The sequence below is a fragment of the Mycobacterium sp. SMC-15 genome, assembly GCF_045310925.1.
GTDB lineage: Bacteria > Actinomycetota > Actinomycetes > Mycobacteriales > Mycobacteriaceae > Mycobacterium.
The window spans coordinates 1-230,686 of record NZ_JBJIAJ010000007.1 but is presented as its reverse complement, the minus strand read 5'-3'; the positions used below and the strand labels follow the sequence as shown (position 1 = coordinate 230,686).

The 230,686-nt window shown below is 67.5% G+C and carries 189 protein-coding genes, 2 tRNA genes, 1 other RNA gene and 3 pseudogenes; 89 read left to right on the top strand and 106 right to left on the bottom strand.

The genetic code is table 11. The features are described from left to right. Positions 1-18: 18 nt before the first annotated feature. The 5 genes from ACJH71_RS12765 to ACJH71_RS12745 all read right to left on the bottom strand — a co-directional run bounded on the left by ACJH71_RS12765 (position 19) and on the right by ACJH71_RS12745 (position 5,492). Positions 19-2,037 carry a peptidoglycan D,D-transpeptidase FtsI family protein gene (locus tag ACJH71_RS12765; RefSeq protein ID WP_406758376.1) on the bottom strand — a complete coding sequence of 673 codons (2,019 nt, stop codon included), beginning with the start codon at positions 2,035-2,037 and terminating at the stop codon, positions 19-21. Then, positions 2,034-3,137, bottom strand: a complete 1,104-nt coding sequence (locus tag ACJH71_RS12760; RefSeq protein WP_406758375.1) for a hypothetical protein — start codon at positions 3,135-3,137, stop codon at positions 2,034-2,036. Before ACJH71_RS12760 ends, ACJH71_RS12765 begins: the two co-directional genes overlap by 4 nt. Beyond that, positions 3,134-4,375 carry a 16S rRNA (cytosine(1402)-N(4))-methyltransferase RsmH gene (rsmH, locus tag ACJH71_RS12755; RefSeq protein WP_406758374.1) on the bottom strand — a complete coding sequence of 414 codons (1,242 nt, stop codon included), beginning with the start codon at positions 4,373-4,375 and terminating at the stop codon, positions 3,134-3,136. Before rsmH ends, ACJH71_RS12760 begins: the two co-directional genes overlap by 4 nt. Further along, the gene (mraZ, locus tag ACJH71_RS12750) at positions 4,350-4,781 is read right to left on the bottom strand and encodes a division/cell wall cluster transcriptional repressor MraZ (protein ID WP_024440488.1); all 432 of its coding nucleotides are present in this window, start codon (positions 4,779-4,781) and stop codon (positions 4,350-4,352) included. Before mraZ ends, rsmH begins: the two co-directional genes overlap by 26 nt. Positions 4,782-5,087: 306 nt before the next feature. Continuing rightward, on the bottom strand, positions 5,088-5,492 hold the full coding sequence (locus tag ACJH71_RS12745; RefSeq protein WP_406758373.1) for a DUF3040 domain-containing protein: 405 nt from the start codon (positions 5,490-5,492) through the stop codon (positions 5,088-5,090). Between the two features lie 239 nt (positions 5,493-5,731). On the opposite strand from ACJH71_RS12745, the gene ACJH71_RS12740 reads away from it, so the two are divergent. Together ACJH71_RS12740 and ACJH71_RS12735 are read left to right on the top strand one after the other, a co-directional pair. Beyond that, complete coding sequence (locus ACJH71_RS12740) at positions 5,732-6,349, top strand: GNAT family N-acetyltransferase (RefSeq protein ID WP_406758372.1); 618 nt, start codon at positions 5,732-5,734, stop codon at positions 6,347-6,349. A gap of 154 nt (positions 6,350-6,503) precedes the next feature. Then, positions 6,504-7,151 carry an LppM family (lipo)protein gene (locus ACJH71_RS12735; protein ID WP_406758427.1) on the top strand — a complete coding sequence of 216 codons (648 nt, stop codon included), beginning with the start codon at positions 6,504-6,506 and terminating at the stop codon, positions 7,149-7,151. 13 nt (positions 7,152-7,164) lie between these two features. Here the strand turns inward: ACJH71_RS12735 and ACJH71_RS12730 are convergent, their stop codons facing one another. Further along, positions 7,165-8,058, bottom strand: a complete 894-nt coding sequence (locus ACJH71_RS12730) for a mycobacterial-type methylenetetrahydrofolate reductase (protein WP_406758371.1) — start codon at positions 8,056-8,058, stop codon at positions 7,165-7,167. 222 nt (positions 8,059-8,280) lie between these two features. Between ACJH71_RS12730 and idsA2 the strand changes: the two genes are divergently transcribed. Together idsA2 and ACJH71_RS12720 are read left to right on the top strand one after the other, a co-directional pair. After that, the gene (gene idsA2, locus ACJH71_RS12725; RefSeq protein ID WP_406758426.1) at positions 8,281-9,330 is read left to right on the top strand and encodes a bifunctional (2E,6E)-farnesyl/geranyl diphosphate synthase; all 1,050 of its coding nucleotides are present in this window, start codon (positions 8,281-8,283) and stop codon (positions 9,328-9,330) included. Between the two features lie 16 nt (positions 9,331-9,346). Further along, complete coding sequence (locus ACJH71_RS12720; protein ID WP_406758370.1) at positions 9,347-10,927, top strand: alpha-(1->6)-mannopyranosyltransferase A; 1,581 nt, start codon at positions 9,347-9,349, stop codon at positions 10,925-10,927. Positions 10,928-10,945: 18 nt separating this feature from the next. Here the strand turns inward: ACJH71_RS12720 and ACJH71_RS12715 are convergent, their stop codons facing one another. Then, complete coding sequence (locus ACJH71_RS12715; protein WP_406758369.1) at positions 10,946-11,350, bottom strand: Rv2175c family DNA-binding protein; 405 nt, start codon at positions 11,348-11,350, stop codon at positions 10,946-10,948. A gap of 52 nt (positions 11,351-11,402) precedes the next feature. Here ACJH71_RS12715 and ACJH71_RS12710 point away from each other — a divergent pair, with 52 nt between their 5' ends. Then, the gene (locus tag ACJH71_RS12710; protein WP_406758368.1) at positions 11,403-12,602 is read left to right on the top strand and encodes a protein kinase domain-containing protein; all 1,200 of its coding nucleotides are present in this window, start codon (positions 11,403-11,405) and stop codon (positions 12,600-12,602) included. Between the two features lie 106 nt (positions 12,603-12,708). Here the strand turns inward: ACJH71_RS12710 and ACJH71_RS12705 are convergent, their stop codons facing one another. The 3 genes and pseudogenes from ACJH71_RS12705 to ACJH71_RS12695 all read right to left on the bottom strand — a co-directional run. Beyond that, positions 12,709-14,094 carry a class II 3-deoxy-7-phosphoheptulonate synthase gene (locus tag ACJH71_RS12705; RefSeq protein ID WP_406758367.1) on the bottom strand — a complete coding sequence of 462 codons (1,386 nt, stop codon included), beginning with the start codon at positions 14,092-14,094 and terminating at the stop codon, positions 12,709-12,711. A 72-nt stretch (positions 14,095-14,166) separates the two neighbouring features. After that, positions 14,167-14,673 (bottom strand): polyadenylate-specific 3'-exoribonuclease AS, encoded by a 507-nt coding sequence (locus ACJH71_RS12700; RefSeq protein WP_406758425.1) that lies wholly within the window; start codon positions 14,671-14,673, stop codon positions 14,167-14,169. Between the two features lie 188 nt (positions 14,674-14,861). Continuing rightward, positions 14,862-15,695 (bottom strand): annotated as a pseudogene (locus ACJH71_RS12695) (hypothetical protein); the annotation flags it as partial. A 93-nt stretch (positions 15,696-15,788) separates the two neighbouring features. Between ACJH71_RS12695 and ACJH71_RS12690 the strand changes: the two are divergent. Then, on the top strand, positions 15,789-17,084 hold the full coding sequence (locus ACJH71_RS12690; protein ID WP_406758366.1) for a glycosyltransferase 87 family protein: 1,296 nt from the start codon (positions 15,789-15,791) through the stop codon (positions 17,082-17,084). Here the strand turns inward: ACJH71_RS12690 and ACJH71_RS12685 are convergent. The 5 genes from ACJH71_RS12685 to ACJH71_RS12665 form a co-directional block, all read right to left on the bottom strand. Then, complete coding sequence (locus ACJH71_RS12685; RefSeq protein ID WP_406758365.1) at positions 17,045-17,779, bottom strand: lysophospholipid acyltransferase family protein; 735 nt, start codon at positions 17,777-17,779, stop codon at positions 17,045-17,047. The genes ACJH71_RS12690 and ACJH71_RS12685 overlap by 40 nt on opposite strands. A gap of 110 nt (positions 17,780-17,889) precedes the next feature. Beyond that, on the bottom strand, positions 17,890-18,282 hold the full coding sequence (locus ACJH71_RS12680) for a hypothetical protein (protein ID WP_406758364.1): 393 nt from the start codon (positions 18,280-18,282) through the stop codon (positions 17,890-17,892). Continuing rightward, positions 18,279-19,568, bottom strand: coding sequence for an ArsA family ATPase (locus ACJH71_RS12675; RefSeq protein WP_406758363.1), 1,290 nt, complete (start codon positions 19,566-19,568; stop codon positions 18,279-18,281). The genes ACJH71_RS12680 and ACJH71_RS12675 overlap by 4 nt, the downstream gene beginning before the upstream one ends. Continuing rightward, entirely contained in the window at positions 19,565-20,002 is a 438-nt protein-coding gene (locus ACJH71_RS12670) for an SRPBCC family protein (protein WP_406758362.1), read from the bottom strand. The genes ACJH71_RS12675 and ACJH71_RS12670 overlap by 4 nt, the downstream gene beginning before the upstream one ends. An 80-nt stretch (positions 20,003-20,082) precedes the next feature. After that, positions 20,083-20,478, bottom strand: coding sequence for a polyketide cyclase / dehydrase and lipid transport (locus tag ACJH71_RS12665; protein ID WP_406758361.1), 396 nt, complete (start codon positions 20,476-20,478; stop codon positions 20,083-20,085). Between the two features lie 156 nt (positions 20,479-20,634). Between ACJH71_RS12665 and ACJH71_RS12660 the strand changes: the two genes are divergently transcribed. Beyond that, positions 20,635-22,437, top strand: coding sequence for an AMP-dependent synthetase/ligase (locus ACJH71_RS12660; RefSeq protein WP_406758360.1), 1,803 nt, complete (start codon positions 20,635-20,637; stop codon positions 22,435-22,437). Between the two features lie 30 nt (positions 22,438-22,467). On the opposite strand, the gene ACJH71_RS12655 is transcribed toward ACJH71_RS12660, so the two are convergent. Continuing rightward, positions 22,468-23,610 carry a glycosyltransferase family 4 protein gene (locus ACJH71_RS12655; protein ID WP_406758359.1) on the bottom strand — a complete coding sequence of 381 codons (1,143 nt, stop codon included), beginning with the start codon at positions 23,608-23,610 and terminating at the stop codon, positions 22,468-22,470. A gap of 177 nt (positions 23,611-23,787) precedes the next feature. Between ACJH71_RS12655 and ACJH71_RS12650 the strand changes: the two genes are divergently transcribed. Both ACJH71_RS12650 and ACJH71_RS12645 read left to right on the top strand, forming a co-directional pair. Next, complete coding sequence (locus ACJH71_RS12650; protein ID WP_406758358.1) at positions 23,788-25,095, top strand: MFS transporter; 1,308 nt, start codon at positions 23,788-23,790, stop codon at positions 25,093-25,095. A 3-nt stretch (positions 25,096-25,098) separates the two neighbouring features. Continuing rightward, a complete protein-coding gene (locus tag ACJH71_RS12645; RefSeq protein WP_406758357.1) occupies positions 25,099-25,740 on the top strand; it encodes a GAP family protein in 642 nt (213 codons plus the stop codon). Here the strand turns inward: ACJH71_RS12645 and ACJH71_RS12640 are convergent. Next, positions 25,660-36,768, bottom strand: coding sequence for an SDR family NAD(P)-dependent oxidoreductase (locus ACJH71_RS12640; protein WP_406758356.1), 11,109 nt, complete (start codon positions 36,766-36,768; stop codon positions 25,660-25,662). The two genes, ACJH71_RS12645 and ACJH71_RS12640, sit on opposite strands and share 81 nt — an antisense overlap. Positions 36,769-37,035: 267 nt before the next feature. On the opposite strand from ACJH71_RS12640, the gene ACJH71_RS12635 reads away from it, so the two are divergent. The 4 genes from ACJH71_RS12635 (at position 37,036) to ACJH71_RS12620 (ending at position 44,451) form a co-directional block, all read left to right on the top strand. Then, entirely contained in the window at positions 37,036-38,457 is a 1,422-nt protein-coding gene (locus ACJH71_RS12635) for a condensation domain-containing protein (RefSeq protein ID WP_406758424.1), read from the top strand. An 18-nt stretch (positions 38,458-38,475) separates the two neighbouring features. After that, entirely contained in the window at positions 38,476-41,478 is a 3,003-nt protein-coding gene (locus tag ACJH71_RS12630; RefSeq protein WP_406758355.1) for an RND family transporter, read from the top strand. Between the two features lie 67 nt (positions 41,479-41,545). Continuing rightward, positions 41,546-42,676 (top strand): acyltransferase PE, encoded by a 1,131-nt coding sequence (gene pe / locus ACJH71_RS12625; RefSeq protein WP_406758354.1) that lies wholly within the window; start codon positions 41,546-41,548, stop codon positions 42,674-42,676. A gap of 41 nt (positions 42,677-42,717) precedes the next feature. Continuing rightward, positions 42,718-44,451: an AMP-binding protein gene (locus ACJH71_RS12620; protein ID WP_406758353.1), complete on the top strand. Its 1,734-nt coding sequence runs from the start codon at positions 42,718-42,720 to the stop codon at positions 44,449-44,451. Here ACJH71_RS12620 and ACJH71_RS12615 read toward each other — a convergent pair. The 3 genes from ACJH71_RS12615 to ACJH71_RS12605 form a co-directional block, all read right to left on the bottom strand. Continuing rightward, positions 44,432-45,253 (bottom strand): hypothetical protein, encoded by an 822-nt coding sequence (locus ACJH71_RS12615; RefSeq protein ID WP_406758423.1) that lies wholly within the window; start codon positions 45,251-45,253, stop codon positions 44,432-44,434. The genes ACJH71_RS12620 and ACJH71_RS12615 overlap by 20 nt on opposite strands. A 19-nt stretch (positions 45,254-45,272) precedes the next feature. After that, positions 45,273-46,409 carry a peptidoglycan hydrolase RipC gene (gene ripC / locus ACJH71_RS12610; protein WP_406758422.1) on the bottom strand — a complete coding sequence of 379 codons (1,137 nt, stop codon included), beginning with the start codon at positions 46,407-46,409 and terminating at the stop codon, positions 45,273-45,275. Positions 46,410-46,592: 183 nt separating this feature from the next. Continuing rightward, the gene (locus ACJH71_RS12605) at positions 46,593-46,859 is read right to left on the bottom strand and encodes a hypothetical protein (protein ID WP_406758352.1); all 267 of its coding nucleotides are present in this window, start codon (positions 46,857-46,859) and stop codon (positions 46,593-46,595) included. Between the two features lie 196 nt (positions 46,860-47,055). Here ACJH71_RS12605 and ACJH71_RS12600 point away from each other — a divergent pair. Beyond that, positions 47,056-48,966 (top strand): annotated as a pseudogene (locus ACJH71_RS12600) (DEDD exonuclease domain-containing protein); the annotation flags it as partial. On the opposite strand, the gene trpD reads toward ACJH71_RS12600, so the two are convergent. Further along, positions 48,919-50,001, bottom strand: coding sequence for an anthranilate phosphoribosyltransferase (trpD, locus tag ACJH71_RS12595; RefSeq protein WP_406758351.1), 1,083 nt, complete (start codon positions 49,999-50,001; stop codon positions 48,919-48,921). The pseudogene ACJH71_RS12600 and the gene trpD sit on opposite strands and share 48 nt — an antisense overlap. A 171-nt stretch (positions 50,002-50,172) precedes the next feature. On the opposite strand from trpD, the gene ACJH71_RS12590 reads away from it, so the two are divergent. Genes ACJH71_RS12590 through ACJH71_RS12570 form a run of 5 tightly spaced genes read left to right on the top strand, consistent with a single transcriptional unit; the run spans position 50,173 to position 55,132 of the window. Continuing rightward, positions 50,173-50,784, top strand: a complete 612-nt coding sequence (locus tag ACJH71_RS12590; RefSeq protein WP_046283762.1) for a heme-copper oxidase subunit III — start codon at positions 50,173-50,175, stop codon at positions 50,782-50,784. Between the two features lie 11 nt (positions 50,785-50,795). Continuing rightward, on the top strand, positions 50,796-51,656 hold the full coding sequence (locus ACJH71_RS12585) for a c-type cytochrome (protein ID WP_406758421.1): 861 nt from the start codon (positions 50,796-50,798) through the stop codon (positions 51,654-51,656). Then, complete coding sequence (locus tag ACJH71_RS12580; RefSeq protein ID WP_406758350.1) at positions 51,653-52,822, top strand: ubiquinol-cytochrome c reductase iron-sulfur subunit; 1,170 nt, start codon at positions 51,653-51,655, stop codon at positions 52,820-52,822. Before ACJH71_RS12585 ends, ACJH71_RS12580 begins: the two co-directional genes overlap by 4 nt. Next, complete coding sequence (locus tag ACJH71_RS12575) at positions 52,819-54,444, top strand: cytochrome bc complex cytochrome b subunit (protein WP_406758349.1); 1,626 nt, start codon at positions 52,819-52,821, stop codon at positions 54,442-54,444. Before ACJH71_RS12580 ends, ACJH71_RS12575 begins: the two co-directional genes overlap by 4 nt. Positions 54,445-54,484: 40 nt before the next feature. Beyond that, positions 54,485-55,132 (top strand): pyridoxal 5'-phosphate synthase, encoded by a 648-nt coding sequence (locus ACJH71_RS12570; RefSeq protein ID WP_406758348.1) that lies wholly within the window; start codon positions 54,485-54,487, stop codon positions 55,130-55,132. Between the two features lie 35 nt (positions 55,133-55,167). Here the strand turns inward: ACJH71_RS12570 and ACJH71_RS12565 are convergent, their stop codons facing one another. The 4 genes from ACJH71_RS12565 to ACJH71_RS12550 form a co-directional block, all read right to left on the bottom strand. After that, positions 55,168-55,785, bottom strand: a complete 618-nt coding sequence (locus ACJH71_RS12565) for a DUF2561 family protein (protein WP_406758347.1) — start codon at positions 55,783-55,785, stop codon at positions 55,168-55,170. A gap of 11 nt (positions 55,786-55,796) precedes the next feature. Beyond that, positions 55,797-56,699, bottom strand: a complete 903-nt coding sequence (locus tag ACJH71_RS12560; protein WP_406758346.1) for an MmpS family transport accessory protein — start codon at positions 56,697-56,699, stop codon at positions 55,797-55,799. A gap of 130 nt (positions 56,700-56,829) precedes the next feature. Next, a complete protein-coding gene (locus ACJH71_RS12555; RefSeq protein ID WP_067974017.1) occupies positions 56,830-57,249 on the bottom strand; it encodes a cytochrome c oxidase subunit 4 in 420 nt (139 codons plus the stop codon). A 9-nt stretch (positions 57,250-57,258) separates the two neighbouring features. Then, a complete protein-coding gene (locus tag ACJH71_RS12550) occupies positions 57,259-58,338 on the bottom strand; it encodes a cytochrome c oxidase subunit II (protein ID WP_406758345.1) in 1,080 nt (359 codons plus the stop codon). A 184-nt stretch (positions 58,339-58,522) separates the two neighbouring features. Here ACJH71_RS12550 and asnB point away from each other — a divergent pair, with 184 nt between their 5' ends. After that, positions 58,523-60,484: an asparagine synthase (glutamine-hydrolyzing) gene (asnB, locus tag ACJH71_RS12545; RefSeq protein WP_406758344.1), complete on the top strand. Its 1,962-nt coding sequence runs from the start codon at positions 58,523-58,525 to the stop codon at positions 60,482-60,484. A gap of 69 nt (positions 60,485-60,553) precedes the next feature. Here asnB and ACJH71_RS12540 read toward each other — a convergent pair whose 3' ends face one another. From ACJH71_RS12540 to ACJH71_RS12530, 3 genes are all read right to left on the bottom strand, one after another. Beyond that, on the bottom strand, positions 60,554-61,528 hold the full coding sequence (locus ACJH71_RS12540) for a carbohydrate kinase family protein (protein ID WP_406758343.1): 975 nt from the start codon (positions 61,526-61,528) through the stop codon (positions 60,554-60,556). 123 nt (positions 61,529-61,651) lie between these two features. Continuing rightward, positions 61,652-62,008: an iron-sulfur cluster assembly accessory protein gene (locus ACJH71_RS12535; RefSeq protein WP_024440524.1), complete on the bottom strand. Its 357-nt coding sequence runs from the start codon at positions 62,006-62,008 to the stop codon at positions 61,652-61,654. 163 nt (positions 62,009-62,171) lie between these two features. After that, a complete protein-coding gene (locus ACJH71_RS12530; RefSeq protein WP_406758342.1) occupies positions 62,172-63,299 on the bottom strand; it encodes a glycerate kinase in 1,128 nt (375 codons plus the stop codon). Positions 63,300-63,416: 117 nt separating this feature from the next. Between ACJH71_RS12530 and ACJH71_RS12525 the strand changes: the two genes are divergently transcribed. From ACJH71_RS12525 to ACJH71_RS12505, 5 genes are all read left to right on the top strand, one after another. Further along, positions 63,417-64,046: a DUF3043 domain-containing protein gene (locus ACJH71_RS12525; RefSeq protein WP_406758420.1), complete on the top strand. Its 630-nt coding sequence runs from the start codon at positions 63,417-63,419 to the stop codon at positions 64,044-64,046. A 22-nt stretch (positions 64,047-64,068) separates the two neighbouring features. Next, on the top strand, positions 64,069-65,127 hold the full coding sequence (cobT, locus tag ACJH71_RS12520; protein WP_406758341.1) for a nicotinate-nucleotide--dimethylbenzimidazole phosphoribosyltransferase: 1,059 nt from the start codon (positions 64,069-64,071) through the stop codon (positions 65,125-65,127). Then, positions 65,124-65,858 carry an adenosylcobinamide-GDP ribazoletransferase gene (locus ACJH71_RS12515; RefSeq protein WP_406758340.1) on the top strand — a complete coding sequence of 245 codons (735 nt, stop codon included), beginning with the start codon at positions 65,124-65,126 and terminating at the stop codon, positions 65,856-65,858. Before cobT ends, ACJH71_RS12515 begins: the two co-directional genes overlap by 4 nt. Before the next feature lie 127 nt (positions 65,859-65,985). Further along, positions 65,986-66,159 carry a hypothetical protein gene (locus tag ACJH71_RS12510; protein WP_406758339.1) on the top strand — a complete coding sequence of 58 codons (174 nt, stop codon included), beginning with the start codon at positions 65,986-65,988 and terminating at the stop codon, positions 66,157-66,159. A 175-nt stretch (positions 66,160-66,334) separates the two neighbouring features. Further along, positions 66,335-68,419 carry a hypothetical protein gene (locus ACJH71_RS12505; RefSeq protein WP_406758338.1) on the top strand — a complete coding sequence of 695 codons (2,085 nt, stop codon included), beginning with the start codon at positions 66,335-66,337 and terminating at the stop codon, positions 68,417-68,419. Positions 68,420-68,439: 20 nt separating this feature from the next. Here ACJH71_RS12505 and ACJH71_RS12500 read toward each other — a convergent pair whose 3' ends face one another. Both ACJH71_RS12500 and gcvT read right to left on the bottom strand, forming a co-directional pair. Then, the gene (locus ACJH71_RS12500; protein ID WP_406758337.1) at positions 68,440-69,546 is read right to left on the bottom strand and encodes a branched-chain amino acid aminotransferase; all 1,107 of its coding nucleotides are present in this window, start codon (positions 69,544-69,546) and stop codon (positions 68,440-68,442) included. Between the two features lie 23 nt (positions 69,547-69,569). Next, positions 69,570-70,664: a glycine cleavage system aminomethyltransferase GcvT gene (gene gcvT / locus ACJH71_RS12495; RefSeq protein ID WP_406758336.1), complete on the bottom strand. Its 1,095-nt coding sequence runs from the start codon at positions 70,662-70,664 to the stop codon at positions 69,570-69,572. Positions 70,665-70,941: 277 nt separating this feature from the next. Here gcvT and ACJH71_RS12490 point away from each other — a divergent pair, with 277 nt between their 5' ends. The 3 genes from ACJH71_RS12490 (at position 70,942) to ACJH71_RS12480 (ending at position 74,701) form a co-directional block, all read left to right on the top strand. Further along, a complete protein-coding gene (locus ACJH71_RS12490) occupies positions 70,942-71,970 on the top strand; it encodes a hypothetical protein (RefSeq protein WP_406758335.1) in 1,029 nt (342 codons plus the stop codon). A gap of 83 nt (positions 71,971-72,053) precedes the next feature. After that, on the top strand, positions 72,054-73,151 hold the full coding sequence (locus tag ACJH71_RS12485; protein ID WP_406758334.1) for an adenylate/guanylate cyclase domain-containing protein: 1,098 nt from the start codon (positions 72,054-72,056) through the stop codon (positions 73,149-73,151). 11 nt (positions 73,152-73,162) lie between these two features. Beyond that, positions 73,163-74,701 carry a leucyl aminopeptidase gene (locus ACJH71_RS12480; protein WP_406758333.1) on the top strand — a complete coding sequence of 513 codons (1,539 nt, stop codon included), beginning with the start codon at positions 73,163-73,165 and terminating at the stop codon, positions 74,699-74,701. A gap of 14 nt (positions 74,702-74,715) precedes the next feature. On the opposite strand, the gene ACJH71_RS12475 is transcribed toward ACJH71_RS12480, so the two are convergent. Then, complete coding sequence (locus ACJH71_RS12475) at positions 74,716-75,633, bottom strand: hypothetical protein (RefSeq protein WP_406758332.1); 918 nt, start codon at positions 75,631-75,633, stop codon at positions 74,716-74,718. Between the two features lie 232 nt (positions 75,634-75,865). Between ACJH71_RS12475 and sucB the strand changes: the two genes are divergently transcribed. From sucB to ACJH71_RS12450, 5 genes are read left to right on the top strand one after another with little or no spacing between them, the layout of a single operon-like run. Continuing rightward, entirely contained in the window at positions 75,866-77,647 is a 1,782-nt protein-coding gene (gene sucB / locus ACJH71_RS12470; RefSeq protein ID WP_406758331.1) for a 2-oxoglutarate dehydrogenase, E2 component, dihydrolipoamide succinyltransferase, read from the top strand. Between the two features lie 43 nt (positions 77,648-77,690). Beyond that, the gene (locus ACJH71_RS12465) at positions 77,691-78,599 is read left to right on the top strand and encodes a TIGR01777 family oxidoreductase (RefSeq protein WP_406758330.1); all 909 of its coding nucleotides are present in this window, start codon (positions 77,691-77,693) and stop codon (positions 78,597-78,599) included. Positions 78,600-78,625: 26 nt separating this feature from the next. Then, positions 78,626-79,321 (top strand): lipoyl(octanoyl) transferase LipB, encoded by a 696-nt coding sequence (lipB, locus tag ACJH71_RS12460; RefSeq protein WP_406758329.1) that lies wholly within the window; start codon positions 78,626-78,628, stop codon positions 79,319-79,321. Beyond that, positions 79,318-80,274 (top strand): lipoyl synthase, encoded by a 957-nt coding sequence (locus ACJH71_RS12455; protein WP_406758328.1) that lies wholly within the window; start codon positions 79,318-79,320, stop codon positions 80,272-80,274. The genes lipB and ACJH71_RS12455 overlap by 4 nt, the downstream gene beginning before the upstream one ends. Before the next feature lie 47 nt (positions 80,275-80,321). Continuing rightward, positions 80,322-81,074 carry a DUF4191 domain-containing protein gene (locus ACJH71_RS12450; protein WP_406758327.1) on the top strand — a complete coding sequence of 251 codons (753 nt, stop codon included), beginning with the start codon at positions 80,322-80,324 and terminating at the stop codon, positions 81,072-81,074. 89 nt (positions 81,075-81,163) lie between these two features. Here ACJH71_RS12450 and ACJH71_RS12445 read toward each other — a convergent pair whose 3' ends face one another. Then, on the bottom strand, positions 81,164-81,634 hold the full coding sequence (locus ACJH71_RS12445) for an RDD family protein (RefSeq protein WP_406758326.1): 471 nt from the start codon (positions 81,632-81,634) through the stop codon (positions 81,164-81,166). A 123-nt stretch (positions 81,635-81,757) separates the two neighbouring features. Between ACJH71_RS12445 and glnA (ACJH71_RS12440) the strand changes: the two genes are divergently transcribed. Further along, on the top strand, positions 81,758-83,194 hold the full coding sequence (gene glnA / locus ACJH71_RS12440; protein ID WP_406758325.1) for a type I glutamate--ammonia ligase: 1,437 nt from the start codon (positions 81,758-81,760) through the stop codon (positions 83,192-83,194). A gap of 68 nt (positions 83,195-83,262) precedes the next feature. Next, positions 83,263-83,775, top strand: coding sequence for a hypothetical protein (locus ACJH71_RS12435; protein ID WP_406758324.1), 513 nt, complete (start codon positions 83,263-83,265; stop codon positions 83,773-83,775). Between the two features lie 24 nt (positions 83,776-83,799). On the opposite strand, the gene ACJH71_RS12430 is transcribed toward ACJH71_RS12435, so the two are convergent. After that, the gene (locus tag ACJH71_RS12430) at positions 83,800-84,642 is read right to left on the bottom strand and encodes a hypothetical protein (RefSeq protein WP_406758323.1); all 843 of its coding nucleotides are present in this window, start codon (positions 84,640-84,642) and stop codon (positions 83,800-83,802) included. A 472-nt stretch (positions 84,643-85,114) separates the two neighbouring features. Between ACJH71_RS12430 and ACJH71_RS12425 the strand changes: the two genes are divergently transcribed. Continuing rightward, on the top strand, positions 85,115-86,512 hold the full coding sequence (locus ACJH71_RS12425) for a PE-PPE domain-containing protein (RefSeq protein ID WP_406758322.1): 1,398 nt from the start codon (positions 85,115-85,117) through the stop codon (positions 86,510-86,512). 16 nt (positions 86,513-86,528) lie between these two features. On the opposite strand, the gene ACJH71_RS12420 is transcribed toward ACJH71_RS12425, so the two are convergent. Genes ACJH71_RS12420 through ACJH71_RS12405 form a run of 4 tightly spaced genes read right to left on the bottom strand, consistent with a single transcriptional unit; the run spans position 86,529 to position 93,124 of the window. Next, positions 86,529-87,176: a PaaI family thioesterase gene (locus ACJH71_RS12420; RefSeq protein WP_406758321.1), complete on the bottom strand. Its 648-nt coding sequence runs from the start codon at positions 87,174-87,176 to the stop codon at positions 86,529-86,531. A gap of 12 nt (positions 87,177-87,188) precedes the next feature. Next, positions 87,189-90,206: a bifunctional [glutamine synthetase] adenylyltransferase/[glutamine synthetase]-adenylyl-L-tyrosine phosphorylase gene (locus ACJH71_RS12415; protein ID WP_406758320.1), complete on the bottom strand. Its 3,018-nt coding sequence runs from the start codon at positions 90,204-90,206 to the stop codon at positions 87,189-87,191. Between the two features lie 15 nt (positions 90,207-90,221). Beyond that, positions 90,222-91,562, bottom strand: coding sequence for a type I glutamate--ammonia ligase (gene glnA / locus ACJH71_RS12410; RefSeq protein WP_406758319.1), 1,341 nt, complete (start codon positions 91,560-91,562; stop codon positions 90,222-90,224). 20 nt (positions 91,563-91,582) lie between these two features. Next, positions 91,583-93,124 (bottom strand): alpha/beta hydrolase, encoded by a 1,542-nt coding sequence (locus ACJH71_RS12405; protein WP_406758318.1) that lies wholly within the window; start codon positions 93,122-93,124, stop codon positions 91,583-91,585. A gap of 193 nt (positions 93,125-93,317) precedes the next feature. Between ACJH71_RS12405 and panB the strand changes: the two genes are divergently transcribed. Together panB and ACJH71_RS12395 are read left to right on the top strand one after the other, a co-directional pair. Then, positions 93,318-94,157: a 3-methyl-2-oxobutanoate hydroxymethyltransferase gene (gene panB, locus ACJH71_RS12400; protein WP_406758317.1), complete on the top strand. Its 840-nt coding sequence runs from the start codon at positions 93,318-93,320 to the stop codon at positions 94,155-94,157. A 42-nt stretch (positions 94,158-94,199) separates the two neighbouring features. Then, positions 94,200-95,603 carry a CHAD domain-containing protein gene (locus tag ACJH71_RS12395; RefSeq protein ID WP_406758316.1) on the top strand — a complete coding sequence of 468 codons (1,404 nt, stop codon included), beginning with the start codon at positions 94,200-94,202 and terminating at the stop codon, positions 95,601-95,603. A gap of 1 nt (position 95,604) precedes the next feature. Here ACJH71_RS12395 and rnpB read toward each other — a convergent pair. From rnpB to ACJH71_RS12335, 12 genes and pseudogenes are all read right to left on the bottom strand, one after another. Continuing rightward, positions 95,605-95,993: RNase P RNA component class A (gene rnpB, locus ACJH71_RS12390), an RNA gene on the bottom strand. Between the two features lie 42 nt (positions 95,994-96,035). Next, a pseudogene (locus tag ACJH71_RS12385) lies at positions 96,036-96,464 on the bottom strand (CAP domain-containing protein); the annotation flags it as partial. A gap of 53 nt (positions 96,465-96,517) precedes the next feature. Then, positions 96,518-97,009, bottom strand: coding sequence for a hypothetical protein (locus tag ACJH71_RS12380; RefSeq protein ID WP_406758315.1), 492 nt, complete (start codon positions 97,007-97,009; stop codon positions 96,518-96,520). A gap of 14 nt (positions 97,010-97,023) precedes the next feature. After that, on the bottom strand, positions 97,024-97,530 hold the full coding sequence (locus ACJH71_RS12375; protein ID WP_406758314.1) for a tetratricopeptide repeat protein: 507 nt from the start codon (positions 97,528-97,530) through the stop codon (positions 97,024-97,026). Continuing rightward, the gene (locus tag ACJH71_RS12370) at positions 97,497-98,933 is read right to left on the bottom strand and encodes an MCE family protein (protein WP_406758313.1); all 1,437 of its coding nucleotides are present in this window, start codon (positions 98,931-98,933) and stop codon (positions 97,497-97,499) included. Before ACJH71_RS12370 ends, ACJH71_RS12375 begins: the two co-directional genes overlap by 34 nt. A 1-nt stretch (position 98,934) precedes the next feature. Further along, a complete protein-coding gene (locus ACJH71_RS12365) occupies positions 98,935-100,053 on the bottom strand; it encodes a virulence factor Mce family protein (RefSeq protein ID WP_406758312.1) in 1,119 nt (372 codons plus the stop codon). Beyond that, complete coding sequence (locus tag ACJH71_RS12360) at positions 100,050-101,357, bottom strand: MCE family protein (RefSeq protein WP_406758311.1); 1,308 nt, start codon at positions 101,355-101,357, stop codon at positions 100,050-100,052. Before ACJH71_RS12360 ends, ACJH71_RS12365 begins: the two co-directional genes overlap by 4 nt. A 1-nt stretch (position 101,358) precedes the next feature. After that, positions 101,359-102,627 carry an MCE family protein gene (locus ACJH71_RS12355; RefSeq protein ID WP_406758310.1) on the bottom strand — a complete coding sequence of 423 codons (1,269 nt, stop codon included), beginning with the start codon at positions 102,625-102,627 and terminating at the stop codon, positions 101,359-101,361. Continuing rightward, the gene (locus tag ACJH71_RS12350) at positions 102,624-103,652 is read right to left on the bottom strand and encodes an MCE family protein (protein WP_406758309.1); all 1,029 of its coding nucleotides are present in this window, start codon (positions 103,650-103,652) and stop codon (positions 102,624-102,626) included. Before ACJH71_RS12350 ends, ACJH71_RS12355 begins: the two co-directional genes overlap by 4 nt. After that, positions 103,649-104,926, bottom strand: coding sequence for an MCE family protein (locus ACJH71_RS12345; RefSeq protein WP_406758308.1), 1,278 nt, complete (start codon positions 104,924-104,926; stop codon positions 103,649-103,651). Before ACJH71_RS12345 ends, ACJH71_RS12350 begins: the two co-directional genes overlap by 4 nt. A 24-nt stretch (positions 104,927-104,950) precedes the next feature. Continuing rightward, positions 104,951-105,754: an ABC transporter permease gene (locus ACJH71_RS12340; RefSeq protein ID WP_406758307.1), complete on the bottom strand. Its 804-nt coding sequence runs from the start codon at positions 105,752-105,754 to the stop codon at positions 104,951-104,953. Continuing rightward, positions 105,751-106,515, bottom strand: a complete 765-nt coding sequence (locus ACJH71_RS12335) for an MlaE family ABC transporter permease (RefSeq protein WP_406758306.1) — start codon at positions 106,513-106,515, stop codon at positions 105,751-105,753. Before ACJH71_RS12335 ends, ACJH71_RS12340 begins: the two co-directional genes overlap by 4 nt. A 386-nt stretch (positions 106,516-106,901) precedes the next feature. Between ACJH71_RS12335 and ACJH71_RS12330 the strand changes: the two genes are divergently transcribed. Next, the gene (locus tag ACJH71_RS12330; protein WP_406758419.1) at positions 106,902-107,612 is read left to right on the top strand and encodes a 2OG-Fe(II) oxygenase; all 711 of its coding nucleotides are present in this window, start codon (positions 106,902-106,904) and stop codon (positions 107,610-107,612) included. Positions 107,613-107,623: 11 nt separating this feature from the next. On the opposite strand, the gene ACJH71_RS12325 is transcribed toward ACJH71_RS12330, so the two are convergent. Both ACJH71_RS12325 and ACJH71_RS12320 read right to left on the bottom strand, forming a co-directional pair. Continuing rightward, positions 107,624-108,265, bottom strand: coding sequence for a class I SAM-dependent methyltransferase (locus ACJH71_RS12325; RefSeq protein ID WP_406758305.1), 642 nt, complete (start codon positions 108,263-108,265; stop codon positions 107,624-107,626). Beyond that, the gene (locus ACJH71_RS12320) at positions 108,262-109,221 is read right to left on the bottom strand and encodes an NAD(P)/FAD-dependent oxidoreductase (protein ID WP_406758304.1); all 960 of its coding nucleotides are present in this window, start codon (positions 109,219-109,221) and stop codon (positions 108,262-108,264) included. Before ACJH71_RS12320 ends, ACJH71_RS12325 begins: the two co-directional genes overlap by 4 nt. Positions 109,222-109,357: 136 nt before the next feature. Here ACJH71_RS12320 and ACJH71_RS12315 point away from each other — a divergent pair, with 136 nt between their 5' ends. Continuing rightward, positions 109,358-109,933: a helix-turn-helix domain-containing protein gene (locus ACJH71_RS12315; RefSeq protein WP_406758303.1), complete on the top strand. Its 576-nt coding sequence runs from the start codon at positions 109,358-109,360 to the stop codon at positions 109,931-109,933. A 15-nt stretch (positions 109,934-109,948) separates the two neighbouring features. On the opposite strand, the gene ACJH71_RS12310 is transcribed toward ACJH71_RS12315, so the two are convergent. Genes ACJH71_RS12310 through ACJH71_RS12300 form a run of 3 tightly spaced genes read right to left on the bottom strand, consistent with a single transcriptional unit; the run spans position 109,949 to position 112,921 of the window. Further along, a complete protein-coding gene (locus ACJH71_RS12310) occupies positions 109,949-111,031 on the bottom strand; it encodes a bifunctional RNase H/acid phosphatase (protein WP_406758302.1) in 1,083 nt (360 codons plus the stop codon). A 25-nt stretch (positions 111,032-111,056) separates the two neighbouring features. Continuing rightward, positions 111,057-111,791 carry a zinc ribbon domain-containing protein gene (locus tag ACJH71_RS12305; RefSeq protein WP_406758301.1) on the bottom strand — a complete coding sequence of 245 codons (735 nt, stop codon included), beginning with the start codon at positions 111,789-111,791 and terminating at the stop codon, positions 111,057-111,059. Beyond that, on the bottom strand, positions 111,788-112,921 hold the full coding sequence (locus ACJH71_RS12300; RefSeq protein ID WP_406758300.1) for a Nif3-like dinuclear metal center hexameric protein: 1,134 nt from the start codon (positions 112,919-112,921) through the stop codon (positions 111,788-111,790). The genes ACJH71_RS12305 and ACJH71_RS12300 overlap by 4 nt, the downstream gene beginning before the upstream one ends. Before the next feature lie 61 nt (positions 112,922-112,982). Between ACJH71_RS12300 and ACJH71_RS12295 the strand changes: the two genes are divergently transcribed. Genes ACJH71_RS12295 through ACJH71_RS12280 form a run of 4 tightly spaced genes read left to right on the top strand, consistent with a single transcriptional unit; the run spans position 112,983 to position 115,878 of the window. Further along, positions 112,983-113,660, top strand: coding sequence for an HAD hydrolase-like protein (locus ACJH71_RS12295; RefSeq protein WP_406758299.1), 678 nt, complete (start codon positions 112,983-112,985; stop codon positions 113,658-113,660). Further along, positions 113,653-114,147, top strand: coding sequence for a low molecular weight protein-tyrosine-phosphatase (locus tag ACJH71_RS12290; protein ID WP_406758298.1), 495 nt, complete (start codon positions 113,653-113,655; stop codon positions 114,145-114,147). The genes ACJH71_RS12295 and ACJH71_RS12290 overlap by 8 nt, the downstream gene beginning before the upstream one ends. Beyond that, positions 114,147-114,983 carry an SURF1 family protein gene (locus tag ACJH71_RS12285; RefSeq protein ID WP_406758297.1) on the top strand — a complete coding sequence of 279 codons (837 nt, stop codon included), beginning with the start codon at positions 114,147-114,149 and terminating at the stop codon, positions 114,981-114,983. Before ACJH71_RS12290 ends, ACJH71_RS12285 begins: the two co-directional genes overlap by 1 nt. A 34-nt stretch (positions 114,984-115,017) precedes the next feature. Continuing rightward, positions 115,018-115,878 (top strand): LLM class F420-dependent oxidoreductase, encoded by an 861-nt coding sequence (locus tag ACJH71_RS12280; protein ID WP_406758418.1) that lies wholly within the window; start codon positions 115,018-115,020, stop codon positions 115,876-115,878. Position 115,879: 1 nt separating this feature from the next. Here the strand turns inward: ACJH71_RS12280 and fadD8 are convergent, their stop codons facing one another. Further along, positions 115,880-117,472, bottom strand: coding sequence for a fatty-acid--CoA ligase FadD8 (gene fadD8 / locus ACJH71_RS12275; protein ID WP_406758296.1), 1,593 nt, complete (start codon positions 117,470-117,472; stop codon positions 115,880-115,882). A 119-nt stretch (positions 117,473-117,591) separates the two neighbouring features. Here fadD8 and ACJH71_RS12270 point away from each other — a divergent pair, with 119 nt between their 5' ends. The 4 genes from ACJH71_RS12270 (at position 117,592) to ACJH71_RS12255 (ending at position 120,312) form a co-directional block, all read left to right on the top strand. After that, positions 117,592-118,008, top strand: coding sequence for an ArsR/SmtB family transcription factor (locus tag ACJH71_RS12270; RefSeq protein ID WP_406758295.1), 417 nt, complete (start codon positions 117,592-117,594; stop codon positions 118,006-118,008). A 7-nt stretch (positions 118,009-118,015) separates the two neighbouring features. Then, on the top strand, positions 118,016-118,222 hold the full coding sequence (locus ACJH71_RS12265) for a zinc transporter Slc39a7 (RefSeq protein WP_406758294.1): 207 nt from the start codon (positions 118,016-118,018) through the stop codon (positions 118,220-118,222). Positions 118,223-118,273: 51 nt separating this feature from the next. Further along, complete coding sequence (locus ACJH71_RS12260; protein WP_406758293.1) at positions 118,274-118,546, top strand: hypothetical protein; 273 nt, start codon at positions 118,274-118,276, stop codon at positions 118,544-118,546. 209 nt (positions 118,547-118,755) lie between these two features. Continuing rightward, positions 118,756-120,312 carry a hypothetical protein gene (locus ACJH71_RS12255; protein ID WP_406758292.1) on the top strand — a complete coding sequence of 519 codons (1,557 nt, stop codon included), beginning with the start codon at positions 118,756-118,758 and terminating at the stop codon, positions 120,310-120,312. A 116-nt stretch (positions 120,313-120,428) separates the two neighbouring features. Here the strand turns inward: ACJH71_RS12255 and ACJH71_RS12250 are convergent, their stop codons facing one another. From ACJH71_RS12250 to ACJH71_RS12230, 5 genes are all read right to left on the bottom strand, one after another. Further along, entirely contained in the window at positions 120,429-121,775 is a 1,347-nt protein-coding gene (locus tag ACJH71_RS12250) for a hypothetical protein (RefSeq protein ID WP_406758291.1), read from the bottom strand. 386 nt (positions 121,776-122,161) lie between these two features. Beyond that, positions 122,162-122,236: transfer RNA gene (locus ACJH71_RS12245), tRNA-Val, on the bottom strand. 46 nt (positions 122,237-122,282) lie between these two features. Then, entirely contained in the window at positions 122,283-122,744 is a 462-nt protein-coding gene (locus ACJH71_RS12240) for a peroxiredoxin (RefSeq protein WP_406758290.1), read from the bottom strand. Beyond that, the gene (locus ACJH71_RS12235) at positions 122,744-123,166 is read right to left on the bottom strand and encodes a DUF3052 domain-containing protein (RefSeq protein WP_308486436.1); all 423 of its coding nucleotides are present in this window, start codon (positions 123,164-123,166) and stop codon (positions 122,744-122,746) included. Before ACJH71_RS12235 ends, ACJH71_RS12240 begins: the two co-directional genes overlap by 1 nt. Positions 123,167-123,241: 75 nt before the next feature. Then, entirely contained in the window at positions 123,242-123,763 is a 522-nt protein-coding gene (locus ACJH71_RS12230; RefSeq protein ID WP_406758289.1) for a hypothetical protein, read from the bottom strand. A gap of 253 nt (positions 123,764-124,016) precedes the next feature. On the opposite strand from ACJH71_RS12230, the gene aceE reads away from it, so the two are divergent. The 8 genes from aceE (at position 124,017) to ACJH71_RS12190 (ending at position 136,383) form a co-directional block, all read left to right on the top strand. Next, positions 124,017-126,806 carry a pyruvate dehydrogenase (acetyl-transferring), homodimeric type gene (gene aceE / locus ACJH71_RS12225; RefSeq protein ID WP_406758288.1) on the top strand — a complete coding sequence of 930 codons (2,790 nt, stop codon included), beginning with the start codon at positions 124,017-124,019 and terminating at the stop codon, positions 126,804-126,806. A gap of 66 nt (positions 126,807-126,872) precedes the next feature. Continuing rightward, positions 126,873-128,189: a PucR family transcriptional regulator gene (locus ACJH71_RS12220; RefSeq protein ID WP_406758287.1), complete on the top strand. Its 1,317-nt coding sequence runs from the start codon at positions 126,873-126,875 to the stop codon at positions 128,187-128,189. Positions 128,190-128,369: 180 nt separating this feature from the next. Beyond that, on the top strand, positions 128,370-129,302 hold the full coding sequence (locus ACJH71_RS12215) for an ACP S-malonyltransferase (RefSeq protein ID WP_406758286.1): 933 nt from the start codon (positions 128,370-128,372) through the stop codon (positions 129,300-129,302). A gap of 90 nt (positions 129,303-129,392) precedes the next feature. Further along, positions 129,393-129,692, top strand: coding sequence for a meromycolate extension acyl carrier protein AcpM (acpM, locus tag ACJH71_RS12210; RefSeq protein ID WP_046188312.1), 300 nt, complete (start codon positions 129,393-129,395; stop codon positions 129,690-129,692). Between the two features lie 2 nt (positions 129,693-129,694). Next, on the top strand, positions 129,695-130,948 hold the full coding sequence (kasA, locus tag ACJH71_RS12205) for a 3-oxoacyl-ACP synthase KasA (protein WP_406758285.1): 1,254 nt from the start codon (positions 129,695-129,697) through the stop codon (positions 130,946-130,948). 35 nt (positions 130,949-130,983) lie between these two features. After that, the gene (kasB, locus tag ACJH71_RS12200) at positions 130,984-132,252 is read left to right on the top strand and encodes a 3-oxoacyl-ACP synthase KasB (protein ID WP_406758284.1); all 1,269 of its coding nucleotides are present in this window, start codon (positions 130,984-130,986) and stop codon (positions 132,250-132,252) included. 52 nt (positions 132,253-132,304) lie between these two features. Next, on the top strand, positions 132,305-133,726 hold the full coding sequence (locus tag ACJH71_RS12195) for an acyl-CoA carboxylase subunit beta (RefSeq protein ID WP_406758283.1): 1,422 nt from the start codon (positions 132,305-132,307) through the stop codon (positions 133,724-133,726). Between the two features lie 140 nt (positions 133,727-133,866). Then, a complete protein-coding gene (locus ACJH71_RS12190) occupies positions 133,867-136,383 on the top strand; it encodes an arylsulfatase (RefSeq protein WP_406758282.1) in 2,517 nt (838 codons plus the stop codon). 6 nt (positions 136,384-136,389) lie between these two features. Here ACJH71_RS12190 and ACJH71_RS12185 read toward each other — a convergent pair whose 3' ends face one another. Beyond that, positions 136,390-137,139 (bottom strand): SDR family oxidoreductase, encoded by a 750-nt coding sequence (locus tag ACJH71_RS12185; protein WP_406758281.1) that lies wholly within the window; start codon positions 137,137-137,139, stop codon positions 136,390-136,392. 107 nt (positions 137,140-137,246) lie between these two features. Between ACJH71_RS12185 and ACJH71_RS12180 the strand changes: the two genes are divergently transcribed. Then, positions 137,247-138,125 carry a LysR family transcriptional regulator gene (locus ACJH71_RS12180; protein WP_406758280.1) on the top strand — a complete coding sequence of 293 codons (879 nt, stop codon included), beginning with the start codon at positions 137,247-137,249 and terminating at the stop codon, positions 138,123-138,125. Between the two features lie 79 nt (positions 138,126-138,204). Beyond that, positions 138,205-138,771 carry a methyltransferase family protein gene (locus tag ACJH71_RS12175; protein WP_406758279.1) on the top strand — a complete coding sequence of 189 codons (567 nt, stop codon included), beginning with the start codon at positions 138,205-138,207 and terminating at the stop codon, positions 138,769-138,771. 4 nt (positions 138,772-138,775) lie between these two features. Here the strand turns inward: ACJH71_RS12175 and ACJH71_RS12170 are convergent, their stop codons facing one another. The 4 genes from ACJH71_RS12170 to ACJH71_RS12155 all read right to left on the bottom strand — a co-directional run bounded on the left by ACJH71_RS12170 (position 138,776) and on the right by ACJH71_RS12155 (position 143,235). Continuing rightward, on the bottom strand, positions 138,776-140,368 hold the full coding sequence (locus tag ACJH71_RS12170) for an FAD-dependent monooxygenase (protein WP_406758278.1): 1,593 nt from the start codon (positions 140,366-140,368) through the stop codon (positions 138,776-138,778). A 77-nt stretch (positions 140,369-140,445) separates the two neighbouring features. Next, entirely contained in the window at positions 140,446-141,072 is a 627-nt protein-coding gene (locus ACJH71_RS12165) for a TetR/AcrR family transcriptional regulator (protein WP_406758277.1), read from the bottom strand. Positions 141,073-141,118: 46 nt separating this feature from the next. Continuing rightward, a complete protein-coding gene (locus ACJH71_RS12160; RefSeq protein ID WP_406758276.1) occupies positions 141,119-142,657 on the bottom strand; it encodes an FAD-dependent oxidoreductase in 1,539 nt (512 codons plus the stop codon). Next, complete coding sequence (locus tag ACJH71_RS12155) at positions 142,657-143,235, bottom strand: TetR/AcrR family transcriptional regulator (RefSeq protein ID WP_406758275.1); 579 nt, start codon at positions 143,233-143,235, stop codon at positions 142,657-142,659. The genes ACJH71_RS12160 and ACJH71_RS12155 overlap by 1 nt, the downstream gene beginning before the upstream one ends. A gap of 56 nt (positions 143,236-143,291) precedes the next feature. Here ACJH71_RS12155 and ACJH71_RS12150 point away from each other — a divergent pair, with 56 nt between their 5' ends. Both ACJH71_RS12150 and ACJH71_RS12145 read left to right on the top strand, forming a co-directional pair. Then, on the top strand, positions 143,292-144,872 hold the full coding sequence (locus tag ACJH71_RS12150; RefSeq protein ID WP_406758417.1) for an FAD-binding oxidoreductase: 1,581 nt from the start codon (positions 143,292-143,294) through the stop codon (positions 144,870-144,872). Continuing rightward, positions 144,869-145,777: a diacylglycerol kinase gene (locus tag ACJH71_RS12145; protein ID WP_406758274.1), complete on the top strand. Its 909-nt coding sequence runs from the start codon at positions 144,869-144,871 to the stop codon at positions 145,775-145,777. The genes ACJH71_RS12150 and ACJH71_RS12145 overlap by 4 nt, the downstream gene beginning before the upstream one ends. A gap of 6 nt (positions 145,778-145,783) precedes the next feature. On the opposite strand, the gene ACJH71_RS12140 is transcribed toward ACJH71_RS12145, so the two are convergent. The 4 genes from ACJH71_RS12140 to ACJH71_RS12125 form a co-directional block, all read right to left on the bottom strand. Next, a complete protein-coding gene (locus ACJH71_RS12140; protein WP_406758273.1) occupies positions 145,784-146,674 on the bottom strand; it encodes a hypothetical protein in 891 nt (296 codons plus the stop codon). A 203-nt stretch (positions 146,675-146,877) separates the two neighbouring features. Beyond that, a complete protein-coding gene (locus ACJH71_RS12135) occupies positions 146,878-147,399 on the bottom strand; it encodes a DUF3145 domain-containing protein (protein WP_406758272.1) in 522 nt (173 codons plus the stop codon). 135 nt (positions 147,400-147,534) lie between these two features. Then, positions 147,535-148,359 carry a serine hydrolase domain-containing protein gene (locus ACJH71_RS12130; RefSeq protein ID WP_406758271.1) on the bottom strand — a complete coding sequence of 275 codons (825 nt, stop codon included), beginning with the start codon at positions 148,357-148,359 and terminating at the stop codon, positions 147,535-147,537. A 52-nt stretch (positions 148,360-148,411) separates the two neighbouring features. Beyond that, the gene (locus ACJH71_RS12125; RefSeq protein WP_406758270.1) at positions 148,412-149,437 is read right to left on the bottom strand and encodes an AraC family transcriptional regulator; all 1,026 of its coding nucleotides are present in this window, start codon (positions 149,435-149,437) and stop codon (positions 148,412-148,414) included. Positions 149,438-149,529: 92 nt separating this feature from the next. On the opposite strand from ACJH71_RS12125, the gene ACJH71_RS12120 reads away from it, so the two are divergent. From ACJH71_RS12120 to ACJH71_RS12110, 3 genes are read left to right on the top strand one after another with little or no spacing between them, the layout of a single operon-like run. Continuing rightward, positions 149,530-151,332 carry an amidohydrolase family protein gene (locus ACJH71_RS12120; RefSeq protein WP_406758269.1) on the top strand — a complete coding sequence of 601 codons (1,803 nt, stop codon included), beginning with the start codon at positions 149,530-149,532 and terminating at the stop codon, positions 151,330-151,332. A 9-nt stretch (positions 151,333-151,341) separates the two neighbouring features. Further along, entirely contained in the window at positions 151,342-152,427 is a 1,086-nt protein-coding gene (locus ACJH71_RS12115) for an S-(hydroxymethyl)mycothiol dehydrogenase (protein ID WP_406758268.1), read from the top strand. Next, a complete protein-coding gene (locus ACJH71_RS12110) occupies positions 152,424-153,056 on the top strand; it encodes an MBL fold metallo-hydrolase (RefSeq protein WP_406758267.1) in 633 nt (210 codons plus the stop codon). Before ACJH71_RS12115 ends, ACJH71_RS12110 begins: the two co-directional genes overlap by 4 nt. A 237-nt stretch (positions 153,057-153,293) precedes the next feature. Here the strand turns inward: ACJH71_RS12110 and ACJH71_RS12105 are convergent, their stop codons facing one another. Next, positions 153,294-154,010 carry an SHOCT domain-containing protein gene (locus ACJH71_RS12105; RefSeq protein ID WP_406758266.1) on the bottom strand — a complete coding sequence of 239 codons (717 nt, stop codon included), beginning with the start codon at positions 154,008-154,010 and terminating at the stop codon, positions 153,294-153,296. Between the two features lie 83 nt (positions 154,011-154,093). Here ACJH71_RS12105 and ACJH71_RS12100 point away from each other — a divergent pair, with 83 nt between their 5' ends. Next, entirely contained in the window at positions 154,094-155,170 is a 1,077-nt protein-coding gene (locus ACJH71_RS12100; protein ID WP_406758265.1) for an SAM-dependent methyltransferase, read from the top strand. Here ACJH71_RS12100 and ACJH71_RS12095 read toward each other — a convergent pair. Then, on the bottom strand, positions 155,167-156,690 hold the full coding sequence (locus tag ACJH71_RS12095) for an Hsp70 family protein (RefSeq protein ID WP_406758264.1): 1,524 nt from the start codon (positions 156,688-156,690) through the stop codon (positions 155,167-155,169). The two genes, ACJH71_RS12100 and ACJH71_RS12095, sit on opposite strands and share 4 nt — an antisense overlap. A 151-nt stretch (positions 156,691-156,841) precedes the next feature. Between ACJH71_RS12095 and ACJH71_RS12090 the strand changes: the two genes are divergently transcribed. The 3 genes from ACJH71_RS12090 to ACJH71_RS12080 all read left to right on the top strand — a co-directional run bounded on the left by ACJH71_RS12090 (position 156,842) and on the right by ACJH71_RS12080 (position 159,680). Next, the gene (locus ACJH71_RS12090; protein WP_406758263.1) at positions 156,842-158,074 is read left to right on the top strand and encodes an MFS transporter; all 1,233 of its coding nucleotides are present in this window, start codon (positions 156,842-156,844) and stop codon (positions 158,072-158,074) included. A gap of 179 nt (positions 158,075-158,253) precedes the next feature. Further along, positions 158,254-158,928: a cutinase family protein gene (locus ACJH71_RS12085; RefSeq protein WP_406758262.1), complete on the top strand. Its 675-nt coding sequence runs from the start codon at positions 158,254-158,256 to the stop codon at positions 158,926-158,928. A 92-nt stretch (positions 158,929-159,020) separates the two neighbouring features. Next, positions 159,021-159,680 (top strand): cutinase family protein, encoded by a 660-nt coding sequence (locus tag ACJH71_RS12080; protein ID WP_406758261.1) that lies wholly within the window; start codon positions 159,021-159,023, stop codon positions 159,678-159,680. A 10-nt stretch (positions 159,681-159,690) separates the two neighbouring features. Here ACJH71_RS12080 and ACJH71_RS12075 read toward each other — a convergent pair whose 3' ends face one another. The 3 genes from ACJH71_RS12075 to ACJH71_RS12065 are packed head-to-tail and all read right to left on the bottom strand — an operon-like array spanning position 159,691 to position 165,046. Continuing rightward, entirely contained in the window at positions 159,691-161,250 is a 1,560-nt protein-coding gene (locus tag ACJH71_RS12075; protein ID WP_406758260.1) for an acetolactate synthase large subunit, read from the bottom strand. Between the two features lie 55 nt (positions 161,251-161,305). Continuing rightward, positions 161,306-162,688, bottom strand: coding sequence for an FAD-binding oxidoreductase (locus ACJH71_RS12070; RefSeq protein ID WP_406758259.1), 1,383 nt, complete (start codon positions 162,686-162,688; stop codon positions 161,306-161,308). A gap of 6 nt (positions 162,689-162,694) precedes the next feature. Then, positions 162,695-165,046 (bottom strand): Tex family protein, encoded by a 2,352-nt coding sequence (locus ACJH71_RS12065; RefSeq protein ID WP_406758258.1) that lies wholly within the window; start codon positions 165,044-165,046, stop codon positions 162,695-162,697. Positions 165,047-165,182: 136 nt separating this feature from the next. Here ACJH71_RS12065 and ACJH71_RS12060 point away from each other — a divergent pair, with 136 nt between their 5' ends. Then, entirely contained in the window at positions 165,183-165,893 is a 711-nt protein-coding gene (locus tag ACJH71_RS12060; RefSeq protein ID WP_406758257.1) for an ankryin, read from the top strand. Here ACJH71_RS12060 and ACJH71_RS12055 read toward each other — a convergent pair. Then, positions 165,884-167,464, bottom strand: a complete 1,581-nt coding sequence (locus ACJH71_RS12055; RefSeq protein ID WP_406758256.1) for a class I adenylate-forming enzyme family protein — start codon at positions 167,462-167,464, stop codon at positions 165,884-165,886. The two genes, ACJH71_RS12060 and ACJH71_RS12055, sit on opposite strands and share 10 nt — an antisense overlap. Before the next feature lie 38 nt (positions 167,465-167,502). Next, complete coding sequence (locus ACJH71_RS12050; RefSeq protein ID WP_406758255.1) at positions 167,503-168,339, bottom strand: SDR family oxidoreductase; 837 nt, start codon at positions 168,337-168,339, stop codon at positions 167,503-167,505. A gap of 112 nt (positions 168,340-168,451) precedes the next feature. Here ACJH71_RS12050 and ACJH71_RS12045 point away from each other — a divergent pair, with 112 nt between their 5' ends. The 4 genes from ACJH71_RS12045 to ACJH71_RS12030 all read left to right on the top strand — a co-directional run bounded on the left by ACJH71_RS12045 (position 168,452) and on the right by ACJH71_RS12030 (position 173,492). Continuing rightward, the gene (locus ACJH71_RS12045; RefSeq protein ID WP_406758254.1) at positions 168,452-169,564 is read left to right on the top strand and encodes a 1,4-beta-xylanase; all 1,113 of its coding nucleotides are present in this window, start codon (positions 168,452-168,454) and stop codon (positions 169,562-169,564) included. 154 nt (positions 169,565-169,718) lie between these two features. Beyond that, entirely contained in the window at positions 169,719-171,482 is a 1,764-nt protein-coding gene (locus ACJH71_RS12040) for a serine/threonine-protein kinase (protein WP_406758253.1), read from the top strand. Between the two features lie 110 nt (positions 171,483-171,592). Then, entirely contained in the window at positions 171,593-172,651 is a 1,059-nt protein-coding gene (locus ACJH71_RS12035) for a DUF1942 domain-containing protein (protein ID WP_406758252.1), read from the top strand. Between the two features lie 148 nt (positions 172,652-172,799). Then, positions 172,800-173,492, top strand: coding sequence for an MPT63 family protein (locus tag ACJH71_RS12030; RefSeq protein WP_406758251.1), 693 nt, complete (start codon positions 172,800-172,802; stop codon positions 173,490-173,492). Positions 173,493-173,504: 12 nt separating this feature from the next. On the opposite strand, the gene ACJH71_RS12025 is transcribed toward ACJH71_RS12030, so the two are convergent. Genes ACJH71_RS12025 through ACJH71_RS12015 form a run of 3 tightly spaced genes read right to left on the bottom strand, consistent with a single transcriptional unit; the run spans position 173,505 to position 176,841 of the window. Next, complete coding sequence (locus ACJH71_RS12025) at positions 173,505-174,638, bottom strand: acyl-CoA dehydrogenase family protein (protein WP_406758416.1); 1,134 nt, start codon at positions 174,636-174,638, stop codon at positions 173,505-173,507. Between the two features lie 35 nt (positions 174,639-174,673). Beyond that, positions 174,674-175,762 (bottom strand): dihydrodipicolinate reductase, encoded by a 1,089-nt coding sequence (locus tag ACJH71_RS12020; RefSeq protein WP_406758250.1) that lies wholly within the window; start codon positions 175,760-175,762, stop codon positions 174,674-174,676. Beyond that, positions 175,759-176,841: a Rieske 2Fe-2S domain-containing protein gene (locus ACJH71_RS12015; RefSeq protein WP_406758249.1), complete on the bottom strand. Its 1,083-nt coding sequence runs from the start codon at positions 176,839-176,841 to the stop codon at positions 175,759-175,761. The genes ACJH71_RS12020 and ACJH71_RS12015 overlap by 4 nt, the downstream gene beginning before the upstream one ends. 109 nt (positions 176,842-176,950) lie before the next feature. Here ACJH71_RS12015 and ACJH71_RS12010 point away from each other — a divergent pair, with 109 nt between their 5' ends. The 3 genes from ACJH71_RS12010 (at position 176,951) to ACJH71_RS12000 (ending at position 179,960) form a co-directional block, all read left to right on the top strand. Beyond that, entirely contained in the window at positions 176,951-177,583 is a 633-nt protein-coding gene (locus ACJH71_RS12010) for a TetR/AcrR family transcriptional regulator (protein WP_406758248.1), read from the top strand. A gap of 37 nt (positions 177,584-177,620) precedes the next feature. Continuing rightward, the gene (locus ACJH71_RS12005) at positions 177,621-179,204 is read left to right on the top strand and encodes a Na+/H+ antiporter (RefSeq protein ID WP_406758415.1); all 1,584 of its coding nucleotides are present in this window, start codon (positions 177,621-177,623) and stop codon (positions 179,202-179,204) included. Positions 179,205-179,273: 69 nt separating this feature from the next. After that, a complete protein-coding gene (locus ACJH71_RS12000) occupies positions 179,274-179,960 on the top strand; it encodes a cutinase family protein (RefSeq protein WP_406758247.1) in 687 nt (228 codons plus the stop codon). A 24-nt stretch (positions 179,961-179,984) separates the two neighbouring features. Here the strand turns inward: ACJH71_RS12000 and ACJH71_RS11995 are convergent, their stop codons facing one another. From ACJH71_RS11995 to ACJH71_RS11945, 11 genes are all read right to left on the bottom strand, one after another. Further along, entirely contained in the window at positions 179,985-180,704 is a 720-nt protein-coding gene (locus tag ACJH71_RS11995; RefSeq protein WP_406758246.1) for a DUF2652 domain-containing protein, read from the bottom strand. 25 nt (positions 180,705-180,729) lie between these two features. Continuing rightward, positions 180,730-181,302 carry a carboxymuconolactone decarboxylase family protein gene (locus tag ACJH71_RS11990; protein ID WP_406758245.1) on the bottom strand — a complete coding sequence of 191 codons (573 nt, stop codon included), beginning with the start codon at positions 181,300-181,302 and terminating at the stop codon, positions 180,730-180,732. Then, positions 181,299-181,616, bottom strand: coding sequence for a hypothetical protein (locus ACJH71_RS11985; RefSeq protein ID WP_406758244.1), 318 nt, complete (start codon positions 181,614-181,616; stop codon positions 181,299-181,301). Before ACJH71_RS11985 ends, ACJH71_RS11990 begins: the two co-directional genes overlap by 4 nt. Before the next feature lie 101 nt (positions 181,617-181,717). Further along, on the bottom strand, positions 181,718-182,272 hold the full coding sequence (locus ACJH71_RS11980; protein ID WP_406758243.1) for an ester cyclase: 555 nt from the start codon (positions 182,270-182,272) through the stop codon (positions 181,718-181,720). Between the two features lie 18 nt (positions 182,273-182,290). Beyond that, positions 182,291-183,061: a MerR family transcriptional regulator gene (locus tag ACJH71_RS11975; RefSeq protein WP_406758242.1), complete on the bottom strand. Its 771-nt coding sequence runs from the start codon at positions 183,059-183,061 to the stop codon at positions 182,291-182,293. A 9-nt stretch (positions 183,062-183,070) separates the two neighbouring features. After that, positions 183,071-184,555, bottom strand: coding sequence for a flavin-containing monooxygenase (locus tag ACJH71_RS11970; protein WP_406758241.1), 1,485 nt, complete (start codon positions 184,553-184,555; stop codon positions 183,071-183,073). An 18-nt stretch (positions 184,556-184,573) separates the two neighbouring features. Next, positions 184,574-185,494: a ferritin-like domain-containing protein gene (locus tag ACJH71_RS11965; protein WP_406758240.1), complete on the bottom strand. Its 921-nt coding sequence runs from the start codon at positions 185,492-185,494 to the stop codon at positions 184,574-184,576. Between the two features lie 38 nt (positions 185,495-185,532). After that, the gene (locus ACJH71_RS11960) at positions 185,533-186,390 is read right to left on the bottom strand and encodes an SDR family NAD(P)-dependent oxidoreductase (RefSeq protein ID WP_406758239.1); all 858 of its coding nucleotides are present in this window, start codon (positions 186,388-186,390) and stop codon (positions 185,533-185,535) included. Further along, entirely contained in the window at positions 186,390-187,382 is a 993-nt protein-coding gene (locus ACJH71_RS11955) for an alpha/beta hydrolase (RefSeq protein WP_406758238.1), read from the bottom strand. The genes ACJH71_RS11960 and ACJH71_RS11955 overlap by 1 nt, the downstream gene beginning before the upstream one ends. Positions 187,383-187,454: 72 nt before the next feature. After that, positions 187,455-189,527: an Ig-like domain-containing protein gene (locus tag ACJH71_RS11950; RefSeq protein ID WP_406758237.1), complete on the bottom strand. Its 2,073-nt coding sequence runs from the start codon at positions 189,525-189,527 to the stop codon at positions 187,455-187,457. Positions 189,528-189,710: 183 nt separating this feature from the next. Next, on the bottom strand, positions 189,711-190,601 hold the full coding sequence (locus ACJH71_RS11945) for a hypothetical protein (protein WP_406758236.1): 891 nt from the start codon (positions 190,599-190,601) through the stop codon (positions 189,711-189,713). A 387-nt stretch (positions 190,602-190,988) separates the two neighbouring features. Between ACJH71_RS11945 and ACJH71_RS11940 the strand changes: the two genes are divergently transcribed. Continuing rightward, positions 190,989-191,750, top strand: a complete 762-nt coding sequence (locus tag ACJH71_RS11940; RefSeq protein ID WP_406758235.1) for a PE-PPE domain-containing protein — start codon at positions 190,989-190,991, stop codon at positions 191,748-191,750. Positions 191,751-191,835: 85 nt separating this feature from the next. Here ACJH71_RS11940 and ACJH71_RS11935 read toward each other — a convergent pair. Then, positions 191,836-191,912, bottom strand: a tRNA-Ile gene (locus ACJH71_RS11935). A 276-nt stretch (positions 191,913-192,188) separates the two neighbouring features. Here ACJH71_RS11935 and ACJH71_RS11930 point away from each other — a divergent pair. Further along, positions 192,189-192,341 (top strand): zinc transporter permease, encoded by a 153-nt coding sequence (locus ACJH71_RS11930; RefSeq protein WP_065040596.1) that lies wholly within the window; start codon positions 192,189-192,191, stop codon positions 192,339-192,341. 101 nt (positions 192,342-192,442) lie between these two features. Here the strand turns inward: ACJH71_RS11930 and ACJH71_RS11925 are convergent, their stop codons facing one another. Continuing rightward, entirely contained in the window at positions 192,443-193,312 is an 870-nt protein-coding gene (locus tag ACJH71_RS11925; RefSeq protein WP_406758234.1) for a sigma-70 family RNA polymerase sigma factor, read from the bottom strand. Between the two features lie 79 nt (positions 193,313-193,391). Here ACJH71_RS11925 and ACJH71_RS11920 point away from each other — a divergent pair, with 79 nt between their 5' ends. Further along, the gene (locus tag ACJH71_RS11920; protein WP_406758233.1) at positions 193,392-193,775 is read left to right on the top strand and encodes a DoxX family protein; all 384 of its coding nucleotides are present in this window, start codon (positions 193,392-193,394) and stop codon (positions 193,773-193,775) included. Here the strand turns inward: ACJH71_RS11920 and mddA are convergent. Then, complete coding sequence (mddA, locus tag ACJH71_RS11915; protein ID WP_406758232.1) at positions 193,723-194,496, bottom strand: methanethiol S-methyltransferase; 774 nt, start codon at positions 194,494-194,496, stop codon at positions 193,723-193,725. The two genes, ACJH71_RS11920 and mddA, sit on opposite strands and share 53 nt — an antisense overlap. 114 nt (positions 194,497-194,610) lie before the next feature. Between mddA and ACJH71_RS11910 the strand changes: the two genes are divergently transcribed. Then, entirely contained in the window at positions 194,611-195,474 is an 864-nt protein-coding gene (locus ACJH71_RS11910) for an alpha/beta fold hydrolase (protein WP_406758231.1), read from the top strand. A 2-nt stretch (positions 195,475-195,476) separates the two neighbouring features. Here ACJH71_RS11910 and ACJH71_RS11905 read toward each other — a convergent pair whose 3' ends face one another. Further along, positions 195,477-196,295, bottom strand: a complete 819-nt coding sequence (locus ACJH71_RS11905) for a carboxymuconolactone decarboxylase family protein (RefSeq protein WP_406758230.1) — start codon at positions 196,293-196,295, stop codon at positions 195,477-195,479. 96 nt (positions 196,296-196,391) lie between these two features. On the opposite strand from ACJH71_RS11905, the gene ACJH71_RS11900 reads away from it, so the two are divergent. Continuing rightward, positions 196,392-197,396, top strand: a complete 1,005-nt coding sequence (locus ACJH71_RS11900; RefSeq protein WP_406758229.1) for a zinc-binding dehydrogenase — start codon at positions 196,392-196,394, stop codon at positions 197,394-197,396. Between the two features lie 46 nt (positions 197,397-197,442). Here ACJH71_RS11900 and ACJH71_RS11895 read toward each other — a convergent pair whose 3' ends face one another. From ACJH71_RS11895 to htpG, 3 genes are all read right to left on the bottom strand, one after another. Beyond that, a complete protein-coding gene (locus tag ACJH71_RS11895) occupies positions 197,443-198,660 on the bottom strand; it encodes a PPE family protein (protein WP_406758228.1) in 1,218 nt (405 codons plus the stop codon). Positions 198,661-198,730: 70 nt separating this feature from the next. Next, positions 198,731-199,963 carry a PPE family protein gene (locus ACJH71_RS11890; protein ID WP_406758227.1) on the bottom strand — a complete coding sequence of 411 codons (1,233 nt, stop codon included), beginning with the start codon at positions 199,961-199,963 and terminating at the stop codon, positions 198,731-198,733. 314 nt (positions 199,964-200,277) lie between these two features. Continuing rightward, positions 200,278-202,221: a molecular chaperone HtpG gene (gene htpG / locus ACJH71_RS11885; RefSeq protein ID WP_406758226.1), complete on the bottom strand. Its 1,944-nt coding sequence runs from the start codon at positions 202,219-202,221 to the stop codon at positions 200,278-200,280. Between the two features lie 144 nt (positions 202,222-202,365). Between htpG and ACJH71_RS11880 the strand changes: the two genes are divergently transcribed. Beyond that, complete coding sequence (locus ACJH71_RS11880) at positions 202,366-209,829, top strand: BTAD domain-containing putative transcriptional regulator (RefSeq protein WP_406758225.1); 7,464 nt, start codon at positions 202,366-202,368, stop codon at positions 209,827-209,829. A gap of 21 nt (positions 209,830-209,850) precedes the next feature. Here ACJH71_RS11880 and ACJH71_RS11875 read toward each other — a convergent pair whose 3' ends face one another. Together ACJH71_RS11875 and ACJH71_RS11870 are read right to left on the bottom strand one after the other, a co-directional pair. Then, positions 209,851-211,221: a metallopeptidase TldD-related protein gene (locus ACJH71_RS11875; protein ID WP_406758224.1), complete on the bottom strand. Its 1,371-nt coding sequence runs from the start codon at positions 211,219-211,221 to the stop codon at positions 209,851-209,853. Beyond that, positions 211,218-212,732 (bottom strand): TldD/PmbA family protein, encoded by a 1,515-nt coding sequence (locus ACJH71_RS11870; protein WP_406758223.1) that lies wholly within the window; start codon positions 212,730-212,732, stop codon positions 211,218-211,220. The genes ACJH71_RS11875 and ACJH71_RS11870 overlap by 4 nt, the downstream gene beginning before the upstream one ends. 322 nt (positions 212,733-213,054) lie before the next feature. Here ACJH71_RS11870 and ACJH71_RS11865 point away from each other — a divergent pair, with 322 nt between their 5' ends. Beyond that, a complete protein-coding gene (locus tag ACJH71_RS11865; protein ID WP_406758222.1) occupies positions 213,055-213,813 on the top strand; it encodes a DUF2804 family protein in 759 nt (252 codons plus the stop codon). Positions 213,814-213,839: 26 nt separating this feature from the next. Further along, positions 213,840-214,709 (top strand): carbohydrate ABC transporter permease, encoded by an 870-nt coding sequence (locus ACJH71_RS11860; RefSeq protein ID WP_406758221.1) that lies wholly within the window; start codon positions 213,840-213,842, stop codon positions 214,707-214,709. A gap of 26 nt (positions 214,710-214,735) precedes the next feature. On the opposite strand, the gene ACJH71_RS11855 is transcribed toward ACJH71_RS11860, so the two are convergent. Together ACJH71_RS11855 and ACJH71_RS11850 are read right to left on the bottom strand one after the other, a co-directional pair. Continuing rightward, positions 214,736-216,157 carry an amino acid permease gene (locus tag ACJH71_RS11855; protein WP_406758220.1) on the bottom strand — a complete coding sequence of 474 codons (1,422 nt, stop codon included), beginning with the start codon at positions 216,155-216,157 and terminating at the stop codon, positions 214,736-214,738. Positions 216,158-216,238: 81 nt separating this feature from the next. Next, on the bottom strand, positions 216,239-216,742 hold the full coding sequence (locus ACJH71_RS11850; RefSeq protein WP_406758219.1) for a lipoprotein LpqH: 504 nt from the start codon (positions 216,740-216,742) through the stop codon (positions 216,239-216,241). Between the two features lie 246 nt (positions 216,743-216,988). Here ACJH71_RS11850 and ACJH71_RS11845 point away from each other — a divergent pair, with 246 nt between their 5' ends. The 3 genes from ACJH71_RS11845 to ACJH71_RS11835 are packed head-to-tail and all read left to right on the top strand — an operon-like array spanning position 216,989 to position 221,770. Next, positions 216,989-219,586, top strand: coding sequence for a helix-turn-helix transcriptional regulator (locus tag ACJH71_RS11845; protein WP_406758218.1), 2,598 nt, complete (start codon positions 216,989-216,991; stop codon positions 219,584-219,586). A gap of 13 nt (positions 219,587-219,599) precedes the next feature. Continuing rightward, the gene (locus ACJH71_RS11840) at positions 219,600-220,442 is read left to right on the top strand and encodes a carbohydrate ABC transporter permease (RefSeq protein WP_406758217.1); all 843 of its coding nucleotides are present in this window, start codon (positions 219,600-219,602) and stop codon (positions 220,440-220,442) included. Next, positions 220,439-221,770, top strand: coding sequence for an ABC transporter substrate-binding protein (locus ACJH71_RS11835; protein WP_406758216.1), 1,332 nt, complete (start codon positions 220,439-220,441; stop codon positions 221,768-221,770). Before ACJH71_RS11840 ends, ACJH71_RS11835 begins: the two co-directional genes overlap by 4 nt. 59 nt (positions 221,771-221,829) lie before the next feature. On the opposite strand, the gene ACJH71_RS11830 is transcribed toward ACJH71_RS11835, so the two are convergent. The 3 genes from ACJH71_RS11830 to ACJH71_RS11820 all read right to left on the bottom strand — a co-directional run bounded on the left by ACJH71_RS11830 (position 221,830) and on the right by ACJH71_RS11820 (position 225,630). After that, positions 221,830-222,705, bottom strand: a complete 876-nt coding sequence (locus ACJH71_RS11830; protein ID WP_406758215.1) for a hypothetical protein — start codon at positions 222,703-222,705, stop codon at positions 221,830-221,832. Positions 222,706-222,817: 112 nt separating this feature from the next. Continuing rightward, positions 222,818-223,627: a CbiQ family ECF transporter T component gene (locus tag ACJH71_RS11825; RefSeq protein WP_406758214.1), complete on the bottom strand. Its 810-nt coding sequence runs from the start codon at positions 223,625-223,627 to the stop codon at positions 222,818-222,820. Beyond that, on the bottom strand, positions 223,624-225,630 hold the full coding sequence (locus ACJH71_RS11820; protein ID WP_406758414.1) for an ATP-binding cassette domain-containing protein: 2,007 nt from the start codon (positions 225,628-225,630) through the stop codon (positions 223,624-223,626). The genes ACJH71_RS11825 and ACJH71_RS11820 overlap by 4 nt, the downstream gene beginning before the upstream one ends. 133 nt (positions 225,631-225,763) lie before the next feature. Between ACJH71_RS11820 and ACJH71_RS11815 the strand changes: the two genes are divergently transcribed. The 3 genes from ACJH71_RS11815 to ACJH71_RS11805 all read left to right on the top strand — a co-directional run bounded on the left by ACJH71_RS11815 (position 225,764) and on the right by ACJH71_RS11805 (position 229,042). After that, the gene (locus ACJH71_RS11815; RefSeq protein ID WP_406758213.1) at positions 225,764-226,213 is read left to right on the top strand and encodes a MarR family winged helix-turn-helix transcriptional regulator; all 450 of its coding nucleotides are present in this window, start codon (positions 225,764-225,766) and stop codon (positions 226,211-226,213) included. 236 nt (positions 226,214-226,449) lie between these two features. Next, positions 226,450-228,258, top strand: coding sequence for a putative bifunctional diguanylate cyclase/phosphodiesterase (locus ACJH71_RS11810; protein ID WP_406758413.1), 1,809 nt, complete (start codon positions 226,450-226,452; stop codon positions 228,256-228,258). 418 nt (positions 228,259-228,676) lie between these two features. Beyond that, entirely contained in the window at positions 228,677-229,042 is a 366-nt protein-coding gene (locus tag ACJH71_RS11805) for a PAS domain-containing protein (RefSeq protein WP_406758212.1), read from the top strand. Positions 229,043-229,047: 5 nt separating this feature from the next. Here the strand turns inward: ACJH71_RS11805 and ACJH71_RS11800 are convergent, their stop codons facing one another. Together ACJH71_RS11800 and ACJH71_RS11795 are read right to left on the bottom strand one after the other, a co-directional pair. Further along, a complete protein-coding gene (locus tag ACJH71_RS11800; RefSeq protein ID WP_406758211.1) occupies positions 229,048-229,713 on the bottom strand; it encodes a TetR family transcriptional regulator in 666 nt (221 codons plus the stop codon). After that, entirely contained in the window at positions 229,713-230,405 is a 693-nt protein-coding gene (locus ACJH71_RS11795; RefSeq protein WP_406758210.1) for a TetR family transcriptional regulator, read from the bottom strand. The genes ACJH71_RS11800 and ACJH71_RS11795 overlap by 1 nt, the downstream gene beginning before the upstream one ends. Positions 230,406-230,686 lie beyond the last annotated feature (281 nt).

Genomic DNA, 230,686 nt, shown 5'->3' with positions numbered 1-230,686 from the left:
ATCGGCGGTTGGCGGCGGCTACATCGCCTGCAGGACCAGCGGCGGGCCCGGGTCCGGGGACAACGGCACGTTGTGGCGCTGCAACAACCACCCCGCGATGTTGTGGAACAACGGTGCCGCCGAGGTGCCGGGCGACCCGTCCGCGGCGCGGTGGGGGTTGTTCATCATCAGGCCGATCACGTAGCGCGGATTGTCCGCCGGCGCTATCCCGGCGAAGGTGATCCAGTAGACGTCGTCGTAGTAGCAACCGCAGGCCGGGTTGATCTGCTGCGCGGTACCGGTCTTCCCGGCGATCTGGTAGCCGTCGACCGCGGCCTGCCACCCCGTGCCCTGCTGAACGCCGGTCGGATCACGTTGCACCACCGAGCGCAGCATGTTGCGCACGGTCGCCGCGGTCTGCTCCGAGACGACCCGGACGCCTTCGGGCCGGGGCTCTTCGGCACGACTGCCGTCGGCGGAAATGGTCGCCTTGATGATCCGTGGCGGAATCCGCAGGCCGTCGTTGGCGATGGCCTGATACATCCCGGCCATCTGCAGCAGCGTCATCGAGAGTCCCTGGCCGATCGGCAGGTTGGCGAAGGAGCTTCCCGACCATTGGTCCACCGGCGGGACCAGCCCGGCGCTCTCACCGGGCAGGGCTACGCCGGTGCGCTGTCCCAGTCCGAACTTCTCCAACATGTCGAACCAGCGCTCGGGGCCCACTCGTTGCGCCAGCATCAAGGTACCGACGTTGGAGGACTTTCCGAAGATTCCCGTCACGGTGTACGGCGCGACGCCGTGCTCCCAGGCGTCGCTGACGGTGACATCGGCGACATTGATCGATCCCGGCACCTGCAGCACATCGTCGGGGTGGCCGAGGCCGTACTCGATGACCGAGGCCGCGGTGATGATCTTGTTCACCGAGCCCGGCTCGAACGGAGACGACACCGCCAGGTTGCCGAGCTCACGGGCCTCCTGGCGCCCGATGTCCTGGGAGGGGTCGAAGGTGTTGTCGCCGGCCATCGCCAGCACCTCACCGCTCTTGGCGTCCAGCACCACGGCCGTCACGTCGTGTGCCCCGGTGACGTTCTTGGCCTGCTGCACCTGCTGCTGGACATAGAACTGAATGTCGTCGTCGAGGGTGAGCTGGATCGTCGACCCGTTGACGGCCTTGTGCCGGTTGCGGTAGCTGCCCGGGATCACCACGCCGTCCGAACCGCGGTCGTAGGTGACTGACCCGTCCGTTCCGGCCAGCACGGCGTCCATCGAGTCCTCCAGACCCAACAGGCCGTGACCGTCCCAGTCGATGCCGCCGATGATGTTGGCCGCCAGCGATCCGCCCGGATACTGCCGCAGGTCCTGGCGCTCGCTACCGACCTCCGGACATTTCTCGGTGATCACCTCGGCCACCGCAGGGTCGACGGCGCGGGCGAGATAGACGAAGGTCTCGTTGCTGCGCAGCTTCTTCAGCAGGGCCGCGGAGTCCGGCTTGTTGCCGAGGCGCGTGGAGATCTCCTTGGCGATCTGCTGCAGCCGCAGCTGCGGATCGGGGGCCGACGGGTCCTTCTTCTTAGCGTCGGCGAGTTGCTTGGCGATCTTGACCGGCTGGAAGGACAGCGCCCGGGCCTCGATGGTGAACGCGAGCTTGTCGCCGGTGCGGTCGATGATGTCGCCGCGCATCGCCTGCTGAACGTCGGTGACCTTGAGTTGGCCGGCGGCTTCGGCCCGCAGCCCGGATGCCCGAGGGACCTGCAGGTAGAACAGTTGAGCCGCCGACAACGCCAGCACCAGGAAGATGACCGCGTTTCCGGTGCGATGACGGAACACGAACGAAGCGCTGCGCAGGCCCACCTCGGTGGCCTGGCGGGTTCGACGTTCACGGGCCGAATGCCCGGTTGGCTGAGTCGCTTTCGAGGCCGTTTTCGGCGTCTTACCGGCCTTGGCGGAGTTGGCCGGTTTGGCCGGCGGGGTAACGGTTCGGCGGGTCTTTCGCTTGGCACCCGTGGCCGATCCGTCGGCGCGACGTGCCGGGCCGGTCCCCCGCGCGGTCCTTCTCATCGCGCGGCTCCCGGCACCACCGGCGGCGTCAGTACATCCGCCGGCAGCGGGGGTTGCGACGGCAACTGCGCCTCGGGCGGCAGCACCGCTGCCGGCGGCAGGACGGCCGACGGCGCAAGGGTGCCGTCCAGCGGGATCACCGTCTCGGGCGGCACCACCGACCCGGGCGGCAAGGCGCCGGACGGGAGGGCTGGCGGCGTTGCCAGAGACGGGATGTCCTGCGCGCCGGGCCCAGGCAATGGCCCGGCCGGCGGCGCGCCGGGAACTCCGGGCAGGCCGGGAATGGTCAGCGGCGCGCCGGGCACCGCCGGAGCAAGGGGCACCGCGGCGGGCAGATGGTGGCTGTCGAGCTTCGGCCCGGCCGGCGGCACCCGAACCGGCACCTCGACCGGTGGCGCCACATCGTCGGGCAACTTGGTGTTCAGCGGCGGCGGCGGCATTCCCTCGGCGGGCTTCGGTACCCCGACGACCACCCAGTTACCGACCGGGTCCTGAACCAGGTGGGCGGTGTCCCGGCTCGGGATCATGCCAAGTTCGCGGGCCGCCTCGGCAAGCGCCGGCGCGGACTCAGCGGTGAGCACGTCACGCTCGAGTGCTTCCTTCTGCTGCATCAGGACTCGGTTGCGCTCCTTGATGTTGCCCAACTGATAGGACCGCTCCGCGGCATCCGTCGACAGCCACAGCGTGATTCCCAGCCCGATGCCGAGCGCGCCGATGATCAGCACGACGAACGGAACCTTGGCCGCCAGCGTGCGCGGCCGCAGGTCCACCGAGGCCAGCCGGGTGATCAGGCGTTCGCGCAGCGGAACGCGCAGGACCTTGGGCGCCTTAGCCTTTCGGGCCTTGGCCCGCGCCTTGGCCTGTTTGGTGTTCTTCGGCGGTACCGGACGAGGGTCGGGACGAAGCGACGCCGCCTTCTGCGGGCCGGTGCGCGGCCTGGACTCACGACCTGCTGCGGGCGCCGCCCCGCGCTGCCGCCGCGGGCCCCGGGCCTGCGCCTGCTCGTTGACGCGCCGCGGGCCGGTGCGGGTTGCACTCTCCTGGCTACTACGGCGACGGTCGCCCTGCCGTGCCGGCGGCTTGCGCTTAGTCGCCATCACTTCCCCCTCGATGCGACGATCGGTCCGGCCTGGACCCGCTCAACAGCACGCAACCGGACCGAGCCCGCCCGTGGGTTGCGCTCGACCTCATCGGCCTCGGCCCGTTCGGCGCCCCGTGTCAATGTCGTGAACTTCGGTTCGTCACCGGGCAATTCGACCGGGAGATCGACCGGTGTGCGCGACGCGGTCGCCGCGGCGAACAGCTGCTTGACGATGCGGTCCTCCAACGACTGGTAGGACATCACCGCCACCCGCCCGCCTACCGCCAGCGCCTCCAGCGCCGCCGGCAGCGCGGCCCGCAGCGAGTCCAGTTCGCCGTTGACCGCGATGCGCAGCGCCTGAAAGGTGCGCTTGGCCGGGTGTCCCCCGGTGCGTCGCGCCGGCGCCGGAATCGCTTCGTAGAGCAGCGCCGTCAGTTCCCCGGTGGAGGTGAACGGAGTCTGGGCCCGGCGGCGCACGATGTAGGAGGCGATCCGCGAGGCGAAGCGCTCCTCACCGAAGCGGCGCAGGATGTCGGTCAGTGCCGCCGCGTCGTAGGTGTTGATGATGTCTGCGGCGGTGAGTTCACCCTGCGGATCCATCCGCATGTCCAGCGGCGCGTCCTGCGCGTAGGAGAATCCCCGCTCCGCCCGGTCGAGCTGCATCGAGGACACCCCGAGGTCGAACAACACCGCGTCAACCGATCCGGTTGCGGCCAAGCCTGATTCGGACAGGGCCGCGGCGATCCCGTCGTAACGGGTGCGGACCGTCTGGAGGCGGTCGGCGAAGCGGGCCAACCGGGCCCCGGCGATGTCGAGAGCGGTGATGTCGCGGTCCAGTCCGATGACCCGCAGTCCGGGGAACTCGCTCAGAAACCGCTCCGTGTGCCCGCCGGCCCCCAGCGTGGCGTCGACCAGGGTCGCGCCCCGGCCGTCGGGCGACTGCCGGGTCAGCGCCGGAGCCAGCAGCCCCACGCAACGCTCCAGCAAGACCGGTACATGCCCGAATTCGCCCTGTTCGGCCACAGCAACACCTCCCTGTTGCGGCCAGTGATTTGCACGAGTTGCTGCCAGCCTGGGCCCACTGCGCGCGACCCCCAGCGCCCGGCTCCGCCGCGCTTGCGATCGCCCGCAGGCCCTTGCCTCGAGGTCCCTGCCCGACGGCGCGAACCTGACGTTGGGGAAGTACGTCAGGGTCGGTTCGGACAGAGGCCACGAGGCACGGGCGTGCGCCTCAGATGATGTCGCTGAGTGCTTCATCGCTGGCCGCGGAGAAGTTCTCTTCGTGTGTCTGCTGGTAGTCGCTCCAGGCCTGCGCGTCCCAGATCTCCAGGTAGTCGACCGACCCGATGACCACGCATTCCTTGGACAGGTTGGCGTAGCGACGGTGGTCGGGCGACAAGGTGATCCGGCCCTGGGCGTCGGGGTGCTGTTCGTCGGTGGCCGCGGCCAGGTTGCGCAGGAATGCTCGCGCGTCCGGGTTGCTACGCGAAGCCTTGGCCGCCCGGCGGGCCAACTGCTCGAACTCCGCCCGGGGATACACGGCCAGGCTGTGGTCCTGACTCTTGGTGACCATCAACCCTCCTGCCAGCGCATCACGAAACTTCGCGGGCAGTGTGAGCCGCCCCTTGTCGTCGAGCTTGGGCGTATAGGTGCCGAGGAACATCGGCCACCTCCCGCCATGTCGACTTCGTCAGCCCACGATACCCCACATTCCCCCACTACGCACCATTTCCTAGGGCGAATCCACCCCTATGCCCCACCAGAGCGCCAATCGCGACGCCCAGGCGTACGAAAAAGGACCCACAAGGGCGGTAAACGGCCAGGTCATGGCCGGTGGAGGCAAAGTGGGGCGGGGTGGGGCGAACGCCCCTAAGCGGCGCACCCGGGTCGTGTCACCGGGCTTGCCGCGCGCACAAAAAAGGGCAGCCGATCGGCTGCCCTTTCACGTGATACGTGCCGCTTGATCGGCCTACGGCTCGAACCGGCGACGGAAACGGTCTTCCATGCGGCTGGAGAACGTGCCGCCGCCACCCTTGACGCGCCGTTGCGAACCGCCGCCCGGCTTGGCCGCACCATCGCGACCGGCTGCGGCGTGGTTGCCGGTGATGGCGAACACCACCCCACCGAACATGACCACGAAGCCCAGCACGCTCAGAATCAGGAATGCCGAATTGCCGGTGGTCGCATAGAAGGGGATGCCGGAGACCAGCATCACCAGACCGACCACGAGCAGTGTCATGCCCTGCACCCGCCGACGGGTGGTCGGGGTACGCAGAGCGCCGCCGCGAACGCTGGAAGCGAACTTGGGGTCCTCGGCGTACAGCGCGCTCTCGATCTCGTCGAGCATGCGCTGTTCATGATCGGAGAGTGGCATTCGTCCCTCCTTGCCGACGGCCGCTCAATTCACTGCCCACGGCGCAATACGGACTGGTGCGGGCAACTAACACTGATAATACGAGGTGAGCCTGCGCCGTACCACAGACTTCACCAGCCGATTGTAGCGGCGGCCCGGCGATGTCGATCCACAACGGCCGACGCCGCAGACCCAATCGCCGATAATGGGACTCCGGGCATCGGGCATGCTCCCACTTCTCCGGGAAAGGAACCTGCACGTTGGTGACCTTCCTCATCGACATGTCGCCACGCGAAATGGCGGATCATCTCGGTGCGGCTCTGCGCGTCTACGTCACCGCGATGGGCTACCCGCCGGGCACCGAGAGCCAACGTGCCGCGATGTGGCTCGAGCACACCCGCCGGAGCGGCTGGCGGGCGGTGGCCGCCTTCGCAGACAACGCAGCCGGCGACCTCGGCGAGATTGGCGAGCCAGGCGCCGCGCCGGCGGGTTTGAACGGCGCCGAGCTGCTGGGAGTGGCCTACGGCTACTGCGGAGCCCCCGACCAGTGGTGGCAGCAGCAGGTCGTGCTGGGTCTGCAGCGCCGCGGGCTGCCCCACCCCGACATCGCGCGCCTGATGGCCAGTTACTTCGAGCTGACCGAGCTACACGTCGCCCCACGCGCCCAGGGCAGCGGCCTGGGTGAGGCCCTGGCGCGACGCCTGCTGGCGGGACGGCCCGAAGCCAACGTGCTGCTGTCCACGCCAGAGACCAGTGGTGAAGGCAACCGCGCCTGGCGGTTGTACCGACGCCTGGGCTTCACCGACGTGATCCGCGGTCATCACTTCGCCGGCGATCCCCGGCCCTTCGCCATCTTGGGCCGGCCACTGCCGTTGTAGTAGTCAAGCGCCGCGTCGTCGCCGCACCGACCCAGCGGTCTGGCACGATGACGTCGTGCATGTTGGGCGTTCGCTAATGACCGTTCGGGGCCCCGTTCCAGCGCCCACTCGGGCCAGGGTTCGACGGGGCAGCACCTACCGCCGACTGGTGGCCATGGTCGCGCTGCTGCTGATCGCGGCGCCGTTGGCCGGGTGCGTGCGGATTCGGGCCAACATCACCGTCTCCCCCAACGATCAGGTCTCCGGCCAGATCGTCGTGGCGGCCAAGCCGCGCAACGACAACGACACCGGCCCCAAGCTCAGCGCCGATCTGCCGTTCCCCCAGAAGATCGCGATCTCCAACTACAGCAGGGACGGCTACGTGGGCTCCCAGGCGGTGTTCTCCGACCTGACCTTCGCCGAGCTGCCGCAGCTGGCCGAAATGCACCGCGACGCGGCCGGGGTGGACCTGTCGCTGCGGCGGGCCGGAAACCTGGTGATCCTGGAAGGCCGGGTGGATCTCACCTCACTGGGCGACCCGGAGGCCGATGTCGAGTTGAGCGTCGCGTTCCCCGGCGAGGTGACGTCCACCAACGGTGAGCGCATCGGCGGCGACACGGTGCAGTGGAGGCTCAAGCCGGGCGTGGTGAGCACCATGAGCGCCCAGGCCCGCTACACCGATCCCAGCACCCGATCCTTCGCCCACGCCGCCATGTGGCTGATCGTGTCGACGTTCGCCGCGGCGGGCGCGGTTGCGGCGCTCGCCTGGTATGGCCGGGACCGCTCGCCGCGCTTGCGCTCTCCCGACGACACCGCGGGCTGAGCACCGGCGCGAGTCAGCGGGTCGGCGGCGACCAGTACTCGAGCATCTGGGCAAAGGTGCGAAATGCCGCCGCGGAGACGCCATAGGTGGCTTCGAAATGGATGCTCAGCGGGAAGCCCAGGTCTGCGACGCCGTCGATCACCCGCTTGTAGAGATCGAGCATCAGCTTGCGCCGCTGGTCGGGTTCGCTGTCGGCGAGCGTCTTGACGAAGTCCTGTTCGGCGGCCACCGCCGCGTTGCCCGGATCCTGGATCAGCCAGTTGATCAGGCCGGTCCGGTTCTCGAATGACGGCACGAAGCCGAACGACAGCAAGATCTCCGGGCGCGCATCGCTGTGCTTGGCGAACTCGGTCAAGAACGGCACGATCGCGTCGGAGTACAGAAGCTGGGTCAGCGCGAAGGTCGCGCCGCTGTCGCATTTGAAGTTGAACCGGCCGATCTCGTCGGCCCGGGTGGGAATCAGGATGACGCCGCGGTTGGCCACGTCGGCGCGGAACGTCGCCAGCGCGTCGGTCGGCGGGATGCCCGAGCCCTCGCCGTCGGCCATGGTGCGGGGCACGCCGACGAAGACCACGCCCTCGATCCCCGCGCCGGTCAGATCGGCCACCCGGCTCCGCAGCGCCGCCTCGTCGGAGAACGAGGTGACCTGGGTGCACAACCCGGCCACGCCGGGCAGCTCGGGGCGAATCGCGTTCCAGAAGTCCAGCACGTCGAGCTTGGGCTTCATCTCGATCGGGCGGTCATCGTCCTCGGTGATCATGCTCGGCATCAGGATGTGGCGGATCCGCCCTTCGATGCCCGCCTCGGCGGCGAACCGCACAACCTTGTGCGCCTCCTCGATCGTCTGCTCGGGGCCTTTTTCCACGTTCGGCGGGACAAGCTCGAGTGCGACGGTGTTCAAAGTCACGTACTAGCTCCTCATGACGGACGGTCAGCAGACGTCAACGGTGCCACAGGGTAGGAACGGGCAGCGTGGCCCGCCGCCGGCCGCTACCGGCCGCAGTCCCCCCGGGTGTGGTGGCACACTCTACGCTGGACCCACGCTGGGGGTCCCCGGCCGGGCAGCACAGAAAGGGGCGCCGAGCTGAGTTCCAAGGCAACCGCAGCGACCACACCGTCGGCCGCCGAGCTGGCCGCGGCGGTGACTGAACGGCTGCGCTCCCACCTGCGCAACCGCCGTACCGAGACCGCCTATATCGGCGATGACTACGAGGCTTTGATCACCGGCCTCGAAGAGTTCGTGCTCGTCGGCGGGAAACGGTTGCGTCCGGCGTTCGCCTACTGGGGCTGGCGCGCCATCACCGGACGAGATGCCGACGACGGCGAATTGCTGCTGTTCTCCGCACTGGAACTGCTGCACGCCTGCGCCCTGGTGCACGACGACGTGATCGACGCTTCGGCCACCCGCCGCGGCAATCCCACCACCCACCGCAAGTTCGCCGAGCTGCACCGTGCCCGTGGGTGGCGGGGCTCGGCCGACCAGTTCGGTTTGTCGGCCGCCATTCTGCTCGGCGACCTGTCACTGGTGTGGGCCGATGACATCGTCGCCGGTGCCGACCTGCCGGCCGATGCCCGGCGTCGCGTGCGCGGCGTCTGGTCGGACATCCGCACCGAGGTGCTGGGAGGCCAGTACCTGGACATCGTCGCCGAATCCAGCGGGGTGGACTCGATTGCCTCGGCGATGCGCGTCAACACCTACAAGACCGCCTCCTACACGGTGGTGCGCCCGCTGCAGCTGGGTGTCGCCGCCGCGGCCGACCGCCCGGACATTCAGGCGCTGTTCCACGATCTCGGCACGGACCTGGGTGTGGCGTTCCAGCTGCGCGACGACGTGCTGGGGGTGTTCGGCGATCCGACGGTGACCGGCAAGCCCTCCGGCGACGACCTGCGTTCGGGCAAGCGCACCGTGCTGCTGGCCGAAGCCGTCGAGCTGGCCGACAAATCGGATCCGGTGGCGGCCAATCGGTTACGCAGCGCGATCGGCACCGCGCTGACCGATGCGCAGGTCCGCGAACTGTGCGAGCTGATCGAGGCGGTAGGCGCACTGGCAGCCGTCGAGGACCGTATCGATCTGCTGACCCGCCGCGCCATGGCCGCGCTGGAAGCCGCACCCATTGACGAGGTTGGAAAAGCCGGACTGACCGACCTGGCCCGCCGGGTCGCCGACCGGTCCGCCTGAAAATCCCGGAGCGTCGATGTCGAACCCCACCACCCCACCGGTCCCCCGCGCGTCCAGCGACGCCCCCAGCGGCCTTTCCCGACTGCGGCAGTTCGCCGCCGGCGAGCAGGCCGGAGCCGCATGGCTCGGCTGCCTGGGCGCGTTGCTGATCACCCTGGGGGGCTTGGGTGCCGGCAGCACTCGCATCCAGGACCCGGTGCTGGATTCCCTGCACCTTTCGTGGCTGCGCTTCGGCCACGGCCTGGTGCTGTCGTCGGTGCTGCTGTGGGCCGGGGTCGCGGTGATGCTGGTGGCCTGGCTCGGCTTGGGCCGGCGGGTGATCGAGGGCACCGTGAGCACCTACACGTTGATCGCCACCACCGGCTTCTGGTTGGCACCGCTGCTGCTGTCGGTCCCGGTGTTCAGCCGCGACACCTACTCCTACCTGGCCCAGGGGGCCCTGCTGCGGGATGGATTCGATCCGTACGTGGTCGGTCCGGTCGACAACCCCAATCCCCTGCTCGAGGATGTCAGCCCGATCTGGGCAGCGACGACGGCACCGTATGGCCCAGCGTTCATCCTGGTCGCCAAGCTCGTCACGATGTTGGTGGGCAACAACGTGGTGGCCGGCACCATGGTGCTGCGCCTGTGCATGCTGCCCGGGCTGGCGCTGCTGATCTGGGCCGCGCCGCGGGTGGCCGCCCGAGTCGGTGGCAGCGCCCCCGCAGCGCTGTATCTGGCCGTGCTCAACCCGCTGGTGATCATCCACCTGATGGGCGGGGTCCACAACGAGATGCTGATGGTCGGCCTGCTGATCGCCGGGATCGCGCTGACCCTGGAACGCCGTCACCTGGCCGGGATAACCCTGGTGGCGCTGGCGGCGGCGGTAAAGGCCACCGCCGCAATCGCATTGCCGTTCCTGGTGTGGATCTGGATGCGACGCCTGCGGGAGAAGCGCGGTTCAGCGAGGCTCGACGAAGGAGAGCCGACGCTGGAACCGCGGGGTCCAAGTCGCGGCTATCCGACGCCGATCGCCTTCGCCATCGCCACGGCGGTGTCGGCGGCGATCGTCGTCGTGGTGTTCGCCGTGCTGTCGGCCCTGGCCGGAGTGGGCCTGGGCTGGTTGACCGCACTGCTGGCCGGCAACGTCAAGATCATCAACTGGCTCACCGTGCCGACCGCGGCCGCCAACCTGATCCACGCCGTCGGCGGGCTGTTCGCCCCGGTCAACTTCTACGCCGTGCTGCACATCACCCGGATCAGCGGGGTCGCGGTGATCGGGCTGCTGCTGCCGGTGTTGTGGTGGCGGTCGCGGCGTGACGATCGCGCTGCGGTCGCCGGCATCGCCTGGGCCATGCTGGTGGTCGTGCTGTTCGTGCCGGCCGCACTGCCCTGGTACTACACCTGGCCACTGGCGGTGGCGGCCACCGTGGTCCGGTCACCGGCGGCGATCGCCGCGATCGCCGCGGCGTCCACCTGGATCATGGTGATCTTCAAACCCGACGGCTCGCACGGCATGTACACCTGGCTGCATGTGATCGGCGCGACGGGATGCGCCGTGTACGCCTGGTACCGGCTGTCGAGGGCGCAGCAGGCGCCGGCACTCGACGCCGCTTAAGACAACGCCGCTTAAAACTCAGTACGCCATGGCTTGCGCCCGGCGCATCACCTCACGGGCCTGGTGTGCGTGCAGGGCATCGATCGGGCGGGCGTTGTCGATCGACTCCCGCGCACCGTCGCGAGTCAACGACAGCGACGAATCCGGGGTGAACAGCCACCGGACGATGTCGGTCTGCTGATAGCCACCGTCGTGCAGCACGGCCAGCAGCCCGGGCAGGCTCTTGACGATGTCCCCGTCTTCGGTGAAGAAGTTCCGCGGCACCCTCAACGCCCCCGCGCGGCGCACTGCGATCAGGTGATTGTCCCGCAGGTACTGATGCACCTTGGTGACGGGCACCGCCAGCATCTCGGCGACCCGGGGCAGGTCGAAAGTGGGTTCGTCGGGTTCAAGCACGTCTTCGGAGGCCGGAATGCTGCTCACGACACAAGTTTAAAGCCGCCGGACCGGCCGTTTGCACACATACCATGACCGAGTGACTGGAGCGTGGGGCGGCGACGCACTGGAGGGCGCCCTGCTCGACGGCCGATACCGGGTGGGAACACGGATTGCCACCGGGGGAACTTCCACGGTGTACCGCGGTCTGGACGAGCGCCTGGACCGCCCGGTCGCGGTCAAGGTGATGGATCTGCGCTACGCCGGTGACCAGCAGTTCCTGACCCGATTCCAGCTCGAGGCTCGGGCGGTCGCCCGGCTCAAAGACCCGGGGCTGGTGGCGGTGTACGACCAGGGTTTCGGTACCCCGCACGACCCCGGGCAGCCGTTTCTGGTGATGGAACTCGTCGAGGGCGGGACGCTGCGCGAACTGCTCAACGAACGTGGCCCCATGCCGCCGCATGCGGTCGCCGCGGTGTTGCGGCCGGTGCTGGGGGCCCTGGGGATCGCGCATCGGGCCGGATTGGTGCACCGTGACGTCAAACCGGAGAACATCCTGATCTCCGACGACGGCGACGTGAAGGTGGTCGACTTCGGGCTGGTACGCGCCATCGCGGCGGCTGGAATCACCTCCACCAACGTGATTTTGGGTACCGCGGCCTACCTGTCCCCGGAGCAGGTCCGCGACGGAAACGCCGGCCCGGCCAGCGATGTGTACGGAGTCGGCGTGCTCACCTATGAGCTCTTGACGGGCCACACGCCGTTCTCCGGTGATTCGGCGTTGACGGTGGCCTACCAGCGGCTCGATCACGATGTCCCCCTGCCGAGTTTCGCCATCGACGGCGTCCCGGGCGAATTCGATGACCTGGTTTCCCGGGCGACCTCCCGCGACCCCGCGGAACGCTATGCCGACGGGCTGGAGATGGCGCACGCGGTTGACCTGATCAGCCAGCGGCTGGCGCTGCCGCCGTTCCGGGTGCCGGCCCCCCGCAACTCCGCCCAGCACAACGCCGCCCCGCCCCATCGCGCCCCGGAACGTCCGGCGCCGCCACAACACCAGCCACCGCAACACCAGACGCTGCACATGACCCGCGGGCCGGCGGATTGGGTGGACGACACCGATACCCAGTATCAGCTGGTGACAGGGCAATTCGGCGGCGTCGAACTGAGCCGGTTCGTGTTGGAGCGCCAGCACGCACGCCGGATGGTGGTCATCTGGCTGGCGGTGGTGTTCGCGGCCACCACGTTGGTCGCCGCGCTGGCGTGGACGCTAGGCAACAACGTCAGCGCGCTGCTTTAGCGAGGTGATCCTTTGGCACGAGCGTGCACAGATGTACGCGCTGGGCGGCGTGTCGCTGTGCAGACACGCACGCTCGCGGGGGTAGCCCCGGCTCGCGGGAGGGAACTCAGCCGCGCAGCATCTCCGCGACCAGGAAGGACAACTCCAGCGACTGCTGGGTGTTGAGCCGCGGGTCGCACGCCGTCTCGTAGCGGCCACCCAGGTCCGCATCCGAAATGTCCTGGGCGCCACCGAGACACTCGGTCACGTCCTCCCCGGTGAACTCCAGGTGGATGCCGCCGGGGTGGGTGCCCAGCGCGTGATGCACCTCGAAGAACCCCTGCACCTCGTCGACGATCCGATCGAAGTGCCGGGTCTTGTGACCGGTGGAGGCCTCGTGTGTGTTGCCGTGCATCGGGTCGCACTGCCAGATCACCTGGTGACCGGTGGCTTGCACCTTCTCGATGATTCCCGGCAGCAGGTCGCGCACCTTACTGTTGCCCATCCGGCTGATCAGCGTCAGACGCCCCGGAACATTGTGCGGGTCAAGGCGTTCCACGTATTCGACGGCCTGGTCCGGCGTGGTGGTCGGACCGAGCTTGACCCCGATCGGGTTGGCGATCACCTCGGCGAGCGCGATGTGCGCGTGATCGAGCTGGCGGGTCCGCTCCCCGATCCACACGTAGTGCGCCGAGAGGTCGTAGAGCTGCGGCGTGCCCGCGACGTCGGACATCCGCAGCATGGCGCGCTCGTAGTCGAGCACCAGCGCCTCGTGGCTGGCGTAGATCTCGGCGGTCTGCAACTCCCGGTCGGCGACCCCGCATGCGCTCATGAACTTCAGGCCGCGGTCGATCTCACCGGCCAGCGCCTCATAGCGGGCACCCGCCGGGGAGGTGCGGACGAATTCGCGGTTCCAGTCGTGCACCAGCTCCAGCGATGCCAGGCCCGACGACGTCAGCGCCCGCACCAGGTTCATCGCCGCGCTGGCGTTGGCGTACGCCCGCACCAGCCGAGACGGGTCGTGCTCGCGTGCGTCGGCGTCCGGGGCCAGGCCGTTGACCATGTCGCCGCGGTAGGATTTGAGCCCCAGCGAGTCGATATCGGCCGACCGCGGCTTGGCGTACTGACCGGCGATACGGGCCATCTTGACCACCGGCATGCTGGCCCCGTAGGTCAGCACCACGGCCATCTGCAGCAGGGTGCGGATGTTGCCCCTGATGTGCGGCTCGGTGTTGTCGGTAAAGGTCTCCGCGCAGTCGCCGCCCTGCAGCAGGAAAGCCTCCCCGCGGGCGACCTGGGCCAGCTGCGCCTTGAGACGCTCGATCTCGGACGCCACCGTGATCGGCGGGACGCTCTCCAGCACGGTGCGCATCGCCTTGGCCTGGTCAGCGGGCCAGCTCGGTTGCTGGACGGCCGGCCGGGCCAGCGCGGCGTCGAGGCGCTCGCGCAGCTCGGCGGGCAGCGGCGGCAACGCCGGCAGCTGGTCGATGGGTACGTCAACGGTCCAGTTCACCCGACCATGGTAGCCGGGTGCCGACCCTCGCTGATCAGGCCAGTTCGCTGGCGGTGCTGATAGGCCCACTCCTCAACGGTCCGCTCCGCGGCCCGCATCGTCGTCGGCCGTGATCACCTGGAAACGGCGTAGCTGGTCACGGGCGTCCACCAGCGCATCGTGACTGCCCGCCGACCGCGGTGGCAGCCGCGGCCGGCCCCGGTCTTCCCACAATTGCCGGAGCTCGTGAGTGAAGCGCGGGATCGGCGCCGGCAGATCAGGCATGGTGCCCCACAACTGGCAGAGCACCACGTGGTCGTAGGCCCCCACCCAGGCCCACAGCTCGATCGGTTCGCCCCGCTCGACTCCGAAGAAGTCCTCCAGATCCGCGCGGATCCGGCGACGCGAGCGCCACGTCTGCGACGCCGGCGACGGCAGCTTAGGCAGCACGTGGGTGCGGACCCACGGCCCCGCCCGGTCCGGGTCGAACTCGGTGGAGACCGCATAGTATTCGCGCCCATCCTCGGCAACCACGCCGATCGAGATCAGCTCGATGGTGCGGCCGTCCTCGATGAACTCGGTGTCGTAGAAGTACCTCACCGCCACGGCCCGCCCGGCCGGTGTATCCGCGGAACTGCGACCGGCATGGTCGGCGCCGACGCCTCCGATACCGCCCGGTTGGGGCCCGATCGGCCAGGCGAACCCGCGCCGGGCGCCGGCCTGACGGGAGGCCTGGCTGGAGGCCTGCCGATGGGGACTTGTTGCCGGGGAACCATGAACTGCACCGTCGGCGCCGACGCGGCCCGCACCTCACGGTCGAGCTCGGCGTCGACGGCCCGCTCGTCGGGCACCTGGGGCCGACCCGCGACCGCGTCCTGCAACCAGAGCTTGGCCGCAATCACCGGCCGGCGCAGCCGCCGCTCGCGTTCCAGCGCGCGGTGCATTCGCGCACGATCAGGCAGGTAGCGCCACCGCGCCCAGGGGGCGTGCGGCCGGGACAGCCGCACCGCGCCCACCACCAGCAGTGGAAAGAAGAACATCCCGATCAACCCGGTCCACACCTTGCCTTTCAACAACACCATCACGCCCAACGGCAACGCCATCACCAGGCTGGCGATCACACCCGCGTGGATCAACGGCGAGGAGGTGTCGTGCCACGTCGACAGCACAAACGTCAGAGGATGAAAGCCCAGCACCAGGAGTCCGGTGACCGCGGTGGCGGCGAACACGGCGTCCACCGAGGCACGGCCGTCCTCCTCCCAGTACACGTCGGACAAGTGCAGGATCAGCGCGTACTCGTCGAGCACCAGCGCCGCTCCGATCCCGAACGCTATCGCAGCCAAGCTGAATGCCGGCTCGTGCGCGTTCGGCCCGGCGGCCACCAGGGTCACCCCGGCGACCATCACCAACACCACCCCGAAGACCACATGGTGAATGTGCTTGGTGCCGAAGTGCAGATTGCGGGGCTGCCACCACCGTGGCGGACCGGGATTTCCGGCCTGGCTGCGGATGTAGCGCACCACGGAGCGGGTCACCAGAAACGTCACCAGGAAGGCCAGCAGGCAGCCCAGCAACGGCAGTCTGCCCCGGCCGACGATGTCGTCGCGGAACCATTCCAGCACCTAATGCAACGTACGCCCTCGCGGCACACCACGCCGGGATCGCCACAGCTATCGCTCGGTGCAGCGTCGCTACCCGATAGGCTGTCCTGCGACATGACTACATCGCGGCCGCCCGACCCGGGCCGTCGGCACGGGGGCATCAGCGGTAGGGCCGTTTGGTGGATCTTCACGCTGCTGGCGATTGCAGCCCTGGGCTACACGACGTGGCGGGCGCTGGGCAGCACGCCGTACCACATCGACGTCGACGTCTACCGGATGGCGGCACAGGCCTGGCGTGAAGGCCGACCGCTCTACGGCGAGGACTGGTTCCAAACCCAGATCGACGGGACGGTGCTGCCGTTCACCTATCCCCCGATCGCCGCGGTGATGTTCGCCCCCCTCACCTGGGTGTCGCTGGGTACCGCCACCGCCGCGCTGACCGTCCTTTCGACGCTGCTGCTGGTGGTGTCGATCACCATCGTGCTCACCGGTCTGAGGGTCCGCTTCGACGTGCGCCCCGACTGCGGGCCGGCCTGGTGGCACCGCGCGGTGGTGGCCGTGGCGATCGTGGCGGCGTCGATCTGGCTGGATGCCGAACCGATCTGGGCCAACTTCGACTTCGGCCAGGTCAACGCGGTGCTGATGACGCTGGTGATCGCCGACTGCGTACCGCGCCGAACCTATTGGCCGCGCGGCGCACTGCTGGGTGTCGCGGTGGCTCTGAAGCTGACCCCGGCGGTGTTCCTGCTCTACTTCCTCTTGCGCCGCGACCGGCGCGCCGCGATCACCACCGCGGCATCGTTCCTGGCGGCGACCCTGGTGGGCTTCGCAATGGCCTGGAGCGACTCCTGGCAGTACTGGACGCACACCGTCAGCGATACCGACCGCATCGGCGGGGCGAGCCTGAACACCAACCAGAACCTGGCCGGCGCGCTGGCCAGGCTGCCGCTGAACGACCACCTGCGCTCGGTGTTGTGGCTGGCGGGTTGCGTGTTGGTGCTCGCGGCGATGTGGTGGGCCGCCCGCCGTGTGCTCGCCGCCGATGAGCCCATCTTGGCGCTGGTCTGCGTGGCACTGTTCGGGTTGGTGGTGTCGCCGGTGTCCTGGTCGCACCACTGGGTGTGGATGCTGCCCGCCGTGGTGGTGACGGTGGTGGTGGCCCACCGGCATCGTGCGGTCGCGCTGGGCGTGCTCAGCGTCGCCGGGGTGGCGCTGATGATGCGCAGTCCGATCGAGCTGCTGCCCGAACATCACGAGTCCGGCGCGGCGTGGTGGCGCCAACTGGCCGGGACGTCCTACGTGTGGTGGGCGCTGGCGGTGATCATCGCGGCCGGCGCCACGCTGCGGCCCGGCCCCCGGACGAATCCGGATCAGCCCGCCGCGGTCTCCGGAAACCGGGCGACCGGCTGACCCGTGGCCCCGTCCTGTTGCGGGACACCGTTTTTGACACTGGCCGCGTAGATGTCGACATATTCCTGACCGGACAGCCGCATCAATTCGTAGATCACCTCGTCGGTGACGGCACGTTCGATGAAACGGTTGTCGGCCATCCCGTCGAAGCGGGAGAAGTCCATCGGCTCACCGAAGCGGACCGTGACCCGGCCGAACCGCAGCATCTTGGTGCCCGGCGGGTTGACGACGTTGGTACCGACCATCACGACCGGGATAACCGGGACGCCGGTGTGCAGCGCGAGCCGAGCCAGACCGGTCTTCCCCTTGTACAGCCGGCCGTCGGGCGAGCGAGTGCCCTCGGGGTAGATACCGAGCAGCTTGCCCTGCGACAGGATCCGCTGCGCGGTGGTCAGCGCGGCCTGCGCGGCGTCAGAGTCGTTGCGGTCGATGGGAACCTGCCCGACCGCGGTGTAGAACGAGCGAGTGAGCCAGCCCTTGATCCCGGTGCCGGTGAAGTACTCCGACTTGGCCAGGAAGGTGATGCGCCGGCGCACCACCAGCGGCAGGTAGAAGCTGTCCATGACGGCCAGGTGGTTGCTGGCCAGGATGGCCGCACCGTCGTCAGGGATGTTCTCCAGACCCTCGACCTTCGGCCGCCCGATCAGGGCCAGCAGAGGCCCGAAGAATACGTACTTGACCAGCCAGTACCACATGGCCCCTCCCTCCTGCCCCCGCTCGGCGGCCGTGTTCGCGCCAACTTTACCGACCGGGCGTGGCTAGGGCCACACGGTGATTCGTCACATCGCGAATTCCGTGGAATTCCTCAGCTTTCGGTTTCGACGGTCACCGGAATGTGCTCGTAGCTGGGCCGGGCCGGTGGTTGGCCGCCGCCGTCTCCCCCGGGCGAGCCCGGGTCGGGCGGGCGTGGCCCCCCGCCGCCCGCATCGGTCTCCCCGACCACGGCACGGATCACCTCATACAGCGCGACGCTGTGCTCGGCGACGAGGGTGAGCAGCGGATGTTCTTCCCCGGTCACCAGCGCCGCGAGCGCGCACACCGGGCACCACACCTGTTGGCATTTTCCCGGGCCATCGCCGGCGGCCGCCAGCAGCGCCGCGGCACGCACCGCCGGGTCGAGCCGATCCAGAATCGCCTGGGCGAGCTTGCGCAGCTCAGGCCCGAGTTCACCCAGATCGGGGTGCGCGCCAGCGTTCAACGTCGCACCTCCTCATCGCCAGTCACCGGCCACACATCCGGATTCGGCCGGAAACGGACCGTCAGTACGCTGCCCCGCAGCGTTGCGTCCACGACCGTGCACCGCCGCAGGACCGACGCCAACCGAACCCGGCGTCTGGTGCCACCTGCACCGATGATCAGATCATCTCCGGATCGCCCCAGGCTCAGCGCACCGGAATCGACCTGGGGTAACTCTAGCCGCAGTCGATACACCGCCCCCAGCCCGGAACCGGACTCGCGGTCCACCACCGGCCGCACCGGACCCGGTGGCGCCGACCCGCCGCGGCGGCGGCTGTTCGCGAGCAGCTCGCCGAGGGCTTTGGGGCCGATCGGCTCGCCCGCCAGATGCGGGACCAGCACCATCGCGACATCACCGATGGCGCGGTCGACCTCTTCGAGGACGGTGCTCTGCTCACCGATCCGCTCGGCGTACCAGTCGAACGCCGGGTGGGCCGGCAGGTTGGTGTAGACGTATGAATCGTCCTGCAACAAAATCTGATTGACGATCAGCTCGGCCACTCGAACACCCGTCAGCGACAACGCCCCCAGGGTCCGGACGGCTTCGGCGGCCACCACCCGCTCGGCGGTCAGCACCAGGTGCGCGGCGACGGTCGTCTCATCGGTCAGTCGCTCGGCAAGCCGCTCGGCGGCGCCGCTGATCCGCTCGATCAACTCGACCAGCGCCGTCGACCGGGGATCCTCGGTTCCGCTGAGCCGGCGATGCCGCGGCCAGGACCGCTCAGCGTAGAGCGCCACGGTGGCGGGCAGGGTGAGCATCCGCATCGCATCGGCGGTGGACGCACAGTCGACGACGACCCGGTCCCATTGCCCACTGTCTGCGAGTTCGCCGACTTCGTGCAGGCCCAGTACCTCCTGGACACCGGGAAGCGCCGAAAGCTCTTCGGGGGCAACGCTGCTCAGATCCGACTCCGGGAACCGCAAGGCCAGCACATCGACCACGCCGGCCCAATGCCGCTCAAGCAGGGCCAGCGTGTCCAGCGCCAGCACGTCCAGGCGGCCGCCCCCCGCGCCCGCATCATCGACCGCCACCGCGATGGGGTCCCGGCCGCCGCTGGGGCGCACCGGCATTCCGAGCACGTCCCCGACCGAATGGGCCTGGTCGGTGGAGATCAGCAGCACCCGGTCTCCAGCGCATGCCAGCGAGACAGCGGTCGCCGCCGCACACGTGGACTTGCCTACGCCGCCCTTGCCGAGGAACAGACTGATCGCAGCCGCGGCCGGCGTCGCTGGCTCAGGCGGCCTCACTCAGCCTCTGCTCGCTTCTTCAGGTCCTTCAGCGCGGTGTCGGTCAGCCGCCGCTCCGCCTTGCGCTTGAGCAGGCCGATCATCGGAATCATCAGGTCCACCGACAGTTCGTAAAGGACCTCGGTCCCGGATCCCTTGGCCGTCAAACGATATTCGCCGTCGAGGGCTTTCAGCAGCGAACTCGACGCCAGCGACCAACGCACCGAGCGACGGTCCGGCGACCAGTCGTAGTTCAGCACCATGGTGTCCTTGAGAACGGCGGCATCCAGCACTATGCGAGCTACCTTCGGATAACCGTCGGCGTCGGTTTCGAGCACCTCGGCCTCGGTGTACTCCGAGACCCAGTCGGGGTAAGCGCCGATGTCGGCGATCACCTTCATCACCGTGTCCGGATCCGCCGCGATGTAGATCGTCTGAGCTGTCTTATCCGCCACGTACTTACTTCCCTAACTCGCTCGCGCCTGGCACCGGCCCTCGGCAGAGACGGTACCTCGCCGTCCCCGCCCGGGCGGGGTCAACTGACAGCGACGGGCGAGACCCCCACCGGTCGCGAACGCTCCAGGCGGTCCTTGATCTCAAAGGCCATCCGCTTGCCCGCCACCCGGCGGCGGTGGTTCAGCTTCGCTAAGTTCAGCCGGGCCAGCTGCCGGCCGGTCACACCGGCAGGTTCGGCGTGCAGAAAGTAGTGCAGCAGCACACCATCGAGCATCGGCTCCAACCAGATCTCCATGGTGCCGGTCAGCGGCCCGCTCACGGTCCACCGGATGCCCTTGTCGGCACGATCCTCGACCACCTGGAGCTGCAGGTCGGGCCACCACCGCTGCCAACTCGAGCGATCGGCGACAGCCGCGCCCACCTGCTCACCGGATGCGGCGACGAACGTCTCGTCGGCAACCTGGATACTGTTCATGGCCCCAGCTTCACATATGCCCCTTTTCGCGGATGGAACGCCCCGGGGTGCGCGGGGGCCCGCCGGCGGCCCGGGCAGTGAACACCGTCACACCCGCGACAGGGCGCCGACTAGGCTGGGCGAAATTACTGCAGGCTGGCAAGAGAGGTCATGGCAATGCGTGAGTTCAGTGTTCCCGCGTCGTTCACCGTCGAGGAGCACGACAACGTCGCTGCGGTCGTCTTCGAGCACGAGCGCAACAACCCCGACTTCGTCATCTACCAGCGGCTGGTCGACGGGGCCTGGACGGATGTCACCTGTGCCGAAGCCGCCGCGCAGATCCGTTCGGCCGCGCTGGGTCTGATCAGCCAGGGCGTGGCGGCCGGCGACCGGGTGGTCATCTTCTCGGCGACGCGCTACGAGTGGGCCATCCTGGACTACGCGATCCTGTCCATCGGCGCGGTCACCGTCCCGATCTACGAAACGTCCTCGGCCGAGCAGGTCCGCTGGGTGATGCAGGACTCCAGCGCGGTGGTGGCGGTCGCCGAAACCGACGCCCACGCCCAGATCGTCAACGAGCTCGCCGGCGACCTGCCCGCGCTGCGGCGGGTGCTGACCATCGACGGCTCGGACACCCCGGCCCTCGACGAACTTGCCGAGGCCGGCGCCGGTCAGGACCCGGCCCAACTCACCGCGCGCCTCGACGCGCTGCGGGCCACCGACCCGGCGACGCTGATCTACACCTCGGGAACCACCGGGCGCCCCAAGGGTTGCGAGCTCACCCACTCCAACCTCATCCACGAGGTACGTGGCACCCAGGCCGCGCTGCCGACCCTGATGGTGTCCGGCCAGCGCCTGCTGGTCTTCCTGCCGCTGGCCCATGTCCTGGCTCGCGCCCTGAGCATCGCCGGCTTCGCCAACAAGGTCACCGTCGGATTCACCAGCGACATCAAGAACCTGGTGCCGATGTTCTCGGTGTTCAAGCCGACCGTGGTGGTCTCGGTGCCGCGGGTGTTCGAGAAGGTGTACAACACCGCCGCCCAGAACGCCGCCAACGACGGCAAGGGCCGCATCTTCGAGATGGCTGCCCAGACCGCGGTGGACTGGAGTGAGGCCGCCGATCACGGTGGACCAGGCCTGCTGCTGCGCGCCAAGCACGCCCTGTTCGACAAGCTCGTCTACCACAAGCTGCGCACCGCGCTGGGCGGCAACTGCCGCGCCTCGGTCTCCGGCGGGGCGCCGCTGGGCGAACGGCTGGGCCACTTCTACCGCGGCGTCGGCCTGTCCATCTACGAGGGCTACGGGCTGACCGAGACCACCGCCGCCATCACCGTCAACCCGGTCGGCGGCATGAAGGTCGGAACCGTCGGAAAGCTGGTGCCCGGCAACAGCATGCGCATCGCCGAGGACGGTGAGTTGCTGGTCCGCGGCGGCGTGGTGTTCAACGGCTACTGGCGCAACGAGCAGGCCACCGCCGACGCGTTCACCGACGGTTGGTTCCGGACCGGTGACCTGGCCGCCATCGACGCCGATGGCTACCTGAAGATCACCGGCCGCAAGAAGGAGATCATCGTCACCGCCGGCGGCAAGAACGTCGCCCCCGCGGTGCTCGAGGACCAGCTGCGATCGCACCCGCTGATCAGCCAGGCGATGGTCGTCGGCGACGCCAAGCCGTTCATCGGCGCACTGATCACCATCGACCCCGAGGCCATCGAGGGCTGGAAGCAGCGCAACGGCAAGTCCAGCACCGCGACGCCGGCGGACCTGGCGACCGACCCGGATCTGAACGCCGAGGTGGATGCGGCGGTCAAGCAGGCCAATCTGTCGGTCTCGCACGCCGAGTCGATCCGCAAATTCCAGATCCTGCCGGTCGACTTCACCGAGGCCACCGGCGAGCTGACCCCCACCATGAAGGTCAAGCGCAACGTGGTCGCGGAGAAGTTCGCCGACGCGATCGAGGCGATCTACGCCAAGGGCTGACCGACGCTGGGACCGCCGCAACCCCGCGGTTCAGGCTTGCAGCAGGTCGGCCATGCGTCCGGCCAGGGTGTCCCAGCGCCAGTGCCCGGTCGCCCATTCGCGCCCGGCGGCACCCATCGCGGCGGCCCGGTCGGGGTCGGCGAGCAATCCGGCGACGGCGTCACCGATCTGCTCCACGGCCCGGCCGTCGACCACCAGCCCGGTCCGGTTGTGCAGGACGGTTTCGGGTGCGCCGCCCGAGTCGCCGGCCACAACCGGGACCCCGGCCGCCGACGCTTCCAGGAACACGATGCCCAAGCCCTCCACGTCAAGCCCGGCACCGCGGGTGCGGCACGGCATCGCGAACACATCGCCGAGCAGGTAGTAGGCCGGCAGTTCGGCGGCTGGTACACCGCCGGTGAAGGTCACCGCATCGGCAACCCCGCACTCGCCGGCCAGCTTGTGCAGCTTCTCGGCGTACGGTCCGCCGCCGACGATCACCAGTGCGGCCCCATCCACGCGTTGCCGAATCGCCGGCAACGCCCGGATCAGCATGTCCTGACCCTTGCGGGGCACCAGCCGCGATACACACACCACGGTGGGACGCTCCCCCAGCCCATGCCGGGCCCGTAGTTCGGCGCGGGCACCCGGGTCGGGACGGAACCGGTCGGTGTCCACTCCGGGCGGCAGGTGCTCCAGCGCCGCGTTGGGGCCGAACGCCGAGGCGAACCGGCCACGGGTGTAGTGGCTGACGAACGTGACGGTGTCGCAGGAGTCGCCGATCCGGCGCAGCACCGAGCGGGCCCCCGGCAGCATCGACCAGCCCACCTCGTGGCCATGCGTGCTGGCCACCACCCGGGTGGCACCGGCAGAGCGCGCCCGCGGCGCCTCCAGCGCCAGTGGGGCGGCCGCACCGAACCAGACGGTGTGGGCCCCGTGATCGGCGATCAGCCGGCGCATCCGGGAGTCGACACCCGGCCCCGGCACCATCAGCGTGCCGGGATGGCGCACCACCTGGTAGCCGGCCGATTTCGCAGCGTCGTCGAAGGCATCCGCCCCCTTCCACTGGGGCGCGTACACCGTGACGTCGTGGCGCCCGCTACCGGCGATGCGGCGCACCAGCTCTTCCAGGTAGCACTGGATGCCGCCGGGACGCGGCGGAAAATCATTGGTTACCAGCAGGACCCGGCTCACCCGTGGGATGCTAGCGCGGTGACGATGCGGGCCGCCCGCGGCCCGAAGAGAAATCGCGCCATCAGGCACGGCGCGGTGACGATGCGCCCGTGACCCGATGTGGATTCGCGCCATCTAGGCTAACGGCCGGCGGCGACGGGCTCCGAATTCTGCGCCGGTGACAGAGGGAGGACGGCCGTGACCAGCCGCGTGGCCGATGCGCGAACCACCCCGCGATCGCAGGTGGCGGCCTGGGCGCTGTGGGACTGCGGCGCGACAGGCGTCAATGCGGTCGTAGGCACCTTCGTCTTCTCCGTGTACCTGACCGGACAGGTCGGCGCGGGGCTGCCCGGCGCCACCACACCGGCAAGCTGGCTGGGCAAGGCGCTGACGTTCGCGGGGCTGTTCGTCGCGCTGTTGGCTCCCGCGATCGGGGTCTGGGTCAACGCCCCGCAACGTCGCCGCGCCGCACTCGCGCTGTTCACCGGCCTGGTGGTGGTGCTGACCGCGATGATGAGCCTCATCGATGACGACTATCGGTACCTGGGTCCGGGGCTGGCCCTGCTGGCGTGCGCCGCGGTCTGCAGCGACCTGGCAACGGTGCCCTACAACGCGGTGCTGGGCCAATTGTCGACACCGCAGAATTCCGGCAGGATCTCCGGAATCGGCTCGGCCTCAGGCTTTTTCGGCAGCGTGCTGTTGCTGCTGGTCCTCTATTTCGGTTTCATCGCCGGCGATGGTGAGACCCGGGGCCTGTTCGGTCTCGCCGTCGACCACGGCCAGTACATCCGGGTGGCGATGCTGGTAGCGGCCGGTTGGCTGGTCGTGTTCGCCTGCCCCCTGCTCTTTCTGGTGCGCACCCCGCCGGCCACCGAGCCGGCACCGGTGGCCGGGCTCCTGGGCGCCTACCGCACGCTGTGGCAGGAGATCAAGGCCGAGTGGCGTCGCGACCACAACGTCGTCTACTACCTGCTGGCCAGCGCGGTGTTCCGCGATGGGCTCACCGGGATCTTCGCGTTCGGCGCGGTGCTCGGCGTCAGCGTGTACGGCGTATCGCAGGCCGACGTGCTTATCTTCGGCGTCTGCGTCAGCATCGTCGCCGCGGTGGGCGCGGTGGTGGGCGGCCGGCTCGCCGACCGCGCCGGTCCCAAGCCCGTCATCATCGGCTCGCTGGCCGCCATGGTCGCGGTCGGGCTGACCCTGCTGACCGCCTCCGGGCCGGTGGCGTTCTGGATCTGCGGGCTGTTGCTCTGCCTCTTCGTCGGTCCGATTCTGGCGTCCGCCAGGGCGCTGATGCTGCGCATGTCCGCACCGGGCAAGGAGGGGGTGGCCTTCGGCCTCTACACCACCGCCGGACGCGCCGCGTCATTCCTGGCGCCGTGGATGTTCTTCACCTTTGTCGATCTGTTCGGCACCGACCGGGCCGGCATGGGTGGGCTGTGCGTGGTCCTGGTGGCAGGCCTGATCGCCATGGTCGCCGTTCGGACACCACGCGAGGCGTCCTAGTCCATGTGGCTGACGGTGCTGGTGATGGCGTTTGCCGTGAGCCTCGAGCCGTTCCGGATCGGTATGACGGTGTTGATGCTGAACCGGCCGCGACCGGTGCTGCAACTGACCGCGTTCCTGATCGGCGGCTTCGCGATGGGGATGATCGTGGGGCTGGTCGTCTTGTTCGTCCTACGACGCCGGCTGCTCGGTTCGACCTATGTCACCTTGCCCCACGTTCAGATCCTGATCGGGGCGCTGGCGCTGGTGGCCGCCGCCGCGGTGGCCACCAAGGACAGGTGGTCGCGCCGCGCCACGCCAACGATGCCGACCCAGCGCCTGTTGCGCAGCAGCTCGCCGTGGATTGCGGCGGCGGCCGGATTGGGGATCGCGTTGCCCTCGGTGGACTACCTCGCCGCACTCGCCGTCATCCTGGCCTCCGGCGCCGCGGTCACCGCGCAGGTCGGGGCGTTGCTGATGTTCCACGTCGTGGCGTTCGCGCTGATCGAGATCCCTCTGCTGGCATATGTATTCGCGCCCCAGCAGACGCAGGCGGCGATCACCAGGATCAACGACTGGATTCGGTCACGTCGCCGCGTCGAGGTCGCCACCCTGCTCGCCGTCGTCGGCAGCCTGCTGCTGGCCGCCGGCATCCTCAGCCGCTAACGGAGCCGGCGGTTGGCCTGCCGGCGCTTCGGCGTCCGGCAGCTGGGCGGCCAGGTACTCACCGAGGCCCCCGATCGTCGGATAGTCGAAGACCGCCGTCGCGTTGATGGTGAACGCGCCCCCGAACTGGCTGTGCAATCGGTTGCGCAGTTCGACTGCCATCAGGGAGTCCGTGCCCAGGTCCAGGAACCGACTGGTAGCAGCCGGCGGCTGCGCCAGGCGCAGGAACCCCTGAACTTCGCGCTGCAGGAACTCGGTGATGAAATCGGCCCGCTGCGCCACGGGTATCTCCTGCAGTTGCCGCAGCAATTCGGCGTCGCCGGCGGTGTCCCCCGCAGCGCTGGGCAGCACCAGATCCAGAATCGGTGGACGGGAACTGCCCAACACCTTCGCCGCACGCTGCCAGTTCGCCTTGAGCACGGTCGCCTGTGCGCATCCGCTGGCGACGACGGCGGCGAGGGCACCAAGGGCGGCCGAGGGCTCCAGCGGAACCAGCCCTTGCGCCCCGATATTGGTACGAGCCGCCTCTGACGAGGCCATCCCGCCCTGCCCCCAGGGCCCGAAGTTGACCCCGGTCGCCGGCAGGCCCCGCGCCTGGCGCTGCGCAACCAGCCCGTCGAGGAACGCATTGGCGGTCGAATAGTTGGCCTGGCCCGGCGATCCGAGCAGGCTGGACACCGACGAGGACACGATGAAGAAGTCCAGGGCATCGTCTCGAGTCAGGCGGTCCAAGTGCCAGGCACCGAAAGCCTTGGGCGCCAATACCGTCTGGAAGCTTTCCCGACTCTGCTGGGACAGCAGCGCGTCGTCGAGCACACCCGCCAGGTGCGCGACGCCGGCCAGCGGAGGCAACTCGGTGCGGATTCGCTCCAGCAGCCCGGCCACCTCGGTTTCGTCGCCGACATCGGCGGCGACTGTGTGAACACGGCACTTGTAGCGGTCGGTGATCTCCTCGATCGCCCGCTGCGCGTCGGCATCGGGTGTACGCCGACTGCTCAGCACGATGTCTCCGGCGCCGAGTTGAGCCAGATACGCCGCCAAGTGCAGGCCGATCGCGCCGAGGCCACCGGTGATCAGATAGGTCCGGTCACCGCGCGGCTGTAGCGGCTCGGGCATCTGCACCACGATCTTGCCGATGTGCCGCGCCTGCTGCATGCGACGGAACGCCGTCCTGGCTTCGGTCAGCGGATAGATCTCGGCGGGCAGCGGCGTCCATTCGCCCTTGGCCAAGCCGTCGGACACCTCACCGAGCAGGGTTCGGATGCGGTCGGGTTCGGTGAACATCACGGTGTCCAACGCGACGATCTCGTAGGCGATGTCGGGGCGGGCCTCGGCCATCTGTTCCGGAGTCCAGATGTCTCGCTTGGCGATCTCCGCGAAACGCCCGCCCTGTGCCGTCGCCCGCAGGGTCGCCTCGATGAAGCCTTCGTTGGTCAGGCTGTTGAGCACCACATCCACGCCGGCACCGTCGGTATCGGCAAGGATCTGGTCGGCGAAATCGGTTGTCCGCGAGTCATAGACATACTTCACGCCGAGCCTGCGCAGCGTCTCCCGCTTGAAGGTGCTCGCCGTCGCGTACACCTGCGCACCATGCTGCTGGGCCATTTGGATAGCAGCCAACCCGACACCACCGCTGGCGGCATGGATCAGCACCTTGTCGCCGGGATTCAGCTTCGCCCAGTCGAACGAAAGCCGAACCGTGAGCGCCGCAGCCGGAATCGTCGCGGCCTGCACCGCGCTCACCCCGTCCGGGATCGGCGCCACGAACTGGACCGGTACAGCGAACCGGCTGGCGAACGCGCCCTGCATGGAGCCGTAGACACGTTGGCCGACCTCGAGTCCGGTCACCCCGTCGCCAAGTGCGGTGACGACGCCGGCGAAGTCGCCACCGACCGGACCCGGATCGCCCGGGTACAGGCCCAACACATTGAGCACATCCCGGAAATTCAAGCCGGCGGCCTGCACCCGGACCTGCACATAGCCGGCGTCGGGCGGCGCTACCTCGACCTCGCCCAGCCGAAGGTTGTCGATCGCGCCGCGCTCGGTCGGAGCCAGCGCATAGTCGGTGCCGCGCGGTACCGCGAGATGACCGCTACGTGACCACTGTAGAAGCCTGGGCGCCAAGTACTTTCCTTGCCGCAGCGCAATTTCCGATTCGGCCATCGGTGTCGCCAGCAGACCCGCCAAGGCAACGACGGCCTCCGCGGATCCGTCGTGATCGAGCAGTCTGCAGTGCAGGGCCGGCTCCTCGTTGACGATGGTGCGCCCGAGTCCCCACAACGCCGCCTGCACCGGATCCACCGGCTCGCCGGACTCGGTCGCCACCGCTCGCTCGGTGACGAGCCACAAGCCGCCGGGCAGCTTGACCGCTCCCTCGCCCTGCAACGCGTGCACGGCGCCGAGCAGATCGTCGATCTCGCGCTGTAGCCGCGCAGCAGCCTGGGCGCTGGACTCGTCCGCCGTCGGTCCGCCGGCACGCCAGACGATTCCGGCGAACGACAACCCGCGCTGGTGCGCCTGCATGACGAACTGCCCCATGGGCTCCGGGTCGGTGTTGCGGTCCCAGGAGATGCAGCCCGGAAGGTGGGCCGCCAACTCGTCGAATCCGGCGATCAACCAGGTGCCGCCGGCCGTCGCGGTCTCCTCGGCCGGTGGCGGCGCCGGCACCTCGTGCCAGCCCAGGCTGTACAGCAGCCGTGTGCTGTCGCCGCCGAGCCCGCGCAACAACGCCTCGCGAGGCGCGCGTTTGACCGTGAATTCCCGGATCCCGCCGAGGTGGCGGTTGTCTCGGTCCACGAAGTCCAGATCGAAAACCTGGGTTTCACTGTCGAGGGCGCTGGCGTGCCACCGGGCGCGGCAATAGAACCGCCGCGGCATCTTCTCGGCCAACATCACCTGGCCGTACCGCAGCGGCAGGAAAAGATCGTGCACCCCCTGCTCGGCCGCCAGCAGCGCCGGGAACGCCGGGAACGCCACCCCGGTGCACAGGTCGAGCAGCACTGGATGCATGGGCTCTGCACCCAGGTGTTCGGCGAGTTCGGCGCCGACGGTGATATCGCCGATCGCCTCGCCCTCGCCGAGCCACAGCGATTTCAGGCAACCCGACCAGCTGGGCCCCCACGCCAGCTCCATGTCCGCGAAGGTCTCGAACAGTTCCTGCGGCCGCATGCGTTCGAGGCGTTCGATGGCGACATCGACCGGATCCGCTGGATCGGATTCGGGTTCAGCTTCGCTGCCGGCGATACCGGAGAGCACCACGCCGTCGGCATTCAATGCCCATTCGGCGTCGCGGACACCGTAAGGACGGCTGTGCACCTGGAAGCTCCAGGACTCCCCGCTCTCGGACCCCTCGTCACGCGGATGCAGGGTCAGTTGGACTTCCCGAGAACTCTTCTCCGCCAGAATGATCGGCTCATAGAAGAAAACTTCTTGCACCCGCGCCGGCGGGCCGACCGCCGCCAGCGCCATTGCCGCATACGTCGCGCCCGGGACGACGACGGTGCCATAGATCACGTGGTCGGCCAGCCAAGGCTGCGACTTGACCGACAGCCTGCTGGTGTACACCGAGTCACCGGATGCCAGGTCCTTGGTGCTGCCGAGAATTCCCGAAACAACGGGGCCGTCGACCGTGACGCCCGACGACCGGGGCCAAAAACGCCGGCGCTGGAACGGATAAGTGGGCAGCTCCATCCGGTGCGAGGGCCGGTGCGCCAATGCGTCGAAGTTCGGCCGATGACCACTGACATAGGCCGCGGCCAGCGCTTCGGCAATCTGACGCCGGTCGCCGACGCCCTTGCGCAACGACACGATCGCACGTGGAGCAGCCAGGTGGTCCGGCCAGACCTGCACCGCGTTGCCGGTCAGCACCGGTTGCGGCCCGATCTCCATCAGCACCGAACATCCCAGTGCCGCCACGGTCCGGACGCTTTCGGCGAACTGGACCGGCTGGCGGGAATGCCGGCGCCAATACTGTGCGTCCAGCGGCGTTTCGGCCATGAGCACCGACCCGGTGCGGTTGCAGACCAACGGCAACGTCGGCACAGCGAACTGCAACTGCTGCGCATACGATTCGAATTCACCGAGCACCGGGTCCAGCAGCTCCGAGTGGAAGGCGTGGCTGGTATGCAACCAGCTGCAGCGGATTCCTTCCTCCCCGAACGCGGCGACGATCTTCTCCAGATCCGCTCCCGGACCCGAGAGCACGGTATTGGGCCCGTTGTAGGCCGCAATCGACACTCGCGGAAACTCGTTGACAATGACTTCGATGGGGTTGGCGTCGGCGAACACCGCGACCATCCGCCCGCCTTCCGGCAGGCTGCCGAACAGCCTGCCCCGCTCGGCCATCAGCCGTGCTCCGTCCTCGAGACTGAAGACGCCGGCCACACACGCCGCCGCGTACTGGCCCACACTGTGCCCCAGCACCACATCGGGCTCGATGCCCCACGACTTCCATAGCCGGGCCAGTCCCATCTCAACCGCGAAAAGTGCCGGTTGAGCAAACGACGTGTGCTGCAACAACTCCGCCGTGTCTCGGTCGGTCGCGAACAGCACGTCGAGCAATGGATGCGGCAGCATCCCTGCGACCGCATCAGCACACCGTGTCACGGTGTCAGCGAAAACCGGCTCGGCATCGAACAATTCGCGGGCCATTCCCGGATGCTGGCTGCCCTGGCCGGTGAACAGCCACGCCGTCGTGGGCCGGTCGCCGCACTCGCCGCGCAGCACGCCGGGACGCAGGCGATTCTCGGCCAGGTCGGTCAGGCCGTCAGCGGCACTGCGAACCGAATCCACGACCAGTGCTGCTCGATGCTCGAAATGCGAGCGCCCGATTCCGGCCGTGCGGCAGACATCGGCGATGTCGACATCTGGGTGGGTGTCCAACCAGGCCCGATACCGTTGCACCAGCGCCACCAGGGCCTCGGGTGACCGCGCCGACAGCGCCAGCACGTTGACCGACTCCCCGGATTCCTCCGGTGCCGGCGCCACCGCGGATTGGTCGCCGGAGTGTTCCGGCGGGGACGGCGCCTCCTCGATCAGCACGTGCGCGTTGGTACCGGTGAATCCGAACGAGCTCACGCCCGCGCGTCGAGGTCTGCCATTGGTCTGCCACGGCACCGGCTTGTCCACGACCCGAATCGGCAACGAGTCCCACGGGATATGCGGCGAAGGCTGGTCGAAGTGCAGGCTGGCCGGCAGCACGCCGTGCTGCAACGACAGCACGACCTTGATCAGACCGGCTGCCCCTGACGCTGATTCGAGGTGACCGATGTTGGTCTTCACCGAACCCATCAACAGCGGCCGATCCGCATCCCGACCGGCGCCGTAAACGGCTCCCGCTGCCTGTACTTCGATCGGATCACCCAGCGGGGTGCCCGTTCCGTGCGCCTCGAGGTAGTCGACATCGCCACCGATCAGCCCGGCGCGGGCCAGTGCCGTGCCGATCAGTCGCTGCTGCGCACCCCCGTTGGGAACCGTCAGGCCACTGGAGGCGCCGTCCTGATTGGTCGCGCTACTCGGGATGACCGCGGCAACCCGGTCGCCGTCGCGCACCGCATCACTGAGGCGCTTGAGCACCAGGACCCCGCAGCCCTCACTCCGCACATATCCGTCGGCGGAGGCATCAAAGGTCTTGCATCGCCCGACCGGGGAAAGCATCCTGGCGCGCGAGGCGGCGATGACGGTGACCGGGCTGAGCAATACGTTCACGCCGCCGGCCACCGCCAGATCGCAGTCCCCGGAGCGCAACGCCAGGCACGCCTGGTGAACGGCCACCAACGACGAACTGCAGGCAGTGTCGAGCGCCACGGCCGGGCCCTCCAGCCCAAGCGCGAAGGCCACCCGGCCGGAGATGGCGTTGAGGGCGTTGCCGGTGATGAAGTAGGGCTCAATCTTGTCGACCGGCTCCGCGGACAGCAGGTGCGCATACTCATTGGCGGCCACGCCGGTGAAGACACCGGTTCGGCTGCCGCGCAACGTTGCCGGTGCATAGCCTGCCCGTTCGAAACCCTCCCAAACGGTTTCGAGCATCAGCCGTTGTTGCGGCTCGATCCATACCGCCTCGCGTGGGGAGATGCCGAAGAACTCCGGATCGAACTCGTCTATCCCGTCGATGAATCCGCCGAAGCGACTGTAGATCTTGCCCGGGGCTTCGGGATCGGGGTCGTAGAACTCGTCGATGTCAAACCGGTCTTCCGGTACCTCTCGGATCGCATCGACGCCTTCGGACAACAACTCCCAGAATGCTTCCGGATCGGGTGCGCCGGGGAACCGGCACGACACCGCGAGGATCGCGATCGGCTCGTTGGTGGCCGTCGACTGCACCGAGACCGGCTGGGTACGTGCGTTGGCCGAGGACTGTTCGCTGAGCTCGAGGACGTCGCCGAGCAGGTAGTCCACCACGTCGGAGAGCCGCGGGTAGTCCATCGCCAGGGTGGCCGGTATCTCGCTGCCGACCCCCTGTTCGATGCGCTGCCGCAATTCGACGGCCATCAGCGAGTCCATGCCGAGGTCAAAGAATCCTGCGTCCTCGCGGATCTCGGCCGGGTCGACACGCGTCACCTCGGCTACCGCACCGCGAAGGTAGTCCGACAAAAGCTTTCGGCGCTGCTGCACCGGGGCGGTTGTCAGCTGCTCGACCAGTTCGGTCTTCCCGGAGCGAGCCGCCGACGGCACCGCCCCCGTCAGGTGGCTGGGGACCTCACGTTCGAGTTCCGCCAAGAACGGGCGCCGGCCGGACTGCTGATAGAGCGGCAGGAATTTCGCCCAGTCGACCCGCGCTACGACGCCCTGTGCGGGACCTGGCGCCGGCCCCCGCCCGACCGACGCCGCGATCACATCGGCCATCCCGGCCAGCGCGTCGGCCGGGGACAGTGTCGCGATACCACGCTTGCTCAGCCGGGCGCGCGACTCCTCGTCGGCCATCCCCACCGACCAGGGCCCGAAGTTGACACTGATCCCCCGCATGCCCCGCTCACGCAACCGCCAGGCCAGCCCGTCCAAGAAGGCGTTCGCCGCGCCGTAGGCGCTCTGACTGAATCCGCCCCAGACCGAGGCGATCGAGGAGGTGCAGACGAAGAAGTCCAGCGCAAGATCCGCTGTTGCTTCACTCAGCTGCCATGCCCCCCAAACCTTTCCGGCAAAGACACGATCGAGTTCGGCTTGATGGGATTCGGCGTCCAGCGCGCTGAGCGGGTTGGTGGCGATCTCTCCTGCGGCATGGACGATGCCGGCCAACGGGGGCAGTTCGTCCTGCACGGTTGCCAACAGGCTCGCGACGTCGTGTGCGTCGGCGACGTCGGCCGTGATCGCCCGCACGGCGCAGCCGTACTGTTCGCGTACGGCATCGATGCGCTGTTGGGCGGCGTCGCTGGGCGCGTGTCGACCGGTCAGCACCAGCTGCCGGGCACCGTGCGCCGCCAGGAATGCCGCGGTCTCCAGCCCGATCGACCCCAGCCCACCGGTCACCAGATACGTTGCGTCATCGCGCAAGATCAGCGATGCCGGGTTGGGCTCGCCTGCGCGCCGAATCAACCGGGGCACATAGGCGGTGCCGTCACGCAGCGCAATCTGATCTTCTCGGCGACCGGAGTCGGCCGGCCGCAGGATTTGGTCGATCAAACTCGACCACTGGTCGGGGCCGGTCGAACTCAGATCCGCCAGCCCGCCCCACAGTTGCGGAGTTTCCAGGGAGGCAGCCCGCCAGAAACCCCACAGGCAGCTCTGCTCGGGCGCCACGACGTCGGCGTCCGTGACTCGCTGGCCATCGCGGGTGACCACCCAGATGGGGCAGCGCAGTTCGGCTGAGACCGCCGCGCCCACCAGCCTCCGGGTCCCCCCGAGCACCCGGTGTTGCATGCGCGCCAGCGAGCGCGACCCCGACGCAGCGGAGTCCAGGGCAGCGACATGCAAGATCCGCAGTTCCGGTTGGTCAGTCGCCGCGGCGCGCAGCATCGCGGCGAGTTCCTCCTGGTCGCCGTCAGATCCCGGCAACCCGACCACCTGATATCGATACCCACGCGACGTCAACGCTGCGGCCAAGGGCTCCAGCGCAGCGGGATCATCGCCGATGACAAACCAGGTGGATCCGTCGGATTCGTCGGCGCCCGACTCCGGCGTCGGATACGCCTGCCACTGGATCTCGTAGCGCGCATCCGAGATCGACCGGGTCTTGCGCTGCTGGTTATGTTGCGCGGCAAGCTTTGTCAGTACCTTGAACGTCTGTTGATCGTCACCCGAATCGCCGAGTAGTTCCGCGAGTTCGTGAATCCGGCCGTCCTCGAGGAGGCGGACGGCTTCGGTGCTGGCGGCGAGATGCTGTTGTTGGCTGGGACGCTCCCGCTGGTCTCGGAACCAGTACTCGCGGTGTTCGAACGGATAGGTCGGTAGGTCGACCTTGCGCGCCTGCGACGCTCGAACAGCGCCGAAGTCGGGCACGTGGCCAACCGCGTAGGCCTCGGCGAGGGCTTCGGTGATCTGTCGCTGGTCGGCGGCGTTGCGGCGCAATGATGCGATCGCCCGCGGCACCGTGGCCGCGTCGGGCCATGCTCGCAGCGCCGCGGCGGTGAGCACCGGTTGCGGGCCGATCTCCAGCAGCACCTTGCAGCCGAGATCGGCGAGGGTTTTTACGGTCTTGGCGAATTCCACCGGCTGCCGCGCGTGGCGTCGCCAGTAGTTGCCGTCGAGCCGCACGCTGCGCCCGACCGCCGAGCCGGTGCGGTTGCAGATCAGAATCCGTTGGGGAGGGCGGTAGTCGCACCGATCGGCGTAGGCCTCGAATTCGTCGAGGATCGGATCCAGCAATGCCGAGTGGAACGCGTGACTGGTCTCCAGCCAGTCGCACCGGACGCCATCGGCGATCAGCTGGGCCACCGCCCGCTCCAGATCCCCAGCAGGCCCGGACAACACGGTGTTGGCGCCGTTGTAGGCGGCGATGGACAGCGTCGGGAACTCGTCGGTCAGGGGCTCGACGCGCTCGGCCGCGGTGAACACCGCCACCATCCGGCCACCCGCCGGCAGACTTCCGAACAGCCGGCCGCGCTCGGCCATCAGCCGCGCCCCGTCCTCGATGCTCAGGACACCTGCGACGCAGGCCGCCGAGTACTGGCCGACACTGTGGCCTGCAACCACATCAGGCTCGAAACCCCACGACTGCCAGAGTCGCGCCAAGCCCATCTCGACCGCGAACAGGGCCGGCTGAGCGTAGCTGGTCTGCCGCAGTGTTTCTTCGCCATACAGACCGTCCACGTCGAAAATAACGTCCAGTAGCGGCTTTTCGAGAATGTCAGACAACACGTCCGCGCAGCGGTTCAGGGTCTCGGCGAACACCGGCTCGGTGTCGAACAACTCGCGCGCCATGCCCGGGTACTGGCTGCCCTGACCGGTGAACAGCCACGCCGTTTTCGGGGTGTCGCCGGAGATTCCGCGCACCAGGCCGGGTGCCGGGCGGTCGTCCGCGAGCGCACCGAGCAGCTCGGAGGCGGACTCCGTCGAGTCGACGACCAGCGCGGCCCGGTGCTCGAAGTGTGCACGCCCCACCCCGGCGGTGAAGCACACGTCCGCCAGAGCGGCCTGCGGGTGCGCGCTGAGCCAGTCGCGGTAGTCCTGCGCGAGCTTGACCAGTGCGGTGGGCGTGCGGGCGGACAACGGAAGAATGCGCAACGTGCGCTTGGTGTCGCGCGGACTCGGTGTCGCCGCCGGTTCCTCGGGTGGCGCTGGAGCCTCTTCGATGACGACGTGGGCGTTGGTCCCGGCGAACCCGAACGAGCTGACTCCCGCGATACGCGGTTGCCCGTTGCGTTCCCAGGAGGTCGCCCGTCCAACGACCTGCACGGCGAGCCGCTCCCAGGGGATGTGCGGCGACGGATTGTGGAAATGCAGGTGCTGGGGCAGCAATTCGTTCTCAAGCGACAGGATGACCTTGATGACACCCGCGATTCCCGCGGCCGCCTCGAGGTGTCCGATGTTGGTCTTCGCCGATCCCATCAACAGCGGCCGGTTCGGATCACGACCTTCACCGAGCACTGCGCCGGCGGCCTGCGCCTCGATCGGGTCACCCAACGATGTGCCGGTCCCGTGCGCCTCCAGGTAGCCGACATCGGCGGGCGCGATACCGGCGCGCTGCAATGCATCGGCGATAACCCGTTGCTGAGCAACGCCGTTCGGCACCGTCAGGCCGCCCGACGCGCCATCCTGGTTGATCGCGCTGCCCCGGATAACCGCCCGAATCCGGTCTCCGTCGGCGAGGGCGTCCTCCAGCCGCTTGATGACGATGACACCGCAGCCCTCACCGCGCACATAGCCGTCCGCGGCCGCGTCGAATGTCTTGCACCGGCCGTCGGGCGCGAGCATGTGCGCATGCGAGAACGTGACCATGGTCGCCGGGGTCAGCAGAACATTCGCGCCGCCGGCCAGCGCCAGGTCGCATTCCCCCAGGCGCAGTGCCTGGCATGCCTGGTGGATCGCCACCAGTGACGAGCTGCACGCTGTGTCGACGGCGACCGACGGGCCCTGCAATCCCAGCCGATAGCTGATCCGTCCAGCCGCGGCGGCGTTGGACGTCCCGATCGCCATGTACGCCTCGATCTCCGGGTAGGCGAGCTCCGCGGATGCCATACCGAGGTAATCATGGGTCGCCAGACCGACGAACACGCCGGTGTTGCTGTTCGCCAAAGCCGTTGGCGCAGTGCCCGAATGCTCCACCGCCCGCCATGCCGTCTCCAGCAGCAGCCGATGCTGCGGGTCGAGCAACCTGGCCTCACGGGTCGAGATGCCGAAGAACGGGGCGTCGAATCCCGTCACGTCATCGACGAAACCCGCCCGCCGGGTCACCACCTTGCCCGGTGACCCGGGCTCCGCGTCGAAAAATTCGTCCGCGTCCCAACGGTCGGCGGGCACCTCCGACACCGCGTCACGCCCTTGGCGCAACACCTGCCAGAACTCATCTGCGCCCGCCGCACCCGGAAAACGGGCCGCGTAGCCGACTATCGCGAACCCTGGTGGTGACCCTTTCCACTGCCCGACCGATGCCATACGCCGCCTTCCCCTGCCTCGTCGGCCACGATTCGTTCCCCCCGCGGCCGGTCCGAATTGCCCACCCAGACTCCCCCGCCATCGGCCGGTAGTGCAAGAGCTGTGAGCGGATCCCTGGCAAACTCGGCGGACTTCCCCCAGGTGGGAGTGACCGCTGCCCACGATCCGCGGCGGAGCCGTTCACCCGAGACGTATCGGAGATCAGCCCGGCGCGTTATCCTGGCCTCGCCGCAGCATGGCCGGGGGGACCAAGCGAGGAGGGGCAGTTTGCGCATCGGCAAGATCACGGTTGGCTCGCTCGATGAATGGACCCTCAGCCCCGGCACGGTCATCTCTTGGCATCCCACGGCAGCGGCCGCCGAAAAGGCCCGGCAGGCTGCGGTCAGCTCGGTTCCGGTCAGCTACATGCAGGCTCAGCATCTGCGAAATTACTGTGAGCGCACGGCAGCAGGTCTGAATTTCTCACGTCAGATCATTGCGAGCTGTGAAGTGCCAGGTCAGTGCGACGTTTCCGCGATGGACCACGCTCTCAACGCCTACCTGCGCAGGCATGACACCTTCCGCAGCTGGTTCGAAGAGGCCGGTGACGGTGAGTTCATCAGACATGAGATCACCGATCCGGCCGACATCGAATTTGCGCCCATCGACCACGGACGGATGACTGCGGACGAGATACGCGCGCACGTCGTCGCGATCCCCTCGCCGCTGGAATGGGGTTGTTTCACCTTCGGGATCATTCAGTCCGAGGGCCACTTCACTTTCTTTGCTGCCATGGACCATGTCCACGGCGACGCCACGCTGATCGGCACGACGATGCTGGAGGCCAATGGCATGTACTCCGCACTCAGTGCCGGCGGCAGCGCACTGACGCTTCCCGATGCCGGCAGCTACGGCGATTTCTGCATCCGGGAGCGGGAAAACACCGCGGCGTTGACGGTGGATTCACCCGGAGTGCGTGCCTGGCTGGACTTCGCCGAGAACAATGGCGATGGCTTCCCCGAATTTCCGCTCCCGTTGGGCGACCCGGCGGATTCGACCCGTAGTGACATGTCTTCCGAGCTGTTGATGGATGCCGGACAGACCGATCGGTTCGGGACAGCCTGCGCTGCGGCCGGCGCGCGGTTCGTCGGTGGATTGTTCGCCTGCCTGGCCCTGGTGGAGCATGAGTTCACCGGCGCGCTCACCTATTACGGGCTGACTCCCAGGGATTCCCGAACGGCGGCCGACAATTTCATGACGCAAGGCTGGTTCACCGGGTTGATCCCGATCACCGTGCCCATCGCGGCGGCCTCGTTCTCGGATGCGTCCTGGGCCGCACAGACGTGCTTCGACTCCGGGCTGGATATGGCGAAGGTGCCGTATTACCGGGTACTGGAATTGGCACCGTGGCTGAATTGGCCACAGCCGAACTTTCCGGTGTCGAACTTTCTGCACGGCGGAGCTGCTCCGCTCAATGCCATTCTCGCCGCGGGCGATATGGGGCTTGCGAACAACATCGGCATCTACCCCGATGGCCGGTACTCCTACCAACTGACCATCTATATCTTCCGGTACGGCGAGGGCACGGTCATGGCGATCATGCATCCCGACAACCCGATCGCCCAGAAATCGGCTACGCGCTACATGGAGGCGATGAGGTCCGTGTGCGTACGGGTCGCAGGCAGCGGGCACTGGGGTCGCGTCGCATAAACAGGGGGTCAGGACAGTATGCGGCGATTAGCAGAGCTGGTGGTGCGATGGCCCTTGGTGGTCATCGGGGTCTGGATCGCCGTCGCCGCCGCACTGCCCCTGACCTTTCCTTCGCTGAGCGAGATGGCCCAGAAGCATCCGCTCGCGATCCTGCCGAGCGATGCGCCCTCGAGCGTCACCGCGCAGAAGATGGCCGAATCGTTTGAGGAATCGGGATCCGGCGACCTGCTGCTGGTGGTTCTGACCGACGACAATGGGCTCAATCGTGCCGACGAGTCCGTGTACCGCAATCTGGTCGATGCGCTACGTAGGGACACCGAAAACGTTGTGATGCTTCAGGATTTCATCACCACGCCACCGCTGCGTCCGATCGTCACCAGCGAGGACGCCAAAGCGTGGGTCGTGCCGGTCGGCGTTGCCGGTGAACTGGGTACGCCCCAGTCATTTGCGGCATTCAATCGGATCAGCGCGCTGGTCGAGCACGCGTTGGAACAGGCCCCGGAGGGGTCGGCCCTGACCGCTCATCTCACCGGCCCGGCGGCGACCGTCGCCGACCTGACGGTCGCCGGCGATCACGACCGGCTTCCCATCGAGTTGGCCATCGCGGTGCTGGTGCTCCTGGTGCTGCTGGTGGTGTACCGCAGCCCGATCACCATGCTGCTGCCGCTGATATCCATCGGGATATCTCTGGTGATCGCCCAGGCGCTGGTGGCCGGATACTCCCACCTGACGAATTCGGGCGTCTCGAATCAGTCCAATGTTTTTCTGAGCGCGATCATGGCCGGTGCCGGAACGGATTACGCGGTCTTCCTGATCAGCCGTTACCACGACCAGCTGCGGTCGGGGGCGGAATCAGATCAGGCGGTCAAGGGCGCGATGATGTCGATCGGCAAGGTGATCGCCGCATCCGCCGCCACCGTCGGGATCACCTTTCTGGTCATCAGCTTCGCCCGCATGGGCGTCTTCAAGACGGTCGGATCGTCGGCGGCGATCGGGATCGGGGTCGCGTTCCTCGCCGCACTGACGTTGCTGCCGGCGATTCTGGTGCTGGCCGGGGCACGGGGCTGGGTCAAGCCTCGGCGCGAGTTGACGGCTCGACTGTGGCGTAAGTCGGGTATCCGCATCGTGCGCAGGCCCACGGCCCACCTGCTGGCCAGTCTGCTCGTGTTGGCCGCGCTGGCCGGCTGCGCCGCCTTCGTGCGCTACAACTACGACGACCGCAAGGCGCTACGGTCCTCGGCTCCGAGTTCCCTCGGGTACGCGGCGCTGGAGCAGCATTTTCCGGTGAATCAGTCGATTCCCGAATACATCCTGATCCAGTCACCGAATGACCTGCGCACTCCCGAGGCGCTCGCCGACCTGGAACAGATGGCACAACGCGTCAGCCAAGTCCCCGGCGTCGCCGCGGTCACCGGCATCACCCGGCCGACCGGGGCTGTGCCGGAAGAGTTTCGGGCCACCTATCAGGCCGGCGCAATCGGCGGCTTTCTCGCCGACGGGTCCGCCACGATCAGCGGCCGCTCCAGTGACCTCAACCGGTTGGCCGCCGGAGCCGAGACGCTGGCCACCAACCTGCGCGACGTGCGCGGCCAGGTCAAACGCCTGTCGGCCAGCGTCCAGGACGTGGTCAACTCGTTTTCGTCGATGAAGAACCAGTACGGCGGCGACACCCTGGTCCAGTCGGTCGACACCGCAGCCCAACTCGTCGACCATGTCAACGCGATCAGTAACTCCATGGGCTGGAATTTCTCCGCCGGCAGGAACATGTTCGGCTGGATCGGCCCGGTCCTGGCGGCGCTGCAGGGCAACCCGATCTGTGATCTGGATACGTCCTGCAGCGCCACCCGCGGGGCCTTCGAACAGCTGCTCGGTGGACGCAATCAAGAAGACCTCGACGCGATCAGTGATCTCGCACAGCAATTGCAGTCAATCCCGGACCAGCGGTCCCTGAACGCCTCGATCAACCGCGTGCGCACTGCGCTTGCCAACCTCACCAATGTGATGCAATCCATGGGAATGGACAAACCCGGTGGCCTGCAGACCAACTTGCGGTCCATGCAAGACGGGGCGGACCGCGTCGCCGGTGGAAGTCGGCAGATCGCCGACGGCGTCTCCGAACTGGTCAAGCAGGTCAAGCAGATGGGCGCCGAGTTGGATGCCGCCGCGACGTTCCTCCTGACGCTCAAAAACGGTGCGGCGCAACCGGCTCAGGCCGGTTTCAACATCCCGGCCCAACTACTGCAGTTGGACGAGTTCACCGAAGCCGCCAAGATATTCCTGTCGCCGGACGGACATTCCGTGCGCTACCTGGTGCAGACCGAACTCAATCCGTTCAGCACCGAAGCGATGGACCAGATCGACGCGATCACTGACGCCGCTCGCAGCGCCCAGCCCAACACCGCATTGGCCGACGCCACCGTGTCGATGACCGGCTATACCGCGGGTCTGAGAGACACCCGCGACTATTACCAGCACGACATCCGGTTCATCATCATCGCCACCCTGCTCGTCGTGCTGTTGACGTTGATAGCTCTGCTGCGTGCTGTCGTCGCACCGCTGTACCTGGTCGCCTCCGTGGTGGTCTCTTATCTGTCTGCGCTGGGTATCGGTGTGCTGGTGATCCAGTTCATCGGCGGCCAACAGTTGCATTGGACCGTGCCCCCACTGGCATTCGTAGTGCTGGTCGCGGTCGGCGCCGACTACAACATGCTGCTGGTGTCGCGGATGCGCGACGAGTCGCCGCACAGCGTCCGCTACGGCGTGATCCGCACCCTGAGTTCGACCGGCGGTGTGATCACCGCGGCGGGCGTGATCTTCGCCGCCTCGATGTGCGGTCTGTTGTTCTCCAGCATCAGTACCGTGGTCCAGGGGGGTCTCGTCATCGGTGTCGGGATCTTGCTGGACACCTTCCTGGTCCGCACCATCACGGTGCCCGCCATCGCCGCGCTGGCCGGGCGTGCCAACTGGTGGCCGTCCCAGCTGGGATCGCGGCAACAACGGCGGGGGCGCGCTGCAGCGTAAGGGGGTTACTCGTGCAGGCGATCTGTGTGAAACTACAAGGCAAGCCGAGCCGTCGGGGGAGGCAGAGATGAAGAAGCTCGTAGCGGGATTCTCCGCGCTGGTGACTCTGAGCACGACCGGATGCTTCGGTACCGGAGTCAGCGCAGCCGACGACACGCCCGGTCACGACACGCCCGGCGGAAGCGCGAATGCATCTGACCGCAACGCCTACGCCCTCGGCGGCGCCCACGTCCTGGGCATCCCCTACGACGAGTACATCCGCCGTGAAGGCGAGGAATGGTTCCCCGGCCTGAGGCGCCAAATCGTGCGCTACCCGGCTGGGCAGGTCCAGGGGCACGTACTGGAGCGGCTCTTCCCCGGCATCGGCAAGCTCGATGAAGCCTTCCCCGGGTTGGGGGCGGACGGGCCCAGCATCGGTGAGTCGGTCGACGAGGGCGAGGGCAATCTCGACGCGGCGATCCGCAACGGCGGCCCCGGCACCGCGATCGGGCTGTCAGAGGGCTCGCTGGTGCTCGACGCCGTGCAGGCCCGGCTGGCGACCGATCCCACCGCTCCCCCGCCGGACAAGTTGAATTTCGCCACGTTCGGCGACCCCATCGCGCGGCACGCCTTCGGCCAGAGCTTCCTGACCGCGATGTTCCCGGTCGGATCGGTGGTTCCGGCGATGGACTACCGCATCCCGGCTCCGGTGGAGAGCCAGTACGACACCAAGATGTTCGTCTCCGCCTACGACTCGATCGCCGACTTCCCGGACCGCCCGGACAACCTGTTGGCGCTGGCCAACACCCTCATGGGCCTGGCAACCGGCCACACCGCGGTCGCCTTCACCAACCCGGACATGGTGCCGCCGCAGAACATCAGGACAACGGTGAACTCCAGAGGTGCGACAACAACGACCTATTTGATCCCCGAGAAGCACCTTCCACTCGTTATGCCGTTGTCGTACATCGGGATTGATGAAGACACCCTTAACAGGCTGGACGCGATACTGCTGCCCCGGGTGAACGCCGCCTATTCACGCAACGACGATCCTGCGACCGCTCCCATCCAAGTGGACCCGATCAATGGCTTCGACCCCGCAGCCGTCACCGCACCCGCCACCCAGGCCACCTTCGGCGGCGGGGCCGACCCGTTCTCGCAGATCCTGAACGGCGCAATGTCCGTATTGTCCGGAATGTCCGGGAGCGGCAAGGGCTGATCGCCCGCTGGCCTACCGATTCGATGAGCTACGTGACGCCGATGCCTCAGCCCTCCGTTCTGTCGATGCTGCACGGGCGTGCCAGCCTGCGGCCCCACGATGTCGCGTTCACCTTCACGAACTACGACGGAGACTGGGAGGGGATCCGCGAGGACGTCACCTGGTCACAGCTGTCGCGCCGGACATTCAACGTGGCACGCGAGCTCAGCTTCCACGGATCCGTGGGAGACCGGGCAGTGATCCTGGCCCCGCAGTCCCTGGACTACATCGCGGCATTCCTGGGCTCGATGCAGGCCGGCTTGATCGCCGTCCCGCTCCCGTTGCCACACCGCGGCTCGCATCATGAGCGGGTCGGCGCGGTCCTGGCCGATGCAGCGCCCGCGGTGGTTCTGACCACGTCCGCGGTCGCGCAAGACGTCGCCGAATACGTTGATGCGGCCCGTCTGGACGCCGTGCCGAAGATCGTCGAGATCGACTCGATGCACCTCGACGTCGACAGCGAAACCAGTTTCCGGGCAACTGATTTGCCGAGCACCGCATATCTGCAGTACAGCTCCGGATCGACCCGGCAACCAACCGGGGTGATGATCTCGCATGCCAACCTGCAGGCGAATTTCGAGCAGTTGATGCGGAGCTACTTCGCCGGAACCACAGTCCCGTCGGATACCACCATGGTGTCGTGGCTGCCGTTTTGCCACGACATGGGTTTGGTGCTCGGGGTCTGCGCACCGATCCTGGGCGGTTTCCGCGGCGAGCTGACCAGCCCGGTTTCGTTCTTGGAACGACCGGCCCGATGGATCCAGGCATTGGCGCGAAATCCGCACAGCTGGTCGGCGGCACCGAATTTCGCCTTCGACCTGGCCGCGCGCAAGACAACCGACGCCGACCTGAGCGGATTGGACCTCGGCGGCGTGTTGGGCGTCATCAGCGGCGCCGAGCGTGTCGAGGCGGCCACCCTGGAACGCTTCGTCGATCGGTTCGCGCACTTCAATTTCCGGGACGAGATGATGCGCCCCTCGTACGGTTTGGCCGAAGCGACCGTCTTCGTAGCGTCCAACACCTGGAGCGAGGCCTCACCGGCGGCTCACTTCGATGTCGTTGAGCTGGGCGCCGGCCGCGCTCAGCGGTGCTCGCCCGGGAAAGGCACCGCACTGGTCCCCTACCGGGTACCGCAGTCGCCCACGTTGCGGATCGTCGACAGCGACACCCACCGTGAGTGCCCGCCGGGCGTGGTGGGCGAGATCTGGGTGCATGGCGCCAATGTCGCCGACGGCTACTGGCGCAAACCGCCGGAGGAGCAGCACTGCTTTGGCGTCACGCTGGCCGAACCATTGCCGGGCACGCCGGACGGGCCCTGGCTGCGCACCGGCGACCAAGGATTTCTCGACGAGGGTGAGCTTTTCATCGTCGGCCGCATCAAGGATCTGCTGATCATCCGGGGACGCAACTACTATCCCGAGGACATCGAGGCGACGGTCCAACAGATCACCGCGGGTCGGGTCGCGGCGATAGCCGTCCGGGCGGGCGATACCGAGAAGCTGGTCACCATCATCGAGATCAAGCAGCGCGACGCCGACGGCGAGGAAGCGATCCGGCACCTCGCCCGCGTCGCCAGCGAGGTCACGGCAGCGATCGCCACGGAGCACGGCCTGACCGTCGGAGACCTTGTCCTGGTAGCGCCCGGCGAGATCCCCACCACGACGAGCGGCAAGATCCGGCGCGCCGCCTGCATCGAGCGGCACCGCCGGAACGAGTTCACCCGGTTGGACGCCTGAGACCGTCGGCCCAGCGCTGCCACCCGACGAGCAGCTCGGGCAGATTCACCCCGAGCACCAGAGGCACCGCCACCGCCGGCTGCACATGCCCGGGACCGCAGGCAGTCAGATAGAGCTCGCGCAGCTTGGCCGTCCCGAAACGGTCGGCCACGAAACGAGCGAACTCCCATGCGCGGTCATAGGCCTGCGCCCGCCGCGGTCCGGGAGCATCGAGGTCGGCATCCGACGGCAACGCCACGACTCCTGCCGCCGGCGCACTCGCCCGATCCCCCTGCGGCCGTGCGATGAAATCGGCCACTCCCTCGGTGAGCCAGCGCGGCGCATCGAACGCCGTGTCGGTTCGGGCTGCATAGTGAAAAAGCTCATGGGTCAACACGATTCGCAGCGTAGGTGTGCTCATCGCGTCCGCGCGGGGCGCGAAGACGATCCGCTGCCCAACTGCCGTCCGACGCTCTGGATCCACCCGGTCGGCGACCGCGACCGCGGCGATATCGGACCACTGGGCAACATCCGCGCTGTCGTGGCCGGCGAGCGCGACGAACTGCCGATCCGAGCCGGTGGCCGTCACCTGAATGCGATGCGACCAGTCGGTCCCCCAGAACGCTTCGACCGCGTCGACGGCCGAGCCGATGTTCGCGGCCACCCGCGACAGCAGCTCTTCGCCGGGCTGACCACCGAGATTCTCCAGAACGACGCTGCGGCCATCGCCCACGATCAGTGGCTCGGTTGCCGGCGGACGAGCAGCCACACCCAGCAGCGCGACACCGCCGATCAGCTCGACAGCCAGCAGCGCCGCAAGCAGGCGTCGGATTCCCCGGCGCTCAGTAACGGCGGGCGTTGTGGATCGGGCCGGAGGAGTTCATCGGCACCACCCGGACCGGCTGACCGTAGGTGGACGAGTGGATCATCATGCCGTCGCCGACGTAGATCCCCGAGTGCGACGCGTCTGAATAGAAGGTCAGCACATCGCCGGGCTGCAGGTCGGACAGCGAGACCGCCTGCCCACCGTTGGCCTGCGCCTGGCTGGAGTGCGGCAGGTTGATGCCGGCCTGGTGGAAGGCCCACATCACCAGACCGGAGCAGTCGAATCCGCCCGGTGCGGCCCCACCCCAGACATAGGGCGTGCCGACCTGGGTCAACGCCGCCTGGACGGCAGTAGCGGCGCCTCCGCCACCGGATGCGCCCATCGCCACGTCCATCGGGGGCGGGGCGTCGGACCCGGGCATCGGGAATCCCGGGAATCCGGGGGCCGGCGGCATACCCTCGGGCGCGGGCTCTCCCGGTACGGCTTCGGGCCCCGCGCCGGGTGCGGCCATCGCCGTGCGCTGCTGCGGCGTCAGTGCGTAGTACTGCGATTTCACCACGGAGATCTGCAGCTGCAGACGGCTTTGGCGGGCCTGCAGCTCGGCGCGCACCGCGGCAGCCTGCTCGGCCGCCGTCCGTGCTTCGTCAGCCGACTTGGCCGACGCCTGCTCGGCCTGATCGGCCTGCTCGCTGGCGGCACGGAACCGGTCCAGTTGCACCGACAGGTCGCTGGCGACCACCCGCTGCACACCGAGCTTGTCGATCAGTTGTTGCGGCGACTCAGCGGTCAAGATGGCGTCCGCGCCGCCAACCCGGCCACCCATGTAGGTGGTGGCGGCGAAGCGGTTGACAGAAGCTCGGTAGGTGGACAGCTGGTCCCGGGCCGCGTCCAGGGCGGCTTGGTCGGCGACGTGCGCATTGTCCGCGGCCTGCTGCGCGGCGAGCTTCTCATCGAGATTGAGCTGCGCGGTGTGCATGGCCTCAGTGGTCTGCTCGGCCTGGCGGGACAGCTCGCTGAGCTTCGCCAGGGCGTCGTCGGCGGGGTCTGCGTGGACGTTTCCGACCAACACGCTGCTCAGAGTCGTGACACCGGCCACCAAGCCGACTGCGGCGCCGAGCGCAGGGCGCCTCAAAGCACGCAGACGCCACTGCATACGTTCGAGCTCCAAGATTGCATCCTTAACACTGCCCAGGGAGGCACGGGGGGCGTGCCGCCGCCGAAACGTAAGGTCTCGAATAGGTTACGGAATGGCAACGTCGTTGTCCATCACGAATTGCCGACTGTAACAGTCAGGATTGTGAAAGTTCTAAGGCCGCTCGCCGCGGTCCGGCCCTGGTCAGGCCACGCCTGAGCGGCGCACCGAACCCCGCTCGCCGCGGATCGGGACCAACCGCAACCGGGGTGCCATCCCGGCCTCGGCAAGCACATCCAGTGCCGCACGCTCGTCTTCGAGCAGCTCGTTGGGCACGCCCAGCAACACGCTGACCACACAGTCCCGGCAAGCCGGTCCGCGCACCGCACAGTCATCGCAGTCGATCACCATCGGATCCGAATCCGCCCGGCGTGCACCGCAGCCATCCAAGTGTCCCGAGATCTGTCCCATGACGTTTCCTCTCGATCAGTTGCCGGCACGCTAACTCCGGGCACCGACAACACGGCTTCACCGCAGCGGTCTCCGCTTCACCTCTCCTCCGTCGAGGCTTGCTAACCGCCCGGCTCAAACGGCGGCCCAGCTTCACCTCTCCTCCGTCGAGGCTTGCTAACCGCCGGTGTCGGTGCGTCCGCCTACGGTTTCGACCATGACCACCGGCTCTGACTCAAGGCAGCTGAGCTTCCCCCAATTCGAAGCCGATCTCGAAGCCGAATTCGCCGCCGCCCCGGCCACCTTGCGCGACACCACGTTCGTGGTGGTGGACCTCGAGACCACCGGCGGCCGGGCCTCGCCCAGCGGGGACGCGGAGGCGGACGCCATCACCGAGATCGGCGCGGTAAAAGTGCGTGGCGGAGTGGTCGAGGGCGAGTTCGCCACGCTGATCAACCCGCAGCGCGGCATTCCGCCGCAGATCGTCCGGCTGACCGGTATCACCACCGCCATGGTCTACGAGGCGCCCACGATCGAATCCGTGTTGCCGTCCTTCCTGGAGTTCGCCGGATTCGACCGCGGTTCGGTGCTGGTCGCCCATAACGCCGGGTTCGACGTGGGGTTCCTGACGGCCGCCGCACGACGCTGCGATCTGACCTGGCCGCGGCCGCCGGTGCTGTGCACGGTGCGACTGGCTCGCCGGGTGCTCAGTCGCGACGAGGCGCCCAGCGTCCGGCTTGCCGAGTTGTCCCGGCTGTTCGCGGTCAGCACCACACCCACCCACCGAGCGCTCGACGACGCCCGCGCCACCGTCGACGTGCTGCACGCGCTGATCGAGCGGCTCGGCAACCAGCACGTCAGCACCTTCGTCGATCTGCGTGCCTATCTCTCACACACGACACCGGCGCAGCGCCGCAAGCGCAGCCTGGCTGTCGATCTGCCGCACCGGCCCGGGGTCTACCTGTTCCGCGGCCCGTCCGACGAAGTGCTCTACATCGGCACCGCCACCAACCTGCGCCGGCGGGTCGCGCAGTACTTCAACGGCTCGGAACGCCGTAGCCGCATCGCCGAGATGGTGGCGCTGGCCACCCGGATCGATCACGTCGAATGCGCGCATCCGCTGGAGGCTGGGGTCCGCGAACTGCGGCTGCTGGCCGCGGCCGCTCCGCCCTACAACCGACGATCGAAGTTCCCCCGGCGGTGGTGGTGGATCACCCTGTCCGACGAGGCTTTCCCCCGCCTGACCGTGGTGCGCGCTCCGCGGCACGGCCGGGCCATCGGCCCATTCCGCTCTCGGGCCGACGCCGCCGATTCCGCCGCCCTGTTTTCGCGGTTCACCGGAATCCGAACCTGCACAAAGCGATTGAGTCGCACCAGTCGGCACTCCTGCCCGCCGGCCGAAGTCGGCCCTTGCCCGGCGGCAGCGAACACCACTGCAGAGGAGTACGCCGAAGCGGTCGGACGTGCCGCGGCGTTGCTCGACGGTACCGACAACGGCGCCCTGGACGCCGCGGTGCAGCAGGTCAACGCGCTGGCCGATCGCGGGCACTACGAAAGCGCGGCCCGGCTGCGCGACCGCACCGCCACCGCGATCGAAGCCCTGTGGCGCAGTCAGCGCGCACGCGCCCTGGCGGCACTGCCCGAGCTGGTGGCCGCCGCGCCGGACTGCGCCGGCGGGTGGCACCTCGCGGTGATCCGCCACGGCCGGCTGGCCGCCGCGGGGTGCGCCGCGCGCGGTGTGCCGCCGATGCCCGTCGTCGATGCGATCACGCTGGGGGCCGAGACGGTGCTGCCCGAGCCGGCACCGTTGGCCGGCGCCCTCGTCGAGGAGACCATGCTCATCGCCCGCTGGCTGGCAGCTCCTGGGGTGCGCATCGTCCGCGTCGACGGCGGTTCAGCGAGGCTCGACGAAGGAGAGGCGAAGCTGGGACCGCCGCATGAACCCGGCGGTTCAGCGAGGCTCGACGAAGGAGAGGCAAAACTGGGACCGCCGCATGAGCCCGACGGCTGGGTGTCGCCACTGCGCTCGGCCGGTCCGTTGACCTCATGGGCAGCGCTGGCCCGCTCGGCGCGGCTGGCCTCAGAGCTGGGCGCCGAAGCGGACCCAACGGGCAAGCAGTTGTTCGGCCGCGCCGCTGTCGATCGCCTCGACCGCGCGCGCCAACCCGTCCTCCCAGGCCGGCAACCACTCAGCGCTACTGGATAGCCCCGCGTGAGCCACGATCGCCCCGGCGGCGTTGAGCACCACGGCATCGCGCACCGCGCCCTTGGTTCCGGCGAGCACCGAACGAGCCTCCTCGGCGTTGGCCTGCGCGTCACCGCCGAGCAGCTCGCCGACCTCCGCACGAGCGAACCCGAAACCCGCCGGGTCGAAGGTCAGCCGATCGATGGTCCCGGCCTGTACTCGCCAGATCGTGCTGGTCGTCGTGGTGGTCAGTTCGTCGAGGCCGTCGTCACCGTGCACCACCAGCACGCTGGACCGCCGCGCCGCGAACACGCCGGCCATCACCTCGGCCAACTCCCCGAACGCGCACCCGATCAGCCCGGCGCGTGGCCGTGCCGGGTTGGTCAGCGGGCCCAGCAGGTTGAACACCGTCGGTACGCCGATCTCGCGCCGTGCCACCGAAGCGTTGCGATAGGACGGCTGGAACTGCGGGGCGAAGCAGAATCCGATGCCGACCTCGGCGACACTGCGGGCCACCTCGTCCGGCCCCAGATCGATGCGCACCCCCAACGCCTCCAGGGTGTCGGCGCCCCCGGACAGCGAGCTTGCCGACCGATTGCCGTGCTTGACCACCGGCACGCCCGCGGCGGCCACCACGATCGCGGCCATCGTGGACAGATTCACCGTGTTGGCGCCGTCCCCGCCGGTGCCCACCACGTCGACGGTGTCGGTGCCGATCTTGTCGGTAGGTACCTTGCGGCCGTAGGCCAGCATGACGTCGGCCAGCTCGCCTACCTCGGCGGCTGTTGGGCCCTTCATCTGCATCGCCACCCCGAACGCCGCAATCTGCGCGGAGGTCGCGGCGCCGGCCATGATCTGCTCCATCGCCCAGGCCGCCTGGCCCCGAGCCAGATCCCTACCCGACGTCAGGCCGCCCAGGACCTGTCGCCACTGCCCTATCTGCGCTTTCGGCTGCGCCGCACTACCTGGCTCGACCACGCGCCGATCGTCGCATGCGGCCCCCGCGACACCAAAGCCAACCGGAAGCGCGGCCCGAAACAGGTGGAGGACAGAGCGCTAACAGCCCGGTAACAGCAGAGACGAGACCAGTTCAAACGAATTGCCAGCCCCGGGTGGAGATCTACAACTACATAGCGTCATACTTGCGGGGTGACGAGCGCTGTGGGGTCCTCGGGTACTGCCATTACTTCTCGTGTGCATTCGCTGAACCGTCCCAACATGGTCAGCGTCGGCACCATCGTGTGGCTGTCCAGTGAATTGATGTTCTTTGCCGGTTTGTTCGCGATGTACTTCACGGCTCGCGCGCAGTCCGGTGGCGCCTGGCCGCCGCCGCCAACGGAGCTGAACCTTGCCCTGGCGGTCCCGGTGACACTGGTGCTGATCGCGTCATCGTTCACCTGCCAGATGGGCGTGTTCGCCGCCGAGCGTGGCGACGTGTTCGGGCTGCGCCGGTGGTACTTGCTGACCTTCCTCATGGGACTGTTCTTCGTCTGCGGTCAGGCCTACGAGTACTCCCACCTGATCGCGCACGGCACCACCATCCCGTCGAGCGCCTACGGCACCGTGTTCTACCTGACCACCGGGTTCCACGGCCTGCACGTCATCGGTGGGTTGGTCGCCTTCATCTTCCTGATGCTGCGAACCACGATGAGCAAGTTCACCCCAGCTCAGGCCACCGCCTCGATCGTCGTGTCCTACTACTGGCACTTCGTCGACATCGTGTGGATCGCACTGTTCGCCACGATCTACTTCATCCGATGAGCAACCGCCCGATGAACAGGAGTGTCCGGTTGAAGACACTGAAGAAGTGGGCCCGACCTGGCAACAACGATTCCGTCGCCCGGCGGCGCCTGCGCCGTCGAGTCTCCGGCGGACTGCTGCTGCTGGTCGCCCTGACGCTGGCCGGCGGAATGGCCGCGGTGCTGACCCCGACCCCGCAGGTTGCGGTGGCCGACGAGTCGGCCTCGGCCCTGCTGCGCACCGGTAAGCAGCTCTTCGACACCTCGTGCGTGAGCTGCCACGGCGCCAACCTGCAGGGTGAGGTGGGCCGCGGTCCGAGCCTGATCGGCGTCGGTGAAGCCGCCGTCTACTTCCAGGTCTCCAGCGGTCGGATGCCCGCGGTCCGCGGTGAGGCGCAGGCCCCCCGTACGTACCCGTTCTTCGACGACAAGCAGATCGACGCACTGGGCGCCTACGTCCAGGCCAACGGCGGCGGCCCCACCGTGGTGCGCAACGCCGATGGCAGCATCGCGCAGGCTTCGCTGCGCGGCGACGACCTGGGCCGTGGTGGCGACCTCTTCCGGCTCAACTGCGCGTCGTGCCACAACTTCACCGGCCGGGGCGGCGCCCTGTCCTCGGGTAAGTACGCGCCCGACCTGGAGCCTGCCAGCGAGCAGCAGATCCTGACCGCGATGCTGTCCGGCCCGCAGAACATGCCGCGCTTCTCCGACCGGCAGATCTCCATGGAGGAGAAGAAGGACATCATCGCCTACGTGAAATCCGTTACCGAGGAACGGGATCCGGGCGGCTACGGGCTCGGCGGCTTCGGCCCGGCGCCCGAGGGCATGGTGATTTGGATTATCGGCATGGTCGCAGCCATCGCCGCGGCAATGTGGATCGGGGCACGCTCATGAGCAGCAACGACAAGACCGAACTCCCCGACGACGCTGCACTGGCGACGATGACCAACGACGAGCTGCTGGCTCTCGGCGGCAGCATCGACGGTGTCAACACCGTCTTCAAGGAGCCGCGCTGGCCGGTCGAGGGCACTCGGGCCGAAAAGCGCGCCGAGCGCCGGGTCGCTGCCTGGTTCCTGGCGGGTGGCGGCTTCGGCCTGGCCCTGCTGCTGGTCTTCCTGTTCTGGCCGTGGGAGTACGCGCCGCTGGAGTCCCCGAACGGCTTGGCCTACTCGCTGGCGACTCCGCTGTACGGCCTGACCTTCGGGCTCTCGGTGCTGTGCATCGCGATCGGCGCAGTGCTGTTCGTCAAGAAGTTCATCCCCGAAGAGATCACCATCCAGGACCGTCACGACGGCAGCTCCCCCGAGATCGACCGTAAGACCGTGGCGGCCCAGCTGACCGACGCGTTCGAGGGCTCGACCATCGGGCGGCGCAAGCTGCTGGGTGCGTCGCTGGGCGTCGGATTCGGCGCATTCGGCCTGGGCACCTTGGTGGCCGGCGCCGGTGGCCTGATCAAGAACCCCTGGAAGCCGGTCGTCGACACCGCCGAGGGCAAGAAGGCCGCGCTGTGGACTTCCGGGTGGACCCCGCGCTACCCCGGCGAGACCATCTACCTGGCCCGCGCGACCGGTCAGAGCACCAACTCGCCGTTCGTCAAGATGCGTCCCGAGGACCTGGACGCCGGCGGCATGGAAACGGTGTTCCCGTGGCGTGAGTCCGACGGTGACGGCACCACCGAAGAATCGAACGAGAAGCTCACCGAGATCATGATGGGCGTTCGTAACCCGGTGATGCTGATCCGTATCCGGCCCGACGACATGCCCAAGGTGGTCAAGCGCCAGGGCCAGGAGAGCTTCAACTACGGCGACTTCTTCGCCTACACCAAGATCTGCTCGCACCTGGGTTGCCCGTCTTCCCTGTTCGAGCAGCAGACCTATCGGATCCTGTGCCCGTGCCACCAGTCGCAGTTCGACGCACTGCACTTCGCCAAGCCGGTCTTCGGCCCGGCGGCTCGCGCGCTGGCACAGCTGCCGATCACCATTGACGCCAATGGGCATCTGGTCGCCAATGGCGACTTCGTGGAACCTGTCGGACCGGCATTCTGGGAGCGCACCTCATGAGCCCTGCAATCGGCGACCTGCTCGCCCGCCAAGCAGACGACATCGATACCCGTTACCACCCGGCGGCCGCGCTGCGCCGCCAGTTCAACAAGGTCTTCCCGACGCACTGGTCGTTCCTGCTCGGTGAGATCGCGTTGTACAGCTTCATCATCTTGCTGCTGTCCGGCGTCTACCTGACGCTGTTCTTCGACCCGTCGATGGCCGAGGTCATCTACCACGGCGTCTATCAGCCGCTCAACGGCGTGCAGATGTCGCGGGCCTACGAGTCGGCGCTGGACATCTCCTTCGAGGTGCGCGGCGGCCTGTTCGTCCGCCAGCTCCACCACTGGGCCGCGCTGATGTTCGCGGCGTCGATCATGGTGCACCTGGCGCGCATCTTCTTCACCGGCGCATTCCGTCGGCCGCGTGAGGCGAACTGGGTGATCGGGTCGCTACTGCTGATCCTGGCCATGTTCGAGGGCTACTTCGGTTACTCGCTGCCCGACGACCTGCTGTCCGGTATCGGTCTGCGCGCCGCGCTGTCCTCGATCACGCTGGGTATGCCGGTGATCGGCACCTGGCTGCACTGGGCACTGTTCGGCGGCGACTTCCCGGGCACCATCTTGATCCCCCGGCTCTACGCACTGCACATCCTGCTGATCCCGGGCATCATCCTGGCCCTGATCGGCGTGCACATGGCGCTGGTGTGGTTCCAGAAGCACACGCAGTTCCCCGGCCCGGGCCGCACCGAGACCAACGTCGTCGGCGTGCGGGTGCTGCCGGTCTTCGCGATCAAGTCGGGCGCGTTCTTCGCGATGATCACCGGCATCCTGGGCCTCATGGGCGGGTTGCTGCAGATCAACGCGATCTGGAACCTGGGCCCCTACCGCCCGTCGCAGGTGTCGGCGGGTAGCCAGCCGGACTTCTACATGATGTGGACCGAGGGCCTGGCCCGTCTCTGGCCGGCCTGGGAGTTCTACTTCTGGGGCCACACTGTGCCCGGCCCGGTCGGTGTCGCGCTGATCATGGGTGGCGTCTTCGGCTTGCTGATGGTCTACCCGTTCCTGGAGAAGAAGTTCACCGGCGACTACGCGCACCACAACCTGTTGCAGCGGCCCCGGGACGCTCCGGTCCGTACCGCGATCGGTGCCATGGCGATCAGCTTCTACATGGTGCTGACCCTGGCCGCCATGAACGACATCATCGCGTGGAAGTTCCACATCTCGCTGAATGCGACAACCTGGATCGGCCGTATCGGGATGGTGGTTCTGCCGCCGCTGGTCTTCTTCGTCACCTACCGGTGGTGCATCGGTCTGCAGCGCAGTGACCGCGACGTGCTCGAGCACGGCATCGAGACAGGCATCATCAAGCGGCTGCCGCACGGTGCCTACATCGAGCTGCACCAGCCACTGGGCCCGGTCGATGACCACGGCCACCCCGTTCCGCTGGAGTACGCCGGTGCGCCGCTGCCCAAGAAGATGAACAAGCTCGGTTCGGCTGGCGCTCCCGGTACTGGCAGCTTCCTGACGGCCGACCCGGTCGACGAGGACGCCGCGCTCAACGAGGCCGCGCACGCCAGCGAGCGACGTGCGATGACCGCACTGGCCGAGCACCAGGGCGGTAACACCAACGGTCACCACTAGGCCCACTGGGTCCGAAGAATCGGGCAGCCTGCGCAATCTCTTGCGCGGGCTGCCCGTTTTGGTTGGTGCGGCACCCGAGTTCGATCCGGCGCAGGCACCGGCCGATCCCGTCGCACTGTTTATCCAATGGCTGCTGCACGCGGTCGACAGCGGCGTGCCGGAACCGCATGCGATGACGTTGTCGACGGTCGGAGCGGTGGGTGGGGCCGGCGCAGCGCGGCCGTCGGCGCGGGTGCTGATCCTCAAGGACATCGATGCCGCCGGCTGGCATTTCGGGGTCAGTTCGGCCAGCCGCAAGGGCGCCGATCTAGCCCGCAATCCGGCTGCCGCACTTACGTTTTACTGGCCCGCACTGGGCCGTCAGGTCAGGGTCGACGGCATCGCGGTCCCCGACCCGCCGCCGGTGACCGCCAACGACTTCCTGGCCCGCTCGGAGGGCGCCCGGGCGATGGTCCTCACCGGCCGCCAAAGCGAGCCCTATGCCGATCCCGCGGAGATCAGCGAGGCGCTCGCCAAGGCACACCTGGAGCTCGAGCACTCCCCCACCCTGGTCCCCGCTGAGTGGGTGTCGTATGCGGTTGCGGCCGACGCCGTCGAATTCTGGCAGGCCGACCCTACGCGCCGGCACCGCAGGCTGCGGTATGAACGTGACGGGAAGAGCTGGTCGACGACACTGCTCTGGCCGTGATCCGGCAGGCCACGACAACGCGCCGTGGCGACGACTCAGCCGAAACGAGACGGCAGCGCCAGCACTTCACCCAGCCGACGCAGGTACAGCCACGGAATCACCGGCATGGCGGCAGTGCCGACTCCGGTCAGCCCGTAGCAGACCCACGAGCCGGTGTCCTTGCCGACCGCCATCAGATAGGTGGCCAATGCGACCACCGTCAGCGCACCGCCCACCGCGCAGGCCAGCACCGTGACACCGCGCAGCAGCACCCGGTCGACCTGAACCTGGTTGGGCAGCACCTGCCGTGTGCCGGCCGCTCGGCGGCCCGGAGCGTCGAAGCCGCGCTGCGGGAGCGGGGCATCCGGGCGCGGCGGCTTGGCCTGCGCCTGGCTCGGGAAGCCGGGGGGCCGCGGCGGGCCGGGCTGGCGTGCCCGGAGCAGCACCGGGATGGCCGCCAGGATCACCAAGGCGGAGACACCGATGACGATGTAAAGCAGGCCGCTGTGCGAACTCTCGGTCGGCTCGTGGAAGCCGCGGCCCAGATCTACCAGCGCCACGGTGGCCGCCACGCTCATGCCCAGCAGCGTCAACCAGATCGCAGCGCACGCGCCCAGCAGCACGCGGTCAGTGACCTCCGGGGACTGCCCGGGCCGAATGAATCGATCTACCATGTTCCCGCCGGTCATCCGCAGCTCGTCGCCGGTGCGTCGTTGCTGTTGGAGAACAACACCCTACCGTCACTGCTCGTGATCGAGCAGTTGAGCTTGCTCAACCGCAGCATGCTGGTCGCCTCCACCGAACCGATCTCCGACTGCGAGATCGGTGTCAGGGTCAGCGACCACGGGATGTAGGCGTTGCGCTGCGTGCGACGCTGCCCGGAGGCATCTACGTAGGTGATCGTGATCTGGTCGAACGGCGCCTTAGTGCCGGTCACCGAGTAGGTCACCTGCAACGGCTTCGCCTGCGTGGTCGTGGTGGTCTCCTGCGTCGTGGTCGATGGCTCGGGTGCCGGCTCCTCGCTCGGCGGCGGGGGCGGGGGCGGCGGCGGCTCCTCGCTGCTGGGCGGCGGAGGAGGCGGCTCCTCGCTGCTGGGCGGCGGAGGAGGCGGTGTTGTGGTGCTGGTGCTGGTCCGGGTGATCTCGTCCTGCACCGGCGGCACCGAAACCGTGCTGCTGCTCGTGGCCGGCGTAGCCAGATCGTGGGTCTCGGTGCGGGCGAACAGCAATGCGACCGATACCACCAGCGAGACCGCCGCGATGATCACGGTGACCCCGACCACCCACGGCCACCGCGGTGTCTTGGCGTCCGGGTCCGGTTCCTCGGGTGCGTCGTAGCTGTCGTAGTCGTAAAGCCGCGGATCCACCGGAACGTAAGGACCGCTCAAGAACTGCTCGGATTCGGGAGCCGAGTATGCCTGCGAGTACGCGGTGTTATCTGCGGGCGCGGCGGCAGGAGTGGCAGCTACATCGTCAAGCGGCTGGATCTCGCCGCCCGCACCTGCCTCGGGGGCCTTGTCAGAAGCCGGCTGACCGCTGCCGGAGCCCTCGTCTCCAGAGCCCGCCTCTGGGGGATTCGGCCCGCTCATTCCCGCCTATCCTGTTCAAACCGCCGCGCCACGCCCTGACCGGTTGCGGTCGGCATCAGCCACCGTTGGTCATTGTGCATCGGCAACCCTACCCAAACGGGTCGACACGGCGGCCGCGGCGGAGATGTGGTCAGTGTTTCTCGGGGCCGATGTAGTACTCGAAGACCAGTCCGGCCACGCTCGACAACACGAACACCACTCCGGCGGCGATCAGCCACGGCAGCCACAGGGCGATCCCGACGGCGGCCACCGACCCGGACAGCGCGATCAGAATCGGCCACCAGCTGTGCGGGCTGAAGAAGCCCAGCTCGCCGGCGCCGTCACTGACTTCGGCAGCCTCGTAGTCCTCGGGACGGGTGTCGAGCCGACGTGCCACGAACCGGAAGAAGGTGGCCACGATCATGGCCATCATCCCGGTCAGGAACAGCGCGGTGGTGCCGGCCCATTCCACGCCACCGGTGGCGAACTTCCCGGTCAGCACCGCGTAGATCACCCCGACCACCAGGAAGAAGGTGGCGACGAACTCGAACAGCCTGGATTCGATGCGCATGCGTTGTCCCTACTTGTTGCTGGCTTGCGGGGCTAGCAGGCCACGGCGGCTGTCGAACGGGAAGGTGGTGGTCGCCGCCGGCTCCTGCTTGATCGCCTCGAGCGCCTCGGCGTTCGTCTTTCCAGCGATGCGCTGATTCAGATAGGCCTTGAAGTCGTTGGGCGAGACCACTCGGACTTCGAAGTTCATCATCGCGTGGTAGGTGCCGCACATTTCGGCGCAGTGGCCGACGAACGCGCCTTCCTTGGTGATCTCGGCGACCTGGAAGGTGTTGACCTGGTTGTTGCGCTCGGGCCAGGCGATGACGTCACGCTTGAACAGGAACTCCGGCACCCAGAAAGCGTGGATGACGTCGGCCGAGTTCAGCACGAACTCGATGCGCTTACCGCTCGGCAGCACCAACACCGGGATCTCGCCGGTGGTACCCACCGTCTCGATCTTGTCGAAGTTCAGGTAGGTGCGGTCCTCGGTGTTGAGGCCCTGGACCGGTCCGACCAGTTCTTCGCCGTGCGCGTCCACGCCCTCGGGCTTGGAGGTCATCGCGTCCTTGCGGACCTGGTCCACGCCGTCGTAGCTCAGGGTGTGGTCGTGGAAGTCGACCTTCTGGTAGCCGAACTTCCAGTTCCACTGGAAGGCGGTGACGTCGACGACGACCTCGGGGTTCGGCTCGTGGTGCAGCATCTTCTCCTGCACCACGACGGTGAAGTAGAAGATCACCGCGACGGCCAGGAACGGCACGACGGTAAGGCCGAGCTCCAGTGGCATGTTGTAGCCGAACTGGCGCGGCAGCTCGGTGTCGGTCGCCTTCTTGCGGTGGAAGATCATCGACCAGAAGATCATTCCCCAGACGAGCCCACCGATCACCACCGAAGCGATGACCATGCCGATCCACAGCTGGTAGTTGGCCTCGGCCTCGGGCGTGATGCCCTTGGGCCAGCCGAAACCGACCACATCGGTCCAGTCGACGCTGCATCCGCTGAGCGTCACCGCCAGCAGTCCGAGCACGCTGACCGCGGTCAGCGGTCGAAGCAGACGGCGATGTGCAACGCCCTGCCCGCGACGTGTCACGTTGGTGCCTCCTCGAGTCACAGAACGGGCCGACTGACCCGGTGGAGCAGTCGAATACTACGCAGCGTAGACCACCCGGATCACCGAGGTTTGATGTACCTGCCGGTTGGCCACCCCGGTGTGTTGACCGCCTCATCCGACGCCCCAGGTTCTGCGCAGGCCTACGTGGTTAAAGGCCGATACCGGTGCGGCATACTGGGACCCGATGTGTGGACTGCTGGCTTTCGTGTGTGCCCCGGCCGGCACCGACACCTCGGGACCGCGGCCCGCCGCGGATATGGAGAAAGTCGCCGGCGCGGTTTCGCGCGCGACACACCTGATGCGCCACCGCGGCCCGGACGAGCCAGGCGGCATCTGGGCCGGCGACCGCGTGGTGTTCGGGTTCAACCGGCTGTCGTTCATCGACATCGCCCATTCGCACCAGCCCATGCGGTGGGGGCCCCCCGAGGCGCCGGAACGCTACGAACTGGTCTTCAACGGCGAGATCTATAACTACGTAGAACTGCGTGCGGAGCTCGCCGCCGAGCACGGCGCGGTGTTCGCCACCGACGGCGACGGCGAGGCGATCGTCGCGGGCTACCACTACTGGGGCGTCGACGTCCTGTCGCGGCTGCGCGGCATGTTCGCCTTCGCGGTGTGGGACACCGTGGCCGGTGAGCTGTTCTGTGCCCGCGACCCGTTCGGGATCAAGCCGCTTTTCATGGCGTCCGGGCCAGGCGGCACGGTGGTCGGCAGCGAGAAGAAGTGTCTGCTGGACCTGGCCGAGGTGGTCGGGTTCGACACCGACATCGACGTCCGCGCCCTTCAGCACTACACGGTGCTGCAGTACGTGCCGGAGCCGGAGACATTGCACCGCGGCATACGCCGGCTGGAATCGGGCTGCTATGCCCGCGTTCGTCCCGGCGGTGAGCCGGAGACCACCCGCTATTTCCGTCCGCGGTTCGACGCCACCCCGATCACCCGCGACACCGAGCAGGCGCGCTACGACGAGATCACCGCGGTGCTCGAGGATTCGGTCGCCAAGCACATGCGAGCCGACGTCACCGTGGGTGCGTTCCTGTCCGGGGGGATCGACTCCACCGCGATCGCGGCGCTGGCGATGCGCCACAATCCCAAGCTGATCACCTTCACCACCGGGTTCGAGCGGGAGGGCTTCTCCGAGGTCGACGTGGCCGCCGCGTCCGCCGAGGCGATCGGCGCCCGGCACGTGGTCAAGGTGGTCAGCCCGGCGGAGTTCGTCGCCGCCCTGCCCGAGATCGTCTGGTATCTCGACGACCCGGTGGCCGACCCGGCCCTGGTCCCGCTGTACTTCATCGCCGCCGAAGCCCGCAAACACGTCAAGGTGGTGCTCTCCGGCGAAGGCGCCGACGAGTTGTTCGGCGGCTACACGATCTACCGTGAGCCGCTGTCGCTGCGGGCGTTCGACTACCTACCGGCACCGGTGCGCCGCTCGCTGGGGAAGGCGTCGCGGCCGTTGCCCGAGGGCATGCGCGGTAAAAGTCTGCTGCACCGCGGGTCGCTCACGCTGCAAGAGCGTTACTACGGCAACGCACGCAGCTTCTCCGACGAGCAACTGCGTGCGGTGCTGCCCGGCTTCTCCCCCGACTGGACCCACACCGACGTCACCGCTGCGCTGTATGCCGAATCGGCGGGGTGGGACCCGGTGGCCCGGATGCAGCACATCGACCTGTTCACCTGGCTGCGTGGCGACATCCTGGTCAAGGCCGACAAGATGACGATGGCCAACTCGCTGGAGCTGCGGGTGCCGTTCTTGGACCCCGAAGTGTTCGCTGTGGCGTCGCGGCTGCCGGTGTCGGCCAAGATCACCCGCACCACCACCAAGTACGCGCTGCGCCGTGCACTGGAGCCGATCATTCCCGCGCATGTGCTGCACCGCCCCAAGCTCGGCTTCCCGGTGCCGTTGCGGCACTGGCTGCGCGCCGGGGAGTTGTTGGAGTGGGCGTACGCGACGGTGGACGCCACCGGCGCTGATCACCTGATCGATGTCGCCGCGGTGCGCACGATGCTCGACGAGCACCGGGTCGGCACCGCCGATCACAGCCGTCGGCTGTGGACCGTGCTGATCTTCATGCTGTGGCACGCCATCTTCGTCGAGCACAGCGTGGTACCGACCATCAGGGAACCGGACTACCCCGTCCGGCTCTAACCGTTGACTCTGCGTCCCCGGCGCGACCTACTCGCACTTTCGCGCCCTGGACGCAGAGTCAACGTCGAATTATTTGAGTGCGGCGTCGATCTCGGCCGCGGCGGCGTCGCCGTAGGCGTCCGCCAACCGGCTCACCGCGGCGGCACGGTCCCACACCCATTCCTGGGTTCCGGTGGACTCGAGCACCAGCACCGCCACCAGCGAACCGAGCTGCGCGGACCGCTCCAGGCTCAACCCGGCGCTGCGCCCGGTGAGGAAGCCGGCGCGGAAGGCGTCGCCGACCCCGGTCGGGTCGGTCTGGGACTTCTCCGGAACCACGCCGACGTGCACACGGGAGCCGTCCGGGGAGACGATGTCGACGCCGTCGCCGCCCAGGGTGGTCACCCGCAGCCCGACCTGCTTCATGACGTCGGCCTCGGTCCAGCCGGTCTTGGACAGCAGCAGGTCCCACTCGTAGTCGTTGGTGAACAGGTAGGTGGCACCGTCGATGAGCTTGCGAATCTCATCCCCGGTCAGCCGCGCCAGCTGCTGCGACGGGTCGGCGGCGAACGCCAGCCCCAGCGTGCGGCACTCCTCGGTGTGCAAGAACATCGCCTCGGGGTCGTTGGCCCCGACGATCACAAGTTCCGGCTTCCCGGCGGCCTCGACCAGCGTGGCCAGCGAGATGTTGCGGGCCTCCGACATCGCGCCCGGGTAGAACGACGCGATCTGGGCCATGTCTTGGTCGGTGGTGCAGACAAACCGGGCCGTGTGCGCGGTTGTCGAGGTCAGCACGTGGTCGCAGTTGACGCCGTGCGAGACCAGCCACTGCCGGTAGTCGGCGAAGTCGGCACCGGCGGCGCCGACCAATGCGGCGTCACCTCCGAGCACACCGATGGCGAAGGCGATATTGCCCGCCACGCCGCCGCGGTGTACCACCAGGTCATCGACCAGGAAGCTCAGCGAAACCTTCTGCAGGTGATCGGCCAGCAGCTGTTCGGAGAACCGACCCGGAAAGCGCATCAGATGGTCGGTCGCAATCGAACCGGTCACCGCAATCGTCACTGAACAATCCCCCTCGTATCGTCACCATGGGCCTGGATGTGGGTACCCACGGTAGCGGCCCGATGCCGCCGGTCCGCCGCCGGGCAGCACAGAGCCCCCGGCCTTGCGGCGAATATCAGATGCTCAGTTGAACGAGTCGCCGCACGAGCACGAGCCGCCGGCGTTGGGGTTCTCGATGGTGAAACCCTGCTTGTCGATCTGGTCGGCGTAGCCGATCTCGGCACCCTGCAGGTACGGCGCGCTCATCCGGTCGACGGTCAGCGTGACGCCGTTGAACTCCGCGACCACGTCACCGTCGAGGCTGCGGTCGTCGAAGAACAGGTTGTAGCGCAGGCCGGCGCAGCCGCCCGGCTGGACCGAGATCCGCAGGGTCAGGTCGTCACGACCCTCCTGTTCCAGCAGCGCCTTCACCTTGGCCGCGGCCTCATCGGTCAAGACCACGCCGTGAGACTCGGTGGTCGACTGATCCTGAACAGTCATTGCGTCTCCCTATTGCGGTTGATCATGGGGGCGGGCCCGGCCTCGCCTGGAGGCGTTCGAGCCCACCACAACAACGATACCCTGCGCCGACGTGTTCCCTACCGACGGCGAACCCGGCGGTTAGCGAGGCTCGCCGCAGGAGAGGCGAAGCTGGAGCGCCGAATCACCCGCGTGAACCCGCGGGACGGCCACCGATCTGCGCCGCGGTGACGGCGGTCAGCCCGATCAGCTGGTTGGCCGCGTCGATCAGAGCCAAGCCCACCGAGCCGGCGTAGTCGGCGAGTGCCCGGGCGGCCAACACCCCAGCCGACCGCAAAGCGGGCTCGTCCAGGCTGATCTGTCCGGCCAGTACCAGCAGCGGTAACTCCCGCGCCCGGGCCGCAGCCGCCAGCGAACCGACCACTTTTCCGTGCAGCGACTGCTGGTCGAAGTGGCCCTCGCCGGTGACCAGAACGTCGGTGTCGGCGAGCGCGGCCGCCAGACCGGTGTGGCGGGCCACGATCTCGGACCCGGATTCGATGGTGCCGCCCAGGGCCAACACGGCGGCTCCGATCCCCCCGGCTGCCCCGGCACCCGACGCGGCGCTGGCCTCCCATCCGGCGGCGGCGTCCAGTTCGCACGCCCAGGCGGCCAGCCGGCTCTCGAGTACCGCGACCGTGGCCGCGTCGGCACCCTTCTGCGGCCCGAATACGCGGGCCGAGCCCCACGGGCCCAGCAGCGGGTATTGCACGTCGCAGGCGGCGATCAATTCGACGCCCGTGAGCCGCCGGCGTCCGGCGGCCAGGCCGCCCAGTTCGTCGATCATGCCGCGACCGCCGTCGGTGCAGGCACTGCCGCCAAGCCCGACGACGATTCGCTGAGCCCCGGCCGCCAACGCCGCGGCGACCAGCTGGCCCACGCCGGCGCTGTGGGCGACCAGCGCGGTCCGCGGCGATGGAGGCCCGCCGAGCAGCCCCAACCCACACGCCTGAGCGCATTCCAGGTAGGCCGTGTTGGCCGCGACGTCCCAGACCCACTCGGCGTCGACCGCGTCGTCGAGCGGTCCGCTGACCCGTGACCGCTGCACCGCGCCCAGCGTGGTGGCCAGCACCGCGACGAAGCCCGGGCCGCCGTCGGACTGCGGTGCGATCGCCAGCCGGTCGTGGGGTCGGCTGCGGTGCCAGCCCGTCGAGATGGCGGCGGCGGCCTGCACCGCGGTCAGGCTCTCGCCGAAACAGTCCGGCGCGATCAGGACCCGAAGCGCCCGCGCCCGAGGACCGGCCGAGCCGCCGGCACCCGGGTGATCAGCCATCTCTGCAGGGTATCGAGCCGCGCGGACGGCGACGCAGGCCGGGCGGACCGGCCAAGTAATCTGGCGGGCGTGAAGTTGCCGGGGCGCAGAAAAGACGAGGCTCAGTCCGCGCAGTCCGTGGTCTCCGCCGTCTCGGTCGACGGCAATGAGTCTGAGGATGCCGCCCGCGGCGGCGTCACCGCCCCCAAAGGCCGGCCCACCCCCAAGCGCAGCGCCGCGGCCAAACGCCGCGGCCCGGTGGCACCGGCCCCGATGACCTCCGCGGAGGCCCGGGCCCGGCGCAAGTCGCTGGCCGGCCCGAAGCTGAGCAAGGAGGAACGCCGGATCGCCAAGGCCGAGCGTCGCGAGCGCATGGCCGACCGCCGGGAACGGATGCTGTCCGGCGACGAGGCGGCGCTGCTGGAGCGCGACCGCGGCCCGGTGCGCCGGTACGTTCGCGACATCGTCGACGCCCGCTACAACCTGCTGGGCCTGTTCATGCCGGTGGCGCTGGGGCTGATGTTCATCATGATGGCGGTCCCGCAGGTCCAGTACTACATTTCGCCGGCGATGATGCTGCTGATGGTCTTGATGGCCGTCGACGGGGTGTTGGTGGCCCGCAAGGCCGGCCGGATGGCTGACGCCAAGTTCCCCGACAATGTCGAAAGCCGCTGGAAGCTGGGGCTCTACGCCGCCAGCCGCGCATCCACCCTGCGCCGGATGCGGGCACCGCGCCCGCAGGTGCGGCGCGGCGAACGCCTCGACTGAGCCCTGCTCGGCACCGACAGCGATGGAATTCCCACCGGTCAGCCCACCTGATGCCGCGGTGGCGGCCGCCGCCCGGGCCCGGCAGGACTCCTTGACCAAGCCTGCGGGTTCGCTGGGTCGCCTCGAGGCCCTCTCGGTGTGGGCGGCAGCCTGCCAAGGGCAGTGCCCACCACAACAGTTCGAGCGCGTCCGCATTGTGGTGTTCGCCGGTGATCACGGCGTGACCCGGGAACGGGTCTCGGCCTACCCCGCGGAGGTGACGGCGCAGATGGTCGCCAACATCGACCGGGGCGGGGCGGCCATCAACGCGCTGGCCGCCGTCGGCGGGGCCGGAGTGCGGGTGGTGGACATGGCCGTCGATTCGGAAGCAACCGACTCCCCCGGGACGTCCGGCACGTCCGGGGCCTACAAGGTGCGCCGCAGCAGCGGCGACATCACCAGCGAGGACGCGCTGACCCCCGAGCAGACCCTGGCCGCGATCGAGGCCGGCCGGCGCATCGCCGACGAGGAAGTCGACGGCGGGGCGGACCTGCTCATCCCCGGCGATATGGGAATTGGGAACACCACCGTCGCAACGACATTGATCGCCGCGCTGACCGGCGCCGAGCCCGCCGAGGTGGTGGGTCACGGGACGGGCATCGATGATGCCGGCTGGGCGCGCAAGACCGCGGCAGTGCGTGACGCCCTCTTCCGGACCCGCCCGCACCACACCGATCCCCTGGCGCTGCTGCGCTGCTGCGGTGGCGCCGACTTCGCCGCGCTGGCGGGGTTCTGCGCCCAAGCCGCTGTGCGGCGCACCCCGGTGCTGCTCGACGGCCTGGCGTCGACGGCGGCCGCCCTGGTGGCCGACCGGCTGGCGCCCGGGGCCCGGGCCTGGTGGCAGGCCGGTCATCGCTCGCCGGAGCCCGCGCATGCGCTGGCCTGCGCGGCGCTGGGCCTGGAGCCGATCCTCGACCTGCAGATGCGGTTGGGCGAGGGCACCGGCGCCGCGGTTGCCCTGTCGGTGCTGCGCGCCGCGGTGGCGGCGTTGGCCTCCATGTCCACCTTCGCCGAAGCCGGCGTCAGCGACCGATCATCGTGATCGCTTCCCTCGCCTCGTCTTTCGCGTTCGGAACGATTCTTCCCGTTTCGTCCGGCCGGCCGCCGGGCCGCGGGGCGATGACAGTATTCCCGGTCGTCGGCGCCGTGTTGGGCGCGCTGGCCGCGGTAGTGGTCTGGGCCGGCGGGTACGCCTTCGGCCCCGGCAGCCCGATCACGGGCCTGCTCGCGGTGGCTGCGCTACTGGCCGCGACCCGCGGACTGCACATCGACGGGGTGGCCGACACGGCCGATGGTCTGGGGTGCGCCCGGCCCGCTCCGCAGGCGCTGCAGGTGATGCGCGAGGGATCGACCGGCCCGTTCGGGGTCGTCGCGGTGGTCCTGGTGATCGGCCTGCAGGCAACGACCTTCCCGATGCTGGGCGCCGGGCAGATCGTGCTCGCGGTCTGCGCGGGCCGGGTGGCCGCGGTGTTGGCCTGCCGGCGCTCGGTGCCCGTCGCCGGGGGAAGCATGCTGGGCGCCACGGTGGCCGGCAGTCAGCCGCTGTGGGTCGCCGCCGCCTGGGCGATGGCGCTGCTTGCGGCGGCGATACCTGCCGGCGCGGCGCCGTGGCACGGTCCGGTTGCCGTCGCCCTGGCCCTGACTTGCGCCGCTATGCTGGTAAAACGCTGTGTACGTCGCCTTGGCGGCATCACCGGCGATGTCCTCGGAGCGGTCATCGAGTGGACGACGGCGTTGGTCGCGGTAGCGCTCACCGCTCTGACCAGCGGTTGACCCTCGCGTCAATTTCGCATCCTTTCCGGACTTCCGGATATTTCTCCGGAGCAATGTGTTACACCCAATTGGTCTTTGTAACAATTGCAGCAGCCATTAACATCATGGTCCGGGGAGGAAATCTGGGATGCCGCGCCATCAGAACTACAGCAAGCGGAGTCGGGAATCACGCAAGGCGATGACCGACGGCGCCGCGGATGCCGACGACGTCGACGACGACCCCGGCTGCTGCGAACGCATCGCCGAGGATTGGTCACCGGTGGCCGACGACCTGCGCCTGCCGCCAGATCCCGTGAGCTGACCTACTGCGTAGTCGGTGATGTCGTAGGTACCCCGCCGATGGGGCTCCAAAGCCGGCAGCGGCGCACTGCGCGACATCGACCGGAAATGCAGTAGTCGACTACTGCGTGCGTTCCTTCTCAGCGACCTTAATGTCGGTCTTTACCGGATTGTCAGGTTCGTTGGGAGGGCCCGTCATGTGCGATCAGTACGCAAACAGGACCCACACCAGTGCCCGTCACCGCCGACTGATCGGACTGACCAGCACTGCCGGAGCTTTTCTGGCGTTCGGGATGAGTCCGCTGGCCGCAGCACCGGCCCAGGCCGATCCGATGATCGACTGGATCGTCGACCTCTTCGATCCGGCGAGCTGGTCGTGGCTGGGCGCGGAGAGCACCGCCGCGGCCACCGACCCCACCACGGCCGACTGGTTCGATACCTGGTTCTATGCCCCACTGCACCAGGCCGGGCAGGACTGGCTGGCCAGTCAGTCCGGTATCGAGATCAGCACCTGGGTCAACAACACCTTTGGCAACGGCCAGCTGCTGATCGGCAACGGTGCCGACGGGATCGACGAAGGCACCAACGAACAGGCCATGGGCGGCGCGGGCGGGCTGTGGTTCGGTGACGGCGGCGACGGCGGCACCGCTGTCGGCGGCTGGGGCGGAAACGGCGGCGATGCCGGATTCTTCGGCAATGGCGGCGACGGCGGCCACGGCGGCGGCTTCGGTTCCGGCGACTATCCCGGCGATGGCGGCGACGGCGGGAGCGGCGGCACCTACATGGGTCACGGCGGCTCCGGCGGAGACGGCGGAAGCGGTGCCGCCGGCTGGGGCGGCGGTTACGGCGGGGACGGCGGCAACGCCGTAGCCTGGCTGTTCGGCAATGGCGGCGCCGGTGGGCACGGCGGCAACGGGGGGAATGGCGCGGCCGGTGCGGTGGGCGGCGACGGCTGGTACGGCGGCGACGGCGGCAAGAGCGCGGCGCTGTTCGGTGACGGCGGCAACGGTGGGACCGGCGGCAAGGGCGGTGACGGCGGCGCCGCGGGAGCCGTCGGTGACGGCGGTGACGGTGGCTACGGCGGACTCGGCGGCCACGGCGGCGGCACCGCCAACGGCGAGGGAGGCGGCGGCGGGACCGGCGGACACGGCGGCAACGGTGGCAATGGCGGCACCACATCGGGTAATGGCGGCAGTGGTGGTGTCGGCGCGGGTGGCGGCACCAGCGGGATCATCGGGAGCGGTCCCGGTGGCAGGTACTCCGGCACCGGTGGCATCGGAGGCGACGGCGGGAACGGCGGGAACGCCAGCGCCGCCGGCTATTCCGCGGGTCGCGGCAACGGCGGTGGATGGGGCGGCACCGGCGAATTCGGCGGGGCGGGCGGCGACGGCGGCGCGGGCGGTGACGGCAGCGGTGGCGCGATCGGTGCCGTGGGCGGCAACGGCGGGACCTCCGGGTTCGGCATAGCCGGCACCGGTGCCGGGGGAAACGGCGGCCACGGCGGTGCCGACGGCGGCGGCGTCGGCGGCGTGGGCGGCAATGGGGCCATCGCCACCTTGGGCACCACCTCTGGTGGTGGCGGCGGAGGTGGTGGCGGCGTTGGCAGTGCCGGGGGTACCGGCGGCGCGGGCGGTGTCGGCGGTGTCGGCGGCATCGGTACCGGTAGTGACTTGTTCGGCGGTATCGCGGGGGTAGGTGGAGCCGGTGGCTCAGGCGGAGTAGGCGGCCGCGGCATCGATGCCGGCAGCACCGGTGGGATCGGTGGGCCCGGCGGGGCCGGCGGGAACGCCACTGGAATCAGCAGCATAGGCGGCGGCTACGGCGCCGGAGGTCGCGGCGGAGCCGGCGGGGCCGGCGGCATCGCGTTCCATGGCGGTACGGGCGGAAACGGCGGTGCCGGCGGGATCGGCGGGGACGGCACCGGTGGCAGTTCCGTGATTATCGGTCAAGGCGCCCTCGGTGGCGGTGGTGGCGCGGGCGGTACCGGCGGCACCGCCGACGGCTCCGTCGACGCAGGAGCCGACGGCTACAACGACTACACCGGTGGCGCGGGCGGCGCGGGCGGTGACGGGGGCAATGCGACTACCGCAGTACAGGGCACGGCTACCGGAGGCTTCGGTGGGACCGGTGGAGCCGGTGGGGTTGCCCATCCCGGTGCCGGCGGTATCGGAGGGGTCGGCGGCGCCGGGGCCAACGCCACCGACAGCTTCGGGGCTACCGGCGGCGATGGCGGTGCCGGCGGTGCCGACGGCTCCCCCGGTACACCCGGCACACCGGGCTGATCTGGGTCTACTGACCCCGCTCAGTCGAGCCGCGCCATCCAGCCGTGGGTGTCAGCGAAGGTGCCGCGCTGGATACCGGTCAAGGTGTCGCGCAGCGCCATGGTGACCTCACCGGGCTGACCGTCGGCAATGGTGAACTCGCCGTCCGCGGACTTGACCTGTGACACCGGGGTGATGACCGCGGCCGTACCGCAGGCGAAAACTTCGGTGATCTCGCCGGAAGCGGCCTTCTTCTGCCATTCACTGACATCGATCTTGCGTTCTTCGACACTGAACCCCGCATCAGTTGCCAACTGCAGCAACGAATCCCGCGTGATACCGGGCAGCAGTGAACCGGACAGCTCCGGAGTGACCAGGCGCGCCGAGCCACCGGTGCCGAACACAAAGAACAGGTTCATGCCGCCCATCTCTTCGACGTAGCGCCGCTCGGCCGCATCCAGCCACACCACCTGGTCGCAGCCGTTGTCGGCGGCCTGCGCCTGGGCGACCAGCGATGCGGCGTAGTTACCGCCGAACTTGGCGGCGCCGGTACCGCCGGGGCAGGCCCGCACGTACTCGGTCGACAGCCACACACTCACCGGCTTGATCCCGCCCTTGAAGTAGGCCCCAGCCGGTGATCCCATCACCAGGCAGCGGTACTCGTTGGCCGGGCGCACCCCCAGCCCCGGCTCGGTGGCGAAGACGAACGGGCGCAGGTACAGCGACTCCTCGCCGCCCGGCGCCGGCACCCAGGCTCCGTCCACGGCGATCAACTGCCGCAACGACTCGATGAACAGATCGTCGGGCAGCTCCGGGATGGCCAGCCGCCGCGAGGATGCGCGCATCCGGGCGGCATTTGCCTCGGGGCGGAACGAGACGATCGATCCGTCGGTCCACCGGTAGGCCTTGAGCCCCTCGAACACTTCTTGCGCGTAGTGCAGGACGATGGCCGACGGGTCCAGTTCGATGGGTCCGTAAGGAATGACCCGCGCGTTGTGCCAACCCGCGTCCACGGTGTAGTCGATCGAAACCATGTGGTCGGTGTGGTACTTGCCGAAACCCGGCTCCGCCAAAATGGATTCGCGCACCTCGTCGGGCGTCGGGTTCGCGGTGACCGACACGTGGAAATCGAGGAGGCTGCTCGTCATGCAGCGATTGTATAACCGGTGCGCTAACGGGTTTTTGCCGTGACGAATGGCGGCGTCACCACCTCGCATTCGACCGCGCGACCGCGCACGTCGACGGTGAGCCGCGCGCCGTCTTCTATGCCCGCGTCGGCGTCGATCAGCGCCAGCGCAATACCGACCTTCTGCGTCGGCGAGAACGTTCCCGACGTGGTGACCCCGACCCGGTGGTCACCGTCGAGTACCGCCAGGTCGGCGCGCAACACTCCCCGACCCGTGGCGCGAAGGCCACGCAGCAGGCGCGCGGGGCCGGCAGCTTTCTCCGCCAGCAGCGCGTCGCGGCCGAAGAACGACTCCTTCTTCCAGCCGATCGCCCAACCGCAGCGGGCCTGCAGCGGCGAGATGGTCGGCGACAGTTCGTGACCATGCAGGGCGTAGCCCATCTCGGTGCGCAGGGTGTCGCGGGCGCCCAGGCCGGCCGGCTCACCGCCGATCGCCCGCACGGCCTCCACCAGCGCATCGAACACCACGCCCGCCGATTCCCACTCCGGCAGCAGCTCGTAGCCGTGTTCACCGGTGTAGCCGGACCGGCACACCCGCACCGGCACCCCGGCAAAGGCGGCATCGGCGAACGCCATGTAGTCCATCTCGGTCGGCAGGCCAAGACCCGCGACCACCTCGGCCGATCGTGGGCCCTGCACCGCCAGCACCGCACGCGAACGGTGTTCGTCGGTGATCGTCACCCCCGCCGGCGCCGCCTCCTGCAGCACGGCCACCACGTCCGCGGTGTTGGCGGCGTTGGGTACCAGAAAAATCTCGTCGTCGGCGACGTAGTAGGCGATCAGATCGTCGATGACGCCACCGGATTCGTTGCAGCACAAGGTGTATTGGGCCTGTCCCGGCGTGATCCTGCCCAGGTCGTTGGTAAGCGTCGCATTGACGAAGGCCGCCGCACCCGAACCGCGAACGGTCGCCTTACCCAGGTGGCTGACGTCGAACAGGCCGACGGTCTCGCGGGTGGCGTTGTGCTCGGCGACGGTGCCGGCGTAGGACACCGGCATCAGCCAGCCGCCGAACTCGGCGAAGCTGGCGCCCAGCGCGCGGTGGCGGTCTTCCAGGGGTCCGTGCTGCAGTTCGCTCACGTCGAGCCAGCCTAATCGGGCGGGCGTAAACCCACCGCGCAGGTTGCTCGCTGCACATCCCGGCTCGCGCCATTTCATCCGGGACTCACCCGCTCGCTCCCCGGTTCAGCGGCGCAGTGTGCCTTTATGGCGCTTGGTCTCGGGTGTCGAGCGTCACGACATGTTTCGACATCTTTGACCGCTTGCCACGACTATCGGGCAACTTCTCGGTACTCTCCTTGAGGGGGAATTCATTCAGTTCACGGCTCGATCACAGGTACAGCTATGGGGGGTTGACGTGACACAGCGGCGGTGGACACATCGGCCCGCGGCCGACGGCACCGGATACGGCGAGCGCTCCAGCAACGGCAAGCGCATCGCCCTACTGCGGGTGATGGCCCCAACGATGCCCGACAATCACTTATTTCAGGAGAGAGCAAGAGTGGGTAGATACACGAAACGCGTCTCGGGCGCGACGGCGGTGACCATCCTGGCGGTCGCACTCGCACCGGTGGCCGGCACCGCCTCCGCCTCGGCAAGCGCGCCGCACATCTGGAACACCCCGGTGAGCCTGACCGCGTTGCCGGACGCCAGCGAAGTGGCGCAAGCAGTGGAAGCCATGGCGAAAACTCTGCACTGGATCTACATCGACGCCGGGTACCCCGGAACTACGCCGGCGGACACTCACGACCTTGCCGAGACAATCGTGCTGAACGCCTATAACTACGGCTACACGACAGACCAGCTGACCAATATCGTCAACGTCGGTGGGCCGCAGAACATTCTTTTGGAGCTGCACGATTACTCGCCTACGTCCGTTTTTGAGTATTACGACAACTATTTCACCCAGTGGGTTGATTACTTCCCCAACGCCCACATCCCGAATCCAAACGACTCGGTGCCCCTGCCCGACCTCGGCGATGAGATCGGGCAGAGCGGCGACCCGGGGATGTATTCGGAAGCCGCGGACCACTTCGGGATCTTTTATCCGCTCGTCCGGGACATCGGCGCCTTCCTCCACACCTTGCCCGACGATCCGATCCTGGGCAGCGGGGCACTGGGATTCTTCAGCTGGGGAGTCACGACGGGTTGGGACTTCATGATGTACGGCTACTACGGAATGAACGGACTCGACCAACAGCCAATCGACGAGCAGCTGGACGGGGATCTCAACGCCCTCATCGGTCTCGTATCCCCCGTAGCCGCGATCGAAGATGCCGTCGCTTTCTTCGACCACACAGGCGACCTCTTCAACGGCACCATGACCGTCGAAGGATTCGGAGAATGGTCCGGAGAGTTCATCGGGATATTGCTGTCCGTCCTCTAGTCCACGTGTGACAAGCCAGCGTCTGGCGGCGCCTCTCGGCAACGTGCCCCGCTGACCGGCCGAGGGCTGGCACACTTGGCGACGTGGCGGATTCGGCGGATTTCGAGGCTCTGCAGGCTGCCGGTATCGCTGATGCCCGTGAGCGTGCCGGCCTGATCGAATACCTCCACGGCCTCGGGTTCACCACCGAAGAGATGGTCGACGCCGAGCGCCAGGGCCGGTTGTTCGGCCTGGCCGGTGACGCGGTGGGACGCTCGGGCCCGCCCGATTACACGTTGCGCACCGCAGCCGAAGCACTGGGGCTGCCGCTCGACGACGTCGCCCAGGCCTGGCGGATGCTCGGGCTGAGCGTCCCCGGCCCGGACACGCCCGCGCTGAGCCAGGCCGACGTGGACGGGCTGGCCACCTGGGTCCAGATGCGGTCCTACCTCGGCGAGCCCGTCGACGGCTTCCTGCGGGTGCTGGGGGCTACCATGGCGCGGCTGGCCGAGGCGGAGTCGTCGATGATCCGGCTCAGCGAGCCCGACATGTGGCTGGGCCACACCCGCGACGAGCTGCGTACCGCCCGGGCCTGGCGCTCGGTCGCGGCCTATATCCCGCGCATCGGCGCCATGATCGACGCCGTCCACCGCCAGCACCAGGTCAGCCACCGGACTTTCCTCGAGGGGCTGGCCGGCGGGCCGGCGGCCAGCCTGATGTGCGGCGTCGGTTTCGCCGACCTGACCGGTTTTACCGCGCTGACCCAAGTCCTCACGTCCGCGGAGCTGGCCACGCTGCTGACCGATTTCGCCGGCAGCGTCGCCGACGTCGTGCACTGCGACGGTGGGCGGGTAGTCAAGTTCATCGGCGACGCGGTGATGTGGGTAAGCGCGACCGGGGACCTGCTGGCCAGGGCGGCTATCGACCTTGTCGAGCATCCCAAGGCCCGCAAGGCCGGATTGCAGGTACGCGCCGGGGTGGCCTACGGCGAGATGCTGGCGATCAACGGCGACTACTTCGGCACTCCGGTCAACCTGGCCGCGCGCCTGGTCGATGCGGCCGTACCGGGCCAGGTGCTGGCCTCTACCTGCGTCCGCGAAGAACTCCCCGACTGGCCGGCCACTCTTCAGGAACCGTTGACGCTCAAGGGTTTCGACGAACCCGTCCCGGCATACCAATTGCACCCCAACCCGGATCGTTAGGGTGAGTGCTTGTGAGCACCGAACCCGGATACCCCGCCCCCTCCGTCACCGTCGCCGCCTCGCTGCCCGCGAACGCCGATGAGGCCGTGCTGATCGTGCCGGTCGTTGCCGCTGATGACGACTCCGGAGCCTCGGTCGCCGCGACCGAGCCGGCCCTGCCCGCCGAGGCGGTCACCGAGATCGAGGGCGCACTGCGCGCACTGGGCGCCAAGGGCGGCAGTGAGCAGGTGAACCGGCTGGTGGTGGCGTCGCTGCCGGTGGCCAGCGTGGTGGCCGTCGGACTGGGCAAGCCGCGTGATTCCTGGCCGGCCGACACCGTCCGCAAGGCTGCCGGAAACGCGGCACGTTCACTCAACGGCACCGCCAGCGTGATCAGCGCACTGAGCGGGCTGCCCGGCGACGGGGTGCTCGCCGCCGGCGTCGAGGGGCTGCTGTTGGGCGGCTACCGATTCACCGCGTTCCGCAGCGAGAAGACCGCCCCCAAGGAACCGGGCCTGCAGGCCGTGACGGTGCTGTCCACCGCGGCTGACGCCCAGGAGCAAGCGGCGCGCGGCGCCGACATCGCCACCGCGGTGGCCACCGCGCGCGACTTCGTCAACACCCCGCCGAGTCACCTTTTTCCGGCCGAGTTCGCCGACCGCGCCAAGGCGCTGGGAGAGTCGGCCGGCCTGGAGGTCGAGGTGCTCGACGAACAGGCGCTGGCCGACGCCGGCTACGGCGGGGTGATCGGTGTGGGGCAGGGCTCCTCGCGCCCGCCGCGTCTGGTGCGGTTGATCCACCACGGATCACGCCTGCGCGACAACCCGGACGGCGCGAAAAAGGTGGCGTTGGTCGGCAAGGGCATCACCTTCGACACCGGTGGTATCTCGATCAAACCGGCTGCCTCGATGCACCACATGACCTCCGACATGGGCGGAGCGGCCGCGGTGATCGCGACAGTCGTGCTGGCCGCCCGTCGCGGACTGCCGATCGACGTGACCGCGACGGTTCCGATGGCCGAGAACATGCCGTCGTCGACGGCGCAGCGCCCCGGCGACGTGCTCACCCAGTACGGCGGCATCACCGTCGAGGTGCTCAACACCGACGCCGAGGGCCGGTTGATCCTGGCCGATGCGATCGTGCGGGCCTGCGAGGACAGCCCGGACTACCTGATCGAGACCTCGACGCTGACCGGCGCACAGACGGTGGCGCTCGGAGCGCGCATCCCCGGGGTGATGGGCTCAGACGAGTTCCGCGACCGGGTGGCGGCCCTCTCGCAGGCCGTCGGCGAGAACGGCTGGCCGATGCCGCTGCCCGACGAGCTCAAGGAGGACCTGAAGTCGACGGTGGCAGACCTGGCCAACGTCAGTGGTCAGCGTTTCGCCGGCATGCTGGTCGCCGGGGTGTACCTGCGTGAGTTCGTGGCCGACGGAGTCGACTGGGTGCACATCGACGTTGCGGGACCGGCCTACAACTCCGGTGGCGCCTGGGGCTACACCGGCAAGGGCGGCACCGGGGTGCCCACCCGCACCATGTTCGCGGTACTGGAAGACATCGCCGCGAAGGGATAACCGGCTGCCGAAAGTCAGGCTGGGACTTCCGCGTCTTCGAGGTCGCTCTGGCTCCCGGCCTGCCGCACCGGGCGGGGCGACCTTTCCACGCCCTGCTGAAAAGACAGCGCCACGCTTTGCACCAGCATCAACACCGCGAACACGGCGACCCAGAGCCAGGCTTCTGCTGAGCTCAGATGGGATGCCACATCGGTTTTCGGCAGCGCCGCCATGGAGCGAACGATCGCCGCGATGATCACGACGGTGCTCAAGTACGGAAACGCGGTCCGAATTCGGCCGGCCATGTGCCCGATCGGCGATTCGCTACGTCGTCGCGCCCGTCCGAGGAACCAGCCGATCGCACAGACGACCGCGATGGCGACGGTGATGGGCACGGACAGCCGGTTGGCGTCGTCCCACAGCGGCTGCAACGGCCGATGCGTCTGCTGGTCGCCGAGCGAGAGCGCCAGGTCTGTCAGGGTCGCCTCCACGAAAAACACCGCAATCGGTGGGACCAGGACCGCCACGATGAACACGCAATGTCTGATCAACGTGCCCGCGCTTCCCGACACGAACTGCACGATGGCGTACAGCAGAATATAGAGCGAGGCCACAAATGATATGCCGCCCAACAGTTCTGCGGATGCGGCACGACCGCTGCCGAGAGCGCACCCCTGCTCGCCGGCCAGCAGACTGTATTGCACCGCGGTCAGGAACAGCCCCAGAAAGGCGTTCATCAGCGCGACCCCGGTAAGGGTCTCGTGCTCGACTTCGCGCGGGTCCGGAGCATGGCCGTCGCTACGCCGCCGATACGCACGATCGAGCACCAGATTGATGACGACGAACGCGAAACCGGCCAGCAAACCGGCTAGTTGGGCATAGTTGCGGGCCACGATCGATATGTCGAAGCCGGTCCACAGCTCACAGGCTGCGGCGATCTGCTCAGCGGGCACCCGCGAGATATTAGTGACGCTTCAGCGGCCGCAGTAGCGCTTTAGCGGACTGCGCGGTGCGCCATACCGGACGGCGTCGAGAGACGTTCGACCGCCACCTCGATGTGTGGCGGTGACACCGCAATGACAGGATGGTTTTCGACAGTCCACCTGGGCACCGCCCTCGCCCCACCACTGACGTGGTATCCAGGAAACGACGTGCAGCGACCGATCGAGCGAGGAGTCAACAACGATGGCCTTCTCAGTCCAGATGCCCGCCCTCGGTGAGAGCGTCACCGAAGGAACGGTGACCCGCTGGCTCAAGCAGGAAGGCGACACCGTCGAGGTCGACGAGCCGCTCCTGGAGGTCTCCACCGACAAGGTCGACACCGAGATCCCGTCACCGGTGGCCGGTGTGCTGACCAAGATCATCGCCGGCGAGGACACCACCGTCGAGGTCGGCGGTGAACTGGCCTTGATCGGCGAGGCTGGGGAAAGCGCCTCGGCTCCTGCAGCCCCCGCGGCGCCGGCGGCCGAGCCCGCGCCGTCGGAGCCGGCTCCCGCTGCCGAGGCGCCGGCTCCCGCTGCCGAGGCGCCGGCCCCGGCTGCTCCGGCGCCCGCCGCTCCGGCGCCCGCCGCGGAGGCACCGGCCGGAGACGGCACCCCGGTGCTGATGCCCGAGTTGGGTGAGTCGGTCACCGAGGGCACCGTGACGCGCTGGCTCAAGCAGGTCGGCGACACCGTCGAGGTCGACGAGCCGCTGGTGGAGGTCTCCACCGACAAGGTCGACACCGAGATTCCCTCCCCGGTGGCCGGCACCCTGCTGTCGATCACCGCCGGTGAGGACACCACCGTCGAGGTCGGCGGTGAACTGGCCCGAATAGGTTCGGGTGCCCCGGCGGCCCCCGCCGCGGCGCCGGCCCCCGCGCCCGCTCCCGCAGCACCCGCCCCTGCACCTGCGGCTCCGGCACCTGCGCCCGAGCCTGCTCCCGCGGCACCGGCACCCGCTCCGCAGGCCAAGCCCGAACCCACGCCGGCGCCAGCACCCGCCGCCGCGCCCGCTCCGGCGCAGCCCGCTGCTGCCGAGGCCCCGGCCGGCGACGCCGCACGGTATGTGACCCCGTTGGTGCGCAAGCTCGCCGCCGACAAGAACGTCGACTTGAGCCGTGTCACCGGCACCGGGGTCGGCGGGCGAATCCGCAAGCAGGACGTCCTGGCCTTCGCCGAGAAGCAGGCCGAACCGCAGCAGGCGCCCGCTGCTGCGGCCGCCCCGCGCCCGGCTGCCGCGGCACCCGCCTCGGCCCTGGCGCACCTGCGTGGCACGACGGCCAAGGCCAGCCGGATCCGTCAGATCACCGCCAAGAAAACCCGCGAATCCCTGCAGGCCACGGCGCAGCTGACCCAGACCCACGAGGTCGACATGACCAAGATCGTGGCGCTGCGGGCCCGAGCAAAGGCGGACTTCGCCGAACGCGAGGGCGTCAACCTGACCTACCTTCCGTTCATCGCCCGCGCGGTGATCGACGCCCTCAAGGCGCACCCCAACGTCAACGCCAGTTACAACGAGGACGCCGGCGAGATCACCTACTACGACGCCGAGCACCTCGGCTTCGCGGTGGACACCGAGCAGGGCTTGCTGTCCCCGGTCGTGCACAACGCCGGTGATCTTTCGCTGGCCGGCCTGGCGCGGGCCATCGCCGATATCGCCGCCCGGGCCCGCTCGGGCAACCTCAAGCCGGACGAACTGTCCGGGGGCACCTTCACGATCACCAACATCGGCAGCCAGGGCGCACTGTTCGACACGCCCATCCTGGTTCCGCCGCAGGCTGCCATGCTCGGCACCGGAGCCATCGTCAAACGGCCGCGGGTCATCGTCGACGAGGCCGGCAACGAGTCGGTCGGCGTGCGTTCGGTGTCCTACCTGCCGCTGACCTACGACCACCGTTTGATCGACGGTGCCGACGCCGGGCGGTTCGTGACCACGATCAAGAACCGGCTGGAAGAGGCTGCGTTCGAGGCGGACCTGGGTCTCTAACGGCGCCGGGGGCTTTTCCGAAGAGCTGCAAGAGGATTCAGCTGTGAACAACCCCATCGTCGCGATCGCCGGGTCATCCGGACTGATCGGCTCGGCGCTGATCTCGGCGTTGCGCGCCGACGATCACCAGGTGCTGCGGATCGTGCGGCGAACACCGGCCCACGCCGGCGAGCTGCAGTGGGATCCCGAGGCCGGTGACATCGACGTCAGCGGACTGGCCGGGGTCGACGCCGTGGTCAATCTGTGCGGCGTGGGCGTCGGCGACCGCCGCTGGTCGGGGGCGTTCAAACAGAGTCTGCGCGACAGCCGTATCGCCCCGACCGAGGTGCTGTCGGCCGCAGTGGCCGAGGCCGGCGTTCCGGTGCTGATCAATGCCAGCGGGGTCGGCTTCTACGGTGACACCGGCAACCGCACGGTCGATGAGTCAGCTTCGGCAGGAACGGATTTCCTGGCTCATCTCGCCAAGGACTGGGAAGCGGCAACCGCGGCCGCCCGCGACTCGGGCGCCCGAGTGGTGCTGGCCCGCACCGGCATCGTGCTGTCGCGATCTGGCGGCGTCTTGGGCCGATTACGGCCGCTGTTCTCCCTGGGACTGGGCGCCCGGATCGGCAACGGCCGGCAGTACATGTCGTGGATCAGCATGGAGGATGAGGTGCGCGCACTGCTGTTCGCGATCTCGCACCACACGCTGTCCGGCCCGGTGAATCTGACCGGACCGGCGCCGGTGACCAACGCCGAGTTCACCGCCGCACTGGGGCGCGCGGTCAATCGCCCGACCCCTATGCTGCTGCCCGCTTTCGCGGTGCGTGCCGGGCTCGGCGAATTTGCCGAAAGCCTCCTGACCGGCCAGCGGGCCATCCCCGGCGCGTTGGAGGAGGCCGGTTTCCGGTTTGCCCACCACACCGTCGGCGAGGCCCTGGCCTACGCCACCTCCCGACCGACCCCGTTGTAGACACCCGCGCCGAGTAGCCTGCGAACATGGTGTCCATCCGCTCCAGCGCCAAGCCGATCGAGGTGCGCCAGCTGGGCACCGTCGACTACGACACAGCCTGGCAACTGCAACGCGAGCTGGCCGAGGCCAGGGCGGCCGGCGGCCCGGACACCATGCTGCTGCTGGAGCACCCGCCGGTCTACACCGCCGGGCGCCGCACCGAGCCGCAGGAACGCCCGATGGACGGCACCCCGGTGGTCGACACCGACCGCGGCGGCAAGATCACCTGGCACGGTCCGGGTCAGCTCGTGGGCTATCCGGTGATCGGCCTCGCCGAACCTTTGGACGTGGTGAACTACGTTCGACGCCTTGAGGAATCGCTCATCGAGGTGTGTAACACGTTGGGTCTCAACACGGTTCGGGTGGATGGCAGGTCCGGGGTATGGCTGCCGCCCGGCGGCGGCCGGCCCGCCCGCAAGATCGCGGCGATCGGCGTCCGGGTGGCCCGCGCCACCACGTTGCACGGATTCGCACTCAATTGTGATTGTGATCTCAATGCGTTCAGCTCGATTGTGCCGTGCGGGATCACCGACGCAGGAGTGACGTCACTGTCCGCGGAGTTGGGCTTTGTGACCGGCGTCGAAGATGTGCGGCGGGCGGTGGCCAGTGCCGTCGTCGATGCGCTCGACGGTGTGCTGCCGGTGCGCGAGCATTCCGGTCCGCGCGTAACATCGACTCGGTGAGCGCCGTCCCGGGAGGTCGTAGGTTAAGCCGAGCCGAAGCACGCAACGCCGAGACGCCGATCGAACGCAAGCCGTCATGGATCAAGACCCGCGCCCGGATGGGACCCAACTACACCGAGCTGAAGGTCTTGGTGAAGCAGGAGAAGCTTCACACGGTGTGCGAGGAGGCGGGCTGCCCCAACATCTACGAGTGTTGGGAAGACCGGGAGGCCACCTTCCTGATCGGCGGCGAGGTCTGCACCCGCAACTGCTCGTTCTGCCTGATCAAGTCGGGTAAGCCGCCCGAGTTGGACCGCGACGAACCGCGCCGGGTCGCCGAAAGCGTGCAATCGATGGGCCTGCGGTATTCGACGGTCACCGGTGTCGCCCGCGACGATCTGCCCGATCAGGGTTCCTGGCTCTACGCCGAGACGGTGCGTGCCATCAAGGCCCTCAATCCGTCCACGGGTGTCGAACTGCTGATCCCCGACTTCGGCGGACGGCCCGACCTCTTGGGTGAGGTGTTCGAATCTCACCCGGAAGTGCTGGCGCACAACGTCGAAACCGTGCCGCGCATCTTCAAATTGATCCGGCCCGGATTCAGCTACGAGCGCAGTCTTGACGTGCTGACCCAGGCCCGTGATGCCGGGTTGGTGGCCAAGAGCAACCTCATCTTGGGCATGGGCGAGACGGCCGATGAGATCAAAGCGGCGCTGTCGGACTTGTACGACGCCGGCGCCGAACTGGTCACCATCACCCAATACCTGCGCCCCACCGAGCGGCACCACCCCATCGACCGATGGGTCAAGCCCGAAGAGTTCGTCGAGCACGCCCGCTACGCCGAGGAACTGGGCTTCGCCGGCGTGATGTCGGGGCCGCTGGTGCGCTCGTCGTATCGCGCTGGGCGGCTCTACCAGCAGGCGCTGGAAAACCGGGCGCGCCGTGACCAGGCCCCCGCCACCGCGCACGGCTGACTGACGCCCCGGCTGGCGGTAAGCCCCGCTGGGTATCCTTGGTAGCTATGGCCAGACCGCGCACCACCACCGAGAACAAGGCTGCTCGGGCGGAGGCGAAAGCCGCCCGCAAAGCCGCCAGCCAGCAGCGCCGCACCCAGCTGTGGCAGGCCTTCCAGCTGCAGCGCAAAGAGGACAAGCGGCTGGTGCCGTACATGGTGGGCGCCTTCCTGCTGGTCGCGGGGGTGACCACGGCCCTGGCACTCAACGGCGGCACGTTCGCCAAGGTGACGACGATTCCGCTCGGCCTGGTGCTCGGCGCCCTGGTGGCATTCATCATCTTCGGCCGACGGGCTCAACGGTCGGTCTATCGCAAGGCCGAGGGGCAGGCCGGGGCCGCGGCTTGGGCACTGGACAACCTTCGTGGCAAGTGGCGCGTCACCCCTGGGGTGTCCGCCACCGGTCAGCTCGACGCCGTGCACCGGGTGATCGGGCGGCCGGGCATCATCTTCGTCGCCGAAGGTTCGCCCGCCCGGCTCAAGCCCCTGCTCGCTCAGGAGAAGAAGCGCACCGCCCGGCTCGTCGGTGACGTGCCGATCTATGACGTGGTAGTGGGCGCCGGCGACGGTGAGGTTCCGCTGGCCAAGCTGGAGCGCTACCTGACCAAGCTGCCGGCCAACATCACGACGAAGCAGATGGAATCGTTGGAGTCGCGGCTGGCCGCGCTGGGGTCGCGGACCGGAACCGCGGCCATGCCCAAGGGCCCGCTACCCGGCGGCGCGAAGGTGCGGGGCGTTCAGCGCGCGGTGCGCCGGCGCTAGTCGAACAGCCCGTTGACTCTGCGCTGACGGCGGAGGCTACTCGCACTTTTGCGCCGTACACGCAGAGTCAACGCGGGGCGGCTAACGGTTTAGCGGCTGCGCACCACGGCGGTCGCGGTGGCCCGGTCCTGCAGGCCACGGCCGTCGGCGTCGACGAACAAGGCCGGCACCACCAGTGCGATCAACAATCCGCGGACCGCGGCGCGACCCATGCCCACGCCCAGTCCGGGGCCGTCCACCGGGACTACCCGCAGGCCGCAGGCGTACTGACCCGGCGTGAAACCGAACAGCCGCACCGCGGCGACCCCGAGGACCAGCCAGATCCCCAGCACCACCGTTGCCAGGTATTCCGGCGTCACCACGCCCGCTGCCACGCCCAGACCGGCCAGCCCGTAGCCCACCATCCAGTCGAGGGCCAGGGCCACCATGCGGCGCCCCATGGGAGCCAGGGATCCAGGGCCGCCGGAGGGCAAACCCAGCCCCTGTCCCGGGGCGTCGTCGGGGCGGCTGGGTCCGGCCGACTCCGGCCCGGACAGCCAGGAAGAGAACGTGCGGCTCATGGCCCCTACGATAGGCGGGCGGCGAACCCGACCCGGCGTCGACGGGTCCAGCCGCCGTTGCGTAACGTCAGCACCGGCAACCTCAGCGTCCGACCGGGGCTACCAGCGGAGGAGAACACTTCTGTGACCGACAAGACGGCCGACGACATTCTCAAGCTCGTCGCCGATGAGAACGTGGAGTACGTCGACATCCAGTTCTGTGACTTGCCGGGTCAGATGCAACATCTGTCGATCCCCGCGTCCACGTTGGATGCGAGCGTGTTCGAAGACGGGCTGGCCTTCGACGGATCCTCGATCCGCGGCTTCCAGTCCATCCACGAGTCGGACATGATGCTGCTCCCCGACTTCTCCACGGCGCAGATCGATCCGTTCCGGGCCGCCAAGACGTTGAACCTCAACTTCTTCGTCCACGACCCGTTCACCCGCGAGCCCTACTCGCGCGACCCGCGCAACGTCGCCCGCAAAGCCGAGAACTACCTCACCAGCACCGGCATTGCCGACACCGCCTACTTCGGCGCCGAAGCCGAGTTCTACATCTTCGACTCGGTGCGCTTCGACTCGCAGATGAACGGCACCTTCTACGAGGTCGACTCGGACTCGGGCTGGTGGAACACCGGCTCGCCGACCGAGGCCGACGGGCGGGCCAACCGCGGCTACAAGACCCGCCCCAAGGGCGGCTACTTCCCCGTCGCCCCCAACGACCAGTACGTCGACCTGCGCGACACCATGACCACCAACCTGGCCAACGCCGGCTTCACCCTGGAGCGCGGCCACCACGAATGCGGCTCCGGTGGGCAGGCCGAGATCAACTACAAGTTCAACACCCTGCTGCACGCCGCCGACGACGTCATGTTGTTCAAATACATCATCAAAAACACCGCCTGGGCCAACGGCAAGACCGTCACGTTCATGCCCAAGCCACTGTTCGGCGACAACGGCTCCGGTATGCACGTCCACCTGTCGCTGTGGAAGGGCGGACAGCCGCTGTTCTACGACGAGGCCGGCTACGCCGGACTGTCCGACACCGCACGGCACTGCATCGGCGGCATCCTGCACCACGCGCCGTCACTGCTGGCGTTCACCAACCCCACCATCAACTCTTTCAAGCGCCTGGTGCCGCACTACGAGGCTCCCATCAACCTGGTCTACAGCCAGCGCAACCGCTCGGCCTGCGTACGTATCCCGATCACCGGCACCAACCCCAAGGCCAAGCGGCTGGAGTTCCGCTGCCCGGACTCCTCCAGCAACCCCTACCTGGCGTTCGCAGCCATGTTGATGGCCGGTATCGACGGCATCAAGAACAAGATCGAACCGGCCGCGCCCGTCGACAAGGACCTCTACGAGCTGCCGCCGGACGAGGCCGCCGACATCCCGCAGGCCCCCACCACGCTGGCCGAGGTGATGGACAACCTCGAGTCCGACCACGAATACCTCACCGAGGGCGGCGTATTCACCCCGGACCTCATCGAGAACTGGATCCGCTACAAGCGCGACCACGAGATCACCCCGATCAGCGTGCGGCCGCACCCGTACGAGTTCGCGCTGTACTACGACTGCTGAGCCGGGCTGACCGCGGGTTGATCGGGCAGAACCCCGGCCCGCCCGAAATATCGTATTACGATTAAGTGATGTTTATTCTGGCGCACGCGTGGCGGCCTGCCGTGATACTCGCCGCGATTCTGGCGTGTGCGCCCGCAGCGCACGCCGACCCGGCGCCGCCCCCGAATGCTCCCGTCCCCACCGCCGAGCAGGTGGCGGCCATCTTGAACCAGCTGACCGATCCGGAGGTCCCCGACACCGACAAGGCGACGTTGGTCGAAGGCGGGCTCTTGCCGGATGAGATGAGCCAGAACGACCAGGGATTGGCCAAACTGGCCCGGCATCACGCCCTACCGTTCACCTTCACCGTCACCGATGTTCAGCCAGCGATCAACAACCTGGCCGGCGTCACCGCAGCCCTCACCGGGCCGCGGCAGACGGTCCCGGTGATACGGCCGCTGGTCCTGGTCGATCACGACGGGACCTGGCAGCTCACCCACGACTCGTATGACCCGACATTGGTCAACATGGTCCGCCACGTCATACACCGGGTCGGGCCGCATCCCAACGCCGGCGGTAACGTCGCCGTCTTCGGCTGGTGACGCCGCTGCGCTAGACCGGTCGGGTCAGAACGAGAAGTCGAAGAGGTCCGCCGTGGTCACGACGTCGTCGACAAGGCTTCCGAACCACACGATGGGCATCGACGCGATCGCGGCCGGGATCGTCTCGGAGAAGGTGATACCGAGCATCTGAAATGAAGCACTGACGGCGCCCGGGACCGATCCGTCCTCGATCGCGCCCTCGAATGCGTTGGCGGCATTGAGCATCGACTCACTGGCATCCGCCCACTGCTGGTTGAGCGGCGCGAAGAACAGCTGATCGATCAGCGACGACATCGAACCGGAATGCGCGAGGATGGCGGACTCGGCCGGCGCAAGCCTGTCGTCCACCATGAACACGAACGTGTCCAGGATGCCCGGAATGCGCTGCGCCGACTCGACAGCCGAGAGCAATGTGCCGGACAGCTCCGAGGCGTCGATCCCGGTGATGACGTCTTTAGCATCGAGGAAGTTCGCGCCGGCTATGACCAGCAGATCAGTCGAGTCGGCGCCCCCTCCGGCGGCTGCGATACCGACAAGCTGATCAGCCGCCCCAGCCTGGGCGCCGCCCAGCCCGACCGTCAGCGCGACCGCTACGGCCCCACCGATCAGGCCGGCTCCGACTCCAATACGACGGACATCACCAGACATCTGCATGGCCCTCTTCCTCCCCTGCCTCACATCCTTCGGCCGCAGCCGAAACATGAGCGTTTCTGAAGAAACACCATAACAAAAGATCAGAACCCCGTCTTTTCGGCGCATTTCCGCAGGCCAGTCCGCGGATTTGTCCCCCGTTGCCACGCCCGGCCATGAGCCAAAGGCGGACGCACCACCGCCGACGAACTGTTCTTCGCCTACGGCTGCGATCACACCGACCCCACGCCCCGACTGGACCGACGGAACCACTACGCCCCAAATCATCCACGTCCACCACCCCGAAGAACTCCTCCAAGCAGACCCCGACCCACCCCATGACGAAGCCTCCTAGCCGGCGAATTGCCCGCGCAATTCTGTGTGTTTGCCGGGAGCCGAAGAAAGGGCGCTAGCGTGCACCGACATAGCCGCGAACATCCGCAGGCGGATGGCGAATATTTCCGAATCTCGTTCGTAAACAACAATTTTGATGATTCGGGCAGTCCACATCGAGGACTTCACGGTGGGCGTGATGATTCCGCCGCGGACATTTGCCGGGGCAGCCCCAGACGCCGAATAAGGCGGGCCGGTAACGGCCGTTACCAAACCCCAAAACATGTGATTGAACTTAGAAACGATCCGTTGTAACTTATCGCCAGATCAGTAATTTTCCATCTAAAGGGCTAGTTTTCCACGAAAGGAACCGCCCATGGCTGACCGCAGACTGCTCCCGCTGGCCGTTGCGCCGCTGCTGATCGCCGGTGCCGCCCTACCCGCAAGCGTTTCGCCCCAGGGACCGAGGTCGGTCTCCGCACAAGTGATCCTGCTCGACACCGAGGCCTGGGGCATGGGTGGCAGTGGCATGCCGATACCCAGCCAAGCGGTCATCGACGCCGTCGGCTCGCGTTACATCATGCCGAGCTCGCCGATCTTCCCCGGCCAGCCGATCTTCCCGGTCGACTCGATTCATCCCCTCTTCACCCCGGAGGGCCTGTATCCGATCACCGGCACCAAGTCTCTGGTACTCGATCAGTCCTTGGCGCAGGGCGTGCAGATCCTGGACGCCACCATCACGGAGCGGCTCGCCCTGGGCCACAACCTCGTCGTGGTCGGCGCCTCGCAGAGCTCGACTCTCGCCGGACTGGAGATGCGCAACCTGCTGGCGCTGCCGGCTGATCAGATCCCGACGTCCGATCAGCTGTCGTTCGTCCTGTTGGTCGACCCCAGCAACCCCAACGGAGGCCTGCTCTCCCGCTTCGGAGACCCCAGCCTGCCGCCGCTGACCGTTCCGAGTATGGGGGTGACGTTCAGCGGGGCCACTCCGTCGGACACCCCGTGGGACACCGCCATGTACAACATCGAATACGACGGCTTCTCGGACTTCCCGCGCTACCCGCTCAACTTCCTGTCGGTTCTCAACGCCGTGTTGGGGATCGCCTTCGTACACAGCAGCATCGCTGACCTCTCCGACGAACAGATCGCCCAGGCCGTTCTGATGCCGGTGTCGGACGGTTACGGCGGCAACACCGACTACTTCATGATCCCCACCGAGAACTTGCCGTTGCTGGAACCGCTGCGGTTCCTTCCGATCCTGGGTGACCCGCTGGCCGATCTGCTGCAGCCGGCGCTGCGAGTACTGGTCAACCTGGGCTACGGCAATATCGAACACGGCTGGGACACCGGCCCGGCCGACCTGTCGACGCCGTTCGGGGTGTTCCCGAACCTCGATCTGGGCGATGTCCTCACGGCGCTGGGCAACGGGGTTCAGCAGGGCTGGCACGACTTCATCGGCGATCTGGGATCCCTGCCCAGCCTGCCCGAGGCCCTGGCGAACAGCGCAGATGCCCTCGGCGGCCTCACCGATGCGGTCAACGGCTTCTCCGCGGCGCTGTCCAACGGCTATTCGGCCCTGCTGCCGATCGCCGACCTGGTCAATGCCCTGATGACCAGCCTGCCGGCCTACAACGTCAGTCTGTTCGCGCAGGAGATCGCCTCCGGCGACCTGCTCGATGCGGTCATGATGCCGCTGGCCGCGGACGTCGGCCTGGTTACCACCGGACTCGGAATCGGTCTGTTGAGCGTGGCGTCTGCCTTTGGCTTGTTCTAACGGCACGCCGCTGCCGTCACTCGAGCCCGTCGCGGGCCCAGGACGGCGTGATGAAGACCCCCTCGGCCTCCACGGTGACCCCGTTGGCGTCCGAGATGTGGCCGCGGGCGTAGGTTTTGACGCCGTCCTTGCGGTAGATCGAGGCTTCGGCGTGCAACGGCCCCAAGGGTGTGCCGCGCAGGTACTTCACCGTGATCGTGCCGGTGTAGCGCGGCTGGGTCAGACCATCGCTGGCCGCCTCACCGAGCACATGGTCGAGCACCAGGGCACTGACCCCGCCGTGTACCAGCGACGGCGGGCCCTCATAGGCCGCGCCCAGATAGAAGTCGCTCCAGCAGTGCCCGTTCTCCCCGTGCTGCATCACCAGCGGCGGGGCGATCGGGTTACGCAGGCCCACCACGGCGTTGCCCCACGCCAGCGGCCGGCCGTCGACGACGTAGCGCAGTCCCGGTGAGTCGCTGAGGGTTCCGGCACGAAGCCGCTCGGTCAACTCCTGCACCTGGGCGGTCACCTCGCGGGCCGTGGCGTCGTCGGCCTGGGTACGGATGGTGGCGTCAATCAGGTCGCGGACCGCCTGAGCCAACGGTCCGTACCGCTCCACCAGCTGCCCACTCTCGTCGGCGCTGATCGTCGGCACGTTCGAGCGAGCCCTGAAATCCACCACAGAGGTCCTCCTTCAGTCTCCGAATACCTTGCGCGCGACGACCTTTGCCCGCCGCGTCACCCGGAGGTAGTTGTCCAGGAACTCACCGCCGTCGCCGCCGGGCCAGCCGGCGGCCACCGCGACCGCGTTGAGCGCGCGGCCCGGCCCGGGCAGTTGGTCGGTGGGCTTGCCACGAACCAGCACCAGCGCGTTGCGAGCACGGGTGGCGATCAGCCAGGCCTGCCGTAACCGGTCCACCTCGTCTTCGTCGAGCAGCCCGGCAGCGGCGATGGCGTCCAGGGTTTCCAGCGTAGAGGTGTTGTGCAGCGCCGGTACACGGTGGGCGTGGCGCAGCTGCAGCAGCTGAACGGTCCACTCGACGTCGGCCAGACCGCCCCGGCCCAGTTTGGTGTGCGTATTGGGGTCGGCCCCGCGCGGCAGTCGCTCGGCGTCGACCCGCGCCTTGATCCGGCGAATCTCACGCACCGCATCGGCCGACACCCCGCCGGGCGGATAGCGGGTGGCGTCGACCATCCGCAGGAAACGGTCGCCCAGGTCCGCATCGCCGGCGACGCAGTGCGCCCGCAGCAGCGCCTGGATCTCCCACGGCTGCGCCCACTGCTCGTAGTAGGCCGCGTAGGAGGCCAGCGTGCGGACCGGCGGGCCAGTGCGGCCCTCGGGACGCAGGTTGATGTCGACCTGCAGCGGCGGGTCGACGCTGGCGGTGCCCAGCAGCGCCCGGACCTGCTCGGCGATCGAGGTGGCCCAGCGCACCGCGTCGGCCTCGCTCGCCCCGCTCGCCTTCTCATTGGCCTCGCACACGAACATGACGTCGGCATCCGAGCCGTAGCCCAGTTCACGCCCGCCGAGTCGGCCCATGCCGATCACCGCGATCCGCGCCGGTGCTTCCTGCACGTCGTCACCGGGCAGATTGACCCGGACGATCGCGTCCAGGGCGGCCTGCAACACCGCCACCCACACCGCGGTCAGTGCCCGGCAGACATCGATGACGTCGAGCATTCCCAGCAGGTCCGCCGAGGCAATGCGGGCCAGCTCATGGCGACGCAGGCTGCGGGCCGAGGCGATCGCGCGCACCGGGTCGGGGTAGCGGCCCGCCGACGCGATCAGCGCTCGCGACACCGCGTCCGAATCGGTGTCGAGCAGTTTGGGTCCGGTCGGTCCATCGCCATAGGCCTGGATGACGTCGGGTGAGCGGATCAACAGTTCCGGGATGTAGGCCGAGGTGCCCAGCACCCGCATCAGCCGCTTGGCCACGGCGCTGCTGTCGCGCAGCGTGCTCAGATACCAGCGCTGCTGAGCCATCGCCTCGCTCAGGCGCCGGTAGGCCAGCAGCCCCGCGTCGGGGTTGGGTGTGTCCGACAGCCAATACAGCAGGGTGGGCAGCAGTACCGCCTGCACCCGGCCCCGGCGACCGCTCTGGTTGGTCAGCGCGCCCAGGTGCGTCAGCGCGTTGTGCGGAGCCTCGTAGCCGAGTGCCGCCAGCTGACGTTCCGCGGCACCGCGCGTCAGCCCCCCGACCAGCTCCAGGCCCTCCGGGCTGACCGCCTCCAGCAGCGGCTGATAGAAGAGCTTGGCGTGCAGCCGCGACACCCGCCTGTTCTGGGCTTTGAGCTCTTCGCGAAGTACACCCAGGGCGTCATGCCGGCCGTCTGGACGGACATGGGCGGAGCGCGCCAGCCAGCGCAGTGCCTCGTCGTCATCGGGCGGCGGGAGCATATGGGTGCGCTTGAGCCGCTGCAGCTGCAACCGGTGTTCCAGCAGTCGCAGGAACTCATAGGAGGCGGTCAGATCGGCCGAGTCCTCGCGGCCGATATAGCCCCCGGCGCCCAGGGCCGCCAGCGCATCGACCGTCGATGCCACATGCAACGACTCATCACTGCGGCCGTGCACCAGCTGCAGCAACTGCACGGCGAACTCCACGTCGCGCAATCCTCCAGATCCCAGCTTGAGCTCGCGGGACCGGACCTCGGCAGGCACCAGCTGCTCCACCCGGCGGCGCATCGCCTGCACGTCGGTGACGAAATCCTCACGCTCGCACGCGGTCCAGACCATCGGCAGCAGCGCGTCGATGTAGGCCCGGCCCAATTCGGGGTCGCCGACCGCCGCCCGCGCCTTGAGCAGCGCCTGAAACTCCCAGGTCTTGGCCCACCGCTGGTAGTAGGCGATGTGTGATTCCAGGGTTCGCACCAGCGCGCCGTGCCGGCCCTCGGGCCGTAGTCCGGCGTCCACCTCGAAGAACGCCTCGCCGGCCACTCGCATCAGCTCACCGGCGACCCGGGTGCTCACCGTGTCGGCTTCCTCGGCGACGAAGATGACGTCGACGTCGCTGACGTAATTCAGTTCCCGCGCACCGCATTTGCCCATGGCGATCACGGCCAGTCGGGGCACAGCGGCTCCCGCGTCGGCGCCACAGACGTGCAGTTCGGCCACCCGCAACGCGGCCGCCAGCGCGGCGTCGGCCAGGTCGGCCAGATGCTCGCCGACCGCCACGAAGGGCAGGGCCGGCAGGTTCTCGACGGTGGGCGCCAGGTCTATCGACGCCAACACCAACATCCTGTCGCGATACAGCGACCGCAGCCGGTCGATGTAGGCGCCGTCCGTGGTGGCGGCAACGCAGTCGGTGAACATCTTGCGCAGCTGCGCCGCCGGTGGCGGCGTGATCGTGTAGTCCTCAGAGTCGACCGGACTGGCCAACAGCTTCCAGGATTCCGGATGGGTGATCAGGTGATCCCCCAGCGTCAGCGAGGATCCCAGGATCCCGAACAGCCGCCCGCGCAGTCCCCGGTCGGCCATCAGCGCCGCGCTCAGTTCGGCCCAGTCGATGCCCGGGGCTTCGGACAGCCGGACCAGGGTGCGCAGCGCGACGTCGGCGTCGGGAGCGCGCGACAACGCCCAGAGCACGTCGACGTGCGGTTGGGTGTAGGCGCTGTACCAGCCCAGCGCGGTCAGGTCCGCTGCGGCGTACCGGTCGACCAGACCGAGGCGCCCGACGCTGGGCAGCTTGCGGCGCTGAGCTCCGGGATAGGCCATGAGGCGTCGGAGGCCCTACAACGACAGGTAGTTCTGCAGCTCGTAGGGGGTCACGTGGCTGCGGTAGTTCGCCCACTCCTGGCGCTTGTTACGCAGGAAGAAATCGAAGACCTGCTCCCCCAACGCTTCCGCGACCAGCTCGGAGTTCTCCATCTCCGAAAGCGCGCGCTCCAGAGTGCCGGGCAGTTCCTTGTAACCCATCGCCCGGCGCTCCTCGGGAGTCAGCGCCCACACGTTGTCCTCGGCCTCGGGGCCGAGCTCGTAACCCTGCTCCACCCCGCGTAGCCCGGCGGCCAACAGCACCGCGAAGGCCAGATAGGGGTTGCATGCCGAGTCCGGGCTGCGGACCTCGATACGCCGCGACGACGTCTTGTGCGGGCTGTACATCGGCACCCGCACCAGCGCCGACCGGTTGGAGGCCCCCCAGGACGCCGCGGTGGGTGCTTCCCCACCGTGGATCAGGCGCTTGTAGGAGTTCACCCACTGGTTGGTGACGGCGCTGATCTCGTTGGCGTGCTCGAGAATGCCGGCGATGAACGACTTGGCGGTGGCGGACAGCTGCAGCGGGTCGTCCGGGCTGTGGAAGGCGTTGACTTCGCCCTCGAACAGGCTCATGTGGGTGTGCATAGCCGAACCGGCGTGCTCGCGGAAGGGCTTGGGCATGAACGACGCCCGGACACCTTCCTTGAGCGCGATCTCTTTGATCAGGTAGCGGAACGTCATCACGTTGTCGGCCATCGACAGCGCGTCGGCGTAGCGCAGGTCGATCTCCTGCTGGCCCGGAGCGTTCTCGTGGTGGCTGTACTCCACCGAGATGCCCATCGACTCCAGCGCGTCGATCGCGTGCCGGCGGAAGTTGGCGGCCGAACCGTGGATCGACTGGTCGAAGTAGCCCGCGTCATCGGCCGGAACCGGGGTGCTGCCGTCGTAGGGGCCGGGCTCGAGCAGGAAGAACTCGATCTCGGGGTGCACGTAGCAGGCGAAACCCAGTTCCCCGGCCTTGGCCAGCTGCCGGCGCAGCACGTGCCGCGACGACGCCCAGGCCGGCGATCCGTCCGGCATGGTGATGTCGCAGAACATCCGTGCCGAGTACTGCCGGCCGGCGTCGGACACCCACGGCAGCAGCTGGAAGGTCGACGGATCCGGATGGGCGACCATGTCGGATTCGAAGACCCGCGCGAAGCCCTCTATCGCCGAGCCGTCGAAGCCCACGCCCTCGTCGAAGGCGCCCTCGAGCTCCGCCGGAGCGATCGCGACGGACTTCAGATAACCGAGTACATCGGTGAACCAGAGCCGGACGAAACGGATGTCGCGTTCCTCCAGCGTGCGGAGCACAAACTCCTTCTGACGGTCCATACCGCGAAGCGTATCAGCGCTCAGCACTTCGCATCGGTTGGCGGCAACGTGCCGTCGACCAGGTATCGGGCGGCGAATCGGTCCACGCATTCGTTGCCCTGGAATACCACCGTGTGCTGGGTTCCGTTGAACGTCAGCAGGCCCCCGCCCAGCTGCTTGGCCAAGTCCACGCCGGCCTGATACGGGGTGGCCGGGTCGCGGGTCGTGGAGACCACCATCGTCGGCGTCAGGTCGGGCACCGAGAGGGCATGCGGCTCGGTCGTCGGGGGCACCGGCCAGAAGGCGCAGGTGCCCAGCGGGGCGTCGCCGGTGAACTTTCCGTAGCTCATGAACGGCGCCACCTCGCGCGAACGCCGGTCTTCCTCAATCACCTTGGCACGGTCGGTGATCGGCGGCTGGTCGACGCAGTTGACCGCGACCCGGGCATCGGTGGCGTTGGTGTAGTGGCCGTTGGCGTCCCGGCGCATGTACAGGTCGGCCAGGCTCAGCATGATGTCGCCGCGGCCGCCGACCAGATCGGACAGGCCGTCGTTGAGGTGGGTCCAGAAGGTCGGCGAATACAGCGCCATGATGGTGCCGACGATCGCGTCGCTGTAGCTCAGACCGCGCGGATCCTTGGTCTTGGCGGGCTTGTCCACCAGCGGGTCGACCAGGCTGTGGTAGACGTCGACGGCCTTGGCGGGGTCGGTGCCCAGCGGGCAGTCGTCCTCTTTGGCACAGTCGGCCGCGAAGTCGTCGAACGCACCCTGGAAGGCCTCCGCCTGGCGCAGGTCCTCTTCGATCGGGTCGGCATTGGGGTCCACCGCGCCGTCCAGGATCATCGCGCGCACGTTCTGCGGGTAGGCCTCCGCGTAGGCCGCGCCGATCCGGGTGCCGTAGGAGTAGCCGAGGTAGGTCAGCTTGTCGTCGCCCAATCCGGCGCGGATGGCGTCCAGGTCGCGGGCGACGTTGACGGTGCCGACGTTGGCCAGGAATTCCTTGCCGGTTTTCTCCAGGCAGCGCGCGACGTATTCCTTGGTCTCGCTCTCGATGCGCGCCACGCCCTCGGGGCTGTAGTCGACCTGGTTCAGGGCCCGCAGCCGGTCGTTCTCCTTGTCCGAGTTGCACCAGACCGCCGGCCGTGACGACGCCACCCCGCGCGGGTCGAATCCGACCAGGTCGAATTGCTCACGGACCTGACGCGGCAGTGAGCTGACCAGGCCAACCGCGGTTTCGATTCCGGACTCTCCCGGCCCGCCCGGGTTGATCACCAACGAACCGATCTTGTCCTTGGTGGCCGGGAATCGGATCATGGCCAGCCGGGCAACGGCGCCCTGCGGCTTGGAGTAGTCCACCGGAACCCCGATGAACCCGCACTGGGCGTCGGCGGGCACCTTGATGTTGGTGTCGGCGGTGAACCGGCACTTATCCCATTGGACCGGTTGACCGACCCGCGGCACGGCCAGCACCGCGTGGCCCGGGGTCATCCGGGTGCAGCTGCCGACGGTGAATGCCACCATCGCTATCGCGAGGCAGGTCAGGGCGGTGCGCGTCATCCTATTGCGGCGCGTCGGCGAGCTCATGACACCACATGCTGCCATGCACGCCCGTGCAAGCCCGGCCACCTGCTGCGCAGCGCGCGTGGCGGTGTGAGGAAATCCACTGCACATGGAGGTTCAGCTGCGCGGCGGCAGGTGGCACACTGGGCATGTCAGACGACCCGGGGACCCGAGTGACGGGCTTCGAGGATCGACCCGACCAATTCGAGGGACAACGATGTCTGAGCACGTTTATGGCGCTGCACCCAGCCCTGCCCGTATTGCTCCCCAAACCCGCGTGCACCATCTGCAGCAGATGAAGGCCGAGGGTCGCAAATGGGGAATGCTGACGGTTTACGACTACTCGTCGGCCCGCATTTTCGACGACGCCGGCATCCCGGTGCTGCTGGTCGGCGACTCGGCGGCCAATGTGGTCTACGGCTACGACACCACCGTTGCCATCACCGTCGATGAGCTGCTCCCGCTGGTCCGCGCGGTGGTGCGCGGCGCCCCGCATGCGCTGGTGGTCGCAGATCTGCCGTTCGGCTCCTATGAAGGCGGGCCGGCGGCGGCGCTGGCCACCGCCACCCGGTTCATGAAGGAGGGCGGCGCCCACGCGGTCAAGCTGGAGGGCGGCGAGCGAGTGGCCGACCAGATCGCCACGTTGACCGCCGCCGGCATCCCGGTGATGGCGCACATCGGGTTCACCCCGCAGAGCGTCAACACCCTCGGCGGCTACCGGGTGCAGGGACGCGGTGACGCTGCCGAGCAGACCATTCACGACGCGATCGCGGTAGCGGAGGCCGGTGCGTTCGCGGTGGTGATGGAGATGGTGCCCGCGGAGCTGGCCACCCAGATCACCGGCAAGCTGACCATTCCCACCGTCGGGATCGGCGCCGGGCCCAACTGCGACGCCCAGGTTCTGGTGTGGCAGGACATGGCCGGGATGACCACCGGCAAGACCGCCCGCTTCGTCAAGCGCTTCGGCGACGTGGGCGGCGAGTTGCGCCGTGCCGCAGAGCAGTACGCCACCGAGGTGGCAGCGGGCACTTTCCCGGCCGAGGAGCACTGCTTCTAGAACGCCACGTCCGGGCGGTCCGGATGTGACAGGCTGGATGCCGTGTCTGCAACCGACCCGAGCACCTCTCGGTTTCGCGAGGTGGAACGCAAGTTCGACGTTGACGCAGAGGCGATCTCGCCGTCCTTCGACGGCATCGCCGGGGTCGCCCACGTCGAGCAGTTGCCGGCACAGGATCTTGCGGCCGTCTACTTCGACACCCCGGGGCACGACCTGGCCGCGCGACGGATCACGTTGCGCCGGCGCACCGGCGGTCCCGACGCCGGCTGGCACCTGAAACTTCCTGCCGGGCCCGACACCCGCACCGAGGTGCGCGCCCCGCTGGGCCCAGAGATTCCGGACGAACTGCTCGACGTGGTGAGGGCGATCGTGCGCGATCGGCCGCTGGCACCCGTGGCACAAATCCGTACCGCACGCGGTGTGGTGGTGCTGCGCGACGATCACGGCGAGGTACTGGCCGAGTTCTGCGACGACCAGGTCACCGCGTCGGCCGACGATGACGCCCAGCAGCACTGGCGGGAATGGGAACTGGAACTGGGCTGCGGGGACCTCGAGCTGCTGGATCGGCTGAGCAACCGGTTGCTCGACACCGGCGCCGGGCCGGCCGGCTACGGATCCAAACTGGCCCGGGTGCTCGGTGCGCCGCCGGCGCCCGCGCATCCGACCGATTGCCTGCATCGGGCGCTGGCCGAGCAGATCGACCAACTGCTGGTCTGGGATCGGGCGGTGCGCGCCGACGCCGACGACGCGGTCCATCAGATGCGGGTGACAATCCGCCGGATCCGCAGCCTGTTGCAGGGCGAGGAGACCGCCCACGCCCCGCTTCTCGGCGAACTGCAGGAATTGGGTGCGGTGCTCGGCGTCGCCCGCGACGCCGAGGTCCTGGCCCAGCGCTATCAGCAGGCGCTCGACGAGCTGACACCAGAGCTGGTCCGCGGGCCGGTGGGCGAACGGCTGGTCGGCGGTTCGCTGCGCCGCTATGAGGCGGGGCGACGGCGCAGCCTGGCCGCGATGCGCTCGCCGCGGTACTTCCGGCTGCTCGACGGCCTCGACGAGCTGATCAGCGCGCCGGCCGCCGAGCGGTACGCCACGGTGGACATCGCCTACCGGCGAGTGCGCAAAGCGGTGAAGGCCGCCAAGAAAGCCGCCGACCGCGACGTGGCGCTGCACCGGATCCGCAAGGCCGCCAAGCGGCTGCGCTACGCCGCCGCAGCAGCGAACAAGAAGAAGATCGCCAAGCGGGCGAAGACGATTCAGACCGTGCTCGGCGACCACCAGGACAGCGTGGTCAGCCGGGCGCATCTGCTTCACCAAGCCGATGCCGCGGCGGCCGCCGGTGAGGACACCTTCACCTATGGGCTGCTGTATGCCCGCGAGGCCGACCTCGCCGCGCGGAGCCGGGCGGCGTTGCGGCCCGCGCTGCGCAAGCTTGACCGGGTGATGTAGGCGGACGAGTTGGCCTGTAAGCCGGATTCTGTTCCGCACCGCTTACGCGATGCGGCGGCGACCATCCATCTGGGCACACCGTCGCCGGGTACCTCAAGCGGCCTACCCGCAGATTCGGGCGAGCAGCCCTCAAACACCTGCGCGACCGCACCGAAATGCGGCCTTCTTGGCCTTGCTTCGGGTGGGGTTTACCAAGCCGTCCCGGTCACCCGGAACGCTGGTGCGCTCTTACCGCACCGTTTCACCCTTACCACCTTGCGGTGGCGGTCTGTTTTCTGTGGCACTGTCCCGCGAGTCACCTCGGATTGCTGTTAGCAATCACCCTGCTCTGTGAAGTCCGGACTTTCCTCGACCCGCTTTTACGCGTGCCGCGGCCGCCCGGCCAACTCGTCCGCGCTGATCACCGTACTACGCGGTGCCCGGCAATGCCGCACCGTAAACGGCGACCACCACGGATCGGTCTGGACTGTTCTCCGACCACACGCCGATCGCGGTGTTGGCGCAGTCGGACATGATCGCGAAATCCGCGGGGTTGTAATACCACCGGTTGAGGATCTCGATGCCGCTGATCGCCACCGCCGGGTTGATCGCCACGGTTTCGGCGACCGTCCCGGGAAAGCCGGCGGCCTGCCCGCGGGTCTGCGGGGTGGACCCGTCGGAGCCGAGGTTGCCGTCCAGATCCCGGTGTCCGAGAACGTCTTTGGCATGCCATTCGGCGGCAAGCACCAGCCGGGGGTCGACCATCACCTTCTCAGCGCAGCCGGCCTGGTGGTGAATCGTGTAGACGTTGGTCACGACACTGTCGTTGAGGCGCGAGTTGTCGGCAGCGGCAACGGGCAGCGTCCCCGCCCCACCAATCATGATCGCCAACACCGCCGCCCGGCGCACGCCAATTCCCATCTGCCACCTAGCCCCTACACCGGGTCGAACTGCGAGACCAGCCACCGGCCACCGACCTTGTCCAAACTGACCCGCACACTCGATGCGGTCGTGGTCGGCGGCCCGTTGCCGATCGTGGTCGCCTGGTCGACGAAGAGCAGGACCACCGCATGGCGCGCGCTCGCGGTCACCGAGGACGCCGCGGGCACCGTCACCACGGTCGAAATGTGCTGCTGTTTGGCGCCGGGCGCCACCACTTCCTCGATCAGTTGGGTGTACTCGTCGCGGAATGCGCCGGTCATCCCGTCGGCGGCGGCCGCCGACGCGGACTCGACGGTGTCCGGGCGGTACGACAGCATAGCGATGGTGGCATCGGTGGCGGTCTGTACCGACTGCGCGGCTGTTTCCCGCGCGACGCGCGCCGAGACGTCCTGCCATCTCAAGTAACCGGCCGCAATCGCAAGCGTTAGGACCATGCCCGGCAGCAGAACTACCAGCGCCCAGCGCCGCACAGTCGTTCTCGACACGCTGAACGCCCTGTTCACTGGACGAACGCGATGTTGGACACTTTGGGGCCATCACCGTTGTGTTGCAGGCTGATTCGCATCCGCCAGTGCCGCGGTTCGGGTTGGACGGTCCCGGCGATCGTGGTGCGCACTGAGACCGCCAGCAGGACATCGGCCCGGTCGCCGTCCACCGATTCCAGGCCGGCCTCGGTGACGGTGCCTTCCGACTCCGAATGCGCCTGTTTGACGACGTCGACGAAGGGCCGGGATCGCTGACTGAAGTCGTCGCGGAACGCCCCGGTCGTCGAATCGATGATGCGCTGCACATCGGAGTCGGCCTGCGCATAACTGATCGTCGTCAGGTTGATCGCCGCTTGACGCGCCACCTGGACGTAGCTCTCGCGCTGCTGCTGCGCCTGTTGGATCTGGTGGTCGCGGTAGCCGAGCCAGCCGACCGCACCGGCCAGCGCAGCCACGGCCACGATCGCGCCTGCCGCCGCTCGGCGGTCTATTCGCTCGGGGGCAACAACATCGTCTGCCATGTCTGATCCTTCCGCTGGGGGGCCAGGTCGGCCCGGGTGTGGCGCTTGCCGTCTGGGCCGACGTAGCTCCCGGTCTGCGGGTCGTAGGGAATGAAGGCGACCGGCGGCGCGGGCGCAGGGGCATGCGGCGGATCCTGCGGCACCGCCTGACCGGACAAGGTGGCGTTGGGATCGCCCTTCCAGTTGTAGCCGTCGTTGAGCGGGATGTACGACTCGTCGCTCTCGCACATCTCGACCGTGGGCGCACGTTTGGCGGGATCGTTCTCGCAGGGAATGTTGCGTGCCCCACGCACATTGAGGTCCGAGTCCTGTGGAACGCGGCAGTACAGCTCGCCGGCGGGCCGATCCGGGTAGTCGACCGAGCTGGGCGCCCGCTGTTGGCGGGCCGGCAGGAATCCGGTGTTGCACGGCGGCGGGTAATTCATATTGAGGTTGAAGTCCAGGTAGATGCCGCGATAGGGCGTGTTGAGGCCCGAGTCGGCCAGCGTGATCGCCGACATCACCGCGGTGCCCTGCGGAAACAGCACCAGCAGCTGCTCGATGCCCTGGTGGAAGGTCACCGCGATCTGACCGAGGCTGACCATGTTGGCCAGCAACACCGGCAGCGCCGGGGCCACCCGGCCCAGCAGCGCATTGGCCTCATCGAGCGCCGGGGCGCCGACGTTGAGCAGGCCCGCGAACGCCCGGTCCTCGGCGTTGAGCTGGCCGGTGATCGAGGCCAGCCGCTGCGCCCACGTCGCGATCGAATCCGCGGTGACTACTTGGGAATTCAGCACCGGTGGGGTCTGATCGATCAACTGCGCGAAGGGTTGCGAGGCCTCGCCGCCTTCGATGGCCAGCGAGGTCGATCCGGCGACAATGCGGGACAGTTCGGCACCCAGACCGCCCACCGCTTTGTCCGCCTCGTCGATCACGGTGCGCAGATCGTCGTGCGGGATCGCCAGCAGGGCACGGTTGGTGGCGTCGAGCAGGTTGGCGATATCGGCGGGAATGCGCACCTTATCCGCCGTGATCACATCACCGGCACGCAGCATCCGCTGATCGGCGGCCCTGGAGGTCGGGGTGAGTTCGAGGAACTGCTCACCGATCGCCGAGCGGCTGTGCACCGCGGCCGTCACCTGCGCGGGCACCTTGATCGCGGAGTTCAGCTTCAGCACCGCACGCACCCCGTCGGCGTCGACGTCGATGGCGCTGACCCTGCCGATCTCGGTGCCGCGGTAGGTCACCACCGATGTCGGGTACAGCCCGCCGGACGCCGGCAGTTCGACGGTCACCGTGTAGCGGCCGATCCCGAAAAGCGCCGGGACCTTAACGAAACCGAACGCCATCACCCCGCCGGCGACGAGGGTGACCGTCGCCAGGATCGCCAGCTGGGTCCAGACGGTGCGGGACAGCCGAAACACCTCAGTACCCCCCGAAGTGGTAGGGGGCGATCAGCGGGTTACCGGCGGTGTATGGGCTGGGCATCTGACCGACGGTTCTCCCCCACTGCATTTCCAACTCGGTGAGGTCGCCTTCCCACCGTGTTCCGGTGAACAGGCCGCTGTCGATCCGGCTCAACGTCAGATCAACGACCAGACTGATATTGGCGAAGTCGCCGCGAAACCAATTGGGGATGTTGCTCTTGACCCAGGGGTAGGTGGACAAGAAGTCCAGGCCCTGCGTCAGCGCCGGACCGGCGTCGGCCAGCGAGCGCAACACCGGGGCGATGTTGCGCAGGTTGGCCACCAGGGCCTCCCGGCTCTGGTCGACGGTGGAGACCGCGATGGCACTGAACTTTCCGAGCGCGTCGACGGCGTCGGCGATCTTGGTGCGCTGCTGCGCCAGCATCGCCAATGCCTGCGGGATCGTGGTCAGCGCCTTGTCGACGGTGCGGTTCTGCCGGGCGAATTGGCCGACCAGACCGTTCAGCTTCTCGGTGGCCGAGATGATGTCATCGGTCTGATCGTTGAGTGCGGCGATGAAGGTGTCCAATTGCGTGAGCAGGCTGCGCATGTCGCTCTCACGTCCCGCCAGCGCGCGAGCAAAGCTCTGGTTGATCTCCTGCAGCTGTGCCAATCCGCCACCGTTGAGCAGCAGCGAAACCGACGCCAGGGACTGCTCGGTGGTCGGATAGGTGGCGGCCTTCGACAGCGGGATGACCGCGCCGTCTTGCAGTTCGCCGCGCGGCGGCTCGTCGGTCGGTGGCGCCAACTCAATATGCATCGAACCGAGCAGGCTGGTCTGTCCGACTTTGGCGGTGCTGTTCGCCGGCAGGTGCACACTGTTGTCGATGCGCATGGTCACCAGCGCGTGCCAGTCCTGGACCTCGATCTTGGTCACATTGCCCACGTTGACGTCGGCGACCCGCACCCGTGAGTTCTGCTGAATGACCACGACATCGGGTAACTGGGCCGAGATCGTGTAGCTGCCGTCGCCGCGTCCGGTGCCCGGCAGGCTCAGCGAGTTCAGGCCCCGCCACCGGCAGCCGCTGGCCCCGAAGGCGACGGTGATGCTCAGCGCGATGACCACTAGCCGCCTCACGGGGTGCCCTCCGGTGGCGACGACGGCAGCAGCAGGCCGGGCAGGCCCAGCTCGGGGTCGAGGGGTTGGCGGGGCGGCTCGGCCGGCTGTTGGGCGGCGCCCGGCCGGAGCCGGTCTTCGCTGTAGGTGATCTCGTTCGGTCGCGCCGCCGTGCCCACGAACGGGTTGCCGCCGATCGGCAGGAAGTTGTACTGGCGGTTCTTGATGATCGGCGCCAGATATTGCACGCACAACTTCGATGCCTGCAGTGAGTTCGCCCGCGCCAGAGCTTCGATTCCGCCGCAGATGAATTGGACGGTGGTGGCGAAGTTCCCGAGCGCCATCACCCCGGTGATCGCACTTTGGGCCGGCTGGTAGATGTTCACAAAATTCTGGAACACCGAGGGGGCGATGTGCAGCACCTGTTTGAGGTCGCCACGGCTTTCGTTGAGTGCGGTGGTGATCGCCGTCAGGTGATCGACGGTGACGCCGAAGCCCTCCCGGTTCTCGCCGATGAATCCGCGTAGGTCGTTGACCACGCCGTCGAGGCTCGTCATCGCGTCGGCGAATTCGCGGGGCGAATTGTTCAGCAAGGTGGTGATATCGGCGAGGTTGACGTTGAACGCCGCCAGCAGGTCGCTGCTGGAGGTCAGCGCCGAGACCAGCAGTTGCATGTTGCGGACCGTGCTGAAGATGTCGGTGCTGTGATCGCCCAGCGCCGACATCGCCTGCGACAGTTTGATCACCGTCTCGCGTGCGGTGTCGCCCTGACCCCGCAGGTTGGCCGCCGCGGTGTTGACGAATGCACCGACGGCGCTGCGGCCGGCGGTGTCAGACGGCTGCAGGGAATCGGTGAGCTTCTCCAGCTGCTGCCGGAAGTCGTCCCATTCGACCGGAACCGCCGTGCGGTCCTGCGGAATGCTGGCACCGTCGGCCAGTTCGGGACCACCGGTGTAGGCCGGGACAAGCTGGATCGCCCTGGCGCTCACCAACGACGGCGACAGGATCGCCGCCCGCACATCGACGGGGACCTGGTATTGGCGGCCGACGGAGAAGGTCACCTTGGCGGTGTCCGGGAAGGGTTCGATGCGATCGACGGTGCCGACGGCAACCCCCAAGATGCGGATCTCGTCGCCGGTGTAGAGCCCGTTGGTGTTGGTGAAGTAGGCGGTGTAAACGTGCTTGCGCAGCTGCGCCCAGGGCGGTCCGGCCACCAGCAACACTGCGATGACAAGGCTTGACACCAATACGGCCGCGGTCGCCAGCCGCAGGAGTCGCGCGCGGCTGGCCGGCAGGGTTACACCGGCCACGGAGTGGGTGCCCATGTCAGTTGCCCCCGTCTGCCGCCGGACCGAGCGCGGGCGGGCCTGGGGGTGGTCCGCCCGGTGGCGGCGCCGGGAGCGGTTCTCGGTAGGGATAGCGCGGGTCTCCGGGTTTGCCGGTGATGGCGTCCGGCAAGGTCAGATTGGGTTCGCCGCCCTGTCCGGTGCGCGGAAACGGCATCGGCAGTGGCGGGGTGCCGGGCTGGCCGACGGCCGGGTCGTTCAGCTGCGAGGGCAGCAGCACATTGGGGTCCAGACCCAGATCGGAGAAGGCGGCTTCGATGGCCGGCTGCGCCAGTTGGCCCGGGATCAGGTTCACCACTGAGGCTTTGAAGAACGGCCCGGATCCCAGCACCTCGCCGAACGACATGGCGTAGCGGCGAAACAGGTAGAGCGTGCGCTGCAGGTCGGCTCGGCGGTTGTCGAGGATCGCCAGGACGCCGTTGAGCTTGTCCACCGCGGGCTTGAGCTGCTGGCGGTTGTCGTCGACCACGGCCGACACCTGTCGCGACACCGCGGTCAGGTTGGTCATCAATGCGTCGACGGAATTGCGTTGCGACAACAGCTCGCTCAGCAGGGCGTTGCTGTTGGCGACCAGGCCGGCGATCTGTTCGCTGCGCCGGGCCAGCACGCCGGTGACGTTGTTGGCGTCGGCCAGCAGTTGGCGCAGCGTGGCGTCGCGTTTGTCGAGGGTGTCGGAGAAACGAGCCACTCCTTGCAGTGCCATCTTGAGGTCCGGTGGGGTGTCTTTGAAGGTCTCGGCCAAGGTGGTCAGCGCCGAGGACAACTGCGTGGTGTCCAGGCCGCTGATGACGGCGGTCAGATCTCCCAGGGCATCCGGCAGGTCGTAGGGCGAGGTCGTGCGTTCGACCGGTATCGGACCGGTGAGATGGCCGTCGCCGCGCGGGGTCAGTTCCAGGAACTTGTTGCCCAGCACGGTTTCGGTCTTGATCGCGGCCTCGGTGCGGTCGCCGAGCACGACTCCCTTGCGGACCGTGAACGTCACCCGGACCCGGTTGCCCTCCAGCCGCAGACCGGCAACCCGGCCGACGTCGAGTCCCGACACCCGCACGTCACTGTTGGATTTGATGCCGCCGGCCTCGGTGAAGTAGGCGGCGTAGTCGGAGGTGCCCTTGACCAGCGGCAGCCTGTCATAGCTGAACACCGCCACCACCAAGGCGATCAGCAGGAGTATGCCGGTGACGCCGACCGCTGGCCGGTTGCGCTCGGCCAGCGGCTTGATGGTGATCCGCGGCAGTTTCGGTCTGGTCATTTCGGGGCGCACCGTCCGGTCGTCTGGTTCATGATCTTGGAGTAGAGCGGTTGGCCGCCTTTGCCATTCACCTTGATCACCAGGTCACACATGTAGAAGCCGAAATAGTCGCCGTAGAGCCCGTTGCGCGCCAGAACCTGGTAGGCGTCGGGCAGTGTCTTGACCAGATCGTCGACATAGTCGCGGTCGGCCATCACCTGACCGGCGGCCCGATCGGTTTGCGTCACCACATCACGAATGGGTTCGCGGGCCACGGTCAGTAGGTCGGCGACCGAGCCGGCGGCGGCGTTGATGTAGGCCACGCCCTTGGTGATGTCGGTGCGGCGATCCGCCAAGCCCTGGACCATCTGGGTCAGCGAGTCCAGCCCGTGGCCGAACTCGCGGTCGCGGGTGCTGAAGGTGCCCAGCACGGTGTTGAGGTTGGTGATCACCTGGCCGATCAGCTCGTCGCGGCCGGCCAGTGTCGTGGTCAATGCCGAGGTCTGCGCCAACACCGAGGCGATGGTGCCGCCCTGGCCCTGAAACACCTTGAGCAGCTCGCCGCTGAGCGCGTTCACCTGGTCGGGGTCCAATGCGCGGAACAGGGGCCGAAAGCCGCCGATGAGGGCATCCACGTCGAGTGCGGGTTCGGTCCGCGTCAACGGAATGGTCTGGCCCGGTTGAAGGGTGCGTACCGACCCCGCGCCTTGCTCCAACGACAGGTAGCGGTCGCCGATGAGGTTCTCGTAGCGCACCGCGGCCCGGGTGCCCTCGGTGAGCGTCAGCCCTCGGTCGATCAAGAAGTCGACCGTGACGGTGCCGTCGGGACGCAGCGCCATGTTGGTGACCTTGCCGATCTCGACACCGGCGATGCGAACGAAGTTGCCGCCCTTGAGTCCCGACACGTTGGTGAACTCGGCCCGATAGCCCACCCGGGAGTCGAATCGGAACTGCCCGAAGACCGTGACCAGGATGAAGATGAACACCAGGCACGTCACCGTGAACAACACGACCCAGGTCAGGGTCTTGCCGATATTGCCTCTCATGGCGACTCCGGCCCGGGCGCGGGCGGTCCGGGATAGCGGATTCTTGGCGGTTCGGGCTCCGGCTTGGTGACCGGGAAGTAGTTGGCGAAGCCGGGAAAACCGATGCCCGGGTTGGGCCGAACGTCCAGGCCGGTGCCGAATCCGGTGTCGGTCACCAGATACTTCACCGGGAAGTTCTTGCTCACGTCGGGCAGCGAGCCGCAGCTGGGCCTGCCGCCGGGTCCGCCCCGGGCGTTGACCAAAGGCAAGTTGTCGGGGTAGCGATACGGGTCGTCGCCGGCGAGCATCGCGGCGTCCATGATGACCGATCTACCGTTGCCGCCCATGGCGTCTCGTCCGCCGTTCTCCAGGAACCATTGCGCCCCTTGGAACAGGCAGGTGTAGGTCGGCGAGTACTCCTCGAGCAGATCGGTGGTCGGCGCCATCAAGTTGAGCGCCTGAACCAATCCGGGCTGGTTGGCACCGATGGTGTCGATCCCGGTCGCGGAGAACCCGACCGCGGCGAGCAGCAGCGCGTCGAGTTCGCCGGCCTGGCCGGACAGGGTGGTGCTGGTGGTGGACGCGGAGTCCAGGATTTCCAGGATGTTCTGCGCGGCAACGGAATATGCCTGAGTGGTCTGGCCGAACAGTTGCCAGTCGCGCTGCACGGTCGGCATGCGTGGGTTCACCGCCGTCAGCATCGTGTTGGCGCCGGTGATGGCCCGCCCGATGACGTCTCCCCTGCCCCGCACCGATTCGGCCACCGCCGAGAGCACCGAATTGAGCTTGGCGGGGTCGATGGCGTGCACCACCGCCTGCAGATTCTCGAACATGGTGTTGACTTCCACCGTCACGTTGCGTGAACGCAGCACCGCGCCGGCCTTGAGCCGTTGGCCACTGGGTCCGCCGGTCGGAATGACCAGATCGACGTACTTGGCGCCGAACGCTGTACTGGACTTGATCTCGGCTTCGATGTTGCTCGGCAGGAAGCCGAAGGGCCGCGGGTACATCTTCAGATTCAGGGTGGACAGTCGGGAGTGATCGTTCCCCGGCTGGCTGCCAATGGATCTCACCTCGCCGATCTGAATACCGCGAAGTTTCACCTTCGCCCCGTCCTCCATCACCAAGCCGGCTCGATCGGAGACCAGCGTGAGCGGGACATAGCCCCGGAACGCTCCGGAGAACAGCAGGGCGGTCATGGCGCACAAGGCCACGATCACCACCACCAGGACGGGCGACCACCAGATCGGGTCGATCCCGCCGCGGCGGGATCTGTTGTGGGTGCTGATGCTCATCGACTCACCCCGCCTCACCCCGCCTCACCCCGACAAGTGGAAGTTGCCGGACTGTCCGTACACAGACAGCGTGATGGTCAGCAGCACAAACACCGTCGCGGTGACCGAGGTTCGCACGGCGCGGCCGACGGCCTCGCCAACCCCGGCCGGGCCACCGCTGGCGGTGAAGCCGTAATAGGTGTGCACCACCATGACCGCGGTGGCCATCGACAGCGCGGCCAGAAACGACCACAGCAGATCGGTGGGTTCCAAGAAGGTGGAGAAGTAGTGGTCGTAGACGCCCCGTGACTGTCCGTAGATCACGGTGGTGCCGAAGCGAGTCGCCAAGAACGCCATCAACACGGCGACGGTGTAGAGCGGGATCACCACCAGAACACCGGCCACGATCCGGGTGGCGGCAAGGTAGGTGATCGACCGAATGCCCATTGCTTCCAGCGCGTCGATCTCTTCGTTGATCCGCATCGAACCGATCTGCGCGGTCGCACCGGCACCGATGGTCGCGGCCAGCGCCACCCCGGCGGTGGCCGGGGCGATGAACCGCACGTTGAGGAAGGCGCCCAGGAAGCCGGTCAGTGCTTCAATTCCGACGTTGGACAAGGTGTTGTAGCCCTGCACCGCGATCAGGGCCCCGGTGGACAAAGTGAGGAAGCCGACGATCACCACGGTGCCGCCGATGACGGCCAGCGCGCCGGCCCCCATTCCCATCACCGCGATCAACCGCAGCACCTCGCCGGGGTAGCGGCGGATCGCATCCCCGATGGCGGCCAATGCGGCGCCGTAGAAGGCGGTCTGTTCGCCCACCCGCCGGGCAGTGTCGGCGGCCGTCACGGCGCGACCTTCACACCGAAAGCGGTGGCCAGGATGTTGATCAGAAACAGCGCCATGAACGCGAAGACGACGGTCTCGTTGACCGCGTTGCCCACCGCCGTTGGGCCACCGCCCACCGACAACCCCTTGTAGCAGGCGATCAGTCCGGCAGACAGGCCGAACAGCAGCGCCTTGATCAGCAAAACCACCACCTGCGGCAGTCCGGTCAACAGGGTCATCCCGGCGACGAAAGCGCCCGGCGTGACGTGCTGCACGAACACCACGAACGCGTAGCTTCCGGTCAGGCCCACCACCGCGACCACCGAATAGAGCATCACCGCAACGAATGTCGCCGCGATGACGCGGGGAACCACGAGTGCCTCGACGGGGTTGACGCCGATCACTTTCATGGCGTCGATCTCCTCGCGAATCGTGCGGGCACCCAGATCTGCGCACATGGCGGTGGCGCCCGCGCCCGAGACGACGATGGCGGTGACCACCGGGCCGACCTGGGTGACGGCTGCCAGCGCCGCGCCGGCACCGGACAGATCAGAGGCGCCGATCTCCAGCAGCACGATGTTGAGGGTGAAGACGATGAGCACGGTGTAGGGAATCGACAGCATGATTGTCGGGACGATCGACACCCGTGCCACGAACCAGATCTGGTTGATCAGTTCGCGCCAAGCCCACGGTGGTCGCGCCATCGCCGCGAACGTCTCACCGGCAAGCACGACGAAATCGCCGACCGCGATCGCGGGCTTGGACCAGGAGAGCCCGCTCATCGCTGCCTGCCTGTGGTGTGCGCCAACGCGTCAGCCCGTTCGCGCGCGTACGAGCCGTCCAGTCGACGACGACTCCGCCACTGCCCCACCAGATGCGCATGTCACTGCTGATCTCCCGCGCATTGCCACTCCCCTCCTGTAGTGGGCCGAACAGTAGAAGTGCAGGAATTAGCTGTCAACGACCCCAAATGGCCTACTACCGCGCTGTTCACGGAAGCTGCTGGTTGCCAGGCGCCGGCGATTTGGCGCACGGCGATTTAATCGAACCGACCCGAACGACGACACTCATCGCGTCCCGCAGCGCGGTTTGCGGGCCGTGGCGCACACTCGATAGCACCCGACTCGATAGCACCCGATCGGAAGGACCCCCAGCCATGGCGACGACGATGACGCGCTGGGAACGGCGGGTGGGCGCCGGCGACTGGGATGCCGTGGCCGCCGAGCTCGACGAGTGCGGCGGCGCGCTGCTGCCCCGGCTGTTGACGGTCACCGAGGCCGCGCGGTTGCGGCGTTGCTACGCCGACGACGAGCGCTTCCGCGCCACCGTCGACATGCAACGCCACCGCTACGGGTCCGGGCAGTACCGGTATTTCGCGGCGCCGGCACCCGATCCCATCGATGCGCTCAAGCGGGCGCTGTATCCGCGTCTGCTGCCGATCGCCCGGGACTGGGCTACCCGACTGGGCCGCGACACGCCCTGGCCCGACGACTTCGACGCATGGCTACACCAGTGCCACCGTGCCGGCCAGACCAAACCGACCGCCCTGATGTTGCACTACGGCCCCGGCGACTGGAATGCGCTGCACCGGGACCTCTACGGCGAGTTGGTGTTTCCGCTACAGGTAGTGATCAACCTCAGCGACCCCGCCGTCGACTACACCGGGGGCGAGTTCCTGCTCGTCGAGCAGCGCCCGCGTGCGCAGTCTCGGGGCGTGGCCGTGCAACTGCCGCACGGCCACGGTTATGTGTTCACCACCCGCGATCGCCCGGTGCGCTCCACCCGCGGCTGGTCGACGGCGCCGGTGCGCCACGGCGTCTCACCGATCCGCTCGGGTGAGCGCTTCACGCTGGGGCTGATCTTCCACGACGCCGCTTGAAAGACACCGCTTTAGCGCACGGTCGCCTTACGCCGCAGCATGATCACGTTGTCGGTCAGCACTCCGTTTTGGCCGTCGGGCCCGACGGCGTCGCGCTCGGCCGTCCCGAGCCGCAGCAGCTCCCACTGCTGCTCATCGAGGTCCAGCCCGGCCAGTACCTCTTCGGCCGTGGCGAAGTGATGCTCGTGGACGTGCTCGCCTGCCCACGGCGGCGCGGCGGCATGGTCGACGATCAGCAGCCGTCCGCCCACCGCCACGGCGTCGGCGGCCCGACGTAGCGCCGCTTCGCGGTCCAGTGGCACCGGCGAGTGCAGGAACTGCGCCGACACCAGGTCGAATCGGCCGGCCGGGAAGCTGGTGGACAGATCGTGGCGCTCGAAGCGGATACGCGAGATCACCTGGCGCTCTTGAGCCGCGGCGCAGGCCCGTTGCAGCGCGTTGGCCGAGACATCGACCGCAACCACCTGCCAGCCGTCTTCGGCCAGCCAGATCGCGTCGGCGCCTTCACCGCAGCCCAGATCGAGCGCCCGCCCAGGGGCCAGGTCGGCGGTGATCTCGGCGAGTTGAACGTTGACCTTTCCGCTCCACACCCGTCCGTCGCCACTGTAGAACTCGTCCCAGAATTCGCGTGGGTCGCGCAGTGCGTCGGTCATCGGTCTGTGTTCCTTTCATTCATGACTGGCGGCAGCGGCAATCCGTAGTCGTCGGCGGCCAGGCTCTGCACCACCGCCGCCGCGGCGCGGGAGCCCGCCGCGATCGCGGTAGCCACCTGTGGCATCTCCGCCGTCAAATCCCCGGCGGCGAATACCCCGGGAATCGAGGTGCGGCACAACGGATCGACACCGACGGGGTCTTGGGCCACGGGACCAGGTTCCGCGACAGCCACACCGAGGCGCTCGGCCAGCTGGTCACGTTGGCGCAGAGTGGTCGCGACCAGTAAGCCGCGCCTGGGGAACCGCTCACCGTCGGCGAACACCACCGCCGCCAGCTCGCCGTCGTGCGCGTCCAGCGCAGCCACCGGCCGTTCGTCGATTTCGACGCCGGCTTGGGCCAGTCGGCTGCAGTCGTCGGCGCCCAGCTCGGTCGGACCGTTGGTGAGCACCACGATGTCGTCACTCCAGCACCGCAGCAGCAGCGCCATGTGCACCGCCCGGGCGCCGTCAGCCAGCACCGCCAACGGCAGATCCCGCACCTCCCAGCCGTGACAGAACGGGCAGTGGAACACCGAACGGCCCCACAGCTGCGCCACGCCGGGGAGATCCGGTGGCAGGTAGGTCATTCCGGTGGCCAGCAGCACGCGGCGTGTTCGTTCTTCGCGACCGCCAAGAAGCCGCACCACGAACCCGCCGTCGACGCTTTCGATTTCTGCCACTTCACCGGAGCGGATCTGCACACCGTACGAGGCGAGTTCGTCGCGGCCTAGCCTGTAGAGCTCGGCCGGCGGGCGGCCGTCGTGGCCCAGCAGGCCGCCGATTCCGTGTGCGCTGCGGTTGCTCTGCTGGCCCGCGTCGACCAGCAGGGTGTTACGCCGGGCACGGCCCAACACCAGACCGGCGCTGAGTCCGGCCGCGCCGCCGCCCACCACGATGCAATCCCAGATTTCGCTCATGCATCGAGCATGCAGGCCGCATCGCAATACAGCACGCTCGTTTGCCATCCAGGCAAAGGGAGCCCACTAACCCTCCTTCGGAAAAGACGCACTCGTGCTTTCCGTGCCGCCGAAGATTCTGGCAACCTGGATTGCTATGCAGGCAAGCACGGATGACGGTGGCGTCGACCTACGGGTGCGGCGTCGACTGCGTGAGCTGCGCACCCAGCAGGGGCTGACCTTGGAGGACGTGGCGACGCGCGCCCGCATCGATGTCTCGACATTGAGCAGGCTGGAATCGGGCAAGCGGCGCCTGGCGCTGGATCATCTGCCCCGGCTGGCCGAGGCGCTGTCGGTCAGCACCGACGAGTTGCTGCGCGCCCCGCAGCATCAGGACCCACGGGTGCGAGGCACCTCGCACAGCCACAACGGCATCACCTACTGGCCACTGACCCGGCACGGCCCGGCCGGGGGTCTGCATGCTTTCAAGATCCGCGTCGGTATGCGCCGTCGCCGCCCCGCCGAGTTGCCGGTGCACGAGGGCCACGAGTGGATGTACGTGTTGTCCGGCCGGCTCCGGTTGGTGCTGGGCGACGACGACTTCCTGATCGGGCCCGGTGAGGCCGTCGAGTTCTCCACCTGGACACCGCACTGGTTCGGCGCGGTCGATGGTCCGGCCGAGGCGATCGTGATCTTCGGAACCCACGGCGAACGCGTGCACCTGCACGACTGACGCGCAGGCCGGCGGCTACAGGTAGGCCGTCTGGTTCACCAGGCGCACCGATGCGGGTCCGTCGCCGTAGAACTCGGCGATGCTCAGCGACGCCAGGTCCAGGTGCAGCCGGTACAAGATGGCGGGGCCGGCGTCCAGCGCCAGCCGCAGCACCGTCTTGATCGGAGTCACGTGCGACACCACCAGCACGGTGGTGCCGGTGTGGTCGGCGACGATTCGGTCGCGGGCGGCCATCACCCGCTGCTGCACGGCATCGAAGCTCTCCCCGTCGGGGGGCCGCGTGGACGTGTCTTTGAGCCAGCGCCGGTGCAGGTCGGGATCGCGCTCGGCGGCCTCGGCGAAGGTCAGCCCCTCCCAGGCCCCGAAATCGGTCTCGGTCAGATCCTCATCGACGGTCACGTCCAACCGCAGCAGTCTCGCGGCCGCCTCGGCGGTGTCACGGCAGCGCTGCAGGGGTGAGCTGACGACCGCCGCGATACCGCCGAGCTGGGCCAGGTAGCGCGCCGCCGCATCGGCCTGCTGGCGGCCGGTGTCGGTCAGCGGCGGGTTGCCGCGACCGGAGTAGCGCCGGTGCACCGACAGTTCGGTCTGCCCGTGCCGCAGCAACAACAGCCGAGTAGCCGTTCCCGTCGCGCCGGTCCAGCCGGGAGCCGTGGGCGCAGGCACAGCCGGCTTCTCCGCCGGCGTCTCGATCCCGGCAGCGACGTCCATCGCCTCGTTGGCGAGCCGGTCAGCATGGGAATTCTGCTCCCGCGGAATCCAGGAGTAGCGGACATGGTCGAACCTCGAGGCCAGCTCGCGAGCCTGCCGGTGCAGCGTGATCAGGTCCGGATGCTTGACCTTCCACCGGCCGGCCATCTGCTCGACCACCAGCTTGGAGTCCATGAACACCGCTACCTCGGCGGCACCCAACCGGGCCGCCTCGGTCAATCCCGCGACCAGGCCCCGGTATTCGGCGACGTTGTTGGTGGCAACACCGATGGCCTCCTTGGCCTCGGCGAGCACCGAGGTGCGGTCGGCGGACCACACCACCGCCCCGTAGCCGGCCGGGCCCGGGTTTCCGCGTGACCCACCGTCGGCTTCAACGACGACCTTCATCCCCCCACCTTCACCGGCCAGAGCACTAACCGAAGTTCTTGACCCGCAGCAGGATCGTGTTGCATTCCGGGCACCGCAGGACCTCTTCGGGCTCCGCTGCCGAGATCTTCGCCAGCTGGCCGCGGTCGATTTCGATCCGGCAGGCGCCGCACTGTCCCCCGCGCAACAGGCCCGCGCCGACTCCCGCCGAGGCCCGCTGCCGCTCATAGAGCGCCAACAGCTCGGCGTCGATCTCGGCGGCCAGTCGTTCACGGCTGCCCGAACGCTGGCCGCGGGTGGTCTCGATCTCCTCTAAGGCGGTGTCGATCGCCTCCTGCACTCGGCCCAAATCAGCAGCCAGGCCCTCCAGCACGCTCGCTTCGGCGCTGGCCTGGGTCTGCAGTTGCTCACGCTGCTCCATCAACTCCAGCAGCGAGTCCTCGAGGCTGGATTGACGCTTCTGCAGCGTCTCCAGCTCGTGCTGCAGATCGACGACCTGTTTGGCGACGGCCTGCCCCGAGTCCAGCAGGGCGCGGTCGCGGTCCTCACGCTGGCGCACCGCGTCGATCTCCGACTCGAAGCGGCCGGCCTGGGCGTCCAAGTCCTCCAAGGCCAACTCCAGCGCGGCCAGCCGGTCGGCTGCCGCGGTGTGCTCGGCCTGGATGCGCTCGCGGTCCTGCTGCTCGGGAAGGTGCCCGGCACGGTGCGTGATCCGGGCCAGCTCGGCATCCAGCTCCAACAATTCCAGCAGCGAACGTTGTTGAGCTACAGCAGCCTTCATGACCGGTCTCCTTCGTGCGCGAGGTTCCAGGGGTCGGTGCGCAGCGTGCTGACACGCACCGGCAGCGCCGCACCGAAATGCGAGCGAAGTACGTCGGCGGCCTGCGCGCACCAGGGGAATTCACTGGCCCAGTGGGCCACGTCGACCAGCGCCATCGCGGACCGCCGGGAATGCTCGTCAGCCGGATGGTGCCGCAGGTCGGCGGTGACGTAGACCTGGGCGTCGGCGGTGGCCGCCGCATCCAGCAGGGAATCGCCCGCGCCGCCGCAGACCGCCACTCGCGAGACCGGCAGGTCGGGGTCCCCAGAGGCGCGCACACCCCACGAGGTGGCTGGCAGGCCCGCAGCGACGCGGGCGACGAACGCGCTCAACGGTTCCGAGGTCGCCAGGCTGCCGACCCTGCCGATCCCCACCCCGGCGGGCAGCGGCTGCAACGCGAATATGTCGAATGCCGGTTCCTCGTAGGGGTGGGCGGCCAGCAGCGCCGCGTGAATCGTCCCGCGCGCCCGCGCCGGCGCCACCACTTCGACGCGGTCCTCGGCAACGCGCTCCACCTGGCCCACCTGGCCGATCGCCGGCGTCGCACCGTCACCGGGCAGGAACTGGCCGGTGCCCGGCACACTCCAACTGCACTGCGCGTAGGCGCCGATGTGGCCCGCGCCGGCCGCGAACACCGCGGCCCGGACCGCCTCGGCGTGCTCCGCCGGGGTGTAGATCACCCATTTGTCGGTGTCGGCGCGTGGGCCGGCCGGCTCCAGCACGGACTCCACGGTCAGCCCGAGTGCTGCCGCGAGCGCGTCGGAGACCCCGGGCGAGGCCGCGTCGGCATTGGTGTGGGCGGTGAACAGGGCGCGACCGGTCCGGATCAGACGGTGCACCAGCGAACCCTTGGGGGTGCTGGCCGCTACGGTGTCCACCCCGCGCAGCAACAGCGGGTGGTGGGCCAAGAGCAGGCCGCCGTCGGGCACCTCGTCGACCACCGCCGCGGTGGCGTCGACCGCGATCGTCACCGAGCTCACCACGTCGTCGGGGTCACCGCAGACCAGCCCGACCGAGTCCCAGGAATGGGCCAGCCCGGGCGGGTAGGCCGCATCCAGTACGTCGATGACGTCAGCCAGCCGCGCGGTCACACTGCAAGACAGTAGTGCGCCACCCGGCAAGCTCTCCGCGCACGTCGGGGACAATGGGACCGTGACGCGCACGAGCACCGCCGCCGCCGAATTGGTGATCTTCGACCTCGACGGCACTTTGACCGACTCCGCGGCCGGGATCGTCGCCAGCTTCCGGCACGCGCTGGAGCACATCGGCGCGCCGATTCCCGACGGTGATCTGGCCGCGCGGCTGGTCGGCCCGCCCATGCACCACACGCTGGCCGCGATGGGCCTCGGCGAGCAGACCGAGGCGGCGGTCGCCGCCTATCGCGCCGACTACACCTCCCGCGGATGGCAGATGAACACCATGTTCGACGGCGTCGCCGCACTGCTGAACGACCTGCGGGCCGCCGGGGTCCGGTTGGCCGTGGCCACCTCCAAAGTCGAGCCGACGGCCCGCAAGATCCTCGCCCATTTCGGGCTCGACGGATATTTCGAGGTGGTTGCCGGGGCCAGCGTCGACGGCACCCGGGCCGCGAAGTCCGAGGTGGTGGCCCACGCCCTGGGGCAGCTGGCGCCGCTGCCGGCGCGGGTGTTGATGGTGGGCGACCGGCGTCACGATGTGGATGGTGCGGCCGCGCACGGCATCGACACGGTGCTGGTCGGCTGGGGCTACGGCCAGTCCGACTACGAGGGCACCGCCAACGCTGAATTCCCCGACGGTCCTGTTGCCCGCGTGCAGACCGTCGCCGAACTACGGGAGGTACTCGGTGTCTGACCCGATGCTGCATGTCACGTTCGTCTGCACCGGCAACATCTGCCGCTCGCCGATGGCCGAGAAGATGTTCGCCCACCAGCTCGAGCAGCGCGGGTTGGGCGGCACTGTGCGGGTGACCAGCGCCGGAACCGCGGACTGGCACGTCGGCAAGGGCGCCGACGAACGCACCAACCGGGTGCTGCGCGACAACGGCTACCCGGTGGAGCACAGCGCCGCCCAGGTCGGGCCCGAGCACGAGGCCGCGGACCTGGTGGTGGCGCTGGGACGCAACCATGTGGGGCTGCTGCAGGGGCTGGGCATTCCGGCCGAACGGATCCGGATGCTGCGGTCCTTCGATCCACGTTCGGGTGCCGCGGTGCCGGACGTCGACGACCCTTACTACGGCGGCCATGACGACTTCGTGCAGGCGTTCACCGTCATCGCGGCCGCGCTACCGGGCCTGCACGCCTGGGTCGACGGGCAGCTGGCGTTGGGCGAGAGCGGCTGATGCGACGCCTGGCCTTCCTGCTGCGCCCGAGCTGGCTGGCTCTGGCGGCGGTGGTGCTGGGCTTCGCCTACCTGTGCTTCACCGTGCTGGCGCCGTGGCAATTGGGTAAGAACACCACCACCTCCCGCGCGAACAGCCAACTTGAGCACGCGCTGACCGCCGAACCCGTGCCGGTGACCACGCTGCTGCCGCATCAGGATTCCTCGGCACCGGACGAGCAGTGGCGGCCGGTGACCGCCACCGGGCACTACCTGGCCGAAAAGCAAGTGCTGGTGCGGTTGCGGTCGATCGACGGGGTGCCGGCGGTGGAGGTACTGGCACCGTTCGCGGTCAAAGGCGGGCCGAGCGTGCTGGTGAATCGCGGCTACGTGCGCACCGACGACGGCGGCTCGCGGCTACCGGAGATTGCGCCGCCACCGGATTCGGAGGTCACCATCACCGCGCGACTGCGTGACTCCCAGGGCTCTATTCCCGGCAAGAACCCGTTCACCGAGAACGGTTTTCGCCAGGTGTACTCGATCAACACCGAGCAGGTCGCATCTGTGACCGGCGTCCCGCTGGCCGGGTCCTACCTGCAGCTCGTCGACGACCAGCCCGGCGGCTTGGGCGTGATCGCGCTGCCTCGTCGGGATGCCGGACCGTTCCTGTCCTACGGGATTCAGTGGATCGCGTTCGGGATCCTGGCCCCAATAGGTCTGGGGTACTTCGCGTTCGCCGAGCTGCGGGCACGCCGGGCGGAGCGCGCCGCGATGCAACCCGAGGCGGGCGAGGAAGAACCCGCGCCACCGATGACCGTCGAGCAGAAGCTCACCGACCGATACGGCCGGCGCCGGTAGCCCTTCGGCAGCGCTATGCCATCCTGGGGCGATGGTGAACATCTCGGGTGTCGGCATCTGGAGTGCGCCGCTGCGCTACGGCGATCAGGGCGAGGCCGCCGAAGCCGCTGCCGAATTGGAGGAACTGGGCTTCGGTGCGCTGTGGATACCCGACGTCGGCGGTCCGGTGTTCGACGCGGTGGGCAACCTGCTGTCCGCCACCCGCAGCGCGGCCATCGCCACCGGCATCCTGAACCTCTGGATGCACACTCCGGCCGACGTCGCGGGGTCCTACGCAGCGCTGACTGCGGCACACGGTGATCGGTTCCTGCTCGGCATCGGGGTCAGCCATGCTCCGCTGATCGACGCCGGGGATCCCGGGCGATACCGCCGTCCGCTGCGGGCGATGAGCGAGTTTCTCGACGGGCTCGACGCCGCCGATGCGCCGGTGCCGGTCGAGTCGCGGGTGCTCGCGGCACTCGGCCCCAAGATGCTCGACCTGGCCGCCTCCCGCAGCCGCGGCGCCCACCCCTATCTGACTACCCCCGAGCACACCCGGTTTGCCCGCGAGCAGCTGGGCGAGGGACCGTTGCTGCTGCCCGAGCAGACCGCGATCTTGTGCGCCAGCCGCGACGAAGCACGCGAGATCGGCACCAAGTGGCTGGGCTCCTACCTGGCATTGCCCAACTACGCCAACAACCTGCTGCGGTCGGGATTCACCGAGGACGACATCGCCGGCGTCAGCGATCGGCTGTTCGACGCGATCATCGCCTGGGGCACCGTGGAGGCCGTGCTCAGCCGGATCGCCGAGCACCGGGCCGCCGGGGCCGACCACGTCTGCGTGCAACTGCTGGACGCCGACCCACGCGCGTTCCCGCGGGAGCAGTGGCGGCAGCTGGCCGCGGCGCTGGGCTGATTCAGCCGACCGAACGCGCTGCGCCGGACCAGAACTGGGCGCGCACCGCCTTCTTGTCCGGCTTGCCCAGCGCGGTCACCGGCACCGATTCGGCGACGATCACCTGTTTGGGTGACTGGACCGAGCCCTTGCGCTCCTTGACCGCGGACTGGATCTCGGCGGTCATGGTGGCTACCGCGGCGGCATCGCTGTCCACACCCGGGCGCAGCACCACCACGGCGGTCACCGCTTCGCCCCACTTCTCGTCGGGGGTGCCAATCACGCACACCTGGGCCACCGAGGGGTGCTCGGCGATGACGTCCTCGACCTCGCGGGGGAAGACGTTGAAGCCGCCGGTGACGATCATGTCCTTGGTGCGGTCCACGATGTAGTAGAAGCCGTCTTCGTCCTCGCGGGCCAGGTCGCCGGTGTGCATCCAGCCATCCCGGAATGTCTCAGCGGTGGCCTCGGGAAGCTTCCAGTAGCCGCCTGAGAGCAGGGGCCCGGACACACAGATCTCGCCGACCTCGCCCTGGGCCACCGGGTTGCCGTCGTCGCCCAGCAGCGCCACCCGGGCGAACAGCGTCGGGCGGCCGCATGAGGTGAGTCGCTTCTGGTCGTGGTCGCCCTTGGCCAGGTAGGTGATCACCATCGGCGCCTCGGACTGGCCGTAGTACTGGGCGAAGATCGGGCCGAACCGGTCGATGGCCTCCTGGAGCCGGACCGGGTTCATCGCCGAGGCGCCGTAGTACACCGTCTCCAGCGACGACAGGTCGCGGGTGTGCGAATCGGGGTGATCCATCAGCGCGTAGATCATCGACGGCACCAGCATGGTGGCGGTGATCTTCTGCTCCTCGATCACCCGCAGCACCTCGGCCGGGTCGAATTTGGTCAGCACCACCAGCTGACCGCCCTTGATGATCGTCGGCACGAAGAACGCTGCGCCGGCATGCGACAGCGGGGTGCACATCAGGAACTTCGGGTGCTCGGGCCATTCCCACTCGGCGAGCTGCGTAGTGGTCATCGCGGTGATGGACGCCACGGTGCCGATGACGCCCTTGGGCTTGCCGGTGGTCCCGCCGGTGTAGGTGAGGCCGCCGATGTGGTCTGGGGCCAGGTCCGCGGCCGCCAGGGGCTGCGGGTCGTACTTGGCCGCCTCCGCGGCCAGATCTACGGCCTTCCCCTCAAGCTCCGGCGGCACCGGGCCGATGGTCAACACCTGGCGCAACGTCGGCACCTTTTCGAGCAGGCCCAGGGCCCGCTCCACGAAAGCCGGTGTGGGATCGATGATCAGCGTGCTGACTTCGGCGTCGGCCAGTACGTAGGCGTGGTCGTCCAGCGAACCGAGCGGGTGCAGTGCAGTGCGCCGGTAACCCCGTATCTGCCCGGCACCGATGATCATCAGCACCTCGGGACGGTTCAGTGACAACAGGCCGGTTGCGTCGGCTCCGAGCGCGTCGAACGCCTGGATGTACTGACTGATGCGCTCGGCGAGCTGACCGCCGGTCAACGTGGTGTCGCCGAGGAACAGCACCGGCTTGTCTTTGTTGCGCTTGAGGGCGCCCACGGTGAGATGCCCGGAATGAATGGGCTGGCGCATGGACTGCGTCGACATCGGGGCTACCTCCACTAGTGCGTGATGACTTGCCCGCTGGACACTACCGACCGCCTCATCGGCCCCGGGGACGAGCCGAGGGTTGACACCCCAGAGGCCCCAAGGCTTACTATTTGCGTATGCATGCAGATAATGGTCCAGCGGATCGGCTACCGGAGGATCAGGTCGGCCTGATCGTCGAGGTGTTCCGGATGCTGGCCGACGCCACCAGGGTTCAGGTGCTGTGGGCGCTGACCAGCCGGGAGATGTCGGTCAACGAACTCGCCGAGCACGTCGGCAAACCGGCGCCCTCGGTATCCCAACACCTGGCGAAGCTCCGGATGGCGCGACTGGTGCGCACCCGCCGCGAGGGCACCACGATCTTTTACAGCATGGAGAACGAGCACGTCTGCCAGCTGGTCACCGACGCCGTCTTCAACGCCGAGCATGCCGGCCCGGGGGTGCCGCCGCATCACCGCTCCGCCAAGAACCTCCCGGCCGCCGCCGGAGAGGCGCTGCCCGCATTGCGGCAGCGCGCCATCGAACAAGGGAGATGAGCCACCCATGTCGCACCACAACCACGAGCACGATGCGCCGCATGCACACGAACACACTCACGACGGTCTGACGCACACCCACGTGCACGACACTCACGAGCACGACCACATCGAGCATGAGCACGAGCACACGCACGAAGATGGGACCGTGCACAGCCATCCGCACACCCATCAGGTGGGCCTGGAGCATGCCGGCCACGCTCATTCGCACTGAAGACGCGGCCCAGCGACGCCCAGTCAGGCCGATAACACGATCAGTAGGGCGATGACCCCGATCAGCACCAGCAAAGCCGCCCACAGCACCGCTCGAACACCTGGCGGCTTGGCTGAGCGGCCCGTTGGAGTCAGCTGCGGGCTGGTCGACGGCGGTACGCCCCACTGGCCGCTCGGCGCCCGTTGCGGAGGAACGGGCGGCGACGGTGGAGTGGGTTCATCCGGTGTCGGAGAGGTTGTCATTCCCACCGCATTGACGATCTACGGCGAAGTCAAACAACTGGTGGGCGCGGACGGTATCGAACCGCCGACCGCTGGTGTGTAGGGGACCGGAGAAAATGAACAGGTGCCTACGCTGTCCAGTGTGACCAGGTCGGGATCCATGCATGAGTCCGCCTGATGTCGCGATGTCTCCACCGCGTTAGGCGGTGTCTTAGCAACTTGGCGGCAACACGGCGAACGCGCGTTCGACCCACGAAGAGGGATGAATCCGAAACACCGGGACGCGTCGGGGGCGAAGGCCAGAATCGATCCATGGTCTCTCCGAATGCCGCCCAGACCGCACTTGTGATTCCGTCAGATGCTCCCCACGCGAAATTCGTGCGCTACGCCCACGCTGTCGCCAAGGAATATCAACCCTTGTTCCCGATCACTCCGGCCACACGGCCTCTGACCGTTGGACTGGACCTGCGCACCCTGGGTCCGCGACCAGCGGACTACGAGGACTTGATCCATGTCCTACGTCGCGACGTCGTCACCCCGATGCTGATGGTGTTTGACGATGACGACGCCGACCTGGTCACTGCCTGGAAAGAGACATGCGAAGTCGAGGAGCACTACGTCATTCACTACACCGGCCCGCAGGGCGCGGACCGCTTCCTGGACTCGGTGGAGTTCACCGTCTCAACCATGCACGGCGAACAGCGCCGGGGTTGGCGCAAATGCCACTTCTTCGACATACACGCTCTGCTCGATGCGCAAAACACCACGGCGACGGATTTGAGCGCCGATGAGCGCATTCGTGCGGCGGTACGCGCTTCTGCGGGGTACGGGCTCGGCACAGATGTGATCGTCTCGCTTGCTCGGTCGGTGGGCCGAGCCGACGTGGGCGACAACGACATCGTCACCTCGGTCACCCCCGACGATTTGCACCCAATATTCGGCCACTACCTGCGGATGACCGGCAACCGGATCGTCGCCGAGTATCGGTCCGGCGGTCCATCCATCGGCGTCACCCGGAAGATGGAACCCCCGTCGGTGAGAGAGGTGTACGACATTGGACTGGCGAGCCTGCTGGGGTGGCTCGACATGTTCCGTATAGTCGCCTTCCAACTCGGCGACGTTCAGGCCCTCGCCGAGATCGACACCATACGGACACGCATCCGCCGAGCGGCCCGGGCACTCGATGAGGTCATCGCCGGGTTGAGCCGAACCAACGGGCATGACGCAGCCCCCACAGCAGACACAATCGAATTCGTCAGCGAAGCGTTTGACCGCGAAATGCTCTATCTGATGGCCGTTTTCGACGGCTATGGCCGCGCGTTCGTGCGCTGGCTCGACCCGACTTCGACTAGAGATCTTCGAAAGTCGTTGCACTCAGCCAAGACGCTTGATGATTACGTGGGCCCCAACTACGCCGGTGCCCCACAGCTGACCCGGTTGCGCGAGTTGCAGCGGTTCGCCTTCGCCTGCTCGCAGCTACGCAACCGCATCCACGATGCTGTCCTACCCACCGGGGCATTCACCAACCGGACCTATGGCAACAGCCAGGCCATCGCAATTGACCTCAGCCAGACCGATGTCGAGCTGACTCAAGAGCTAGTCGACCGCCTGGGCGTCTGGCAGGCAACACCACCCAACGCCATCTGGGGCCACCCGACGACCGTAGCCGAGGTCGCCACTACGGCCGTCGAGTTGTTCAAGGCCAGCCTGGAGTACATCGACCTGTTCACTCATCTGATCATGTGCACCAAACCGGCGGGCGCTCCGAACGCCATCGACCTTCTCGGCAAAGTGACTGATAACGGATACCGACCGCCCGAACCACACCCAGTCGAAGCTCTTTACCGGCAGCTCTTTCGATGGGAATGAGCGGTTCAGGGTGTCCTGCGGTCAGGCGGCGACTGCAGTGCTTCCACGGGCCGCCCCGGTGATCGCTGGTCAGCAGTGGTATTTGCAGAACACGCAACTGCAGCTTGCCCTGGTGTTCAGTCTGAGCCGCTTGAGCCGCCAGGGTCGGTACCATTTGCATCGGCGGCCTCTGGCTGGTAGGCGCTAAGTGCAGCTAGTACACGGTTATCTAAATCCTCTTTGGTCCAGGGATTGGAGGCCAAAAGATAGTTTCGCAACAGCGCTCGAAGGAGCGATGGCGCAATGTCTGCGCTGCGCCAAGTGGTCCCGGCGTGCGTGAACGTCGCCTTCTTCGGCGTTGCGCCGTGGGCAATTTCGGAACGATGGTCGTAAACCTTTTTGGCGAGCGCAAAAATCATCGCTGGGTCAAACTCTGAAGACAGCGCAGCGGCGGCACGGAGTGCCATTCGAAAGCTCAGTTCGGCTTGGTTGTCGAGCAACAGGGCTTCGATGCCGATCATCGAATCTAACGTCCGGTCCTCATCATCAGTACGCATCATTGCTCGGATAGCACGTCTCGCCGCTACTCCGACATTCTTTGGAGCTGAGGAAAGCGCGCTGAATGCCGGGATAATTTCGGCCACCGCGCTTTCATTTAACGGCTCGCGGGGAATCCTCCACTCGGGTTCAAAGCCGTTGGACTTCGGATAGTGGTTATAAGTGTGTGCCTTATAGACCGCCGGCAAGTCCGCAGTCCAGCAGTCCGCCCAGTTGTGCGGCCGGATCAGGACTTGGGTATACCCGGTGGGTGCACCAGAGACGATGTGGATGGCCTGTATGACTTGGTCTACCTTGGCTATCTCGCGGGGATCGACCACCGAGATTCCATAGAGGCTCGCGAGTCTTCGTTTTGAGTAATCACTGTTGTCAACCCGAAGGTCCCGAACAACTATCGCGTGGGTGGCAGCAGCTGTCAGGTGGCCGCTGACCTCTCCGGAATACAGCACATGCGGAGCACGAGCGCAATGCAGGTCCTTCGATATCTCTTCGATGTAAACGTCGCTGTTGAGCTCGAGATGGTGGACCCCCACATCCGTAAGCACAAGTGGTACGACAAGGTCGCCACCTAGGACATCGAGAAAACGTGCCCGCTCTAACTGTAAGTAAATATCTAGCAGCGCATCGTCCGAGTCGACTCCAGTCGCCTCGGCGCGCGCAATGATCTCGGAGACAAAGAATTTCCTGTAATCGAACCGCAACTGACCTTCGCGCCACTCGGCGTCGTCGGAATTATGAAACGGATTCAGGCGGCGGCAAAAATTTTGGTCACGAGCTGCTTCCTCGACTACTTCATCGATCGCGGAGCATAGCTCGGGCACATCCTCTATGGCCACCCTGGTGAACCTTTGTCCCGCGGCCCCGAACATCTCGGCCCAGTTGATCGGGTCATCGTCATCGGAACGCTCGAAAAGCTCGCGCGCCACAGTTGACGGCCATCCGCGGTCACTTCTCGAGAAACGTGGTCGGTGGAGCTTCGGCACATAGTGCTTGCCGGAGTCGACGTATTCGCGTCCCGCTGACCAAGCTGCACGAACAGCGGGAAGGGTCACCTGCCAGAGGAAGTCGTTTAGAGGTCTATCGGGCAAACCTCGCCCCTTCCATGGCGTCACCTAACCGCTTCGGATACAACACATACACCACCAGTCGCGACACAATAGCTCCCGCCGCGCCAGTCACTTGCCTGCTGCTCGGATGCGGTATTCGCTGCCTCCCACCTCAAATCTCTGGACACACCGGGACATTGTGTGCACCCGCGCAGCCCGCAGTACCTAAGGCGACCGAGCAATGAGACGACGACCTGCAATAACACTGGTGGGCGCGGACGGTATCGAACCGCCGACCGCTGGTGTGTAAAACCAGAGCTCTACCACTGAGCTACGCGCCCCTGCCTCGGGCAGGTTACCTGGACCGGTACCCCAGGCCCAAAACGATCACGACTTCAAGGCGCCCAACGCGTCAAGCCAGAGCTGCTGGTCACGCGCCTCACCGGGCTGCTTCATCTCGGCGAACCGGATGATGCCGGACTTGTCAATGACGAACGTGCCGCGGTTGGGAAAGCCGGTGTCGGAGTTGAACACCCCGTAGTCCTGGCTGACGGCGCCGTGCGGCCAGAAATCCGAGAGCACCGGGAACAGGAACCCGCTCTCGGTCGCCCAGATCTTGTGGGTGGGCGGCGGGCCCACCGAGATCGCCAGCGCCGCGCTCTCGTCATTGACGTAGCTGGGTAGGTGGTCGCGCAGCTGACCCAGCTCGCCCTGGCAGATCCCGGTGAAGGCCAGCGGGAAGAACACCACCAGAACGTTCTTGTCGCCCCGGAAGCTGCTCAGCGTCACCGGCTGCTGGTTCTGGTCCTTGAGGGTGAAGTCCGGAGCTTCGGCACCGACTTGCAGCATCAACGCTTCCCCGTGCGGGACTTGGGCTGCACCAGGCGACTGGCGCTCCAGTCCCCCAGGTTGACCGACGACGTCGGCATCAGGCCCGCAGTCGGCGCCGCTTCCGCGATCTCGGCGGGCTGCACGTGGCCGGAACGGCCGGTCTTGGGTGTCAATACCCAGATCACCCCGTCATCGGCCAAGGCGGTGATCGCATCCATCAGGGTGTCCACCAGATCCCCGTCGCCGTCGCGCCACCAGAGCAGCACGACATCGACTACCTCATCGGTGTCCTCGTCGAGCAGCTCACTGCCGGCGGCCTCTTCGACGTCGACACGGATGTCGTCGTCGGCGTCCTCGTCCCAGCCGAACTCCTGGACCAACTGCTTGCTCTCGATGCCCAGTTTGCGGGCGAAGCTCGGGGCGTTATCCGCCGCGACCACCGTGCGACCTCCTTCGATCATCAGCGCTGTGTGTGATGTGAATCATCGTTGCACAGCTCAGCGTGCTGGGCGGGCTCAGAAGGCTTTGCACAGCTGCATCCCCTTGTCCCGAGCCCGGTTGAGTTCATCCTTGCGGGCGTTGTACACCGATACCGGCGCCTTGGAAGAGATTGCGGTCGCGACGCCGCGCGCGGCCTGTGCGTAGGTGTTGAACGCGTCGGTCAGGTCCTGCGACAACTTCTCGTTGATCGCCGCGGCAACCTCGTCGGCACTGTGGTTGAGTGCCTCCACTGCCGGCCCGGCGGTTCCGGAGATATCCCCGCCGTTGTTGAACGCCTCGACGTACTTGTTCACCACGTCGACGGCGTCGCTGCTGCTCGAGGCAAACCGGCCGCAGGCACCGCGAACCGCCTGGGTCGTCATCGACTGCTGACGCTGGGTCTCACGAATGCTCGAGGTGGCCTCCGAAGCCGACACCGACGCCGAGACCGAGGAGCGATAGACCGGGGCCTCGGAAGTGTCGGCTTGCGGGTTGCCACCGATGATGCTGGTGCAGCCGACAACGCCCATTGCCAACGCCGCAACGACACCGGCCACTGACGCACCTACCCGAGCGTGTCGCCGCGTCTGGGCGCGCGAGGCAATCCGCCGTCGGGTCAGCACAACTTCAAACGTTACCGCGTACCTGCCACCTGGCCGAGATCAGCCCACCCAGCGGCACTCGCCCACCGGCGGTCGGGTGTCCGGTGGGGCACGATAGAAAAGACGAGACCGGCGAATCGATCGGTTGGTGTCGTCCTGGCCACAAGCCGGGAGGCACATATTGACCTCCGAACCAAGGAGCATTGCGTTGACCACTGAGGCCGTACATCAGGATCTGGCCAAAAAGCCAAGCAGCACAACCGAATCCGACCGGGTTCGGGTGATCCGCGAGGGGGTGGCCTCCTATCTCCCCGACATCGACTCCGAGGAGACCTCCGAGTGGCTGGAGTCCTTCGACGAACTGCTGGCCCGGTCCGGTCCGGCCCGCGCCCGCTACCTGATGTTGCGACTGCTCGAACGCGCCGGGGAGCAGCGAGTAGCCATCCCGGCGCTCACCTCCACCGACTACGTCAACACCATCCCGACCGAACTGGAGCCCTGGTTCCCCGGCGACGAGGAAACCGAGCGCCGCTACCGCAGCTGGATCCGCTGGAACGCCGCGGTGATGGTGCACCGCGCGCAGCGCCCCGGGGTCGGAGTCGGCGGGCACATTTCGACCTACGCGTCGTCGTCGACGCTGTATGAGGTCGGGTTCAACCACTTCTTCCGCGGTAAGGACCATCCCGGCGGTGGCGACCAGGTGTTCATCCAGGGCCACGCCTCCCCCGGCATCTACGCGCGCGCCTTCCTCGAGGGCCGGCTGAGCCCCCACGATCTGGACGGCTTCCGTCAGGAGCACAGCCACCCGGGCGGCGGCCTGCCGTCCTACCCGCACCCACGGCTGATGCCGGACTTCTGGGAGTTCCCCACGGTGTCGATGGGCCTGGGCCCCATGAACGCCATCTACCAGGCCCGGTTCAACCACTACCTGCACGACCGCGGAATCAAGGACACCTCCGACCAGCACGTGTGGTGCTTCTTGGGTGACGGCGAGATGGACGAGCCGGAGAGCCGCGGGCTGCTGCACGTCGGGGCGCTGGAGGGCCTGGACAACCTGACGTTCGTGGTCAACTGCAACCTGCAGCGCCTGGACGGCCCCGTACGCGGCAACGGCAAGATCATCCAGGAGCTGGAATCGTTCTTCCGCGGCGCGGGCTGGAACGTGATCAAGGTGGTGTGGGGGCGCGAATGGGACGCCCTGCTGCACGCCGACCGGGACGGCGCCCTGGTCAATCTGATGAACGTCACCCCCGACGGCGACTACCAGACCTACAAAGCCAACGACGGCGGCTACGTGCGGGAGCACTTCTTCGGCCGCGACCCGCGCACCAAGGCGCTCGTCGAGGATCTGTCCGACCAGGACATCTGGCACCTCAAGCGCGGCGGCCACGACTATCGCAAGGTCCACGCCGCCTACCGCGCGGCCGTCGAGCACAAGGGCCAGCCGACCGTCATCCTGGCCAAGACCATCAAGGGCTACAGCCTGGGCAGCTACTTCGCCGGCCGTAACGCCACCCACCAGATGAAGAAGTTCCGGCTGCAAGACCTCAAGGACTTCCGTGACGAGATGCGGATTCCGATCCCGGACTCCGAACTCGAGGAGAACCCGTACCTGCCGCCGTACTACCACCCCGGCGAAGGCGCACCCGAGATCCGCTACCTGCTGGACCGCCGACGTGCCCTGGGCGGCTTCGTGCCGCACCGCCGCACCCAGGCCAAAACGGTGGAGCTGCCAGGCTCGCAGGCCTACGCGGCGGTCAAGAAGGGGTCGGGCAACCAAGAGGTCGCCACCACCATGGCGACCGTGCGGGTGTTCAAAGAGTTGTTGCGGGACAAGCAGTTAGGCCCGCGCCTGGTGCCGATCATCCCCGATGAGGCGCGCACGTTCGGGATGGACTCGTGGTTCCCGTCCTTGAAGATCTACAACCGCAACGGCCAGCTCTACACCTCGGTGGATGCCGACCTGATGCTGGCCTACAAGGAAAGCGAAGTCGGCCAGATCCTGCACGAGGGCATCAACGAAGCCGGCTCGACGGCCTCGTTCACCGCGGTCGGGACGTCGTATGCCACCCACGACGAGCCGATGATCCCGATCTACATCTTCTATTCGATGTTCGGCTTCCAGCGCACCGGCGACGGCCTGTGGGCGGCCGCCGATCAGATGGCGCGCGGTTTCGTGCTGGGGGCGACCGCGGGGCGCACAACGTTGACCGGTGAGGGGCTGCAGCACGCCGACGGGCACTCGCTGCTGTTGGCCAGCACCAACCCAGCGGTGGTCTCCTACGATCCCGCGTTCGCCTACGAGGTCGCCCACATCATCGAAAGCGGCCTGCACCGCATGTACGGCCCGGACCCGGAGAACGTGTACTTCTACGTCACGCTCTACAACGAGCCCTACGTGCAGCCGGCCGAGCCCGAGGGCTTCGACCCCGAGGGCCTGCTGCGCGGCATCTACCGCTTCCGCGGGGCCAGCGAATCGCGGTCGAACACCGCGCAGATCCTGGCCTCGGGGGTGGCGGTGCCCGAGGCGCTACGTGCCGCCGACATGTTGGCCGCCGACTGGGATGTGGCCGCCGACGTCTGGTCGGTGACCAGCTGGGGTGAGCTCAACCGGGACGGGGTGGCCATCGAGCGCGAGCGGCTGCGTCACCCGGAGAGCCCGGCCGCGGTGCCGTACGTGACGCAGGCATTGGCGGACGCCACCGGACCGGTCGTCGCGGTGTCGGACTGGATGCGGGCGGTGCCCGAGCAGATCCGGCCCTGGGTGCCCGGCAGCTACGTCACCCTGGGCACCGACGGGTTCGGGTTCTCCGACACCCGGCCGGCCGCACGGCGCTACTTCAACACCGACGCCGAATCGGTGGTGGTGGCGGTGCTCGCCGCGCTGGCCCGCGACGGGGCGATCGACGCCTCCGTCGCGGTGACCGCGGCGACGCAGTACCAGATCGACGACGTGTTGGCCGCCCCGGAGCAGACGTCAGATTCTGGGGTGGCCTAGCAAGAGGCCTGACGCGCCACCCGTCGGTTGTCAGTTCTGCATAGAAAACAGGCGTAGCTTTTAGAAATGGCTGACAACCCGGCGGGCCCCGCCCTGCCGCGCTCCACGCTGGACCTGCTGAGCGCCGTCCCGGACACCCTGCTGCGCCGGCTCAAGCACTACTCGGGCCGGCTGGCCACCGAATCGGTGTCGATGATGGGTGACCGCTTGCCGTTCTTCAACGACCTGGAGGCCGCCCAGCGGGCCAGCGTGGCCCTGGTGGTGCAGACCGCGGTGGTCAACTTTGCCGAGTGGATGCATGACCCACACGGCAACGTCAGCCACACCGCCCAGGCGTTCGAGTTGGTGCCCCAGGACCTGACCCGCCACATCGCGCTGCGGCACACCGTGGACATGGTGCGGGTCACCATGGAGTTCTTCGAGGAGGTCGTGCCCCTGTTGGCCCGCTCCGAGGAGCAGGTGACCGCGCTGACGGTGGGCATCCTCAAGTACAGCCGCGACCTGGCCTTCACCGCCGCCTCCGCCTACGCCGACGCCGCCGAGGCGCGCGGCACCTGGGATTCCCGGATGGAGGCCAGCGTGGTGGACGCCGTGGTGCGCGGCGACACCGGTCCGGAGTTGTTGAGCCGCGCGGCCGCACTGAACTGGGACACCACGGCCCCCGCCACCGTCGTGGTGGGCACCGCACCACCGGGCCCGGACGCCTACGCCGGACAGAAGGCCAGCCAAGACGTCCGTGATGTCGCCGAACACCACGGGCGGGCGGCATTGACCGACGTGCACGGGACGTGGCTGGTGGCCATCGTGTCCGGCCCGCTGACACCCACGCAGAAGTTCTTCGCCGACCTGCTCGGCGCGTTCTCCGACGGACCGGTGGTGATCGGACCGACGGCGCCGACGCTGACCGCCGCCTATCACAGTGCCAGCGAAGCCATCTCAGGGATGAACGCCGTGGTGGGCTGGACCGGAGCACCGCGGCCGGTGCTGGCTCGCGAGCTGCTGCCGGAGCGGGCGCTGATCGGCGATGCGTCAGCGATCGCGGCCCTGCACACCGATGTGATGCGGCCGCTGGCCGAAGCCGGGCCCACACTCACCGAGACCCTGGACGCCTATTTGGACTGTGGCGGCGCGATCGAGGCCTGTGCCCGCAAGTTGTTCGTTCATCCAAACACCGTCCGTTACCGGCTCAAGCGGATCGCCGACTTCACCGGACGTGATCCGGCCGTGCCGCGCGACGCCTATGTGCTGCGGGTTGCCGCCACGGTCGGGCGGCTGGCCAACCAAGCGCAGCACGCCAGTTTCAGCAGCGCGAACGTGGCCTATGCCGCCGCACCGCTACCCTCCAGCGGTCCCGACGAACCTCTGGTCAGCCCGGAGGAATGACCCGCCGAGACGCGCTCTGGGGCGGGTACAGGTGGGCACCAACGGCGGACAGTTGTCGCAGTTCGGTATCGAACGCGTCGCATCGAACGGCAGGTTTGTAGGGTCTCCACAAAAACATAAGACAATGTTCATAATCTAGGACATCCTGCAAATCGCGCTTCACAATGTTCTCTTAAAGACGTGATTGCGTTGCTCGCTCCCGGACAGGGATCTCAGACCCCCGGCATGCTCTCGCCGTGGCTCCAGGCGCCCGGCGCAGATGCCGCGCGCGAGCAGCTGGCCGCCTGGTCGGAGATCGCCGGCCTGGACCTGATCGCACTGGGCACCACCGCGACCGCCGAGGAGATCACCGATACCGCGGTCACCCAGCCGCTGGTGGTAGCGGCGACCCTGCTGGCCTATGCCGAGCTGGCCAAGCGGCGCAACGGCCCGGTGAGCGGCAGTGATGTCATCGTGGCCGGCCACTCCGTCGGTGAGATCGCCGCCTATGCGATCGCCGGCGTCATCTCCCCCGACAACGCCGTCATGCTGGCCGCCACCCGCGGCCGCGAGATGGCCAAGGCCTGCGCACTCGAGCCGACCGGCATGGCCGCGGTGCTCGGCGGTGACGAGGCCGAGGTGCTGGCCCGCCTCGAGCAACTCGACCTGACCCCGGCCAACCGCAACGCGGTCGGCCAGATCGTGGCAGCCGGCCCGCTGCCCGCGCTGGACAAGCTCGCCGAAGACCCGCCCGCCAAGGCCCGGGTCCGTAAGCTGGCCACCGCCGGCGCGTTCCACACCCAGTACATGGCACCGGCGCTGGAGGCGTACTCCGCCGCGGTCGAGCAGGTCAAGGCCGCTGGAATCTCGGAGCCCACCGCCATCCTGCTGTCCAACCGCGACGGACAACCCGTGGCGTCGGCGGCCGAGGCGATGGAGCACCTGGTCGCACAGCTGACCCGGCCGGTGCGCTGGGACCTGTGCACCGAGACGCTCCGGGCCCGCGAGGTCACCGCGATCGTGGAGTTCCCGCCGGCGGGAACCCTGGCCGGTATCGCCAAACGCGAACTTCGGGGGACCCCGACGCACGCCGTCAAGTCCCCCGCGGATCTGGACGGGCTGCCGGAGTTCTAATCCTCTTCAAGCCCGCTCCAACCCTGCACAACCAGATACGCAGTAATTACCCCCGCACACCCCGTGCGGATCCAACCGAAGGGAAACACAGTGGCTGCCAGCCAGGATGAAATCATCGCCGGTCTCGCCGAGATCATCGAAGAGGTGACCGGTATCGAGCCGAGCGAGGTCACCGTCGAGAAGTCCTTCGTCGACGACCTGGACATCGACTCGCTGTCGATGGTGGAGATCGCGGTTCAGACCGAAGACAAGTACGGCGTGAAGATCCCCGACGAGGACCTCGCTGGTCTGCGCACCGTCGGTGACGTGGTGGGCTACATCCAGAAGCTCGAGGCCGAGAACCCCGAGGCTGCCGCCGCGCTGCGCGAGAAGTTCGGTTCCGAGAGCTAATCGTGTCCTCTAAGCCTTCTACGGCCAACGGCGGTTACCCGAGTGTGGTGGTAACCGCCGTTGAGGCCACGACTTCAGTCGGGGCGGACATCGAGAGCACGTGGAAGGGCTTGCTCGCCGGTGAGAGCGGCATTCACGTGCTCGAAGACGAGTTCGTCTCCAAGTGGGACCTGCCGGTCAAGATCGGCGGACATCTCAAGGACCCGGTCGACGACCACATGGGCCGGTTGGACATGCGGCGCATGTCCTACGTCCAGCGGATGGCCAAGCTGCTCGGCACTCGCCTGTGGGACAACGCCGGCACGCCTGAGGTGGACCCGGACCGTTTCACCGTGGTGATCGGCACCGGACTGGGCGGCGGCGAGAAGATCGTCGAGACCTACGACCTGATGAACGAGGGCGGCCCCCGCAAGGTGTCGCCGTTGGCCGTTCAGATGATCATGCCCAACGGCGCGGCCGCAGTGGTCGGTCTGCAGCTCGGTGCTCGTGCCGGGGTCATCACCCCGGTGTCGGCCTGTTCGTCGGGTTCGGAGGCGATCGCGCACGCGTGGCGTCAGATCGTCATGGGTGACGCGGACTTCGCGGTCTGCGGTGGTGTCGAAGGCGGCATCGAGGCGCTGCCGATCGCGGCGTTCTCGATGATGCGCGCGATGTCGACCCGCAACGACGAGCCCGAGAAGGCGTCGCGGCCGTTCGACAAGGACCGTGACGGATTCGTGTTCGGCGAGGCCGGTGCGCTGATGATCATCGAGACCGAAGAGCACGCCAAGGCTCGCGGCGCCAAGCCGCTGGCCCGGTTGATGGGTGCCGGAATCACTTCCGACGCCTTCCACATGGTGGCTCCCGGTCCCGACGGCAAGCGGGCGGGTTTCGCGATGAAGCGGTCGCTGGAGTTGGCGGGTCTGTCCGCCAAGGACGTCGACCACATCAACGCGCACGGAACCGCCACTCCGATCGGTGACACCGCCGAGGCGAACGCGATCCGGGAAGCCGGATGTGAGCACGCCGCGGTGTACGCACCCAAGTCAGCGCTGGGCCACTCCATCGGGGCGGTCGGTGCGCTGGAGTCGGTGCTGACGGTGCTCTCGCTGCGTGACGGGGTCATCCCGCCCACGCTGAACTACGAGACACCCGACCCCGAGATCGATCTGGACATCGTCGCGGGCGAGCCCCGTTACGGTGACTACAAGTACGCGATCAACAATTCATTCGGGTTCGGTGGGCACAACGTCGCGCTCGCCTTTGGGCGGTACTGACACCGGATCGCGAGAGAGGGAAGTTCGCAACAGCCATGTCAACGCTGGCAACGGGAAAGGGTCTCCCCAACGTCGTCGTCACCGGCTACGCCATGACGACGGCTTTGGCCGCGGACGGGGAGAACACCTGGAAGAAGCTACTGGACGGCCAGAGCGGCATTCGCAGGCTCACCGATTCATTCGTCGAGGAGTATGACCTGCCGGTTCGTATCGGCGGGCACCTCGTCGAGACCCCGGAGTCGTTCGACGAGGGGTTGAATCGGACAGAGCTGCGTCGGCTTTCCTACTTGCAGAAGATGGCTTTGGTGCTGAGCCGGCGTGCCTGGGCGCACGCCGGCTCACCCGAAGTCGACACCAGGCGCCTCATGGTGTCGATCGGCACCGGGATGGGCTCCAGTGAGGAGCTGGTCTGGGCGTATGACGGCATGCGCGAACGCGGCCTGAAGGCGGTCTCGCCCCTGGTCGTGCAGAAGTACATGCCCAATGGAGCAGCCGCCGCGGTCGGATTGGACCGTCAGGCCAAGGCCGGGGTGATCACCCCGATCTCGGCCTGTGCATCCGGCTCCGAGGGCATCGCGCATGCCTGGCAGCAGATCGTGCTCGGCGAGGCCGACATGGCGATCTGCGGTGGGGTGGAGACCCGGATCGAGGCAGTGCCGATCGCGGGGTTCGCCCAGATGCGCATCGTGCTGTCCACCAGCAATGACGACCCGGAGGGCGCCTGCCGTCCGTTCGACCAAGACCGCAACGGATTCGTGTTCGGCGAGGGCGCCGCACTGATGGTGATCGAGACCGAGGAGCACGCCAAGGCGCGGGGGGCCAACATCCTCGCCCGGATCATGGGTGCCTCGATCACCTCGGACGGCTACCACATCGTCGCGCCGGACCCCGACGGCCAAAGCGCGGGTCGGGCGATGACACGGGCAATCCAGGCCGCCGGGCTGACACCCGGCGACATCAGCCACGTCAACGCGCACGCCACCGGAACCACGGTGGGTGACGTGGCAGAAGGCCACGCCATCAACCTCGCGTTGGGTCCGCACGGCGGCAACGCCGCGGTGTACGCGCCCAAGGCGGCACTCGGCCACTCAGTCGGTGCGGTCGGCGCGGTCGAGTCCATCCTGACGGTGATGGCTCTGCGTGAGCAGATCGTCCCACCGACGCGGAACATGGAGAACCTCGATCCCGAGATCGACCTGGATGTGGTGGCAGGCGAGCCGCGCCCGGGCAACTACGAATACGCGATCAACAACTCATTCGGGTTCGGCGGACACAACGTCGCAATCGTCTTCGGTCGGTATTAGAAAACCGCCGCAGCGAGACCCGCGACAAGAAATCAGACCAAGGAGAGGCGCGATGACGACAATGGCTCCCGAGACGGTGGGCGAATCGCTCGACCCGCGCGATCCCCTGCTGCGTCTGTCAACGTTCTTCGACGACGGCACCGTCGAGTTGCTGCACGAGCGTGACCGCTCCGGGGTGCTGGCCGCGGGCGGCACCGTCAACGGAGTGCGCACCATCGCGTTCTGCACCGACGGCACGGTCATGGGCGGCGCGATGGGCATCGAGGGCTGCGACCACATCGTCAACGCCTACGACACCGCGATCGCTGAGCAGAGCCCGATCGTGGGCCTGTGGCACTCGGGCGGCGCCCGGTTGGCCGAGGGCGTCCGCGCCCTGCACGCGGTGGGGCGGGTCTTCGAGGCCATGATCCGGGCATCCGGATTCGTCCCGCAGGTCTCGGTGGTGGTCGGTTTCGCGGCCGGCGGCGCCGCCTACGGCCCGGCGTTGACCGACGTCATCGTGATGGCACCGGAAGGCCGGGTCTTCGTCACCGGGCCCGACGTGGTGCGCAGCGTCACCGGTGAGGATGTCGACATGGCCGCGCTCGGCGGCCCCGACACCCACCACAAGAAGTCCGGCGTGTGCCACATCGTCGCCGACGACGAGCTCGACGCCTATGAGCGCGGTCGCCGGCTGGTCGGGTTGTTCTGCCAGCAGGGTCACTTCGACCGCAACAAGGCTGAGGCCGGCGAGATCGACCTGCACGCCCTGCTGCCGGAGTCGGCGCGGCGCGCCTACGACGTGCACCCGCTGGTGCACGGGCTGCTCGACGCCGACGCGCCGTTCGACGAGTTCCAGGCAAAGTGGGCGCCGTCGATGGTCGTCGGGCTGGGCCGGTTGTCGGGTCGCACCGTCGGTGTGCTGGCCAACAACCCGCTGCGGCTGGGCGGCTGCCTGAACTCCGAAAGCGCCGAGAAGGCGGCACGTTTCGTGCGGCTGTGCGACGCGTTCGGGATTCCGCTGATCGTGATCGTCGACGTGCCGGGTTACCTGCCCGGCGTCGGTCAGGAGTGGGGCGGCGTCGTGCGCCGCGGCGCCAAGCTGCTGCACGCGTTCGGTGAAGCCACCGTCCCTCGCGTCACGCTGGTGACCCGCAAGACCTACGGCGGGGCCTACATCGCGATGAACTCCCGGTCGCTGGGCGCCACCAAGGTGTTCGCCTGGCCGGACGCCGAGGTCGCGGTGATGGGAGCCAAGGCCGCGGTCGGCATCCTGCACAAGAAGAAGCTGGCCGCCGCGCCCGATCACGAGCGCGAGGCGCTGCACGAGGAGCTGGCCGCCGAGCACGAGCGGATCGCCGGTGGGGTGGACAGTGCCATCGACATCGGCGTGGTCGACGAGAAGATCGACCCGTCGCACACGCGCGGCAAGATCACGCAGGCGTTGGCCGAGGCACCCGCCCGTCGCGGCCGCCACAAGAACATCCCGCTGTAACCCGCCATCACCAATTGCCGCGAGAGTGCGTGTTTGCACCCCGACACGCCGGTGACGGGCATGCAACTGCGCACGCTCAGCGGTAGCCGTTTACGCCCGAACCGACGCGTTAAGCCTGGCTGTCGGCTACAACTACATCTATGCCGTCCGCCGATGAAACGCCGGAAGCCGCGCAGGATCGAACTGTCCAGCCCCGCGGAAAGCTACGCCGGCGCCAGGTCTTGGGTGGCCTAGCAGCTCTGGGAGTGGGCGGCGCCGGCGTCTCGGCGCTGGCCGGTTGTGAAGGCAAAGACAGCGGCGGTGTGGCTGCCGGCGCCCCGGACTATGGGACCGGGATCAACGACGGGTTCAACGGGAAGATCGAACTCGACGTGCGCGATTCGCAGCCGGACTGGGGCCCGTTCGAGCTCAAGCACGCTCCCAAGGACGCACCCAATGTGCTGGTGGTGCTCTACGACGACACCGGGATGGCGGCGTGGTCGCCCTACGGCGGGGCCATCGATATGCCCGTCATGCAGCGCCTTGCCGACAACGGGCTGACGTACTCGCAGTGGCACACCACGGCGCTGTGTTCGCCGACCCGATCCTGCGTCCTGACCGGTCGCAACCACCACGTGAACCGCTTCGCCTCGATCACCGAGGGCTCCGACGGCTTCCCCGGCGCGGCGGCCCGGCTGCCCGCACAATGCGCGACGATCGGGCAGGTACTCCAGGAAAACGGCTACAGCACGTTCTGGGTGGGCAAGAACCACAACGTGCCCGAGGAGGACGTCTCCAGCGGGGGCAGCAAATCGGAGTGGCCGCTGCAGAAGGGCTTCGATCGGTTCTACGGCTTTCTCGGCGGGGAAACCAACCAGTGGTACCCGGATCTGGTGGAGGACAACCGATTCATCGAGCAGCCCTACAGCCCCGAAGACGGCTACCACCTGTCGAAAGACCTCGCCGACAACGCGCTTCGCATGCTGCGCGACCAACGGTCCAGCAATCCGTCCAAACCGTGGTACATGTGGTTCTGCCCGGGCGCCAATCACGCCCCGCACCACAGCCCGACCGAATACGCCGAGAAGTACCGCGGCAGGTTCGACGACGGCTACGAGGCGTATCGGGAGTGGGTGTTAGCCCGGATGGTCGACAAGGGCATCATGCCCAAAGACACTCGGCTGACGCCGCTGAATCCCCTTCCCGCCGACGTCGCGTTGCCGGCTGATGCGGTACGGCCGTGGAATTCGCTCAACGCCGACGAGCAGCGCCTGTTCTCCCGAATGGCCGAGGTCTTCGCCGGGTTTTCCGAATACACCGACGCCCAAGTGGGCCGGATCGTCGAATACCTCGAGCAGACCGGCCAGTTGGACAACACCCTCATCTTCTATTGCGCCGACAACGGCGCCTCCGGCGAAGGTTCCCCCAACGGATCGGTCAACGAGAACAAGTTCTTCAACGGCTACCCCGATGACCTTGCCGAGAACATGCGCTACCTCGACACCCTGGGGACGCCCGACACCTACAACCACTATCCGACCGGCTGGGCGGCCGCCTTCTCCACACCGTTCCAGATGTTCAAGCGCTACTCGCAGTTCTCCGGGGGTACCTGCGACCCGATGGTGATCCACTGGCCCGCGGGTATCAAAGCCAAAGGCCAAGTGCGCCACCAATACCACCACGCCACCGACATCGTGCCGACCATCCTCGATGCGGTCGGACTTGCGATGCCCGAGGAGTACCGCGGTGTGAAGCAGTACCCGCTCAACAGGGTATCGATGCGCTACAGCTTCGACTCCCCCGACGCGCCCACCGCCAAGAAGCGGCAGTACTACGCCATGCTGGGCACCCGCGGCATCTGGGAGGACGGCTGGAAGGCATCAGCGCTGCACGCACCGATCAGCGGAAAAGGCCATTTCGATTCCGACCGCTGGGAGCTCTACCACGTCGACGAAGATCGCTCCGAATCCACCAACCTCGCCGACAAGCATCCCGACAAACTCAAGGCACTCATCGATGCGTGGCACCGGGAGGCCAAGGACAACTACGTCCTACCGCTGGACGACCGCACGGCCACTGAACTGCTCACCATCAAACGGCCGCAGTTCGAACCGCCGCGTGATCGCTACACCTACTACCCGGATACGGCTCCCGTCCCGGAAGGCGTGGCAGCCAACATCCGTGGACGGTCGTACAAGATCGTCGCGAACGTCGATCTCGCACGCGATGCGCAAGGAGTGCTCTTTGCCCACGGGTCGCGGTTCGGCGGGCATGTGCTGTTCATCAAGGACGCCAAGCTGCACTACGTGTACAACTTCCTCGGCATCAGGCCCGAGCAGGAGTTCGTCTCGCGGCAACTGACGCCCGGCAAGCACACGCTCGGCATGGAATTCATCCGCAAGGAGTCGGGCCAGTATGGTGAATCCCTCGGCACCACAACGCTTTATGTCGACGGAAAGGCCGTCGATACGGGTCCGATGCGCACCCAGCTGGGCAAGTTCACCCTCGCCGGCGACGGCCTCTGTGTCGGGTACGACAGCGGGGACAGCGTCTCCGACCAATACCAGAACCCGGGGGCCTTCACCGGCGGCAGCATCCAGGCCGTCGTCATCGACGTCAGCAATGAGACCTTCGTCGATCTGCAACGAGAAGCGGCAGCAGCACTCGCCCGCGACTGACCGGACTCACCGCGTCGTGTAGCCGCCATTGGCGAAGATGGTCTGCCCGGTCACCCAGTGGCCGCCGTCGAGCAGGAACAGCACCAACGGCGCGATGTCCTCGATCTGGGTCAACCGATTGCCCATCCCCTGCGACTTGTGGAACTCGACCCGCTCGGGGGTCTCCTGCGGGTAGAAGAACGGGGTGTCCATCGGCCCGGGCGCGACGCTGTTGACGTTGATCCCCCGGACCCCGAACTCTTTGGCCGCCGCCCGGGTGAAGTGCTCCACCGGGCTCTTAGAGCCCGCGTAGGTGGAGTAGCCATCGGTGAACGCTCCCAGCAGCGCGGTCACGATCGTCACCACCGAGCCGTTGTCGTTGAGGCGCCTGCCGGCCTGCTGCAGAAAGAAATAGGCGGACTTGGCGTTGATGTCGAACATCGAGTCGTACTCGGCCTCAGTGGTTTCCAGCATGGGTTTCCGCAGCACCTTGCCGACGGTGTTGACCGCGAAATCCACCCCGCCGAACGCATTCACCGCGGCGTCGAACAGGGCGGTGACATTGGCCGGAACGGTCAGGTCGCCCTGCACCTTGATCGCCTTGGCGCCGGCGTCCTGCACCGCGGCCACGGTCTTGTCGGCGTCGGGCTCCGAGCTGTCGCTGTTGTAGTGCACCGCGACGTTGACGCCGTGCGCGGCCAGCGTGGTGCTGATCAGCCCGCCCAGGTTCTTGGCCCCCGCGGCCACCACCGCCGATTTCCCGGTCAAATCGCTCATAGGTCTTCCCTCCTGTGTCTGAACACGAAACTAGCCCGGCTCTACACAAATGAGAAACAGCGTTATACGCATAATCAACAAGAGTTATTTGTGGATAACATGGGCCGATGCTCCCGGTTCCGGACCTGCGCCGCCTGACCCACTTCATCGCCGTCGCCGAGTCCGCCGGCTTCACCAGCGCCGCCAAGCAGCTACACCTGTCACAACAGGCGCTGTCGCATTCGGTGCAACAGCTGGAGAAGGAGATCGGCGTGACGCTGCTGGTGCGCGCCGGTCGCCGCATCACGTTGACCCAGGCCGGCCAGACACTCCTGGACGAGGGCCGCACGGTGCTGGCGGCGGCCAGGACCCTCACCGCAAACACGCGCGCGGCGGCCAGCGCCCTACCGGATAAATTCGTCGTCGGGCACTCCCCTGCGATCAGCAATCACGATGTCTACGCCCTGATCGAGCCGGCAATCGCCGCCGCGCCCGACACGTCGTTCACGGTCGTGCAGCTGTTCCCCGACCGGCTCACCGCCGGGGTGCGCGACGGCGCCGTGCAGCTGGGGCTGCGCCGTGCCGTGGTGCCCCAGGACCTTCTGGCCGGCGCGGTGATCGGCTACCACCCGCTGCGGGTTGCCGTGCCCGCCAATCACCCGCTGGCCGCGCGCTCCCGCATCCGCATCACCGATCTGGCCGACGAACTGATCGCGCTGTGGGCGCCTCCCGGCGCTTCCTACTACAGCGACTTCCTGGTCAACGCCTGCCGGCGTGCGGGCTTCGAACCGCAGTACCGGGTCAGCCGGGTGCAGGGCTGCCCGCCCGAGGTGGCGGCCTTGACCGAGTGTGCCGCCGCGTTCGTCACCGCGCCGGCCGGCCCGGCCCTGGATGGCGCCGTCACGGTGGTCGATCTCGACGAGCCGCTGCTGGTGCCCCTGCAGGCACTGTGGCAACCCCATACCAGTTCGGCGGTACGCGATCTCATTCTGCGTCAGCACCCTTGACAGCCTGCGCGCCGATACACCACAATTCATCATGCGATGAATTACTAGCTGTAGCCGCACGGAACCGGAAGGATCTCCGATGCCTGGATATCTGGCCGCCCTGGCACTCGCGCTCTGCCCCGTCTTGGTCGTCATTCGTCTGATCATGCTGCGGCGCAAGGGAACCGACGCCATGCACTTCGGCAGCACGGACAACAAGGACTTCCTGATCCCGCCCTTCGCGCTGGTCTACTTCTACGTGGTCTTCGCCGGCGCCTTCGGGTGGCCGTTGGTGGGCTCCGAGCGGTTCTTCAGCTCCACCGCCATCGCCTGGGCCGGGGTCGCATTGTGTTTCTGCGGCCTCCTGATGGTCGCGTTGAGCCTGGCCGCGTTCGGCAGCAGCTTTCGGGTGGGAATCGACACCGACAACCCGGACAAGCTGGTGACGTCGGGGGTGTTCGCGATCAGCCGCAACCCCATCTATGTCGGGTTCGGGTTGGTGCTGCTCGGCCAGTTCCTGGTGTTTCCGACCTGGATTCCGTTGGCCTACCTGCTCGCCGGCGTGTGGCTGTTCAATCGCCAGGTGCTGCGTGAGGAAGCCTTCATGCGTGACCACTACGGTCGGGACTACGCCGAATACTGCAGCCGAGTCCGCAGGTACCTGTAGGAGTTCAGCCGCGGGCGAGGATCGCCGACAGCGCCCGCGCCAGCTCCGCGTCGGGGTCGGCCGGCAGTGTGTCGGCACGCCATCCCACGAAGTCATCCGGGCGGATCAGCACTGCGCCGTCGGGTTCCAGCCCGGTGACCCGTGCCCACTGTTCATCGGCGATCCGGCGCACTGTGAGTGGGATACCCAGCGCCTCCGAGGCATGCGCCGCGGCGGCCCGCCACCGTCCGCCGTCGCTGCGGGTCAGCACGGTGAAGCCCGACCCGAGCAGATCAAGAGTCGAAATCCGTTGTCCGCCATGCGTCAGCCATACATGCGGAACCCGCGTGCCGGCTTGTCCGCGCAGCTCGGACACCAGTGAGACCGCGCTCGGGTCGGATGGTGCCGGCTCGTCCGACAGCACCGCGGCTGACCGATACCGGTAGCCGATCAGCAAGGCGAACATCGGCGCCTCCTCCCCCGGCGGGAGGCCGGGGCCGCTGTCGTCGAGTCGTAACAGGGGCAGCACCGGCCCGGTCAGCGATTGGCGGGCACTGAAGCGCCCCACCGGGTGCCGTTCGGCGTGGTAAGTGTCCAGCAACGACGGATCGGCCGTCCCCGCCAGTACAGCCGCCAGCTTCCAGGCCAGGTTGTGTGCGCTCTGAATGGCGCAGTTCGCGCCGCCGGCCTTGAACGGCGGCATGGCGTGCGCTGAATCTCCGACGAGAAACACCCTGCCGCAGCGGAACTGGTCGGCGACACGCTCATAGGGCTGCCACGGCGTCACTTCGACGATCTCGATATCGATGTCCGCACCGATCGCCCGGGTGAGCAGCCGGCGGCAGCGATCGGTGGTGAACTGGGCAGCGGTCTCGCCGCGACCGGGGAGGTAGGTGGTGAGGAACATGCCGAAGTCGTCACGTACCGGCAGAAAAATGCCGTCCACGTCGTCGTTGGCCACCTGGATGGCGTCACCGTCGCCGAGCTGCGGAACGAATTGCCGCCAGGGGCCGCGGAAGTAGATGAAGACGACGTAGATCGGCAACGCCCCGTGCCCCGAGGTCGGGATGCCCAGTGCATCGCGCACCGGGCTGCGCACACCGTCGGCGGCGATCAGGTAGTCAGCCCGCACCACGTCTGTGCTGCCGGTGTCGCGGTCACGCACGACGACGGCTACTCCGGTGTCGTCCTGCTCGAAGGAGCGCAGTTCGGTTCCGTAGCGAACCTCGCTGCCGCGCCCGCGGATGTGCTCCAGCAGCATCGGTTCCAGTGCGCTTTGCGGGCAGTATTGCGCGGCCGGCTCAGGGCTCAGGCCGGCGAACGGTGCGAAGATCGCGTCGAGGTCGAAGGCTTGCTGCGCCTGGGTGCTGCGCAGCGAGACCTTGGTGAGCATGTCCGAGACACCCTCGGCGACCGCGTGCACCTGATCCGCCAGACCGAGGCCGCGCAGGATCTCCAGGCTGCGGAAGCTCAAGTTGCGCGCTTTCGGGTAGATGAAGATCTCGCTGCGCTTCTCGATCACCAGCGAACGCACGCCGTGTTTGGCCAACAGCGCTGAAGTGCTCAGACCGCCGGCACCAGCGCCCACGATCAGTACCGGGGCTCGATCGTCAGTCATCGCCACCTCCGCCACGAACGGAACTGGTTAGTTCCGCCAAATCCAATGTGGCACGCGCCGGCGCTCGGTGCAACCGATCACGGGGATGGATTACCGGTGAGCGGAAGGATGACGTCCTCCAGTACCCGCCGGACAAAGACGCGGTCAACCGGCCGACCGGTCATCACGCGCAGCACATTGAGGCCCAACGCCACATCGGGGATCAGACTGAGATCGCGACCGGCCGGGATCTCGCCCCGCGCCCGCGCCTGATCGAGCAGCACCCGGACCACATGGCGCGGCGGGTCGAGTACCAGGTCGTCGAGGGCCGCCGCCAGGACCGGATTGTGCATGGCCGCGGTCGCGACTCCGACAACGACTTTCATCGTCTCCATACCCGATTCATCGAACTCGGGCGCCGCGGCGACCAGCGCGTCGATGTCACCGCGCAAACTACCGGTGTTGGGCGGCTCGACCGGTCCCTGCCGGCGGCGCCAATGAGCGATCGCATCGGCCACCACCACCGCCTTCGACGGCCAGCGCCGATAGATTGCGGCTTTGCCCACTCCGGCGCGGGCCGCGATGTCGTCCATGCTCAACCGGTCATAGCCCACCTCGGCCACACCCTGCAGCGCCGCATCGAGGATCGCGGGGTCGCGAGACCGGTCGAGGCGTCCCGGGCTTCGCACCGGTCGCAATGCGGGCGCGGGTTCCTGGGCTCCCATAACGCGCCAGCCTAGTCGATACGAATCAGTTCCGTTGCAAGTCGATTCAATCGGCAGCCGCGAGAAACTCTTGTGCCACCTCCACGACCCGTTCGCGGTCTTCGGCCACCAGCCCGATCCGGGTCCGGCGATCCACGATGTCCTCGACCGTCAGCGCGCCTTCGTGGCTGACCGCGTACTCGAACTCGGCACGGATCACATCGATGCCCTCGGCCACCGCTTCGCCGGGCCGCTCGCAGGTCGCGGCGGCCAACACATTGGCCGCCTCACCGCCGTAGCGCAGCACCAGCGACTCGGGCAGGTCACCCGTCAGCGGAAGTGGCGCTCCCGGGTTGTCCGGTGCACCGATCAGCGGCAGGTCCCGGGTGCGACACGGCGTGGCATCTAGCGCCCGCAGCCGCACGGCCCGGTCCAGCACGTCTTCGGCCATGTGCCGGTACTCGGTCAGCTTGCCCCCAATCACGCTGAACACCCCGGTCGCCGATTCGACGACGGCGTGGTTGCGTGACACGTCTGCGGTGTGACCTTCTCCGGTATCGATCAGCGGTCGCAGCCCGGCATAGGCCCCACGAACGTCGGCCGTGCTCAGCGCGGTGCCCAGCGCGGTGTTGACGGTGTCCAACAGGAAGGTGATCTCCGCCGACGTCGGTTGCGGCACATCGGGAATCGGGCCGGGGGCCTCTTCGTCGGTGAGGCCCAGATACACCCGGCCGAGCTGCTCGGGCATAGCGAACACGAACCGGTTGAGTTCACCGGGGATCGGCACGGTCAGCGCGGCAGTCGGATTGCCGAAGGCCGCCGCGTCGAACACCAGGTGCGTTCCGCGGCTCGGCCGCAACCGCAGCGCGGAGTCGATGTCTCCGGCCCACACCCCGGTCGCGTTGATCACCGCACGCGCGGTGACGTCGAACGACTCTCCGGAGATCTGGTCGGTCAGCCGTACCGTGTCGCCGGTGGCGTGCGATGCGGCCACATAGGTCAGGATCGTCGCGCCGTGCTGGGCCGCGGTCCGGGCGACCGCGGTGACCAGACGTGCGTCGTCGATCAATTGCCCGTCGTAGGCCAACAGGCCACCGTCGAGGCCGTCGCGGCGCACGGTCGGTGACAGCTCCACGGCGTGTTCGGGCGAGACCCGTCGCGAACGGGGTAACACCGTCGCAGGTGTGCCGGCCAACCTGCGCAGCGCGTCACCGGCGAAAAACCCGGTGCGCACCAAGGCCCGATCCCGCCGCGGCATCGACCCCAGCAGCGGCACGAGTTGCGGCATCGCCCGCACCAGGTGAGGGGCGTTGCGGGTCATCAGGATTCCGCGTTCGATGGCGCTGCGCCGCGCGATACCCACGTTGCCGGTCGCCAGGTAGCGCAGCCCGCCGTGGACCAGTTTGGAGCTCCACCGGCTGGTGCCGAACGCCACGTCCTGTTTGTCCACACACACCACCCGCAGCCCGCGGGTGGCCGCGTCCAGGGCGATGCCGGCGCCGGTGATGCCCGCACCGATGACGACGACATCAACAGCCGGGCGCTCGGCCAGTGCGGTGAGTTCGGCGGTGCGCCGGGCGGCGTTGAGTGCGACAGTGTCGGGCATCACGAGAGGTACCTGTTCAGGGTGTAGGCCAGTTCGGTGGAGAGCGCGTCCTCGTCGAGGATCGGCGCGACGACTTGCGCGGACTGGATCGCCGATTGGGTGATCAGCAGACACATCGCGGCGAGTTGGCGTGGATCGCCGGCCCGCACGCTGCCGCCGGCCTGGGCCCCGCCGAGTTCGCCGGCCACCAGGTCGATCAGCCGCCGTTGGCTGGACCCCAGCCGCTGGGCTATGTAGACCATCGCCAGGTCGGGTGCGTGATGCAGCACCTGCATCACCACCTCGTCGTGGCGCAGCCGCGCCGCAACCGCGACGATCCGCCGCACCAGCGCCTCGCGTCCGCTTCCCGGTTGCTCCAGTTCCGTCCACGCCGCGGTGATCCGTGCGGTCAGCAGGGCGGCGATCACCGAACGGCTGTCCGGCCACCGCCGGTACACCGTCGGACGACTCACCCCGGCTCGACGTGCGATGGCCGCCAACGTCACCCGCTCCATGCCCAATGCGAGCAGGCAGCTCGCGGCGGCATCGAGGATGCGCTCACCGACCTCCAGCTGCTCGTCATTACTAGTTGACAGCATGTGTAATACTGTAACGCATGACGCCGGCCGATGCCCAGGACGCCCTGACCCCGCCGATGAAATGGAACGCCTGGGGCGATCCGGCAGCGGCCAAGCCGTTGAGCGACGGCATCCGTCAACTGCTCAAGGCAGCCCTGGGGGTGGACGGCACGAGCACCCCGGAGCGCGATCCGAGCCAGGTGTCACTCACCCCATCGGCACTGACCGAAACCGACCGCGCCGCCCTGGCGGCGATCGTGGGCGACGGTTTCTGCCGCACCGATCACACCGCACGGCTACTGCACGCCGGGGGCAAGTCCACCCTGGACCTGCTGCGGCGCAATGATTCCGGCACCCAGGACGCGCCCGACGCGGTGTTGCTGCCGGGCAGCGACGACGAAGTCACGTCGGTCTTGAGCTACTGCAGCCAGCACGCCATCGCGGTGGTTCCGTTCGGCGGAGGCACCAGCGTCGTCGGTGGGCTCGACCCGATCCGCGGCGAGTTCGCGGCGGTGGTGTGCCTGGATCTGCGCCGGTTCGATGCACTGCTGAACCTCGACAAGGTCTCCGGCGAGGCCGAATTCGGCGCCGGGGTCACCGGGCCGGACGCCGAACGACTGCTCGGTGAGCACGGCTACTCGTTGGGACACTTTCCGCAGAGCTTCCAATACGCCACGCTCGGTGGGTTCGCCGCGACCCGCTCCTCGGGACAAGACTCGGCCGGCTACGGCCGCTTCGACGACATGGTCCGCGGCCTGCGGATGATCACCCCGGCCGGTGTGCTCGACCTGGGCCGCGCCCCGGCCTCGGCCGCTGGGCCGGACCTACGCCAGCTGTTGCTGGGGTCCGAGGGTGCGTTCGGCGTCATCACCCGGGTGCGGGTGCGCGTACACCCGGTGCCGGCAACCACCCGCTATGAGGCGTGGTCGTTCCCCGACTTCGCCACCGGCGCCGCGGCACTGCGCGCGGTCACTCAGACCGGCGCCGGACCGACCGTCATCCGGCTGTCCGACGAAGCCGAGACGGGCGTCAACCTGGCCACCACCGAGCAGATCGGCGAGCAGCAGATCACCGGCGGCTGCCTGGCCATCACGCTGTTCGAGGGAACCGCCGAGCACACCGAAAGCCGGCATGCCGAGACCCGAGCGGTGCTGGCCGCAAACGGCGGCACGTCACTGGGCGAGGAACCTGCGCGCGCCTGGGAGCACGGCCGATTCTCCGCGCCCTACCTGCGCGATTCACTGTTGGCGGCCGGGGCGCTGTGCGAAACGCTGGAGACCGCCACCGACTGGGCGCGAGTGCCCGCGCTGAAGACGGCGGTCACCGAGGCGCTGACCACCGCGCTGGGTGACAGCGGGACCCCCGCGCTGGTGTTGTGCCACATCTCGCACGTCTACCCGACCGGTGCGTCGCTCTACTTCACCGTGGTCGCCGGTCAGCGCGGCAACCCCATCGAACAGTGGCAAGCCGCGAAAGTCGCTGCGGGCGATGCGATCATGCGGGCCGGCGGAACCATTACCCACCACCACGCCGTAGGCGCCGATCACCGGCCGTGGATGAGCCAGGAGGTGGGCGAACTGGGTGTGCAGGTGTTGCGGGCGGTCAAGGCCACGCTGGATCCGGCCGGAATCCTCAACCCCGGCAAACTGATTCCATGACGTCGCGCCAGATCAAGCGGATCACCCTGCTGACCAACCCGGCGGCCGGGCACGGCAATGCCAGGCACGCGGCCGAGCGAGCATTGGCGCGATTCCAGCAGCGCGGCGTCAACGTCAACCACATCGTCGGCGCCGATGCCCACCACGCGCGGCAGTTGCTCGATGAAGCGCTGGCCGCCGGAACGGACGCCGTGGTGGTGGCCGGCGGCGACGGCGTCATCTCGCTGGCGCTGCAGTCCCTGGCGCTCGGTGAGGTGCCGCTGGGAATCATCCCGGCCGGCACCGGCAACGACCACGCCCGTGAGTACGGTCTGCCCACCGGAGATCCCGAGGCGGCCGCCGACGTCGTCGCCGAAGGCCAGACCGAGACGATCGATCTGGGCCGCATCACCGAGGACGGCGGCACGGTGTCCTGGTTCGGCACCGTGATGGCGGCCGGTTTCGACTCGCTGGTGAGCGACCGCGTCAACCGGATGCGCTGGCCGCACGGCCGGATGCGTTACAACGTCGCCATGGTGGCGGAGATGTCCAAGCTGCGGCTCCTGCCGTTCCGGCTGACGTTCGACGAGGACGAGCCGCTGGACATCGAGCTGACGCTGGCGGCATTCGGTAACACCCGCAGTTACGGCGGCGGCATGCTGATCTGCCCGGGCGCCGATCACGCCGACGGGCTGCTGGACGTCACCATGGTGCACTCGAGCTCGCGGACCAAGCTGATCCGGCTGTTCCCCACCGTGTTCAAGGGCACCCACGTGCTACTCGATGAGGTGAGCACCCGGCGGGCGAAGTCGATTCGCGTGGAGTGCCCCGGCATCAACGCCTACGCCGACGGCGACTACGTGGCTCCGCTGCCGGTGACCGTGTCGGCAGTGCCGGGCGCGCTGCAGATCCTTCGCGCGTCCTGATCGATCTCAAGAGATCAGCGAGGCCCACAGCTCGCCGAGTTCGCCGACCACCTCGTCAACCAAGGTGCTGAAGTCGGCCGCCGCCGGTGCGTCCGTGTCGAGCCATGGGAAAGCCGGGATGTAGGTGCCGCCGGGCAGGAAAGGATTCAGCATCACGTACCACGACGTCGCGAGGTCGATCAGCACCTGGAAGACGTTGGGCATCGACACCAGGGGGTGGTCCGATGGGTCGGCAGTCAAACTGGTCCAAAAATCCGCCCACGGTTTGCCTAAATCCAAGGTGAACGTCGTCCCGGCCCACGGATAGACGTCCGAGCCGTCAGAGCCGATCGCCGTACCGGGGAAACCCAACGCACCGTCGACCGCGCCGTGTGGGTCGGTGATTGTGGGCCCCTCCGTCGGGAAGGTGTAGCCGTTCAGCAGCTCCGAGATCGGCACTCGGCCATAGCCTTGGAGCAGCGCCATCCAGCCGTCGAGACTGCAGAACATGGTGTCGCACGCGGTGTGGGTCGGCATTTCGGCCTGCAGAAACCCGATCAACTGCTCACCGAGCGGCTTCGAGAGCGCCGGAATGGGGACCAGCATGTCGACCAATGCCTGGATTCGCTGCGGGTCGCCGAGATCGATACCCCAGATGTTCGTCTCGCTCGGGACCAACCACGGTCCGCTGAAGAACTGCGAATAGGCGAACGCGTCGATGGCCCTCAGCGCGTTGGCCGGGACGTTGATGATGGCGTAGAGCAGGTTCAGCGGAACGTTGGCCAGATCTCCGTCAGCAGTCAGCTGCACGGCGACTCGTGAAGTCGTGATCTCGGGTGTGGCCGGGCTGGCGGTGATCAGACCAGCAGCAACCAACAGCACATTGGCGATCGCAGCCGGCCGCGTCAGGGCCTGCATGATTTCTCCTTGACACTAAGAACTGCGCGCACGACAAAAGCGCGCGGCAAAGCGCGCGACAGTGAGAACAGCGCACGGCGCTGAGAACAGCGCGAGACGACAGGAACAAACGCGGGACAATAGGAACAACGCGCGGCGACAGGACCAACGCGTGAGTAAGCCTACCCTAAGTAGCTATCGGCGAGTTGAGTCGCTCGCGTGGGCTACCCCACGCCACGGCTGAGCCAGGACACCTCCGCGCCGTCGCCGCCGTGGCGGTAGGCCTCCAGCGCCTCATCCCAGGCCGAGCCCAGCACCGTCTCCAGATCCGCAGCCAGCGCGTCGGCGCCGGCGGCCATCAGCGTGCGCAGGCGGTTCTCCCCGACCATCACGTCGCCGTTGGCGCTCATCGTCCCGCTCCACAGACCGAGCTGCGGGGTGTGGCTGAACCGCTGGCCGTCGACCCCGGAGCTGGGGTCTTCGGTGACCTCGAAACGCAACACCGACCAGGAGCGCAGGGCGCTGGCCAGCTGCGCGCCGGTGCCCACCGGACCGACCCAGTTGACCACGGCGCGCAGCTGACCCGGCATAGCCGGTTGCGGCGTCCAGTTGAGCTTCGCCTGGCCGTTGCGGGCACCCAAAGCCGAGGTCAGTGCCCACTCCACATGCGGGCACACCGCCGCGGGCGAGGCGTGGATGTACACCACGCCGCTGGTCACGTCGGCGAATTGATTCGTCGCGCGCATCAGTTGCTCCTTCGGATCCACGAGGGACGTCTTCCCCAACGACCTGGCGGTACCGAATTTGAGCAGTGTTGCTGCAGAAACTGGAGTGTATTCAGTGTTGTATGTGTCTATTGTGCCTTGTGTGACGCCTGTTGGCTAGTCCCCGCTGTACGCGGCTACCACGGCATCAGACAGCTCCGGCCAGCGGTCGGTGACCCAGTCACCGAAGTCGCGGTCGGTGAGCACCACCAGCGCCCGCTCGATCGCCGGATCAGCCCAGATCAGAGTGCCTGACTGCCCGAAGTGACCGAAGGTCCGCGCCGAGTTGGTGGCGCCGGTCCAATGCGGTGTCTTGCCGTCCCGGATCTCGAAGCCCAGCCCCCAGTCGTTCGGCCGCTGCGGCCCGTAGCCGGGCAACACGCCGTCCAGGCCGGGAAACTGCACGCGGATGGCCTCGGCGTGTAGCTGGGGCGACACCGTCACCGGCGCCAACAGGTCGGCGGCGAAACCAGCCAGGTCGGCCACCGTCGATGTGCCCCCGAAACCGGCCGCCGGCGCGCCCCCGTCGAGTCGGCTGGCCGTCATACCCAACGGCTCGAACACCGCCTCGGTCAGGTAGCGGCCGAACTCGATCCCGGACTCGCGCTGCACGGCGGCGGCCAGCACCGCGAAGCCGTGGTTGGAGTACACCCGCCGCGTGCCGGGCGGGGCCAGGATCCGATCGGAGTCCGGCGAAAGCCCGGAAGCGTGCGCAAGCAGATGGCGCACCGTGGCGCCCGGCGGGCCGGCCGGGGTGTCCAGTTCGACGGCCCCCTCCTCCACCGCGATCTGCACCGCCCGCGCCACCAAGGGCTTGGTCACCGACGCGAGACGGAACGGCCGCGCGGTGTCGCCGTGGGTGGCCAGCACCCCATTCGGGCCGACGACGGCGGCGGCCGCCTGACCGACCGGCCAGTCGTCGAGGGCGGCGAGGGGGGACATCGCAGGCCAGCCTAAGCGGGGGTTGCAAGCGCGGCGAAGCCGGTCACCGCCATCAGCTACCGGGGCCGTCGAACCCAGTCGCCGCCCGGACTGCCTTGCGGTGGCCGGTCGCGCTGCAGCCGAACCAGCGCTGGCAGGACCGGCTGAGCACGCTCTGCTCGGCGTAGCCGAGTTCGCGGGTCAGGTGCGCCAGGCTGATGTCGGTGTCGCGCAGGTACCGGTGGGCGGCGTCGCGGCGGACCCCGTCGACCAGGGCCGCAAACGTGGTCTCCTCGGCGGCCAGCCGTCGATGCAGTGTCTTGGGATGCAGGCCGAGCTGACCGGCGATCAGCTCCAGGTTCACAGTGCCGGTGGGCAACAGCTGGCGGGCGATCGCGCGCACCGACGCCGCGATGCCCGCCGATTCGGCGGTGATGCCGCGCAGGTAGCTCACCATGGCCTGGTGAGCGTGGTCGTCCCGGTGCAGGGGGCGGTCCAGATCGACGGTGCGAAAGGTGAACCCGGCGACCGGCTGGGCGAAGTAGGGCCGGCAGCCGAAGTAGGCCAGATATTCGCGCACCGGGGTGAGCGCTTCGTGCGGAAAGTGTACCGACAGCGGCGCGTACGGGGCGTCGAACATCATCCGCATGATCCCCAGCGAGACCCCCAACGACAGCTCGGTGGTCTGCGGATGCGGCGGCGACCGCTCGATGAGCACCTCGAACGCATAGAACGATTCGGCGGCATCCGCGCCCGGGATGATGCGCGCCGAGATCGCCGGACTGTAGGCGGATAAGAACCGCTCCACGATCGAGAACCCGCCGCCGACGGTGGCCGCGGTGCGTGCGGCCACGCCGAGCGGCCCGAAGTTCCCGATGTCTTGGCGCAGCGCCAACCGGCGCCCGAAATCCGGGCAGCCGGTCGCATTCGCTGCGGATTCAACAGCCAGGATCACCGCGCGATACGGCACGAATACGTCGTGAGCTCCGACGGACCCGGCCGGCACCCCGGCCGCCAGCAGCAATGCCCCGGGATCACCGCCGAGCTCGGTGACCAGCTCCGGGTATCCCGACAGCGCGGTGCCGCGCACCACCGACATGTCCGCAAATATCAAAGAAATGTCCGCAGATGTCAAGACTTCGCCCGTCTTGCGAGACATGCTGGAACGGCATTCGGCGGAAAGGAATACCCGTGAGCTTTGACACCGTGATCCGTGGCGGCCGGTGGTTCGACGGCACCGGCGCGCCGTCGGCGATCCGCAATATCGGCATCCGCGACGGACACATCGCCTCGATCTCGGCCGAACCGCTCGACGAGACCGGCTGCGGCCAGGTGATCGACGCCGCCGGCAAATGGGTGCTGCCCGGACTGCTCGACATCCACACGCATTACGACGTCGAGATACTCCTCGCGCCCTCGCTGTCGGAGTCGGTGCGGCACGGCGTGACCACGGTGCTGGTGGGCTCGTGCTCGCTGTCCACCATCCACGTCGACGGTCAGGATGCCGGCGACCTGTTCGGCCGGGTGGAGGCCATCCCGCGCCAGTACGTGGTCGACACCATCGACGCGCACAAGACCTGGTCGAGTTGTGAGGACTACATCGCCAGCCTGGAGAAGCTGCCGCTCGGCCCCAACGTGACGGCGCTCATCGGACATTCCGACATGCGCGCCGCGACCATGGGATTGGACCGCGCAACCCGCTCCGATGAGCGGCCCACGGCTGCCGAGCAGGCCCGAATGGAACAGATGCTGGACGAGGCATTGCAGGCGGGATTCGTCGGAATGTCTTCCCAACAGCTGCTTTTCGACAAGATGGACGGCGACGTCTGCCGCTCACGCACGCTGCCGTCGACGTACGCCAAGCCCAGGGAATTGCGCCGCCTCAAGTCGAAGCTGCGCCGCAGCGGACGGATTCTGCAGGCCGGTCCGGACGTCAAGAATCCATTCGACGTGGTGTCGCAGCTGGCGCAGGCCCTGGGGATATTCCGCCGACCGCTCAAGACCACTCTGCTGGCCGCCGCCGACGTCAAGAGCAACCGGCTGGCGATTCCGACCATCATCAAGACATCGCGCATGCTGAACAAGCTGGGCGCCAACTTCCGCTGGCAGCACCTGCCGGTGCCGTTCGAGGTGTACGCCGACGGCATCGATCTGGTGATCTTCGAAGAGTTCGGCTCGGGCGCCGAGGCGCTCCATCTGCGGGAGTCGCTCGAGCGTGACGAGTTGATGCGGGACGAGTCCTACCGGCGACGCTTCCGCAAGGACTACGAAAACAAGTACGGCCCGCGGGTCTGGCACCGCGACTTCTTCGACGCCGAGATCGTCGCCTGCCCCGACCCCTCGGTGATCGGAAAGTCCTTCGGGCAGGTCGGTGTCGAGCGCGGCGGAGTCCACCCCGTCGACGCCTTCCTCGATCTCGTCCTCGAGCACGGTACTGCCCTGCGCTGGCACACCACGATCTCCAATGACCGGCCCGAGGTGCTCAAGACACTCGCTGCCGAACCTGGCATTCAGATCGGCTTCTCGGACGCGGGCGCGCACCTGCGCAATATGGCGTTCTACAACATGGGCCTACGGCTGCTGCGCCATGTCCTGGACGCCCAGCAGTCCGGGCAGGCGTTCTTGTCGGTCGAGCAGGCGGTGCACCGGCTGACCGGTGAACTGGCCGACTGGTACCGGGTCGACGCCGGCCACCTGCGTGTCGGCGACCGGGCCGATGTCGTGGTCATCGACCCGGCCCACCTCGACGACAGTCTGGACGCCTACGCCGAGGAGTCCTTCGACCAATACGGCGGGATGTCACGCATGGTGAACCGCAACGACGAAGCCGTCAGCGCCGTACTCGTCTCCGGGAAAGCGGTCGTCCTCGACGGTCAGCCCACCAGCGTGCTCGGGACGCAACGCACCGGAAGTTTCCTGCGTGCCGACACCCGCACTCCGGCTGTCGCCGCGCAAGCCCCGGTGCCGGCACCGGGCGCCACACCGGCAACATAGGGTGACCCCATGAGCCAGACAGTGCGCGGTGTGATCTCCCGTGAAAAGGGCAAGCCGGTCGAGGTGACCGACATCGTCATTCCCGAGCCCGGTGCCAACGACGTCGTCGTCGCCATCACGGCCTGCGGGGTGTGCCACACGGACCTGACCTACCGCGACGGCGGTATCAACGACAGCTACCCGTTCCTGCTGGGCCACGAGGCCTCCGGCACCGTCGAGTCGGTGGGATCGGCGGTCACCGCGGTCGCGCCCGGCGACTTCGTGATCCTGAACTGGCGCGCCGTATGCGGACAGTGCCGCGCCTGCAAGCGCGGTCGCCCGCACCTGTGCTTCGACACCTTCAACGCCTCGGTTCCGATGACCCTGACCGACGGCACCGAACTCACCCCGGCCCTGGGCATCGGGGCGTTCGCCGACAAGACCCTGGTCCACGAAGGTCAGTGCACCAAGGTCGATCCGAGTGCTGACCCCGCGGTGGCCGGACTGTTGGGCTGCGGCGTGATGGCCGGTCTGGGCGCCGCGATCAACACCGGCGCCGTCACCCGCGACGACACCGTCGCGGTGATCGGGTGCGGCGGCGTGGGCGACGCCGCGATCGCCGGCGCGGCCCTGGTCGGTGCCCGGCGCATCATCGCGGTCGACACCGACAACACCAAGCTGAACTGGGCGCGTGAATTCGGCGCCACTCACACCATCAACGCCCGCGAACTCGACCCGGTGGAGACCATCCAGGATCTCACCGACGGTTTCGGTGCCGACGTGGTGATCGACGCGGTCGGCCGCCCGGAGACCTGGAAGCAGGCCTTCTATGCGCGGGATCTGGCCGGAACCGTTGTGCTGGTGGGAGTTCCGACTCCGGATATGCAACTGGAGATGCCGCTGATCGACTTCTTCTCCCGCGGCGGTTCGCTGAAGTCCTCGTGGTACGGCGACTGCCTGCCCGAGCGCGACTTCCCCACCCTGATCAGCCTTTACCTACAGGGCCGGCTTCCGCTGGACAAGTTCGTCTCCGAACGCATCGGGCTGAACGATGTCGAGAAGGCGTTCCATCGGATGCACGGAGGCGAGGTACTGCGGTCGGTGGTGATGCTATGACCTCCGGCGGCCAGATCCAGCGGGTCATCACGCACGGCACATTCGAACTCGACGGCGGCAGTTGGGAAGTCGACAACAACATCTGGATCGTCGGTGACGATTCCGATGTGGTGGTCTTCGACGCAGCCCACGACGCGGCACCGATCGTCGAAGCCGTCGGCGGGCGCAACGTGGTGGCGGTGGTGTGTACGCACGGGCACAACGACCACATCACCGTGGCACCCGAGCTGGGCCGAGCGCTCGACGCGCCGGTGCTGCTGCACCCCGGCGACGACATGCTGTGGCAGATGACGCACCCGGACAGCGACTTTCGGTCCGTAGCCGATGGCGACACGCTCACTGTCGGAGGCTTGGAGTTGCGGGCGCTGCACACACCCGGCCACTCACCGGGCTCGGTGTGCTGGCATGCACCAGACCTGGGCGCGGTATTCAGCGGCGACACACTGTTCTGCGGTGGCCCGGGGGCGACCGGACGCTCTTTCTCGGACTTCCCGACGATTCTGGCGTCGATCTCCGGGCGGCTCGGCGAACTGCCTGCCGACACGGTCGTTTACACCGGGCACGGCGACAGCACGCGGATCGGTGACGAGCTGGTCCACTACGACGAGTGGGTGGCGCGCGGCCACTGACGATGCACCGCGAGGAACGAGCGGTGCGGAGGAAGCGGCCAATCCAGCCCGGCCACTGACGATGCACCGCGAGGAACGAGCGGTGCGGAGGAAGGGGCCAATCGAGCCCGGCCACTGACGATGCGCGGCGAGGAACGAGCGGTGCGGAGGAAGGGGCCAATCGAGCCCGGCCACTGACGATGCGCGGCGAGGAACGAGCGCGAGGAGGAAGGGGCCAATCCAGCCCGGCCACTGAGCTCAGTGCCCGCGCAGGATGCGCCGTTTCTCTTCGGCGAACTCCTTCTCGGTCAGCGCTCCGGAATCACGCAGCGCCGTTATGGTTTTGAGCTGCTCGATGCGGATGCCTTCACCCTCGGGAACGAACCGGTCGCGACTGGTCTCCGCTCCGCTGACCACCGTCCCCACCGGGCGGCGGCCGCGGCGGGCCGCCAACAATCGGCCTGCGATCAGATCCACCAGCCCCAGCACGAAGATCACCGGAAACACCCAGAGCAGCGTCGAGTGGCCGGCGGGCTTTCCGAAGGCCAGTCGCGGAGCGATGTAGGCGCCGACCTGCCCGTCGGTGGCGACCTGGTAGTCGCCGGCCTCGGCCACGTAGATCCGCCACAACCGCCGCCGCGCGTCGTTGTTGACCGTGGTGGTCATCCCGATGCTCTCCTGGAACTCCGGGTCGGGCACCCCATCCGGTGGCGTCACCGTGAGGCTGATCGGCGGCACCGGCAGCCCGCCACCGGTGGGACTGGAGATGACCCGGGTGTGCAGATTCACCGTCACCTCGCCCGCCGGCAGATGCACCCGGCCCTCGCCCGGAATCGGCACCTCGCCGTAGGCGTCATAGCGGTCCAGCACAAAGACGTTGAGAATCAACGCAACCACGAAACCGATCACCCCGACGGTCATCAGGCCGGCCGCCACCACGACCGGAATGCGCCCGATCGTACGCTGCGCGCTCACCCACGGAAGTGTGCCACGGATTGCCGATACCGCTACCGTCAGTGGTGATATCGATGACGGTTCGACCGGGGTCGGAGGTGCCCATGCCAGAGTCGAGCATCGTGGTCCGTCCCGAGCCCGGCGGCGCTCCCTCGAGCCGGTTGCAGGCCGCCGGGCTGGCCCACGCCACCGGCGTGTTCGAACAGCTCGCGGCGACCGTACCGCTGCCGGCCGCGCCGCGTCCGATCGTCGTCGCCGACTACGGCGCCGCCACCGGCTACAACTCACTGCTCCCGATCGGTGCCGCCATCGCTGCCTTCCGCCGACGAACCCGGGCCGACCATGCCGTGTTGGTCACCCACACCGACCTGCCGGACAACGACTTCACCGCGCTGTTCACCACGCTGGCTGAGGATCCCGACAGCTACCTCCGCAAGGACACCGCCAGTTTCCCCTCGGCGATAGGCCGATCGTTCTACGCCCAGATCCTGCCTTCGCAGAGCGTCACCCTGGGCTGGACATCCTGGGCCACCATGTGGCTGCGCCGGCCCGCAGGGGAGCTACCCGAATTCGCCGACCACGTCCATGTCGAACACAGCGACGACGACGCCGCGCGCCGCGCCTACGCACGCCAGGCCGCCCAGGATTGGCATGACTTCGTGGCGTTCCGCGGCCGAGAACTGAGTCCCGGCGGCAAGCTGCTGGTGTTGACCGCAGCCGTCGATGCCGCGGGCCGTTCGGGCTACCGGCCCCTGCTCGACGCGATCGTGGCGGTTCTCGAGGAGCAGGTGCGCGAGGGCGGACTGACCCGTGCCGAGGTCGCGCGCATGGCGATCCCGGTGCTCGGCCGCAGCGAGAAGGAACTTCGGGCACCGTTCGCCCCAGCCGGCCGGTTCGAGTCGCTGACGATAGAGCGACTGGAGGTGTTCGACGCCGAGGACCGATTCTGGGACCGATACCTGCTCGACGGCGATGCGGTCGCGCTCGGCACCCATTGGGCGGCCTTTGTCAGCGCCGCCGTCTTCCCCACCCTGGCCGCCGCGTTGACCGGCGGCCCGGACGATCCGCGTGCGCCCGACTTCGTGCGTCACCTGGAAGCCGGCGTCGCCGCCAGGCTCGCGAGCAATCCGCAGCAGGTGCAGATTCCGCTCGCGCTGATCGTCCTCGCCAAGCAGCGTTAGGGGCTGACCGGGTTCTCCGTCGATTCCGGAGCCGGATTCTCCGGAACCTCCGGCGGGGTCGGCGCAAGGGGTTCGGGGCTGGGCGCGAACGCCGGTGGCGGCTCGAACGTCGGCGACGGCGAGGTGGTGGTGGTCGTCGTCGACACCGTGGTCAGCACGCTGGAGCCCGTCCCGCTGTCGGCAGCATGCCGCAGCACCAGCACGGCAATCGTGCCCAGCAACATCGCGACCAGCGCAGCCAGGATCACCACCGGGACCGGCCGTCGATACCATTCCCCGCCGCCCCCGCCGATTACCTCGGGTTCCGGTGTGGCGGGCTGGCGCGGCGCAGGAGGAGCCGGACGAGCCGGCGGAGGGGTCACCAACGGTTGCGGCCCCGCATCCGGGACGCTTTCGGCGGGCGGCGGCGGGACGTGCTCGGGCGGCGGGGCCGACTCGGGGAACTGTGTCGGTGCCGCCGGCGGCGGGGTCTTCTTCGGGATGGCCACCACATTGCCGGCGACACTCAGCGCAGCGCCGATGGCGGCCGTCAACTGTGGTCGTGGCGAGCTGATTACGGCGACCCCGAAGCGTTGTGACAAACCAGTCGTGACCGTCGGCATGTTCGCCCCGCCACCGACCGACACGATCGCCGAGAGCGCATCGGGAAGAATCTCGTTGTCGTCCAAGATGTTCTGCAGGACCGTGAAAAAGCCCTCCAGCGGCTGACGCAGGGCCTCGTCGAGTTCTACGCGGGTCAACCACACGCCGCCGTGGAAGCCCGCGAGTTCGGCCACCGTCTCAGATGACAGCTGTTCCTTGGCGTCCCGGCACTGGCTGCGCAGCCGGGTCAGCGACCCCACCGTCGGCGGCCCGTCGTCGTTACCACCGAGATCGGCAACCACGTGGTCCAACAGCGCCTGGTCGATCACGTCTCCGGAAAAGACGGTGCTGCGCCGGGTGGAGCCGATCGGTTCGAAGCCGCGGCCGGCGTCGACGAGAGTGACGTTGGTTCCACTGCCCCCGAAGTCGCACACCGCGATGATCCCGTGGTCTGGTAGACCCGGATTCGCTTGCAACGCAGTCAAAGCCGCCGTCGTATCGGAGATCAGCGACACCGGATGCTGCGCCCACTCCGAGACCCGTCCCAGCGCGGTGCGCAGCGCGCCGACGGCGTCGCGTGACCAGTGCGCGGGATAGGTAACCGCCACTGCGGGCGGTATCGGACGTCCCTCGGTCACCGCGTAGGCCAAGGCATGCAAGCCGTCAGCAAGCAATTGCTCGGCGCGGTGGGTAGATCCGTCGCTGGCCACCACCGGCCCACCACCACCGACGCGGTCAACGAAGTCGGTGACCACCAGTCCGCGGTCGTGCAGTTCGGAACTCACCGCGGAATTCTCCGAGGGCATGCCGATTTGGGATGGCCGATCCCGGAACAACGTCAGCACGGGCCGACGGGTGATCGCGCGATCGGCGGTCACCGCCGCCAATGTGGTCGCCCCGACGGACATCCCCAACGCGGGGCCTGTCTCTTGCGCCATGCTGTCCCATCCACGGTGTCATCCGGTGGTCAGAGCGCACCGGTCGGCGCAATTTTATCGATGAATGTCCGATATACCCGGTATTGCAGCGCTGTTGGTGCGGCGGAGAAGTCGCACTGAGGCCTACTTCCGGCGTCTAGCATCTGGTCCTATGCGGGCGCCGAGCCACGGTGCATCCCGCCCGGCGTTGAGTGCCTGGCGGTTCGTCACGGTGTTCGGCACCGTCAGTCTGCTGGCCGATTTCGTCTATGAGAGCGCCCGTTCCATCACCGGGCCCCTGCTGGCGTCATTCGGCGCGACCGGCCTGGTGGTCGGCACGGTGACTGGAATCGGGGAGGCCGCCGCGCTGGGCCTGCGACTGGTGTCGGGGCCGCTGGCCGATCGGACCCAACGCTTCTGGGCCTGGACTATTGCCGGATACGCCCTGACGGTGCTCACGGTGCCACTGCTCGGTGTAGCCGGCACGCTCTGGGTCGCCTGCGCATTGGTGATCGCCGAGCGGGTCGGCAAGGCGGTCCGCAGCCCCGCCAAGGACACCTTGTTGTCGCACGCGACCAGTGTCACCGGCCGCGGCCGCGGCTTCGCCGTGCATGAGGCGCTCGACCAGGTCGGTGCGGTGATCGGTCCGTTGACGGTGGCCGGGGTGTTGGCGCTTACCGGCGGCGACTACGCCCCGGCGCTGGGGGTGCTGGCGTTGCCCGGTGCCGCGACGCTGGCGCTGCTGGTCTGGCTGCGGCTGCGAGTCCCGGACCCCCGGGACTACGAGCGCTATGCGCCGGGCGCGGCGCGGGCCCAGCCGGCGCGCGGCGAGGCCGGGCAGTTGCCGGTGGCCTTCTGGCGGTACTGCGGTTTCATCGCGCTTACGATGACCGGTTTCGCGACCTTCGGCTTGGTGTCGTTTCACCTGGTCACCCACGGTTTACTGCCGGCCGCAGCGGTTCCGGTGCTCTATGCGGCCGCCATGGGCGCCGACGCGCTGGCGGCGCTCGCCTCGGGGTGGTGCTACGACCGGTTCGGCGGCAACGTCGTGCTCGCACTCCCGATTCTGTCGGCTGCGGTCGCGGTGTTCGCCTTCTCCGGCAGCGTCGCCGCGGTGGTGGTCGGGGCGCTGCTGTGGGGTGCTGCGGTGGGCATCCAGGAGTCGACGCTGCGTGCCGTGGTCGCCGACTTGGTTGCACCTGGGCGTCGAGCCAGTGCCTATGGGGTGTTCGCCGCCGGGCTGGGCGCGGCCGCCGCGGCGGGTGGAGTGCTGACCGGTTGGCTGTACGACATGTCCGTCGACGCGCTGATCGTGTCGATCCTGGGGATTCAACTGCTCGCACTCACTGTCGCGGGGGCCTCCAAAGTTTGCTCGGGAGGCAATCCCCGGCCGTCATCTCACTGACACCCGACGGCCATCGACCGGTAACCGGAGACTGCATGGGCGCCGATCTCAGTTGTGACTCAGATCTTCGACATGAGCCACTCAGCATGCACCACAACAGTCGGTCAGCAACCGCCGAATATGTTCACTGCCTGGGGTGTCTGCTGCACACGAGGCGCTTCTTGTGCCACCATGTACCGGTGAACCCACGTCGGATCCTTCGTTCCCTCGGTGTTGTTCTGGCCCTGACTTGGCTGCTGCACAGCACCGCCGCCACCCCTCCCCCCGCCTTCGCGGAGCCCTGTCCTGATGTCCAAGTTTTGTTTGCTAGAGGTACCGATGAGGTACCTGGCTTAGGCGAGACCGGGCAATCATTCGTCAACTCGCTGCGGGCCCGATTGCCCGAGCGGCCCGTGGACGCCTACGCCATCGACTACCCGGCCACCAATGACTGGCCGACAGGCATTCAGGGCATCCGCGACGCCACCACCCACATCGAGGCCACGGCGGCCAATTGCCCCAAGACCAAGATGGTGCTCGGCGGCTTCTCGCAGGGCGCCGCGGTGATGGGCTTCGCCACCGCCAGCGTCATCCCAGACGGGGTCGAAGGGGTCGATATACCACGGCCGATGCCCCCGGAGGTCGCGGATCACGTCGCGGCCGTGGTGCTCTTCGGAACCCCGAACGAGCGGGCGATGAACTTCCTCGGCCAGCCGCCGTTGGCCATCGGCCCGGCATACACCGCCAAGACCATCCAGCTGTGTGCGCCCGAAGACCCGGTCTGCTCCGAAGGACTGAACTTCTCCGCGCACGCCCCCGGCGCCTACGACGGCATCGCGGACGAGGGCGCCGCCTACGCGGCAAACCGGCTCTAACCACTGTGTTCGTTCCGCACGGCCGACTTTGCGGTTTGCTGATTCGCGACCCGCAGACCAGTGGCAAGGGCGGGACATGTCAGCATTCAAGGATGAGTTTGCGTAACACTGTTCGCGCCTTCGCCGCCGCGGTGATGCTCACCGGAACACTGGTGGCCGCGCCGGTGGGCCTGCCCGCCGCAACCGCAGAGCCGTGCCCGGATGCCGAAGTGGTGTTCGCCCGCGGCTCCGGTCAGCCCGTCGGACTCGGTGACGTCGGTGAGGCTTTCGTCGGGTCCCTGCAGGAGCAGCTGGCAGGCCTGAACGTCAACGTCTATCCGGTCGAGTACCCGGCGAGCACCGACTACCGCAACAGCGCGGTCCTCGGTGAGAGTGACGCCACCGCCCACATTCAGGGCACGGTCGCCAACTGCCCCAAGACCAAGCTGGTGCTCGGCGGCTACTCCCAGGGCGCCAGCGTCATCGCGATGTCCAGCAATGCGCTGCCCGCTGCGGTCGCCAACCACGTGGTCGCGGTGGCACTGTTCGGCCCGCCGTCGAGCCCGTACTCCACGTCGTTGTGGGGTGGCCCCCTGCCGGTGCTCGCCTCGTCCTACCGCCCGAAGGCCATCGACTTCTGCCTGACAGGCGACATCTACTGCGAGGACAGCGGCAGCGTCGTCCCGCACCTGATGTACGTGCAGGACGGCAAGACCGTGGAGGCCGCGACGTTCGTGGCGAGCCGGGTCACGGCCGGCCAGAGCGTCAACTAGGCCGAAGCGGTCAGAACAGCGTCGGGATCCGCGCATCGATCAGATGCGGCCCCGGCTCGGCGACGGCGCGCTGGAACTGTTCGGCAAGCTCCTCGCAGGTGGTGGCCACCGTGGCCGGCACCCCGAATCCCTCGGCGATCTTCGCGAAGTCCATATTCGGCCGCGACAGGTCCAGTAGATCGTTTGCTTTCGGGCCACCACCTTCGGCGCCCACCCGAGCCAGCTCCAGCCGCAGGATCGCGTACGAGCTGTTGTTGATCAGCACCGTGGTCACGTTCAGGTTCTCGCGCGCCATCGTCCACAACGCGGAGATGGTGTAGGCCGCGCTGCCGTCGGCTTGCAACGCGATCACCGGCCGGTCCGGTGCGGCCACGGCCGCCCCCAGCGCGACCGGCAGACCCTGCCCGATCGCCCCGCCGGTGAGCGTGAGCACGTCGTGGCGTGGTGCCCCGGCGGTGGCCGCGGGCAGCATCAGGCCCGAGGTGTTGGATTCGTCGGAGATGATCGCGTTGTCGGGCAGCAGTGCCCCGACAACCTGCACCCAGTTCTGCGGGGTGAGCTGACCGGTCGGGAGCTCGGGGCGGGCCGCGGGTGCCGGACGCGGCTGCACGCCGGCGGCCACCGCTTCGGCCAGCTGCTCCAGTGCGGCCACCACGTCGGTCTCCAGCCCGGCCAGGTTGTGCACGACACAGCCGTCGGGAACCAGGTCGCTGGCCTTGCCGGGGTAGGCGAAGAACGACACCGGCGCGCGGGTGCCGGCCACCACCAGGTGCTTGATGCCGTCGAGTTGGAAGGCGGCCTGCTCGGCCAGGTAGCCGAGCCGGTCGATCGCGGGAACCCCGGCGCCGCGGACGAGCCGGGCTGGGAAGGTCTCCACCAGAGCCCGAGCCCCGGTTGCGGCAACGATCCGGTCGGTGGCCTCCAGAGCGCGCACATCGGCGACGGCGGGCCCGCCGATCAGGATCGCCACCGGCTCACCGCTGCCCAGCACGGCGGCGACATCGGCGACGGCCTGTGCGTCGGGGGCAGCAGCGGGGACCGGGTCGACGGGCCCGGCCGCCTGCGCGCCGTCCTCCCACGAGATGTCGGCGGGCAGAATCAGGTTGGCCACCTGCGCCGGGCTGGACATCGACTCCGCGACCGCTTCGGCGGCATCGCGACCGACGTCATCACCGGAGTTGGTGCGGCGCACCCAGCCGTGAGTCCAATCGGTCAGCGGTTCGATGTCGGATTCCAGCGGCGCGTCGTACTTCTTGTGGTAGGTGGCGTGGTCGCCGATGACGTTGACCACCGGCACGTGCGCGCGGCGGGCGTTGTGCAGGTTGGCCAGGCCATTACCCAGGCCGGGCCCCAGGTGCAGCAGGGTGGCGGCCGGCTTTGCGGCCACCCGGGCGTACCCGTCGGCGGCACCGGTCACCACGCCTTCGAACAGGCACAACACCCCGCGCATCTGCGGCACCGAGTCCAAGGCGGCCACGAAATGCATCTCGGAAGTACCGGGGTTGGCGAAGCAGACCTGCACCCCGCTGTCGACCAAGGTGGCGATCAGGGCCTGTGCTCCGTTGGTCATGTGACTGCCTTTCTTGCCGAGCACCTAAATATGCGGGACGCGCGCGATCTGCTGCCTATAGAAGCACGCCGGGATTGAGGATCCCGGCGGGGTCGAAAGCGTCCTTGATCCGGCGCATCAGGGCGATCTTGACCGGGTCCTCGAGCTCCAGGAAATGCTGCGTCTTGACCCGTCCCAGGCCGTGCTCACCGGAGATGGCGCCGCCGAGAGCCATCGCGGCCGCGAAGATGTCATGCAGCAGCCGGTGACGGACCTCGTCGTCGGCGCAGAACACCGCCAAGTGGACGTTGCCGTCACCGGCGTGTCCGCAGCCGACCACACCGGCAGCCACGTCCTGGGCCAATTCTTTTGCCTTGGTCAGGAACTGGTGCATCTCGGCCCGCGGGACCACCACGTCGATGACATCGTGGGCGCCGGCGGCCTTGGCCGTCCAGAACGCCTTCTCGCGGGCTTCGATCAGGGCGTGCGCTGAATTGCCTTCCAGCACATAGACATCGTCGGCGCCGAGTGAGGCCAGCAGTTCGCCCACCATGGCCACGTCGTCGTCGAGGCGCGCACGGTCGCGGTTCTCCACCCCCACTACCAGGTAGGCCTCGGCGGTCTCACGCACCGCGTCGGGGATGCCCAGGTTCAGGTTCTGCGAGTAGCTGATCGCGGCCAGGGTGAGCTTGTCGACGTATTCGAGAATCACCGGGTCCACCCCGCTGCGCACCACCGCCGGCACCGCACGCATCACCGCGGGCAGATCGCAGAACGGCGCCAACAACGTGGCGGAGTGCCCGAGCCGTGGGTAGAGCCGCACGGTGACCTCGGTGGCCAGCGCGCAGGTGCCCTCCGACCCGATGATCAGCTGGGTCAGGTCATAACCAGTGGACAGCTTGGTGATTCGGCCGCCGGTGCGGATCAGCTCGCCGGTCGGCAACGCAGCCTGCAGGCCCAGCACGTTGTGCCGCGTCACCCCGTACTTGACCGCGCGCATACCACCGGCATTGGTGCCGACGTTGCCTCCGACACTGGCGGACAGCTCCCCGGGGAAGACGGTGTACATCAGCCCCGCCTCGGCCGTCGCGGTGTCGAGGTCGGCCAACGTCACGCCCGGCTGCACCACAGCAACCTGATTGTCGGTATCGATCTCCAGGATCGCGTTCATCCGCTCGAAGGAGATCAGCAGACCGTCGGCGCACGGCCGCGCTCCGGCCGACATACCGGTGCCTGATCCGCGGGCGGTCACCGGAACCTTAGCTTCGGTTGCCGCGGCCAGCAGCGCCGCGACCTGCTCGGCGGTCTGCGGGCGGGCCACGTAGCTCGGCATCACCGGCGCTCCGACCAGCGCCTCGTCATGCGCGTAGTCGGGGCCGATCTGCTCACCGCTGAGCAGTCCACCTGCTCCGACGATGTCGGTGAACTTCTGCGCGAGATCGCTGTCTAGCGTGGCCATCCGTCCCTACTTTCCAAATCCGGCGTCACGTAATGCCTGAGCCATCGATCCGCCTGCCGGTGCCGCGTCCCGGCGCCCGGCACTGTTACCGGGACGCCGCCCACGATTCTGCTTCGCGTTGTCACCACGCGCAGCCGGTTTGGCCGCCGGGCCGCGAGCGGGCTTGTCCGCCGGCTTGTCCCCCAGCCGCAGGGTCAGCCCGATGCGCTGGCGGTCGACGTCGACGTCGACGACCTTCACCTTCACCACCTGGCCGGACTTGACCACCTCGTGCGGGTCGGAGATGAAGCGGTCTGCCATCGCCGAGACGTGCACCAGACCGTCCTGGTGCACGCCGACGTCAACGAAGGCGCCGAAGGCCGCGACATTGGTCACCACTCCCTCCAAGACCATGCCCACCTTGAGGTCGCCCACCTTCTCCACTCCCGCGGCGAAGGTCGCCGTGGAGAACGCCGGTCGCGGGTCGCGTCCCGGCTTCTCCAGCTCGGCGAGGATGTCGGTCACGGTCGGGACGCCGAACCGGTCGTCGGCGAAGTCGCCGGGTTTCAGCGACCGCAGCACTCGCTCGTCGCCGATGATCTCGGCCAGCGACACTCCCGAACGGTCCAGGATCCGCCGGACCACCGGGTATGCCTCGGGGTGCACGCCCGAGGAGTCCAGCGGGTCGTCGCCGTCCCGGATGCGCAAGAACCCGGCGCACTGTTCGAATGCCTTGGGCCCCAAGCGCGGCACGTCAAGCAGGGCGGCGCGATTGCGGAAGGGCCCGGTGTGGTCGCGGTGCGCCACGATGGCTTCGGCCAACGACTCCGACACCCCCGACACCTTGGCCAGCAGCGGCGCCGAGGCGGTGTTGAGGTCGACGCCCACGGCGTTCACCGCGTCTTCGACCACCGCGTCGAGGCTGCGCGCCAGGGTTCCCGGTGTCACGTCGTGCTGGTACTGGCCGACGCCGATGGACTTCGGTTCGATCTTGACCAGCTCGGCCAGGGGATCCTGCAGCCGCCGTGCGATCGACACCGCCCCGCGCAGCGTGACGTCCAGATCGGGAAGCTCGTGCGCGGCGTAGGCCGACGCCGAGTACACCGACGCGCCGGCCTCGCTGACCATCGCCTTGGTCGGTGCGGGAGCGCCGACGCTCTTGAGGTCGGCGATCAACTCGGCGGCCAGGGCATCGGTCTCCCGCGACGCGGTGCCATTGCCGACGGCGATCAAGTCCACCCCGTGGCGGGCGACCAGTGCGGCCAGCGCCGCCTTGGCCTGGTCCCACTGCTTTTGCGGTTGGTGCGGGAAGATCGCGCAGGTGTCGACGACCTTGCCGGTGCCGTCGACGACGGCGACCTTCACCCCGGTGCGAAAGCCCGGGTCGAGGCCGAGTGTAGTGCGGTTGCCCGCCGGCGCCGCCAACAGCAGGTCTTTGAGGTTCTTGGCGAACACCGCGACCGCGTCCTGCTCTGCACGCTGACGCAAGCGCATCCGGGCGTCGACTGCTGCCGAGAACGCCAGCCTGGTGTCCCATGCCCACCGCACGGTGTCGGCCAGCCAGGGCGTGGCCTGACCCGGTGCGGTCATGTCCACACCGAGAGACCTGGCGACCATCGCCTGGTAGGGCTCGTTGTCGCCGCCGTCGAAGGCCAGCGCCAGGGCGTCCTCCTTCTCACCGCGCAACACGGCCAGCACCCGGTGCGACGGCATGGTCTCCAGTGCTTCGCTGAACTCGAAGTAGTCCCGGAATTTTTGTGCCGCAGCACTTTTCGCGGCATCTTCAGAGCGAGGCATAGTCCGCAGCGAGCCCGCCGACCAGAACTTCTCCCGGACCGCACCCACCAGCTCGGCGTCCTCGGCGGCACGTTCGACCAGAATCGCGCGGGCACCCTCCAGCGCGGCCGCCGCGTCGGCGACCTCCTCACCGGTGTACTCCGACGCGAGCTGCCCCGGGTCCAGTGCGGGGTCAGCCAGCAGCCGGTCAGCCAGCGGCTCCAGGCCCGCCTCGCGCGCGATCTGCGCCTTGGTGCGGCGCTTGGGCTTGTAGGGCAGGTAGATGTCCTCGACGCGGGCCTTGGTGTCGGCCGACAGCAGCACGGCCTTGAGCTCGTCGGTGAGCTTGCCCTGTTCCTCGATCGAGGACAGCACCGCGGCCCGCCGGTCGTCGAGCTCGCGCAGGTAGCGCAGCCGCTCTTCCAGGGTGCGCAGCTGGCCGTCATCGAGGCTGCCGGTGACCTCTTTGCGGTAGCGGGCGATGAACGGCACCGTCGCCCCCTCGTCGAGCAGCGCGACGGCGGCCGCGACCTGTCGTTCGGCTACTTCCAGTTCGTCGGCTAGGCGGGCATTCACCGGTTTGAGGGTCACGTTCGCGGTCACGCCGACGGACCCTACCGAACGCCGCTGACGATTCCTGGGGGCGGCACGGCGTACACCCGCCGTGCTACCTGGATGCCGACCAGATCCATAGCCGCGAGCTCAGGTATCGCGGCCCGAACCGCGAGAAGATGACACCGTGAGCACCTACGCCGAGATCCGTAACAACGCCCCGCTGTGGCCGGGGGTGATGGACCGTTCGCTGCTCGGCAACCGGCAGGCGCAGGCCGCGTTGTATCTGGCCGACGTGGCCAAGCGCGGCAAGTGGAGCACGGTGATCCGTGAACTCGACCGCGGCGATCACGTAGTCGATGTAAAGGCCTGGCGGCCCGGGGGCAAGACCTGGCTGACCGTGCTGCATCAGGCCGGCTGGCACGGCGCGTCTGCAGACATCGCGTCCTGGCTGATCGAGCAGGGCGCACTGCGCTCACAACCAGACGCCGCCGGCCGCACCGCCTATGACCTCGCCGTCGAACACCAACGGCCCCCCGAACTGCTGGAAGTGCTGAGACCTCCGCCGGCGCCGCTGGACCGAGGCCGGGTTGACGCGCTCAACTTCCAGCTCACCGCCGTGATCGACGACCTGATCCAACACCTGTTCCGGGGTGGTGACCTGCGCCAGATGCTGCGCTATCCCCCGGTCGAAGTGCTGCATGAGCTGCCCGGACGGCAACTGTGGTTCCCGGTGCCCTACCTGTGGGGAGGATTCCGGGTCGGCCTGCGCGACAACGACATCGAACTGTTCGGCGGCTACCGAGAACTCGATCCGGTCGGAGATGTGCACGTAGCAACAGTCGGCTATCGCATCACGGCCGACGGCCCATCACAGGTCTACGAGGGCTACGAATAGCCACTGATCTCGCGTAACTTTCCCTTGGCGATCTTGCCGCCGGATGAGCGCGGCAACTCGTCGATCACGACAAGACGTTCCGGCAACAGCTCTTTGGACACCTCGAGCGCCAGTAGGTGCTCGACGAGTTCGGCCAACTCAAGGGTGCGTGTCCCCGCGCGTGCCGCATCGGCGAGTTCAACGTAGACGCAGACCTTCTCACCGAACACCTCGTCGCGCATCGGCACCGCGGCCGCCACCGCGATCGCCGGATGGGTCATCACCGCGTCTTCAACCTGGGCGGCGCTGATGTTCTTGCCGCCGCGCAGAATGAAATCCGACGTCCGGCCGGTGACGCTCAGGTAGCCGTCGGCGTCGATCTCGCAGATGTCCCCCATTCGCATCCAGCCGTCGACGGTGAACAGCTTGTCGTGATCGACCCCGTTGAGGTAGCCGAGGCTGGTGGCCGGCCCTCGGCAGGCGGGCTGCCCCCGGCCGGTGTCGGTCACGTCGGTGTTGCCGTGCTCGCCACCGAAGAGCCGGACCGCCATCTCCGGGACGATTCGCCCGCCGGTCCGCAGCCGACGCTCCAACGAGTCGTCGAGCGTGGTGGCGCTGAGCACCCCGGTTTCGTTGGAGCCGTAGAACTGCAGGATCTTGGCTCCGGTGAGCTCCTCGAACTCCGCGGCCGGCCGGTAGGGCAACGCCTCCCCGCCGGTGAAAACCACCCGCAAGGAACTCAAATCGAACTCGCGGCTGGCAGCATCTGCCATCATCATGGTCAATTGAGTGCTGACACAGCACAATACGGTGACCCGGTGCCGCGCTATCGCAGCGCATGTCGCGGCCGCAGTGAAGCGGTCCAGCAGGATCGCCGTGGTGCCGAGGTGGATCGGGCTGGTATGGCTGGTCCAGAGACCGAAGCCGAACGGAGTGGGAATGATCGGCAGGAAGACGTCGTCGGAGCTCAGCTGCCCGTTGGCGACGGCCAGCTGGTGAAAGTAATGCCAGCGATTCTGGGTGTGCACCACGCACTTGGGCAGCCCGGTGGTACCGGAGGTGGAGTTGATCAGAAAGACATCATCGGGGCCGAGTTGCGGTCCAGGTACACCGATTTCGGTGGCCACCCGCAGCTCATCGATACTGCGCGTCTCGATCTCGAGACCGCCGGCCGCGGCGTGCCGCTGCTCGTCGGTGATCAGCAGCTGGGCCTGCGATGCGGCCAGGATCGCGGCCACCTCACGCAGTCCAGCCCGTGCACCGATTCCGACCACGATCGCCCCGCAGCGCTCGATCGCCACGAACAGCACATGGATCGCCGCGGAATCGCGATGCCACACCGCGATCCGGTCTCCGGGGCGTACACCGGTACCTGCCAAACGTGCCGCCAACTCCTGCGCCGCGGTGTCGAATTCCTGCCAGGTCATGCCCGCACCGAGATAATCCACGTAGGCGTCCCGGGCGGGGAATTGCTGGGCGTTGCGGCGCACCGCATCGGAGAGCGTGGCCTGCGACCACCAGCCGACCGCGTGATAGCGAGCGGCTTCAGCGGCGGTGTAAGCCGGTGAATTCCAGTCGGTGTCGGAAGACATCTCGCTTACCGCCCCCGATCAGTCGACTTCGTTCGATATCAGTAGATATAGTCTTCGCCGCTCGCTCGCACGGTGATGTCACTGATACTGATGCCCCAGGGCTGGTCGATGACGTGCACCACCGCCTCGGCGAGGTCTTCGGGGGTGATCAGCCAGTACTTCACCGAGTCGACGTCGGTCTGCTCGGGTTCCAGGGTGCCCTCGGCGAACGCGGTGACCGACCGCATGTAGCTCTCACCGCGACTTCCGACGATCCCCATGATCGCGGCGCCGTTGACCACGCCTCTGCCGAGGTTGGTGCCCAGAACGCCGGTCGGCTTGACCGTGGTGACCTTGATCTTTCCCTTCGCCTCGCTGCGCAGCGAGTCCGAGAGGACGGCGACCGCGGCCTTGGTCGCGCTGTAGACCCCCGAGCCGGCCACACCGGCGTTGCCGTAGATCGACGAGATGTTGACGACGTGCCCGCGGCCTTGGGCGATCATCTGGTCGTAGACGGCCGAAATGCCGTTCACCACACCCTTGATGTTGATGTCGATCGCCCGGTGCCACTGCTGCCAGGCCTTCTCGTGATCGGCGAAATAGGCCAGCGGCATCACACCGGCGTTGTTGACGATGACGTCCACCGCGCCGAAGGTCTGCACCGCGTGCTGCACGGCGGCCTTCATCTGATCGATGTCGGTGACGTCGGCCACCTGATAGGTGCCGGACAGCCCAGCGTCGCGGATCCCGTCGAAGACCGCCGCGAGGTTCTCGGCACCGATGTCGACGCCGACAACGCGGGCTCCGGCGGCGGCGCACTTCTCGGCGATCAGTTTGCCGAAACCACCGCCGGCACCGGTGATGACGACGACTTTGTCCTGCAGGTGCTGCGACATAGTCGGCCAGTTTAGGTGGCCGCGGTCACCTCAGTTGCCACCGCCCGATTTGCTCGCCGACAGGCGGCGCGTTCGAACGCCCGGTAACGGGTCCGGAGGCTATGGTCACTTCGTGAAGCGTCGAACGGCACTGGGGCTCCCCCTTCTGCTGGCGGCGGGTCCCACGTTGAGCCGGCTCCCACTCGCCGGCGCGGACCCCGGCCGCTGGTCGATCGACCGGGTGAACCGCTGGTATCAGGCGCAGGGTTGGCCGGTCGGCTCCAACTACATCACCTCCACCGCGGTCAACCAGCTCGAGATGTTTCAGCCGGGCACCTTCGATCTGCGGCGGATCGACTCCGAGTTGGGCTGGGCCCGATCGGCAGGCTTCAACACCGTGCGGGTGTTCCTGCACGACCAGCTGTGGGCCGCCGATCAGCGGGGCTTCCAGTACCGGCTGGGCCAGTTCGTGGCCGTCGCCGCGCGCCACCGCATCAAGCCGATGTTCGTACTGTTCGATTCCTGCTGGGACCCGCACCCCAAGGCGGGACCACAGCCGGCACCGCGAGTCGGCATCCACAATTCACGATGGGTGCAGAGCCCCGGCGCCGACCGGCTCGGGGACCGCAGCTACTACCGCACCCTGCATGACTACGTCACCGGTGTGATGACCCAGTTCCGGTACGACGAACGGATCCTGGCCTGGGACCTGTGGAACGAGCCGGACAACATGGCCCGCGAATACAGCGCCGTCGAACGGTCGGACAAGCTGGATTACATCAGTGACCTGCTGCCCCAGGTGTTCAATTGGGCCCGGTCGGTCGATGCCCGTCAGCCGTTGACCAGTGGGATCTGGGAGGGCTCGCGTCAGGGCAGCACGATCGTCAACACCCAACTGGGCAGCTCCGACGTCATCACGTTCCACTCCTACGACAAGCCGGCGACGTTCAGTGAGCGCATCGCCGAACTGGCGCCCCTGGGCCGGCCGATGATGTGCACCGAATATCTGGCTCGTACCCGCGGCAACACCATCGACGGGATTCTGCCGATCATGAAGCGCCACAATGTGGGCGCCTACAACTGGGGCTTCGTCGCCGGGCGAACCCAGACCTACCTGCCGTGGGACTCCTGGGACAACCCCTACACCGCCGAGCCGCAGACCTGGTTCCACGATCTGGTGCAGCCCACCGGTCGCGCGTACCGGAATCTGGAGATCATGACGATCAGCAACCTCACCGGCCGCTGACCAGCCACCTACCTGGCAAGCCGCCGCATGAATCCAGCGATGTTAACGCTACCGGCTGATAGCGGCGCGGTTCAGTGATGAAATCATTAGCGGCAATGTCGTCGGGCACGCAGTTCGGTGACCGGGGTTCATGGGTTTCCGTGAGGAGTCGGTGATGAGCGAGACCGCGTCGGGTTCGCGGGCTGGGTCACGGGTGGGGCGCTATCTCCTCAAACGGCTGCTGGGGCGCGGCACCACCGGCGAGGTCTACGAGGCGGTCGACACCCATAAGGACCGCACCGCCGCGCTCAAACTGCTGGCGCCGGCGTTAGGCGGGAATCCGGCTTTTCGCGAGTGGCTGCAGCGTGAGGCGCTGGTCGTTGGGCGGGTGCAGGAGCCTCATGTGGTCCCGGTTCGCGACTACGGCGAGCTCGACGGCCAAGTGTTCATCGATATGCCTCTGGTAGCCGGTGCCGATCTGGCCGCACTGTTGAAGCGCCACGGCGCACTACCCCCGTCGCGTGCGGTGAACGTCGTGTGGCAGGCAGCGTCGGCCCTGGACGCCGCGCACAGCGTCGGGGTGATCCACCGCGGTGTCAAGCCGCGCAACATTCTGCTGACCAGTGATGACTTCGTCTATCTGGTGGATTTCGGGTTGGCCGGCGCTCCCGGAGCCGACGCGGCCGACGCCGAGAATGCGGGTGCCCGCTGGAAGTACGCGGCACCGGAGTTGTTCTCCGGCAGTGACTTCGGACCGGCTGTCGACGTCTATGCGCTGGCATGCGTGCTCTATCAGTGCGTGACAGGATCGCCGCCATACCGGGCCGACAGCCTCAAGATGCTGGCCAATGCACATCAAACCAAACCGATTCCGCGGCCCAGCTACGCCGGGGCGACCATCCCCGCCGCCTTGGACGAAGTAGTCGCCAAAGGTATGGCCAAGGACCCCCACGAGCGTTATGCCAGCGCCGCGGAGCTCGCAACCGCGGCCTATCAGGCGCTCAGCGCGCCCGATCAGCACCGGACCCTGCAGATCTATGAGACCAGCCAGCAGTCCACCCCGCCGTTGATCGAGCAGTCACAACAAAGCACACCGCCGGGGGTGCCGACCGAGGTGCCGCCTTCCGAGCCGGCCGCGGCGGCCGAGGTTCCACCAGCCCCGGTGCACGAGGCGCCGCCGGTGCCCGAGCCGCAACCGAGCCGACCGGCCGCCCCGCCGGCCCAGCCCGACCCGATTCCCGCGCCCGTGACCGCCGCCCGCCCGACCGAGCAGCCGGGTCAGTCCCGGGTTTCGACGGCCGCCGACGACTGGTTCAGTTCGACACGCCGACTACGCCCGTATAACGATCCCGCCAAGCGCAAGCTGCTGCTGCGGATCGGAGCGGCGCTGGTCATCGTCGTCGGGTTGATCGTCTGGATGACGAACCGATCGGGTTCCGACGACCTGGCCGGCGACACCGACACCTCGCGGTCCGCCGCGGGGGCGACGCAGCCCACCACGACCGTGTCGTCGGCCGAGGCGCAGGCCCGTCTGTTCAAGCTGCTGCCCTCGGGCTACCCGCAGGACACCTGCACATCGACCACACCGTCGGGCGGGGCGATCGCCGAGGTGACGTGCGGCCGCAACACCGACGTCGACGGCCCGCCCACGGCGACCTACGCACTGTTCTCCGATGCCAGCTCGCTGCGCCAGAGCTTCGACAACACGGTGCAGGCCACCACCGTGGTCAACTGTCCGGGCCGAATCCAGTCGCCGGGCGCCTGGCACCGCACCGCCAGCCCGGACAAAACGGCCGGAACGCTGCTGTGCGGCACCCGACAGGGGTCACCCGTGCTGGTGTGGACCAACGACGCCAACCTGGTGATCGGCTCCCTGCGGACCGAGCGCAGCACACCCACACTGGAGCAGTTCTACGCGTGGTGGAGTTCGCACTCCTGAGCATCGATCCTTGAGAGCCGAACAAACGCAGCTGTCAAATCCGTTAGGCTTTTCCTCCTGGAGTCACTGCATCACCTTCGAGATCAGTCGAACCGAGGAGTCAGCCCATAATGAAGTTCTTCACAACTGCCGTGGCAGCCGCGGGCGCGTTGGCCGCAGCCGGAGCCGTCACCGCCGCGACCGCCAGTGCGGACGCCGGCGACGCCGCACCCTCGACCCACCCGATCGGCACCCAGGGCACCGTGGAGAACGGCGGTGTCATCCAGGGCTGGACCGTCAGTGACCTGCGCCCCAGCTCCGACGCCATCCCCTACCAGCCGCGCGGCACCCTGTGGGAGGCCACCGCCACCGACGTGGCCATCCAGGGCAACGTCACCCCGGTGATCGCCAACCTCGGCGCGCGCTCAGCAAGCGGTCAGACCTACCCGGCCCTGTTCACCGTGGCCAGCGCGCAGGGCGTGAACCCGGCCAACCTGGCTCAGGGCCAGAAGACCAGCGGCAAGGTCTACTTCGACGTCACCGGCGACGTGCCCAACAGCGCGGTCTACCAGGGCGCCGGTCAGGATCTGCTGGTCTGGACCCCCGCCGCGCCGACCACGCCGGCCGGCGGTTCGTCGGGTCCGGCGGCCACCGGTTCGCAGCGGGCCTCCGGTCCGGCGGCCACCGGCACCAAGCCTGCCCAGCCGGGCGCCCAGGGCGCCCCGGCCGCTACCGAGACCACGCCGGCTGCCGCCGGTAGCCAGGGCACCCCGCTGCCCGCGAGCAGTCAGGGCACCCCGTTGCCGGCCGAGGCCGGCGGCACTCCGGCCGCTGCCACCGGTTCGGAGGTTCCGGGCGCCACGGGCACGTCGGGTTCGCAGACCCAGGCCGGCGCGGGCAGCGCGGAAGCGTCGACTCCGGCCGGCGGCCCGGCGCCGTCCTCGCAACAGACCCCGGGTACGCCGACCCAGTCCGAGGCATCGGCTGCCGCCGGCAGCTCGGGTACGCCGCTTCCCGCGGAGGCGCCGGGCGCGTCGACAACGGAAGCGACCGGTACGACGGGCACGGCGGGCACCGGTTCGGAAGGCACCACGTCGGCTGCCGCCGGAAACCAGGGCACGCCGCTTCCGGCCGGCACCCCCGGTACCCCCGCCGCCAGCGGCGCGAGCACCTCGACCACGTCGAACTGACCGAAGTTCATCGCCAGTCCGGCCCGGCCTCTGCTACCGCGAGGTCGGGCCGGACTCGTTCCTGGGTAGCGTGGTACCCGGCCCGCTACGATGGAAGTACTTGAGTACCAATGTCGTCGGCATGCAGCCGATTTGAGGAGACAGTCCCATGAAGTCCATCTCGACCGCACTGGTCGCGGGAGCACTGGCCGCCGCGGGCGCCCTCAGCACCGGGATCGCCGGCGCGGACCCTGACCCGGCCCCAGTTCCCGCCCCGGCCACCCAACCGATCGGCACCCAGGGCACCTTGCCCGAAGGCCCCGGCGTGCACGGCTGGACCATCACCGATCTGCGCCCCAGCTCGGACGCCATCCCCTACCAGCCACGCGGCACCCTGTGGGAGGCCACCGCCACCGACGAGGCGATCCAGGGCACCGTTTTCCCGATCGTCGCCAACCTCAGTGCCCGTTCGGCCAGCGGCCAGAACTACCAGTCCCTGTTCACCGTGCCCACGCCCCAGGGCATCGTGCCGACCGGTCTCACCCAAGGCCAAAAGACCAGCGGCAAGGTCTACTTCGACGTCACCGGCGATGCCCCGAACAGCATGGTGTACCAGACCGGCGGCGCGGACCTGATCCGATGGGTGGCCCCGGCTCCGCAGGCACCGGCTCAGCCGCAAGCCCCCGCCGGCGGGTCCCAGGTCCCGGCGAGCGGCGGCAGCAACCGGGCGCCTGCTGCGCCGGCTCGACCCCCCGCGGCGCGGCCCGCGCACCCCGCGCCGTCAGCTCCGCCGACCGGCAGCTCCGGAACCCCGCTGCCCGAGGGCAGCTCCGGCACGCCGCTGCCCGCCGAAGCTCCCTGATTCAGCGGCTGCTCAGAGCCCGAACTGGTCGTCGATCAGTCCGAGCCAGATCTGGGCCGCGTCGATGGCGACCTTCTCACTGATGAAGGCGTGCTGGGTTCCGGTATAGATGTCGCGGAATGCTCGTTCGAGGCGGCTGCCTTCGCGGATCGCTGTTGTCCCGGCCGCCAGATGTGCCCATTCGGCGCAGTTTCTGGCGGTATCGGTGGCGTAGACGGCCGCCACTCGCATGTCGGCACGCAGTCCCGGCGTCAGGTCTTCCCCTGCCGCGACGGCGGTTTCGGCTGTGGTGAAGGCATCGAGCACCAGCAGACGAGCGGCTCGCCACGCGGCGACATGGTGAGCCAGATCCTTCTGGAATGTCGGGCGGCTGGCCAATGCCGCCATGTCGCTCATGCGGTATTTGGTGGCGGCAAGTTCGGTGACGTCGTCCAGCATGCTTTTGGCGACACCGAGCGCCCAGGACGCGTGCCCTGCCGCGGTCACCGGCATCAAGCCCATCCGGCACGCCGGTGTGCTACCCCGGCGGGGCGTACGGCAGAACAGCGGAAAGGTCCGGCTCTGTGGCACGAACACGTCGTTGGCACTGTAGTCGTAGGAGCCGGTTCCCTTGAGCCCCTGGACATGCCAGCCGTCGTTGAATGAGACCTGCTCACGCGGGAGCACCGCGACCTGCATGTCGGGTATCCCGTCGCTGACCCAGCGCATCTCGCCGTCGTCCATCGGGAAGAATCCCGCGGCGACGTACTGGGAGTGGCCGATGCCCGAGCCGAAGCTCCACGCTCCGCTCAGCCGGTAGCCGCCGTCGACCGCCACGCCCTGCCCATTGGGGAAGTATTGGCCGCCCAGCGTGACGCGATGGTCGTGGCAGGTGAACACCTCTGCGAACCCGTCGTCGGGCAAGTAGGCGGCGGCGGCAAACGACGAGGGCATGTTGGCGATACCGACCCAGCCGAACGAGCCGTCCTGCCAGGCCATTTCGATCCACGTCTCGATCATCTCGGCGAACGACGGCCCGACGCCGCCGGCAGCCGATGGATTGAACGACGTCATCAGGCCGCTGCGCCACATCTCGTCGACGATGGGGCCGGTCAGCGTGCGGCGCTGCTCGGACGCGGCGGCTTCGGCCGCCACCAGCTCGCGCATGCCGCGCGCCAGTGCGACGACCCTGCCGGCCTCGGTCACTTGCGGAAGCGCCCGGCGAATCCGCGCAGCGGCAGGTCGGCGCTGGTCAGCAGGCCGGGCGGCGCCGCCACCACCGACTTGATCGCGTTGAGTGCGGGCAGCCCGGTCACGGTCATGCCGATCGAGGCGAAGTTGTCCGGGTTGGACAGGTCGACCCCGGGTTTGGGGAAGATCATGTGCTTGTTGTAGACGCACGGATCGCCGGTGACCCGGGTGATGTAGCAGCCCTTGATATTCCAGTTCGGCTCGGTGAACGGCGTCATCTGCCACTCCAGATGCGTCTCGACGCGCGGCACACCGTCCACCATGCCCTGGTACTTGATGTAGTTGCCGCCCAACGAGCCCTTCGGCAGGGTGTACCAACCCAGGTCGACATCCCTGGTGCACACCCCCAGCTCGTAATCGAAGGTCACCTCGTCGAGGGTCAGATCGAAACAGTCGGCCATCATCAGCACGCTGTCGGCAAAGACGCGGGTGAATTTCTCCAACTTGGCCGGGATCTCTGGATCATCGGCCGGCTGGCCGTAGCCCACCTCGATCCAGGTGTCCTTGGAGTGGTGACACGACACGTCCACCGACTCGATGGTGGTGATGTTCTCGATCTCGGCGACATCAGCCGAACACACCACGCCGAGAATCTGATTGAGCCCCGGGTTCATTCCGGTGCCGTAGAAACTCGCGCCACCCAGCTCGGCGGCCTCGGCCAGCAGCTGCGTCACCGGCTTGCCCGACGGGTGCGGATGATTGCGGTCGCGATGCCAGCCGGTGATCCAGTCGGCGGTGGTCACGATGTTGATGCCCGCTTCCAGGACCTTGACGTAGAGGTCCTCGTCGGGAAACACCCCATGAAAAGTCAGGACGTCGGGCTTGGCGGCGATGATCTCCTCGACACTGCCGGTCGCGATGACCCCGTTGGGCGCGATCCCGGCCAGCTCACCGGTGTCCTTACCAACCTTGTCCGGCGAATAGCAGTGCACCCCTACCAGTTCGAGGTCGTCGCGCGCGGCGAACCGTCGGATCATCTCGGTCCCGACGTTGCCGGTGGCGACCTGGAAAACACGGATGGGTGCGGCGGCTGCGTTCATGCGGTGAAACCCTTCTGCGCGTGGACCTCGGCAGCACTGCCGCCGATGCCATCGGGATAGAACTGCTTGGCCCACTGGCGAATTGCAGTGAAGCCCTCAAACTCCGCGGTCGCCAGGGCCGGCGGATCCGAATAGCGCTGATGCGACCAGATGTGGATGTCTTGCTCGAATTGGCGGATGACTTCGCGCCCGAAATCGGCTGCGCGGGCCTCGGCGCGATCAGGATCTCCGGGCTTATGCGGCGATCCCAGCTTCGCCTCTCCTCCGTCGAGCCTCGCTGAATCGCCGGGCTGTGACCTGCCGATATAGACCATGAAGCGAACGTCGGAGGTGGATTCGTCCACCGGCGTGATCGCCGAGATGGTCCGGTTGTCGATCATGCCCCAGCTCTTGGTCACCGCGATGCCCAAGCCGCCGTTGATGGCTTCCACGCCGCTGTTGACGTCCTCGATCTTCTGACCATCGTCGCCCTCGAAAGTGATGGTGAAGTCCACGTAGGACACCGGTTCGGCGAAATCGTGGCGGGTGAAGACCGGCACGATCGGGGTGCGGTGCACGTACTTGAAGTGGGCGAAGTCCACACCGTTCTCCAGCACGTACTGCGGGTGCATCTCCAGGCTTTGCCGGTACAGCCGTTGCTGCGGGTAGTAGTCGGCGGCGCTGCGATCGTCGAAGCTGGCGAACACATCGGGCGGGTCGAAGTACGGCGCACGGCCGTGCGCGTCATTCCAGATGTAGACCGACTCGTTGCGCTCGACAACCGGATAGGTGGTGATACGCCGGCCGCGGTTGGGCTTGTCCTGGTATGGGATACAGACGTTGCGGCCCTGGGAATTCCACTGCCAGCCGTGGAACGGGCACTGCAGCACCTCGCCGTGCACGGTGCCGCCGTAGCCCAGATGTGCGCCCAGGTGTTCGCAGTACGCGTTCATCACGGTGAGCTGACCGGACTCGGCACGCCAGGCCACCATCTCCCGGCCGAAGTACTTCATGGTGTGGACATCGCCGACGCCGATCTCGTCGGACCAAGCCACTTGAAACCAGCCTGTCGGGTTCATCGACAAGGGCGGTTTGGCCATGTCAACGTGTCCTCTCTGTGGTCTCCGACCGGGCCCGACTTCCGCAGCATAGTTCGCTCCGCGACAGAATCATAGTGGGCACTATGGAAATGTTGTTAGGATCCGTGGGATGACACAACCGGCGCCGCGGCGCAGCAACAAGCGTGGGCAGGCCACCCGCGAGGCGATGCTGGACGCCGCGGTGCGCTCGCTGGCCACCGGCGACCCCGGCGCGGTGTCGGCCAGCCGGATCGCGAAGGAGAGCGGTGCCACCTGGGGTGCGGTGCAGTATCAGTTCGGCGACGTCGACGGGTTCTGGGCGGCGGTCCTGCACCGCACGGCCGAACGCCGCGATGCCGCGATGTCGGCATTCGCCGGGGTGAAACCGGATGCGCCGCTGCGGGATCGAGTCGCGGCGATCATCGACACCCTCTATGACGGGCTGGCCTCCCAGGATTCGCGGGCGATCGAGAATCTGCGGGCCGCACTCCCCCGCGACCACCTCGAATTGGAACGGATGTATCCGCGCACCGCAGCCGAGTTGTACTCCTGGGGCAAGAGTTGGCTGACGACGTGCCATGCGGCCTTCGCCGATCTCGGCGTCGACCCCCAGCGAGTGCGTGAGGTAGCCGCCCTCATCCCCGGTGCGATGCGCGGGCTGGTCTCCGAGCGCCAGCTGGGCTCCTACGCCGACCTCGACGAGGCCCGCCGCGGACTGACCAATGCGCTGGCGGCATATCTCGAGCAGTCACGGCTCGGCTAACGCTGCGGGAATCCGGCCACAGCGGCAGGATGTGATGGTGTTTGGCCTCGTCGTTGTTGTCACCCTCGTCGCCACCGTGGTCGGCGGCACCATCCTGGGGAAGCGCTATCGCGTCGGTCCCCCGGTGTTGCTCATCGTTCTCGGCGGCATGCTGGGTCTGATACCCCGCTTCGGCGAAACCCAGCTCGACGGGGAGATCGTGCTGCTGCTGTTCCTGCCGGCAATCCTGTACTGGGAGAGCATGAACACCAGCTTCCGGGAGATCCGGGCGAACCTGCGCGTAATCGTGCTCGTCAGCGTCGGCTTGGTGATTGCCACCGCGGTGGCGGTGTCCTGGACGGCCCGATCGCTGGGCATGGAGCCACATGCGGCGTCGGTTCTGGGTGCCGTGCTGTCGCCCACCGACGCCGCCGCCGTGGCCGGCCTGGCGAAGAAATTGCCGCGCCGGCCGCTGACCGTGCTTCGCGCCGAAAGCATCATCAACGACGGCACCGCGCTGGTGCTGTTCGCGGTGACGGTCGCCGTCGCCACCGGCAGCCCCGCGATCGGCCCCATCGACCTGGTGGGCCGATTCGTCGGCTCGTACCTCGGCGGTATCGCGGCCGGTCTGCTGGTGGGTGCCGCGGTCACGCTGCTGCGCCGCCGCATCGACGCGCCACTGGAAGAAGGCGCCCTGAGCATCTTGACGCCTTTCGCGGCGTTCCTGCTGGCTCAGACGTTTCACTGCAGCGGCGTCGTCGCGGTGCTGGTGTCCGCACTGGTGCTGTCCTACGTCGGCCCGCGGGTGATCGGGGCGCGTTCGCGGCTGCAGGCGTTCGCGTTCTGGGACATGGCGACGTTTTTGATCAACGGCTCGCTGTGGGTGTTCGTCGGCGTCCAGATCCCCGGGGCGGTGCACGGGATCGAGAATGTCGGCGACGGCGTCGGTCACGCCACGATGCTGGCCCTCGCTGTCACCGGTGTCGTCATCGTGACCCGAATCGCCTGGTCGGAGATCACCACCGTGCTCCTGCGCACCTTGGACCGGCGTGCCGTGCAGCGCACCCGTCGGGTGGGCTGGCGCCAGCGCGCGGTATCGAGTTGGGCGGGCTTCCGCGGCGCGGTCTCCCTGGCCGCGGCACTGGCCGTCCCGTTGACCACCCACGCGGGCACCCCGTTTCCGGACCGCAACCTGATCATCTACGTGGTCACCTTCGTGATCCTGGTGACGGTGCTGGTCCAAGGAAGCACCCTGCCCGCGGTCGTGCGATGGGCACGGATGCCCGAGGACGCGGCACACGCCGAGGAGTTGCACCTGGCGCGTACCCGGGCCGCCGAAGCCGCCCTGGAAGCACTGCCGCGGGTAGCCGACGAACTCGACGTCAGCCCGGAGCTGGTGGGTCGGCTGCTCAAGGAGTACCGGGATCAGGCCGAGTTGGTGGCGGTGTCCGATCAGCCCAACGCGGCCGCCGAACGTGACGACATGGTGCGCCGGGTACATCTGGGCGTCCTCGAGCACCAGCGCAGTGCCGTTACCGAACTGCGCGACCGAAATCAGATCGACGACATCGTGTTACGCGAGGTGCAGGCCGAAATGGACCTCGAGGAAGTGCGCCTGCTGGGACCGGCCGACGCCGAGTAGCGGCCGGGCGGGTCCATGCCCCACCGGCTCGTGGCGACAGGGTGGCTGCCGACCACTACTATCCACTTCGTGAGCGATTCATCGGCCCGCCGACTGCGACTCGCAAGTTCAGGCACTGTGCTAGCAGCAGTCTTGCTGACCGCCCCCGTCGTGATTCCCGCCGGCACGCCCGGTGCTGTGGCACCGGCCAGCGCGGCCTGCCCCGACGTCGAAGTGGTGTTCGCCCGTGGGCGCCTGGAATCACCCGGGGCCGGCGCGATCGGCAACGCGTTCGTCAGCGCGCTGCGCTCCAAGACCTCCAAGTACGTCAGTTTGTATGCGGTGAATTACCCCGCCGACAATGAGATCGACAAGGGCGCCAACGACATGAGCGCCCACATCCAGAACACGATCAACGGCTGCCCGAACACCCGGATAGTGCCGGGAGGTTACTCGCTGGGCGCGGCAGTCACCGACGTGGTGCTGGCAGTCCCCTTCTCGGCGTTGGGCTTCACCAATCCCCTGCCACCGGGCGCCGACGAGCACATCGCCGCAGTGGCGCTGTTCGGCAACGGCAGTCAATGGGTCGGACCCATCACGAACTTCAACCCGATCTACAACGATCGGACCATCGAGCAGTGCCATGGCGCCGACCCCATCTGCAACCCCGCCGACCCGAACACCTGGGAAGCGAACTGGCCGCAACACCTGGCCAGCGCCTATATCTCCGCAGGAATGGTGGACCAAGCGGCTGACTTCGTCGCCGGAAAGCTGTAGCCGGCCCTGGGCTGACCGCCGCCGTCAGCCCTTGGAGAGTTCGGGGGTACCGCGGCCCAGTCCGCGAAATCCCTCGCACGGTTGTTTGGCTCCGACCACGAACGGCAGCGCCTTCCACCGAAACCTCATCCTGCCGCGAAATCCCATGGCGTCGGGCGGTGGCGCTACCGCCGACTTCGCGAGATCCAGGTAGTACGTTGCCGTTTGGCCCAGTCCTTCGAAGTCGTGCACCAGTGGCGTGCACACAGCACGAACGGGCTCGTCAAGCCGCTGCGCTATGGCATCGGTCATCAACACGTATTCGGGAACCGGCACCAGGTTCTTGAGCATCCGGTGCACCAGGATGACGTCGACGCCGGCAAGTTCGGTGTGACGCTTGACCTTCTGCTCGGCGACCTCGCCCTCATGCGCGACGAACTTCAGCGAGAGGTTCATCAGCTGCTCGCAGCTTTCACAGTTACAGTTGCGCCCGTTCTCGATCCGGGCCCGTCGATTCAGGAACGCCTGATGCATTCGCGACAACCGCTCGCTGACCAAGACCTGGGCGTCACCGTCGGGCGCCCAGAAGAAGGCGGCGTCACCTTCGAGCTTCGCCAGCTTCATGCCCTTGGCGGCATCGATGACCGATTCCAGCAGCGCGGCGACTGCCATCTGGGCATGCACCAGATGGGTCCGGTTCCAGTTCATATAGGCGGTGTAGCCGCCGATATCAGCAATGACGAGCACCGCGCGCCGGATGGCCATGAATAAGGAAGTTTAGTCCCCGTTGCTAGCCATAACCACGCTTCACCAGATGACGTGCGCCGGCCTCCATGGCGGCCGGGCCGGCCACCTCGAAGTCGAAGGCGTTGGCCAACCGATTGGTGATGTCGAAGACCAGACCGACCGCCAGTGCGTCCTTGACCTGCTCAGGCGTGACGCCGGTCGCCAGCACGCCGCGCACGTCGTCGGCATCGATGCGCTGCTGGCGCGACAGCTGGCCCAGCAGGCGAAGTGTTGCCCGCAGCTCTTCGGTGATCGGGGCGGTGTCCAGGTCAGCGAGGGTGGCGGCTGCGGTCTCATCGGCATAGCAGAGATTGGAGGTGGCCGTGTGCGCGGCGACGCAGAACGGGCAGTCGTTCACCTTGGAGAGGTAGGCGGCCATCAGCTCCCGCTCCCCGATGGTCCAGGCCGACGGCCCGCGCATCGCCTCGTTGGTCAGCGGTCCGCCACCGTAGAACTCCGGGCGATAGAACGCGAGTTTGACGGCGTCGACCACCGGCTGCCGTGACACCAGGCGAATGATTCTCAACAGGGCCTTGGTGCGTAGCCGGTGGCCGTGGTCGAGGACGGCCAGTCTCATTGCTTCCCCCGGGCTTCGGTCGCATCCGCGAGCGCCTCCAGCGCGCTGGTGTACTGCCGGGTCGCCTGGCCGACCGCGGCGCACACGACGACCTCGAAGATCTGGTCTTCGCTCAGGCCTGCGGCACCGACGGCGGCAATATCCTGGTCGGCCACGCTGTACGAGCGCAGGGCCACCTTGTCGACCAAGGTGCTGATCGGTTCCTCGAGACCGGCGTTGTCGTAGGCGGCCCGGCGCAATCCCAGCGGCGCTGTCCCGCCCTGGCCCAGAATGCGGTCCAGCAGCGCTCGGTGAAATTCGGTGATGTCGGACATGGCTTTTCGTGGACCTCCTGGTGGGGATGAGGGTCACATCGGCTGGTCACTACCGGTCCATTGTGCGACCGCGGGGCCCGTGCGGTCCAGGCCTGGGCGATTCAGAGTTCTACCGGCGGGGTGTGGACCAGGCGGGGATCGGGCGCCCCCGATATGCGCAGCAGACCTCGCACGACGCGGACGGCCAGCGGCCACGAGCGCGGATCACGCAGGTTGATACCGCCGATCAGTTGTTTGACCATGGACAGCGTGTCGAAATAGATCCGCTCGACCACCAGGTTCTCGCGCTCGTCGAAGATGAAGTAGGCGGTCATCCGGGTGCGGTGCCGTGATCCGGTGGGTGGCACGGCGCCTAGGGGCCCCAGATGTGTTCCCGTCAACCAGAACTCGACGATCACCGCGTCGGCACTGTGGCGCAGCGCGATGATCTCGTGGTTTTGGTCCGGGAAGGCCACTCGGGTACCGCGGTAGTAACCGCGCACCTCGGCGTCGCCGTCATGCACCGTCAGGGTCGGAATGATCTCGTAGTGGGGATGCGGGAACGTGGCCAGCACGTCGTCCCAGTCCTGACGTACTTCGTCCCGGAAATGGTCGAGGACCAGCCTCTCGCGGGCGCGCAGGACCTCGACGGACGGGATGGCGTAGCGATCGGTCACGGTGTTCCCCTTACGGAGTCATGCGTTGTCCTGCCGGCGAGTTTCGCGCTCGTCGCTTACCTGCCGATACTGCCGCAGCTCGGCGCGCACCGCAGCATCGAATGCCCGGTCCAAGCTGGCGTGCGCCGACCGCCTGGCCACCCTGCGCATAGCGTCGACCAGGTCCGCGGCCCAGGCGAGTTCGTCGTCACTGGCCGGCAGCCACCCCCGGCCGCGCTGCCGAACCACCTCGTCGTGTCCGCTGCGCGTCAAGAGTCCGGCCGCATCGTCCAACTTCTTGTCGACTGCGGTCACGGTCTTCAGCATCGTCGCCAACGGCATCCCTCGCGACATCAACGTCTCGAGGTCATCGATCTGATTCGTGTCTGCGACCCGGTAGACGTTGTCGACGTCGGTCGGCTCGATGACTCCACTGGTGGTCAGGCGCCGCAGCAAGGGGGCGTCCAGCGGGCCCAGCCGCTCCTCCAACTGTTCTCGCGTCATGGTCTGCGACAGCGGACGTGACCACGGTGCGGTCACCAACTCGCCCAAATCAGCCAGGTCCAAGACCTCGACCAAGGCATCGCCGCGCTGAAGCCCGGTCAAGAACTTCAGGATGTGTTTGACCGTGAAACCCTCGCCGAGCAAACGGATGATCGCCTGTAGCTGCTTGAGGTGCCGGTCGGTGTAGATCGCGACCCGGCCCCGGCGCTGGGGCCGGGGCAACAGACCGCTTTCCTGGTACACCCGGACGTTGCGAGTGGTGGTCCCCGCCTGTCTCGCAAGATCGTCGATCCGGTACTCGGTCACTATGACATCCTAGGCAGTCAGGACCGGGTCACTGCTTGTCTTCGCGGCGGTGATCTTGAAGTCTTCCAGTTCCAGCGTCTTGAGTTGGTTGACGAATTGCGTGGCGAAGCCAGGGAACATGGTGGCGTTGAAGCCATCCTCGGTCAGATACCAGCTCTGGCATCCGGAGTTCCACGTAGTGGACTTCAGGCGCCGTTGGATGTCCTGGTTATAGCGATCCTGCACCTCGGGCCGTACATCGATCGACTTCCATTCGTACTGCAGCAGTTTCGAGATCGCGCCGACGATGTAGTCGATCTGAGCCTCCATGTAGACCAGAGCCGAGCTGTGGCCAGGTCCGGAGTTCGGGCCGAAGGTGAAGAACAGATTCGGATACCCCGATACCGCCACACTGCGGTAGGCGTAGGCGCCCCTGCTCCACTCCGATGCCAAGTCGCGGCCGTCGATTCCGGTGATCGGGATCGGGGTGCCGGCCTTGGACACCTCGAAGCCAGTGGCGAACACGATGGCGTCGAACTGGTGCTCGATGCCTTCGACGGTGCGAATGCCCTTGGGTGACAACCGAGCGATGGGCCAGGTCACCAGTTTGCAGTTGTCTTTCTGCAGCGCCGGATAGTAGTCACTGGTCATCAACAGTCGCTTGCAGCCGGCGGAGAAATCCGGTGTGAGCTGTCGGCGCAACCACGGATCCTTCACCTGCGCCCGTAGATTCGCCAGGCTCAAGGTCTCCACCAGCCGGGTGAAGGGGCTGTCCCACACCACACCGACCGCAACCGACTCATGGCCCCAGAACCAGGCGGACCGCATCAGCTTCTCGACCAGCGGCACATCCTTGTAGATCTTCTTCAGCCAGCCGCCGGTCGCCGTGTTGAGCCGCGGCAGCACCCATCCCGGGGTGCGCTGGAACACCTTGACCGACTCGGCCACTTTGACCAGTTCGGGGATGATCTGCACACCGCTGGCACCGGTGCCGACGACGGCCACCTTCTTGCCGGTGAAGTCGTAGTCGTGATCCCAACGGGCGCTGTGGATCTTGTGCCCCTCGTAATCCTCGATGCCGGGAATGTTCGGGAGGCTGGCATTCGCCAGCGGCCCCGAGGCGACGATGACGGACTTGGCGCGCACCGCTTCCCGGCCGTCCAGGTCGATGGTCCATTCGCCGGCGTCCGCGTCGTAGCTGATCCCGGACACGTTGTGCTCGAACCGGATATACGGCGCGATCCCGAAGGATTCGACCATGTTGTCGATATAGCCGAGAATTTCGGAGCTGCCCGAGTAGGTGTGCGACCAGTCCGGGTTGGGCGCGAAGCTGTAAGAGTAAAGCCGCGACGGGATGTCGCAAGCCGCGCCCGGGTAGGTGTTGTCACGCCAGGTGCCGCCCACCCGGGTACCCCGTTCGAAGAGGGCGAAGTCGGTGATTCCCTGGTCTTTGAGGCGGATGGCGGCACCGATGCCGGCGAAGCCGGCGCCGATGATGGCTGTTGAGATAGTCACAGTGATCGTTCCTCTTACTTACGCGACCGGCTCGTAGGTCAGTTCCTGCGACCAAGTTGGGGTGTTGTGCACCAATGAGGGCGGGATGACTCCGGTGATCTTGACCAGGGAATCAGCCAGCCAGTGGTACTTGGAGCTGCGGTCGATCACCTTCTTGCCGTGCCAGGAGATGAACTGGTACATCGGCACTCGGCGGGCGAAAGAGCTTCGTTCGCCGACGCTTTGGAAGCGGCGCATCGCCTGGTAGAGGCGTTCTTCGTTGACGCCCATCGCCACGATGTTGTCGCGCATCTTGTTCAGCAGCGGGAAGTAGCTCAAGGTGCCGATCAGCAGCGCGGGATTCATCCAGCTGCCCACCAACTCGACCGCCAGCTTCCGCATGCTGGCGTGCCCCAGAATGTCCATCACCTCGAAATCGACCGCCAGGTGCCGCGACTCGTCGGAGTTGATCCGCTTGAAGACCTCTTGGGCCACCGGGTCTTTGACCTCGTCGGTGATGAACTTGATCAGCGCGCCGTCCAGGGCCACCTCCAGCATGGGGATGACGGTGCCCAGGATCGACAGCGACATGCTGTCGGAGAACTTGTCCAGCCAGGTGATCACCAGCTGAACATTGACACTCGGAGGTGGAATTTCGTCGTCGTCCAGCATTCCCCACCGTCGCATCAACGCGAGCTCGGCATTGGCGTGTTTCTGCTCTTCGGCGTGGAAGTGCTCGTAGATGCTCTTCAGGGTCGGAGTCGGGGCCTTCTTAGCTAGCGCCGCGAACCCACGGGCGCCGACGTTCTCGATCCACATCAGGTCGGTCATGAACGGCTTGAGCTTGGCCCACAGCTCCGGCTCGATCAGCTCGGCCCCAGGGGCGTCCCAGTCGATGTCGACCAAGGCCCACTGCTTGTCCTTGATCTTCTGCAGCATGTCGTCGAGGTTCATCGCCATGATCGGTTTTTTCCTTTCACAAGACGGTCATTACGAATTCAGTTCTGGGGAAGCAGCCGGGCGAGCAACCCGGTGCCTCGGACGTACAGTTCCGGGAAGTGCCGCTTCAGGTGCCAGATGACCGTGGCGTCGAGTTGCGGCACCACATACAGCCGGCCACTGTCGTGAGCGTCCAAGGTGCGTGCCGCGACATTGTCCGCCGACAGTCCGGTCCAGTGGGCCAGCTGCTGACTGAGGTTCATCGACGCCGGTGTGATCCGGCCGTCTTGAAAGACGTTGGTCTTCACGAAGGTCGGGCACAGCACCGTGACCGCGATGCCGGTGCCGTCCAGTTCGGCCGCCAGTGTCTCCGACAGCGACATCACGCCGGCCTTCGACACGTTGTAGGCGGCCATCGACGGTGCGGCGGCAAACCCTGCCGCCGATGCCACGTTGATGATCCCGCCGCGTCCGGCCTGCCGCAGCAGCGGAGTGAAGACCTCGCAGCCGTTGACCACGCCCCACAGGTTGATCCCCAGCGCCCAGTCCCAGTCCTCGAAACCGATGTCGCCGACCGATTTTCCGCCGATGCCGACGCCGGCATTGTTGATCACCAGGGTCGGTGGGCCACCGAAGATCTCCTGTGCACGCGTGGCCAGTTGCTCGATCGCGCCGCGGTCGGACACATCGCACTGCACCGCATGGGCGGTCCCGGTCGGCAGCTGCTCGATCAGCGCCACCGTCTCGGCGGCCCGCTCTGCGTTGATGTCGGCACAGATGACCTCGCCGCCACGACGAGCCAGCTCCAGGGCGAACGATCGTCCGATTCCGCTGCCGGCGCCGGTGACCACCGCCTTGGCGTTGGCCGTCCGTCGATCATGGCGAAACAGGGACAGCACCGTGTCGAGACCGAGCATCAGCGTGCCGCCCCAAGTTCGTCGGATCGCTGGTCGGCATAGACGCCGGCGATGAAGGCCGCCACGCGACGCAGCGCGGGACTGGCCTCCGGGGCCAGCCGGGGCAGGGCCTGGAAGACATGCACCATGCCCGGCCACACCTCCAAGGTGGAGGCTCCGCCGTTTCGGCGTAGCTCGGCGTCCAGGTAGCGCGAGTCGGCGCTGAGGATCTCGAAGCCACCCACCTGGGTGAACACCGGAGGCAGCCGATCCGCCCGGCTGAAATCGAGCCGAAGGCGCACATTGTGGGGGTCTTGGCCCCGCACGTAGAGATCCACCAGCCGACGGGCCGAGGCCGCCGACACCGCGGGGTCACGCCGCACCTTCTCCTGCTGCTCGGCCAGCTTCAGCGTGAGGTCGATCAAGGGCGAGAACAGCACCACACCAGCCGGCTGAAATGCCGGCTCGTCGGCGTGGGCGAGCAGCATGTCGCAGGTCAGGTGGCCGCCCGCGGAGTCCGCACCGATCACGATGTCGGCCGCGACGTACCCCTGGGCCAGCAACCACCGGTAACCGGCCTCGACGTCGTCGGCCGCTGCAGGCAACGGGTTCTCCGGGGCCAAGCGATAGTCCACGGAGAACATCGGCAGGCCGGTTGCCTCCGAGAGCCTGGCGACCAGCTTGCGGTGGGTTCGCGTCGAGCACAGCACGTATCCGCTGCCGTGCACGTAATAACCGGCCCGCCGGCCGAACTCGACGCCGGGCCCGAGCACCCATTCGCCGCGAACCCCTGCCTCGCGCACCGGAATGACCCTGGTGCCGGCCGGAGTGGACCCGAGCGTTCCCATGATGGTGGCGATCAGTCCGCGGGCGAACGCGATACCCGGACGATTCATCGGAATCATGGTGTTGAGAACGTGCAATGTCCAGCGCGTGGTCATGCCCGCAACCACCGCACGCATCGATGCGCGGGTGGGTACTGGCGGCAGGGTCGAGCCATCGAGTTCCGTCACGGCACTCACAACACCAGCGATCGTGCCATTTGTCAATGGCACGATTTGCGGTGTATAGGTCCGGGGAGGGCCTCAGGACACCGTGACCGGGCCCAGCAGCTCGGGCAGCTCCGCCTGGTACGGCGGCAGACTCGGCGTGGCCGGCCTCAGTTGAGGCGACGGGGCCGGAGGTGGCGTCGCACCCATGGCCCAGTTGCCGTCGTTACCGGCGGTGTAGGCCAGCCAGACCCGGTCGACGCCGGCCTGGGCTTTGGCAGCCTTGAGCAGTTCGTTCTGATACCCGGTGCGGGGTACAGCGAAGGAACCCTGACCGATGCACCCCAGGGCGCCGCCGGCGAACTGGCCAGCGCCGGAACTGATGTGCCAGCCGTCAGGGGCCTGGCAGGCGTAGCGCAGGAACTGGCCGCAGGCCTCGGCTTGGAAGCGACCGTCGCCGCTGTGCACGGCGCACTGTTGGGTGGGGCTGGACAGCGGTTGACCGTAGGACCAACTCCAGGCGAAGCCCGCCAGCTGATCGGCTTGTGGGTCTAGGAAGTTCGGGCCGGGCGCGTTGGCACCGCATTTCATCATCTCGTGGATATCGGCGGACGTCATCGGCTGGGCATTGCCGCCGCCGGCGAGCACGTCGACCAGCGTGCTGGAGTCGAAGAACCGCGTGTAGGAGCTCTCGTACTGCGCTCTGCTGAAGTAGCAGTCGGGGTACTGGACGGTGACCGGCCTCCCCTTCTCCGCCACATTGCTGTCGTTGAAGCCGAGAGCGTCCCAGGCCGCATTCTGACCGCAACCGCTGTTGGTGAAGAGCAGCACCTGCTTGCCGCTCGCGAGGATCTGGGCCATGCTCACGCCCCGCGGGATCGCCTGGGTGTCGCAGGAAGAGCCGGGCTGCACCTGCGACGGGCGGAACAGCAGGTCACGCGCGGAGGTATTGCCCAGCGTGCTCTCGATGACCGCGGCCCCGGCCGGCAGCGACTTGGTGACGTCGTCGACCGAGTCGTCGAGGCGATTCTCGATGTAGAGGACGATCACCTGGTCGGGGTGGGCGTCCAACCAGCGCCGTATCTCCTGCAAGCCCGCGGTCGCGGGCCGTTCGAAGGTGCAGCCCAGGTGGTTGTCGAAGCCGTGGCACAAGATCGGTGCGTAGCCGCCGGGGGCGCCCAGGCTGGGGTACCAGTGCAGGTCGAGCTCGAGGAACCGCATGTCCAAGTCGAGTTGGTTGACCAACGAATACAGCTGGTCGGGATCCATACCCGACAACGTCGGCGGGACATTGGCGTTGGTGTAGTTGAACGAGTTGTGGGTGGCAGGTAGCTGGGCCTCGGCCAGCGGCAGAGTCATGCTCAGCCGGTACTGCTGCGCCAGCGCCTTGTGCACCGGCCCGGCCAAGTAGTTCTGTACGGACCGCTCGCCGATGGGGCTGCCGTTGCGAAGGGCGCAATAGTCGATCGGGCCATTGATCACCCGGCACTGGCTGGCTACCAGCTGTGCCGCCGCGTCAAGGGTCTTGCAGGTTGCCGCCAGCTGCCCGGTTGCGACGTCGAAGCAGGCGCTGATCAGTCCGTGCTTGTTGCCGCCGAACCAGCTGCACGCCTCGACGGAACCGACCGTGCTGCAGGCGTTCACCAGCGGGTCGGTGACGCCGCCGATCGCCGTACACACCGGGGTGAACGCCGGGCCTAGGTCGGTACAGGCGGTGGCCAGCGACGGCGGCGCGGAAGACGGCGACATCACCGTGATGCCGACGGTGGCCGGCGTCGAGACCCCCGAACCGTCGGTCGTGGCGTAGCTGAAGGCGTCGGTACCGACGAAGCCGTTGGCCGGGGTGTAGGTAAACGTGGCTCCGGTGACAGTCGCCGTGCCGTTTGCGGGTGGGGTGACGATGGCGAACTGCGTGGCCGGGTTCGCCGGAACGGCAACCAGTCCCGCGCTGACCGGGGTGGCGGTAGTGGTCACGGCCACCACGTTCTGCGGCTGAGCACCGGCTGCCGACGCCACTCCCGGAAAGCCCACCGCGGCCCCGGCGCCTCCGGAAAGGACCGACAGCGCAGCGATGACCGCTGTCCAGCGCAACCGGCGGGTGGTGAGCCTGGTCGTGACGGTCCACCCGAAGTGGCGCCGGAAACGCTCAGCTGTCGCCCCATCGACCACAGGCCAAACTCCTTACGGTTACGACCCCCGCAACGTTCAGGCAACTTCCGTAACAATGAGCAACAGAAATCACACTGGTAACACGACACGATCACAGATCGAACTCAATGAATTCTTCGGATTAACTTGGCTTGCGCTCACTCAAGGCGCTCGCCATTCCGGGCGGCGCGAACGCCGAATGGTTCAGAAGTCCGCCAGCAGAGCGCCCGGCTCGCCCGAGTCCCCCAGGTCGAAGTCGCCGAGGTCCGGCGGCAGCGAACCGTCGATCGGCGAGTACGTGGCACCGATCGACTCGGCGACAGCGCGCGGCAGATAGTTCACCAGGGCATCGACGAAACCCGTTTGGTTCACGTCCTCGAACGGCGCCAGAAGCCCGGCCAGGCCCGGGGCTTCGCTGTTGAGATAGGCGTTGAGGAGGTCGGCCGGTGCGCCGAACAGCCCCAACAGCGCACCGGTGATATCGCCGGCCGACAGGTCATCGACGAAATTGCGGGCGAGCGTCTCGAATTCGGCGACGACGGCCTGCAAGGAGCTGAGCGCGGCAAGCCCGACCGGCACCTGTACTGCGTGCAGGGTGGCCATCGCCGCGTTCACGATGTTGCCGACGATGTCGATGGGGATCGCCACCAGGCGATCCACCAACCCCAAGATCGGAAAGGCACTGATCACAATGGCAATGGCCTGGCCCAGCGCCGCCGTGATATCGCTCGACGAGATGGCGCTGAACAGCGTGTCGAGCTGGTCGGGCAGGTTGATCAGCCCGTCGACGAATGACTGGGCGGTCGCCCCGAATGCTTCGAACGTCCGCTGCGCGTAGTCGAACCCGTTGGTGGCCAGCTGGACCACTATGGGCAGCGGGTCTTCCAGCCAGTGCGCGCCGATGGTGCCCAGATTGGTGAAGGTGTTGGTGATCAGGTCCACGTACGGGTCGAATGGACTGGCTGTCAGCTCGACTGCGCGCACGGCGACATCGGAAGGCGGCGCCACCAGCGGCGTCGCGATCAGGGTGCCCGCCGCCAACGCTGCGATGGCGGCGGTGATACCGGGGTGGCTGGCTAATCCCACAACACTCATTTCATGACTGGAGCCACTACGGTAACTCTGGGCACGCTGGTCAACCGCAGGAATGGGTGATTTTTGGCATGCCGCTTGCAGGGCAATGAGCGAATCCGTAGCGCCGGCCATCGCTTGACTGAGTCCTCAAGAGCGGACCTAAGTCTTCTTATGCCGGCCCGCCGCCTCCTTTAGCACATCACCGGGCCGGAGGTTGAGTATTTGATTCAGCGAATCTTTCAAATCCGAAGACGAAAATTGACGCCAGTTGCAACAATCCTGTCAGTTGCCAACTGGCGGCACAGCGTACGGTCCGACATCTGCTGGGGGCATGTCGGGCAACGTAATCGCTTGCCGTGCAAACACCTTGGCGACACCACCAGTGACCGCTCCGAACAAGGGGGTTCGATGAAGCAAATCATCTTCGGCGTCGCACTATGTGGCGCCGCGTTGGCGTTCGCCGGTGCGGCCAACGCCGCCAACGACAACCAATACGACTTCCTCTACGGCTCAACCGACGCGTTGGTCCTGGGCCCAACCGGGATCGCGACACCGACCGCCAACTACATCAGCAACGGGATCGACCTGTACCTCGGTCCGCTGGGTTACGGCGGCACCGTCGAGTCTTCCGTGGCGCTGAGCATGCCCAACAGCTGGGACTTCCTCGAGAGCGTCCCGCAGGGGCAAGCCATCCTCGTCGACGCGATCCTGGCCGACTACAACGCCGGCGAGATGGGCTGTGACGCCTCGGGCGTGTGCAGCGACCCGCTGACCATTTTCACCTACTCCCAGAGCAGCCTCATCGCCTCCTACGCCCAGGAGCAGCTCTCTGATGCCGGCGTCCCCACCGACGCTTTGCGTTTCGTGATGCTCGGCGCCAACCCCGCCGCCGTCCCCACCGACCTGTACCCCACCGAAGTGTTCAACATCCAAGGCGACGTCTTCGCGGACAACTTGGGCAAGAGCTGGTGGGACCTGCTGTTCGGGAACACAAGTTGGCAGGATCTGTTCTACGGGTTGGCGCTCCATCAGGTCTACCTCGGGCTGACACCAGACCAAATCGACTCGGCCACATCGGTTGTCGATGGGATGACCACGTTCAACGATATTCCCACGCTCGACACCGGTGAACTGATCCAAGCGCTGTTCAACTCGTTCTTTGCCGTGTGAGCTCCAGGTAGGAGTTGAGCCGGGCGGCGCTCGGCTCAACTCCGCCCGGAATGCCTCAGTGCCACCCCACGGCAGACCAAGAACGTGGTAGGGCGGGCGGGGCTCGAACCCGCGACCAATGGATTATGAGTCCACGGCTCTAACCAACTGAGCTACCGCCCCTGATACGCATGCGCGCGGGAACTATCGTGCCATGCCGCGCAGCAGCGCCTGTATGCGCCGCCGCCCCCGATCAACGCCGTCACGACGTAGCGGCCGACGACACGCATCCGCTGTCGGGCGCCCGCCGGTCGTCGATAGCGATTGACTTCCCGGCCAGAGCATCTGGCAGATCCCCGGGCGGGGAACCGCCGAACTCATCCGCCAGATCACGCACCTATGGCACACCAAATCATCTTTATATTGCAATGTGTGCATGTTTTGGGTATCGTCGCTGCCATGAACACGACAGAGCACCAGACCCACTCCCACACCGAACACACTCACGGACCCGACTGCGGCCACGAGGCAGTTCAGCACGGCGACCACGTGGACTACCTCCACGACGGCCATCGTCACGCCGCTCACGGTGATCACTACGACGAGCACTGATCACCGACCGGCACCGCAGGCAACCGATGGGGAAGGCTCCGCAACAGCGAGGCCTTCCCCATCGGCATGTGAGGAACGCCGGCTAATTGCCGCTGGCCGGCTCATTTCGGCGGATCGGGCAGCTCCATACCGGCCAAGCGAACCGGGTCCGCGATCGACACGATGCCGGCCAGCCGGCCGTTTCGCACCGTGCATGCCATCAGGGCCAGCGGCCGGCCGGTCGGGCCCCAACCCAAGATTCCGGGCTCGCCGTTGATCAGGACACGGCGCGCCGTGATGCGCGCCCCCTGACCTCGACGGACCGCCTCTACCACCGCACTGGATCCGGTCGTCACGCTCACCCCGCGGGCCGTGTGCTGACGCCAGGTGACCTCGGGGTCGAGTACCTGCAGCAGAGCCTCGAAGTCACCGCCCTGCGCGGCGGCCAGGAAAGCATCGACGACCTCGCGCTGCGCACGCCGATCCCCTGCTGGGGTGGGTACGTCCTGGACTTTGCGGCGTGCCCGGCTGGCCAGCATCTTGGCGGCATCAGCCGACTTCCCCACGATCGGCCCGATCTCGGCGAAGGGCACGGCGAACATGTCGTGCAGCACGAACGCGAGCCGTTCCTCGGGGCGCAGCGCCCCCAGCACGACCAGCAGCGCCAGCCCGATCGAATCCGACAGCACCGCAGCGTCTTCGGGGGTGTCGTGGTCGACGGTCACGACGAGCTCGGGCAGGTCCTGATCGATCGAGACTTCAGGCCGGGCGGTACGCGAACGCAGGATGTCGATGCAGATGCGGCTGATCACCGTCGTCAACCACCCCGGCAGGTTGTCGATCGCATCAACGTCCTGACGGGACAGCCGGAGCCACGCCTCCTGGACGGCATCTTCGGCGTCGGACCCCGAGCCCAACACCCGATACGCCAACGCCAACAGACGATGGCGCTGCCGCTCGAATATCTCTGCCAGCTGCGTCTCGGTGGTCATCGGTTACCTCTCGTGGTGGCGGTCCGTCATAGGTAATGACGAACCCCACCCAACCGAGGTAACCACGAAGGAGTCCGCCATGAACACCACCCTGTGGATCATCGCCGGCGTCGCCGCGACCGCGTATGCCATCGGTGGCGCCACCCTGCTCCTGCTGCCCCGGGCCAAATACCGGGCACTGGGCGCCAACCAGCACTGGGTCGACGATTTCGGCGACGGCCACCTGCGAACCATTGGCACGATCAAGCTGCTGGGCGCGACCGGCCTGGTCCTCCCGGCCGCAGCCGGTGTGGCACCGCTGCTCGTGCCGATCGCCGCCACCGGTCTGATGCTGTTCATGGCCGGGGCCGCCACCACCCGATTCCGCCGCAGCGAATGGGCCTACATGGCCGGCGACGTCGTCTTTATCGCTATGTTCGCATTCCTGGCGTGGGGCCGATTGGCCCTGCATCCGTTCGCCTGAACCCACCCGGCACGAGCGACGGGACCTGGCGGCGATATTGCCGGTACTCGTCGCCCAGAGCAGCGATCAGGTCGCGCTCCTCGAGCCGCACCGCCACCAGGATGTAGCCGGTGGCCGCGACCGCGAACAACAGGTGGCCGGCGGTCATGGTGGGCGTGGCCCAGAACGCGATCACGAATCCCACCATCAGCGGGTGCCGCACCACCCGGTAGAGCGCCCTGGCGTGAAAGCCGATATGGGAGTACGGCTGCGCCCGCCATGCGAGATATACCTGACGCAGCCCGAACAGGTCTACGTGGCTGATCATGAACGTCGACGCCAGGGCAATGGCCCAACCGATCCAGAACAGTCCCCACAGCACCGTCCGCTCCGCGGGCACCGTGAGGTTCCAGATGGTCGTCGGGATTGGCCGCCACTGCCAATACAGCAGGGCCAGAACCAGATTCGATGCCAGAACGTAGGTGCTGCGCTCGATGCTCTCGGGCACCACGCGGGTCAACCACCGCTTGAACGCCGGGCGCGCCATCACGCTGTGCTGCACCGCGAAAAGTGCCACCAGCGCGACATCGATGACGATCGCCAACCCGATTGGTGCGGGCGGACCGTGATCGACGCTGCGCGGCACGACGAAGTTGCCGACGAAGCCGACCAGGTACAGGAAAACCGCGAGGAAAGCGAGATAGTTGAGTGCCCCGTAGACCAGGGCGAGATAACGGGCCATGGCGCCCTCCCCCAATTGCCGACTCCGCCATCGTAGTCCCTCGAACCCGCAGGTCACCACAGGTTTCGTCGGGCAAGTGATCGAGCATTATCAAGGTCGGCTTACTATCCCAAGATGACCGCGGAAACCTTCGTCACCCACGCACCCGGCGATGTCCGGATCATCGCCGACCGGCACGGTGACCCCAACGCTCGCGCAGTGGTGTTCCTGCATGGCGGCGGGCAGACCCGCCGGTCCTGGGGCCGGGCCGCCGCGGCGGTTGCCGAACGCGGCTGGCAAGCGGTCACCGTCGATCTGCGCGGCCACGGCGAGTCGGATTGGGCCAGCGAGGGCGATTACCGGTTGGTCAGCTTCGCCGCCGATGTTCACCAGGTGCTGCGCACCCTGCCGCCGGACCCGGTACTGGTCGGTGCCTCGCTGGGCGGGTGCACCGCCATGCTGCTCGGCGGCGAACTGGCGCCGGGGGCGGCCAGTGCGGTGGTGCTGGTCGACATCGTGCCCAACATGGATGCCTCAGGTGCGCAGCGGGTGCAGGCGTTCATGGCCGAGAACATGGAGTCCGGCTTCGACTCCCTCGATGAGGTCGCCGACGCGATCGCCGCCTACAACCCGCACCGACCCCGCCCCACCGACCTGGGCGGGCTCACCACCAACCTGCGACGGCGCGGCGATCGCTGGTACTGGCATTGGGACCCGCAGTTCATCAGCGGCCCCGAGCACCAGGGCCCGATGGAGATCCACGATGTCGAGCGGCTCAACGCCGCGGTACAGACCATCCTCGACGGCGGGGTGCCGATGCTGCTGGTACGCGGCCAGCTCAGCGACCTGGTCAGCGCCACCAACGCCGAAGAGTTCTTAGCCCGATTCCCGCAGGTGGAGTTCGTCGATGTCGCCGGGGCCGGTCACATGGTCGCCGGGGACCGCAACGACATCTTCGCCGATGCCATCCTGGGCTTTCTGGCCCGCCACTCCGCCTGAGCTCAGCCGAACACGGTCTGGCCGTCGGCGTCCAGCAGATAGCGCTCGGTGCCCTCGGCGACCCGCGGCGCGTCGGCGGCCAGCGCCACCGCGATCTTGTTGCCGGCGTTGCGCATCACGTCCAGCGTCAGTTCGACGGCCTGCCGATCGGTGAAGTGCCGGCGCACCCCGGCGGCCACCCCGGGATCGATGTGGGCCGGTGTCCAGACCAGCGCGTCGACGTAGCGCAGCGCCGCCTGCTGCGCCGAGCTGAGCAGCCGTGACTTCTCGAAGTGCTCGATGTCGTCATAGAGCGACTCGGACCCGCCGGCGTCCAGGGCGGTCGTCTCGCGCAGCGACTTGCACAGCCGGCAGTTGTGCTGGGCCGCACCGCGCAGCCGCACCACCTCGGAGGTCACCGGATCCAGGGATCGTAGTCGGGCGACGGCGGGCATGAACCCGTTGAACAGCACATCGGCCGGGTGGCCGGTGTGATCCCACGCGATGGGGTCGGGCCAGGACACCACGACACCGACCGCATCGAGGCCGGCGCGCACCCGCGGTACGAAGTCGCCGATGTACATCTGGACTACAGCATCAAAGGCCTTGTCCCCCAGCGCCTCCCGCAGTCGCACTCGCTGGTCGTCGGTGATCATTGAGACGTCGACACTGAACTGTTCGGCGAATTCGGTTACCACAGGATCGACACCGGATGCATCGGCGCTCACCTCGGCTGGTAGCGGCGGTAGGCCCAGCGTCGGGCCGCACACGCCGCGGACCACGGCGCCCAGCCGGCCACCCGAGCACGCCACCAATCGATTCAGCTCACCGAGAACGTCCATCCCACCGAGTTTATGCGGCGGCTCCAGCTTCGCCTCTCCTTCGTCGAGGCTCGCTAAACCACCGATTATGGACACTGCCGCCATAGGCTGAAACCCATGCGTGTCGTCATGATCACCAAAACCGGTCCCCCATCGGTGCTGCAGGTGCAGGACCAACCCGACCCGCCGCCGCCCGCCAGCGGCCAGGTGCGGATCGGGGTGCGTGCGGCGGGGGTGAACTTCGCCGACCACCTGGCCCGAGTCGGCCTGTATCCCGATGCGCCGAAGCTGCCCGCCGTGGTCGGTTACGAGGTGGCCGGGACCATCGAGGCGGTCGGTGACGGTGTCGACCCGGCCCGGGTCGGCGAGCGGGTGCTGGCCGGCACCCGATTCGGCGGCTACGCCGAGATCGTCAACGCCAACGCCGCCGACACTGTCGTGCTGCCGGCGTCGATGAGCTTCGAGGAAGGCGCCGCCATCCCGGTGAACTACGCGACGGCCTGGGCGGCGCTGCACGGTTACGGGTCGCTGCAGGCCGGCGAGCGGGTGTTGGTGCACGCCGCGGCCGGCGGCGTCGGCATCGCGGCGATCCAGCTGGCCAAGGCCGCCGGGGCCGTCGTGCACGGCACCGCGTCGCCGGGCAAACACGCCCAGCTGGAGGCGTTGGGCATCGACCGGGCAATCGACTACCGCCGCAAGGGCTGGTGGGCTGGCCTGCCGCCGTACGACATGGTGCTCGACGGGCTCGGCGGCACCTCGCTGCGGCGCTCGCTGAAACTGCTGCGTCCCGGCGGACGCCTGGTCGCCTACGGTCTCTCGTCACTGCAGCAGGGTGAGAAGCGGTCGCTGCTGCGGGCGGCCCCGCAGGCGTTGGCGATGCTGCGCGGCTTCAGTCTGATCACGCAGATGGAGCAGTCCAAGACCGTGATCGGCCTGAACATGCTGCGGCTGTGGGACGACCGCGGCACGCTCGGACCCTGGATCGCCCCGCTGTCCGAGGCGCTGGCAGACGGGACCGCGGCCCCGGTGGTGCATGCGGCGGTGCCGTTCGCGAATGCCCCGGAGGCCCACCGCATTCTGGCCGCGCGGGAGAACGTCGGCAAAGTGGTGCTGGTGCCCTGATCCGCGCGTGCGGGGCGGTGGATTCCCGCCAACGCGCACGCCGGATTCATCCGGCCCCGGGCGGCCGGGGCATCCGAAATCGGCGGTCCCGCATGCGAAAAACCGGGGTACCGCCACGGCGGGGCGCCAGCCTGTCCATCGGTCCCATGACCGCGGTCGGAGGGTGGCCCACCGCAGGCCTCGCCGCGTTGGCCGCTTCCGCCGAGGCTGCGCCCACGGCCGCCGATCGCGGCGACTTGACGGCCGCATCGCCGACGCCTGCCGTCGGCGTTGCCGTCAACCAGTTCTGCGGCACCGACAACTTTCCGACCGGCGCCGCCTTTCCCGCACCCGCCAGCACCGCGGCGGGCACACCGGTCAGGGCGGTGCCGTGCGCATCGACCGTGACGACCGGGGTGGCCAGCGCGGCGCCGGCGGCCGCCTTTGCCTGCGCGTTCAGAATCGCCATACCGAAGACGCCCTGCGATCCGGTTGTGAACACCACCTGCTGAGCGACGCCCAATACGCCCATGGTGGGGCCGAAAGCCGCCACCTGATCGACTATCGGCAACGATGCCGGTGGTGGTGTGGCCTGGGCAAAGCCCACTTGTGATGGCTGCGCCGATGCCGTGGTGAGAATGTGTGGCTGTTCTGACGCACCCGAAAGCAGCTCTGCCAGAAGCACTTGCGTATCCCCGGCGACGACGTCGGCGACGGCGCGCGCCGCCGCGGCCTGCTGGGCGGATTGCCCGCCGACGTCGGTGGTCTCCGGCGGCCGGGGAAACGATGCCAGCATCCGTGCCTGCGCCGAGGCTCCGGCATAGCCATACATCGCGGTGGCGTCTTGAGCCCACATCTCGGCGTAGACGGCCTCGGTGGCCGCGATCGCCGGCACGTTCTGCCCGAAGAAGTTCGTGGCCACCAGCATCGCCAACTGGGTGCGATTGGCCGCCACCGCCACTGGTGGCACCGTCGCGGCGAACGCCGTCTCGTAGGCGCCCGCCACCGCCCGGATCTGGGCGGCGGTCTGTTCGGCCTGCGCCGCGGTTGCCGTGGCCCACGCCATGTATCGGGTGGCGGCCGCCGCCATGGCGTCGGAGGCAGGACCCGACCAGCGCTGGCCCTGCAGACTCGAGATCGTGGCGGAGTAACCGGTTGCGACCGACTCCAGTTGCCTGACAATGTCGTCCCACGCCGCGGCCGCCGCCATCATCGGCCCCGATCCCGGACCGGCATACATCCTGGTCGAATTGATCTCGGGGGGCAGTGCGCCGAAATCAAACATCAACTGCCCGGTTAGTTCGGCGAGGGGCCCGAAACCCTGGGTGGTAGTTCACCAAATGGGCGCGCATGAGTTAGCCACCGCAGGACGGACGGGGCATCTTGAACGGACTGGGCTCGACACGCAGGGCGCCAGCGACCGATTGGCGCCCCAATCCTCCACCCACCATTGCCGCCATCGGCCCCATGCCCACTGCCGGTGAAGCGCCGGGCATATCCGCTTCCGCGCTGCCCTGCCACGGGGACGCACCGTCAAGCTCTGCTTCCGTTAGCCACACCGGGTCTTCGGTAGCGGACGCTACCGGGGTGGCATCCGCCCACGCCGGCGGCACCGACAGCTGTCCCACCGGTGCCACGTCGCCACCCATACGGGCAAGCACCGCGTTGTGACCGTCGGCAGCACCACCCGACTCGGCTACCGGCGCTTCGGCATTGGCCAGGACCGGACCGGTCGCACCGGCCGCTCCGATGCCGGCGCCACCATGGGTCAGCAGGAAGGCGTTCCCGGCCAACGCAAACGAGCCGATCGCCGAGACCGTTCGCGCAGTCTGTAAGCCGAAAGAGGTCGGCCCCAGCAGGATGTTTGCCGCCTCGATCAGTTCCAGCGGCAGCAACGGGTCTGCCTGTGCGGGCAGCGCCGCGGCTTGGCCTGTGGCCAGGCCGCCGAGCTGTTGCGGCAGGGCCGTAAGCAGCTGCGACAGGAAAGTCTGCGAGTTCGACGCGCCGGTAGCCCCCGCCGAACCGGCCACCGCGGCGGCCTGGGCCACACCACCTGCCGGGTTGGTTGTCGGCGGTGGCGGTTGAAACGACGGCAACTGCGTCGCCGTCGCCGTCTCAGACGCGTAGCCGAACATAGCGAGGGTGTCTTGGGCCCACATCTCGGCGTACTCGAACTCGGTGACCGCGATCTGGGGCGTGTTCTGTCCGATGACATTGGCCGCAGCCAGGCTCGCGAGCCGGGCACGGTTGGCTGTCACCACCGCCGGCGGCACTGTCGCGATACGCGCGTTCTCGTAGCTGGCCGCCGCCGCGCGCGCCTGGCCGGCGGCCCGTTCAATCTGGCTTGCGGTTACCGTCGCCCATTCGGCGTAAGGCGTTGCCGCGGCGGCCATCGCCGCAGATGCGTTGCCGGCCCAACTCTCGCCCTGCAGATCCGCGATCACCGAGAAATAGCCGGTAGCAAATGAATTCAGTTGGGCAGCGAGTGCATCGTAAGCCGCTGCTGCGGCCAACAGTGGTCCCGATCCGGGGCCGGCATAGATTTTTGCCGAGGTGATCTCGGGCGGAGACGTTCCAAAATCCAACACCGCACATATCCCCTCTAGTTGCCGTTCTATCGGCGACCAGCGGTGCCGGACTCACCCCGCGTCTGGAGTTCATGGAGCTGATCGACCAACGCTGGTTCAACCGGACCTGATTGTGTGGCGACGTCGCCGCCGATCACGGGAAGTGCGTTCCCGACAATGACTCCGGCCCGGTGGAAATCTGCTTCCACCTGCTTCCAGCTTCATCGGCGAACTCGCCGTGCGCTATCGGAGCTGACACCCAATCACGGGGGGAGGCGACCTGTATGAAAAAGGTGCGCCTGATGAAAGACGCCAGCCGCACCGGCCGGCCCAGCTCAGACCGTACGTGCCAACCGGTGCGCCAGCAGCTCGGCGAAACGCGCCGGATCCTCCAGCGCCCCGCCCTCGGCCAACAGCGCCGTGCCGTAGAGCAGTTCCGCGGTCTCGGCCAAGTCGGCGTCCTCGCCACCTCGCGCGTCGTGCGCTTGCCGCAGTCCGGTGACCAGCGGATGGCCCGGGTTGAGCTCGAGGATGCGCTTGCCGACCGGAACCTCCTGGCCGTTGGCGCGGTAGATGCGCGCCAACGCCGGGGTCATCTCGAAGGTGTCGGTGATCAGGCACGCCGGCGACTCGGTGAGCCGGGTGGACAGCCGCACCTCTTTGACGTGCTCGGTCAGCGTCTGCTCCAGCCAGGAGATCAGCTCGGCGAAATCCTTTTCCTGCTCCTTGCGCTGCTCCTCGTGCGCGGTCTTTTCCTCCTCGGAGTCCAGATCCACTTCGCCCTTGGCCGTCGACTGCAGCGGCTTCCCGTCGAACTCGGCGACGGCGTTCACCCACACCTCGTCGACCGGGTCGGTGAGCAGCAGCACCTCGTAGCCCTTGGCCTTGAACGCCTCCAGGTGCGGCGAGCGCAGCAGTTGCTGACGGGATTCGCCGGTGGCGTAGAAGATCTGCTCCTGACCCTCTTTCATGCGCTCGACATACTCGGCCAGCGTGGTCGGCTCGGAGTCGCTGTGGGTCGAGCCGAACGAGCTGATCGCAAGCAGTGCCTCTTGATTGTCGAAGTCGGAGAGCAGCCCCTCCTTGACCACGCGACCGAACTCAGTCCAGAAGGTGCGGTAGTCCTCGGGCCGCTGCGACTGCAGCTCCTTGATGGTCGACAGCACCTTCTTGGTCAACCGCCGCCGAATCGCATTGATCTGCCGGTCCTGCTGCAGGATCTCTCGGGAGACATTGAGCGACATGTCCGCCGCGTCGACGACACCCTTGACGAAGCGCAGGTACTCGGGCATCAGCTGGTCGCAGTCGCCCATGATGAACACGCGTTTGACATAGAGCTGCACGCCGACCTGGGCGTCCCGGTTGAACAGGTCGAACGGGGCGTGCGACGGGATGAACAGCAGCGCCTGGTATTCGAAGGTGCCTTCGGCCTTCATCGCGATGACCTCGAGCGGGTCGTCCCAGGCGTGCGCGATGTGCTTGTAGAACTCGCTGTATTCCTCTGGCGAGACTTCGTCTTTGGGGCGCGCCCACAGCGCCTGCATCGAGTTCAGTGTCGCGGTCTCCACCGTGACCGTCTCTTCGCCCCCCGCCTCGCCTTCCGGGTCGGCGGGTACCCGGCGCTCGATCTGCATACGGATCGGCCAGGCGATGAAGTCGGAGTACTTCTTGACCAGGCCCCGGATCGTCCACTCCGCCGTGTAGTCGTGCAGCGCGTCTTCGGCGTCTTCGGGCTTGAGGTGCAAGGTGATCGACGTGCCCTGCGGTGCATCGTCGACGGGTTCGATGGTGTAGGTGCCATCACCACTGGATTCCCACCGGATGGCTTCGCTCTGGCCGGCCTTGTGGGTGACCATCTCGACCTTGTCGGCGACCATGAACACCGAGTAGAAGCCGATCCCGAACTGGCCGATCAGCTCTTCGGAGTCTTTGGCATTCTGCGCGTCTCGCAGCTGCTGACGCAGTTCGGCGGTGCCGGAGCGGGCCAGGGTGCCGATCAGGTCCACCACCTCATCACGCGCCATGCCGATGCCGTTGTCGCGAACCGTCAGGGTGCGGAGGGTCGTGTCCACCTCGATCTCGATGTGCAGGTCGGAGGTGTCGGCCTCGAGCTCCTTGTTGCGGAACGCCTCAAGCCGCAGCTTGTCCAGTGCGTCCGAGGCGTTGGAGATGAGCTCCCGCAGGAACGCGTCCTTGTTGGAATAGACCGAGTGGACCATCAAATCCAGTAGCTGCCGGGCCTCAGCCTGAAACTCCAGTTGCTCCACACGTGCGCTCATAGGCGCCAAATTTACCCGCGGCCTCGTTGTCCCCCGAGGGCGCGTCACGACCGGCCCCGACAGGGGCCGATCGCGCCTTTACCGGATCTTGACCGTGCGTTGAATCGCCCCACCGACGATTGCCAGGTGACTACCATTCAAGCCGTGGAGCTGGGGGTTTTGGGACCTCTCCAGGCCCGGCACGACGGCGCCTCGGTCACCATCCCGGGCGCCAAACCGCGTGCGATCCTCACGATGCTCGGTCTGCACGGCGGTTCTGTCGTGTCGGCCGAAACGCTGATCGATCTGATCTGGGGTGACGAACCGCCCCGCACGGCGGCCAAGGCGCTGCAGACTCACATCTCCTCGTTGCGTCGGGCGTTGGGCGACGGCTTCGTTCTCACCGAGGGAATGGGCTGGATCCTCAACACGGCCGAGGTGGATGCCCCGCGGTACAAGCTGGCCACCAAGACAGGGCGAGAGGCCGCAGCAGCCGGCGATACCAGCCAAGCGGTGGTCCGCTTCGAGGAGGCGCTGAACCTCTGGCGCGGAACCCCCGAACTGCCCGATTCCCGCCGGGGTGTTTCGGAGAAGACACGCTGGATCGAGGGGCACGCCGCCCTGGTCGAGGACCGCGCCGACGCGCTGCTCGCGACGGGACGGGCCGCGGAGATCATCGGTGAACTGGAAGCCGCGGTGGCCGATGGACCGTTGCGCGAGCGGCGATGGGCACAGCTGATGCTCGCCCTCTACCGCGCCGGTCGACAGGGCGAAGCCCTGGGCGCGTATCAACGAGCCCGGTCGTTGCTCGCCGACGAGCTCGGCGTTGATCCCGGGCCGGAGCTTCGGCGGCTCGCGGCCGCGATCGTTGCCCAGGACTCCGCATTGGAGCACCCGGTGGCCCAGCATCTTGCCTCGGTGACACGCGCCGTGACCTTTCTGCTCACCGATATCGAGGGGTCGACCGCCGCGTGGGAGGCCGATGCCGACGCCATGGCAATCGCGCTCGCACGCCACGACGAACTCGTTGAACAGGTCGTCACCTCACGCGGCGGGCGGCTCATCAAAACCCGTGGCGAAGGCGATGCCACGTTCTCGGTCTTCGACCGGCCCTCAGCGGCGGCCACGGCGGCTATCGAGCTGCAAGACGCGATCCTCCACGAGCCGTGGGTCCTGCACGAACCCATGCGGATCCGGATCGCCCTGCACACCGGCGAGGTGGAGTTGCGCGACGGTGACTACTTCGGTCGTGCGGTCAACCGTGCTGCCCGCCTGCGGTCGCTGGCAACCGGCGGCCAGATTCTGTGCTCCGGCGCGACGGCCGAGCTCGTCATCGACACCCTGCCCAACGACGTCGGTCTCGCCGACCTCGGGATGCGCGCACTTCGCAATCTGCCACGCCCGGAGCATGTTTTCGAGCTGCGCCTACAGACCGCCGAGCGCCGCGAGGAGACCGTCGATGAACCTCTCGAGCGGCCCGACCTCCCCGCGGTACTGACCGGCCCCGGGCGGTTTGTGGGTCGCGGTCTGGAGCTAGAGCGACTTGGCTCCGCGTGGCAGGCTGCGCTCGCCGGTGGGATTCACGCGATGCTGATTGCCGGCGAACCGGGTGTGGGCAAGACGCGCCTGGCCGGCGAATGGTCGCACCAGGTCTTCGAGCACGGCGCCGTCGTGTTGTACGGCCGATCGGATGAGGACCTCGGTGCCCCCTACCAGCCGTTCGCCGAGGCACTGCGTTCGCTCGTACCCTGCATCAGCACACAGCGCCTACGGGGATTGCGCGGCGTTGAAGCACTACTCCCCCTGATTCCGGGTCTGACCCAGGTGCTCCCCGATCTGTCCGCGCCGCCCCGCGCCGACCCCGACACCGAACGCTATGCACTGTTCGACGCCGTCGTCGCGCTGCTCGAACTCGCCTCTGCCAGTGCACCGGTCGTCCTGATACTCGACGATCTGCACTGGGCGGCCAAGCCGACGCTATTGCTGTTGCGGCATCTGCTGCGCTTCGGCGACCACACCCGGGTGCAGATCGTCGCGACGTACCGCAGCACGGACCTTGACCGATCCCATCCCCTGGCGGCAATGCTCGCCGATCTTCACCGAGACGGCACCGCGGATCGACTTGCCCTCAACGGCCTGGGTGCCGAGGACGTGACCGCTTACGTCGCCGACGCCGGATACGACGACGAACAGCTCGCCCGGGCGTTGGTGTCTGTCACCGGCGGCAACCCGTTCTTCTTGATCGAGGCACTGCGCCACGTGGACGAGAGTGGTGGAGTCTGGGATCCCAACACCTTGCCGCAGGGTATTCGTGAAGCCGTGAGCCGCAGGCTTTCCCGGCTTCCGGTTCAGACCAACAAGGCCCTTGCCGCGGCCGCTGTGGTCGGCAGCCACTTCGCGGTGGACCTCGTCGAACGGGTAGTCGAACAGGACCTCGTCGACGCCTTCGATGAGGCCTGCAAGGCCGGCATCGTCATCGAAGAGTCCGGCGGGCGATACCGGTTCAACCACGCCCTCGTCCGGCAGGCGCTGATCGCCGAGTTGGCATCGGTGCGACGCATGCGACTGCACCAACGTATCGCCACCACTCTGGAAGCCACCCCCGGCGCAGACGACGAGTTGCTGGGGGAACTGGCGTACCACTATTTCGAATGCGCGTGGGCGGGAAACGCGGCCAAAGCCGTCGAGTACTGCCGACGCGCCGCCGATCAGGCGATGACGCGCCTCGCCTACGAAGGCGCCGCCGATTTGTACGACCAGGCACTGCACGCGCTGGAGGAGATCGACGACGAGCTGCCCGATCGCGCCGACCAGAATGCCGAGCTGCTGGTCGCGCGCTGTGAGGCGCTGCTTGCGGCGGGTGAGGTGGCTTCGGCCACCCGCGCTGTCTCACAATTGCAGTCAGCGACAGTCGATTCGGTTCGGCTGGCGGCGTGGGCGACGTGCTTCGACGGGCAACTGTCGATGCTGGTGCACCCCGAACGACTGGATGAGATCGAGGCCGAGTTGGGCGCGGCTGCGGACACGCTGGCCGGATTGGGCGATGCCGAGGGAGAAGCCAAGGCCCACACCGTACGGGCCGGATGCCTTGCGCGTCTTGGGCGAATCGGCGACTGCGAGATCGCGTTGGACAGCGCACTGACCGCAGCGCGGCACGCACGTGAACAGCGTCGGGTGAACGCGGTGTTGGCGGGAGCGCCCCTGGCGGCACTGTGGGGCCCGAACCCGGTTCCGCGCGCGGGCGGGCGCTGTCTTGACGTGGTGCGGCTGTTGCGCATCACGACGGAGTCCCCGGCGGTCGAGGCGACATCGACACGGTGCCAAGCCGTCCTGGAGGCCTTTCGCGGCCGCGCCGCCACCGCGCGGCGCATGATCGACTCGGCGCGGCGCACGGTCAACGAGATCGGCCTGCGCCATGCCCTTCTTGAGGTGGAGCAGTTCGCCGGAATAATCGAGTTGGTCGGCGACGACCCGGAGAGCGCCGAGTCGCATCTACGCCAGGCCTACCACGGTTTCCGCCGCATGGGGCTGGACGCCGATACCGCCGAGACGGCTGCGCTACTGGGCCGGACCTGTCTGGCGCTGGGCCGCGACACCGAGGCGCAGGAGTTGTGCACCGAGAGTGAGCGTCTCGCGGGACACGCACTGAAGGCGTCGATCGCCTGGCGCACGCTGCTGGCGCTGCTGTTGACACGCCAAGGTGATCATGCCGCGGCGCGGCAGATGGCCGAGTCCGCAGTCGACCTGGCGCAGCGCACCGACGCCTTGGTCGATCACGGCGATGCGTGTCTGGCGCTGGCGACGGTGTTGAATGCCGCCGGCGATGAGGCCGGGGCGCGGGCCGCCGCGCAGCGAGCGGCGGGGCTCTACGAGCGGAAAGGCGCTGAGGCACTTGCCGCCAAGGCCCGCGCGATGCTGGGCCAACGGGTCACAGCTGCCCCCACGACTCCAGCCGAGTCGCCGGTCATGGACTATGACCATCCGGCTGTCCGCGCCGGTGAACGCGTGATGGCCGCAATTGAACGCGAGGCTTGGGACGAGTTCGAGCGAATGTTTGTTCCAGACGGCTTGATCGAGAGCCGCCGAAAGATCGTTGGCTTCCTGCCGGACGAGACGACGGTAGGCGAAGTGATGCACCACACCAGACAGGATCTCGAGTCCGGAGCCATTCGGGTTGAGCGAGTCGTTACCGCCGTGCGAGGCACACGCCTGGCCCTGGTCCGAATGTGCATTGGCACTCCCGACGGGGGGCCGGGGGCACCCGCCGATGAGCTGCTCCAGCTCTACGCCATCGATGAAGACGGGCGAATCGCACTGCAGGTGTGGTTCGACACCGACGACATGGACGCTGCGATCGCCGAACTCGATGCGCTGCATAGCCGATTCGAGGAACAACGCGAGTCCTGGCAGAGGTTGGAAAACGTAGCCAGCCGACTGTACGAGCGATTCAAGGTGTGTTTCGCAGCCCACGACTGGGGCGCCATAACCGCGATGGCCGCCGACGACATCTCGACCGACGACCGGCGCAGGGCGGTGAATTCCGGACTCCGACACGGCCCAGATGCATTCATCACCGAAATCTCGGGGCTCGTCGACGTCGTCGAGTCGTTCACCTCAGAAGTCGTCGCAACCCGTGGCGCGCGCCTGGTTTTAAGTCTTTCGTGTACTGACCTTTACGAGGGATTTCGCACCGAATTTCTCGACCTGGTCGAGGTCGATGCCGACGGTCGAGGCTTAGCCCGTGTCGTATTCGATCCTGACGACTTCACCGCTGCGCTGGCCGAACTCGATGCGCGTTATCTCGCCGGCGAAGCCGCCGCCTGCGCCGACACATGGTCGGCGATCACCAGAGCTTTTGCCGCCCTCAGCCGAGGTGAACTGCCTCCGACAAACGCCCAGTTCACCGACGTCGACAATCGGGCCTTTGCGACGGTCGGAACAGGTGACTTGATGACATACCTCCGCGTGGCTCTGGTCGACACAGTGCAGAACACCATCTACGTCGAAGCCGTACATCGGCTGACCGAGTACGGCGCGGTGATCACCCACGTCGCCAAAGGGATTTCGCAAGACGGTGTGGACGTACAGTGGCGCCTTCTCGACACCCTCACGGTCGATGGTGACCTGATCAGCCGCTGCGAGATGTTCGACGAGGCGGCCCTCGACACTGCGCTTGGGCGGTTGGACGCGCTGCGGCCGCAGAAGGCGCGTCGATTGCACAATGCGGCAAGTCAGGTGTCCCAACGCTTCCTGGCCCAGTTTGCCGTTCACAACTGGGACGCGATGGCCGAGCTATTGGCTGACGATTACTACCAAGACGATCGCCGAAGTACCGTGAACGCCGGAATTCGACGCGGTCGGGCTGCGGCCCTCGCAAATTTGCGCGTTGTCGCCGGGCTTGGCATCACCGAGGTCAAGGTGAGCGATGTCGCGACGCGTGGGGACTCACTCGTCCTCACCAGGAGCGTCTTCTCATTCCGGGATCAAGACCCTGAAGCATTCCTCGCCGAGCAACTCGACGTCGGCGAGATCACGTCGGACGGGCGGTTGGCGGCGAGCGTCTCGTTCGACGCCGACGACTTTGACGCCGCCATCGCCGAGCTCGACGCCCGCTACCTCGCCGGCGAGGCGGCAGACTATGCGCGTTCGTGGTCGGCGCTCACCCAAACGTATGCCGCAGCCAACAGGCAACAGCTCAGCCTGACGTCGGACTGCGTGAACATCGATCACCGCCGAATCGCAACGATCGAGACCGGCGACTTGGCTACCTACATCCGCACCTCATGGGACGAAGCGCAGAGCTTTCACGTCTATATCGAGGCGGTGCACAGACTGGGCACACGCGGTGCGGTCTTTACCCAAGCGGCACGGGGGACGTCGGACCAGGGCTTCGACGCCCAATGGCGAGAGGTCATTGTGGCCACCTTCGAAGGGGACCTGGTCAACCGCTGCGAGCTTTTCGACGAGACGGACCTCGACGCCGCGCTCGCGAGGTTTGAAGAGCTGTACCCACAGCCGACGCGGTTAGTCAATGCGGCTGGGCGGGTGTACGAGCGCATCCTGGTGCACTTCGCCGCCCGCGACTGGGCTGCAATCGCAGAGATCTTGGCCGAGGACTGTTCCACCATGGATCGTCGCCGAGTGGTCAATGCTGGCCTCCGACATGGCAGAGACGCCGTCGTCGCAGAAGTTACAGCAATAGCTGAAGCCGGCGTGACGCTTGCCTCAGTCACCGTTGCGACCCGTGGGGAACGCCTCGTCTTGAGGCGTGGCCGCGCCTTGGAGGATGTCCACCGACCCGATGCATTCCGCAATGATCTACTCGACGTGGTCGAAATCGACGCCAACGAACGGGTCGTGGCGCGCGTCATATTCGACGTCGATGACATCGACGCCGCGGTCGCAGAGCTCGACGCGCGCTTCGCCGCCGGCGAAGGGGCGGCCTGCGCACACACGTGGTCGGTCATAACGGCAGGCTATGCCGCATTCAACCAACGCGAATTTCCCGAACTCGACTGGGAGAACGTCGATCATCGTCGCGCGAGGGCGTTCGCGCCCGGCGAATTGGCCGCCTATATGCGCGCGACGTGGGACCTCGCGCCCGACGTCGGGTGCTACAGCGAGGCGGTGCATCGGCTCAGTGGCTTGGGTGCGGTCGTCACCCAAGTGGTGCGCGGAACCTCGCAGGAGGGATTCGAGGCTGAATGGCGCGAAGTCGTGCTCTTCACGGTCGAGGGCGGAATGATCAGCCGCTGCGAAGTATTCGACGAAGCCGACCTCGACGCCGCGCTCGCCCGGTTCGACGAGCTGACCCGATCAAGGCCCGCGCTTGAGAACGCGGCCACGCGGAACTGGGCGCGCGTTGCCGAGGCATTCAACCGCCGTGACGGGGATGCGATCTTCGCGCTCGGCAGCGTGGATGGCTGGTACGACGACCGGCGGAAAGGCCTGCGTCATGTTCTCGAAGGCTCAGAGCGGCGCAAGGTTGTCGACGCCACGTTGGAAACGGCCCTGAGCACGTGGCGGTTGGAGGTGGAGCCCATCGCCATTCGCGGATCTCGACTTTCGCTGACCTACGGCTGCTATCGCGACAGCGGTGATCCCGACCGGTCGATCGCCGTCGAGATGTTGCACGTCATGGAAGTCGACGCCGCCGGGCTGATGCGGTACACCGTGAACTTCGATCCCGACGACCTCGATGCCGCCCTCGCCGAACTCGAAGCCCGTTACCTCGCCGGCGAAGCGGCCGACTATGCGAACACGTGGTCGCTGGTCACCGGCGCCTATGCCGGGTTCAACCAGCGCGATCTTGCCGCGACGACGCCGGACTGGGTGAGCATTGACCACCGTCGCGGGGCGGGTTTCGCGCCCGGCGACATGATCCCGTACATGCAAGCTGCCTGGGATGATTCACCGGACACCAGGATCTACATCGCTGCGGTGCACCGGATCAGCAGCATCGGAGCGGTCGTCACCCATGTGGCGCAGGGGATTTCACAAGACGGATTCGACGCCGAATGGCGCGATATCAACGTCCTGACCGTCGACGGCAACCTGGTCGATCGTTGCGAACTGTTCGACCACGACGACCTGCACGCCGCACTGGCCCGGTTCGACGAGCTCAGTTGACCGAGACCGGCGTTGGAGAACTCACTGAGCCTGGCTCACCGACGACATGTGGAAGTCGGGAATCCGCAGTGACGGCATGCTCGCCCGAGTCGCCCAGTCACCCCACTCCCGAGGCAGAGTCGGCTCGGCGATACCGGCCTGGGTGGCACGGCGCAGCAGGTCCAGCGGGCTCTCGTTGAACCGGAAATTGTTCACCGCCGCAGTCACTTTGCCGTCTTCGACCAGATAGACGCCGTCGCGGGTCAGCCCGGTCAACAGCAACGTGGTCGGATCGACCTCGCGGATGTACCACAGCGTGGTCAGCAGCAGACCACGCTCGGTCGAGGCGATCATCTCGTCCATGCTGGCCGAACCGCCCGTCATCAACAGGTTGTCGGCGGCCAGGGCGACCGGTACACCGAACTCGGCGGCCGCGGCACGCGGGTAGGCCAGCGCGTTGATCACCCCGCCGCGGATCCAGTCCACGCAACCGATGTCCAGGCCGTTGTCGAACACCGATGCGGTCTCCGACGAGGTGCCGGTCGCCACGAACGGCGCGCACTCGAGCCCGAAAGCGTGCGGGTCGGAGTACAGCGTCAGCGGCAGTTCGGACAGCCGCTCCCCCACCCGGGTGCCGCCGCCGGGCGCCGACAGCGCGGTACGGCCTTCCTGCGCGCCGCGGCCGCCCATCGTCCAACCGAGATAGATCATCATGTCGGCGACCGTGGAAGGCGGCATCAATGTCTCGTAGCGCCCAGCCGGCAACTCGACACTGCGCGCCGCCCAGCCCAATCGCGTCGAGAGCTGCTCCAGCAGCGAATCGCATCGCACGTCAACGAAATCCGGAGCGCTGATCCCCGCCCAGGCACTGGCCCCGTCGCGTTTGGCGTTGATCTCCACCGTCCCGGTGGGTTGGGTGAAACGCCGCCGCAACCCGGTCGAGGACGCCAGAAACGTGGTCTGCACCTCATGGCGGGCAAAACCGTAGAGCTGGTCGGCACCCCGAAAGCCCCGGCTCAGCGAGGTGGCCAGATCGGCGAAGGCCTCCGCGCCGGTCTGCGGGACGGGGGCGTCCCAGTCCTCCGGTACGGCTGTGCCGCCCAGCAGTTCCGCGGCATCGCGGGCCTCCGGTGCGCCCGCGGCCGCCTCCACCGAGGCCGCGACCAACTCCGGGATCAGTGCCGGGTCTACCTCCGCCGAACACAGCGAGCCGACCCGCGAGCCCTCGTCGTCGGAGACGATCGAGATGACGGTGGTGGTTCGACTGCTCGACACCCCGTTGGTGGTCATCGAGTTACCGGCCCAGCGCAGCGACGCCTCGGTCCGATCGGTGACCAGCACGATGGTCTCGGTGTTGTCGCTCTTGGCCGCCGCCAGCGCGGTGTCGATGACCTGCTGCGGTCCGATCCTCATTCCCGGCCCCCCTCGCTGCGCGTGTTGAGCACGTTGATCCCCCGGAACAGCGCCGACGGACAGCCGTGGCTGACCGCGGCCACCTGACCGGGCTGCGCCTTGCCGCAGTTGAACGCCCCGCCCAGTCGCCATGTCGAGGCGCCGCCGACGGCCTCCATCGCGTTCCAGAAATCGGTGGTGGTCGCCTGATACGCCACGTCGCGCAACTGCCCATCCAGGCGGCCATCACGGATCCGGAAGAACCGCTGCCCGGTGAACTGGAAGTTGTAGCGCTGCATGTCAATCGACCACGATCGGTCTCCGACGATGTAAATACCGTTGTCCACCCGAGCGATCAGATCTGCGGTGGACAGGTCATCGGTCCCCGGCTGCAGCGACACATTGGCCATCCGCTGGATCGGAACGTGATGCGGCGAGTCGGCGTAGGAGCACCCGTTGGAACGAGACTGCCCCAATCTGGGCGCGAACACCCGATCCAGCTGATACCCGACGAAACGCCCATCGCGTACCAGGTCCCAAGTCTGGGCGGCCACGCCTTCATCGTCGTAGCCGATGCTGGCCAGCCCGTAGGGCACCGTGCGGTCGGCGGTCACGTTCATCACCGGCGAGCCGTATTGCAGCGTGCCGAGCTTGTCCGGGGTGGCGAACGACGTCCCCGCGTAGGCCGCCTCGTAACCGATGGCACGATCGTATTCGGTTGCATGGCCGATGGATTCGTGGATGGTCAGCCACAGGTTGGTCGGGTCGATCACCAAGTCAGTGGGTCCCGGTACCACGCTGGGTGACTTGACCTTCTCGGCGAGCAGCACCGGCAGTTCGGTCAGCTCACCCGACCAGTCCCACACGTCGTCGCCGGCCACCGCCTCCCAACCGCGCGCCGTCGGCGGCGCCAGCGTTCGCATCGAGTCGAAGCCGTCCGGTCCGACGGTGACCGCGTCGCAGACCGGCATCAGCCGCACTCGCTGCTGGGTGATCGACGATCCGAACACATCGGCGTAGAAGGTCTGCTCCTTGACCGCGGTCAACGCCGCGGTCACGTGATGCACCCCGTCGGCGGCGAGCAATCGGCCCGAGTAGTCCTCCAGCACGTCGATCTTGTCAGCAGTGGGTACCTCGAACGGGTCGATCAAATAGTCCGACACCCACATCGCGTCGCGGTACACCGGCTCGGCGGCCAGCTCGACACGTTCGGCGTTGAGGACAGCCAACGTCTTGGCGACCTGAACGGCGCGGCGGGCGGTGTCCGCTGCGACATCCGGGGCCAGTTCGGCATGCGAGGCGAAGCCCCAGGTGCCGTCGACGACCACCCGCACCGCGAAGCCGAGCTCGCGGTTGACGACGGCGGTCTCCAACTCACCGTCGCGCAGCCGGATGACCTCGGTCGCGATCCGGTGAATCCGCAGGTCGGCATGCTCGGCGCCGGCCGCTCTGGCCGCCGACAACGCGGCGTCGGCCAGCTCGTGGCGAGGCAGGGCCAGAAACTCGGCGTCGATCTCCCGGTTCGCTGTCACCAGTCCACCGTAACGACGTGCCGATGGTTGACCACGGCATAGGTGTCAATTCATGATCACGGCGTGACAGCGCCCCAGCGACTGGTTCAAGACGGTGTTCGACACTACGGCCGGTTCGATGGCCGGGTCCGCGACACCAACCCGGTCGACGCGCACTCCGGCCTGTCTCGCCTCTGGCGCGAGTTCCGGCTCAAGGAGTGGGTCGGCTTCGCCTTGATCCACCCCGAGATGTCGGGCGCCATGATCATGCAGGACGTGAAATACCTGGCATCGTCGGAGCTGTTCGTCCGCGACCAGGCGACCGGTGTCCTGGTGGAGAAGAATGCTCGGTTGCGGGGGCGCCAGCCTGCGCCTGCCCGACGACCTGCTGCACGGCGGCCGGTGCCGGGTCAAGACGCGCCGCTATCTGCTCGACTACGACTTCGGTGCCGGCGCCGGCACGGTCACCGTGCGGATCGACTGTGCGGCAGACCAGCGCGGGCCCGCGATCACCGGTGCGCTGACACTGCACGCGCAGGACGCGGCACCACCGCTGAGCATCAGCGCCAAGCTCACCTCTGCGATCGACTACTACACGTTCAAGCAGCCGTTTCCGGTCAGCGGCACACTCACCGTGGGCGACCGAACCTATGTGTTCCAGCGAGCGCGCGATTTCGCCATCCTCGATGAGCATCGTTCGCAGTTCCCGTATTCGACCTTCTGGACGTGGGGCACCTTTGCCGTCGCGATGGCTGGTGGTGTGGTGGGCTCCAACTTCGTCGACCGGCCGGAGTTCAGCGACGACGATGACGAGTCGTCGAACTGGGTTCCCGGTGCGGTGGAACCACTCGCGGGAGTCCAGTTCGACTTCGGCTCCGACGATCCGCTGTCGACCGTGCATGTCCGTGATCGCGACCGCCGACTCGATGTGATGTTCACGCCCGCGGGGCGCAAAGCGGTCAAGGTCAATCTGGTCGCGGCCGCGATCGACTACTGGCAGCTCGCCGGTACCTATCGCGGCACGGTGACGTCCCTGGCCGGCGAGTCCCACTCCTTCGAAGACGTGCCCGGGGTGCTCGAGCGGATGAAGACCCGATTTTGAGTCGGCGCAAGCGCTTTAATACACCTATGAGCCGCGCTCCCCGTTCTGCGGCGCTGGGTTATGCGCTGCTCGCCCCCAGCCTGTTCGGCGTGGTGGCGTTCCTGCTGCTGCCGATGCTGGTGGTGGTGTGGCTGAGCCTGCATCGCTGGGATCTGCTGGGACCGATCAGCTATGTCGGCGCGGAGAATTGGCGATCGGTGCTGACCGATCCGGTGTTCGGCAATTCTCTTGTGGTGACGGTGCTTTTCGTCGCGTTCGTCGTTCCGCTGCAGACCGTGCTGGGGCTGGGTGTGGCGGTCTTGCTGGCCCGCGGGCTGCCGGGTAGCGGCCTGTTCCGCACCGTGTACGTGCTGCCGTGGATCTGCGCACCGTTGGCGATCGCGGTGCTGTGGCGCTGGATTCTGAGCCCCACCGACGGCGCGGTCAGCACCGTGCTCGGGCACCGCATCGAGTGGCTGACCGATCCCGGATTGGCACTGCCGGTGACCTCGGCGGTGGTGGTGTGGACCAACGTCGGCTACGTCGCCCTGTTCTTCCTGGCCGGCATCCTGGCCATCCCCACCCAGGTGCTCTCGGCGGCGCGCATCGACGGGGCGAACGGGTGGCAGCGGTTCTGGCGGGTCACGTTGCCGATGCTGCGGCCCACCATGTTCTTCGTGCTGGTCACCGGCGTGGTCAGCGCGGCACAGGTGTTCGACACCGTGTACGCGCTGACCGGCGGCGGGCCCGGTGGTCGCACCGACCTGATCGCGCACCGTATCTACGAAGAGGCGTTCGGGGCTGCGGCGATCGGCCGGGCCGCGGTGATGGCATTGGTGCTGTTCGCCGTATTGGTCGGGGTGACTGTCGTTCAGCAGCTGTCGTTGGGCCGGCGGGTCAGCTACGACCTCACGTGAGCCCGCGTCCTTGCTGTGCTTGTGTCCTAACCGCCGTTGAGCGCGCTGTGACGGCGACCCCACAGCAGGTAGAAGATCAACGCGACCGCTATCCAGCCGGCGAACACGATCCAGGTGTACCGGTGCAGGCTGCACATAATCCATCCGCAAACCACCACCGACAAGATCGGTGTGATCGGATAGCCGGGCACCTTGAATCCGCGGGGCAGATCCGGTTCCCGGACCCGGAGCACAATCACCGCCACGGACACGACAATGAACGCGGTCAAGGCGCCGATGGAGACCGTTTCGGCCAGACGCTGAAGCGGCACCAGACCGGCGAGGGCTGCCGCCACGACCGCGACGATCATGGTGTTGGTAGCGGGTGTCCGGGTGCGCGGGTTGACCTTGGCGAACGTCGCCGGCAGCAGGCCGTCGCGTCCCATCGCGAAAAGGATGCGGGTCTGGCAGTACATCGTGACCAAAGTGACAGAGAAGATCGAGATCACCGCGCCCGCCGCCAAGACGGTGCTGCCTAAGCGGTTTCCGGTGATGTGATCCACAATCACGGCCAGGCCCGCGCTTTGCGCCTCGAAGTTCTGCCACGGCTGGCTGCCCATCGCGGCCACCGCGACAATCACATAGACACCGGTCACGATCAGCAGCGCCGCGATGATTGCCCGCGGGATCGTGTGCTGCGGGTCTTTGGCCTCCTCGCCGGCGGTGGATACCGCGTCAAGACCTACGTAGGAGAAGAAGATCGTGCCCGCTGCCCAGCTGATTCCCGAGAATCCGAAAGGGGCGAAGTCAGTGAAGTGGTTCGCGCTGAAAGCCGTTGACGCGATCACCGCGAACATCAGCAGCACGCCAAGCTTGATCACCACCATGACGGCATTGACCTTGGCCGATTCACTGGTGCCGCCGATCAACATAGCCGCACAAATTGCCACCAAGACGATAGCTGGCAGATTAACGAAACCACCTTCGAAATCCCATGGTGCCGATGAAATCGCCTGCGGTACGGCGAATCCGAAGACATTGAGCGACAGTTTGTTCAGGTACTGACTCCACCCAACTGCCACCGCGGCAGTGGACACCCCGTATTCGAGCAGTAGGCATGCCCCGACAACCACGGCCATGAACTCACCGAGGGTGGCATAGGAGTATGAGTATGCCGACCCCGAAACTGGCACCGCCGAAGCCAACTCCGCGTAGCAGATCGCGGCCAGGCCCGCAGCGGCCCCGGCGACGATGAATGAAACGACCACTGCCGGGCCGGCTTGCGGCACCGCCACCGGGAAGACAAAGAAGATCCCTGTGCCGACCGTCGAGCCGACTCCGAACATGGTGAGCCGAAAGCCGCCGAGCCTGCGTCGCAGGTGGTTCGTGCCCCCGGTGGCCATCGGTGCACCATTCACCGGCCGACGCCGCAGCATCTGCCGTGACATGCTGAGCGCCGGCGTTGACATTGGTGCCCCTAGCTGGACGGTTCGTGTCCATCATTGAACACGCCCCGCCCGGCGCAACGGGTTACAACACGGCGAACCGGGTTAAGAACAAGTCACGTCGATTTCGAACGGCTTGTTCACGGGCTGCATCGGGTTAGCGGTGTCGATCCCGGTCGCGGTACCGCTGATCTTGTATTCGTTGCCGTCCTTGGTCGCCTTGGCCTCTCCCTGACCGGTGCCCGCGGTGTAGGCCAGCGTCACACCGTTGACGTTGCCCAGCCCGACCGACTTCACCTCCGGAGGGTTGGCATCGGTGAGCACTGCGGCGATTCCCGTGGCTGCTCCGCCGATCGCGATGTTGACGTCGCCGGCCATCGTGGTGCACACAGTCGTGCCGGTGACGTTCTGGTCTTGACCGTCGATGGTGACTTTCGTGTTTGCGGCGGCGCCGCCCACACTCACCGACGCACTGGATTCACTCGAGGAGCTCGAGGTGCTTGAGTGGGATTCGTGGACGCTTTCCGTCTTCTTCTCGCTGGAGCACCCAGACAGACCTAGGACCGCGATTGCTGCCGCCGCCGCGGCAACCGTTACTGAACGCTTCACCGGTACTCCTTTGTTGTGGGTGGTCACGCGCCTGTTTCGTGCTGTTTCGTGGGCGCAGGCGGGGGCTCGCGGGCTAGGCTTTACTCCGCATCCTGATCAGATGGCAGAGTGCTGATGCCCGTGGCAGACCACCCGCCACGCTCACTTGGGAGTGTGCTGGGCAGGCGAACCTCGGCGCATCAGGTAATTACCTGATATTTGCTCCGGGGTACGCGGTCTCAGACCTGGGGCGGGAGGGGGTTGACCGTGGTTAGCCCTCTGCTCGAACGCGAGTCGACACTGACAACCCTGCAGCGCTGCTATCGAGCCGCCACCCGAGGAGACGGGCAGCTGGCGTTGCTGCGGGGGGAAGCCGGGGCGGGCAAGACCACGGTGATCGCCCGATTTCTCACCGGGCTCGATCCGGGCACGCGGGTGCTGCGGGGTTGGTGCGACGGGTCAGCCACGCCTCGGCCGTTGGGCCCATTTATCGACATGCTCGCCGGCCTTCCGGCTGATCAGGCAACCTCGATAAGGGCCGCCATCGACGCCAGGGACACCGAGGCGATCTACGACCGACTGGTGGGGGCCGTCGGCGATGGCAACCCCGCGGTGTGTGTGATCGAAGACCTGCATTGGGCCGACAGCGCCGCCCTGGATCTGCTGCGTCATCTAGCCCGGCGGATCGACACGATGCCGGTGTTGTTGCTGGCGTCCTATCGCGATGATCAGATCGGCCCGACCCACCCGTTGGCCGTGCTGTTGGGTGATGTGGCGACCTGGGCGACGGTGACGCGCATGACACTGGAACCGCTCAGTGCCGGCGCGGTGACCGCATTGGCCGCCGGTAGCGGCATCAACTCCCAAGCGTTGTACCGGCTTACCGAGGGGAACTCGTTTTTCGTCACGGAGATGGTGGCCGCCGGGCCTGACGCGCTGGGCAATGGCCGCCTGCCGTGCAGCATTTCCGAGGCCGTGCGGGGCCGACTCGCGCGGCTGTCGGCCGCTGGGCGCGAAACCGCGCAGGCGGCAGCGATCTGCGGGCCTCGGGTGCACCCCGCTCTGCTCGAGGCGGTATCGCCTGGTGCGGCAGGCACTCTGAACGAATGCCTCGCCGCCGGGGTGCTGATAGCCAGCGCAGACGCAGTGGGATTCCGCCACGAACTGACCCGCCGCGCCGTCGTCGAACAGATCCCCGACTATCAGCGGCGCGTGCTGCACAAGCGAGCCTTGACCGTGCTGGCCGAACCCCCTATCGACCCGGACACGCTGGCGGCGTTGACGTTTCACGCCGAACATGCCGGCGACACCGATGCAGTCATCGGCTACGGCCCGGTGGCCGCCGAACGCGCCGCAGGATCGGGCGCCAACCGGCAGGCCGCCGACCTCTATGCGTTGGTACTGCGCCACGCCGACACCATCCCCGTCGAACAAAAGGTGCTGTGGCTCGAACGGCACGCATACAGCAGTTACCTGGCCGGTCACGCCAAGGCTGCGGCGCTGTCCTGGCAACAGGCAATCGAGCTGCACCAGCGGTTGGCGGATCCCCGCCAGAAGGCTGAGGACCTGCGCCGCCTGTCGCACGTCCTGCAGCTGCTGGGACGCCCCGCCGAAGCCTTAGCAGCAGCGCACGAGTCATTGCGGCTGCTCGAAGACCTTGGCCCGTCCCCGCAGTTGGCCTGGTCACTGATCAACATGGCTCACATCGCCGCTCTGGGCCTTGACCCCGCATGTGCCCGATATGCGGCCCGAGCGAAGGCCCTCGGTGCCCAATTGCGGGACCCCGCCGTAACGATCCACGCCCGCGGATATTTGGCCCTCACCACGGTGTTCTGCAGCGACACCGGCTGGGACGAGTTCGAGGAGGTGTGGCGAGAAGCGGCCGCGAGCCCTGGGATCGAGGAGCACAGCGGAATTCTGGGCATCCTCCTGGGCACCTTCGCTGTCGTGCGCGGCGAATTCGGCCGCGCCCAGCGTTACCTCGCCGAAGTGGCGGCCTACTTCAACCACCGCGACCTCGGCATGTTCGAGGCCCTGGTGGTGGGGTTGCAGGCGCTGACCGGCCTGGCGGGCGGCGACTGGAGGTCCGCCGCGCTGGCGGCCGAGCAGATCCTGACCCAGTCCGAATTGGCCCCGCAACATCGGATCGCGCCGTTGATCACCGTCGCCCTGATCCGGGCGCGCCGTGGTGAGGAGCCCGTTTGGCCACTACTCGACGAGGCCCTCGCGTGTGCGACGGGCAGCCTGCTGCAGCTGCCGGTGCGCGCCGCGCGGGCCGAGGCCGCCTGGCTGGCCGACGACGACGAGGGGGCCCGCCGCTGCGCGGCCGAAATCCTCACGGTGCCCGGCCCGGCGTACGCGTGGCTCGGGGGCTCCCTGCTGCGCTGGGCTCATCTGGCCGGCGGCGGGTCGGGTGTCGGCGTCATCGCTGCCACGCCGTATGAACGTGAAATCAACGGGGATTGGCGCGCGGCGGCACAGGACTGGGTCCTCCGGGGCTGCCCTTACGATGCCGCCATCGCTCAACTCGGCGGCGACGCCGACGCCGTCGAGGCCGCTTTGGGTACGTTCCGCCAATTCGGTGCCCGCTGCGCGGCCCGGCGCGCCAAGCAACGCCTCGCCCAACTGCGCGGCCGCGATCCCGACCGTCGCCGCAAAGACACCAGCACGGACCCCCACGGTCTCACCAAACGCCAACGCGACGTCCTCGATCTCCTCGCCGCCGGCCACAGCGATGCCGAGATCGCCACCGCGCTGTACATCAGCACCAAAACCGCCAATACCCACGTCTGCGCCATCATGGCCAAACTCGGCGTCCACAACCGCACCCAGGCCGCCGCCTACGCTTACCAAAAGTCCCCGTGAGCTACCCCAGGTGATGTTGATCAACAACTTGCTTCGTCCGCACAAGCACATTCGCGCCTCGGCGATCTACGCGCTGCTGACACTCGGCGCCCTCATCACGCTGGCGCCCTTCGGGCTCGGCCTGCTGACGTCGTTCACTCCGGCACGCCAATTCGCCACCGGTACCCCGTTGTCTTGGCCCCACCCACCGACAATGGACAACTACGGCGACCTCGGTGGTGCCGGATTCGGTCGGGCGGCGGCGGTCACGACGCTGATGACGGCGGTGATCGTGTTGGGACAGCTGAGTTTCTCGGTGCTGGCTGCCTACGCTTTCGCGCGGCTGGAGTTCCCGGGTCGCGACAAGTTGTTCTGGGTGTATGTGGCGACCCTGATGGTGCCGGCCAGCGTGACCGTGGTGCCGCTGTATCTGATGATGGCGCAGCTGGGTCTACGGAACACGTTCTGGGCGTTGGTGTTGCCGTTCATGTTCGGCTCCCCCTACGCGATCTTCCTGTTGCGTCAGCATTTCCGCACCGTCCCGAATGATCTGATCAACGCCGCGCGCCTCGACGGAGCGAACACTCTGGACGTGATCGTGCACGTGATGCTGCCTGCCAGCAGGCCCATCCTGGTCACGCTCGGGTTGATCACCGTGGTCTCGCAGTGGAACAACTTCATGTGGCCGCTGGTGATCACCAGCGGCGACAAGTGGCGGGTGCTCACCGTGGCGACCGCCGCCCTGCAGTCCCGCTACAACGCGCAATGGACGCTGGTGATGGCGGCAACCACGGTGGCGATGATTCCACTGATCGTGCTGTTCATGGTGTTCCAGCGCCGGATCGTGCAGTCGATCGTCGTCACGGGGATCAAGTGAGCCGGCCGCGGTTCTCCACCCTGTTCGCCGCGGCGGCGGTTGTCCTGGCCGCGCTGTTGGGCGCCGCGGCGGTGCTGCTCGACGGCGCCTCGACCCGGTCGGCCACCGGCACGACGGTGGTGACGGTACGACTGTGGGACGAGCAGGTCGCAACCGCCTACCGGCAGTCGTTCGCCGCGTTCCAACGCACCCACCCCGAGATCGAAGTACGCGTCAACGTCGTCTCCTACGGGACCTACTTCGACACGTTGCACACCGATGTCGCCGGTGGCGGCGCCGACGACATCTTCTGGCTCTCCAACGCCTACCTGGCCGGCTACGCCGACAACGGGCGGCTGATGAAGATCGATGCGGCGGGCGCGGATTGGGAACCATCGGTGGTCACGCAGTTCACCCGCGACGCGACGCTATGGGGAGTCCCGCAACTGACCGACGCTGGGATCGCGGTGTACTACAACGCGGATCTGTTAGCCGCTGCCGGGATCGCTCCTGCTCAGCTGGACCAACTGCGCTGGGATCCGCACGGCGCACACGACACGCTGCGCCCGCTGCTGGCCCGGCTCACCCTTGACAACGCCGGGCGCAGCGCGAGCACCTCGGGCTTTGACGAGCGACGGATCCGGCAGTGGGGTTACAACGCCGCCAATGACCCGCAGGGGATCTATCTGAACTACATCGGCTCGGCCGGCGGGGTGTTCCAGCGTGGCGACGACTTCGCCTTCGACAACCCGGCAGCGATCGGCGCGTTCGACTACCTGGTGCAGCTGATCAACGGCGACCACGTGGCACCGCCGGCCTCGGAGACCAACACCAACGGCGACTTCTCCCGCAATCAGTTCCTGGCCGGGAAGATGGCGCTGTTTCAGTCGGGCACCTACAACCTGGCGGCCGTTGCCGAGCAGGCCACGTTCGCCTGGGGTGTGGCGATGCTGCCCGCCGGGCCGGCCGGACGGGTCAGCGTCACCAATGGGATCGCCGCCGTCGGCAACGCCGCATCGCAGCATCCCGCGGCGGTGCGCGAGGTTCTGGCCTGGCTCGGCAGCCGCGACGGCAATGCATTCCTGGGGCGACAGGGTGCGGCGATACCGGCGGTACTCAGCGCACAGCGGGTCTACTTCGACTACTGGGCGCGGCGCGGGGTCGACGTCACACCCTTTTTCTCGGTGCTCAACGGGCCCCGCATCCCGGCGCCGGGCGGCGGTGCAGGGTTTCCCGCCGGAAACCAGGCCATCAAGCCCTATTTCGATGAGATGTTCCTCGGCCGCTCCGACGTCAGCACGGCCCTATCCCAAGCACAGGACGCCGCGAACGCGGCCGCACGCCGGTAGTTGCCCGGCGGCCGATCTCCACCCCCCGAGATTGCACCCCTGCAGGAAAATCCGCGAAATCACCTGCGTGCCTGCAATCTCGGCGTCACGGCGCCTCTCCATCCCCGCGATCTCAGCGCACGGTAGACGCGTTCGATCACCTCGGCCGGCCGATCCTCGGCGATCACCTTGACGTTGAGCCAACCCAATTGCGGCAGCTTGCGCTGGCGGCGTTCACCACGGACGTACTCGCGGCGATCGGTACGGTGTTGGTCCCCGTCGTACTCAGCCGCGACGCGGAACTCTTCCCAGCCCATGTCGAGCATCGCAAACAGGTGATAGTTGATGTGCACGGGAATCTGCGTTGTGGGCGTGGGTAATCCGGCGTCAAGGAGCAGGAGTCGCAACCACGTTTCCTTAGGCGACGCCGCACCACCGTCGACGAGCGGCATCAGTTCCCGAACTTGGCGCAATCCCCTGGCACCTGAATAGCGATCGGCGAGCATCAGGACACGCTCGACCGCGAACGGGGTCGCCCGCATCAAGGCGTCCAGCCGCGCGAGGGCCTGCCCGCGCGGGAGGTGGCGCGCCAAGTCAAAAGCGGTACGTGCCGGCGTGGTCACCGGAAGGCGCCCGACAAACGTCAGCTCGTCATCGGCGACGGCCTCGTTACGCGTGATCACCCCGCTCGGTGGCCGGCCGTTGCGCAGCAACATCTCGACAACCGTGTCGTCGCGGACCCAGCGCGCTCCGTGCAGCGCGGACGCCGCAACACCGGCGATGACGCCGCGGCGACGCGACCAGAGCCAGGCTCCGCCGACGCGGTCCCGTAATGACGGGACCGTCTGGTCAGCGGGAAGGTAGACGTCGGGGAAAATCCGTCGGCACCGGCGCGCCAGCCGATCCCGAGATACTTCACCCGCGGCGACTGCTTCGCTGCCGAGAAATGCGTCCATGACGCGCAAGGATGCTCGTAGGCACCGACAGCTCCCCCGAGATTGCAACCATGCAGGAAAATCCGGCAAAAAGCCTGCGTGAGTGCAATCTCGCGGAGGAAGCGGCGCGTCGTCAGACAGCTGTGGGCAACACCGTCAGTTCAAGAGCCACTGCCGCGCCGCACATCACGACCACAATCACCAGGGCCGCCAGATCGGCCAACCCCGGGCGCGCCGGCGACGCCGAAATCTGGCCGATGCCACCACGAGCGGTGATCGCGTCCCCCATCTCGTCGGCCCGGCGCAGAGTGACGGTAATGGCCGCGGTGATCAGATCGATGGCCTCACGCGCCCAGCGGCGCCGACGTTGCCGTCGGGTGCGCGGACGGGACCGGGGCCGCAGGCGCCGCGCGGCGTAGAGCACTCGGAACTCATCGACCAGCATCGGGAACGCGCGCAGCGCCAGCGCCACCGTCACCGCCCACTCGTCGACGGGAATCCGAAGCAGCCGAAGCGGTCGACCCAGGGTGGCCACCGCGGGAGCGATCTCCGCGACATTGGTGGTCCACGACACCATTGCGCCCAGCCCCAGCAGCACGACAGACAGCGCGGTGATCCGCAGGAAGTACAACAGCCCACCCAAGCCGGCCGGGTCACCGCCGGACATGGCCGCGGTCGCACCTCCGACCAACAGCAGCACCCACAGCCAGCGAGGTACCGAGGGCAGCGCACCTCGAGGGATGTGGGCAATCCTGGCCGCGGCGAACACCAGCAGCGCCACCGCACCGATCGTTGCCCAGCCGGGATAGAAGGTCAGCAGTACCGAGATGCCGAAGACCACGATCAGCTTCGTCCCGGCCCACAGTCGGTGCACGGCGGAGTCGCCGGGAACCGGCCGCAGCAACACCACCGGCCGAGGGGTGCTGCGCGTCTCCCCCGTCACGCCGCACCTGCCGGCGCCGGCACCAGGACACCGTTGTGCAAGTGCAGGGTTCGCGGGCACAACTCGCCGAGGCCGGCGAAATCGTGCGAGATGACCACCACCGTCAGACCGGTCTCCCGCCGCAGATCCTCCAGCAGTCGCAGCAGGCCGTCCCGGCTGGCGGCGTCGAGGCCGGCCAGCGGCTCGTCGAGGATCAACGCTCGCGGAGACCGGGCCAACAGGCCCGCCAGCACCAGGCGGCGCATCTGGCCGCCGCTGAGTTGGTCGATGCGCCGGCCAGCCAGCGCCGCGTCGAGCCCGACGGCGGCCAGTGCGGCGCTGACCCTGGCATGGTCACGCGGCGAAAAGCCTGCCGCAGAAGCCACTTCCAAACCGACGTAGCTGCGCATCAGCTGCAACCGGGCCGCCTGGAACGACAGCGCCACAGCCCCCACCTGCTGGTCGGCGGGCCGGCCCCCGAGCAGACAGCTACCGGTGGTCGGGGTCGTCAGGCCGGCCATGATCCACGCCAGGGTGGACTTGCCCGAACCGTTTCCGCCGTGGATCAATAAACCGTCGCCCTCGTCGACGCTGAAGCTGATGTCCCGCAGCGCGGTCTTGGCCCACGGCGTGCCGCTGGCGTATTCATGCCCCACGCCGGACAATTCGAGCACTGGCGGGCCAACACGTCGGGCTGCCCCCTGGCCGCCGGAGGCGACGGGCACCTGGGCGGTCTCCACCATGGCGGTGTTGTCACGGGACCCGGACAGGTCGATGGTCCGGTCGGCGCTGCCGGCCTCGTCGTTGTAGTGGGTGATGTGCACCAAGGACGTGCAGCGTCGTTCAGAGGACCCGGCCAGCTCCGACAGCACGCCTAACAGCGCCTCGCGCCCTTGCGGGTCGACCATGCTGGTGACCTCGTCGGCGATCAGCAGCGCGGGCTCGCGGGCCAGCGCCGCCGCCACCGCCAACCGTTGCAGTTCCCCGCCGGACAAGCCACCGGTGTCGCGTTCGGCGAACCCCGTCAGTCCGACCTCGCCGAGAAGCCGGTCGACGTCGGTGCTGGTGCCCGGCGGCAGGCCCCACACCACGTCGTCGGCGACCCGGGTGCCCAGAACCTGGCTCTCCGGATGCTGCATGACCACCGCGGTGCCTCCGGGCGCACCGAGCCCCACCGCGCCGGGACGCTCAACAGTGCCCGCAGTAGGCGACCTCCCGGCCAGCAGCAGCATCAAGGTGGTCTTGCCCGACCCATTCGCACCGGTGATCGCGACGTGCTCGCCGGCGGCTACTTCCAGGCTGACCGGCCCCAGGGCGTCATGATCGGACTGCGGATAACGGAACCGCACCTGATCCAGTCGGACCGGGACCGGCGCCACCGGACCGGCCTCGACCGGCAGGTCGAGTTTGTGTACGTCGGGCACCCCGCGGAGCCGGTCGAGCACCCGCGACAACGCCCACCACCCGAGCAGCGACACGATCATGACGCCAATGGTCATCTGGGCCAGGATGAGCCACTGCCAGTAGTGCAGCAGCGCACCGAGAAATCCGTTCAGATCCTGGGCGACCTGCTGGAATTCCGGCAGCGGGATGCGCGACAGGGCGGCCGCGACGCCGTGCACATTGGCGGTGATCGCGTCGAAAATCAGGTGCCGCAGCCGCGACAACACGGTCAGTGCCAGCACCATGGCGGTGCCGAAGATGCCGCCGGCCACAGCGGAGGCCATGACCACGGTGGGCAGGCCACGGCGACGGCGCTTGATGACGCCGGTCAACCCGCCGATGTAGGCGCTGTTGACCACGGTCATGAAGCCGCCCATGCCGGCGATCAGGAATGCGATGATCGCGGCGGCGACCGTGGCGGCGATCAACACGCGGATCCGGTAGCGGTAGGCCAGAAGTCCCATCGGGACCGTGCCGAGTAGCGACAAGCCGGCGGCGAAGGGCACCACGACCGCGATGATCGCGGTCGCCGCACACAGTGCCGCCATCACGGCGGCCTGCGCAATCTCGACGGGCTGCATGGACCGCGCCCGGACTCGGTTAACGCCCTGGCCGGTCTTGGTCACCCGTCGATTCTGCCAGTCGCTCGGAGCGGCCCACGCTGAGCGGACCAAGCTGGTCCACTTTCGTGCACGGTTGTGAAATACTTGCCCGATGGTAGCCCCCGTCGAAGTCAGCCTTGGCGCCGATTTGCTCTGCGTTGTCTCCCGGCTCAACCGGCTCGCTACCCAGCGAGTGGCGCTGCCCATTCCGGGGGCACAGGCTCGACTGTTGTCCACTATCGAGGACCTGGACGTGGCCCGGATCTCCGACCTGGCGGCGGTGGACCACTGCTCCCAGCCGACGATGACGACCCAGGTCCGCCGACTCGAGGACGCGGGTCTGACCACACGCACCCCCGACCCGCTCGACGCCCGCGCCGTGTTGATCCGAATCACCGACAAGGGCGTCGAGACCATGGCGCGGGTCCGCCAGGACCGGGCGGCGGCGCTCGACCCGGAACTGGACCGGCTGTCGGACGAGGACCGCCGGACGCTCGCCGACGCGGTTGAGGTCCTGCACCGATTCCTGGCCGAGGCCGCCCCGACCCGACCGGTGCGCTAGCGCGGGGCGCAGCAGGTCGACGCCATCCGGCCGCGCCGATCGCTCTAGCAGCCGCAATTCGGCTGAGAAGTTTCCAGCTTGACGGGCTTTTCGAATATGCTCGACAGCGGCATCGGCCCGAAGCGATCCTAGGCCTCCTGCGGCCCCCTCGGCTCGCCCACTGGGCTGCCGGTCTTCGGGGGAAGGACATCGTGGCGGATAGATTGGCGCTGGTCACCTCGATCGCCGCCCAACTGATGGCCACCACACCATCGACGGCTGCCGCGGTCAGCGAACGCGTGCTGCAGACGCTGGTGGAACAGCTCAATGTCGACGCCGGATTCCTTCGCCACAATGATCACGAGATCAGGGCCTCCAAGCTGGTGGCCGAATGGCCGCCGCGCACCGACGCCCCGGAGCCCGACCCTTTGGCGGTCGTCTCCTTCACCACCGCCGACCCGGTCTTCACCACCTGCGCCCACGGCAAGCGGGTGGCAGTAATCCGGCCGGAGCCGGACGAGTCCGGCTATGTGCGCCAGATGGCGATGGACCATGCCATCGAATCGCTGTCGGTAGCCACCGCGCCGCTGATCTCCGGGCCGGTGACCATCGGCATGCTCGGCCTGGTCAAGTTCCGCCGACCCAAGTGGCGACCCGAAGAACTCAACACGATCGAGGCGATCGCATCGCTGTTCGCGCAGCTGCAGGCCCGCGTCGCCGCCGAGGAGCGGCTGCGCTATCTGGCCGATCACGACGACCTGACCGGCCTGCACAACCGCCGTGCGCTGGTCGCGCACCTGTCCGAGCGACTCGTCGCCGGCAACCCCGGACCGGTCGGCGTCTTCTACATCGACCTCGACCGGCTCAAGCCGATCAACGACTACCTCGGTCACGCCGCCGGTGACTGGTTCATCCAGGATTTCGCCCGGCGGCTGCGCGCGTACGCCGGGAACCGGACCATGGCGGCCCGGATCGGCGGGGACGAGTTCGTCGTCATCCCGGACTGGCCGATGTCGATGGCCAGCGCCGAGACGTTCGCCGACCGGCTGCAAGGCGCACTGCGCGAGCGGGTGGAGATCCAGGGCCACACGGTCAACAGCACGGTCAGCGTGGGCGTGACGGTGGGGCTGCCCGGCGAGGACACCAGCGCCGGTCTGCTGCACCGCGCCGACGAGGCCGTCCTGGCGGCGAAACGCGGCGGCGGCAACCAGACCGTCAGCTCCACCGACGACATGTCGCTCAAGAGCTTGTTCCGCAAGGACATCGAACTGCACATGCAGGGCAAGATCGACGATGAGTCGTTGCTGTTGTACTACCAGCCCGAGGTCGATCTGTGGAGTGGCGCCATCGTCGCGGTGGAAGCGCTGGTCCGCTGGCGTCATCCCACCCGCGGACTGCTGCTGCCGAGTTCGTTCATCAGCATCGCCGAATCCGCCAACCTGGCTGATGATCTGGGCCGCTGGGTGATGCGCACCGCGTGCGCGGAGTTCAGTCAATGGCAGGCCAACGGCGTCCGGACCAACGCCACCTTGCGGGTCAACGTCTCGCCGGTCCAGTTGGCCGCCCGCGGTTTCGTCCAGAACGTGGTCGAAACCATCCACGAATTCGGCCTACGCCCCGGCTCGCTGTGTCTGGAGATCACCGAGCGGGCGGTGGTGCAGAACATCGAAAGCACCCGTCGCACCCTGGCGGAACTGCGCGAAGCCGGGGTGCAGATCGCAATCGACGACTTCGGCACCGGTTACGCCGTCCTGTCACACCTGAAGGATCTGCCGGTCGACACCCTGAAGATCGACACCGTGTTCGTCCGGGAATTGGGCGTCAACCCGGGTGACCTCGCGATCGTCCGAGCGATCATCGCGCTGGCCGAGGCGTTCGGCCTGCAGGTGGTCGCCGAAGGCGTGGAAACCTCAGCGGCCGCGCTCACCTTGATGCGGCACGGCTGTCACCGCGCGCAGGGATTCCTGTTCTCCCGCCCGGTACCGGGTCCCGCCGCCGAAGCAATGCTGGCGTCACGCTGGATGGCGATGCCCTTCCTGGCCGACAGCCAGGCTTTGGTGATCTGACAAGAACATCGCCCGGTAGAAAGCGGCACACAACCGCACCCCCGGCTGCCTGCCGGCGAGCGCTGCAGTCGGTGCGGTGCACCAACGCGGCTCGGCATGCGGCGGCAAGTGGCGATGCGGACCCCTCAAGGTGCCCCGGGCGAAGCTTTGGGAGGAACTCACCGGCGCCGGACCCGGCGCACGCCTCAGCGTGCCCGATCCGTACAAACCCGTCCCTCGCATAACCGGAGATAGTACATACCTTTTGGATGGTGTTCAATCCATACAAGACTGTGCGTCAGGTCACGTTGACGCCGTAGTTGTCGCCGGCGCCGCTCTCAGCACGCGGCGGCGGCGAACAACGCCCGCGCCACCGGCGGTGGCCGTCATAATCAGACCTATGGAGCGACGGCGGAACACGCAAACCCCTCTGGCACCGATGGATACTCTGCGGCAGCTGCCGGCCCTGGTCGCACTCGAGCGGATCCCGGTTCCGGTGCTCGCGATCGCCGACGACGGCACCATCTTGTTCGCCAACACCGGGTTCGCCGCCATGCTGGGCTACACCCAGGAAGAGGTGCTGGCCCTGGAGTTCCGACAGATCTTCGGTCAGGTTCCGCCGGCTGAGGAATCCGCGCTGTCGGTGATGCACTCCCTGGCCAATCTCGTTGTTTCCCTGGAACATCGGGACGGCTCGACGGTGCGCGCCCTGATGAGCAAGTCAGCGCTCGAACGTGCCGACGACCGGGTTGCGCTCGCGACGTTCCAAGACCTCACCGAGCAGCTGTGGCTGGAGGAGCGCTAGCGCCGTCAGGGTTCGACGGCTGATCCGCCGTCACTGCCGTTCTGATAGCGCAGCGCGTCGCGGGCCAGAAACTGCCGAAAATACGGCAGCGAGTCGGCCACCACGATCGCGGGCAGCAGCGTCTCCCACATCCGGGTGACCCGGCCGATGCTGTCACCTGCGTAGTGCGTCATGAGCCACGTCCCGAGCATCGCCGAGGTGATCGACTCGGCAACTTGGCGGGCATCGAGTTCCTCGCACAGGTCGCCCTCGGCGATTGCTCGCGCGGTCTGATCGGCGACGGCGTCTGCCCATTCGCCGCCGACCTCAGCCCCCAATTCGTTGGATTCGGCCAGCGCGAAGACCAGGTGACCCGCGGCGCGCGCCTCCTTGTCGACGGACAGCACCTCCGTGACCGCGAACATGCCGTGGATCATCCCCTCCAATGCGGGCGACGACGGCTGGCACATGCTCCGGAATGTGGTCAAGACGGTGGCGAAACCGCCCTCGATGATGGCCGTGACCAACGAGTCCATCGAGTCGAAATGGTGGTAGAGCGCCCCCTTGGTCACCCCGGCCCGCTCGATGATCGCGGTTCGCCCGGCGGCGACGTATCCGGCCTCGCCGAATACGTCGATGGCCGCATCGAGCAGCTTGCGTCGGGTCGCCTCGGACCGGACCTGGCGCGCCATTAGCCAACCTCGCTGTCGGGTGCCGCTGACTTCGCTCCCGCCGATGTGGTCTTGACTGCCAACGCAGTACGGCGCCGTACGAACTGAACGAAATAGTCGATGCGATCGGCAGGCACCACACTGGGCAGCACAACCGACCAGATCCGCTCCAGCTCCCGCAGGAACTGTTCGGGCTCATCGAGATTGCCCGCCTGCCGCAGACCCAGGTACAGCGCCACCATCATCCGGGCCACATCCTGCGGGTCGCGGTCGAGGACATCGCCTTCGGCGATGGCCCGCTCGGTCACCACGCTCAACGCCTGAATCGCGTTGTTGAGCACGGTGGCCTGCAGCCCCTCAGCACCGCCGACCACGGGGAGCAGATGCAGCATCGCCCGGGCACTGTCACTGGTGAGGTCCTCGACCGCCATGAGGTAGCCCACGTCCAGCATCGTCTCCAGGCCAGAAAGCTTGCGGTCCACCAAACCCCGGATCGCAGTGCCGGTCCTCGCGAGTTGTTCGTCGATGACAGCCAAGGCAAGCGCATGCTTAGATCGAAAATGGAAATACATCGCGCCCTTGGTCAATTCCGCTTCAGACAGAATGTCGTCCAGGCCGACGTCGTGAAAGGGCCGCTGGGCGAACTGATGCGCAGCGGCACGGATGATCTGCTGACGCGTCGCATCGGCGCGCCGGTCGGTCGACTCAGCCAACGCGTGATCTCAGCCTCGTCGCTGACCAGCAGTCGTACCACACCCGGGTTACGGTATCAGTCGAATGCCGAAGGTGACTCATTTCTATACTTGAAATCGTCATTCACCTCTGATGACATTCGGAAAACGTCAATTCTGCGGCGCCAGATTGCATTCGGTCTGCTTGGGCCTGTCGCGTCGGCGCTGACTGCTGTCCGAGCTAGTTGTACTGCCCAGGCAGGTTGGTCAACCTGGTGATGGGCGGAATCTTGCCGATCGCGGAGTGTTGCCGATGGTGATTG

What these genes read in the sequence shown, in the direction of transcription:
- ACJH71_RS12765 (WP_406758376.1), bottom strand. Translation starts at nt 2,037, where the DNA reads ATGAGAAGGACCGCGCGGGGGACCGGCCCGGCACGTCGCGCCGACGGA.
- rsmH (WP_406758374.1), bottom strand. Translation starts at nt 4,375, where the DNA reads ATGAAGCACTCAGCGACATCATCTGAGGCGCACGCCCGTGCCTCGTGG.
- mraZ (WP_024440488.1), bottom strand. Translation starts at nt 4,781, where the DNA reads ATGTTCCTCGGCACCTATACGCCCAAGCTCGACGACAAGGGGCGGCTC.
- ACJH71_RS12745 (WP_406758373.1), bottom strand. Translation starts at nt 5,492, where the DNA reads ATGCCACTCTCCGATCATGAACAGCGCATGCTCGACGAGATCGAGAGC.
- ACJH71_RS12735 (WP_406758427.1), top strand. Translation starts at nt 6,504, where the DNA reads ATGGTCGCGCTGCTGCTGATCGCGGCGCCGTTGGCCGGGTGCGTGCGG.
- ACJH71_RS12720 (WP_406758370.1), top strand. Translation starts at nt 9,347, where the DNA reads ATGTCGAACCCCACCACCCCACCGGTCCCCCGCGCGTCCAGCGACGCC.
- ACJH71_RS12690 (WP_406758366.1), top strand. Translation starts at nt 15,789, where the DNA reads ATGACTACATCGCGGCCGCCCGACCCGGGCCGTCGGCACGGGGGCATC.
- ACJH71_RS12685 (WP_406758365.1), bottom strand. Translation starts at nt 17,779, where the DNA reads ATGTGGTACTGGCTGGTCAAGTACGTATTCTTCGGGCCTCTGCTGGCC.
- ACJH71_RS12665 (WP_406758361.1), bottom strand. Translation starts at nt 20,478, where the DNA reads ATGAACAGTATCCAGGTTGCCGACGAGACGTTCGTCGCCGCATCCGGT.
- ACJH71_RS12660 (WP_406758360.1), top strand. Translation starts at nt 20,635, where the DNA reads ATGCGTGAGTTCAGTGTTCCCGCGTCGTTCACCGTCGAGGAGCACGAC.
- ACJH71_RS12645 (WP_406758357.1), top strand. Translation starts at nt 25,099, where the DNA reads ATGTGGCTGACGGTGCTGGTGATGGCGTTTGCCGTGAGCCTCGAGCCG.
- ACJH71_RS12640 (WP_406758356.1), bottom strand. Translation starts at nt 36,768, where the DNA reads ATGGCATCGGTCGGGCAGTGGAAAGGGTCACCACCAGGGTTCGCGATA.
- ACJH71_RS12630 (WP_406758355.1), top strand. Translation starts at nt 38,476, where the DNA reads ATGCGGCGATTAGCAGAGCTGGTGGTGCGATGGCCCTTGGTGGTCATC.
- pe (WP_406758354.1), top strand. Translation starts at nt 41,546, where the DNA reads ATGAAGAAGCTCGTAGCGGGATTCTCCGCGCTGGTGACTCTGAGCACG.
- ACJH71_RS12620 (WP_406758353.1), top strand. Translation starts at nt 42,718, where the DNA reads ATGCCTCAGCCCTCCGTTCTGTCGATGCTGCACGGGCGTGCCAGCCTG.
- ripC (WP_406758422.1), bottom strand. Translation starts at nt 46,409, where the DNA reads ATGCAGTGGCGTCTGCGTGCTTTGAGGCGCCCTGCGCTCGGCGCCGCA.
- ACJH71_RS12605 (WP_406758352.1), bottom strand. Translation starts at nt 46,859, where the DNA reads ATGGGACAGATCTCGGGACACTTGGATGGCTGCGGTGCACGCCGGGCG.
- ACJH71_RS12585 (WP_406758421.1), top strand. Translation starts at nt 50,796, where the DNA reads ATGAACAGGAGTGTCCGGTTGAAGACACTGAAGAAGTGGGCCCGACCT.
- ACJH71_RS12580 (WP_406758350.1), top strand. Translation starts at nt 51,653, where the DNA reads ATGAGCAGCAACGACAAGACCGAACTCCCCGACGACGCTGCACTGGCG.
- ACJH71_RS12575 (WP_406758349.1), top strand. Translation starts at nt 52,819, where the DNA reads ATGAGCCCTGCAATCGGCGACCTGCTCGCCCGCCAAGCAGACGACATC.
- ACJH71_RS12565 (WP_406758347.1), bottom strand. Translation starts at nt 55,785, where the DNA reads ATGGTAGATCGATTCATTCGGCCCGGGCAGTCCCCGGAGGTCACTGAC.
- ACJH71_RS12560 (WP_406758346.1), bottom strand. Translation starts at nt 56,699, where the DNA reads ATGAGCGGGCCGAATCCCCCAGAGGCGGGCTCTGGAGACGAGGGCTCC.
- ACJH71_RS12555 (WP_067974017.1), bottom strand. Translation starts at nt 57,249, where the DNA reads ATGCGCATCGAATCCAGGCTGTTCGAGTTCGTCGCCACCTTCTTCCTG.
- asnB (WP_406758344.1), top strand. Translation starts at nt 58,523, where the DNA reads ATGTGTGGACTGCTGGCTTTCGTGTGTGCCCCGGCCGGCACCGACACC.
- ACJH71_RS12535 (WP_024440524.1), bottom strand. Translation starts at nt 62,008, where the DNA reads ATGACTGTTCAGGATCAGTCGACCACCGAGTCTCACGGCGTGGTCTTG.
- ACJH71_RS12530 (WP_406758342.1), bottom strand. Translation starts at nt 63,299, where the DNA reads ATGGCTGATCACCCGGGTGCCGGCGGCTCGGCCGGTCCTCGGGCGCGG.
- cobT (WP_406758341.1), top strand. Translation starts at nt 64,069, where the DNA reads ATGGAATTCCCACCGGTCAGCCCACCTGATGCCGCGGTGGCGGCCGCC.
- ACJH71_RS12510 (WP_406758339.1), top strand. Translation starts at nt 65,986, where the DNA reads ATGCCGCGCCATCAGAACTACAGCAAGCGGAGTCGGGAATCACGCAAG.
- ACJH71_RS12505 (WP_406758338.1), top strand. Translation starts at nt 66,335, where the DNA reads ATGTGCGATCAGTACGCAAACAGGACCCACACCAGTGCCCGTCACCGC.
- ACJH71_RS12500 (WP_406758337.1), bottom strand. Translation starts at nt 69,546, where the DNA reads ATGACGAGCAGCCTCCTCGATTTCCACGTGTCGGTCACCGCGAACCCG.
- sucB (WP_406758331.1), top strand. Translation starts at nt 75,866, where the DNA reads ATGGCCTTCTCAGTCCAGATGCCCGCCCTCGGTGAGAGCGTCACCGAA.
- lipB (WP_406758329.1), top strand. Translation starts at nt 78,626, where the DNA reads ATGGTGTCCATCCGCTCCAGCGCCAAGCCGATCGAGGTGCGCCAGCTG.
- ACJH71_RS12450 (WP_406758327.1), top strand. Translation starts at nt 80,322, where the DNA reads ATGGCCAGACCGCGCACCACCACCGAGAACAAGGCTGCTCGGGCGGAG.
- ACJH71_RS12445 (WP_406758326.1), bottom strand. Translation starts at nt 81,634, where the DNA reads ATGAGCCGCACGTTCTCTTCCTGGCTGTCCGGGCCGGAGTCGGCCGGA.
- ACJH71_RS12435 (WP_406758324.1), top strand. Translation starts at nt 83,263, where the DNA reads ATGTTTATTCTGGCGCACGCGTGGCGGCCTGCCGTGATACTCGCCGCG.
- ACJH71_RS12425 (WP_406758322.1), top strand. Translation starts at nt 85,115, where the DNA reads ATGGCTGACCGCAGACTGCTCCCGCTGGCCGTTGCGCCGCTGCTGATC.
- ACJH71_RS12415 (WP_406758320.1), bottom strand. Translation starts at nt 90,206, where the DNA reads ATGGCCTATCCCGGAGCTCAGCGCCGCAAGCTGCCCAGCGTCGGGCGC.
- glnA (WP_406758319.1), bottom strand. Translation starts at nt 91,562, where the DNA reads ATGGACCGTCAGAAGGAGTTTGTGCTCCGCACGCTGGAGGAACGCGAC.
- ACJH71_RS12405 (WP_406758318.1), bottom strand. Translation starts at nt 93,124, where the DNA reads ATGAGCTCGCCGACGCGCCGCAATAGGATGACGCGCACCGCCCTGACC.
- panB (WP_406758317.1), top strand. Translation starts at nt 93,318, where the DNA reads ATGTCTGAGCACGTTTATGGCGCTGCACCCAGCCCTGCCCGTATTGCT.
- ACJH71_RS12375 (WP_406758314.1), bottom strand. Translation starts at nt 97,530, where the DNA reads ATGGCAGACGATGTTGTTGCCCCCGAGCGAATAGACCGCCGAGCGGCG.
- ACJH71_RS12360 (WP_406758311.1), bottom strand. Translation starts at nt 101,357, where the DNA reads ATGGGCACCCACTCCGTGGCCGGTGTAACCCTGCCGGCCAGCCGCGCG.
- ACJH71_RS12355 (WP_406758310.1), bottom strand. Translation starts at nt 102,627, where the DNA reads ATGACCAGACCGAAACTGCCGCGGATCACCATCAAGCCGCTGGCCGAG.
- ACJH71_RS12350 (WP_406758309.1), bottom strand. Translation starts at nt 103,652, where the DNA reads ATGAGAGGCAATATCGGCAAGACCCTGACCTGGGTCGTGTTGTTCACG.
- ACJH71_RS12345 (WP_406758308.1), bottom strand. Translation starts at nt 104,926, where the DNA reads ATGAGCATCAGCACCCACAACAGATCCCGCCGCGGCGGGATCGACCCG.
- ACJH71_RS12335 (WP_406758306.1), bottom strand. Translation starts at nt 106,515, where the DNA reads ATGAGCGGGCTCTCCTGGTCCAAGCCCGCGATCGCGGTCGGCGATTTC.
- ACJH71_RS12330 (WP_406758419.1), top strand. Translation starts at nt 106,902, where the DNA reads ATGACGCGCTGGGAACGGCGGGTGGGCGCCGGCGACTGGGATGCCGTG.
- ACJH71_RS12325 (WP_406758305.1), bottom strand. Translation starts at nt 108,265, where the DNA reads ATGACCGACGCACTGCGCGACCCACGCGAATTCTGGGACGAGTTCTAC.
- ACJH71_RS12320 (WP_406758304.1), bottom strand. Translation starts at nt 109,221, where the DNA reads ATGAGCGAAATCTGGGATTGCATCGTGGTGGGCGGCGGCGCGGCCGGA.
- ACJH71_RS12315 (WP_406758303.1), top strand. Translation starts at nt 109,358, where the DNA reads ATGCAGGCAAGCACGGATGACGGTGGCGTCGACCTACGGGTGCGGCGT.
- ACJH71_RS12310 (WP_406758302.1), bottom strand. Translation starts at nt 111,031, where the DNA reads ATGAAGGTCGTCGTTGAAGCCGACGGTGGGTCACGCGGAAACCCGGGC.
- ACJH71_RS12305 (WP_406758301.1), bottom strand. Translation starts at nt 111,791, where the DNA reads ATGAAGGCTGCTGTAGCTCAACAACGTTCGCTGCTGGAATTGTTGGAG.
- ACJH71_RS12285 (WP_406758297.1), top strand. Translation starts at nt 114,147, where the DNA reads ATGCGACGCCTGGCCTTCCTGCTGCGCCCGAGCTGGCTGGCTCTGGCG.
- fadD8 (WP_406758296.1), bottom strand. Translation starts at nt 117,472, where the DNA reads ATGTCGACGCAGTCCATGCGCCAGCCCATTCATTCCGGGCATCTCACC.
- ACJH71_RS12270 (WP_406758295.1), top strand. Translation starts at nt 117,592, where the DNA reads ATGCATGCAGATAATGGTCCAGCGGATCGGCTACCGGAGGATCAGGTC.
- ACJH71_RS12265 (WP_406758294.1), top strand. Translation starts at nt 118,016, where the DNA reads ATGTCGCACCACAACCACGAGCACGATGCGCCGCATGCACACGAACAC.
- ACJH71_RS12260 (WP_406758293.1), top strand. Translation starts at nt 118,274, where the DNA reads ATGACCCCGATCAGCACCAGCAAAGCCGCCCACAGCACCGCTCGAACA.
- ACJH71_RS12255 (WP_406758292.1), top strand. Translation starts at nt 118,756, where the DNA reads ATGGTCTCTCCGAATGCCGCCCAGACCGCACTTGTGATTCCGTCAGAT.
- ACJH71_RS12240 (WP_406758290.1), bottom strand. Translation starts at nt 122,744, where the DNA reads ATGCTGCAAGTCGGTGCCGAAGCTCCGGACTTCACCCTCAAGGACCAG.
- ACJH71_RS12220 (WP_406758287.1), top strand. Translation starts at nt 126,873, where the DNA reads ATGGCTGACAACCCGGCGGGCCCCGCCCTGCCGCGCTCCACGCTGGAC.
- kasB (WP_406758284.1), top strand. Translation starts at nt 130,984, where the DNA reads ATGTCAACGCTGGCAACGGGAAAGGGTCTCCCCAACGTCGTCGTCACC.
- ACJH71_RS12195 (WP_406758283.1), top strand. Translation starts at nt 132,305, where the DNA reads ATGACGACAATGGCTCCCGAGACGGTGGGCGAATCGCTCGACCCGCGC.
- ACJH71_RS12190 (WP_406758282.1), top strand. Translation starts at nt 133,867, where the DNA reads ATGCCGTCCGCCGATGAAACGCCGGAAGCCGCGCAGGATCGAACTGTC.
- ACJH71_RS12185 (WP_406758281.1), bottom strand. Translation starts at nt 137,139, where the DNA reads ATGAGCGATTTGACCGGGAAATCGGCGGTGGTGGCCGCGGGGGCCAAG.
- ACJH71_RS12180 (WP_406758280.1), top strand. Translation starts at nt 137,247, where the DNA reads ATGCTCCCGGTTCCGGACCTGCGCCGCCTGACCCACTTCATCGCCGTC.
- ACJH71_RS12175 (WP_406758279.1), top strand. Translation starts at nt 138,205, where the DNA reads ATGCCTGGATATCTGGCCGCCCTGGCACTCGCGCTCTGCCCCGTCTTG.
- ACJH71_RS12170 (WP_406758278.1), bottom strand. Translation starts at nt 140,368, where the DNA reads ATGACTGACGATCGAGCCCCGGTACTGATCGTGGGCGCTGGTGCCGGC.
- ACJH71_RS12165 (WP_406758277.1), bottom strand. Translation starts at nt 141,072, where the DNA reads ATGGGAGCCCAGGAACCCGCGCCCGCATTGCGACCGGTGCGAAGCCCG.
- ACJH71_RS12160 (WP_406758276.1), bottom strand. Translation starts at nt 142,657, where the DNA reads ATGCCCGACACTGTCGCACTCAACGCCGCCCGGCGCACCGCCGAACTC.
- ACJH71_RS12155 (WP_406758275.1), bottom strand. Translation starts at nt 143,235, where the DNA reads ATGCTGTCAACTAGTAATGACGAGCAGCTGGAGGTCGGTGAGCGCATC.
- ACJH71_RS12150 (WP_406758417.1), top strand. Translation starts at nt 143,292, where the DNA reads ATGAAATGGAACGCCTGGGGCGATCCGGCAGCGGCCAAGCCGTTGAGC.
- ACJH71_RS12145 (WP_406758274.1), top strand. Translation starts at nt 144,869, where the DNA reads ATGACGTCGCGCCAGATCAAGCGGATCACCCTGCTGACCAACCCGGCG.
- ACJH71_RS12140 (WP_406758273.1), bottom strand. Translation starts at nt 146,674, where the DNA reads ATGCAGGCCCTGACGCGGCCGGCTGCGATCGCCAATGTGCTGTTGGTT.
- ACJH71_RS12135 (WP_406758272.1), bottom strand. Translation starts at nt 147,399, where the DNA reads ATGCGCGCGACGAATCAATTCGCCGACGTGACCAGCGGCGTGGTGTAC.
- ACJH71_RS12130 (WP_406758271.1), bottom strand. Translation starts at nt 148,359, where the DNA reads ATGTCCCCCCTCGCCGCCCTCGACGACTGGCCGGTCGGTCAGGCGGCC.
- ACJH71_RS12125 (WP_406758270.1), bottom strand. Translation starts at nt 149,437, where the DNA reads ATGTCGGTGGTGCGCGGCACCGCGCTGTCGGGATACCCGGAGCTGGTC.
- ACJH71_RS12115 (WP_406758268.1), top strand. Translation starts at nt 151,342, where the DNA reads ATGAGCCAGACAGTGCGCGGTGTGATCTCCCGTGAAAAGGGCAAGCCG.
- ACJH71_RS12110 (WP_406758267.1), top strand. Translation starts at nt 152,424, where the DNA reads ATGACCTCCGGCGGCCAGATCCAGCGGGTCATCACGCACGGCACATTC.
- ACJH71_RS12100 (WP_406758265.1), top strand. Translation starts at nt 154,094, where the DNA reads ATGCCAGAGTCGAGCATCGTGGTCCGTCCCGAGCCCGGCGGCGCTCCC.
- ACJH71_RS12095 (WP_406758264.1), bottom strand. Translation starts at nt 156,690, where the DNA reads ATGGCGCAAGAGACAGGCCCCGCGTTGGGGATGTCCGTCGGGGCGACC.
- ACJH71_RS12090 (WP_406758263.1), top strand. Translation starts at nt 156,842, where the DNA reads ATGCGGGCGCCGAGCCACGGTGCATCCCGCCCGGCGTTGAGTGCCTGG.
- ACJH71_RS12080 (WP_406758261.1), top strand. Translation starts at nt 159,021, where the DNA reads ATGAGTTTGCGTAACACTGTTCGCGCCTTCGCCGCCGCGGTGATGCTC.
- ACJH71_RS12075 (WP_406758260.1), bottom strand. Translation starts at nt 161,250, where the DNA reads ATGACCAACGGAGCACAGGCCCTGATCGCCACCTTGGTCGACAGCGGG.
- ACJH71_RS12070 (WP_406758259.1), bottom strand. Translation starts at nt 162,688, where the DNA reads ATGGCCACGCTAGACAGCGATCTCGCGCAGAAGTTCACCGACATCGTC.
- ACJH71_RS12055 (WP_406758256.1), bottom strand. Translation starts at nt 167,464, where the DNA reads ATGTCTTCCGACACCGACTGGAATTCACCGGCTTACACCGCCGCTGAA.
- ACJH71_RS12050 (WP_406758255.1), bottom strand. Translation starts at nt 168,339, where the DNA reads ATGTCGCAGCACCTGCAGGACAAAGTCGTCGTCATCACCGGTGCCGGC.
- ACJH71_RS12040 (WP_406758253.1), top strand. Translation starts at nt 169,719, where the DNA reads ATGAGCGAGACCGCGTCGGGTTCGCGGGCTGGGTCACGGGTGGGGCGC.
- ACJH71_RS12035 (WP_406758252.1), top strand. Translation starts at nt 171,593, where the DNA reads ATGAAGTTCTTCACAACTGCCGTGGCAGCCGCGGGCGCGTTGGCCGCA.
- ACJH71_RS12030 (WP_406758251.1), top strand. Translation starts at nt 172,800, where the DNA reads ATGAAGTCCATCTCGACCGCACTGGTCGCGGGAGCACTGGCCGCCGCG.
- ACJH71_RS12025 (WP_406758416.1), bottom strand. Translation starts at nt 174,638, where the DNA reads ATGCGCGAGCTGGTGGCGGCCGAAGCCGCCGCGTCCGAGCAGCGCCGC.
- ACJH71_RS12020 (WP_406758250.1), bottom strand. Translation starts at nt 175,762, where the DNA reads ATGAACGCAGCCGCCGCACCCATCCGTGTTTTCCAGGTCGCCACCGGC.
- ACJH71_RS12015 (WP_406758249.1), bottom strand. Translation starts at nt 176,841, where the DNA reads ATGGCCAAACCGCCCTTGTCGATGAACCCGACAGGCTGGTTTCAAGTG.
- ACJH71_RS12010 (WP_406758248.1), top strand. Translation starts at nt 176,951, where the DNA reads ATGACACAACCGGCGCCGCGGCGCAGCAACAAGCGTGGGCAGGCCACC.
- ACJH71_RS11995 (WP_406758246.1), bottom strand. Translation starts at nt 180,704, where the DNA reads ATGGCCATCCGGCGCGCGGTGCTCGTCATTGCTGATATCGGCGGCTAC.
- ACJH71_RS11990 (WP_406758245.1), bottom strand. Translation starts at nt 181,302, where the DNA reads ATGAGACTGGCCGTCCTCGACCACGGCCACCGGCTACGCACCAAGGCC.
- ACJH71_RS11985 (WP_406758244.1), bottom strand. Translation starts at nt 181,616, where the DNA reads ATGTCCGACATCACCGAATTTCACCGAGCGCTGCTGGACCGCATTCTG.
- ACJH71_RS11965 (WP_406758240.1), bottom strand. Translation starts at nt 185,494, where the DNA reads ATGGCGATGAACCTCGACGACATGCTGCAGAAGATCAAGGACAAGCAG.
- ACJH71_RS11960 (WP_406758239.1), bottom strand. Translation starts at nt 186,390, where the DNA reads ATGCTCGGTCTCGACACGGTGCTGTCCCTGTTTCGCCATGATCGACGG.
- ACJH71_RS11945 (WP_406758236.1), bottom strand. Translation starts at nt 190,601, where the DNA reads ATGAGTGTTGTGGGATTAGCCAGCCACCCCGGTATCACCGCCGCCATC.
- ACJH71_RS11940 (WP_406758235.1), top strand. Translation starts at nt 190,989, where the DNA reads ATGAAGCAAATCATCTTCGGCGTCGCACTATGTGGCGCCGCGTTGGCG.
- ACJH71_RS11930 (WP_065040596.1), top strand. Translation starts at nt 192,189, where the DNA reads ATGAACACGACAGAGCACCAGACCCACTCCCACACCGAACACACTCAC.
- ACJH71_RS11925 (WP_406758234.1), bottom strand. Translation starts at nt 193,312, where the DNA reads ATGACCACCGAGACGCAGCTGGCAGAGATATTCGAGCGGCAGCGCCAT.
- ACJH71_RS11920 (WP_406758233.1), top strand. Translation starts at nt 193,392, where the DNA reads ATGAACACCACCCTGTGGATCATCGCCGGCGTCGCCGCGACCGCGTAT.
- mddA (WP_406758232.1), bottom strand. Translation starts at nt 194,496, where the DNA reads ATGGCCCGTTATCTCGCCCTGGTCTACGGGGCACTCAACTATCTCGCT.
- ACJH71_RS11910 (WP_406758231.1), top strand. Translation starts at nt 194,611, where the DNA reads ATGACCGCGGAAACCTTCGTCACCCACGCACCCGGCGATGTCCGGATC.
- ACJH71_RS11905 (WP_406758230.1), bottom strand. Translation starts at nt 196,295, where the DNA reads ATGGACGTTCTCGGTGAGCTGAATCGATTGGTGGCGTGCTCGGGTGGC.
- ACJH71_RS11900 (WP_406758229.1), top strand. Translation starts at nt 196,392, where the DNA reads ATGCGTGTCGTCATGATCACCAAAACCGGTCCCCCATCGGTGCTGCAG.
- ACJH71_RS11895 (WP_406758228.1), bottom strand. Translation starts at nt 198,660, where the DNA reads ATGTTTGATTTCGGCGCACTGCCCCCCGAGATCAATTCGACCAGGATG.
- htpG (WP_406758226.1), bottom strand. Translation starts at nt 202,221, where the DNA reads ATGAGCGCACGTGTGGAGCAACTGGAGTTTCAGGCTGAGGCCCGGCAG.
- ACJH71_RS11875 (WP_406758224.1), bottom strand. Translation starts at nt 211,221, where the DNA reads ATGAGGATCGGACCGCAGCAGGTCATCGACACCGCGCTGGCGGCGGCC.
- ACJH71_RS11865 (WP_406758222.1), top strand. Translation starts at nt 213,055, where the DNA reads ATGCTCGGTTGCGGGGGCGCCAGCCTGCGCCTGCCCGACGACCTGCTG.
- ACJH71_RS11860 (WP_406758221.1), top strand. Translation starts at nt 213,840, where the DNA reads ATGAGCCGCGCTCCCCGTTCTGCGGCGCTGGGTTATGCGCTGCTCGCC.
- ACJH71_RS11855 (WP_406758220.1), bottom strand. Translation starts at nt 216,157, where the DNA reads ATGTCAACGCCGGCGCTCAGCATGTCACGGCAGATGCTGCGGCGTCGG.
- ACJH71_RS11840 (WP_406758217.1), top strand. Translation starts at nt 219,600, where the DNA reads ATGTTGATCAACAACTTGCTTCGTCCGCACAAGCACATTCGCGCCTCG.
- ACJH71_RS11830 (WP_406758215.1), bottom strand. Translation starts at nt 222,705, where the DNA reads ATGGACGCATTTCTCGGCAGCGAAGCAGTCGCCGCGGGTGAAGTATCT.
- ACJH71_RS11820 (WP_406758414.1), bottom strand. Translation starts at nt 225,630, where the DNA reads ATGCAGCCCGTCGAGATTGCGCAGGCCGCCGTGATGGCGGCACTGTGT.
- ACJH71_RS11815 (WP_406758213.1), top strand. Translation starts at nt 225,764, where the DNA reads ATGGTAGCCCCCGTCGAAGTCAGCCTTGGCGCCGATTTGCTCTGCGTT.
- ACJH71_RS11810 (WP_406758413.1), top strand. Translation starts at nt 226,450, where the DNA reads ATGGCCACCACACCATCGACGGCTGCCGCGGTCAGCGAACGCGTGCTG.
- ACJH71_RS11805 (WP_406758212.1), top strand. Translation starts at nt 228,677, where the DNA reads ATGGATACTCTGCGGCAGCTGCCGGCCCTGGTCGCACTCGAGCGGATC.
- ACJH71_RS11800 (WP_406758211.1), bottom strand. Translation starts at nt 229,713, where the DNA reads ATGGCGCGCCAGGTCCGGTCCGAGGCGACCCGACGCAAGCTGCTCGAT.